225 protein-coding genes, 3 tRNA genes and 4 pseudogenes (1 of these 232 cut by a window edge) are annotated in these 221,485 nt (G+C 69.2%); 110 read left to right on the top strand and 122 right to left on the bottom strand.

Features of this window, described 5'->3' with window-relative positions:
- The 4 genes from EXE48_RS07990 to EXE48_RS07975 all read left to right on the top strand — a co-directional run.
- Positions 1-285: the end of an outer membrane protein assembly factor BamB family protein gene (locus tag EXE48_RS07990; RefSeq protein WP_137711171.1), read on the top strand. Its footprint begins 939 nt before the window's first position; the window shows 285 of its 1,224 coding nt (coding positions 940-1,224); its start codon lies beyond the left edge, outside the window; its stop codon occupies positions 283-285.
- 92 nt (positions 286-377) lie between these two features.
- Entirely contained in the window at positions 378-974 is a 597-nt protein-coding gene (locus tag EXE48_RS07985) for a DUF6149 family protein (RefSeq protein WP_053772112.1), read from the top strand.
- 100 nt (positions 975-1,074) lie between these two features.
- A complete protein-coding gene (locus EXE48_RS07980; RefSeq protein ID WP_053772111.1) occupies positions 1,075-2,091 on the top strand; it encodes an AI-2E family transporter in 1,017 nt (338 codons plus the stop codon).
- Between the two features lie 33 nt (positions 2,092-2,124).
- A complete protein-coding gene (locus tag EXE48_RS07975; RefSeq protein ID WP_137711170.1) occupies positions 2,125-2,637 on the top strand; it encodes a TspO/MBR family protein in 513 nt (170 codons plus the stop codon).
- Here EXE48_RS07975 and EXE48_RS07970 read toward each other — a convergent pair.
- Positions 2,634-3,269 carry a GNAT family N-acetyltransferase gene (locus EXE48_RS07970; RefSeq protein WP_137711169.1) on the bottom strand — a complete coding sequence of 212 codons (636 nt, stop codon included), beginning with the start codon at positions 3,267-3,269 and terminating at the stop codon, positions 2,634-2,636. The two genes, EXE48_RS07975 and EXE48_RS07970, sit on opposite strands and share 4 nt — an antisense overlap.
- A 71-nt stretch (positions 3,270-3,340) precedes the next feature.
- Here EXE48_RS07970 and EXE48_RS07965 point away from each other — a divergent pair, with 71 nt between their 5' ends.
- Entirely contained in the window at positions 3,341-3,916 is a 576-nt protein-coding gene (locus EXE48_RS07965; protein ID WP_053772108.1) for a class I SAM-dependent methyltransferase, read from the top strand.
- 19 nt (positions 3,917-3,935) lie between these two features.
- Here EXE48_RS07965 and EXE48_RS07960 read toward each other — a convergent pair whose 3' ends face one another.
- Both EXE48_RS07960 and EXE48_RS07955 read right to left on the bottom strand, forming a co-directional pair.
- Entirely contained in the window at positions 3,936-4,421 is a 486-nt protein-coding gene (locus EXE48_RS07960; protein WP_053772107.1) for a hypothetical protein, read from the bottom strand.
- Positions 4,422-4,495: 74 nt separating this feature from the next.
- Positions 4,496-5,911, bottom strand: coding sequence for an ATP-binding protein (locus EXE48_RS07955; protein ID WP_137711168.1), 1,416 nt, complete (start codon positions 5,909-5,911; stop codon positions 4,496-4,498).
- A 215-nt stretch (positions 5,912-6,126) separates the two neighbouring features.
- On the opposite strand from EXE48_RS07955, the gene EXE48_RS07950 reads away from it, so the two are divergent.
- From EXE48_RS07950 to EXE48_RS07925, 6 genes are all read left to right on the top strand, one after another.
- Positions 6,127-6,741, top strand: coding sequence for an NUDIX hydrolase (locus tag EXE48_RS07950; protein ID WP_137711167.1), 615 nt, complete (start codon positions 6,127-6,129; stop codon positions 6,739-6,741).
- A 102-nt stretch (positions 6,742-6,843) separates the two neighbouring features.
- On the top strand, positions 6,844-7,599 hold the full coding sequence (locus EXE48_RS07945) for a DUF2064 domain-containing protein (protein WP_053772104.1): 756 nt from the start codon (positions 6,844-6,846) through the stop codon (positions 7,597-7,599).
- A gap of 75 nt (positions 7,600-7,674) precedes the next feature.
- A tRNA-Ser gene (locus EXE48_RS07940) sits at positions 7,675-7,758 on the top strand.
- A 276-nt stretch (positions 7,759-8,034) separates the two neighbouring features.
- Positions 8,035-8,634 carry a superoxide dismutase [Mn] gene (sod, locus tag EXE48_RS07935; RefSeq protein WP_053772103.1) on the top strand — a complete coding sequence of 200 codons (600 nt, stop codon included), beginning with the start codon at positions 8,035-8,037 and terminating at the stop codon, positions 8,632-8,634.
- Positions 8,635-9,174: 540 nt separating this feature from the next.
- On the top strand, positions 9,175-9,504 hold the full coding sequence (locus tag EXE48_RS07930; protein ID WP_053772102.1) for a DUF5827 family protein: 330 nt from the start codon (positions 9,175-9,177) through the stop codon (positions 9,502-9,504).
- A complete protein-coding gene (locus EXE48_RS07925) occupies positions 9,501-10,415 on the top strand; it encodes an ATPase (RefSeq protein ID WP_053772101.1) in 915 nt (304 codons plus the stop codon). The genes EXE48_RS07930 and EXE48_RS07925 overlap by 4 nt, the downstream gene beginning before the upstream one ends.
- 23 nt (positions 10,416-10,438) lie before the next feature.
- On the opposite strand, the gene EXE48_RS07920 is transcribed toward EXE48_RS07925, so the two are convergent.
- The 3 genes from EXE48_RS07920 to EXE48_RS07910 form a co-directional block, all read right to left on the bottom strand.
- Positions 10,439-10,921 carry a hypothetical protein gene (locus EXE48_RS07920; RefSeq protein WP_137711166.1) on the bottom strand — a complete coding sequence of 161 codons (483 nt, stop codon included), beginning with the start codon at positions 10,919-10,921 and terminating at the stop codon, positions 10,439-10,441.
- A gap of 51 nt (positions 10,922-10,972) precedes the next feature.
- On the bottom strand, positions 10,973-11,320 hold the full coding sequence (locus EXE48_RS07915; RefSeq protein ID WP_137707189.1) for a 4a-hydroxytetrahydrobiopterin dehydratase: 348 nt from the start codon (positions 11,318-11,320) through the stop codon (positions 10,973-10,975).
- An 82-nt stretch (positions 11,321-11,402) separates the two neighbouring features.
- A complete protein-coding gene (locus EXE48_RS07910; RefSeq protein ID WP_053772098.1) occupies positions 11,403-11,867 on the bottom strand; it encodes a DUF7124 domain-containing protein in 465 nt (154 codons plus the stop codon).
- 76 nt (positions 11,868-11,943) lie between these two features.
- Here EXE48_RS07910 and EXE48_RS07905 point away from each other — a divergent pair, with 76 nt between their 5' ends.
- A complete protein-coding gene (locus EXE48_RS07905) occupies positions 11,944-12,771 on the top strand; it encodes a BtpA/SgcQ family protein (protein WP_053772097.1) in 828 nt (275 codons plus the stop codon).
- Between the two features lie 34 nt (positions 12,772-12,805).
- Here EXE48_RS07905 and EXE48_RS07900 read toward each other — a convergent pair whose 3' ends face one another.
- From EXE48_RS07900 to EXE48_RS18735, 5 genes are read right to left on the bottom strand one after another with little or no spacing between them, the layout of a single operon-like run.
- Positions 12,806-13,966 (bottom strand): carbohydrate kinase family protein, encoded by a 1,161-nt coding sequence (locus tag EXE48_RS07900; RefSeq protein WP_137711165.1) that lies wholly within the window; start codon positions 13,964-13,966, stop codon positions 12,806-12,808.
- Positions 13,963-14,475: a nucleoside deaminase gene (locus tag EXE48_RS07895; RefSeq protein ID WP_137707546.1), complete on the bottom strand. Its 513-nt coding sequence runs from the start codon at positions 14,473-14,475 to the stop codon at positions 13,963-13,965. The genes EXE48_RS07900 and EXE48_RS07895 overlap by 4 nt, the downstream gene beginning before the upstream one ends.
- A gap of 24 nt (positions 14,476-14,499) precedes the next feature.
- Positions 14,500-14,838 carry a hypothetical protein gene (locus EXE48_RS07890; protein WP_053772094.1) on the bottom strand — a complete coding sequence of 113 codons (339 nt, stop codon included), beginning with the start codon at positions 14,836-14,838 and terminating at the stop codon, positions 14,500-14,502.
- Positions 14,839-14,850: 12 nt separating this feature from the next.
- Positions 14,851-15,615: a Rho termination factor N-terminal domain-containing protein gene (locus EXE48_RS07885; protein WP_137711164.1), complete on the bottom strand. Its 765-nt coding sequence runs from the start codon at positions 15,613-15,615 to the stop codon at positions 14,851-14,853.
- A 25-nt stretch (positions 15,616-15,640) separates the two neighbouring features.
- Entirely contained in the window at positions 15,641-15,817 is a 177-nt protein-coding gene (locus EXE48_RS18735; RefSeq protein ID WP_199236358.1) for a hypothetical protein, read from the bottom strand.
- Positions 15,818-15,959: 142 nt separating this feature from the next.
- Here EXE48_RS18735 and EXE48_RS07880 point away from each other — a divergent pair, with 142 nt between their 5' ends.
- From EXE48_RS07880 to EXE48_RS07865, 4 genes are all read left to right on the top strand, one after another.
- Positions 15,960-16,901 carry a cell division protein CdpA domain-containing protein gene (locus EXE48_RS07880; RefSeq protein WP_137711163.1) on the top strand — a complete coding sequence of 314 codons (942 nt, stop codon included), beginning with the start codon at positions 15,960-15,962 and terminating at the stop codon, positions 16,899-16,901.
- 57 nt (positions 16,902-16,958) lie between these two features.
- Positions 16,959-17,903 carry a CehA/McbA family metallohydrolase gene (locus tag EXE48_RS07875; protein WP_053772091.1) on the top strand — a complete coding sequence of 315 codons (945 nt, stop codon included), beginning with the start codon at positions 16,959-16,961 and terminating at the stop codon, positions 17,901-17,903.
- 124 nt (positions 17,904-18,027) lie between these two features.
- Entirely contained in the window at positions 18,028-19,287 is a 1,260-nt protein-coding gene (locus EXE48_RS07870) for a molybdopterin molybdotransferase MoeA (RefSeq protein ID WP_137711162.1), read from the top strand.
- Positions 19,284-21,311 carry a molybdopterin biosynthesis protein gene (locus tag EXE48_RS07865; RefSeq protein WP_053772089.1) on the top strand — a complete coding sequence of 676 codons (2,028 nt, stop codon included), beginning with the start codon at positions 19,284-19,286 and terminating at the stop codon, positions 21,309-21,311. Before EXE48_RS07870 ends, EXE48_RS07865 begins: the two co-directional genes overlap by 4 nt.
- Here EXE48_RS07865 and EXE48_RS07860 read toward each other — a convergent pair.
- From EXE48_RS07860 to EXE48_RS07850, 3 genes are all read right to left on the bottom strand, one after another.
- Entirely contained in the window at positions 21,281-21,778 is a 498-nt protein-coding gene (locus EXE48_RS07860) for a PaaI family thioesterase (protein WP_137711161.1), read from the bottom strand. The two genes, EXE48_RS07865 and EXE48_RS07860, sit on opposite strands and share 31 nt — an antisense overlap.
- Before the next feature lie 75 nt (positions 21,779-21,853).
- Complete coding sequence (locus EXE48_RS07855; protein WP_053772087.1) at positions 21,854-22,837, bottom strand: DUF8155 domain-containing protein; 984 nt, start codon at positions 22,835-22,837, stop codon at positions 21,854-21,856.
- On the bottom strand, positions 22,834-24,513 hold the full coding sequence (locus EXE48_RS07850; protein WP_053772086.1) for a sensor histidine kinase: 1,680 nt from the start codon (positions 24,511-24,513) through the stop codon (positions 22,834-22,836). The genes EXE48_RS07855 and EXE48_RS07850 overlap by 4 nt, the downstream gene beginning before the upstream one ends.
- A 140-nt stretch (positions 24,514-24,653) precedes the next feature.
- On the opposite strand from EXE48_RS07850, the gene EXE48_RS07845 reads away from it, so the two are divergent.
- The 9 genes from EXE48_RS07845 to tgtA all read left to right on the top strand — a co-directional run bounded on the left by EXE48_RS07845 (position 24,654) and on the right by tgtA (position 32,608).
- Positions 24,654-25,292 (top strand): IS6 family transposase, encoded by a 639-nt coding sequence (locus EXE48_RS07845; protein WP_137710699.1) that lies wholly within the window; start codon positions 24,654-24,656, stop codon positions 25,290-25,292.
- Between the two features lie 55 nt (positions 25,293-25,347).
- Positions 25,348-26,076, top strand: a complete 729-nt coding sequence (locus EXE48_RS07840) for a lipoyl protein ligase domain-containing protein (RefSeq protein WP_121598917.1) — start codon at positions 25,348-25,350, stop codon at positions 26,074-26,076.
- A 66-nt stretch (positions 26,077-26,142) separates the two neighbouring features.
- Positions 26,143-26,541 (top strand): 30S ribosomal protein S6e, encoded by a 399-nt coding sequence (locus EXE48_RS07835; RefSeq protein WP_121598916.1) that lies wholly within the window; start codon positions 26,143-26,145, stop codon positions 26,539-26,541.
- 9 nt (positions 26,542-26,550) lie between these two features.
- On the top strand, positions 26,551-27,018 hold the full coding sequence (locus EXE48_RS07830; protein ID WP_137711160.1) for a DUF7112 family protein: 468 nt from the start codon (positions 26,551-26,553) through the stop codon (positions 27,016-27,018).
- Between the two features lie 56 nt (positions 27,019-27,074).
- Positions 27,075-28,160: a siroheme decarboxylase subunit beta gene (ahbB, locus tag EXE48_RS07825; protein ID WP_137711159.1), complete on the top strand. Its 1,086-nt coding sequence runs from the start codon at positions 27,075-27,077 to the stop codon at positions 28,158-28,160.
- Entirely contained in the window at positions 28,157-28,837 is a 681-nt protein-coding gene (locus EXE48_RS07820) for a precorrin-2 dehydrogenase/sirohydrochlorin ferrochelatase family protein (RefSeq protein WP_053772081.1), read from the top strand. The genes ahbB and EXE48_RS07820 overlap by 4 nt, the downstream gene beginning before the upstream one ends.
- Positions 28,834-30,174 carry a glutamyl-tRNA reductase gene (gene hemA / locus EXE48_RS07815; RefSeq protein ID WP_053772080.1) on the top strand — a complete coding sequence of 447 codons (1,341 nt, stop codon included), beginning with the start codon at positions 28,834-28,836 and terminating at the stop codon, positions 30,172-30,174. Before EXE48_RS07820 ends, hemA begins: the two co-directional genes overlap by 4 nt.
- A gap of 100 nt (positions 30,175-30,274) precedes the next feature.
- Positions 30,275-31,051 carry a Nif3-like dinuclear metal center hexameric protein gene (locus EXE48_RS07810; protein ID WP_137711158.1) on the top strand — a complete coding sequence of 259 codons (777 nt, stop codon included), beginning with the start codon at positions 30,275-30,277 and terminating at the stop codon, positions 31,049-31,051.
- A 78-nt stretch (positions 31,052-31,129) separates the two neighbouring features.
- Positions 31,130-32,608, top strand: a complete 1,479-nt coding sequence (gene tgtA / locus EXE48_RS07805; RefSeq protein ID WP_121598912.1) for a tRNA guanosine(15) transglycosylase TgtA — start codon at positions 31,130-31,132, stop codon at positions 32,606-32,608.
- A gap of 86 nt (positions 32,609-32,694) precedes the next feature.
- Here tgtA and EXE48_RS07800 read toward each other — a convergent pair whose 3' ends face one another.
- Both EXE48_RS07800 and EXE48_RS07795 read right to left on the bottom strand, forming a co-directional pair.
- Complete coding sequence (locus EXE48_RS07800) at positions 32,695-33,027, bottom strand: uS10/mL48 family ribosomal protein (protein WP_053772077.1); 333 nt, start codon at positions 33,025-33,027, stop codon at positions 32,695-32,697.
- Positions 33,028-33,189: 162 nt separating this feature from the next.
- On the bottom strand, positions 33,190-33,528 hold the full coding sequence (locus EXE48_RS07795) for a DUF7999 family protein (protein ID WP_137711157.1): 339 nt from the start codon (positions 33,526-33,528) through the stop codon (positions 33,190-33,192).
- A 201-nt stretch (positions 33,529-33,729) separates the two neighbouring features.
- Between EXE48_RS07795 and EXE48_RS07790 the strand changes: the two genes are divergently transcribed.
- From EXE48_RS07790 to EXE48_RS07780, 3 genes are all read left to right on the top strand, one after another.
- Positions 33,730-34,176 (top strand): bis(5'-nucleosyl)-tetraphosphatase, encoded by a 447-nt coding sequence (locus EXE48_RS07790; RefSeq protein WP_053772075.1) that lies wholly within the window; start codon positions 33,730-33,732, stop codon positions 34,174-34,176.
- Between the two features lie 83 nt (positions 34,177-34,259).
- Entirely contained in the window at positions 34,260-35,255 is a 996-nt protein-coding gene (locus EXE48_RS07785; protein WP_137711156.1) for a DUF5787 family protein, read from the top strand.
- A gap of 21 nt (positions 35,256-35,276) precedes the next feature.
- The gene (locus tag EXE48_RS07780; protein ID WP_053772073.1) at positions 35,277-35,486 is read left to right on the top strand and encodes a hypothetical protein; all 210 of its coding nucleotides are present in this window, start codon (positions 35,277-35,279) and stop codon (positions 35,484-35,486) included.
- A gap of 31 nt (positions 35,487-35,517) precedes the next feature.
- Here EXE48_RS07780 and EXE48_RS07775 read toward each other — a convergent pair whose 3' ends face one another.
- Together EXE48_RS07775 and EXE48_RS07770 are read right to left on the bottom strand one after the other, a co-directional pair.
- Positions 35,518-36,456: a carbohydrate kinase family protein gene (locus EXE48_RS07775; protein WP_053772367.1), complete on the bottom strand. Its 939-nt coding sequence runs from the start codon at positions 36,454-36,456 to the stop codon at positions 35,518-35,520.
- A gap of 155 nt (positions 36,457-36,611) precedes the next feature.
- Positions 36,612-38,285, bottom strand: a complete 1,674-nt coding sequence (locus EXE48_RS07770; RefSeq protein WP_137711155.1) for a glycoside hydrolase family 13 protein — start codon at positions 38,283-38,285, stop codon at positions 36,612-36,614.
- Between the two features lie 220 nt (positions 38,286-38,505).
- Here EXE48_RS07770 and EXE48_RS07765 point away from each other — a divergent pair, with 220 nt between their 5' ends.
- Positions 38,506-40,632 (top strand): glycoside hydrolase family 32 protein, encoded by a 2,127-nt coding sequence (locus tag EXE48_RS07765; protein ID WP_137711154.1) that lies wholly within the window; start codon positions 38,506-38,508, stop codon positions 40,630-40,632.
- A 209-nt stretch (positions 40,633-40,841) separates the two neighbouring features.
- Positions 40,842-41,321: a universal stress protein gene (locus EXE48_RS07760; RefSeq protein WP_053772070.1), complete on the top strand. Its 480-nt coding sequence runs from the start codon at positions 40,842-40,844 to the stop codon at positions 41,319-41,321.
- A 101-nt stretch (positions 41,322-41,422) separates the two neighbouring features.
- Here the strand turns inward: EXE48_RS07760 and EXE48_RS07755 are convergent, their stop codons facing one another.
- Complete coding sequence (locus tag EXE48_RS07755) at positions 41,423-42,787, bottom strand: glycoside hydrolase family 68 protein (protein WP_137711153.1); 1,365 nt, start codon at positions 42,785-42,787, stop codon at positions 41,423-41,425.
- A 242-nt stretch (positions 42,788-43,029) separates the two neighbouring features.
- On the opposite strand from EXE48_RS07755, the gene EXE48_RS07750 reads away from it, so the two are divergent.
- The gene (locus EXE48_RS07750; protein ID WP_082356872.1) at positions 43,030-44,109 is read left to right on the top strand and encodes a TrmB family transcriptional regulator; all 1,080 of its coding nucleotides are present in this window, start codon (positions 43,030-43,032) and stop codon (positions 44,107-44,109) included.
- Between the two features lie 118 nt (positions 44,110-44,227).
- Here EXE48_RS07750 and EXE48_RS07745 read toward each other — a convergent pair whose 3' ends face one another.
- Genes EXE48_RS07745 through EXE48_RS07730 form a run of 4 tightly spaced genes read right to left on the bottom strand, consistent with a single transcriptional unit; the run spans position 44,228 to position 48,833 of the window.
- Positions 44,228-45,352, bottom strand: coding sequence for an ABC transporter ATP-binding protein (locus tag EXE48_RS07745; protein WP_199236357.1), 1,125 nt, complete (start codon positions 45,350-45,352; stop codon positions 44,228-44,230).
- A gap of 2 nt (positions 45,353-45,354) precedes the next feature.
- A complete protein-coding gene (locus EXE48_RS07740; RefSeq protein WP_053772366.1) occupies positions 45,355-46,296 on the bottom strand; it encodes a carbohydrate ABC transporter permease in 942 nt (313 codons plus the stop codon).
- 44 nt (positions 46,297-46,340) lie between these two features.
- Entirely contained in the window at positions 46,341-47,348 is a 1,008-nt protein-coding gene (locus tag EXE48_RS07735; protein WP_053772066.1) for a carbohydrate ABC transporter permease, read from the bottom strand.
- 12 nt (positions 47,349-47,360) lie between these two features.
- The gene (locus EXE48_RS07730; protein ID WP_082356871.1) at positions 47,361-48,833 is read right to left on the bottom strand and encodes an extracellular solute-binding protein; all 1,473 of its coding nucleotides are present in this window, start codon (positions 48,831-48,833) and stop codon (positions 47,361-47,363) included.
- A 127-nt stretch (positions 48,834-48,960) separates the two neighbouring features.
- Between EXE48_RS07730 and EXE48_RS07725 the strand changes: the two genes are divergently transcribed.
- The 3 genes from EXE48_RS07725 to EXE48_RS07715 all read left to right on the top strand — a co-directional run bounded on the left by EXE48_RS07725 (position 48,961) and on the right by EXE48_RS07715 (position 50,739).
- Complete coding sequence (locus tag EXE48_RS07725; RefSeq protein ID WP_137707530.1) at positions 48,961-49,422, top strand: DUF8215 family protein; 462 nt, start codon at positions 48,961-48,963, stop codon at positions 49,420-49,422.
- Complete coding sequence (locus tag EXE48_RS07720) at positions 49,419-50,369, top strand: DUF8054 domain-containing protein (RefSeq protein WP_137711152.1); 951 nt, start codon at positions 49,419-49,421, stop codon at positions 50,367-50,369. The genes EXE48_RS07725 and EXE48_RS07720 overlap by 4 nt, the downstream gene beginning before the upstream one ends.
- 67 nt (positions 50,370-50,436) lie before the next feature.
- Positions 50,437-50,739 (top strand): hypothetical protein, encoded by a 303-nt coding sequence (locus EXE48_RS07715; RefSeq protein WP_137711151.1) that lies wholly within the window; start codon positions 50,437-50,439, stop codon positions 50,737-50,739.
- 88 nt (positions 50,740-50,827) lie between these two features.
- Here EXE48_RS07715 and EXE48_RS07710 read toward each other — a convergent pair whose 3' ends face one another.
- A complete protein-coding gene (locus EXE48_RS07710) occupies positions 50,828-53,899 on the bottom strand; it encodes an FAD-binding and (Fe-S)-binding domain-containing protein (RefSeq protein ID WP_137707527.1) in 3,072 nt (1,023 codons plus the stop codon).
- Between the two features lie 154 nt (positions 53,900-54,053).
- On the opposite strand from EXE48_RS07710, the gene EXE48_RS07705 reads away from it, so the two are divergent.
- From EXE48_RS07705 to EXE48_RS07695, 3 genes are all read left to right on the top strand, one after another.
- Positions 54,054-54,605, top strand: a complete 552-nt coding sequence (locus EXE48_RS07705; protein WP_137711150.1) for an LUD domain-containing protein — start codon at positions 54,054-54,056, stop codon at positions 54,603-54,605.
- Positions 54,602-56,893 carry an LUD domain-containing protein gene (locus tag EXE48_RS07700; RefSeq protein WP_137711149.1) on the top strand — a complete coding sequence of 764 codons (2,292 nt, stop codon included), beginning with the start codon at positions 54,602-54,604 and terminating at the stop codon, positions 56,891-56,893. The genes EXE48_RS07705 and EXE48_RS07700 overlap by 4 nt, the downstream gene beginning before the upstream one ends.
- A 92-nt stretch (positions 56,894-56,985) precedes the next feature.
- Entirely contained in the window at positions 56,986-57,291 is a 306-nt protein-coding gene (locus EXE48_RS07695; RefSeq protein WP_053772364.1) for a PRC-barrel domain-containing protein, read from the top strand.
- A 34-nt stretch (positions 57,292-57,325) separates the two neighbouring features.
- On the opposite strand, the gene EXE48_RS07690 is transcribed toward EXE48_RS07695, so the two are convergent.
- From EXE48_RS07690 to EXE48_RS07680, 3 genes are all read right to left on the bottom strand, one after another.
- Positions 57,326-57,652 carry a DUF5789 family protein gene (locus tag EXE48_RS07690; protein WP_137711148.1) on the bottom strand — a complete coding sequence of 109 codons (327 nt, stop codon included), beginning with the start codon at positions 57,650-57,652 and terminating at the stop codon, positions 57,326-57,328.
- Positions 57,653-57,698: 46 nt separating this feature from the next.
- Positions 57,699-58,115, bottom strand: a complete 417-nt coding sequence (locus tag EXE48_RS07685) for a JAB/MPN domain protein-containing protein (protein ID WP_137711147.1) — start codon at positions 58,113-58,115, stop codon at positions 57,699-57,701.
- A gap of 134 nt (positions 58,116-58,249) precedes the next feature.
- Positions 58,250-58,945, bottom strand: a complete 696-nt coding sequence (locus EXE48_RS07680) for a hypothetical protein (protein ID WP_137711219.1) — start codon at positions 58,943-58,945, stop codon at positions 58,250-58,252.
- A 193-nt stretch (positions 58,946-59,138) separates the two neighbouring features.
- On the opposite strand from EXE48_RS07680, the gene EXE48_RS07675 reads away from it, so the two are divergent.
- Together EXE48_RS07675 and EXE48_RS07670 are read left to right on the top strand one after the other, a co-directional pair.
- Positions 59,139-59,291 carry a DUF2080 family transposase-associated protein gene (locus tag EXE48_RS07675; RefSeq protein WP_137711146.1) on the top strand — a complete coding sequence of 51 codons (153 nt, stop codon included), beginning with the start codon at positions 59,139-59,141 and terminating at the stop codon, positions 59,289-59,291.
- A 6-nt stretch (positions 59,292-59,297) separates the two neighbouring features.
- Positions 59,298-60,527, top strand: a complete 1,230-nt coding sequence (locus EXE48_RS07670) for an RNA-guided endonuclease InsQ/TnpB family protein (protein WP_137711145.1) — start codon at positions 59,298-59,300, stop codon at positions 60,525-60,527.
- Positions 60,528-60,606: 79 nt separating this feature from the next.
- Here EXE48_RS07670 and EXE48_RS07665 read toward each other — a convergent pair whose 3' ends face one another.
- From EXE48_RS07665 to EXE48_RS07655, 3 genes are all read right to left on the bottom strand, one after another.
- Complete coding sequence (locus tag EXE48_RS07665; protein ID WP_137711144.1) at positions 60,607-61,167, bottom strand: thioredoxin family protein; 561 nt, start codon at positions 61,165-61,167, stop codon at positions 60,607-60,609.
- Between the two features lie 85 nt (positions 61,168-61,252).
- Positions 61,253-62,197, bottom strand: a complete 945-nt coding sequence (locus tag EXE48_RS07660) for a DUF368 domain-containing protein (RefSeq protein ID WP_137711143.1) — start codon at positions 62,195-62,197, stop codon at positions 61,253-61,255.
- A gap of 91 nt (positions 62,198-62,288) precedes the next feature.
- Positions 62,289-65,429: an oligosaccharyl transferase, archaeosortase A system-associated gene (locus tag EXE48_RS07655; protein ID WP_137711142.1), complete on the bottom strand. Its 3,141-nt coding sequence runs from the start codon at positions 65,427-65,429 to the stop codon at positions 62,289-62,291.
- Between the two features lie 143 nt (positions 65,430-65,572).
- Here EXE48_RS07655 and aglG point away from each other — a divergent pair, with 143 nt between their 5' ends.
- Both aglG and EXE48_RS07645 read left to right on the top strand, forming a co-directional pair.
- Entirely contained in the window at positions 65,573-66,493 is a 921-nt protein-coding gene (gene aglG, locus EXE48_RS07650) for a glucosyl-dolichyl phosphate glucuronosyltransferase (RefSeq protein ID WP_137711141.1), read from the top strand.
- Between the two features lie 102 nt (positions 66,494-66,595).
- Positions 66,596-67,756 (top strand): DegT/DnrJ/EryC1/StrS family aminotransferase, encoded by a 1,161-nt coding sequence (locus EXE48_RS07645; RefSeq protein WP_137711140.1) that lies wholly within the window; start codon positions 66,596-66,598, stop codon positions 67,754-67,756.
- 468 nt (positions 67,757-68,224) lie between these two features.
- On the opposite strand, the gene EXE48_RS07640 is transcribed toward EXE48_RS07645, so the two are convergent.
- From EXE48_RS07640 to EXE48_RS07625, 4 genes are all read right to left on the bottom strand, one after another.
- The gene (locus EXE48_RS07640; protein WP_137711139.1) at positions 68,225-69,571 is read right to left on the bottom strand and encodes a sulfatase family protein; all 1,347 of its coding nucleotides are present in this window, start codon (positions 69,569-69,571) and stop codon (positions 68,225-68,227) included.
- Between the two features lie 61 nt (positions 69,572-69,632).
- Complete coding sequence (locus EXE48_RS07635) at positions 69,633-71,063, bottom strand: flippase (protein WP_137711138.1); 1,431 nt, start codon at positions 71,061-71,063, stop codon at positions 69,633-69,635.
- 4 nt (positions 71,064-71,067) lie between these two features.
- Positions 71,068-72,141, bottom strand: a complete 1,074-nt coding sequence (locus tag EXE48_RS07630) for a glycosyltransferase (RefSeq protein WP_137711137.1) — start codon at positions 72,139-72,141, stop codon at positions 71,068-71,070.
- A 2-nt stretch (positions 72,142-72,143) separates the two neighbouring features.
- Positions 72,144-73,406 (bottom strand): sulfatase family protein, encoded by a 1,263-nt coding sequence (locus EXE48_RS07625; protein WP_137711136.1) that lies wholly within the window; start codon positions 73,404-73,406, stop codon positions 72,144-72,146.
- A gap of 299 nt (positions 73,407-73,705) precedes the next feature.
- Here EXE48_RS07625 and EXE48_RS07620 point away from each other — a divergent pair, with 299 nt between their 5' ends.
- Positions 73,706-74,221, top strand: coding sequence for a methionyl-tRNA formyltransferase (locus tag EXE48_RS07620; protein ID WP_137711135.1), 516 nt, complete (start codon positions 73,706-73,708; stop codon positions 74,219-74,221).
- 133 nt (positions 74,222-74,354) lie between these two features.
- Positions 74,355-74,729 (top strand): hypothetical protein, encoded by a 375-nt coding sequence (locus EXE48_RS07615; protein ID WP_137711134.1) that lies wholly within the window; start codon positions 74,355-74,357, stop codon positions 74,727-74,729.
- Positions 74,730-75,097: 368 nt separating this feature from the next.
- Here the strand turns inward: EXE48_RS07615 and EXE48_RS07610 are convergent, their stop codons facing one another.
- The 3 genes from EXE48_RS07610 to EXE48_RS07600 are packed head-to-tail and all read right to left on the bottom strand — an operon-like array spanning position 75,098 to position 78,219.
- A complete protein-coding gene (locus EXE48_RS07610) occupies positions 75,098-76,165 on the bottom strand; it encodes a DegT/DnrJ/EryC1/StrS family aminotransferase (protein WP_137711133.1) in 1,068 nt (355 codons plus the stop codon).
- Positions 76,165-77,223, bottom strand: coding sequence for a lipid II:glycine glycyltransferase FemX (locus EXE48_RS07605; RefSeq protein WP_137711132.1), 1,059 nt, complete (start codon positions 77,221-77,223; stop codon positions 76,165-76,167). The genes EXE48_RS07610 and EXE48_RS07605 overlap by 1 nt, the downstream gene beginning before the upstream one ends.
- A 3-nt stretch (positions 77,224-77,226) precedes the next feature.
- Positions 77,227-78,219 carry an NAD-dependent epimerase/dehydratase family protein gene (locus tag EXE48_RS07600; protein WP_137711131.1) on the bottom strand — a complete coding sequence of 331 codons (993 nt, stop codon included), beginning with the start codon at positions 78,217-78,219 and terminating at the stop codon, positions 77,227-77,229.
- A gap of 135 nt (positions 78,220-78,354) precedes the next feature.
- On the opposite strand from EXE48_RS07600, the gene EXE48_RS07595 reads away from it, so the two are divergent.
- The 3 genes from EXE48_RS07595 (at position 78,355) to EXE48_RS18395 (ending at position 80,364) form a co-directional block, all read left to right on the top strand.
- Entirely contained in the window at positions 78,355-79,212 is an 858-nt protein-coding gene (locus EXE48_RS07595) for a sulfotransferase domain-containing protein (RefSeq protein WP_137711130.1), read from the top strand.
- 79 nt (positions 79,213-79,291) lie between these two features.
- Positions 79,292-80,152, top strand: a complete 861-nt coding sequence (locus tag EXE48_RS07590) for a PHP domain-containing protein (RefSeq protein WP_137711129.1) — start codon at positions 79,292-79,294, stop codon at positions 80,150-80,152.
- A 56-nt stretch (positions 80,153-80,208) separates the two neighbouring features.
- Positions 80,209-80,364, top strand: a complete 156-nt coding sequence (locus EXE48_RS18395; protein ID WP_158295108.1) for a hypothetical protein — start codon at positions 80,209-80,211, stop codon at positions 80,362-80,364.
- Positions 80,365-80,671: 307 nt separating this feature from the next.
- Here the strand turns inward: EXE48_RS18395 and EXE48_RS07585 are convergent, their stop codons facing one another.
- On the bottom strand, positions 80,672-81,307 hold the full coding sequence (locus EXE48_RS07585) for an IS6 family transposase (protein ID WP_121562341.1): 636 nt from the start codon (positions 81,305-81,307) through the stop codon (positions 80,672-80,674).
- Positions 81,308-81,411: 104 nt separating this feature from the next.
- Between EXE48_RS07585 and sat the strand changes: the two genes are divergently transcribed.
- From sat to EXE48_RS07565, 4 genes and pseudogenes are all read left to right on the top strand, one after another.
- On the top strand, positions 81,412-82,560 hold the full coding sequence (gene sat, locus EXE48_RS07580) for a sulfate adenylyltransferase (RefSeq protein ID WP_137711128.1): 1,149 nt from the start codon (positions 81,412-81,414) through the stop codon (positions 82,558-82,560).
- 1 nt (position 82,561) lies between these two features.
- Positions 82,562-83,182 (top strand): adenylyl-sulfate kinase, encoded by a 621-nt coding sequence (gene cysC / locus EXE48_RS07575; protein ID WP_137711127.1) that lies wholly within the window; start codon positions 82,562-82,564, stop codon positions 83,180-83,182.
- A 4-nt stretch (positions 83,183-83,186) separates the two neighbouring features.
- Positions 83,187-84,266 carry a sulfotransferase family protein gene (locus tag EXE48_RS07570; protein WP_158295107.1) on the top strand — a complete coding sequence of 360 codons (1,080 nt, stop codon included), beginning with the start codon at positions 83,187-83,189 and terminating at the stop codon, positions 84,264-84,266.
- A 248-nt stretch (positions 84,267-84,514) separates the two neighbouring features.
- Positions 84,515-85,098 (top strand): annotated as a pseudogene (locus EXE48_RS07565) (IS6 family transposase).
- 460 nt (positions 85,099-85,558) lie between these two features.
- Here the strand turns inward: EXE48_RS07565 and EXE48_RS07560 are convergent.
- The 3 genes from EXE48_RS07560 to EXE48_RS07550 all read right to left on the bottom strand — a co-directional run bounded on the left by EXE48_RS07560 (position 85,559) and on the right by EXE48_RS07550 (position 88,656).
- On the bottom strand, positions 85,559-86,536 hold the full coding sequence (locus EXE48_RS07560; protein ID WP_137711125.1) for an NAD-dependent epimerase/dehydratase family protein: 978 nt from the start codon (positions 86,534-86,536) through the stop codon (positions 85,559-85,561).
- Positions 86,529-87,677 carry an NAD-dependent epimerase/dehydratase family protein gene (locus tag EXE48_RS07555; RefSeq protein ID WP_137711124.1) on the bottom strand — a complete coding sequence of 383 codons (1,149 nt, stop codon included), beginning with the start codon at positions 87,675-87,677 and terminating at the stop codon, positions 86,529-86,531. Before EXE48_RS07555 ends, EXE48_RS07560 begins: the two co-directional genes overlap by 8 nt.
- A 91-nt stretch (positions 87,678-87,768) precedes the next feature.
- Positions 87,769-88,656 carry a TrmB family transcriptional regulator gene (locus tag EXE48_RS07550; RefSeq protein WP_137711123.1) on the bottom strand — a complete coding sequence of 296 codons (888 nt, stop codon included), beginning with the start codon at positions 88,654-88,656 and terminating at the stop codon, positions 87,769-87,771.
- Between the two features lie 87 nt (positions 88,657-88,743).
- Between EXE48_RS07550 and EXE48_RS19505 the strand changes: the two genes are divergently transcribed.
- A complete protein-coding gene (locus tag EXE48_RS19505) occupies positions 88,744-88,863 on the top strand; it encodes a DUF8595 family protein (RefSeq protein ID WP_514111745.1) in 120 nt (39 codons plus the stop codon).
- Between the two features lie 104 nt (positions 88,864-88,967).
- A pseudogene (locus EXE48_RS07545) lies at positions 88,968-89,195 on the top strand (UDP binding domain-containing protein); the annotation flags it as partial.
- An 872-nt stretch (positions 89,196-90,067) separates the two neighbouring features.
- On the opposite strand, the gene glmS reads toward EXE48_RS07545, so the two are convergent.
- Positions 90,068-91,942 (bottom strand): glutamine--fructose-6-phosphate transaminase (isomerizing), encoded by a 1,875-nt coding sequence (gene glmS / locus EXE48_RS07540; RefSeq protein ID WP_137711121.1) that lies wholly within the window; start codon positions 91,940-91,942, stop codon positions 90,068-90,070.
- A gap of 2 nt (positions 91,943-91,944) precedes the next feature.
- Positions 91,945-93,120: a sugar phosphate nucleotidyltransferase gene (locus EXE48_RS07535; RefSeq protein WP_137711120.1), complete on the bottom strand. Its 1,176-nt coding sequence runs from the start codon at positions 93,118-93,120 to the stop codon at positions 91,945-91,947.
- 92 nt (positions 93,121-93,212) lie between these two features.
- Between EXE48_RS07535 and EXE48_RS07530 the strand changes: the two genes are divergently transcribed.
- From EXE48_RS07530 to EXE48_RS07520, 3 genes are read left to right on the top strand one after another with little or no spacing between them, the layout of a single operon-like run.
- The gene (locus EXE48_RS07530; protein ID WP_137711119.1) at positions 93,213-93,593 is read left to right on the top strand and encodes a response regulator transcription factor; all 381 of its coding nucleotides are present in this window, start codon (positions 93,213-93,215) and stop codon (positions 93,591-93,593) included.
- Complete coding sequence (locus EXE48_RS07525; RefSeq protein ID WP_137711118.1) at positions 93,590-94,756, top strand: HEAT repeat domain-containing protein; 1,167 nt, start codon at positions 93,590-93,592, stop codon at positions 94,754-94,756. Before EXE48_RS07530 ends, EXE48_RS07525 begins: the two co-directional genes overlap by 4 nt.
- Complete coding sequence (locus tag EXE48_RS07520) at positions 94,753-96,672, top strand: glycosyltransferase family 2 protein (protein WP_137711117.1); 1,920 nt, start codon at positions 94,753-94,755, stop codon at positions 96,670-96,672. The genes EXE48_RS07525 and EXE48_RS07520 overlap by 4 nt, the downstream gene beginning before the upstream one ends.
- Here EXE48_RS07520 and EXE48_RS07515 read toward each other — a convergent pair.
- Positions 96,669-97,832, bottom strand: coding sequence for a sensor histidine kinase (locus EXE48_RS07515; protein ID WP_199236356.1), 1,164 nt, complete (start codon positions 97,830-97,832; stop codon positions 96,669-96,671). The genes EXE48_RS07520 and EXE48_RS07515 overlap by 4 nt on opposite strands.
- 196 nt (positions 97,833-98,028) lie before the next feature.
- On the opposite strand from EXE48_RS07515, the gene EXE48_RS07510 reads away from it, so the two are divergent.
- Positions 98,029-100,260, top strand: a complete 2,232-nt coding sequence (locus EXE48_RS07510) for a hypothetical protein (RefSeq protein WP_137711116.1) — start codon at positions 98,029-98,031, stop codon at positions 100,258-100,260.
- Between the two features lie 24 nt (positions 100,261-100,284).
- Here the strand turns inward: EXE48_RS07510 and glmU are convergent, their stop codons facing one another.
- Positions 100,285-101,493, bottom strand: coding sequence for a bifunctional sugar-1-phosphate nucleotidylyltransferase/acetyltransferase (gene glmU, locus EXE48_RS07505; RefSeq protein ID WP_137711115.1), 1,209 nt, complete (start codon positions 101,491-101,493; stop codon positions 100,285-100,287).
- A 141-nt stretch (positions 101,494-101,634) separates the two neighbouring features.
- Between glmU and EXE48_RS07500 the strand changes: the two genes are divergently transcribed.
- Together EXE48_RS07500 and EXE48_RS07495 are read left to right on the top strand one after the other, a co-directional pair.
- Positions 101,635-102,192 (top strand): DUF7342 family protein, encoded by a 558-nt coding sequence (locus EXE48_RS07500; RefSeq protein ID WP_137711114.1) that lies wholly within the window; start codon positions 101,635-101,637, stop codon positions 102,190-102,192.
- 15 nt (positions 102,193-102,207) lie between these two features.
- On the top strand, positions 102,208-102,660 hold the full coding sequence (locus tag EXE48_RS07495) for a toxin-antitoxin system TumE family protein (RefSeq protein WP_137711113.1): 453 nt from the start codon (positions 102,208-102,210) through the stop codon (positions 102,658-102,660).
- Here EXE48_RS07495 and glmM read toward each other — a convergent pair.
- The 4 genes from glmM to EXE48_RS07475 form a co-directional block, all read right to left on the bottom strand.
- On the bottom strand, positions 102,636-103,997 hold the full coding sequence (gene glmM / locus EXE48_RS07490; RefSeq protein WP_137711112.1) for a phosphoglucosamine mutase: 1,362 nt from the start codon (positions 103,995-103,997) through the stop codon (positions 102,636-102,638). The two genes, EXE48_RS07495 and glmM, sit on opposite strands and share 25 nt — an antisense overlap.
- A gap of 107 nt (positions 103,998-104,104) precedes the next feature.
- Positions 104,105-104,377: a DUF7521 family protein gene (locus tag EXE48_RS07485; protein ID WP_053772038.1), complete on the bottom strand. Its 273-nt coding sequence runs from the start codon at positions 104,375-104,377 to the stop codon at positions 104,105-104,107.
- On the bottom strand, positions 104,374-104,757 hold the full coding sequence (locus EXE48_RS07480) for a hypothetical protein (protein WP_241991967.1): 384 nt from the start codon (positions 104,755-104,757) through the stop codon (positions 104,374-104,376). The genes EXE48_RS07485 and EXE48_RS07480 overlap by 4 nt, the downstream gene beginning before the upstream one ends.
- Positions 104,754-105,110, bottom strand: coding sequence for an ArsR/SmtB family transcription factor (locus EXE48_RS07475; protein ID WP_137711111.1), 357 nt, complete (start codon positions 105,108-105,110; stop codon positions 104,754-104,756). The genes EXE48_RS07480 and EXE48_RS07475 overlap by 4 nt, the downstream gene beginning before the upstream one ends.
- A 156-nt stretch (positions 105,111-105,266) precedes the next feature.
- On the opposite strand from EXE48_RS07475, the gene EXE48_RS07470 reads away from it, so the two are divergent.
- The 3 genes from EXE48_RS07470 (at position 105,267) to EXE48_RS07460 (ending at position 107,719) form a co-directional block, all read left to right on the top strand.
- Positions 105,267-106,025: a sensor domain-containing protein gene (locus EXE48_RS07470; protein WP_137711110.1), complete on the top strand. Its 759-nt coding sequence runs from the start codon at positions 105,267-105,269 to the stop codon at positions 106,023-106,025.
- A 121-nt stretch (positions 106,026-106,146) separates the two neighbouring features.
- Positions 106,147-106,830 (top strand): sensor domain-containing protein, encoded by a 684-nt coding sequence (locus EXE48_RS07465; protein WP_241991966.1) that lies wholly within the window; start codon positions 106,147-106,149, stop codon positions 106,828-106,830.
- Entirely contained in the window at positions 106,823-107,719 is an 897-nt protein-coding gene (locus tag EXE48_RS07460; protein WP_137711109.1) for a DUF4097 family beta strand repeat-containing protein, read from the top strand. Before EXE48_RS07465 ends, EXE48_RS07460 begins: the two co-directional genes overlap by 8 nt.
- A gap of 313 nt (positions 107,720-108,032) precedes the next feature.
- Here the strand turns inward: EXE48_RS07460 and EXE48_RS07455 are convergent, their stop codons facing one another.
- Positions 108,033-108,392 carry a hypothetical protein gene (locus EXE48_RS07455; RefSeq protein WP_137704245.1) on the bottom strand — a complete coding sequence of 120 codons (360 nt, stop codon included), beginning with the start codon at positions 108,390-108,392 and terminating at the stop codon, positions 108,033-108,035.
- Between the two features lie 132 nt (positions 108,393-108,524).
- On the opposite strand from EXE48_RS07455, the gene EXE48_RS07450 reads away from it, so the two are divergent.
- Positions 108,525-109,436 (top strand): NAD-dependent epimerase/dehydratase family protein, encoded by a 912-nt coding sequence (locus EXE48_RS07450; RefSeq protein ID WP_137711108.1) that lies wholly within the window; start codon positions 108,525-108,527, stop codon positions 109,434-109,436.
- 28 nt (positions 109,437-109,464) lie between these two features.
- On the opposite strand, the gene EXE48_RS07445 is transcribed toward EXE48_RS07450, so the two are convergent.
- Together EXE48_RS07445 and EXE48_RS07440 are read right to left on the bottom strand one after the other, a co-directional pair.
- Positions 109,465-109,674, bottom strand: a complete 210-nt coding sequence (locus tag EXE48_RS07445) for a hypothetical protein (protein WP_137711107.1) — start codon at positions 109,672-109,674, stop codon at positions 109,465-109,467.
- Positions 109,667-109,930, bottom strand: coding sequence for a hypothetical protein (locus tag EXE48_RS07440; protein ID WP_053772030.1), 264 nt, complete (start codon positions 109,928-109,930; stop codon positions 109,667-109,669). The genes EXE48_RS07445 and EXE48_RS07440 overlap by 8 nt, the downstream gene beginning before the upstream one ends.
- Positions 109,931-110,055: 125 nt before the next feature.
- Here EXE48_RS07440 and EXE48_RS07435 point away from each other — a divergent pair, with 125 nt between their 5' ends.
- Positions 110,056-111,327, top strand: a complete 1,272-nt coding sequence (locus EXE48_RS07435; protein WP_137711106.1) for a saccharopine dehydrogenase family protein — start codon at positions 110,056-110,058, stop codon at positions 111,325-111,327.
- A 343-nt stretch (positions 111,328-111,670) separates the two neighbouring features.
- On the opposite strand, the gene EXE48_RS07425 is transcribed toward EXE48_RS07435, so the two are convergent.
- The 4 genes from EXE48_RS07425 to EXE48_RS07410 all read right to left on the bottom strand — a co-directional run bounded on the left by EXE48_RS07425 (position 111,671) and on the right by EXE48_RS07410 (position 115,988).
- A complete protein-coding gene (locus tag EXE48_RS07425; RefSeq protein WP_137711105.1) occupies positions 111,671-112,576 on the bottom strand; it encodes a 4Fe-4S binding protein in 906 nt (301 codons plus the stop codon).
- Positions 112,577-112,700: 124 nt separating this feature from the next.
- Positions 112,701-113,429: a type 1 glutamine amidotransferase gene (locus EXE48_RS07420; RefSeq protein WP_137711104.1), complete on the bottom strand. Its 729-nt coding sequence runs from the start codon at positions 113,427-113,429 to the stop codon at positions 112,701-112,703.
- Positions 113,430-113,561: 132 nt separating this feature from the next.
- Positions 113,562-114,566, bottom strand: a complete 1,005-nt coding sequence (locus EXE48_RS07415) for an arsenic resistance protein (protein ID WP_053772026.1) — start codon at positions 114,564-114,566, stop codon at positions 113,562-113,564.
- 450 nt (positions 114,567-115,016) lie between these two features.
- On the bottom strand, positions 115,017-115,988 hold the full coding sequence (locus tag EXE48_RS07410) for a phosphoadenosine phosphosulfate reductase family protein (protein WP_121598874.1): 972 nt from the start codon (positions 115,986-115,988) through the stop codon (positions 115,017-115,019).
- Positions 115,989-116,124: 136 nt separating this feature from the next.
- Between EXE48_RS07410 and EXE48_RS07405 the strand changes: the two genes are divergently transcribed.
- Positions 116,125-117,468, top strand: coding sequence for an alkaline phosphatase family protein (locus EXE48_RS07405; RefSeq protein WP_137711103.1), 1,344 nt, complete (start codon positions 116,125-116,127; stop codon positions 117,466-117,468).
- Positions 117,469-117,487: 19 nt separating this feature from the next.
- Here the strand turns inward: EXE48_RS07405 and EXE48_RS07400 are convergent, their stop codons facing one another.
- Complete coding sequence (locus EXE48_RS07400) at positions 117,488-118,255, bottom strand: hypothetical protein (RefSeq protein WP_137711102.1); 768 nt, start codon at positions 118,253-118,255, stop codon at positions 117,488-117,490.
- A 24-nt stretch (positions 118,256-118,279) separates the two neighbouring features.
- Positions 118,280-119,137: a DUF7847 domain-containing protein gene (locus EXE48_RS07395; protein WP_137711101.1), complete on the bottom strand. Its 858-nt coding sequence runs from the start codon at positions 119,135-119,137 to the stop codon at positions 118,280-118,282.
- Between the two features lie 88 nt (positions 119,138-119,225).
- Between EXE48_RS07395 and EXE48_RS07390 the strand changes: the two genes are divergently transcribed.
- The 3 genes from EXE48_RS07390 to EXE48_RS07380 all read left to right on the top strand — a co-directional run bounded on the left by EXE48_RS07390 (position 119,226) and on the right by EXE48_RS07380 (position 121,426).
- Positions 119,226-119,795: a TIGR04206 family protein gene (locus tag EXE48_RS07390; RefSeq protein ID WP_137711100.1), complete on the top strand. Its 570-nt coding sequence runs from the start codon at positions 119,226-119,228 to the stop codon at positions 119,793-119,795.
- A gap of 151 nt (positions 119,796-119,946) precedes the next feature.
- Positions 119,947-120,204, top strand: a complete 258-nt coding sequence (locus EXE48_RS07385) for a hypothetical protein (protein WP_053772020.1) — start codon at positions 119,947-119,949, stop codon at positions 120,202-120,204.
- A 220-nt stretch (positions 120,205-120,424) separates the two neighbouring features.
- The gene (locus tag EXE48_RS07380; protein ID WP_137711099.1) at positions 120,425-121,426 is read left to right on the top strand and encodes a DUF7544 domain-containing protein; all 1,002 of its coding nucleotides are present in this window, start codon (positions 120,425-120,427) and stop codon (positions 121,424-121,426) included.
- A 42-nt stretch (positions 121,427-121,468) separates the two neighbouring features.
- Here EXE48_RS07380 and aroC read toward each other — a convergent pair whose 3' ends face one another.
- Together aroC and EXE48_RS07370 are read right to left on the bottom strand one after the other, a co-directional pair.
- A complete protein-coding gene (gene aroC / locus EXE48_RS07375; protein WP_053772018.1) occupies positions 121,469-122,656 on the bottom strand; it encodes a chorismate synthase in 1,188 nt (395 codons plus the stop codon).
- Between the two features lie 107 nt (positions 122,657-122,763).
- Positions 122,764-123,885 carry a S1C family serine protease gene (locus EXE48_RS07370; RefSeq protein WP_137711098.1) on the bottom strand — a complete coding sequence of 374 codons (1,122 nt, stop codon included), beginning with the start codon at positions 123,883-123,885 and terminating at the stop codon, positions 122,764-122,766.
- Positions 123,886-124,011: 126 nt separating this feature from the next.
- Here EXE48_RS07370 and EXE48_RS07365 point away from each other — a divergent pair, with 126 nt between their 5' ends.
- The 4 genes from EXE48_RS07365 to EXE48_RS07345 all read left to right on the top strand — a co-directional run bounded on the left by EXE48_RS07365 (position 124,012) and on the right by EXE48_RS07345 (position 126,924).
- Positions 124,012-124,233, top strand: coding sequence for a hypothetical protein (locus EXE48_RS07365; RefSeq protein ID WP_053772016.1), 222 nt, complete (start codon positions 124,012-124,014; stop codon positions 124,231-124,233).
- Positions 124,234-124,320: 87 nt separating this feature from the next.
- Positions 124,321-125,097: an enoyl-CoA hydratase/isomerase family protein gene (locus EXE48_RS07360; RefSeq protein ID WP_137711097.1), complete on the top strand. Its 777-nt coding sequence runs from the start codon at positions 124,321-124,323 to the stop codon at positions 125,095-125,097.
- Positions 125,098-125,247: 150 nt separating this feature from the next.
- Positions 125,248-125,817, top strand: coding sequence for a hypoxanthine/guanine phosphoribosyltransferase (gene hpt / locus EXE48_RS07355; RefSeq protein ID WP_049982181.1), 570 nt, complete (start codon positions 125,248-125,250; stop codon positions 125,815-125,817).
- 429 nt (positions 125,818-126,246) lie between these two features.
- Positions 126,247-126,924 carry a DJ-1/PfpI family protein gene (locus EXE48_RS07345; protein WP_137711095.1) on the top strand — a complete coding sequence of 226 codons (678 nt, stop codon included), beginning with the start codon at positions 126,247-126,249 and terminating at the stop codon, positions 126,922-126,924.
- A 15-nt stretch (positions 126,925-126,939) separates the two neighbouring features.
- Here EXE48_RS07345 and EXE48_RS07340 read toward each other — a convergent pair whose 3' ends face one another.
- Positions 126,940-127,239, bottom strand: a complete 300-nt coding sequence (locus tag EXE48_RS07340) for a transcriptional regulator (protein ID WP_137711094.1) — start codon at positions 127,237-127,239, stop codon at positions 126,940-126,942.
- Between the two features lie 152 nt (positions 127,240-127,391).
- Between EXE48_RS07340 and EXE48_RS07335 the strand changes: the two genes are divergently transcribed.
- Positions 127,392-128,366 carry a nucleotidyltransferase family protein gene (locus EXE48_RS07335; RefSeq protein WP_137704259.1) on the top strand — a complete coding sequence of 325 codons (975 nt, stop codon included), beginning with the start codon at positions 127,392-127,394 and terminating at the stop codon, positions 128,364-128,366.
- A gap of 112 nt (positions 128,367-128,478) precedes the next feature.
- On the opposite strand, the gene EXE48_RS07330 is transcribed toward EXE48_RS07335, so the two are convergent.
- Together EXE48_RS07330 and EXE48_RS07325 are read right to left on the bottom strand one after the other, a co-directional pair.
- Positions 128,479-128,688: a DUF8145 family protein gene (locus tag EXE48_RS07330; protein WP_137711093.1), complete on the bottom strand. Its 210-nt coding sequence runs from the start codon at positions 128,686-128,688 to the stop codon at positions 128,479-128,481.
- Positions 128,689-128,771: 83 nt separating this feature from the next.
- Positions 128,772-130,238 (bottom strand): DHH family phosphoesterase, encoded by a 1,467-nt coding sequence (locus tag EXE48_RS07325; protein WP_053772010.1) that lies wholly within the window; start codon positions 130,236-130,238, stop codon positions 128,772-128,774.
- 253 nt (positions 130,239-130,491) lie between these two features.
- On the opposite strand from EXE48_RS07325, the gene EXE48_RS07320 reads away from it, so the two are divergent.
- From EXE48_RS07320 to EXE48_RS07310, 3 genes and pseudogenes are all read left to right on the top strand, one after another.
- Positions 130,492-130,565: transfer RNA gene (locus EXE48_RS07320), tRNA-Lys, on the top strand.
- 94 nt (positions 130,566-130,659) lie between these two features.
- A pseudogene (locus tag EXE48_RS07315) lies at positions 130,660-130,875 on the top strand (SDR family oxidoreductase); the annotation flags it as partial.
- Positions 130,876-130,940: 65 nt separating this feature from the next.
- Positions 130,941-132,239 (top strand): MFS transporter, encoded by a 1,299-nt coding sequence (locus tag EXE48_RS07310; RefSeq protein ID WP_053772008.1) that lies wholly within the window; start codon positions 130,941-130,943, stop codon positions 132,237-132,239.
- A 36-nt stretch (positions 132,240-132,275) separates the two neighbouring features.
- Here EXE48_RS07310 and EXE48_RS07305 read toward each other — a convergent pair whose 3' ends face one another.
- Complete coding sequence (locus EXE48_RS07305) at positions 132,276-132,995, bottom strand: class I SAM-dependent methyltransferase (protein WP_137711092.1); 720 nt, start codon at positions 132,993-132,995, stop codon at positions 132,276-132,278.
- A 157-nt stretch (positions 132,996-133,152) separates the two neighbouring features.
- The gene (locus EXE48_RS07300; protein ID WP_137711091.1) at positions 133,153-134,325 is read right to left on the bottom strand and encodes a pyridoxal-phosphate-dependent aminotransferase family protein; all 1,173 of its coding nucleotides are present in this window, start codon (positions 134,323-134,325) and stop codon (positions 133,153-133,155) included.
- A gap of 174 nt (positions 134,326-134,499) precedes the next feature.
- On the opposite strand from EXE48_RS07300, the gene EXE48_RS07295 reads away from it, so the two are divergent.
- Entirely contained in the window at positions 134,500-136,035 is a 1,536-nt protein-coding gene (locus EXE48_RS07295; protein ID WP_053772005.1) for a PAS domain-containing sensor histidine kinase, read from the top strand.
- Positions 136,036-136,098: 63 nt separating this feature from the next.
- Here EXE48_RS07295 and thrS read toward each other — a convergent pair whose 3' ends face one another.
- Positions 136,099-138,048, bottom strand: coding sequence for a threonine--tRNA ligase (thrS, locus tag EXE48_RS07290; RefSeq protein ID WP_053772004.1), 1,950 nt, complete (start codon positions 138,046-138,048; stop codon positions 136,099-136,101).
- A 192-nt stretch (positions 138,049-138,240) separates the two neighbouring features.
- Between thrS and EXE48_RS07285 the strand changes: the two genes are divergently transcribed.
- The gene (locus tag EXE48_RS07285; protein WP_137711090.1) at positions 138,241-139,221 is read left to right on the top strand and encodes a PLP-dependent cysteine synthase family protein; all 981 of its coding nucleotides are present in this window, start codon (positions 138,241-138,243) and stop codon (positions 139,219-139,221) included.
- 60 nt (positions 139,222-139,281) lie between these two features.
- On the opposite strand, the gene EXE48_RS07280 is transcribed toward EXE48_RS07285, so the two are convergent.
- Both EXE48_RS07280 and EXE48_RS07275 read right to left on the bottom strand, forming a co-directional pair.
- Entirely contained in the window at positions 139,282-139,704 is a 423-nt protein-coding gene (locus tag EXE48_RS07280) for a CoA-binding protein (RefSeq protein ID WP_137711089.1), read from the bottom strand.
- Between the two features lie 84 nt (positions 139,705-139,788).
- Positions 139,789-140,388, bottom strand: coding sequence for an RAD55 family ATPase (locus tag EXE48_RS07275; protein WP_053772001.1), 600 nt, complete (start codon positions 140,386-140,388; stop codon positions 139,789-139,791).
- 334 nt (positions 140,389-140,722) lie between these two features.
- On the opposite strand from EXE48_RS07275, the gene EXE48_RS07270 reads away from it, so the two are divergent.
- From EXE48_RS07270 to EXE48_RS07250, 5 genes are all read left to right on the top strand, one after another.
- Positions 140,723-140,797, top strand: a tRNA-Arg gene (locus EXE48_RS07270).
- Between the two features lie 180 nt (positions 140,798-140,977).
- A complete protein-coding gene (locus tag EXE48_RS07265) occupies positions 140,978-141,220 on the top strand; it encodes a DUF7563 family protein (protein WP_137711088.1) in 243 nt (80 codons plus the stop codon).
- A 112-nt stretch (positions 141,221-141,332) separates the two neighbouring features.
- Positions 141,333-141,644, top strand: a complete 312-nt coding sequence (locus tag EXE48_RS07260) for a DUF5658 family protein (protein WP_137711087.1) — start codon at positions 141,333-141,335, stop codon at positions 141,642-141,644.
- Between the two features lie 106 nt (positions 141,645-141,750).
- Complete coding sequence (locus EXE48_RS07255) at positions 141,751-143,367, top strand: DUF7845 domain-containing protein (protein WP_137711086.1); 1,617 nt, start codon at positions 141,751-141,753, stop codon at positions 143,365-143,367.
- A 290-nt stretch (positions 143,368-143,657) separates the two neighbouring features.
- Positions 143,658-144,134, top strand: a complete 477-nt coding sequence (locus tag EXE48_RS07250) for a hypothetical protein (RefSeq protein WP_137711085.1) — start codon at positions 143,658-143,660, stop codon at positions 144,132-144,134.
- 15 nt (positions 144,135-144,149) lie between these two features.
- Here the strand turns inward: EXE48_RS07250 and EXE48_RS07245 are convergent, their stop codons facing one another.
- From EXE48_RS07245 to EXE48_RS07200, 10 genes are all read right to left on the bottom strand, one after another.
- The gene (locus EXE48_RS07245; protein WP_137711084.1) at positions 144,150-144,779 is read right to left on the bottom strand and encodes a hypothetical protein; all 630 of its coding nucleotides are present in this window, start codon (positions 144,777-144,779) and stop codon (positions 144,150-144,152) included.
- Between the two features lie 114 nt (positions 144,780-144,893).
- Positions 144,894-145,301, bottom strand: coding sequence for a PD-(D/E)XK family putative nuclease (locus EXE48_RS07240; protein WP_137711083.1), 408 nt, complete (start codon positions 145,299-145,301; stop codon positions 144,894-144,896).
- Between the two features lie 189 nt (positions 145,302-145,490).
- The gene (locus EXE48_RS07235; RefSeq protein ID WP_137711082.1) at positions 145,491-146,582 is read right to left on the bottom strand and encodes a hypothetical protein; all 1,092 of its coding nucleotides are present in this window, start codon (positions 146,580-146,582) and stop codon (positions 145,491-145,493) included.
- The gene (locus tag EXE48_RS07230; protein ID WP_241991963.1) at positions 146,572-147,342 is read right to left on the bottom strand and encodes a DUF8125 domain-containing protein; all 771 of its coding nucleotides are present in this window, start codon (positions 147,340-147,342) and stop codon (positions 146,572-146,574) included. The genes EXE48_RS07235 and EXE48_RS07230 overlap by 11 nt, the downstream gene beginning before the upstream one ends.
- Positions 147,339-147,878 carry a DUF8063 family protein gene (locus tag EXE48_RS07225; protein WP_137711215.1) on the bottom strand — a complete coding sequence of 180 codons (540 nt, stop codon included), beginning with the start codon at positions 147,876-147,878 and terminating at the stop codon, positions 147,339-147,341. Before EXE48_RS07225 ends, EXE48_RS07230 begins: the two co-directional genes overlap by 4 nt.
- A 32-nt stretch (positions 147,879-147,910) precedes the next feature.
- A complete protein-coding gene (locus EXE48_RS07220; protein WP_137711081.1) occupies positions 147,911-148,090 on the bottom strand; it encodes a hypothetical protein in 180 nt (59 codons plus the stop codon).
- Complete coding sequence (locus tag EXE48_RS07215) at positions 148,090-149,676, bottom strand: Env/VP5 family phage fusion protein (RefSeq protein WP_206750429.1); 1,587 nt, start codon at positions 149,674-149,676, stop codon at positions 148,090-148,092. Before EXE48_RS07215 ends, EXE48_RS07220 begins: the two co-directional genes overlap by 1 nt.
- 164 nt (positions 149,677-149,840) lie before the next feature.
- A complete protein-coding gene (locus tag EXE48_RS07210) occupies positions 149,841-150,359 on the bottom strand; it encodes a hypothetical protein (RefSeq protein WP_137711080.1) in 519 nt (172 codons plus the stop codon).
- A complete protein-coding gene (locus EXE48_RS07205) occupies positions 150,359-150,622 on the bottom strand; it encodes a DUF378 domain-containing protein (RefSeq protein WP_137711079.1) in 264 nt (87 codons plus the stop codon). The genes EXE48_RS07210 and EXE48_RS07205 overlap by 1 nt, the downstream gene beginning before the upstream one ends.
- Positions 150,619-151,029, bottom strand: a complete 411-nt coding sequence (locus EXE48_RS07200; RefSeq protein WP_053771138.1) for a DUF8023 family protein — start codon at positions 151,027-151,029, stop codon at positions 150,619-150,621. The genes EXE48_RS07205 and EXE48_RS07200 overlap by 4 nt, the downstream gene beginning before the upstream one ends.
- 113 nt (positions 151,030-151,142) lie before the next feature.
- On the opposite strand from EXE48_RS07200, the gene EXE48_RS07195 reads away from it, so the two are divergent.
- Together EXE48_RS07195 and EXE48_RS07190 are read left to right on the top strand one after the other, a co-directional pair.
- The gene (locus EXE48_RS07195) at positions 151,143-151,352 is read left to right on the top strand and encodes a DUF8053 family protein (RefSeq protein WP_006113927.1); all 210 of its coding nucleotides are present in this window, start codon (positions 151,143-151,145) and stop codon (positions 151,350-151,352) included.
- A gap of 239 nt (positions 151,353-151,591) precedes the next feature.
- The gene (locus tag EXE48_RS07190) at positions 151,592-151,849 is read left to right on the top strand and encodes a DUF7386 family protein (RefSeq protein WP_137711078.1); all 258 of its coding nucleotides are present in this window, start codon (positions 151,592-151,594) and stop codon (positions 151,847-151,849) included.
- A 7-nt stretch (positions 151,850-151,856) separates the two neighbouring features.
- Here the strand turns inward: EXE48_RS07190 and EXE48_RS07185 are convergent, their stop codons facing one another.
- Positions 151,857-152,270: a type IV pilin domain-containing protein gene (locus EXE48_RS07185; RefSeq protein WP_137711077.1), complete on the bottom strand. Its 414-nt coding sequence runs from the start codon at positions 152,268-152,270 to the stop codon at positions 151,857-151,859.
- 203 nt (positions 152,271-152,473) lie between these two features.
- On the opposite strand from EXE48_RS07185, the gene EXE48_RS07180 reads away from it, so the two are divergent.
- Positions 152,474-153,256 carry a hypothetical protein gene (locus EXE48_RS07180; protein WP_137711076.1) on the top strand — a complete coding sequence of 261 codons (783 nt, stop codon included), beginning with the start codon at positions 152,474-152,476 and terminating at the stop codon, positions 153,254-153,256.
- A gap of 14 nt (positions 153,257-153,270) precedes the next feature.
- On the opposite strand, the gene EXE48_RS07175 is transcribed toward EXE48_RS07180, so the two are convergent.
- Positions 153,271-153,528: a winged helix-turn-helix domain-containing protein gene (locus EXE48_RS07175; RefSeq protein WP_137711075.1), complete on the bottom strand. Its 258-nt coding sequence runs from the start codon at positions 153,526-153,528 to the stop codon at positions 153,271-153,273.
- A 240-nt stretch (positions 153,529-153,768) separates the two neighbouring features.
- On the opposite strand from EXE48_RS07175, the gene EXE48_RS19040 reads away from it, so the two are divergent.
- The 6 genes from EXE48_RS19040 (at position 153,769) to EXE48_RS07145 (ending at position 163,626) form a co-directional block, all read left to right on the top strand.
- Complete coding sequence (locus EXE48_RS19040; protein ID WP_241991961.1) at positions 153,769-154,170, top strand: hypothetical protein; 402 nt, start codon at positions 153,769-153,771, stop codon at positions 154,168-154,170.
- Positions 154,171-154,260: 90 nt separating this feature from the next.
- Positions 154,261-155,304 (top strand): tyrosine-type recombinase/integrase, encoded by a 1,044-nt coding sequence (locus EXE48_RS07165; protein ID WP_137711074.1) that lies wholly within the window; start codon positions 154,261-154,263, stop codon positions 155,302-155,304.
- Between the two features lie 389 nt (positions 155,305-155,693).
- Positions 155,694-156,497: a DUF7839 domain-containing protein gene (locus EXE48_RS07160; RefSeq protein ID WP_137704275.1), complete on the top strand. Its 804-nt coding sequence runs from the start codon at positions 155,694-155,696 to the stop codon at positions 156,495-156,497.
- Positions 156,498-156,683: 186 nt separating this feature from the next.
- Positions 156,684-159,266: a PD-(D/E)XK nuclease family protein gene (locus EXE48_RS07155; RefSeq protein WP_137711073.1), complete on the top strand. Its 2,583-nt coding sequence runs from the start codon at positions 156,684-156,686 to the stop codon at positions 159,264-159,266.
- The gene (locus EXE48_RS07150) at positions 159,263-162,148 is read left to right on the top strand and encodes a UvrD-helicase domain-containing protein (protein ID WP_137711072.1); all 2,886 of its coding nucleotides are present in this window, start codon (positions 159,263-159,265) and stop codon (positions 162,146-162,148) included. The genes EXE48_RS07155 and EXE48_RS07150 overlap by 4 nt, the downstream gene beginning before the upstream one ends.
- Before the next feature lie 116 nt (positions 162,149-162,264).
- Positions 162,265-163,626, top strand: a complete 1,362-nt coding sequence (locus EXE48_RS07145; RefSeq protein ID WP_137711071.1) for an MFS transporter — start codon at positions 162,265-162,267, stop codon at positions 163,624-163,626.
- Positions 163,627-163,634: 8 nt separating this feature from the next.
- Here the strand turns inward: EXE48_RS07145 and EXE48_RS07140 are convergent, their stop codons facing one another.
- A complete protein-coding gene (locus EXE48_RS07140; RefSeq protein ID WP_053771148.1) occupies positions 163,635-164,741 on the bottom strand; it encodes a radical SAM protein in 1,107 nt (368 codons plus the stop codon).
- A gap of 143 nt (positions 164,742-164,884) precedes the next feature.
- On the bottom strand, positions 164,885-165,235 hold the full coding sequence (locus tag EXE48_RS07135; RefSeq protein ID WP_241982615.1) for a DUF2249 domain-containing protein: 351 nt from the start codon (positions 165,233-165,235) through the stop codon (positions 164,885-164,887).
- A gap of 43 nt (positions 165,236-165,278) precedes the next feature.
- Here EXE48_RS07135 and EXE48_RS07130 point away from each other — a divergent pair, with 43 nt between their 5' ends.
- Positions 165,279-166,019, top strand: a complete 741-nt coding sequence (locus tag EXE48_RS07130; RefSeq protein ID WP_137704279.1) for a helix-turn-helix domain-containing protein — start codon at positions 165,279-165,281, stop codon at positions 166,017-166,019.
- 55 nt (positions 166,020-166,074) lie between these two features.
- On the opposite strand, the gene EXE48_RS07125 is transcribed toward EXE48_RS07130, so the two are convergent.
- The 11 genes from EXE48_RS07125 to EXE48_RS07075 form a co-directional block, all read right to left on the bottom strand.
- Positions 166,075-166,275, bottom strand: a complete 201-nt coding sequence (locus EXE48_RS07125; protein WP_137711070.1) for a hypothetical protein — start codon at positions 166,273-166,275, stop codon at positions 166,075-166,077.
- Between the two features lie 69 nt (positions 166,276-166,344).
- On the bottom strand, positions 166,345-167,334 hold the full coding sequence (locus tag EXE48_RS07120) for an ABC transporter permease (RefSeq protein ID WP_121599327.1): 990 nt from the start codon (positions 167,332-167,334) through the stop codon (positions 166,345-166,347).
- Positions 167,331-168,146, bottom strand: a complete 816-nt coding sequence (locus tag EXE48_RS07115; protein WP_137711069.1) for an ABC transporter ATP-binding protein — start codon at positions 168,144-168,146, stop codon at positions 167,331-167,333. The genes EXE48_RS07120 and EXE48_RS07115 overlap by 4 nt, the downstream gene beginning before the upstream one ends.
- Positions 168,143-169,609 (bottom strand): nitrous oxide reductase family maturation protein NosD, encoded by a 1,467-nt coding sequence (gene nosD / locus EXE48_RS07110; RefSeq protein ID WP_137711068.1) that lies wholly within the window; start codon positions 169,607-169,609, stop codon positions 168,143-168,145. The genes EXE48_RS07115 and nosD overlap by 4 nt, the downstream gene beginning before the upstream one ends.
- Positions 169,599-170,351 carry a hypothetical protein gene (locus EXE48_RS07105; RefSeq protein WP_137704281.1) on the bottom strand — a complete coding sequence of 251 codons (753 nt, stop codon included), beginning with the start codon at positions 170,349-170,351 and terminating at the stop codon, positions 169,599-169,601. The genes nosD and EXE48_RS07105 overlap by 11 nt, the downstream gene beginning before the upstream one ends.
- Before the next feature lie 4 nt (positions 170,352-170,355).
- A complete protein-coding gene (nosZ, locus tag EXE48_RS07100) occupies positions 170,356-172,275 on the bottom strand; it encodes a TAT-dependent nitrous-oxide reductase (protein ID WP_137711067.1) in 1,920 nt (639 codons plus the stop codon).
- Between the two features lie 232 nt (positions 172,276-172,507).
- Positions 172,508-173,071, bottom strand: a complete 564-nt coding sequence (locus EXE48_RS07095; RefSeq protein ID WP_121599331.1) for a halocyanin domain-containing protein — start codon at positions 173,069-173,071, stop codon at positions 172,508-172,510.
- Positions 173,072-173,201: 130 nt separating this feature from the next.
- Complete coding sequence (locus EXE48_RS07090; protein WP_137704282.1) at positions 173,202-173,744, bottom strand: DUF2249 domain-containing protein; 543 nt, start codon at positions 173,742-173,744, stop codon at positions 173,202-173,204.
- 93 nt (positions 173,745-173,837) lie between these two features.
- Positions 173,838-174,557 carry an alpha/beta hydrolase gene (locus EXE48_RS07085; protein WP_121599598.1) on the bottom strand — a complete coding sequence of 240 codons (720 nt, stop codon included), beginning with the start codon at positions 174,555-174,557 and terminating at the stop codon, positions 173,838-173,840.
- Positions 174,554-174,985, bottom strand: coding sequence for a VOC family protein (locus tag EXE48_RS07080; RefSeq protein WP_394348042.1), 432 nt, complete (start codon positions 174,983-174,985; stop codon positions 174,554-174,556). The genes EXE48_RS07085 and EXE48_RS07080 overlap by 4 nt, the downstream gene beginning before the upstream one ends.
- Positions 174,986-175,052: 67 nt before the next feature.
- Entirely contained in the window at positions 175,053-175,418 is a 366-nt protein-coding gene (locus EXE48_RS07075) for a DUF5658 family protein (RefSeq protein ID WP_121599333.1), read from the bottom strand.
- Between the two features lie 144 nt (positions 175,419-175,562).
- Here EXE48_RS07075 and EXE48_RS07070 point away from each other — a divergent pair, with 144 nt between their 5' ends.
- Together EXE48_RS07070 and menD are read left to right on the top strand one after the other, a co-directional pair.
- The gene (locus EXE48_RS07070; protein WP_053771150.1) at positions 175,563-175,955 is read left to right on the top strand and encodes a DUF5830 family protein; all 393 of its coding nucleotides are present in this window, start codon (positions 175,563-175,565) and stop codon (positions 175,953-175,955) included.
- A gap of 79 nt (positions 175,956-176,034) precedes the next feature.
- Entirely contained in the window at positions 176,035-177,915 is a 1,881-nt protein-coding gene (gene menD / locus EXE48_RS07065) for a 2-succinyl-5-enolpyruvyl-6-hydroxy-3-cyclohexene-1-carboxylic-acid synthase (RefSeq protein ID WP_137711066.1), read from the top strand.
- A gap of 26 nt (positions 177,916-177,941) precedes the next feature.
- On the opposite strand, the gene EXE48_RS07060 is transcribed toward menD, so the two are convergent.
- Positions 177,942-178,391, bottom strand: coding sequence for a hypothetical protein (locus tag EXE48_RS07060; RefSeq protein ID WP_137711065.1), 450 nt, complete (start codon positions 178,389-178,391; stop codon positions 177,942-177,944).
- Positions 178,392-178,444: 53 nt separating this feature from the next.
- Complete coding sequence (locus EXE48_RS07055) at positions 178,445-178,810, bottom strand: BsuPI-related putative proteinase inhibitor (protein WP_137711064.1); 366 nt, start codon at positions 178,808-178,810, stop codon at positions 178,445-178,447.
- A gap of 120 nt (positions 178,811-178,930) precedes the next feature.
- Between EXE48_RS07055 and EXE48_RS07050 the strand changes: the two genes are divergently transcribed.
- Both EXE48_RS07050 and EXE48_RS07045 read left to right on the top strand, forming a co-directional pair.
- The gene (locus EXE48_RS07050) at positions 178,931-179,752 is read left to right on the top strand and encodes a DUF2797 domain-containing protein (RefSeq protein WP_199236354.1); all 822 of its coding nucleotides are present in this window, start codon (positions 178,931-178,933) and stop codon (positions 179,750-179,752) included.
- On the top strand, positions 179,749-180,408 hold the full coding sequence (locus tag EXE48_RS07045; RefSeq protein WP_053771154.1) for a trimeric intracellular cation channel family protein: 660 nt from the start codon (positions 179,749-179,751) through the stop codon (positions 180,406-180,408). Before EXE48_RS07050 ends, EXE48_RS07045 begins: the two co-directional genes overlap by 4 nt.
- 47 nt (positions 180,409-180,455) lie before the next feature.
- On the opposite strand, the gene EXE48_RS07040 is transcribed toward EXE48_RS07045, so the two are convergent.
- The 4 genes from EXE48_RS07040 to EXE48_RS19500 all read right to left on the bottom strand — a co-directional run bounded on the left by EXE48_RS07040 (position 180,456) and on the right by EXE48_RS19500 (position 184,781).
- The gene (locus EXE48_RS07040; RefSeq protein WP_053771155.1) at positions 180,456-181,502 is read right to left on the bottom strand and encodes an ABC transporter permease; all 1,047 of its coding nucleotides are present in this window, start codon (positions 181,500-181,502) and stop codon (positions 180,456-180,458) included.
- The gene (locus EXE48_RS07035; RefSeq protein ID WP_137711063.1) at positions 181,495-183,390 is read right to left on the bottom strand and encodes an ABC transporter permease family protein; all 1,896 of its coding nucleotides are present in this window, start codon (positions 183,388-183,390) and stop codon (positions 181,495-181,497) included. Before EXE48_RS07035 ends, EXE48_RS07040 begins: the two co-directional genes overlap by 8 nt.
- Positions 183,387-184,460 carry an ABC transporter ATP-binding protein gene (locus EXE48_RS07030; RefSeq protein ID WP_137711062.1) on the bottom strand — a complete coding sequence of 358 codons (1,074 nt, stop codon included), beginning with the start codon at positions 184,458-184,460 and terminating at the stop codon, positions 183,387-183,389. Before EXE48_RS07030 ends, EXE48_RS07035 begins: the two co-directional genes overlap by 4 nt.
- A gap of 201 nt (positions 184,461-184,661) precedes the next feature.
- Positions 184,662-184,781 (bottom strand): DUF7989 family protein, encoded by a 120-nt coding sequence (locus tag EXE48_RS19500; protein WP_504883850.1) that lies wholly within the window; start codon positions 184,779-184,781, stop codon positions 184,662-184,664.
- A 218-nt stretch (positions 184,782-184,999) separates the two neighbouring features.
- Between EXE48_RS19500 and EXE48_RS07025 the strand changes: the two genes are divergently transcribed.
- The gene (locus EXE48_RS07025) at positions 185,000-185,446 is read left to right on the top strand and encodes an SRPBCC family protein (protein ID WP_053771158.1); all 447 of its coding nucleotides are present in this window, start codon (positions 185,000-185,002) and stop codon (positions 185,444-185,446) included.
- A 21-nt stretch (positions 185,447-185,467) separates the two neighbouring features.
- Here the strand turns inward: EXE48_RS07025 and EXE48_RS07020 are convergent, their stop codons facing one another.
- A complete protein-coding gene (locus EXE48_RS07020; RefSeq protein ID WP_137711061.1) occupies positions 185,468-185,950 on the bottom strand; it encodes a VOC family protein in 483 nt (160 codons plus the stop codon).
- A 199-nt stretch (positions 185,951-186,149) separates the two neighbouring features.
- A complete protein-coding gene (locus EXE48_RS07015) occupies positions 186,150-186,599 on the bottom strand; it encodes a DoxX family protein (protein ID WP_137711060.1) in 450 nt (149 codons plus the stop codon).
- A 69-nt stretch (positions 186,600-186,668) separates the two neighbouring features.
- Between EXE48_RS07015 and EXE48_RS07010 the strand changes: the two genes are divergently transcribed.
- The gene (locus EXE48_RS07010; protein ID WP_137711059.1) at positions 186,669-187,070 is read left to right on the top strand and encodes a winged helix-turn-helix transcriptional regulator; all 402 of its coding nucleotides are present in this window, start codon (positions 186,669-186,671) and stop codon (positions 187,068-187,070) included.
- Positions 187,071-187,503: 433 nt separating this feature from the next.
- Here the strand turns inward: EXE48_RS07010 and EXE48_RS07005 are convergent, their stop codons facing one another.
- On the bottom strand, positions 187,504-188,373 hold the full coding sequence (locus EXE48_RS07005; RefSeq protein WP_137711058.1) for a hypothetical protein: 870 nt from the start codon (positions 188,371-188,373) through the stop codon (positions 187,504-187,506).
- A gap of 129 nt (positions 188,374-188,502) precedes the next feature.
- On the opposite strand from EXE48_RS07005, the gene EXE48_RS07000 reads away from it, so the two are divergent.
- Positions 188,503-188,988 (top strand): DUF7960 family protein, encoded by a 486-nt coding sequence (locus EXE48_RS07000; protein WP_121599343.1) that lies wholly within the window; start codon positions 188,503-188,505, stop codon positions 188,986-188,988.
- Between the two features lie 10 nt (positions 188,989-188,998).
- Here the strand turns inward: EXE48_RS07000 and EXE48_RS06995 are convergent, their stop codons facing one another.
- Positions 188,999-189,277, bottom strand: coding sequence for an acylphosphatase (locus EXE48_RS06995; RefSeq protein WP_137711057.1), 279 nt, complete (start codon positions 189,275-189,277; stop codon positions 188,999-189,001).
- 131 nt (positions 189,278-189,408) lie between these two features.
- Here EXE48_RS06995 and EXE48_RS06990 point away from each other — a divergent pair, with 131 nt between their 5' ends.
- From EXE48_RS06990 to EXE48_RS06970, 5 genes are all read left to right on the top strand, one after another.
- Positions 189,409-190,941, top strand: a complete 1,533-nt coding sequence (locus tag EXE48_RS06990) for a phosphohexomutase domain-containing protein (protein ID WP_137711056.1) — start codon at positions 189,409-189,411, stop codon at positions 190,939-190,941.
- A gap of 205 nt (positions 190,942-191,146) precedes the next feature.
- Complete coding sequence (locus tag EXE48_RS06985) at positions 191,147-192,316, top strand: BMP family lipoprotein (protein WP_137711055.1); 1,170 nt, start codon at positions 191,147-191,149, stop codon at positions 192,314-192,316.
- Positions 192,317-192,449: 133 nt separating this feature from the next.
- Positions 192,450-194,072 carry an ABC transporter ATP-binding protein gene (locus tag EXE48_RS06980; protein ID WP_137711054.1) on the top strand — a complete coding sequence of 541 codons (1,623 nt, stop codon included), beginning with the start codon at positions 192,450-192,452 and terminating at the stop codon, positions 194,070-194,072.
- Entirely contained in the window at positions 194,069-195,313 is a 1,245-nt protein-coding gene (locus tag EXE48_RS06975; RefSeq protein ID WP_137711053.1) for an ABC transporter permease, read from the top strand. The genes EXE48_RS06980 and EXE48_RS06975 overlap by 4 nt, the downstream gene beginning before the upstream one ends.
- Positions 195,306-196,397 carry an ABC transporter permease gene (locus EXE48_RS06970; RefSeq protein ID WP_082356856.1) on the top strand — a complete coding sequence of 364 codons (1,092 nt, stop codon included), beginning with the start codon at positions 195,306-195,308 and terminating at the stop codon, positions 196,395-196,397. The genes EXE48_RS06975 and EXE48_RS06970 overlap by 8 nt, the downstream gene beginning before the upstream one ends.
- Before the next feature lie 34 nt (positions 196,398-196,431).
- On the opposite strand, the gene fer is transcribed toward EXE48_RS06970, so the two are convergent.
- Positions 196,432-197,232 carry a ferredoxin Fer gene (gene fer, locus EXE48_RS19250; protein ID WP_053771168.1) on the bottom strand — a complete coding sequence of 267 codons (801 nt, stop codon included), beginning with the start codon at positions 197,230-197,232 and terminating at the stop codon, positions 196,432-196,434.
- A gap of 156 nt (positions 197,233-197,388) precedes the next feature.
- Between fer and EXE48_RS06960 the strand changes: the two genes are divergently transcribed.
- Together EXE48_RS06960 and EXE48_RS06955 are read left to right on the top strand one after the other, a co-directional pair.
- On the top strand, positions 197,389-198,759 hold the full coding sequence (locus EXE48_RS06960; protein WP_053771169.1) for a geranylgeranyl reductase family protein: 1,371 nt from the start codon (positions 197,389-197,391) through the stop codon (positions 198,757-198,759).
- Positions 198,760-198,762: 3 nt separating this feature from the next.
- Positions 198,763-199,224, top strand: coding sequence for a Rieske (2Fe-2S) protein (locus EXE48_RS06955; RefSeq protein WP_053771170.1), 462 nt, complete (start codon positions 198,763-198,765; stop codon positions 199,222-199,224).
- A 30-nt stretch (positions 199,225-199,254) separates the two neighbouring features.
- On the opposite strand, the gene EXE48_RS06950 is transcribed toward EXE48_RS06955, so the two are convergent.
- Entirely contained in the window at positions 199,255-200,535 is a 1,281-nt protein-coding gene (locus EXE48_RS06950) for an amidohydrolase (RefSeq protein WP_137711052.1), read from the bottom strand.
- A gap of 83 nt (positions 200,536-200,618) precedes the next feature.
- Entirely contained in the window at positions 200,619-201,116 is a 498-nt protein-coding gene (locus EXE48_RS06945) for a pyridoxamine 5'-phosphate oxidase family protein (protein WP_137704300.1), read from the bottom strand.
- A gap of 120 nt (positions 201,117-201,236) precedes the next feature.
- Between EXE48_RS06945 and arcS the strand changes: the two genes are divergently transcribed.
- Positions 201,237-203,039, top strand: coding sequence for an archaeosine synthase subunit alpha (gene arcS / locus EXE48_RS06940; protein WP_137711051.1), 1,803 nt, complete (start codon positions 201,237-201,239; stop codon positions 203,037-203,039).
- Between the two features lie 127 nt (positions 203,040-203,166).
- On the opposite strand, the gene EXE48_RS06935 is transcribed toward arcS, so the two are convergent.
- Positions 203,167-204,777, bottom strand: coding sequence for a SufS family cysteine desulfurase (locus EXE48_RS06935; protein ID WP_137711050.1), 1,611 nt, complete (start codon positions 204,775-204,777; stop codon positions 203,167-203,169).
- A 40-nt stretch (positions 204,778-204,817) separates the two neighbouring features.
- Between EXE48_RS06935 and EXE48_RS06930 the strand changes: the two genes are divergently transcribed.
- Positions 204,818-205,459, top strand: coding sequence for a type 1 glutamine amidotransferase (locus EXE48_RS06930; protein WP_053771175.1), 642 nt, complete (start codon positions 204,818-204,820; stop codon positions 205,457-205,459).
- Positions 205,460-205,522: 63 nt separating this feature from the next.
- On the opposite strand, the gene EXE48_RS06925 is transcribed toward EXE48_RS06930, so the two are convergent.
- The 6 genes from EXE48_RS06925 to EXE48_RS06900 all read right to left on the bottom strand — a co-directional run bounded on the left by EXE48_RS06925 (position 205,523) and on the right by EXE48_RS06900 (position 211,671).
- Entirely contained in the window at positions 205,523-205,948 is a 426-nt protein-coding gene (locus tag EXE48_RS06925) for a universal stress protein (protein ID WP_053771176.1), read from the bottom strand.
- Between the two features lie 223 nt (positions 205,949-206,171).
- Positions 206,172-206,456 carry a hypothetical protein gene (locus EXE48_RS06920; RefSeq protein ID WP_137711049.1) on the bottom strand — a complete coding sequence of 95 codons (285 nt, stop codon included), beginning with the start codon at positions 206,454-206,456 and terminating at the stop codon, positions 206,172-206,174.
- A 186-nt stretch (positions 206,457-206,642) separates the two neighbouring features.
- On the bottom strand, positions 206,643-208,247 hold the full coding sequence (locus EXE48_RS06915; RefSeq protein WP_137711048.1) for an MATE family efflux transporter: 1,605 nt from the start codon (positions 208,245-208,247) through the stop codon (positions 206,643-206,645).
- Positions 208,248-208,345: 98 nt separating this feature from the next.
- Positions 208,346-208,786 (bottom strand): EamA family transporter, encoded by a 441-nt coding sequence (locus EXE48_RS06910; RefSeq protein ID WP_053771179.1) that lies wholly within the window; start codon positions 208,784-208,786, stop codon positions 208,346-208,348.
- A gap of 30 nt (positions 208,787-208,816) precedes the next feature.
- Complete coding sequence (locus tag EXE48_RS06905; RefSeq protein WP_241991960.1) at positions 208,817-210,607, bottom strand: sensor histidine kinase; 1,791 nt, start codon at positions 210,605-210,607, stop codon at positions 208,817-208,819.
- Between the two features lie 98 nt (positions 210,608-210,705).
- The gene (locus EXE48_RS06900; protein WP_137711047.1) at positions 210,706-211,671 is read right to left on the bottom strand and encodes a UbiA family prenyltransferase; all 966 of its coding nucleotides are present in this window, start codon (positions 211,669-211,671) and stop codon (positions 210,706-210,708) included.
- Between the two features lie 178 nt (positions 211,672-211,849).
- Between EXE48_RS06900 and EXE48_RS06895 the strand changes: the two genes are divergently transcribed.
- A complete protein-coding gene (locus tag EXE48_RS06895; protein WP_053771182.1) occupies positions 211,850-212,617 on the top strand; it encodes a VOC family protein in 768 nt (255 codons plus the stop codon).
- A 74-nt stretch (positions 212,618-212,691) separates the two neighbouring features.
- Here the strand turns inward: EXE48_RS06895 and EXE48_RS06890 are convergent, their stop codons facing one another.
- The 9 genes from EXE48_RS06890 to EXE48_RS06850 all read right to left on the bottom strand — a co-directional run bounded on the left by EXE48_RS06890 (position 212,692) and on the right by EXE48_RS06850 (position 220,394).
- Positions 212,692-215,403, bottom strand: coding sequence for a hybrid sensor histidine kinase/response regulator (locus tag EXE48_RS06890; RefSeq protein ID WP_137711046.1), 2,712 nt, complete (start codon positions 215,401-215,403; stop codon positions 212,692-212,694).
- Between the two features lie 156 nt (positions 215,404-215,559).
- The gene (locus EXE48_RS06885) at positions 215,560-216,003 is read right to left on the bottom strand and encodes a Zn-ribbon domain-containing OB-fold protein (protein ID WP_053771184.1); all 444 of its coding nucleotides are present in this window, start codon (positions 216,001-216,003) and stop codon (positions 215,560-215,562) included.
- The gene (locus EXE48_RS06880) at positions 216,000-217,166 is read right to left on the bottom strand and encodes a thiolase domain-containing protein (protein ID WP_137711045.1); all 1,167 of its coding nucleotides are present in this window, start codon (positions 217,164-217,166) and stop codon (positions 216,000-216,002) included. Before EXE48_RS06880 ends, EXE48_RS06885 begins: the two co-directional genes overlap by 4 nt.
- A 114-nt stretch (positions 217,167-217,280) precedes the next feature.
- On the bottom strand, positions 217,281-218,033 hold the full coding sequence (locus EXE48_RS06875; protein ID WP_137704308.1) for a proteasome assembly chaperone family protein: 753 nt from the start codon (positions 218,031-218,033) through the stop codon (positions 217,281-217,283).
- A 101-nt stretch (positions 218,034-218,134) separates the two neighbouring features.
- Complete coding sequence (locus tag EXE48_RS06870) at positions 218,135-218,317, bottom strand: RNA-protein complex protein Nop10 (protein ID WP_053771187.1); 183 nt, start codon at positions 218,315-218,317, stop codon at positions 218,135-218,137.
- Between the two features lie 27 nt (positions 218,318-218,344).
- Positions 218,345-219,145 carry a translation initiation factor IF-2 subunit alpha gene (locus EXE48_RS06865; RefSeq protein WP_053771188.1) on the bottom strand — a complete coding sequence of 267 codons (801 nt, stop codon included), beginning with the start codon at positions 219,143-219,145 and terminating at the stop codon, positions 218,345-218,347.
- 18 nt (positions 219,146-219,163) lie between these two features.
- On the bottom strand, positions 219,164-219,337 hold the full coding sequence (locus EXE48_RS06860) for a 30S ribosomal protein S27e (protein ID WP_004595868.1): 174 nt from the start codon (positions 219,335-219,337) through the stop codon (positions 219,164-219,166).
- Between the two features lie 2 nt (positions 219,338-219,339).
- The gene (locus tag EXE48_RS06855) at positions 219,340-219,621 is read right to left on the bottom strand and encodes a 50S ribosomal protein L44e (RefSeq protein WP_053771189.1); all 282 of its coding nucleotides are present in this window, start codon (positions 219,619-219,621) and stop codon (positions 219,340-219,342) included.
- A 95-nt stretch (positions 219,622-219,716) separates the two neighbouring features.
- The gene (locus EXE48_RS06850; RefSeq protein ID WP_137711044.1) at positions 219,717-220,394 is read right to left on the bottom strand and encodes a cyclase family protein; all 678 of its coding nucleotides are present in this window, start codon (positions 220,392-220,394) and stop codon (positions 219,717-219,719) included.
- A 131-nt stretch (positions 220,395-220,525) separates the two neighbouring features.
- Between EXE48_RS06850 and EXE48_RS06845 the strand changes: the two are divergent.
- Positions 220,526-221,425: pseudogene (locus EXE48_RS06845) on the top strand (TolB family protein); the annotation flags it as partial.
- Positions 221,426-221,485 lie beyond the last annotated feature (60 nt).

Below are 221,485 nucleotides of genomic sequence, written 5' to 3'. Positions count from 1 at the left end.
GGTCTCGTCGCCGTCGGCAACGACGGCGAGCGGCTGTGGAGCGACGAGGGGGTCGCCGGCGCGACCGCACCGATGGTTGCGGGCGGAACCGCGTACCTCGGCGACGGTCGGACCGTCCGCGCGATCGCGGTCGACGACGGGGCAGAACTGTGGTCGTTCCGCACTCGCAGGCGGTCCCCCACTGACGCCTTTCTCCAGGGCGTTCGGGCGCCGCCGACCGTCGTCGGCAGTGTCGTCGTCGCGGCGACGCACGCTGGCGACGTGTACGCCCTCGGCGAGGCCTGAGCCGGAAGCGGGTTCTCCGGGGGTGGTTATCGCCGGCGCTCCGAACCGGTTCGACGCCACACATTCAAGAGCGTCCCGACCCAACGACGCGTATGAAAATCCGGCAGAACATCCGCCACTGGGCCGCCAAGAAGGCGTTGACCACGCCGGTCGTCGGCGACGTCGCCAACGACAAGCTCGTCGACCTCCACACGAGCATCTTCCTCAACAAGGCCGACGAGGACCGCCGGGAGGAGCGCCGCGACCACCTCGACAGCTTCTTCGACGCGACGATGGACACCTACGTCGCCGCGTTGGAGGCCGACTTCCCGGAGGCCGAGGCCCGGGAGATCACTCACGTCCAGGCGAACTTCGACTTCTTCAACCACGGCTGGACGGAGATGATGGAGATCCCCGGCGACGAGCTGGAGGCCCACTACCGCCGGTACGAGTCCTTCTTCACCGACTACGGGATCACGATCGACGACCCGCTCGGCGACTTCCGCCCCCCGGATGGAATCGTCGACGCGCCGGAGACCCCGGAGAAGCTCGCCTCGCCGGAGTACGAGAACGCCCTGGCCGGCTTCGCGGACGACGTGTACGTCGAGACCGACGACGGCGAGACGGTCGTCGGCGGCGACACGGAGGAGCCGGACGAGGTCGACGCCGCGGCCGCGCCCGGGCTCGACGAGGACGAGGCCAGCGCCTGAGCGCCGTCGGGTCGACCGCCCCCCGGCTCCGCCGCCGCGGTCGTTCGATCCCTTTCGACTCGCCGACCACGTTTATAGTTCGCCGGGCAGAGGGAGGGGTATGAACCGCGGGCAATCGTTCCTGCTTCTCCTCATGGGGTCGGTCGCGCTGCTGACCCTCTTCGTCATTCTCCCGTTCGTCGAGTACGTCATCGCCGCGGCGATCCTCGCGTTCGTCCTCTACCCGTTCCACCGCCGGCTCTCGCGGTGGCTCCGGGCCCGCGTCTCGAAGCGCTTCGGACAGATGCTCTCGGCGCTGACGCTCATCTTCTCCGCCATCGTCGCGGTGATCCTCCCGCTCGCGTACATCTCGTGGGTGTTCGTGCGCGACCTCACGGCCATCGCCGCGGGCGACACCGCGATCAACGTCGCGGCGATCGAAGCGGAGATCGCGGCGCTCACCGGGCAGGACCCCGAGGTCGCCGACCTGCTCCAGACCGCCGGCGAACTGCTCGTCGAGGTCCTGTTCGGCGGGTTCAGCGGCGTCGTCACCACGGGGCTTCGGGCCTCGGTCGGGCTGTCGCTCGCGCTGTTCCTGCTCTACTACACGCTCATCGACGGGCCGGCGTTCGTGCGGTGGATCCGGGACACGAGCCCGCTGCCGCCCGACGTCACGGCGGACCTCGTCGACCGGATCGACGCGATGACGCGCGGGGTGGTGATCGGCCACATCTCCGTCTCGCTGCTTCAGGCCGTCATCGCCGGGCTCGGGCTCTGGGTCGCCGGGATCCCCAACGTGGTGTTCTGGACGTTCGTGATGGCGGTGCTGGCGCTTTTACCGCTCATCGGCGCCTTCTTCGTGTGGGGGCCCGCCGCGGCCTACCTCGTGATCATCGACCAGGTCACGGCCGGGATCTTCCTCGCGGTGTACGGCGTCGCGGTGATCGCGATGGTCGACAACTACGCCCGGCCGCTCGTCATCGACCAGCGGGCGCACCTCAACCCCGGGATCATCCTCCTCGGCGTGTTCGGCGGCATCTACTCCGTGGGCTTCACCGGGCTGTTCGTCGGGCCGATCGTGATCGGCGTGCTCGCGGCGACGCTGGAGACGTTCCGCGAGGACTACGACGCGATCTGACGGATTTAACCGCTCAGCCCGCGAAGGTCGCCCATGGCGACGACCGCGACCTCTCGGCTCCCGGACCGCCGCGACGCCCTCCTCATCGCCGCCGCGGCGGTCGCGGTCAACCTGATCGGCGCGCTCGGCGTCCCCTTCACGGCGACGCAGAGCGCGTGGTTCACGTCGCTGGAGCTCCCCGCCTTCTACCCGCCGGGCTGGGCGTTCGGCGTCGTCTGGTCGGTCCTGTACGCGCTGTGCGGCGCCGCCGCGGCCCTCGTCTACCTGGCCGGGCGCGACGGCGCGGCGCCGGCGGGGCGCGTCCGGACGGCGCTCGCGCTGTTCGGCGTCCAACTCGCCGTCAACGTCGCGTGGTCGCCGACCTTCTGGGGGCTCGAACGCGCCGACCTCGGCCTCGCCGTCCTCGCCGTCCTCCTCCCGCTCGTCGCCGCGACGATTTTGCTCTTCGACCGCGTCGACCGCCGGGCCGCGGCGCTGCTCGTCCCCTACCTCGCGTGGGTCTGCTTCGCGACCGCGCTCAACTACGCCATCTGGGCGCTCAACTAGGGATCTCCCCCGGCGTTCGTCGCGTCCGTCACCGGCGGCGGCCCGCGCTCCAGTCGCTCCGCGACGAACCGGCGCTCGGCCCGGCTCAGTTCGCCGTCCGTCTCACGGAACGCCGACAGCCCCCCGCGGTACCGCTCGGGGTCGACGTCGGCGGGCGCCCCGGCCGGGCGCTCGAGTTCCAGCTCGGCGATCCCGGTCCGCTCGCCCGTGTAGGCGAAGCCGCACTTGTGGCACGCCTCGTAGGCGAACGGGTTGTTCACGGCGATCTTCACGCGGTCGAAGCCGGCGACGGCAAGGTCGGCGACGGTCTCGCCGATCAGCTCCGGACCGATCCCCTCTCCGCGGCGCGCGGCGTGGACCGTGACGTACCGCAGCCGGCAGCAGTCGGGGTCAGTCCGGTCGGCCGAGAAGGAGACGGCCGCGATCACCTCGTCGTCGAACGCCTCGGGGTCGACCGTGTCCGGCAGCGGTTCGTCCGGCTCCCACCCCGGCGCCGCCGGGGACCCGTCCGGCGTCCGGATCACCGCCTTCCCCGGCCCGCCGACGACGAACTTGCCGGCGTACGCGAACGCTCGGTAGTCGAGCCGGAGGGTCTCCCCCTCGCCGGGCGGACACACGAGCGCGTACTCCATGGGGACCGTACGGCGGCGAACGGGTAAATAGGGTCGGTGGCTCTTTGTCCGTCGCGGCGGTCGGATCGCCCATGTACGGCCTCGGCGACGTGGACTTCTTCGACCGGATTGCCCCGCTGTACGACCTCGCGATGCCGCCGGCGGACGGCGAGGCGCTCGCGGCCGGCCTCGACCACGCGACGCGGCCGATCGAGCGCCTGCTCGACGTCGGCGGGGGGTCGGGCCGCGCGGCGGCCGCGCTGGCGGGCCCGGACATCGCGGTCGTCGACGCCTCCGTCGAGATGCTTTCGCGGGCGCGCCGCGGCCGCGGGCTCGCCGGCCTCGCCGCCGACGCCGGGCGCCTGCCGTTCCGCGACGCGAGCGTCGACGCCGTCACGGTCGTCGACGCCCTCCACCACCTTCCCGACCACGACGCCGCGCTCGCGGAGGCGGCCCGCGCGCTCGCGCCCGGCGGCGCGCTCGTGATCCGCGAGTTCGACCCGAGCCACCCGCTCGGGCGACTGCTCGTCGCCGGCGAGCACGCGATCGGCATGAACTCGCGGTTCAGGACCCCGGCCGACCTCGCGGCCGCGATGGACGGCGTCGGTCTCGACCCCCGGATCGTCGACCGCGGCTTCGGCTACACGGTGGTCGGCGTGCGGCGGTGAGTCGTCGCGCCCGAATTCACTACGCGGGGACACAGGCCACGAGCTCGCCGTCAACGGGGTCCTCGTCCGGGTCGCTCGTCCGTCTCACGACCCGTTCGTCGAGGTAATACCGCGCGGACTCCACCGCATCTTTCACACCCTCGCCGTTCTCCGTCTCGACCGTGACCGACCACACGGTCTCGACGCCGACCACGATCCGGTCGTCGCCGGCGTCGACCACTCGGACGGTCGTGGACGGCTCCGCGCCGACCGACGCTCGTTCGCCGTCGGCGTCAACGAGCCGATCGGAGACGTACTTCGGCTCATAGCCCGCGACGAACGACCGCGCTTCGGTCACGGACACCCCGTCCGGGAGCGGCACGCCGTAGTCCCGCGAAACGGGGCACTCCCCGGGACGTGAGCCGGTAAACTGCCGGCCCGGTTCACCGGTCGCGTCCGAATTACCCAGACAGCCGGCGAGGGGGACCCCGGCTCCGAGCAGCGCGACGAGCGCCCGACGCTTCACGCCGAGTGTTTAGAATTCGCTGGATAAGTGCTTTCCCCGGCGGTTCCGACGAGGAGCGGTTCCGTCGCCGCGAGTCAGTCGTGCGAAGCGCCGTGGGCGGCGTGGTCGTGGTCGTGCGACCCGTCGCCGTCGCCGGACTCGTCGTGGGTGTGTTCCTGGTCGTTGGAGCTCGTCTCGCCGAGCACCTCGGCGCCCTCGCCGTCGATCATGTCCATGTTCTTCAGGTTGTCGCGCTCCTCGAAGTCCTGGACCGCCTCCATCACGTCCGCCTGCGTGATCGTCATCCGGTCCTCGGTGAGCGCGCCGAGGACGGCCTCGCGGAGCACCATCCGGAGGTCGGAGCCCGTGAGCCCGCCGGTCCGGTCGGCCACCTCCTCGGGGTCGAAGTCGGCGATCTGCATCTCCTTCGTCACCACCCGGAGGATGTCCGCGCGCATGTCGCGGTCCGGCTTGGGGAAGTTGACGATCTCGTCGAAGCGGCGCCAGGCGGCGGCGTCGAGCTGGTCCGGGTGATTGGTCGCGCCGATCAGCAGCACCTCGTCGCGCACGAGCGACACCTCGTCGATCGACTTGAGGAGGGTGTTGACCGCGCGCTTCAGGGCGGCGTGCTCGTCCGAGCGGCGGGTCTTCGCCACCGAGTCGAACTCGTCGATGAAGAGGATACACGGCGAGAGCCGCTTGGCGACCTCGAAGCTCTTCTCGACGTTCTTCGAGGTCTCGCCGAGGTACTGGCTCGTGATCATCGAGAGCTTCACCTCGACGAACGGGAGCCCGAGCTCGTGGGCGAGCGCCCGCGAGACGGTCGTCTTCCCGGTTCCCGGCGGGCCGACGAACAGCAGCTTGCCGATCTCGCGGAGGCCGATCTCCGCGAGGTACTCGCGGTGTTCGATCGCCTTGACGATCTTCTGGATCTCGCCCTCCTGGTCGCCGGTCAACACGAGGTCGGCCAGCGTCGTCTCGATCTCCTCGGGCGCCCGGACGTTGACGAGGTCGAGCATCTCGCCGTCCTCGTCCTCGTCGAAGTACTCCGCGAGCAGCGCGTCGATCCAGACGCGGTCGGCCTGGACCGGCCGCACGTCCGCTCGGGCCTCATCGCGGGTCACCGGCGGTTCGAGGTCCTCGGCGGCCGCCATCGCGGCGACGACCGTCGGGTTCTCGGCGATCCGGTCGTCGTCCGCGCGGTCGCGGTACCACTCCAGCCCCATCGCGGGCTGGGTCAGCGAAATCTCGCCGGAGAACTCCGTGCGCTGGGTGAAGAGGAGGTCGGAAACCGCCTCCCACGGCCGCTCGACCCCGGTCGCGGTGCGCGTGGTCTCGTCGGTCGCCTTCAGCGGTCGCTCCACGCCGCCGGGGGCGTCGTCGACGGCGTCGGCCGACCAGAACACCTGCCGGAAGCGCGGGGTCAGGTCGTTCTCGTCGAGGTCGCGGTCCTGCGTGTAGAAGTGCGTCGTCAACACGAACTCGACGACGTCGAGCGCCGGGTCACTCATCCGCGCGAAGTAGCGCCGGGACGCGGTTAAGAGCGTCGAAGCACCGCCGGTCGCGGGCGGCCCCGCGGCGGACGCGACCGGACGCCGGAGCAGAGAGCGGGTAGCGCGGGTGCGGGCGTCCGGGGGCGCCGACGGCCGGGAGAGAGGCGACACTGGGGCGCGCGAGCGGCCGCGGTATCGAACCCTTATTAGCCCTGGTCCGCGACGTACCGCGCATGAGTTCCGAAGACGCGGCCGCATCGGGAGACCCCGCCGGCGACGGCGCGAGCGAGCCCGAGGACACGAGCGACGCAGACCACGAGAACGCGCTTCAGGACGTCATCGCCGTCGACCCCGACGACGTCGCGCAGGGGATGGTGAACCGGCTCGACGCGCACACCGGCGACGGGATCCGCCACCGCGCGTTCACCTGCCTCGTCTTCGACGGGGACGGACACGTCCTGTTGGCCCAGCGCGCGCCGACCAAACGCCTGTGGGACGGCCACTGGGACGGCACGGTCGCCTCCCACCCCGTCGAGGGGCAGTCGCAGGAGGAGGCCACCGAACAGCGGCTCGGAGAGGAGCTCGGCATCTCGCCCGACCAGTACGACGACCTGCGAGTGACGGACAAGTTCGAGTACAAGCGCTACTACCCCAACGAGGGCGTCGAGTGGGAGGTGTGCGCGGTGCTGAAGGTCACCCTCGACGACACCTCGCTCGACCCGGACGACGAGGAGATCGGCGGCATGCTGTGGGCCGACTACGACCACCTCCACGAGAACCCTGCACTGTACCGCCAGCTCCGCCTCTGCCCGTGGTTCGAGATCGCGATGCGGCGCGACTTCTCCTGAGCGGGCCGACCGGCGGGCGCCGGTCCCGCGGTTCCGCGCCGCGGTCGAACTCCCGCCGGACCGAAGCGGCGAGTTGAAGGCGCTCCCGCGCCGCGTTCCGATATGACCGTCGTCGCCCTGCTGGCGAACCCGCCCCGCGAGGGGCTCGTCGGAACCGCGATCGCCGAGTCGACGCCGCTGTCGCCCGCCGAGGCGGCCGACCTCTACGAGGCGCAGTTCCGCGACGCCGTCCTCGCGGTCGAGCGCTCGGGCGGCGAACTCCTCGTCAACTACCCCGACGAGGACGACCTCCCCGCCGAGTACCGGACCGAGACGAGCCCCGAGGCGGAGCTCCGGACGCTCGTCGCGGACACCCTCGGCGGCACCGACGAGGTCCGCTTCGAGCGGCAGGTGGGCTCCTCGTTCGGCGCGCGCGCCGGCAACACCGTCACGCACCTGCTGCGCGAGGAGGGCGCCGACTCCGTCGCGGTCGTCACTCCGACGGCGCCGCTGCTCTCGCGGACCGTCGTCGACTCGGCGGCGATGAAGCTGCGGACGACCGAGGTCGTCCTCGGCCCCTCGTCGAACGGCCGCGCGTACTACGCGGGGTTCACCGAACCGATCGACTTCGACGGCGCGTTCGAGGCGCCGGCGCTGCCGACGCTCGCGGAGCGCGGCCGCGACGCAGACCGCTCGGTGGACTTCGTCGAGCCGTCGCCCTCGCTGGAGACCGGCGACGACCTGCTCGACGTGGTGCCGATGCTCCGCGCGCGGTTCGCCGCGGAGCGCGTGGTGCCCGACTACACGGCCGCGTTCGTCCACGAGAAGGGGCTCGACGTGGTCGCCGAGGACGGCGAGGGGCGGTTGGTGCGAGACTGAGCGGTCGGGGCGGCGCGTCGATCGGTCCCTCGGATCCGACACCACTTAGTCGCCCGACGCCGAGCGGTCACGTGTGGTGGGATGGCAGAGTGGCCCATTGCGCCTGCCTTGAAAGCAGGTAGCCTCACGGCTTCCTGGGTTCGAATCCCAGTCCCACCGTAAGCGCGCAGCGCACACCGCGCGGCGCGCGCCACGTGCTGGACTCGAATCGGAGAGCGGTCGTCTTCCGGTGCGAAACTTAATATGGTTACTTCACCGTCCGGTCGGCCGATCGAGACTCGATGTCCGCTCGCGCGGTCCTAACTCCCGGAACCGCAACGACACCGTTGCTGACCCGGACCTCCCGATAACACTCGCGTCCGGTGTCGCGTGGTAGCGCGTGGCGCATTATCTTTAACAGGTTTCCGGTACATGTTCGTGATAGGTGATACAAGCATGAGCTACGAACTCGATCCGCTCCCGTACGAGTACGACGCGCTTGAGCCCCACATCTCCGAGCAGGTGCTCGAATGGCACCACGACACCCACCATCAGGGGTACGTCAACGGCTGGAACGCCGCCGAAGAGACGCTCGAAGAGAACCGTGAGTCCCACGACTTCTCTTCGTCTAGCGGAGCCATCCGCGACGTGACTCACAACTCCTCGGGTCACATCCTCCACGACCTGTTCTGGCAGAACATGTCGCCGGAGGGCGGCGACGAGCCCGAGGGTGAGCTGGCCGACCGCATCGAGGAGGACTTCGGCTCGTACGAGGCCTGGAAGGGCGAGTTCGAGGCGGCGGCCTCCGCGGCCAGCGGCTGGGCGCTTCTGGTGTACGACACGTTCTCGAACCAGCTCCGCAACGTCGTGGTCGACAAGCACGACCAGGGCGCGATCTGGGGCGGCCACCCGATCCTCGCGCTGGACGTGTGGGAGCACTCCTACTACCACGACTACGGCCCGGCCCGCGGCGAGTTCGTCGACAACTTCTTCGAGGTCGTCGACTGGGAGGAGCCGTCGGACCGCTACGAGCAGGCCGTCGAGCTGTTCGAGTAAGCGCGCCCGAGAGGACGCGTTACGCGCGTCGAGATCCGCATTTTTTCGCAGTACGTCGCCCGATCAGTGACCTCTCTCCGTACAGTGGTTGGTAGGTAGACGACCGGGAGAAACACCTCCGAAGCCCCAGCCGCTCGGCGTTACGCGATCAACGAGTGTGCGGTGAACGCTTCCAAAGCCCCAGCCGCGAGGGCTCGGTGCGCTCGTTGTCGTTCGAAAGGCGCGAAGCGCCTTTCGTGGTGACGAGACGCCGCAGGCGTCTCGAACCACGGTCCTCAGTCGCTCGCGCTGCTCGCTCCTTGCGGTCCTTACGTCGCGCGCCGTCGCCCTCGCGGCTGCCCCTTGGAGTTCCACCCGACCGCGACCGCACAGCACCTCACACCTCCCCAGCCTCGTCAGTCGCCGTCGCTTCGCTCCGGCGACTGACTCCCTCGCGCGTGCTCCTCGCGGCCGCCTTCGGCGGCCACTCGGAGGCACGCGCCACCGCACCGTCGAAATCGTATCGGCAGCGTTTACGGACGCGGTCGCGTATCGCTGCGCATGCCCGAACCGAAGTCGGCGTTCGACGCCACCTACCCGTGCGACTTCTACGAACCCGCGGAGCTGTTCGAGCCGGACCAGATGTACACCGTCCCCGAGATCGGTCGCCTGCTTCAGGGGTTAGAGCCGGACGCCGAGGTCGACCCGGACACCGAGGCCGTGCTGGTCGACTGGGCGGTCCCGTGGGTGATGGTCCACGCGGAGGAGATGGTCGTCGCCGAGCCGCTGACCGAGGACGGCCCGGGGTACTACGGGCTCGCGACCGACGCGGACCCCGAGCCCGATCCGGACGCCGACGCTGAGGCCGACGACGGCGACGGGTCGGCGTGACCGGGGATCGCTCCGACCCGCCGACCTACCTCGTCGCCGGGGGCTCGCGCGTCGACGCCGGGAAGACCACCTTCTCGGCGGGGCTGGTCGCGCACCTCGCCGAGCGCGCGGGCGACGCGGTCGGCGTCAAGCCCCGCGCCGGCAACGACTACTGGTTCGACCACGACGACTACCGGGTCGCGACCGACGCGGGCCGCCTGTACGGGAAGGACGCCCGCACGCTCGCGGCCGCGAACACTCGCCCGCTGGCGGCGCCCGACGACGCGTCGCCGTCGGCGTCGGCCGTCACGCCAGAGTCGATCAACCCGGTCCATCGGCTCTGGAAGCCGACTCCGGGCCGGACCGGGATGCTCGGCGACGCCGACCGCACCTTCCTCTGCGACCGCGTGACGACCGACGCCGGGACGCGGTTCGTCGTCAACGGCGCGGCCGCGGAGGCGGGGCTGCTCCCCGACGGACTGACCGACCGCCTGCCGCTGGCGGAGGCGACCCGCGTGCGCGACGTGCCCGAGTTCAACGAGGTGATGGCCGCGGCGCACCTACCGGCGATCGAGCGCCTCGCCGACCGCGTCGCCCGCACACCGGTCCCGGTCGTCGTCGAATCGTACGCCGACGTGGCCGGGACGCTGCCTCGCGACGGCCCGGTCGCGACCGACGCGGTCGCGGTCGTCGACCCCGGCCGCGCCCGGATCTACGCGGGCGACCGCTACGCGAAGGCCCGCGCGGTCGCCGCCGGCAGCCCGCGCGAGGGGACCCGCGAGGAGCACGTCGACGCGGTGACCGAGATGATCGAACCGCTCGCGACCGAGCCGCTCCCGGCGCTGTCCGGCGAGGTCCGCGGCGAGCCCGACCGCGTGGCGGCGGCGTACGAGCCGGCGTACGCGACGCTGGTCGATGCGGTCGAGAACTGAGAACCCGCCTGCGCGGTCTGCGCTCAGGCGTTCCGCTTCGTGTAGTGTTCCAGCGCGGACTCGATCGAAGAGAGCTCGGTCGTCACGCGGCTGTCCGCGACGCGCATGAAGCCGGGCGTGTACGACGACGAGTAGTCGAAGATGCGGTTGACGGCGCGCTTGGGGGCGGAGACGGCGCCGAAGTCGGTGACCGTGTACACGCGGGTGGTGGGGAAGGCGGTCCAGAACGTCCCGCTCGCCCAGCGGTCCTCGTCCGCGAACGCCTCGCCGACGCGGCCGGTCGCGACGTACTCGTCGTCCGCGTAGAACAGCAGGAGGTCGCCCGACTCCATCTTCTCGAACGTCGACCCGTTGCCGCTGTCGTCGTCGACGGCCCACAGGCGGGCCTCGTCGAGGTCGGCGAGGGGTTCGGGGCGATCCGGGTAGTCGGTGAGATCGACCGGCGTCCGGACCGTTCGGTCGAAGTTCTCCGGGTCGATCGGGACCAGGAAGACGTTCTCGCTCATTATCCGACGTTTCGCCGGCAGAGGTTTAAAGCCGTTCGTTGATGCGTCGGGTCACTCCCCGTAGTCGGCGTACAGGCGGTCCATCCGCGCCGCCATCACGAAGTCGGCGCGCGTCAGGCCGCCGACCTCGTGGCTCCACATCTCGATCCCGACCTCGCCCCACGACAGCGCGATGTCGGGGTGGTGCCACTCCGCCTCGGCGAGTTCGCCCACGTCGTTCGTGAACGAAAGCGCCGTCTCGAAGTCTGGGAACTCGTAGCTCGCCTCCAGGTGGTGCCCGTCGACGACCTCCCAGGCGTCGCCGAGTTCGTCGGCGTAGTCGGCGTACTCGTCTTCGGCGAGCGGCTCTCCGTCGTCGCCGGCCGGCTCGACCGGCTCGTCCGCGAGCGGTGAGGACATACCCCACGTTGGGCGACGGGGGGTTTGTACCTTCCGCGGGCGGAGGGCCGGCGCCCCCGACCGCCGAACGGGCGCGTGTCACTCACCGGAACCGCGAGAGCGCGTTCCGGAGCGCGCGCCGGGCCCGCGCGAGCCGACCGGCGCGCCCCTCCTCGGCGGCGTCCGGCGCCCCCGGCTCGGAGAGTTCCCAGCCGGCCTTCTCGGCGGCCTCGTCGACCCGGAGGAACTCGTAGCCCGTCTCGGTCGCGACGCGCTCGTCCGCGCGGGTGGTGCCGACGAACACGTACCGCGGGGCGGCGCTCTCGTCCCGGACGTCGGCGAGCGTGCCCCACTTGTCCCAGCTCCGGAGCGCGTAGTCGTTCTCGACGCCGTGTTCGCGGGCGAACGCCGCCACCCGGTCCGCCTCGTTCGCGACGACGCCGACGTGGCGGCTCCACCGGCGCGCGTCGGCGAACGCCGCGGCCGGGTCGGCGAGCGAGCGCGCGGCCCCGAGCGAGAAGACGAGCGTCACGTCGCCGTCGCCGGGCTCCGTCGCGTCGATTCCCATCTCGGTCGGACTCAGGCGGGCGCCGGCCTAAACGCTGTGGGGAGGCTTTTGTCGGGGCGCCGCGTCGCTCCCGACGATGGAGTTCGAATCCACCTTCGGCACGGCCGCGCCGCTCCTCGGCATGGTGCATCTCCCGCCCCTCCCCGGAGCCCCCCGGGCGCCGGACGACGGGCGCGCGGCGATGCGCGCGGCGATCGATCGGGCCGCGAGCGACGCGCGGGCGCTCGACCGCGGCGGCGTCGACGGCGTCGTGATCGAGAACTTCGGCGACGCGCCGTTCTACCCCGACGAGGTCCCGCCGCACGTCGTCGCGGGCGTGACCCGCGCCGCGACCGCGGTCGCGGCCGAGACCGACCTCCCGCTCGGGGTCAACGTCCTCCGGAACGACGCCGAGGCCGCCCTCTCCGTCGCCGCCGCGGTCGACGCCGACTTCGTCCGCGCGAACGTCCACACCGGCGCCCGCGTGACCGACCAGGGGATCCTCCAGGGGCGCGCCCACGAGACGCTCCGGCTCAGGGAGCGCCTCGGCGTCGACGTCGGCGTCTTCGCCGACACCGACGTGAAACACTCCGCGCCGCTGACGCCCGAGGGGTACACCGCCGAGTCGTTCGCCGACACCGCCGAGCGCGGCCTCGCCGACGCCGTCATCGCCTCCGGCTCGGGGACCGGCGAAGCGGTCGACGCCGGCGCGCTGGAGTCGGTCGTCGCGGAGCGCGAGCGCCACGGCCTCGACACGCCCGTCCTCGTCGGTAGCGGGGTCACCCCGGAGACCGTCGCGGACCTGCTCTCGGTCGCCGACGGCGCGATCGTCGGCACCGCGCTCAAGGCGGGCGGCGAGACGACCGCCCCGGTCGACGCCGACCGCGTCGCGGACCTCGTCGCGGCCGCCGACGAGGCGCGGTAGCTCCCGCCGGCCGCCCCGCGCGCCCGCCCGGCCGCTACGGGTTCCCGTCGGGCCCGAACCCGCGCTCGGCGAGGAACGCCTCGACCTCGTCGCGGGTCGGGAGCCCAGGCTGCGTGAACCGGCTCGTGCAGTTGATCGCGGCGACGGCGGCCGCGAACCGGACGCCGGAAGCGACGGCCTCGCGGTCGGCCGAGGGCTCCCCCGGCTCGTCCGCTCCCCGCGGTTCCCCCGCGAGCCACCGGTCGATCAGCCCCGCGGTGAAGGCGTCGCCGGCGCCGGTCGCGTCGACCGTCTCGACGTCGAACGCGTCGAACCGGGACGCCTCGCCGCCGGCGACGGCCGTCATCCCGTCCGCCCCGCGCGTGAGGACGGCGCGGGGCCACGTCGGGCCGCGGCGCGACAGGGTCCCGGGCCCGGCCTCGGGGTCGGCCGCCCGACGCTGCGCGGCCGCGACCCGCTCGACCGCGGCCGCCGCCGAGCCGAAGAACGCCCGGGCGGCGACGCCGTCCGCGACGAACAGGTCGGCGCGGTGGAGGAACCGGTGGACCGTCGTCGGCTCGGTGCCGCGCCCGACCAGCTCTTCGACGGCCCCGGAGAGGTCGAAGACGAGCGCGGGCGGGGCGTCGCCCGAGTCGGGCGAGGGCGCGCCGTCGGCCCCCGAGGCAGAGCGCTCCCGGAGCGACTCCACCCGGTCGAGGATCCGCCGCGCCGCGCGGTCGGGCGCGTAGGCCGTGAGGAAGACGACGTCGGCGTCCGCCATCGCCGCGAGCGCGTCCGCGCCCGGACGGAGCCCGCGGAAGCTCTCGCCCGCGGTGACGATGGCGCGCTCGCCGTCGGGGTCCCGGAGGATGAGCGAGCGCGTGTGGGCGGCGTCGCCGACGGCGACGTGGGTCCCGTCGACACCGGTCTCGTCGAGGTACGCCAGCGCGCGGCGCCCGTACTCGTCGTCGCCGACGCGGCTGACGAGGCCGGCGTCGCGGCCGAGGCGGTCCAGCGCGACCGCGACGTTGGCGCCGACGCCCCCGAACGCGGAGGTGACCTCGTCGGCGAACGCGCCGCCGTCCGGCTCCGGGAGGTTGCTGACCGCGTACCACTCGTCGATGGCCGCGGCGCCGACGGAGAGGACGGCGGGGGTCTCGTCGGCCGCGCGGTCGTCGGCATCGCCCCCGCCGCCCGCGTGCGGTCCCGTCGTCACGACTCGCGGAAGAAGTCGTCGTGGACCGCCATCGCGGACTCGACGGCGACCGGTCCCTCGACGGTCGTGTCGCCGTCGGCGCGCCGGATCACCTCCTCGAGGGGGATCGGCACCACGTCGCCGGAGAGCTCGCCGAGGGTCTCGCCGTCGACGCCGAAGACGACCCGCCCGACGCCCGCGTAGTGGATCGCCGTCGCGCACATCGGGCACGGCTCCGTGCTGGCGTACATCGTACAGGCCGCCAGCTCGTCGGCGTCGAGCTCGCGAGCCGCCCAGCGCGCGAGGGTCAACTCGGGGTGGGCCGCCACGTCGCCCTCGGTCCGCGTCTCGTTGTGCGCCTCGCCGACGACCTCGCCGTCGACGACGAGCAGCGCGCCGAACGGCGTGTTGCCGGCCTCGACCGCCTCCTCGGAGAGCCTGATCGCTCGCTCGACGTACTCCCGGTCGGTCGGATCCTCGGGGAGGTCGTCAGGGGACCGGAACTCGCCGTCGCCGGACGCGTCTGTCATACGCCCCTGTTCGCCCCCGGGTACCTAACGGTTGGTACCGCCCCCGTCGGACGGCTTCGTGCGGTCGTCGTCCGGCGCGCGCCCGCCGCCGTCCGCGTCGTCCGGAGTCCCCGCGTCCTGTGACCGCCGCACGTCGCGGAGGGCGTCGACCGCGTCGTCGGTGGCGCTCGCGGTGCGCGTCTCGGTCGCTCCGGCGGGGTCGAGCCCGTCCGGCTCGTCGCCGTCGCTCGCGTCTCCGTCGTCGCCGTCGCTCGCGTCTCCGTCGTCGCCGCTCGCTCCCGCCTCGTCGTCCGATTCGCCCGCGTCGGTCGCGTCGTCGTCCGCGCCGAAGAGCCACGCGCGGAGCGCGTCGATGAATCCCATGTGTGGTCCTCGTCAGTAGTTCCGGAACAGCAGCGCGCGCACGTCGTCTTTCGTGCGCGCCGTCTCGACGCTCCCGTCCGGGAGGTCGACCTCGTACCGCGCGTCGCCGTCGGCCTCGCGCCACTTGTCCGCGTGGGTGTCGAGGAGGCTCATCATCGCGTCCAGCTGGCCGGCGCCGCCGTCGTCGCTCCCGCCCGCCGGGTCCTCGCTCGCGTCGCCGTCGCCGTCGTCGTCAGCCTCAGTCTCGTCGCCGCCGTCGTCGTCCGCATCAGCTCCGTCGTCGTCTTCGGTCGCTCCGCTTCCGTCGACGGCGTCGTCCGCGCCGTCCGCGGCGTCGTCGATGTCGACGTCCACGCGCGAGAACGGGTCCGCGGCGAGGGCGGCCGCCGCGTCGAGGATAGCGTCGATCAGCTCGTCTTTCGTCATCTCGCTGCGGCCGGTGACCTCGAAGGCGGCGGCGATGTCGGACAGGTCCATCGGGTCGTCCGGGTCCGGGTCGCCGCGGCGGCGGTTCCGCGCCGCCAGCAGCTCCCGGGCGTGGGCGCGGTCGAATGGCGAGGCGTCGCCCGCGGCCGCCGACTGCTCGCTGCCGTCGTCGTCGGTCGCCGGCGCCGCGACGCGGTCCGGGTCGTCGACGGCGTCCGCGAGGTCGAGCAGGTACGCGAGCGCGTCCTCGCGGTCGACGGAGGCGTACGGGCCGGCGTGGGCCGCGGCCAGCTCCGCGCGGAGCGCTTCGATCCGGTCGGCGTGGTCCTCGGAAATGTCGAGCGTGGGCATGGTGTGGGTGGGGTCCTGTCGACCGCTACTGGTCCTCCTCGAAGCGCGCGAGCGCGTCCGCCCAGCTCTCGGCGAACCGCGGATCGCCGGAGTGGTCGGCCTCGACGTCGGCGTAGCCGCACTCCTCGCAGGCGACGGCGGTGGCGGCACCAAGCGACAGCGACGACAGCGCGGCGCCGCAGCGGGGGCACTCGGGCGTCACGGATTCTCGCGTGGAACCTCGTCGCCCGCGGTGAAAAACGCACGGGTCGGCGGGGTCGACCGCCGACCGCTCCGGTCGAGCGCCGCCGCCCGGCCGGGACCGCCGGGGTAACAGTCATTACACTCGGCGGAAACGTTCGCGTATGAGCGAAGCGGACGCAGAGAACGTCCTCATCGAGTACTACCGCCGATACGTCGGCGACCCAGACCGGACGATCGACGTGTACGCGGGGTTCGGGCTGTTCTCCGCCGGAATCGCCCTCGGGGTGATCGGGGTCGTCGTGTTCCTCTACAGCGCGACGCTGGACCCGACCGCGCTCTCGACGTACGCGGTCCGCGAGGTCGCGGCCGTCGCCGCCGCGGCCGGGCTCCCCGCCCTGCTGTTCGGCATCGTCGTCCTCCTCCCGGTCGACCGCCGAATGCTGTACCTGGCGGGCGTCGGCGTCGCGATCACCCTCGTCGGCACCGCCGCGTTCACCTGGGCGTACCCGCGCAACTGGAACGTCGTCGCAAACCCCGACTACAGCGCGCAGATCGTCGCGGGCTACACTCTCGGGCTGGTCGCGGTCATCGGCGCGACGGGCGGTGCCTTGGTCGCTCACCGCGTCGAGCGCGCCGCGGGCGGCGCGGTCGAGGGCGGCACGTCCGAGGCCGGGAGCGGCGCCGCGGAGGCGGGCGGCGGGTCCGGCTCGGACGCCGGCGGCGACGGCGAGGCGGTCACCGAGGAGTCGGTCCGCGCCGACATCGAGCGCGAGCTGTCGGACGCGGAGCTGACGTGGGGCGGCGTCGAGCGCTCCGAGACGCGCCGGCTCGAACTGAACACGGGCGCGGTCGACGACGCGGACGTCGACGCCGAGAAGCTGGCGGGCTCCGCGACCGAGACGCGGACGACCTCCGGCGCGGTCAACGACGCGGTCTCGGAGCTGAAGGGGCTCCAGGGCGGCGACGTGAAGACCGACAGCGGGCAGGGGACCGACGACCAGGCCGCGAAGCTCCGCGAGCTGCGCGAACAGCAGCGGAAGGAGGCCGAGGAGGCCGACGAGGACGAATCGGTCGTCGACAGGATCAAGGGGCTGTTCGGCTGAGCGCGTCGGCCCGCCGTCGTTCGTCCATTTTTATACCCCCCGCCGCGTAGGACGGGCGTGTCCAGCGTCACCGTCAGCATCGACCCGCACGTCCACTCGGAGGGGAGCTACGACGGCCACGAGCCCGTCGAGCTAATCTTAGAACACGCGGCCGAGATCGGCCTCGACGCGGTCGTCGTCACCGACCACGACGTGATCCGGGAGTCGAAGCGCGCGGCCGAGATCGCCCCCGAGTACGGGCTGATCGGGATCCCCGGCGTGGAGGTGTCGACCGCGCACGGCCACCTGCTCGCGGTCGGCGTCGACCGGATGCCGCCCCGCGGGCGCCCCTACGCCGAGACGGTCCGCTGGGTCCGCGACCGCGGCGGCGTCGCGATCGTCCCCCACCCGTTCCAGCGCTCGCGCCACGGCGTCCGCCAGCGCAACATCCCGACGCCCGGCCCGGCCGACGAGGCGGCGGCGACCCCCGACCCGGCCGGCGAGGCGCCGGGCGAGGCGGCCGGGTCGGAGGCTCCCCAACCGAGGCCGAACGGCGGGGCGACCTCCGAACCGGGGGCGGCCACCGAGGTCGACGCCATCGAGGTGTTCAACGCGTGGCTGTTCACCGGGTACCGGAACCGCCGCGCGCGGCGGTTCGCGGCGGAGCACGGCTACCCCGGCGTTGCCGCGAGCGACGCGCACCACCTCCAGTACGTCGGGCGGGCGTACACCGACCTGACGATCGAGGGCGCCGAGTCGGTCCGCGAGGTCACCGCCGACGACGTGCTGACGGCGATCCGCCGCGGCACGACGACGGTCGAGGGGCGACGCGCGCCGATCCGGATGGCGGCGAAACACTACGTCGGCGCGGCCGGGCGCCGGTCGGCCTACTACGCGCGGACCGGCGCCGCGCGGGGCGCGCGCGCCACCAAGCGGACCGCGGTCGACGGCGCCGTCGCCGCGAAGGTGGCCGCGCTCCAGTCGGCCCACCGCACCCGGCGCCTCCTCTCCTGGTTCGCCTGACGGACGGCGCGGAGCGACGGAGCGGCACAGCGTCGGAGCGGCGCGAAGCGGTCGGCGGCCGGAGACGACGGCGCCCGCGCCCGCGGAGAACGGGGTTTTTGCCCGCGGCCGCGAATGTGATCCCATGAGCCACGACAGACGCGAGTCCGGGTTCAAGCGGCGGACCCGGGTCGCGGACGCGAGGGCGACGCTGCTCGACGCCGTCACGCCCCACGACCGGACGGAGTCGGTCCCGGTCGGAGCGGCGGACGGCCGCGTCGTCGCCGAACCGATCGACGCGCCCGCGCCGGTGCCGGGGTACGACCGGGCCGCGATGGACGGGTACGCGGTCCGCGCGAGCGACACCTTCGGCGCCGGCGACCGCTCGCCCGCGGTCCTCGCGGCCAAGCCCGCCGAGGCCGACGCCGTCGCGCCCGGCGAAGCCGCGCGCGTCCACACCGGCAGCGCGGTCCCCGAGGGCGCGGACGCGGTGGTGATGGTCGAACAGGTCGAGTCGGTCGGCGACGAGGTCGAGGTGTTCGACGCGGTCGCGACCGGCGAGAACGTCGGCGAGGCCGGCGAGGACGTCGCGGACGGGCAGCGCCTCTACGAGCCCGGCCACGTCCTGCGCCCCTCCGACCTCGGCCTGTTGCGCTCGGTCGGCCTCGACGAGGTGACGGTCCGGGAGCCGCCCGAGGTGGCCGTCGTCCCGACCGGCGAGGAGCTCGTCGAGTCCGACCCCGGCCCCGGCGAGGTGATCGAGACGAACGGCCTCACCGTCTCCCGGCTCGTCGAGCGCTGGGGCGGCGAGGCCCGGTACCGCGACGTGGTCACCGACGACCCGGACGCGCTCCGCGAGGCGGTCGCGGCCGACCTCGACGCCGACGTGGTCGTCACCACCGGCGGCTCCTCGGTCGGCGAACGGGACCTGATCCCCGAGGTCGTCGACGGCCTCGGCGAGGTGCTCGTCCACGGCGTCGCCCTGAAGCCGGGCCACCCGGTCTGCCTCGGGGCGGCCGAGGGGACGCCGATCGTCTCGCTGCCCGGCTACCCGGTCGCGTGCATCGTCAACGCGGCGCAGTTCCTCCGCCCCGCGCTGAAGCGGGCGGGCGGGACCGACGCCGACCCGTTCCCGACGCGCCGCGCGACGCTCGACCAGAAGGTCGCGAGCGAGCCCGGCGTGCGGACGTTCGCGCGGGTGTCGCTCTCCGAGCCCGACGAGGCCGAGGCGACTGACGGCGACGGCGACGACGCTCTCCCGACCGCGACGCCGACGCGCGCGAGCGGCTCGGGGATCCTCTCCAGCGTCGCGCTCGCCGAGGGGTGGGTCGTCGTCCCCGAGCCGCGGGAGGGGCTCGACGCCGGCGAGCCCGTCGACGTCGAGCTCTGGGAGGTGACCGAATGAGCGACCGCAAGGAGTTCCGCGACCTCGCGACCCCCGAGGCCGCCCGCGAGGCGATCGCGTCGCTCGACCTCTCGCCCGCGCCGGAGACGGTCCCGCTGCGGGAGGCGCGCGGGCGCGTCCTCGCCGAGCGCGTCGACGCCGCCGTCGACGTGCCGGGGTTCGACCGCGCCTCGATGGACGGGTACGCGGTGCGGGCGCGCGACACCTTCGGTGCCGATGAGGCCGACCCGGCAGAGCTCGACCTGGTCGGCGCGGTCCACGCGGGCGCGGAGCCGGACGTGACCGTCGAACCGGGGACCTGCGCCGAGATATCCACGGGCGCGGTGATGCCCGACGGCGCCGACGCGGTCGTGATGGTCGAGCGGACGGACGAGGTCGGCGGGGACGATGCCGGCGACGGGGACGGCTCCGCCCGAATCGCGGTCCGCACGTCGGTCGCGCCGGGCGACCACGTGATGCCCGCGGGGACCGACATCGCCGCCGGCGCCCGCGCGCTCGGCCCCGGGACGCGGCTGACGCCCCGCGAGATCGGGTTGCTGTCGGCGCTCGGCGTCGACGAGGTCCCGGTCGAGGGGCGCCCGCGCGTCGGCATCGTCTCGACCGGCGACGAGCTCGTCCGCCCGGGCGAGGAGCTCGACCCCGAGCGCGGCGAGATATACGACGTGAACTCGACGACGATCGCGGCGGGCGTCGAGGAGGCCGGCGGCGAGCCCGTCCTCTACCCGCACGCCGGCGACGACTACGCGGAGATGGAACGGCTGCTCCGCCGCGCGGCCGACGAGTGCGACCTGGTGCTCTCCTCGGGGTCGACCTCCGCGAGCGCGGTCGACGTCATCTACCGCGTGATCGAGGCGCGCGGCGAGCTCCTCCTCCACGGCGTCGCGGTCAAGCCCGGCAAGCCGATGCTCGTCGGGCGGCTCGACCGCACCGACGGGGCGGACGACTCACGGGGCGCCGAGTCGGCGTACATCGGGCTCCCGGGGTACCCGGTCTCGGCGCTCACCATCTTCCGGACGTTCGTCGCGCCCGCGATCCGCGAGGCGGCCGGGCGGGACGAGCCCGCGACCGCGACCGTCGAGGGCCGGATGGGCGTCGGGGAGCGGTACGGCGAGGGGCGCCTGCGGCTGATGCCCGTCGGCCTGCTCGACCTGGACGACGGCAATCGCCCGCTCGTCTACCCGGTCGACAAGGGGTCGGGGGCGACGACGAGCCTCGTCGAGGCGGACGGCGTCGTCGCGGTCGACCCCGACACGGAGTACCTCGACGCCGGCGAGACGGTCTCGGTCGACCTGTTCTCGCCCGACGTGCGCCCGCCGACGCTGCTCGGCGTCGGCGAGGACGACCCCGCGCTCAACCGCCTGCTCGACCGGCTCGCGAACCCGCGGTACCTCGCCGTCGGCTCTCGCGAGGGGCTCCGCCGGCTCCGGGACGGCGTCCCCGACGTGGCCGTGACCGCGGGCCCGACCGACCGCGACGTCGACGCCGCGGTCCTCGGCGGCTGGACCCGCGAGTGGGGGCTCGTCGTCCCCGAGGGCAACCCGGACGACGTGAGCGGGCTCGCGGACCTCGTCGACCGCGACCTCCGCCTCCGCAACCGCCCGACCGTCTCGGGGCTCCGGCGCAGCCTCGACGCGGCGCTCGACGACCTCGCGAACGACCGCGACGCCGACCGCCGCGACCTCGCCGAGCGGATCGACGGCTACGAGCGGACCGCGAAGGCGTTCGAGAGCCCGGTCCGCGCCGTCGTCGCCGGCGACGCGGACGCCGGGCTGGGCCTGCGCGAGACGGCGGAGCGGCTCGGCTGTGACTTCGTCTCGCTCGGCGAGCAGTCGGTCGCCGTGCGGGCCGCCCCCGACCGCGCGGACCGCGAGCCGGTCGCGGCGCTGGCGGCGGCGCTCGGCACGGGCGCCGGAGACGGCGCGGACGCCGACGACGACGCGGCCGTCGACGAGGCCGGGCCGGCCCTCGACGCGATCCTGGCCGACCGCCCGGGCTACTCGCGGAACAGCCGGAACGAGCCCTGACCGACGACGACCTCCGACCGGTCCCCGTCGTTCGCGCCGTCGTCCGCGGCCGCCTCGCCCCCGTTTCCGGCGGTGGTGACCGTCATCTCGCTGACGCCGATCGAGCCGCCCGCCCGCACCACCTCGGCCTCCGCGCGGAGGTCGCCGTTCGCGGGGCGGAGGTAGTTCGCGTTGAGGTTCACCGTCGCCACGCCGCCGTCGAGCGGGTCATCGAACGTCGTGCGCTGAGCCACGCCGCCGGCCGTGTCGATCAGCGTCGCCGCCACGCCGCCGTGGATCGTCCGCCCGTCCGCGTTGGTGAGCTTGTCGTCGAAGGGGACCGAGAGGACGACGCGGCCGCGTTCGATCGTCTCGACCGACGTGTTCAGCCACGAGAGGTAGCCGTGCTCGTCCTCCAACTTCCGCTCGACGAACTCGATCGCCGCGTCGGGCAGCGGGTCCATCTCGGCGATGTCCGTGCGGTCCATGTTCCCGGGCAGACGCCGGGCCGGCTTGTACCCCCCGGAAACGCGAGACAACCGGCCGGCGATTCCCGCCGCCGCTCACCCGACGCCGAGGCGGATCGGGTCGCCGCTCGGGACGACCTCGACCGTCACCGGCTCGCCGACGGCGAACTCGCGGTCCGGACAGACCACCTTGACGCCGAACCGGTCGGTCCGCGACGCGAACAGTGACAGTCCGACGACGCGCTCGCCGTTCGCGAGGACGTCGACGGCGTCCCACTCGACGCGCGGCGCGCCGCCCGCCGCCTCGTGGTCGGCCGCGGTACCGATCCGCGTGCCGAGCAGCGACACCGCGTCGCCCGGTCCGAGCGAGCCGCCGCCCGCGCCGTCCGCCGGCCTCGGGGCGTGCGCGAACGTTCCGCCGCCCGCGTAGTGCGTCAGCCCGCCGTCGAGCGGGACGCCCTCGTCGCTCGCGAGCGCGGCGAACGCCGGCCCGGCCCCGGAGCGGCGCGGCCCGTCGAGGACGACGTGGGTCGGCCCGCGCTCGACGACGGCGCCCGTCCCGTCCCAGGCGACCGGCTCGACCGGGGCGTCGACGGCGACCGGGAGGGATCCGCTGGCCCGGAGGGGGTCCGCGCCCGGGGCCCGGAAGCCGAGGTGGACGTGGTCGTCGACCCACTGGCCGAAGAAGCCGGAGCGCGTCGTCGGGCCGAGCGCGTCCCCGACGGCGACCCGGTCTCCGGGTTCCACCTCGGGGATCACGTGGAGGATCCGCGCGACGGTTCCCGGGGGCACGCCCGCCCGCGCGCACCACCCCTCGTCGAGGTCGACGACGATCAGGTGGTCCTCCGCGGCCGCGTACGGGCGGTCCGGACAGCCGACGGTACGGACGTGACTCACGACCCCGGCGACCGGCGAGCGGCCGACGCCGTCGCCCGGATAGAGGTCGACGGCGCGGCCGCGGTCGTGGGCCGGGTACGGGGAGTTGAACCGCGAGAACTTCTCGTACCGGCGGACGACCTCGCCGGGGAGCGCGACGGTCGTCCCGGGCGGGTCGGCTCCTTCGGTCTGCGGTCCGGTCACGCGTCCGCCGCCTCCATCCCCTCGACGAGGAACTCCGCCCCGCCGGCGTCGGACTCGGCGACCGAGAGCGACCACCCGTGCGCCTCGACGATGTCGCCGACGATGGCCAGCCCCAGGCCGGTCCCGCCGCCGAGCGACACGCCGCGCTCGGTGACGCGCTCGCGCTCGGCCGCGGGGACCCCGGGACCGTCGTCGCCGACCGCCAGCGCGACCCGGTCGCCGTCGGCCTCGATCGAGACGGTGACGGCGACGTCCTCGCCCGCGTGGTCGACGGCGTTGCGGAACAGGTTCGAGACCAGCTGTTCGAGGCGGTCGCGGTCCGCCAGCACCGTCGCGTCGCCGCCCTCGACGGTCAGGGTCGCCTCGGCGGTCTCCAACCGCGACCAGACGCGCCGCACCGTCCCGTCGAGCGAGACGCGGTCGAGCTCGTCGACCGTCTCGCCGGCAGTCGCCAGCGCGAGCAGCCCCTCGATCATGTCGTCCATCCGCTCGTGGGCGTTCGCCGCCCGCTCCAAGGCGCCGTCGGGGTCGTCGCCGCGCTGGCGGGCCAGTTCGACGCCCGCCGACGCCGCGGCGAGCGGGTTGCGCAGGTCGTGGGAGACGACGCCGGCGAACTCCTCTAAGCGCTCGTTCTGCCGTTCGAGCTCGGCCTCTCGGCGCTCCAGCTCGGCCTGGCGCTCCTCGCGGGCGGTCACGTCGCGCAGCAGGAAGACGTGGCCGCGGTCGGTCCCCCGGGGGTCGGTGATCGGGTTCTCCTGGATGTCGAACTGCCGGCCGTCGATGGCGATCGGGTGTTCGACGCCGACCTCCAGGCGCGGGAACACCTCCGACAGCGAGGACCCGACCGCGTCCGGCGGGAGGATCGCCTCGGCGGCGGGGTTCAGGTCGCGGATGCGCCCGTCGGAGCCGGAGACGATCACGGGGTCCTGCATCACCTCGACGGCGGTGTCGCGCGCGACGACCGCCGCGTCGAGGGTGCCGAGCCAGAAGACGGTCCCGTAGAGGAACACGCCGTGGATCACGAACGCCGTCGGCAGCCACGAGAGGTTCGCGTAGCTCCCCACGTCGACGAACGTCGCGATGCCGGCCAGGAACGGGAACAGCGTGCCGAGCAGGACGACGAACGTCTGGAGCCGGTACCGGTTCCCCGTCCGTTCGTAGAGGTCGACGACGAGGAACGCGCCGGCGACGCACAGCCCGTACGCGAGGAGGACGAACAGGCCCCCGGCGGGACCGAGCCCGTAGCCGAGCAGCGTGAACGGACCCTCCGTCACCGGCGCCACGGAGCGGCGGGCGAGGCCGTGGGTGGCGCTCGACCACGCGAGCAGAACCCAGACGAACGCGGGGGTCGCGAGCGCGACGATCCGGTTCTCCGTCCGCCAGCGGTCGTGGCCGGTGAACGCCAGGGCGAAGAGAGTCCAGAGCACGGGGAGCGCGCCCATGAGCGGCGTCGACAGGTTGAGCGCGACCCTCATCGCGACCTCGCCGGGCGCGGCGACCCGGAGGGCGTACAGGAGCGAGGCGCCGCCGCCGCACAGGAGGTAGAGCGCGACCTCGATCCCGCCGGGCTCGTCGCGCTCCCGCCACGCGACCCGGCCGAGCCAGAGCCCGATGCCCCCCGCCAGCAGGCAGGCGGTCAGGTACGCTTGGACCGGAAGCGCGCCCAGATCGCTCATCGATACCTGTACCACTTCCAGGGCCGACAAAACTGTTGTGTCACGCGGTCGCCCCCGCGCCGCCCGAGACTTCGCCGTCGTCGCGCGGTCTCGCCGGTCGCGTTAAGTTAGAGGATGAGGCGCTCGACTTCAGAGTGCTTATGGCCGAAATCGAACGCCTCAGCGAACGTATCACGTGGATCGACTTTTCGTTTGTGGAGCGAGATCGAACGCCACGCTGGGCGATTGAAGTAGGGATCCGCAGTCACTTGGCCGGTATATCACTGCGCGAGGTAAGTAAGCATCTTGAACTGTTTGGAATCAGTCGAAGTCACGTCGCGATCCACAACTGGGTTCATAAGGCCGATCTACAGCCGATCTCGACCGTCTCCGAGGATCAACTCGCGGTTGACGAAAAGATGATCCGCCTCCACGGCCAGAAGTTCTGGCTGTACGCCGCGGTTGATCCACAGACGAACGAGATCCTTCACTTGAGCCTCTATCCGACCGCAAATAAACAGACAACGCGATGGTTTCTCACCGAGCTACACCGGCGCTATCAGCTGAATAACGTCGAGTTCCTCGTCGATGACGCAGACTATCTTGGATCAGTTCTTGCTGAAGACGGGTATCGATTTCAAATCATTCGACATGGAAATCGGAATGCTATCGAACGTGTCTTTTGGGAGATAGAACGACGAACATCATCATTTGCGAATAGTTTCAGCAATGTCGCGCTAGAGACAGCTCGAAACTGGCTCGAAACCTTCGCAGTCTACCACAATTCACGCCAAACTTAACGCGAGCGTCTCGCCCGGCGCAAGGGGCTTGTGCGCCGCCCCCGTTCGGTCCGTTATGCGCGTCTTCAGAGGGGAGTTCGCGACGCCGGCCGCGGACCGGGAGCCGACGGCCGCCCTGCTCGCGTCGGCCGCGGACGGCGTCCCCGCGGTCCGCGTCACCGCGCCGCCGCGACAGGTCGCGTTCGGCCGGCGCGACGCCCGCGAGCCCGGGTTCGAGGCCGCGAAACGGGCGGCCGAGGCGGCGGGGTTCCCGCCGGTCGAGCGCGACGTCGGCGGCCGCGCGGTCGCGTACACGGGGGCGACGCTGTCGTTCGGCGTCGCGGTGCCGACCGGGGACGGCCGCGGGTCGATCGACGCGCGGTACGAGACGGCGACCGAGGCGCTCCGCGACGCGCTCCGCGACCTCGGCGCCGACGTGGTCCGCGGGGAGCCGCCGAACGCGTTCTGCCCCGGCGACCACTCCCTTCGGGTCGCCGACGGCGCCGGCGCCGCCAACGGGGGGAAGATCGCGGGGCTCGCCCAGCGCGTGCGCGCCGACGCGGCGCTCGTCGCGGGCGTCCTCGTCGTCTCCGCGGCGGACCCCGACCCGATCGCGCGGGCCACCGACCGCGTCTACGGCGCGCTCGACGTGCCGTTCGACCCCGCATCCGTCGGGAGCGTCGCGGACGCGGGCGGCCCGGACGACCCCGACGCCGTCGCTCGCGCCGTCGAGGCCGCGTTCGTCGAGGGCGCGTGGGGGGACGGCGCACGCGAGATCGTCCGCGTCGACGGGGCAGACGCCTGAGCGCGCCGCGGCCCGCGGTTCCGACGTTTCGACGTGCTTTTTATGCGCGGGCATCTGGGTTCGCGCATGGCCGAATTCAAAGTCGTCGTCGCCGACCCCGAGACCGGCGAGACGTTCCAGCGAGAGGTCGACGGACAGGACGCCAACCGATTCCTCGGTCGCGAACTCGGCGACGAGATCGGCGGCGACGCGGTCGGACTCCCCGAACACACCATCGAACTCACCGGCGGCTCCGACGAGACCGGACGCCCGATGCGCGAGGACGTCTCCGGCACCCGCCTGAAGGAGCTTCTCTTGGAGGGCGGCGTCGGCTTCGAGCCGTCCCGCGAGGGCGAGCGCAAGCGGATCACCGTCCGCGGCCGCGAGGTCGACGACGACATCGCGCAGATCAACGCCAGCGTCGTCGACGGCGACGGCGACGTGGCCGCCGCGCTCGGCGAGGGCGACGACGACGCCGACGAGTAAGGCGCCCCGATGCCTCGCGTTCCCTCCGACGGCGAGGACGTTTCCTCGATTCGCGTCTCGCTCGCCCGCAGCGGCGGCACTCGCCGCCCCTGCGTCAGGCTCCCGGACGACGACGCCCTCGGCGGGCGCGTCGAGTCCGGCGCCTGCGACGCGCTCGGCGTGGGCGCGGGGGACGTGATCCGCGTCGCGATCGACCGCGAGGAGCGCCACGCGCGGGTCGCGGCCGACTCGAACGGGCGGCTGCTGCGCGGCGCGTACGACAACCGACGGCTCGCGCGCGAGGCCGGCGAGGGGACGAACCGCCTGGTCGAGTGGCTCGACGCGAACGGTCGGGAGCCCGGGGACAGCGTCGTCCTCGACGTGGTGGTGCCCGGCGAGCTGTACGGGCTGCGGATCCCGGGCGAGCGGACCCTGTACGACGCGAACCGCGGGCCGCGGTCATCGCTCGCGGACATCGCCCGCGACCTCGACGGGTAGGCCCGCCGCGGCGACGGGTCGAATCGCTTATTCTCGCTCGGATCCGAGATCGGTCCATGCAGGAGGTCGACGCGGATCTGACGGCGCTCGACCGCGCGATCATCAACGCGTTCCAGGGCGGCTTCCCGGTCGCGGAGCGCCCCTTCGACGCGGCGGCGGCCGCGCTCAGGGAGCGCGGCGTCGAGGTCACGGGGCCGGCGCTCTGCGAACGCGTCCGCGAACTCGACGCGGAGGGGATCTTATCGCGGTTCGGCGCGCTCGTCAACGCCGAGGAGATCGGCGGGGCGGCGTCGCTCGTCGCCATGCACGCGCCCGAGGACCGCTACGACGAGATCGCGGAGACGGTGAACGAGTTCACCGCGGTCGCGCACAACTACGAGCGGGAGCACCCGCACCTCAACATGTGGTTCGTGGTGAGCGTCGCGGACCACCCCGACCCGGACAAGGACGGCCACGACCGCGTCGAGGAGGTGCTCGCGGAGATCGAGTCCGCGACGGGCCAGGAGACGTACAACCTCCCGAAGCTCCGGGAGTTCCACGTCGGCGCGAAGTTCCTCGTCGACGGGCCGGTGCCCGACGGCGACGTGGACCTCTCGGAGTTGGGCCCCGAGGTCTCGCCGAGCGACCGCGGGACGCTCACCCCCGACGAGCGCGACCTCGTGGTCGAGATCCAGGGCGGGCTCCCGGTGACCGAGACGCCGTACGCCGACGTGGCGGCCGCGATTGGCGCCGACGTCGACTGGGTGATCGAGACGATCAAGCGGTTCGAGCGCGAGGGGAAGGTGCGCCGCGTCGGCGTCATCCCGAACCACTACGCGCTCGGCTACACCGAGAACGGGATGACGGTCTGGAACGTGCCGGAAGACGTCTTAGACGAGGTCGGGCCCGCGGTGGCGGACCTCGACTTCGTCACGCACTGCTACGAGCGCCCGCGCCACGCCGGCGTCTGGGAGTACAACTTCTTCGCGATGACGCACGGCCGCACGGAGGCGGAGAGCGAGCGCCGGATCGCGGAGGTGCGCGACCTGATGGCCGACCACTGGGACGTGGGCGCCGACGACTGGGACACGCTGTTCTCGACGCGCATCCTGAAGAAGACCGGCATCCGCATCGCGGACCGGGCGGACAGCAACACGGCGTGACCCCGCTCTACCACGACCTCGCGGGCGAGACGGTCGCCGTCTTCGGCGGCGGTGCCGTCGGCGCGCGCAAGGCGCGGGGGTTCGACGAGGCGGCCCGAGTCGTCGTCGTCAGCCCCGAGTTCGACGAGCGGTTGCGATCGCTCGCGGACGGGCGCGACTCGGAGTCCGCGGACGGGCCGGCCGTCGAACTGATACGCGCCGCCCCGGACCCGGAGGCGGTGCCCGACTGGATCGACCGGCTCGCCCCGGCGCTCGCGGTCGCCGCGACCGACGACGCCGCGGTCAACGCCGCCGTCGAGTCGGCCGCGCTGGACCGGGGGCTCCTCGTCAACCGAACGGACGTGTCGGGCGGCCGCGACCCCGGGAGCGTCGTCGTCCCCGCGACGGTGGAGGACGACCCCGTGACCGTGGCGCTCTCGACGGGGGGCACGAGCCCCGCGCTCGCGAAGGCGCTGCGCGAGCGGATCGAGGCCGAGATCGAGGGGGCGGGCGCGATGGCGGCGCTCTCGGGCGAGATCCGTGAGGAGCTGAAAGCGGCGGGCGTCCCGCCCGCGAAACGCCGGGAAGCGGTCCGGCGCGTTGTCAGATCCCGGGGGGTTTGGAAGGGTTTACAAAAGGGGAGATCCAACGGACGGCAAGAGGCCGACACCGTGATCGAGGAGGTACTCGACCGATGAGAGAGACGGGTGCGATCGCCGGTGTGAGCGTCGCCCACGCCGACGCGACCGTCGACGAGATCGAGGCCGCCGGCGGCGACGGCGTCCGCGCGACCGTCTCCGACCTGCTCGCGCGCGAGGGAGTCGAAGAGGCGTTCGCGGTACAGACGTGTAACCGCTCGGAGGCGTACGTCGTCACCGACCGGACCGTCGACGGGGCGACGGCGCTGTCGACGTTCGCCCCCGACGTGCGCGCCGGGGCGGTCCGCCGCCTCGACCACGAGGAGAGCCTGGAACACCTGATGCGCGTCGCCTCCGGACTGGAGTCGCTCGTGCTCGGCGAGGACCAGATCATCGGCCAGCTGCGCGAGGCCTACGAGGAGTCGAAGTCGGCGGGCGGCATCGGACCGGTGCTCAAAGACGCCGTGACGAAGGCGCTCCACGTCGGCGAGCGCGCGCGGACGGAGACCGAGATCAACGAGGGCGTCGTCTCGCTCGGCTCCGCGGCCGTCAGGCTGGCGGCGGGCGAGATCGACCTCACCGACGGGACGGCCGTCGTCGTCGGCGCCGGCGAGATGGGGACGCTCGCGGCCCGGACCCTCGACGACACCGCCGTCTCCGAGATCGTCGTCGCGAACCGCACCGTGCCCCACGCGGAGTTCGTCGTCGAGGAGGTCGACACCCGGGCGGAGGCGGTGTCGCTCGCCGACCTCCCCGCGATCATCCCCGAGGCCGACCTCGTCGTCACCGCGACCGGGAGCCCCGACCTCGTCGTCCACCCGTCGTACGTCGACGGCGCCGGTCGCGTCGTCTGTATCGACATCGCGCAGCCCCGCGACGTCGACCCCGCGGCCGGCGCCCGCGAGGGCGTCACCGTCTACGATATCGACGACCTCGAGGACGTCACCCAGCGGACTCGGGAGAGCCGCGCCGAGGAGGCCCGGAAGGTCGAGTCGATCATCGACGACGAGCTCGACCGCATCCTGGAGGCGTACAAGCGCAAGCGCGCCGACGACGCCATCTCGGCGATGTACGCCGGCGCGGACCGGGTGAAGGCGCGCGAGCTCGACCGCGCGATGTCGAAGCTGGAGGCGCAGGGCGACCTGAGCGACGAGCAGCGCGAGACGGTCGAGGACCTGGCGGACGCGCTCGTCGGGCAGCTGCTCGCCGCCCCCACCCGGTCGCTCCGGGACGCCGCCGGCGAGGACGACTGGGAGACGATCCGGACCGCCCTCCAGCTGTTCGACCCCGAGTTCACCGCGCAGGCGGAGGGGCCGGACGGGGCGGACCTCACCGAGGCGGGGGCCGGCGGCCCGGACACGATCCCGGAGTCCGTCGCCGAGGAGCTGGACGACTAATCCTCGCGTCCGCTGCGGCGCCCCGGACCGCTCGCGATTTCGCCCGGACCGGTCCCCGCGGACCGCCGCGCTTTATTTCCCGGCCGGTCCACGGGTCGGTATGAGGCTCTCCGAGTACGTCGACCGACTCGACGACCGACTCGACACGGCCGCGTACGCCGACGTCGACGCGAGCGCGAACGGGCTCCAGGTGGGGCCGGAGGAGGCCGAGATCGAGCGCGTCGCGTTCGCGGTCGACGCCGCGCGGGCGACGATCGAGACCGCCGCCGACGCGGACGCCGACGCCCTCGTCGTCCACCACGGGCTCTCGTGGGGCGGGATCGAGCGCGTCACCGGACGGGTCCACGACCGGATCGCGACCTTAGTCGAGCACGACATCGCACTGTACGTCTCGCACCTCCCGCTCGACGGCCACCGGGAACTGGGCAACGCCGCCGGCGTCGCGGACGCGGTGGGGCTCGCGGACCGCGACCCGTTCGGCGAGATGGGGCCGGTGACGGTCGGGACGATCGGCGAGGCGGCGGAACCGCGGTCGGCGGCGGCGATCCGGGAGACGCTCGACGGCTTCGAGGGGCAGCCGGAGGGCGAGTCGTCGCCCACGCGGGTGCTCGACTTCGGCCCCGACGAGATCGAACGGGTCGCGGTCGTCACCGGCTCCGGGGTCGACTGGCTCGACGAGGCGGTCGCCGCCGGCGCCGACGCGCTGATCACCGGCGAGGGGAAACAGCAGGTCTACCACGACGCGCGGGAGGCGGGCGTCACGGTGTTCCTCGCCGGCCACTACGCCACGGAGACGTTCGGCGTCCGCGCGCTCCAGTCGCTGACCGACGACTGGGGCGTCGAGACGACGTACCTCTCGCACCCGACCGGGCTGTAACGGGGGCGCGACCGCGCTCCCGGCGGCGCGCTCGCCGCCGAACGCAACCCTTACCGCTCGCGTCCGCGCAGTCGGGGTATGCGCGATCACTTCGAGATCCGGGACCACGACGCGGCCGGCCGGATCGGCCGACTGGAGGTCCCGCGCGCCGACGTCACGGTTGAGACGCCGGCGCTCCTGCCCGTGGTCAACCCCAACGTGCTCACGATCGAGCCCGAGCGGCTCCGCGAGGAGTTCGGCGCGGAGATGCTTATCACGAACTCCTACATCATCCGCAGCACGGACCGCATCCGCGACCGCGTGGTCGACGAGGGGCTCCACGAGTTCCTCGGGTTCGACGGCGCGATCATGACCGACTCCGGCTCCTTCCAGCTGGCCGAGTACGGCGACATCGACGTGACGACCGCGGAGATAATCGAGTTCCAGCGGCGGATCGGCAGCGACGTGGCGACCCCCGTCGACGTCCCGACGCCGCCCGACGCGGACCGCGAGCGGGCGGAGCGGGAGTTAGAGACGACGAAGCGGGCGCTCGCGGACGCCGAGGACGCCGACACGGGCGAGATGCTGGTCAACGCGCCGGTCCAGGGCGCGACGTACGCCGACCTCCGCGAGGCGGCGGGTCGGCACGCGGCCGCGACCGACCTCGACGTGTTCCCGGTCGGCGCGATGGTCCCCCTCCTGAACTCGTACCGCTACGCCGAGGTCGTCGAGGCGGTCCGCGCGGCGAAGCGCGGCCTCGGCCCGGGCGTCCCGGTCCACCTGTTCGGCGCCGGCCACCCCATGATGTTGGCCCTCGCGGTCGCGGCCGGCTGCGACCTGTTCGACTCGGCCGCCTACGCGCTGATGGCCCGCGACGGCCGCTACCTCACGGTGTCGGGGACGGAACACCTGGAGGACCTCGACTACTTCCCCTGCTCGTGTCCCGTCTGCGCGGACCACGCCCCGGCCGACCTCCGCGGCTTCGGCGACGGCGAGACGGAGCGCCTGCTCGCCGAGCACAACCTCCACGTCACCTTCGAGGAGCTGCGCCGGGTGAAGGAGGCGATCCGGTCCGGGAACCTGCTCGACCTGGTCGACCGCCGCGCCCGCGGCCACCCGGCGATGCTCGACGGCTACCGCGCGCTGCTCGACCGCGCCGAGGAGCTGGAGCGCACCGACCCCGGCTCGAAGGACGCGTTCTTCTACACCTCCCACGAGGCGGCGCGCCGGCCCGAGGTGCGACGGCACCGAGACCGCCTCGGCCGGCTGACGGCGCCGGACGACCTGTTGCTCACCGAGTCGAAGGCGCCCTCCGACCACGCCTACGACGCGGTGTGGCGCGTGACGCCGCCGTTCGGCCCCTACCCGCCCGCGCTCTCGGAGACGTACCCGCTCACCGCCGAGGTGCCCGAGCGGACCGACGACGCGGCGCAGGTCGCGGCCGCGGCGGGCGTGGCCGCGCTCGCGGACGCCAACCCCGAGACGGCGCTCACGCTCGGCCACGACGCGTGGTGCGACGCGGCGCTGGAACGGCTCCCGGACCGCGTCGAAACGGAGAACCTGCGGACGCTCGGCTGACGGACCGGCGGCTCGCGAGGGAGCGTCGTCGCGGCGAAAAGCGCAGCCGTGACCGCGTCGCCCGCCCGTTCCGGACGCCGACCGCCTCAGTCGCGTCGGTGTCCGAGCGGCTTCTTCTGGTCGACCTCGACCTCGACGTGGATCGAGTCCGGGAAGTCGCGGCCGACCACGTCGCGTGCGATGTCGTCGGCGCCGTGGATCTCCATCGAGCGGCGGTACACGTCGTAGCGCCACGGCGAGAACTCGTCGCCCGGCGCGAGGTCCTTGTACAGCGGGACGGTGACCGTCTCGGAGGGGCTCGCGTGCGGGCCCTTACACTCGGCGCCCTTGCGTTCGAGGGTCTCCTTGAGCTCTTGGACGGTCTCGACGAGCACGTCGCGGTCGCCGGACGCGAAGTCGAGTTTCGTGACGAAGGTCATGGCTGGGGGTCGTCCGCCAATGGCCGCCCGAGCGGTAAAAACGCATCTACCCGCGATTCCGGGCCCCGACTTCCCCCCGGATGTGACGGTCGCTGGAGCCGAGCGCACCCGCGGTATCTACACCGCCGCGCGCCGCGGCCGCGTTCGGGCTCGAACCCCGTGTTACGGGTTCGCGTTTAGCCGGCCCGCGGAGTCGTCCCGCTCGCCGGACGGTCGGCGCTGCGTCGAACCAGTTCCCTGAAGATGGCCGGCCGGACCGTCCCCTCGGTCGACCCTGCGCAACCGGGTGATCCGCCAGCCGTCGCCCCGACAGCGGACGGGTTCGAGGACGACTTCGACCGCGTCCCCGAGGCGTAGGTCCGCCAAGCGGTCGCGGGCGTCCTCGGTCGCGTCGATGGCGTGATACGTCCGGCCGTCGACGCCGTGGAGCGTCACGCCCCTGTCGCGGTGCGGTTCCGTCGCGAGTCGACACCGCCGCCGAACCTCGGCAGTCGCTCCCATTATTCCGGGCCACGTGCGACGCAATCATAAAACGAACTATGAGACCGACCGAGTGCTATTGACCGGTACCGAGAGCGGTGTGGCGCCGTTTCGACCGTCCGGCGATGCTCGGAACCCCGCCGTGTCGTCTTCCAGTCCGCACTGACGCGACCGTTCGGAAGTCCGACACGCTCTTTAGGGGTGATCGCTTACCTGCGGCCAATGACGGTCGAAGCGACCAGTGCCGGAGCCATCCTCTTCCGCGATACCCGCGGCGAACGGGAGTACCTGCTCCTGAAGAGCCGACCGGGGGACTGGGAGTTCCCCAAAGGCGGGGTCGAGGGGGACGAGGAGCTCCAGCAGACGGCGATACGAGAAGTCGGCGAGGAGGCCGGAATCGAAGACTTCCGGCTGATCGACGGGTTCCGCAGGGAGTACGACTACGTGTTCGAGGCGAACGGGGAGACCATCCACAAGACGGTCCACCTCTTCATCGCCCGCTCGTTCGAGGCGAGCGCGGAGCTCTCGAAGGAGCACCGCGACCTCCAGTGGCGCGACTACGACCAGGCGATCAACACGATCACGCAGGACGGCCCGCGCGACATCCTAGAGGAGGCCCACGAGTACCTCGACGAGCGGAAAGACGAGGAAGACGGCAAGTACGTCTGATCGGGACGGGGCCGCACGCGGTCGACGGCGGCCGCACCCCCCGAGCGGTTCGCTTTTGTCCGCCCCGCTCGACGGGTCGACCAGTGACGCCCGACGCCGAGTTCGGCTACGAGCTGTTGGTCTGCCGGTTCGCCGAGCTGGCCTGGCACCCGAGCGAGGGGCCGCGTCCGGCGATTGTCGCCCGCCAGCTCGGTACCAAGGAGCGCCGCTGGGACACGGTCGTGATCGAGGTCGACCCGCCGGCGTTCGCGCGGCGGCGCGCGTTCGGCGACCGGACCATCGACTCCGACCTCCTCCACGTGGTCCGCGGCGCGCCCGCCGAGTGGGCGTGGTACCGCGACGCCCTGCCGGACCCCGGCTACCCGTGGCGCTACGTGCGGCGGGCGGTCCACCGCGCCGCGGGCCGGGACCTGATCGAGACGCGCCGCGACGGGAACCGGATCGAGATCCGCCGGGTGCGGCCCTACCCGGACTGGGTCGGGCGGATCGTCGCGGTCGAAAACAAGCCGGACCTTGACCGCTCGGCGGCCGACCGGCTCGCCGACCAGCTCGACCACGACGTCGAGACCGGGCTCGCCGACGAGGCGTGGCTCGCGACGGAGACGACCGGCGAGCGCGTCGAGCCGGCCCTCCTCCGCGAGCTACCGGTCGAGGCCGGCATCCTCGCGACCGACTTCTCCGCGGGCGTCGACGCCGACGCGGCCGACGTGGCGTGGCACCCGAGCGACCTCGCGCCGGGCGAAGGCGAACGCCGCGATCCCGAGACGGAGACGCTCCGGCTTGAGATCGCGGAGCGCGCCTACGGGAAGGGGTGGCGGTCGTTCCACGAGACGATGCGTCCCGACTGCCGGCACTTCGAACTCAGGCGCGAGGGCCGCGCGCTTCTCCCGCACTGCGCCGCGAAGGGGAAGGTCCCGACCGCGCGGGAGTGCTCGGGGTCCTGTCCGAAGTTCTCGCCGGAGCCGCCGCAGTGGCGCACGCGCGGGTGGCCCATCGAGGGCGGCCCGGGGAAGGGGTACAAGCGAGTGTTGGACCGACGGCGGGAACGCGAGCGGGACCGGCCCGAAAGCGTTGAGTGAGTGGGAGAGCCAGCCCGCCGTATGCGGTCCCCGAACCAATCGCTCGCAGAGTACGCCGCGCGAACGGTGGTCGTGGTACTCACGCTGGCGGTCCTCCAGTACACTGGGCTTCTCCTCGACGGTCCCGCGGGGATCGATCCCGGACACCTCGCCGCGGTCGCCGTGCTGTTCCCGGCGTTCTCGTACCTGATCGCCCTCGTCGGGACGAACGTGCGGTCGGGCGCCGAGTGAGACTCGCCGCGAGCGACCTCCGGAGCGGCGGTCAGGAGTCTTCCCGGACACGCCGGACGGCCTCCCTGTCCGGGAGCGCCGTCATCGCCCCCTCGGAGCGGGTCGACGCCGCGGCGACGGCGTTCGCGAACCCGAGGACCTCCTCGGGCGCGGCCTCGTCGACCAGTCCCGCGACGACGCCCGCGGTGAACGCGTCGCCCGCGCCCGTCGTGTCGACGACGTCGTCGACGCGGTAGCCGCCGTGGCGCCACTCGCCGCACTCCCACGGGGAGTCCTCGCCGGCGACCAGGCGCGCCCCCGCCTCGCCCTCGGTCAGGAAGACGGCGTCCGGTCCGGCGTCGAGTAGCTCGTCGGGGGCCGCCGGGAGCGCGTCGCCGCCGAGGTCCTCCCGCGAGGCCTTGAGAACGTCCGTCGCCGAGAGCATCCGCCGCAGCGTCGGTTCGGGGTCGACCTCCCAGAGCTCCGGCCGGACGTTCGGGTCGAAACAGACCAGCGAGTCCGCCGCCCGCGCGCGCTCGACGAGGTCGAACGTCGCCGAGCGGGCCGGTTCGACGGTCAGCGTCACTCCGCCGACGACCACGACGTCGACCGACTGGAGGACCTCGTCCGGGACGCCGCTCGCGTCGAACCGCCTGTCGGCCGTCCCCTCTCGGTAAAAGGTGAACTCTCGGTCGGCGTCCTCGCCGTGCGAGACGAACGCCAGCGCGGTCCGCGCGTCCGGAACGCGGCGCACGAACCGGTCCGAGATCCCCTCGCGGTCGAGGACGGACGCGAGGTGCTCGCCGAAGGCGTCGGTCGCGAGCGCCGTACAGAACCACGGCGTCCGGTCGAGCCTGGCGAGCCCGACCGCGACGTTGGCCGGCGCGCCGCCAGCGCGTCGGGAGAAGGACTCGACCGCCGCCAGCGGGCCGTGCCTGTCGGGGATGAAGTCGATCAGCGCCTCGCCGGCGACGAGCGCCTCACGCGTCATGCCGCGCTCGGACGGGTCCGCTGTGCTGGCCGCGCCGTTGCTCCGCGGTCGCCTCGCCTCGGTGCCGACGGGACATCTCTCGACCCGCACCTCGCGCGTGCCGGTATTAAATTCACGGGACCCCGGCGGCGTCCGCAGACGGCGCCGGCCGGACCTCAGCCGGACTCGGCGTACAGCCGAGCCTCGTACGGGCGCAGGTCGAACGGCTCGCCGGGCGCCTCGGGCACCGACTCGTAGTTCCCGAGGAGCAGCGCGGCGGACGGCCCGACCGGGGTAACGTCGGCCGTCCGGGGTTCGCCCGAGAGGTTGAGCACGACCACGACCCGCTCGCCGTCGAGGCGCCGCTCGTAGACGTACAGCTGCTCGTCGTCGGGGTAGCGGAGCTCGTAGGAGCCGTACCGGAGCGGCTCCGAGTCGCCCCGCACGCCGATCAGCGTCCGGTAGTACGACAGCACGGACGGCGTCCGTTCACGCTCGCGGGCGGCGTTGACGGCCTCGTAGTCGTCGTTGACCGGGAGCCACGGGTCGCCGTCGGTGAAGCCCGCGTGTCGGCCGTCGGTCCACTGCATCGGCGTCCGAGCGTTGTCGCGCGACCGGGCCTCGACGACGCCCCTGACCTCCCCGTACCCGCCGTACACGCCGTCCGCGATCAGCTCGCGGACGTTCCGGACGGTGTCGACGTCGGCGACGTCGTCGAGGCTCTCGAAGGTGGTGTTCGTCATGCCGAGCTCCTGGCCTTGGTAGACGAACGGCGTTCCACGCAGCGTTAGGAGGGCCGTCGCGAGCGCCGTCGCGGACTCGTAGCGGTACCGCTCGTCGTCGCCGAACCGGGAGACGCTGCGCGGCTGGTCGTGGTTCTCGAAGAAGAGGGTCGTCCACCACTCGTCGTCGAGGCCGCGCTGCCACGTATCGAGGACCGACTTGAGCTCCGGCAGCGTCCACTCGCCGACGTCCCACCGGCCGTTCGGCCCGAAGTCGACCTGGACGTGTTCGAAGGGGAAGACTAAGTCGAGCGGGCCGTCCTCGCCGGTGTACTCGCGGGCGGACTCCAGGGTTAGCTCCGGCATCTCGCCGACGGTGACGATGTCCCGCCCGGCGAACACCGCGTCGTGCATCTCGGCCAAGTACTCGTGGATCCGGGGGCCGTCGACGAAGTGTTCGCTCCCGACGAGGTCTCGACTGGGGTCGCCGTCGGGCAGCCCCTCGGGCTTCGAGATGAGGTTGAGCACGTCGAGCCGGAACCCGTCGATGCCCTTGTCGAGCCACCAGTTCATCACCTCGTACATCTCCGCTCGGACGTCCGGGTTGCGCCAGTTGAGGTCGGGCTGCGTCGTGTCGAAGAGGCTGAGGTACCACGCCTCGCGCTCCTCGTCGTACGTCCAGGCGGAGCCGCCGAAGAACGACTTCCAGTTGTTCGGCGGCTCGTCGGCGTCCCCCTCGCGCCAGACGTAGTAGTCGCCGTACTCCCCGTCCGGGTCCGTGCGGGACCGCCGGAACCACTCGTGTTCGGACGAGGTGTGGTTCGCGACCATGTCCATCACCAGGCGGATGTCGCGGTCGTGGAGGCCGGCCAGCAGCGACTCCCAGTCGTCCATCGTCCCGTACTCCGAGTGGATCGAGCGGTAGTCGCTGACGTCGTACCCGTTGTCGTGCTGGGGCGACTCGTACACCGGGCTCAGCCAGACCGCGTCGACGCCGAGCTCGTCGACGTAGTCGAGCTTCTCGACGATGCCCGGGATGTCGCCGACCCCGTCGCCGTCGGAGTCGTTGAAGCTCCGCGGGTATATCTGATACACCACCGCCTCCTTCCACCATGCGCGCTCTGTCATTTTTGGTGCGATCCGGCCGACGCGGCGCGCGGTCCGCCGCGGCTCTCCGCCGGTGCGACCGGTACTGCGTCGATAGAAGTCCCTCGTCTGTTAGCACTATCGAAACGGTCCAGTCCGCCCGCAATCGCCCGGTTCGATCGGCGGGCGGCGACGGCAGACGACCGCCGTCCCGCGCCGCGAGATGGATCGCGTTTTTATCCCGGGAGGCGATGACCGACGCATGACAGCCGGACCGGTTCGCGTCGGGCTCCTCGTCGAGGGGGACCCGAGCGACCGACAGGCGGCGGCGCGCGAGTGGGCGGAGGCCAGGTACGACGTCGACCTCGTCGACCCGGCGCGGGTCACGCCGACGACGGCGCACGACGTCCTCTGGTGGCACCGCGCGGAGGCGCCGGCGGTCGAGGACCGGACCGCGTCGGCGCTCGCGGCGTTCGTCCGCGACGGCGGCGGACTCCTCCTGAGCCTCCGCGCCGTGGGGGCGGCGACGTCGCTCGGCTTCGAGTCCGTCGCGCCCGACGCCGTCGGGACGCGGACCGTCACGGCCCCGACCGGGCCCCTCTGGCGGTCGGTGTACGACGACCACCCCGCGGTCGACGCGTTCGAGGGGCTCCGGACGCCCGTCGCGGACCGCGGGACGGTTCCCTACGCCCGCTACGAGGACCGGCTCCCCGCCGATGGCGAAGTCCTCGCGTCGACCGTCGAGGGCGAGCACGACCGGCCGACCCAGACCAGCGTGGTCTCATGGCACCCGGGTGAGGGTGCGGTGCTGGGCGTCGGCGAACTGGCGCTCACGCCGGCGGTCTCGGAGCCGTACGGCACGAACCGAGACCGGCTCGTCGAGGGGCTTGTCGAGTCGCTGGCGGCCGGCCCGAACCCGAGGTTCGACCGCCCGGTCGACGGGGAGGGGTTCCGACGCCTCAGAGCGCGGCTCGACGGCGACGAGCAACGGCCCCGGTACCACCTCACGCCGCCGGCGAACTGGCTCAACGACCCGAACGGGCTGATCGAGCGCGACGGGACGTATCACGTGTTCTACCAGTACAACCCGGGCGGCCCGTACCACAACTCGATCCACTGGGGCCACGCCACGAGCGAGGACCTCGTAACCTGGCGCGACGAGCCGCTCGCGCTGTCACCGTCGCCCGACGGCCCGGACAGCGACGGCTGCTGGTCGGGCTGCGCGGTCGAGTTCGACGGCGAGCCGACGATACTGTACACCGGCGGGCGCGGCCGCCGACAGCTCCCCTGCCTGGCGACCGCCGCGGATCCGATGCTGCGGTCGTGGACCAAGGAGCGGTCGAACCCGGTGATCGAGGCGCCGCCGGACGACGTCGACGTGCTGGAGACGGAACACTGGCAGGCGGAGTTCCGGGACCACTGCGTCTGGCGGGAGGACGGCCGGTGGCACCAGCTCATCGGCTCCGGCCTCACCGACGTCGGCGGGACGGTCTTCCGGTACAGCTCCGAGAACCTCCGCGACTGGCGCTACGAGGGGCGGTTCCTCACCGCAGAGCGGCCGGACGCCGGGGCGGTCTGGGAGTGTCCCGAGCTGCTCCGCTTCGGGGAGTGGGACCTCCTCCACGTCTCGGACTACGAGAGCGTCCCGTACTTCGTCGGCACGCGTCGCGACGGGGCGTTCGAGGTCGCCTCCCGGGGCGTCCTCGACCGCGGCGACTTCTACGCGCCGCAGTCGATGGCCGTCGACGACGGCTACCTGACGTGGGGGTGGCTCCCCGAGGCCCGCGACGCCGAGGCACAGTGGGACGCGGGCTGGTCCGGCTCGCTGTCGGTCCCGCGGCGGATCGAGGTGGACGAGTCGGGCGAGCTGACCCAGCGGCCGGCGCCGCAGCTGACCGCGCTCAGGGAGGCGAAGCAGGTCGACGGGGCGTCGGTCTCACTCGACGACGAGCGGTGGACCGCTCCCGCCGGCGGCCGCGCGCTCGAACTGGCGGCGACGGTCGCGCTCGACGACGCCGACGCCGTGACGCTCTCCGTCTTCGAGTCGCCGGACCGGCGAGAGCGCACCGAGATCCGCTACAACGCGACGAACGAGCTCGTCGTCGACCGCTCGGCCGCGAGCGAGGACCCGCGCGCGCGGAGCGACGAACAGCGGATGCCGGTGACGCCGTACGACGAGCCCCTCACCCTCCGGGCCTTCCTCGACGGCTCCACGGTCGAGCTGTTCGCCAACGAGCGCCACTGCCTGACGAGCCGCGTCTACCCGACGCGGACGGACAGCACCGGAATCTCGTTCGCGGCGTCCGGCGGCCGCGCAGAGGTCGAGGACCTCTTTATCTGGGAACTCGACGGCGGGTTCCCGGACACGCCGTCGGGCCGGACGGACTGAGCCGGCGGCGCCGAGGCGACAGCCGGTCGTCGCCCGCGAGGCCGCTCGTTCTCTCGTCGCTCAGACGGATTGCAACCGATCCGCGGAGACGCGTCGATCGACCGGCACGACCGCCGAGCGCGCGATCCGCCCGACTTCATGAATATTAACTCAACTCCGAATTAATATTCCGAAGATATAAGTGTCGGCGTCCCCAATCAGTAATCGAGATGAGCATGAACACAGTCCTCCTCGCCGTCGGATCGAAAGACGAGAGCCGCCTCGAAGAACTCGCGGAGACCGCGGCGTCCGTCGTCGACCCGGACGGCCGCGTCGTCTTACTCCACGTGTTCGACCGCGAGCGATACGACACGATCGAGACGCAGCTGAACATCGACGAAGACTCCGAGGTCACGCCCGACGACGTCTCGGAGCGGTCGCGGATCGTCAGCGACGTCGCCGAGCGACTCGAACGCGCGGGCGTCGACTACGAGATTCGCGGCGCGCTCGGCGAAACGGCCGAGAGCATCCTCGACAAGAGCGAGAGCCTCGACGCCGACCTCGTCGTCGTGGGCGGGCGCTCCCGCTCGGCGACCGGGAAGGCGCTGTTCGGCTCGACCGCGCAGCGCGTGCTGCTCGAAGCGGACTGCCCGGTGACGTTCGTCAAGGACCGGTCCGAGGAGCAGACGGAAGCGACCGTCCCCGCGTAACTCGGCGTTTTTTCTCCCGTCCGGCGCACCGGTCGCGGAGTCGCCGGCCTCTCACCTCCCGCCCGCACCCACTGCGGACGGCACGAGAACGGTCGCGTAGGCTACGGGACCGGCTCGTCGTACTCCGACCCGAACGGGCGGTTGGCGCCGTAATCGCCGCCGACGGCGCCTTCGCGGGTCACCCCGTCGAAGTCGTCGTCGGGGACTTCGGACTCGTCGACCGGCGGGAGCGGCTCGTCCGGCGCGGGGATCCGCCAGGCGTCGAGCGCCCCGAGCAGCCGCGTCTCGTCGCCGTCGACCGCGAGCCGGAGCGTCGGCGCGAGCGTGCCGCCGAACCGCGCGCGCTGCTCGGCCTCCGGGAGCTCCGCGACCGCGTCCAGCGAGTCGCCCGCGAAGTCGTGATAGTTGAGGAAGCTCTGGAGCAGCACCTCCTCGCCGTGGGCGAACGCCATCCACGAGTACGCCTGGAACCGCGCGCCTGACGGGTTCGTCGCCACGAGCCCGCTCCCGTTCAGGGGGCGGTACGGGCCCTCGAACCGGTCCGCGACGAAGCCGTACAGCCCGTCCGGGCCGGTCACCCCCGGCGCGAACGTGTGGACGTGGCTGCAGACGAACAGGTAGTAGCGGCCGTCCGCGACGACGACGTGCGGGCGTTCGAGCTCCTGGTTCACCTCGACGGCGTCGAGGAGCGGCGGGCGGAGCTCCCACGAGAGCGGGTCGCCCGTGGGGGAGGCGGCGACGCCGACGCAGCCGTTGAACTCGCGCCGCTCGCTCGTCGCGGCGTCGTCCCCGTCGCGCTCGGGCGCCGGGACGTTGGCCTCGAAGAGGAGGTGGGTCTCGCCGGACGCGGGGTCTTCGAAGAACCACGGGTCGCGGAAGGTGTACGTCATCCCGCGCGACTGCGCCTCCGTCTCGTATCGGTCGCCGTCGGGCTCCAACAGCGTCTCGTGGGTCCACGGGCCCGCGATCTCGACCCCGTCCGCGTCGGCGGTCACGGAGCCGCCGTGCGCGACCGCGATCCGCTGGGTGTACGTCAGTTCGTCGGCGTCCTCGCGGCCGGCCGCGGTGTAGAAGAGGTAGACGTCGCCGTCGTCGTACAGCGCCGAGCCGGCCCACTGGCGCTGACCGAGCGCGCCGCCGTCGAAGACCGGGCCGGCGTCGCGCCACTCGCTCCCGTCGCGCGAGCAGAAGCAGCGGATCTCGGCCACGTCGTGGCGCGTCCCGGGGAGGAGGTCCGCCGACGCGGTCAGCGAGAACGCCAGCCGCCAGCCGTCCACCTCCGCGATCCCCCCGTGGCGGTCCCGCAGCAGCCACGTGTCCCAGATGTGGAGGTCCGGGAACGGGTCGACGGTCGGCGAACCCGCGACCGGGGCGACGTTCCCCCCGCGCCGCCCGATCCCCGCGGCCTGCTCGCGCGTCCACCGTGACCGGGGCCGACCGTCGGCTCCGGGGAGCGAATCGTCCATACGATCTCTCCACAACGGACCGAATAAAGCCTTTTCAGTTGGGACGACTCGCGAGGGACGGAACCCGCCGAGACGGAAATAAAACGTTTTATTACAGCCGTGGTAGTTCAACGCATGGAACCACGACGTCCCGGACGAGATCGAGCGGTCCGCGCCCGCTTCGAACGCGCGCATTCCGCCGATCCGACAGTCGGCCGTGCGGTGGCTTCTGTCGGGACGGAGCGACCGATCGGGGACGGTGGATGAGAGTGGACCGCGCAGAACTCACGGAGACGCTGGAGGACGCCGGCCTCTCGCCGTACCAGGCCGACGCGTACGTCACGGTGCTTGAGCTGGGTGCCGCCCCGGTCACGCGGGTCGCCGACGTCAGCGGGGTGCCCGACCCGCGGATCTACGACGTGTTGCGCGACCTGGAGAGCGCCGGCTACATCGAGACGTACGAGCAGGAGTCGCTGTACGCCCGCGCGAACGACCTCGACGAGATCACCGACGACTTGGAGTCGCGGGCGAAGCGGCTCACGGCCGCGACCGAAGAGATCGAGCGCCGCTGGAACGAGCCCTCCGTCGAGCGGTCGACGGTGAGCATCGTCACTCGGTTCGAGACGGTGATCAAGAACGCCGACGAGTTCATCCGCGAGGCCGAGACGCAAGTGAACCTATCGCTCGGTGTCGACCACTTCGAGCGGCTGCGCCCGGCGCTCCGGGCGGCCACCGACCGCGGCGTCCGCGTCAACCTCTCGATACACACCCCGGACGGTGACGGCGAGGTGCTCCCGGATGCCGAGGACCTCGCCGGGATCTGCTCCGAGGCCCGCCACCGCCGCGTCCCGTCTCCGTTCGTTGTGATCGTCGATCGGACGAAGACCTGCTTCGCGCCCCACGCGGGGTCGACCAACGAGTACGGCGTGCTCGTCGACGACCGCACGCACACGTACGTGTTCTACTGGTACTTTCTGACGACCCAGTGGGACGCGTGGAAGTCGATCTACACGACTCGCGACGACGAGCCGCCGATCGACTACATCGACATTCGGTACTGCGTCCGCGACGTCGCGCCGCTCCTCCGCGACGGGGCGACCGTCCGGCTCCGGATCGAGGGAACCGACACCGAGAGCGGCGACGACCGTGTCGTCGAGGGCGTCCTCTCGGACGTCGTGGTCGCTGGCGACGATGACGCGGTCGACGCCGACACCGTCGCCAGCTACGGCGGCCGGGTCGGGCTCGTCGTCGAGACCGACGGCGGGCCCGTCGAGGTCGGCGGTTGGGGCGCGATGGTCGAGGCTGTCGAGGCCCACCGGATCACGCTCGTCAGCGTGGCATAGCGGTCGCGAACGGTTCTCTGCGTCAGTCGGAAGCGGGCCTCGAACGCCGCGAGCTCGCGCCGGGGCGCCGGCGGCGGGACAGCGAGGAGAGGCCGCGGAGCGGACCGCGGGTCGCCGACTACAGCGAGTGGCTGATCGCGTCGCCGCTCGCCCGGTCGAATAGGTGGACGTTGTCGCGGTCCAACACGACCTGAACGTCGTCGCCCTCGGAGATCGTCGTGTCGGGTTCGAGGTTGATCAGCAACTGCCCCTCGCCGCGGCCCTCGGCGCTCGCCTCCACGTCGCGGTCGAACAGGAGGTACGCGTTCACCTCCTTCCCGACCGGTTCGATCACGTCGACGACGGCGTCGAACGCCTTGGTCGGCGCGCCCGCCTCCCCGGCGTTTCGTTCGAGGTGAACGTCCTCCGGCCGGACGCCGACGGTGACGTTCTGGCCCGGCGAAACACCCTGTGCGTCGGGGTCGAACTCGATGTCGGTGTAAGTCGACTCGAACCCGTCTGCGACCGCCTCGCCCTCGATGAAGTTCATCGACGGCGATCCGATGAAGCCGGCGACGAAGCGGTTTGCGGGCTCGTTGTAGCACTCCAACGGCGGCGCCACCTGCTGGAGCACGCCGCTGTTGATCACCGCGATCCGGTCGGACATCGTCATCGCCTGTGCTTGGTCGTGTGTGACGTATATGATGGTCGTGTCCAGCTCGCGGTGGAGCCGCTGGAGCTGTGTGCGCATGTGGACGCGTAGCTCCGCGTCGAGGTTCGCCAGCGGCTCGTCCATCAGGAATGCGCCCGGGTTGCGGACGATGGCGCGAGCGATGGCGACGCGCTGGCGCTGCCCGCCGGACATCTCGCTCGGCATCCGTTCCATCATCCCCTCCAACTGGACGATGTCGGCCGCCTCCTCGACGCGCCGCTCGACTTCCTCCTGGTCGTACTTCCGGAGGCGGAGCCCGAAGGAGATGTTGTCGTACACGTCCATGTGCGGGAACAGCGCGATGTTCTGGAACACCATGGAGATCCCCCGGTCCTTCGGCGGCAGGTCCGTGACGTCGCGCCCACCGATCTCGATGCTCCCCTCCGTGGGGAGCGTGAGTCCGGCGATCGTCTCCATCGTGGTCGACTTGCCGCACCCGGAGGGGCCGACGAAGGTGACGAACTCGCCGTCCTCGATCTCCAGGTTCATGTCGTCGACTGCCGTTACGTCCTCGTATCGTTTCGTGATGCCCGATAGTTTGACTGATGCCATGGTTACTCCTTGACCGCCCCCGAGGTGAGTCCGCTCACGATCTTCTCCTGTGCGACGACGACGAGGATGGCCACCGGCAGGACCGCGACGATGCTGGCGGCCGCCATGAGGTTGTACAGCACCTCGAACTCGCCCTGGAACCGGAGGATGCCCTCCAGCATCGGCGCCCAGCTACCGGGGCGCCCGTCGGTCATCAGCGAGCTGAAGAAGTACTCGTTGTACACCGAGATGAACGTCAGCACGCCCGCGGTCGCGACGCCCGGCGCCGAGAGCGGCACGATCACGCGGAACAGCGCGCCGAGCCGCGTCGTCCCCTCGACCCGCGCGGCGTCCTCTAGCCCGTCCGGGATCTGCGAGTAGAACGTCATGAGGATGAATATCGACAGCGGCAAGAAGATCGCCGACAGCGGGATGAAGATCGCGTACGGCGTGTTGTACAGCGACCCGGCCGAGAGCAACGGCCGCAACACGTCGACGTTGGTGTTGAACAGCCGGTTCAGCGGGATGAAGAAGGCTGCCGGCGGGAAGAAGGACGTCACCAGCACCAGAAGCAGCATCGGCCGCCGGCCGCGGAACCGCAGGCGGCCGAACACGTAGCCGGCGAGGCTCCCGACGAGCAGCACCGCCACGGTCGCGATAGTGGCGATGAGGAAGCTGTTGAACACGTATCGGTGGAACGGGAGCGTGGTGAAGATTTCGATGAACGCCCCCGGGTTGAACCCCGCCGGGAGGAACACGCCGACCTCTGAGAGGTTGTTCCGCGGCGTCAGCGCGACGACCAGCAGCCAGTAGAACGGGAACAGCGTCGTGACGAGGAAAAAGAACGTCGCCACGTAGAACGCCATCCGGTACGCCCGCTGCGGGTTCGAGATCATCTTCGCGGCCCAGGCCTCGATCGGGCCGCGGTCGAGGTCGGGCTCCTCGCGGTCGGCCTGGTTCGCCATCTCGACGGTCGGGTCGTCGTCGCCCGTCGCGGGATCGGTCGCGCTCATGCGACACCCCCGCTGCTCCGACGGAGCGCGACCAGGTACGCGACCACGAACGCGCTGATGACGATCGCGGTCAGGAACGCGACCGCGGACGCGGTGGCCCAGCGGCGGCTCTCTTGGAGCGCGATGATCACGAGACAGGTCAGCGACGGCACCGTCTCACAGCCCGCGGTCGCGTCGATGAGCCCGTAGATCCGCATCGCGTCTAGCGTCCGGAACAGCATCGCGACTAGGAGTGCGGGCGCTACGAGCGGCAGCGTGATGTACTTGAACCGCTGCCACGGCGACGCGCCCGAGACCTTCGCGACGTCGTAGAGCCCGCGGTCGATGCTCTGAAGCCCCGCGAGGATGAGCAGCGCCATGAACGCGGTCGTCTTCCAGATGTCCGCGACGAGCACGATGAAGAACGAGTCCGTGCTGCTTGACAGCGGGTTGTCGCCGAACACGCCGAGCCACCTCATGAACTCGGTTCCCCAGCCGATGGTCGGGTTGAAAATGAGGAAGAAGATCATCCCCTGAATGACGATTGGGATGGCCCACGGAATGATGATCGCCACCCGGACCCACCGCCGCCCGTAGAAGTCTTGATCGATCACGAGCGCCTGTCCGAACCCGATCACCGTCTCGAAGACCACGCTCGCGATCGCGAACGCCAGCGTCGCCAAGAGCGCCTGTTGTAGGAACGGGGCGCCGAACTCCACGAACGGGAATCCGTCGGCGAGCGTCACCGAGATGAACTGCTGGGTGAACGGCGTCTCGCCCGTCAGCAGGTCCACGTAGTTACCGAGACCGATGAATTCCCCGAACGGCTCCGCGCCGGAGAGGGAGTTCGCGAGGAGCGAGAACCGGAACGTCGCGATGAGCGGGTAGAACGCGACGACCGCGAGCAGCAGAAACGCGGGAGCTAACAGCACGTACGCGTACACCTCCTCGGACTGCGTCTCCAGCCAGTTGAGCGGCCGGGCGAACACCGAACCGCCGTCGTCCGCCCGCGCGTCGGTTGCCATCTCGATCCCCCGTTACTCGGCCAGGTCTTCCTCGAGCGATTCGAGGGAACTTTCGAGGTCGGACATGGCCTGTTCGGGCGACTTCTCGCCCGCGTACGCGTCCGAGACCTGCGAAGCCACCTGGCTCTCCTGGTCGGGCCACGCGACGGTCACCGGCCGCGGAACCGTGTTCTGGCCGGAGACGGCCAGCGTGTCGAGGAAGTCGCCGAGCGCGCCGACCTCTTCGGGGTCGACGTTCTCGGTCACGGACGGGTCCGGGGGGAGGTACCCGCCCTCCGAGAAGTTGTTCACCATCACGTCCTCGTTGGCGAACGCCTCCAACACCTGGACCGCCTCGTCGAGCCGCTGGGTGTTCGGGTTGATGGTGAGGTGCCAGCCGCCGAGCGCGGCGGCGGGACCGCCCGTGCCCTCGTACATCCCCTCGCCGGACTCGACGCCGTACGGCAGCGGCATCACGTCGTAGTCCTCGGCGTCGAACTCCTCGGAGTCGAGGTTGAGCGGGATCGCGTACGGCCAGTTGCGGTGGAAGATCGCGTTCCCGGACGTGAACGGCTCGCGGGACGGCTCCTCGGTGAACGCCCGTAGGTCGCTGTTGGAGATCTGCGGGAAGTCCGGGTGCGCGTACTCGGCGTCCGGGCCCTCCATGAACGACCGCATCATGCGGATCGTGTTCAGGACCGGCTCGTCGGTCACGGTGATCGGGCGGTCGCCGATCGGTCCGAAGAGGTTCTCGTGGTCGCCGAAGTAGGCGCCGCCGAACGACGTTATCGTCTCGCTGAACGTACAGCAGGCCAGCCCCACGTAGTTGTCGGCCTGCGTGGTGTACCCGTAGTCGATCTCGTCCCCGTCGGGGCCGCCGTTCTGCTCCCACACGTCGGCGGCCACCTCGGCGAACTCCTCCCAGCTCAGGGGCTCGGTCGCCCAGTTGTCGCCCTCCGGGTCGTAGCCCGCCTCCTCGACGAGGTCCTTCCGGTAGTGCATCACCGGGTAGTCGGGGAACAGCGGCAGTCCGTACAGGTCGCCCGTCTCGGGGTCGCTGGCCGTGCTCACCGCGCTCTCGAGGTAGTTACCGTCGACATAATCGAGGGTGTCCGACGAGAGCTCCTCGCTCAGGTTCACCAGCTGGTCGCGCGCGATGAACGGGATCGTCCACCCCGAATCCATCATGAAGATGTCGGGGCTCGCGCGCCCGGCGTCGAGCGCCGACGTGAACTCGGAGCGCCGAGCGCCCGACTCGAAGTCGCCGGGGAGGATCTCGACTTCGATCGACTCGTCGAGCCCCGCCTCGTACAGGCTCTCGGTCACCGAGTCGGAGATTCCCTCCCACTCGCCGTCCATGGTGATCTGGATCGGCCCGTCGCCGCCACCGCCGCCGCCGCAGCCGGCGAGACCGACCGTCGCGCCCGTCGCGCCGGCCGCCTGTATGAACCGCCGCCGCGATACCCCCACACGCCCGCCGTCCTGACCGGAACTATTGTCTACCATTACAGCTGTTGTTATAAAATACACCCGTATATAACTATTGATGGCAATAGTAAGAGAAGTGATGTTTCGACGGTCGGTGGCGAGCCGCCGGAACGGCTTTGGGCCCCGAGCGTCGACTAGCGCGACGATGGGAACCACCGGGACGGTCGTGGGTCGACTCCGGGAGAGCGTGGCAAAGTGGCTCGAACAGGTGTTCTACGGCGGCGCGGAGCTGGCGGTGCTGTCGACGCCGGCGTTCGTCGTCGCGCTCGTCACGCAGAACCGGTACCCCGACGCGATCCCGATCGCCGGGCTCTTCGCGCTCGCCGCGGGGAGCCTCGGCCTCGCCGGGTTCCGGGCGGGCGTCGTCGACATCGGCGCCTGGCCCCGCCGGGGAGAACTGGTGACGCTGCCGCTCCGGACGCTGTACTTCAGTCTCGTCTTCTTCCTCGCGTCGATCGTGACGGGCGTGCTCGCAGTCGAGGCCGTCGGGTCGCTGTGGGTGGCGCCCCTCGGCGGGGTCGTCCAACTGTCCGGACTCGCCGCGTTCCCGACGGTCTACCGCGCGATCCACGGCGAGCCGGTCACCCGACCGGTGGTGAAGCGATGACCGACGCCGACGGCGACGAACGGGCCGCCGCTCGCCGCGTCCGGGAGGCGGTCGACGCCGTCTCGCGCCCCGAACACACCGGTGAGAATCGGTGTCTCCCCTGTGCGGCGGTCAACGCGCTCGGCGTGGCGGTCGTCGCGCTGCTCCTCGGACGGCGCCGGCGCGCGCTGGGGCTGCTCGCCGCGGTGGTCGGCGGCGCGGCGATCTGGCTTCGGGGGTACGCCGTCCCCGGTACGCCGCGGTTCGCGCCGCGGCTCGTCGAGCCGCTCCCCGTCGAGTTCGGCCCCGACCACGACGCGGTCGTCGACTCCGGTTCGGTCGCCGGGGTGACGAGCGGGCGGGCCGCGGCCGACGACGCGGACGGCGCCGGCGCTGACGAGGCGGCTGCGAACGACGAGCGCCCGGACGATCCGGCGGTCGACCGAGCGGATCCAGACGGGATCGACGACGGCGACGGTCCGAGCCCGGAGGCGACGATGGAGGCGCTACTCGACTCCGGAGCCCTCGTCGAAGAGGGCGAGACCCTCCGGCTGACGGACGACTTCCGAACCGCTCTCCGCGAGCGGATCGAGACGCTTCGGGCGTGTGGAGACGGGGAACTGGCCGAGCGCGCGGCCGCCGTCGCGGGCGAGGACGTCGAGGGATCGGTCCACGACGACCGGATCCTCCTCGACGGTCGGCGCGACGCGTGGCTCAGCCGGCCGATCGCGCTCGCGGAGACGGCCGTGGGGGAACTGCTCCGCGAGCGCGGTGTCGACCCGGCGGTCGCGCGGAGCGCCGCCCGACCGCTCCGCGCGTTCCTGGAAACCTGTCCCGACTGCGGCGGCCCGATCCGCGACACGACCCTCCGGAACTGCTGTGGCGGGCCCGGCGGCGTCAGCGGGAACCCGGAGCGATCGGTCCGGGCCTGCGCGGACTGCGACGCCGTGGTGTTCACGGAGCGATGACCGGCTGACCGGCGCTCGGCCCGTCGCGCGGCGACACTGATACGGTTCCTCCGTGCGAACCCTACGCATGGACACTATGGGAGCGGCTGCGCTCGGGTGGCGCCTCGCTGTGGCGGTGGTCGCGATCGCGGGCCCGACGGTGCTTTACCTCGGTCTCTGGCGGCTCTTGGAGCGACTCCGCGACGACGCGCTGATCGAGCGACTCGTCGCGCGCGGGGCGGTCGACCGGCCGCGGCCCGCGGCCGCGGACGTCCTCGCGGCCGCGATGTCGGGGGTCGACGGCCGGCGCTGCCCGGCGTGCGGCACCGTCGTGGTCGCCGGTGAGGCCGAGTGCCGGGGGTGCCGGCGGCCGATCGAGGGCGGCGAGTGAGCCGCGAACGGTCGAACGGTTCGGCCGCCCCGACCCTCGCTCGGGGTCGCGGCCGAGCGGCCCGTCCCGCGGTCGCCTGGGCCACCGGTTACGCCAGCGCGGCCGCCAGTTTCTCGATCGGGTGCGTCGGCTCCGGCACCTCGCCGGGGCCCTCCTCTAACTGCGTCCGACAGGAGGTGCCGGGCGCGACGAGGGCGTCGCCGCCGCTGGCGTCCACCTGTTCGAACAGCGCTTCGCCGATGGCCTTGCTCATCGAGTAGTGCTCGGCCTCGTAGCCGAACGAGCCCGCCATCCCGCAACACGACGAGTCGAGCGGGTCGACGCCGTAGCCGGCGCGCCGGAGGACGCCGACCGCGTGGTGGTCCTTCTTCGTCGCCTTCTGGTGGCAGTGACCGTGGTAGGTGAGCGACTCGGTGGGGGCGTCGAGGGCGAGTTCCTCGTCGAGCCGGTGGGCGTCGACGTACTCCATGACGCCGTAGGCGCTCTCGGAGACGGCGGCCACGTCGGCGTCGGGCACGTCGCTGGCGTCGCCGTCGAGCAGGTCGTGGTAGTCGGACTGGAGCATCACGGCGTCGGAGGGCTCGACGACGACCACGTCCCAGCCGTCGCGCACGTCCGGCGCGAGCGTCTCGACGGCGTCCCTCGCGGTCGCCCGCGACACGTCGAGCAGCCCCTTCGAGTGGGGCGGCCGCCCGCTGCCGTCCACGTCGGGAATCCGCACGTGGCAGTCGGCGGCCTCCAGCACGCGCACCGCGGCCTTCCCGGCGCCGGGATTCGTGTAGGTGGTGTACACGTCGGGGAAGAGGAGGACCTCGCGGGCGGCCTCGTCGCGGGGGACGCCCGCGCCGCCGCGCGCCTCGAACCAGTCGACGAGCGTCTCCGAGCGGAAGGTGGGCAGGTCGCGCTCCCTGGCGATGCCGAGCGCCTTCTCCGCGAGGAGGCCGCTCCCGGGAATCTTGTTCGGGAGGTTCGAGAGGGGGGCGAACCGCGAGGCGAGCGGCGCGAGCGACTCGAAGCGGCCGAGGAGTCGCGTGCGGAGGTCGACTCCGTGTTCCTGGTGGTGGGCGTGCTCGACCTCGGCCTTCAGCTTCGCCATGTCGACGCCGCTCGGGCAGTCCACCTTACAGCCCTTACAGCCGACGCAGAGGTCCATCACCTCGGTGACGAACTCGTCGTCCGTCGGGTCGTCGGGGAGCTCGCCGGAGATGGCCCCCCGGAGCATGTTCGCCCGCCCGCGGGTCGACTGGATCTCCTCGTCGGCGGCGCGGTAGGTGGGACACATCACGCCGCCGGTGGTGTCTTGGGGCCCGCGGCAGCCGCCGCAGCCGTGACAGAGCTCGACCATCCCCTGCATCCCGTTGTCCACCGCCCACTCCATCGCGGGGTCGAAGCCGGCGTCGTACTCGTAGTCGGCGTCGAACCGCAGGTTCTCGCGCATGTCGACCTCTCCGCAGACGTTCCCCGGATTGAGCAGCCAGTCGGGGTCGAACGCGGTCTTCAGGTCGCGGAACGCCTCCCAGAGGTCGTCGCCGTACAGCTTCCGGTTCCACTGGGTCCTGGCGCGGCCGTCGCCGTGCTCGCCGGACACCGAGCCGCCGAGCCGGACCACGGCGTCGGTGACGCGGTCGGCGATGTCGAGCATCGCCTCCACGTCGTCGACCTCCTTCGTGTTTATGAGCGGGCGGACGTGGAGGACGCCTGGGCCGGCGTGCGCGTAGAACGTCGCGAAGGTGTCGTTGTCCGCGAGGATCTCCTGGAACTCGCGGGTGTACTCGGGGAGGTGCTCCGGCGGGATGGCGCAGTCCTCGATGAAGGAGATGTGCTTCTCGTCGGTGGTCCGCGAGAGGAGGATCGGGAGGCCGGCCTTGCGCATCTTCCAGAAGCGGTCGCGCTTCTCCGGGTCGTGCGCCTCCATCGCGTGGGCCGCGCGGCGGGGGTGGCTCGTCGTCTCCGCGGCGCCCGCGCCCGGCTCGACCGCGGTGTCGACGCCCCCGTCCCCGTCGGCGGCGCCCACGCGGTCGGCGATGAGGTCCGCGACCTTCCGCTTCCCCTCGGCGTCGCTGTCGGCGTAGAACTCGACGAGGAGCGCGGAGTCGGTGCCGTCCGGGAGCATCGCGACCACGTCCTCGAACTCGGGCGTGTCGGCCGCGAGGCCGAGCAGCACGTCGTCCATCACCTCGACGGCGGCGGGGTCGTGTTCGAGACACGCCGCCACGTCCTCCATCGCGTCCAGCAGGTCGTCGTAGGTGAGCAGCGCCACCGCCTTCGTCTCGGGGACCTCGACGAGCGAGACGGTCGCCTCGGTGACCGTCGCGAGCGTCCCCTCGCTGCCGGCCATGAGCCGGGCGAGGTTGACGACGCCTTCCTCGCCGTACTCGCCGCGGTACTCGGCGAGCAGGCGGTCGAGGTTGTAGCCCGAGACGTTCCGCTTCAGCTCCGGGTAGCGCTCGTCGATCCGGTCGGCCTCCTCGTCGAGGACGCGGACGACCTCGGCGTGGATCCGGGGGAGCAGCTCGTCGGCGTCGGCGTCGGCGGACGCGCGGAGCTCCTCGACCGCGACCTCGCCGAACGTCGCCACGGTCCCGTCGGCGAGGACGACCTCGACCTCTTCGACGTAGTGGTCCGTCTTGCCGTACTTCAGCGAGTGCGAGCCGGTGGAGTTGTTGCCGATGGCGCCGCCGACCGCCGACTTGTCGCGCCACGCCGGGTCCGGCGCGAACTTCAGGCCGTCGCCCTCGACGGCGGCGTTGAGGTCGCCCACGTACGCGCCGGCCTGGACGCGGGCCGTCTCCGCGTCGGCGTCGGTCTCGATCACCGCGTCCATCTCGCCCGTGAGGTCGAGGACGACCGCCTCGTTGACGGTCTGGCCGGCGAGGGAGGTGCCGCCGCCGCGCGGGAGGACGGGGACCCCCTCCGCGAAGCAGTACTCGTGGACCGCCGCGACGTCCGCGGTCGACTCCGGGATCACGACGCCGATCGGCGTGACCTCGTACGCCGAGGCGTCGGTCGCGTACAGCCGCTTCGAGTAGTCGTCGAACCGCACGTCGCCGTCGACGCGGGCGTCGAGCGCGTCGACGAGCCCCGGTCGCGCCACGGAGCCGCCGGTGTAGTCGAAGTCCCCGCCGTCTGTCGGATCCGGCTCCGGCGTGTTTGTCGCCATGCGAGACTCTCACGGTCGAACCATGAAAAACCTCCTGCCGCCCGCGCGTGGCCGGAACTCGATGCGCCCGCGCGGCCGCGCCTGGTCACGCGGGCCGGTTCGCGTCTCCGAGAAGCGCCGCAACACCCTTATGTCGACCGGCGAAGTGACCACCATGTCGCTCGCAGACACGTCGACGTTCACGGGTCGACTCGACGACCTCGGCGTCGCGGTCTCGGCGGGGCCGTCCGCGGAGTGCGCGGCCATGGTCGAGGCGGCCGCGGGCGAGCCCGCGGTCGGGGTCCCGCTCGACCGGTCCGGGCCGGCCGCGTTCGCCGACTCGCCCGCGACCCTCCCGGAGCGGATCGAGACGGAGCCGACCACCGCCGACCTGCGCGGGGCGCACACCGGCGTCACGGCGGCGTCGCTGGGCGTCGCCGAGTACGGGAGCGTCGCGCTGGAGGCGGACGCGGCCGGCACGGAGCCGGTGAGCCTGTTCGTCGACCGCCACGTCGTCGTCCTCCGCGAGGCGGACCTGGTCCCCGACATGCCCGACGCCTTCGAGTGGCTCGGGCCGCGGGCGCGCGACGAGTCGGTCGACGTGGTGTTCGCGACCGGTCCGAGCGCGACGGCTGACATGGGCGGGCTCGTCCACGGCGCGCACGGGCCGAAGGAGGTCCACGTGGTGCTGCTCCGCGAGGACGACTCCGGGGAGGGGGAGCGATGAGCAGCGACGCCGACGCCGCGGGGACGGACGACGCGCGTCCCGCCGAGGCGCCGGGCGACCTCGACCGGGAGGCGAAGGCCGACCGGATCCGCGAGCTGCTGGCGACCGAGGGCGACGCGGTCGCGGCGAACACCCGCGGCTTCAACGAGGGACGCTACGAGTCGACCGCCCGCCTCGACGGCTACGAGGCGCTGAAAGACGAGGCGCGGGCGATCAAGGAGGACGCGATCGAGCGCCTCCCGACCCTCATCGACGAGGTGACGGAGACGGTGGAGGCCAACGGCGGGACGGTCTACCTCGCCGACGACGCGGCCGACGCGAACCGGTACGTCCGGGAGGTGGCGGCCGAGCGCGGCGCCGAGCGCGCGGTGAAGTCGAAGTCGATGACCTCCGAGGAGATCGAGGTGAACGACGCGCTCGCGGAGGACGGCGTCGAGGTCGTCGAGACGGACCTCGGCGAGTGGGTGCTCCAGCTGGCCGAGGAGGAGCCGTCGCACATCGTGGCGCCGGCGATCCACAAGTCCCGTGAGGCCATCGCCGAGCTGTTCGCGGAGCGGTTCGACCCCGACGACCCGCCCGAGACCGCCGAGGAGCTGACGATGTTCGCCCGCGAGCGGTTGGGCGAACTGATCGAGGACGCCGACCTCGGGATGACCGGTGCGAACTTCGTCGCCGCGGACTCGGGCACCATGCTCCTCGTGACGAGCGAGGGCAACGCCCGGAAGACGGTGACCGCGACCGACACGCACGTCGCGGTCGCGGGCGTCGAGAAGCTCGTCCCGACCGTCGAGGACTTCTCGCCGTTCGTCGAGCTGATCGGGCGCTCGGGGACCGGCCAGGACGTGACCTCCTACATCTCGACGCTGACGCCGCCGGTCGACTCGCCCGTGCCGGACTTCGCGGCCGACGAGGAACCCCTGGCCGACGGCTCCGGCGACGACCGCGAGTTCCACCTCGTGCTCATCGACAACGGGCGCCTGGCGATGCGCGACGACGAGACGCTGAAGGAGACGCTGTACTGCATCCGCTGTTCGGCCTGCTCGAACGCCTGCGGCAACTTCCAGAGCGTCGGCGGGCACGCCTTCGGCGGCGAGACCTACTCCGGCGGCATCGCGACGGGTTGGGAGGCGGGCATCGAGGGGCTCGACACCGCCGCCGAGTTCAACGACCTCTGTACCGGCTGCTCGCGCTGCGTCCCGGCCTGTCCGGTCGGCATCGACATCCCGTGGATCAACACCGCGGTCCGCGACCGGATCAACCGCGGCGAGGCCGACCCGAGCCAGCTCGACTGGGCGTTCGAGGAGCTCGTCCCCGACGAGGAGCCCGGCGGCCTCGACCTCGGCACGCGGCTCGTCGGCAACTACGCGACGCTTGCGAAGTGGGGGCACAAGACGGCGCCGGTCGCCAACCGGCTCGCGAACGTCGGCCCGCTGCGCGCGGTGGCCGAGCGGGTCGCCGGCATCGACCGCCGCCGCGACCTCCCCGCGTTCGCGCGCGAGTCGCTCGTGGAGTGGTTCGAGACCCGCGGCGGCCCCGCGGTCCCGGCCGACGAGGCGACCCGCGAAGCGGTCGTCTACCCCGACACCGCGACGAACTACGTCGACGTCGCGCGCGGCAAGGCGACCGTCAGGGCGCTGGAGGCGCTCGGCGTCCGCGTGCTGGTGCCCGACCTGCCCGGCAGCGGTCGCCCGCCGCTCTCGCAGGGGATGGTCGCGACCGCCGAGTCGGCCGCCGAGGACCTGTACGCCGGGCTCGCGCCCCACCTCGACGCCGGCCGCGACGTGGTCGTGATCGAGCCGAGCGACCTCGCGACGTTCCGCCGCGAGTACGAGCGCTTCCTCCCGGCCGACTCCCACGAGCGCCTCGCGGCCGCGAGCTACGACGCCATGGAGTACGTGTTCGGGCTGCTGGAGCACGGCGCCGACCCCGCGGCGCTGCGCGCGCCGAGCGAGGGGACCGGCCCGGTCGCGTCCGGGAAGCGGATCGCCTACCACCCGCACTGTCAGGCGCGCACGGTCGAGGTGGGCGAGTACGCGACCGCGACCTTCGAGCGGCTCGGCTACGACGTGCGCGTCTCCGACACCGAGTGTTGCGGGATGGCGGGGTCGTTCGGTTACAAGACGGACTACTACGAGCTGAGCGTCGACGTGGGCGAGCCCCTCGTCGAGCAGTTCGGCGGCACCGACCGCACCGTCGTCGCGGCCGGCACCTCCTGTACCGAACAGCTCGACGACCTCCTCGAGGCGTCGCCGCTCCACCCGATCGAAGTGATCGCGCCGCGGGAGTGACCTCCCCCACGGCCGCGCGGCTCCTCCCCCGCGTCCGACGCGCGTCGTTCGACAACGAACGCTTATTAGGCGCGCTCGTGACCGTATCGAGTATGAACGCAGCCCCGGAAGAGATCACGTCGCTCGTCGGCCGCGAGGTGTACTCCAGCAACGGCGTCTTCGTCGGCGAAATCGAGGACATCCAGCTCGACTTGGACGCCCGTGCCGTGACCGGCCTCGCGCTCGCCGAACTCAACCACGAACTGTTCGCCGGGCAGGTGAGCGGCTCGACGGGCGTCATCGTCCCGTACCGCTGGGTCCGCGCGGTCGGCGACGTCGTCCTGATCAACGACGTCATCGAGCGCTACGACGCCGGCGAGTCCGACGAGGAAGCGAGCGAGATCGCCGAGTCGCGGTAACCGGGTCGCGCCCGGGGAGCCCCGCCCGCCCGGCTCAGAACGGTAACGCGTCGCGCAGACTGGCGATCACGCCGCGCTCCTCGCGGCGCGCCTCGTCGAACACCGGGTAGAGCGCGTCGAGGAACGCCGTCTCGTTTTCGAACCGCTGTTTCGGCACGCGGTCCAGCGCGTCCGCGAGCGCGATCGACCGCCCCTGCGCGTCGTAGGGCACCTCCTGATCGCCGAGCGCGTCGCGGAGCTCCGCGACCGTCGCGGGGAACGACACGTCCGCCTCGTCGAGCCGGGCGTCGAGCGCGGCGATGCCGAACTCGATCGCCTCCGGTTCCTTCGTATCGCCGCCACCGGGTGGCCGTGCTGCCATTGCGACGGGATACTCCCTCCGACGGCTTGAAACCCCTGCTCTCGGCTCACTCCGGCACGGACTCCGTCGGCGGGACGGCGTCGACGACGGCGAGTTCGACCCCGTCCCCGGCCCGGTCGAAGGCGGCGACCGAGTCCGCGTCGTACGGCGGGACCGCGACGATCACCACGCCCGCGAGGTCGTCGGTGCGGGAGACGCCGAGGAACCCGTCCGGGTGCGAGAGGAACCGCGCGCCGCCCTCGCCCGCCGGCGTGCCGAGGTCGACGCCGAACACGGAGCTGACCGAGCTGCCCACCGACGGGAGCGTGAAGTGCGTCACCACCGGCGTCGCCGGGTCGAGCCCGAGGTCCGCCTCGAACTCCCCGGCGGGCGTCGCCGAGAGCCGGACGTTCACCTCCTCGGGGTCCTCGTCTGCCGCGCGCTCGCGCAGCACGGTCAACAGGTCGCGGGTGACGTAGATCACTGATCGCCCGTCGCTACGGGACGGATTGGCAAAAGGTCACGCACCGCTCGGCCGACGTCGTAGCCCCGGAAAGCCGCCTCGCCGCCGCGGGGGCCCTGAAAACCGCACCGGCGCCGCGGCACCGCCGTCCCCGCTCAGAACGGTAGCGCCGACGCGAGCGTCTTCGCGTACAGGCCGGGCGCCTTCGACCGGGAGTCCGAGAGGGCGTCCTCGACGGCGACGGCCGCACGCTCGTGGACGCCGACGCCGTGCCCGGTCAGGACGCGTTCGGGGTCGAGCCCCGAGAGGGCGGTCGTCGGCGGCGTGAGCCGCAGCATCGGGTGGACGCCGAGTCGCTCGCGGTCGCCCCGGAAGTACGACGCGGTGCCGAGCGACTCGGGGACGATGAGCGTCTCGCCGTCGAAGAGCCCGACCTCCTGCCACGGCGGCAGCGAGGAGTCGCGGATCCGGAACGCCTCGAAGCCCGTGTCGGCGAGCCGCGAGCCGAACCGCTCGACCTTGACGTCGGGGCCCAGCTCCTCGGCGACGCCCGTCATCCACTCGGGGACGTACACGGGAACGCCGTGGCGCGCGGCGACCTCGCCGCTGTCGCGCACGTGGCGGTCGAGCCCGACCACGACGCCGGCCACCTCGCCGAGGTCGTCGAGCAGCTCGTCGACGCCGGGCGCGTCGACCGGGTCGACCACCCACACGTCGGCCGCGCCCGTCTCCTCGTTGTCGACCGCGAACGCGTGGCTCGCGCGCTCCATCGTCTCGTCGGGGTACGCGATCCAGCCGACGCCGCCGTCGTAGCGATCGATCTCGTGGAGGTCCGGCTCGCCGCCTTTCATGCCCATACCGTGCGTTTGGGCCGAACGCTTGTTAATCGTTTGTAGTTCCTAAGCTCCCTTCCTCAAGGAATAAGCCAAAGGAATCTGTAGGGGAAGGGTTAGATCATCGCCATCTCTCTATTCATCAGACATGACCGGTCGGTAGAGTCAATTGATCGAAACACCTACCTATATAGATTGCATATAGATTGTTGTGGCTTCATTCACAATCGAGGGTGAGGAAGCTCTTGACCGAGAAGTGAAACCCTTCGGGAGTGGCGGTGCTCACATCACGATCCCGAAGCGGTGGCTTGGGGCAGACGTGAAAGTAGTCCGTACTTCTGACCCTACTGACCCTGAAGAGTAACGAATCATGAACTTCGCCTACAGGTTCCGGCTCAATCCAACGCCCAGCCAGCAGGAGCAACTAGCGTGGACGCTGGATACCTGTCGGCAAGTCCGTAATCACTTTCTCCACCGCATGAACCGTGTGGAGAACCCGACATACACGTCTGAACAGAATCGGCTTCCCGACCTCAAGGAGCGGTGGACCGAGCTTCAGGATATCAACTCGAAAGTCCTGCAGATGGTCGTCCGACGACTCTACACCGATCGCTCTAATCTCAGGAAAAAGAAAGAGAAGGGACACACGGTCGGGCAACTGAAATGGAAGGGCAAAGGGGATTACTACTCTTTTGAGTATAATCAATCTGGCTTCGAGCTCAAGAAAACGAGTGGCCAAGATCGGTTGTACCTCAACAAGATCGGCGACGTACCCGTTGTTGCCCACCGTGAGTTCCCAGACAACGCTCAGGTCAAAGGTGTTGTGGTCAAGCGCGAGCCGACCGGCAACTGGTACGCCTCACTCCAACTCGAAACTCCTGACGACCCACCTAAGAAACCTGATGAGTTGACAGAGACGGTCGGGATCGATGTCGGCATACTCAATTACGCAACCGACACCGACGGCACAGCTGTCGAGTCGCTTGACCTTTCAGATGAACGCGAACGGTTGGAACGTGCCCAGCGTGACCTCTCCCGAAAAGAACACGGGTCGAACAACTGGGAAGAGCAGCGCAAGACCGTCTCTCGGCGTCACGCCGACCTGAAACGGAAGCGCCGTGATTTTCTCCACAAGCTGTCGAACCACTACGCGAGTGAGTACGACCTCGTGGCTGTGGAAGACCTCGACACGAAGGTGTTGATCGAGCTCCCGGGGAACTCACGCAACCGTGCGGGTGCGGCATGGAGTATGTTCTTGCGTATGCTGGAATACAAATGCGAACGCGAAGGCACGTACTTCGTGGCTGTAGACCCGGCAGGAACGACCAAGGAGTGCGCTGCCTGCGGTGCCGAGACGGACAAGCCTTTGTGGGTCCGCGAACACTCCTGTCCCTCCTGTGGATTTACCGCCGATAGAGACTGGAACGCGGCATGGAACATTCTATCTCGCGGAATCAAGCAGTTAGGAGTGGGATGCTCCGAAACAACGCCTGCGGAGACTGCGCTCCCTACGGAGACCGATTCGGTCTCTGCAAAGTGCGTCGTGGAAACAGGAAGCCCCGAGCCACCGGAACGAGCCGTACCAGCGGCGAGTAAGTAGATTGGGGCAGTTCACGGCGTCTTCGTCGGCACGGCGTTCCGACGCCGGCTTGATCGTCGGTCGCTTACTTGTCGGACCGCTACTCCTCCGGCCACTTGATCGAACAGCCGCGCGAGGGCCGGTCCGGAACTTCGACCTCCTCGCCCGCGAGCACGGCGTCGACCGCGTCGCGGACGTAGCACTCGGTCGGCTCGTCGTCGGGGTTGAGCGCGTCGTCGAGGCGCCCGTGATACCGGAGCCGCCACGCGCCGTCCTCGCGGCCGAAGAGGAACGGGTCGGGCGTACAGACCGCGTCGTAGGCGGCCGCGACATCGCCGGTCTCGTCGCGGAGGTACGCGTCGTACGCGACCGTGCCGTCCGCGACGGCCTCGCGCATCGCCTCGAAGGAGTCCTCGGGGTACTCGTCGGCGTCGTTCGGGTTGATCCCGACGACCGAGAGGTCGTCGTACTCGGCCGCGAGCTCGTTCAAGAGATCGATCTTCGCCTTCGCGTACGGGCAGTGGTTACACGTGAAGACGACGAGCAGCGCGTCCGTCTCGAAGTCGTCGAGCGCGTGCGTCTCCCCGTCCGTGCCGGGCAGTTCGAAGTCGGGCGCGGCGTCGCCGCGGTCGAGTGCCGAGTCGGATTCCATCTGAACCATAACCGGATGTACGACCGGGAGCGGAAAAGGCGTTGCGCGGTCGCGGCTGTCGGTGCGGGCGCGGCCGGAGGGGCGATCCGTCGGCTCAGTACTCGATAGTCGCGGAGTAGCGGTTCAGTACAGCCACGAGCCCGGCGCCGACGAGCGCCGCGAGCGCGAACCGCGGCGCGGCCGCCCGCCACGACTCGCCGCTCTCGGCTAACCGCGCGGACACCTCCACGAGCGGCGCGCGCAGCGCGCCCACGACCAAACTCACGAGGAACGCGATCGTGGCGGCCCGCGCTCGCGACAGCGCGTAGCGAACGGCGTGCGCGATGGTGAAGAGGCCGCCGACGCCGCCGAGGAGAAACGCCGCCACCGGCGGCAGCGTCTCGACGACCGCGTCCGCGCCGTTCCCGAGCGCGGCCGCGCCGACGCCGTCGACGAACCGCGCGACGACGCCGGACATGTACTCGTACTGGCCGAGGACGATGAGCAGCAGCGAGCCCGAGATGCCCGGCAGCACCATCGCGCTGACGGCGACGCCCCCGGCGAGGAAGACGACCGGGAGCGGGCTGCCGAGCGCGGTCGTCGCGATGCCGGACGCGAGGAAGGCGAGCGCGAAGCCGGCGACCGCGGCGGCCTTCCGGCGCGCCGTCGAGAGGTCGACGTCGCCGAGCAGCACGGCCGCGCTCGCCGCGACCAGCCCGAAGAAGAACCCGTACGTCGCGACCGGTTGCGTCGCGAGCAGCCGGTTCACCGCGCTCAACACCGTCACCACCGCAGTCCCGATCCCGGCGCCCAACACGAGCAGGAAGGCGCCGTCGACCTCGCTGAACGCGGCCCGCGCGTCGGCGCGGCCGCCCGGTCGCACCCCGCCGAGCACGCGGCGCGCCCGGTCGGGGTCGACGGCGGTGACCGCCGCGATCAGCCGCTCGTAGATTCCGACGATGAGCGCGATGGTGCCGCCGGAGACGCCCGGGACGGCGTCGGCGCTGCCCATCGCGACGCCCTTCAGGTACAGCGTCGCCCAGTCGCGGAGGTCGGCCATCTGCTTGCCACAAACGGGGCCGCGGTAAAGAAGCGTGTGATCGGTCGGCCGCGTCGACGGCGGGCGCCGAGATCGCGGTCGGGTTCCGTGGTCAGTTCGGTACGGTCGCCGCCGTCGCGGTCGTCGCCGCCACCGGTTCGACGCCGGTCAGCGATCCGGCGTCGGTGGAGTTCGTCGAGTCCCCGCCGTCGCTCCCGCTATCGCCGTCGACCGGACACTCGGGGTCGCCGCTGGGACAGTCGATGATCCGCTCTTCGAGTTCGACCGTCGCCGCCGCGTTGTCGGCGCCGACGACCTGCCCCTCGGTCACCTCGACTTGCCCGAACCGCTCGGTGGTGTAGAGGTCGTCGTCGGTCGTCTGCTCGGTGGTGATGTTGTACGGGCCGGTCGCGCGGACGCTCGTGTTCGTGTACCCGTTCTCGGGACCGAACTCGTCGTACCCGGTCGTGGAGTACGGGAGCGTGAACGCGAAGTTCCCGTTGTCGTCCGCGGTCGCGTACTGCGTGTACTCGAACGTCTGCCCGTTCGGCTTCCGCAGCTCGACGGTCGCCTGGACCTCCTGGCCGGGCGCCGCGCCCGAGCCCTCGACAGTCGCGCCCGGCACGCGCTCGAACGTCTTGACGAAGTCGTCGCGGAACGCGCCGAACAGCGACTCGCCGAACGTCGCCCGGAGGTCGACGCCGAACTGCTGGGCGAGGACGCTCGCCTGCTGGGCGTACGGCGATCGGCCCGGCGCCTCCGTGGCGTGGACCAGCCGGTAGTGTTCTAAGGCGTCGAGCCGCTCGGAGGGGACGCCCATCACGCCGCCGACCTGCGCCGAGCCGTCCTCCTCGACGTACGACCGCGCGGCCGAGAGGTTGTCGAACGGACGGATCGCCTGCCCCTCGCTCGGGAGCACCTTGATCTCGATCTGCTCACCAGACTGGGTCTGTGCCGTCTGCGGCTGCCAGTCGACGACGACCGGCTGCGGCTCGACCGCGCTGCCGTAGTGCTGGTAGAGCCGGATCATCTGGCTCTCGTGGTAGCGCTGGGTGCGCGTCTGGAGCGCGGGGCGGAGCCCGCCCTGCTGGCCGTTCTGCCCCTGGACGCGCTGGTAGAGCAGTTCGTTGAAGTCGCGGACGGTTTCGTTGCCGCTGTAGAAGGTGACCGGGGCGTTGAACTTGGAGTTTGGCGACGCCATCTGCCAGTCGACCATCACGTAGCGGGTGTCGTTGCCCTCGGTGCTCTGACTTGCGAGGACATCGGCCGCTTCCTCTTCGCTCGGCGCGAGCAGGTAGTCGGCCGCTGCGCCCGCGTTCTGTTGGAACGGGTTGGCGTTCGGGATGCGCTCGGCGCGCGTGGTGATCCAGTGGCCGTAGTCCCACCACGACTGGACGCCGTAGGCGCCCTCGGGATACTCGAAGTCGCCGTCAGCCGGGCGCTCGTAGGTACCGTACAGCTCCATCGGGTTGTTCGCGCCCTCGAGTTCGCCCGGCTGGGGCGTCTCGTCGTTCATCCACTGGAGACTCTCGTCCCATTGGACGACGCTGCCCGGCTGGCTGGAGTTGCCCGCCTGCCAGACCGGGGTCGCGACACCGACGAGGGGGACAACGAGGATCGCGAGCACGGCGGCAACGGTGAGCACCTGCCACCCTTCGATCTCGCGGAGCGCGTCGAGCGAGGTGAGATCGAGCGCGTCGAGCGCGACCTGGAGGAAGTACGCCGTGCCGACCGCGATCACGACGGCGAGGTAGTAGTTGAATCGGACCTGCGTGAACGCGGCGCTGCCGATGAACGCCGCCCAGACGACGAAGTACAGCTCCTCGGCGTCGTACTCGACGAGCAGCGTCGCGCCGACGAGGAAGGCGGCGGCGATGAGCAGGCCGATCACCTGCCAGTCGACGCCGACGACGCCGCCGACCGCGCCGTACGCCTGCGGGACCGCGTAGACGGAGCCGACGACCGCGAGCGTGGCCGGGATGTACAGCGTGTGGTTGGTGTTGTCGGAACGGTAGAGCGGGCGCGCGAGGATGTAGAGGACCGCGGCGAGCGCGAGGAAGAAGGCGAGGCCGTACTGTGAGAGGACGAAGTTGGAGAAGGAGGCGCCCTGGAGGGGCGGTTGTGCCTCCCCGATGGTGCGGGCCCCGGCACTCGCGGAGAAGGCGACGGTGTTGAGCAGGCTGTCAATGACTGTCGACCACAGCGACGGAATCGCAAGCCAGATGATTCCCGCGGATGCGAGAATCAGCCCGCCGACCGCAGCAGGGTACGTGTCGGTGCCAAGGTCGCGGGCCTCCCACTGGCGTGCGAGCCACGCAAGGAATACAGCCCCGAGCGCCACGGCGAGCGGTACGAAGATTTGGAGCAGCGAGTACTCGCTCGGCGAAAACCCGAAGGTGTCAAACGGAATCACCTGCATCAGGCCCGCGACGGTCATTCCCACCGCCCCGGTGAACGCGACCGGCTCGGGGCTTTTCCCGTGGTAGGTGTCGCTCGTAAGCTTGATCGCAAGGAAGACACCTGTGAAGCCTGCAACCAAGATGCCCGGCTGCCAAGTCCACATATAAAGCCCGAGCGCGATGCCCGCGGCCGCAGCGTAGCCGACTGGCCGTTTGAGGGCATCCCAATCCTGGTCGACGACGAGCTCCCACACTGGCTTCTCGTCTTCCGCAACGCCGAGTGCGACGAGGAACGCGAGAATCGCGGTGCTCTGGAAGAAGACTTCGGCCGCGCTGTGGTCGGGGAACCCGACGAGGCTGTACCGGAGAAACGTCCCGGAGAACAGCGCCAGCGTCGCGGTGCCGACTAGTGCCGGGGCGCGGTCGACAAACTGCCGTGCGATGAAGTACGTCGGCACCGCAACGAGCGCGCCGATAATCGGCGCCATGACGAGCATGACTTCCTCCGTACTGCCCATGATCGGCCGGGCGATCCAGATCCCGACGGCCATGATGTGATCCCACAGCGTGCCGAACTGGCCAGCGTTCGTTCCAAAGGGGAAGCCGGTCCAGACGTCGTACGGGAGCGTACTTGGATAGTTCTCGAGGAGGTAGTTCGTTGTGCGGAGGTGATACCACGCGTCGTTGCCGCGGAAGTACACCTCACCGTTTTGGACGAAGTTCCCGTACGATCGCAGCCGCGTCCACAGCATGAACGCGAACACCCCGAGGAGGACGGGAACGTGATACCACCGCGCGAGGAGATCGGACGGGGACGAGTCCGATTCGTCCGGCGGATTGTTCGAATCGCTCATTATCCCATGGCACTGGCAAAACGCGCATAAGGCTTGTCATCTACCCGCGTCCGGCGCGCGTGTTCTAGTATTTCTCCCGCGAACACGTAATAGCCTCGAGGCGAGGCGGAAACCCTAAGCGCACGGGTCGAAAGCATTTCGATGTGAAGGTCTCGGTCGTCGTCTGTACGTACACGCTGGACATGTACGAGCACTTCCACGAGGCCGCCGACAGCGTCCTCGCACAGACGTACGACGACATTGAGCTCGTCGTGGTCGTCGACGGGACGCCCGAGGTGTACGACCGCGTCGTCGAGGACTACGGCGACCGCGAGGACACGGTAATCGCGTGTAACGAGGAGAACGTGGGACTGCTGGCGAGCCGGAACCGCGGCGCGGAGCTGGCGTCGGGGGACGTGGTCGCGTTCATTGACGACGACGCGGTAGCGGACGAAGCGTGGGCCGAGCGGCTGGTCCGCGCCTACGAGGAGGAAGACGCGATCGCGGCCGGGGGAAAGATGACGCCCGAGTGGGTCGCCGGGAAGCCATCGTTTCTGCCTGAGGAGTTCTATTGGCTGGTCGGCGTGACGCATCGCGGGTTTGCGGACGGCCCGGGTGAGGTCCGGAATACATTCGGTTCGAATATTTCGTTCCGCGCGGACGTATTCGCGGAGTTGGGCGGGTTCGACGTCAACATCGGCGGACGGAAGGGAGACAAGAACCTCCAGGGTGGAGAGACTGAGCTGTGTGCCCGGATGCGAGAGGAGTATGGACGGGGCGTGTGGTACGACCCGGAGGCCGAGGTGGCGCACAAGGTGTTTGAGTATCGAACTGAGTTCCGATGGCTTGTGGATAGGGCCTTTTGGCAGGGATATTCGAAGCGGGCGATGGAGTCGTTCGTCGATAGTGGGCGCAGGGAGGAGAGAACGTTTTTAAATCAAATAATACTCCATTCCGTTCCAGAGCGTCTGAGAAGTCTCATAATTGATCGCTCAGTTTCGGAATCTGAGCGTATATTCTGTATCTTCGTGTTCACGCTTGCGGTTGGCTTGGGTTATTTATACGCTATCATTGACTATCAGTAAAATCGGGTATCTTGGTAGCCGGTATGTAATGGCATAGATGAGATAGTAATGTCCTGACGGGGCTATCGCTGGTTTCTTGATTTAGTGGCTTATTTAAGCTACATGGACAAGCGCGTTGACGTTGCCGAACCGATTCTCGGCGATGAGGAGCGGGAGAACCTTGAGGAGGTTCTTGATTCTGGGCGTTTTTTACAAGGTCCATTTGTTGAGGAGTTTGAACAAAAATGGGCTGATCACGTGGGTACAAAACACGCAGTTGCCGTCAGTAACGGCACGACAGCAATTCAACTGTCTCTCAAAGCACTTGGAATAGAGCCGGGCGACGAGGTAATCGTTCCATCGCTAACTTTCGGATCGACGGCCACCGCTGTCGTTCACCAAGCCGGTGTCCCAGTGTTTGCGGATATTGACCGGGAAATCTACACTCTTGATCATACTGACCTCGAACGATGCGTCTCTGACGAGACATTCGCGATCATGCCCGTCCACTTGTACGGTCATCCTGCCGAAATGGACGAAATTAGGACATTTGCGGACAAACATGACTTATACGTTATCGAAGATGCCGCCCAAGCACATGGTGCGTCGTATAAAAACGATGTTGTTGGTTCGATCGGTGATGTAGGGTGCTTTTCATTTTATGCGACAAAGAACATAACAACCGGAGAGGGGGGCATCGTAACGACAGATAATGACGCTGTTGCAGAACAACTCCGAATGCTTAGGAGCCACGGAATGGCAAACCGTGACCAACACGTCACCCTCGGGTACAATTTCCGGATGAGTGAATTGAACGGGGCTATCGGAACGGCACAGGTCGATCGACTTGAACAGTTCAACAAACGTCGGAAGGATATCAGCGAGCGTCTACTTGATGAACTCGATGAACTGGACTGGCTGGAGCCAGCTACGGTGCGAAAATACGTCGAACACGCGTACTTTTGGGCACCATTTGAGGTGAAACCAGAAAAGATTGGAATGAGTGGAAAAGAAGTTTGGAGTGAGCTTCGTGAGATGGGGGTTGAAACACGACATAGATACAACATTCCGCTCTACGATCAACCGGTTTTCGAGCGACATCGTGGGTTTAACTCAAATTTCCCGTGGAGCGAGAACTCAAGTAACCACGACTATGATTTATCGCTTCCTAATGTAGAAGCGATTGTTGGGAATATGATCGGGCTACCGAATCATCCCAATCTTACGGAGGAGGAGATACAATTCGTTATCGAAACAGTTCGTGACTTCGAAGATTCGGTGTAATGGGGGTTGTCCAGTGATACCCGTCGATACGGTTGTATCGGTAACTGCGTTATTGGGGAACTGCCCAAAGGGAGCCATCAGTTAGAGCCGTTTAATCGGTGCTCTGGGGAGATGATGAACCAGACCCCCTCCACGGGAACGATCAGTTGAGAATTTGGAGGGTGATATTCGCCAAGTCAGGATCTCTTACACGCTGCTGAAGGATCAATACCGTGATTCATCTGGCAGGGATTGTCGGCGATCTTACTTTTACTGAAACGAAAAAGCAACACAAGTAGTCAACGTCGGGTCGGTGGGGTACAATATCCCTGGGAGGGAGATACAATCATGTGGATCACCGCGTACCACCGTGAAGAGGTTCACGAGCACGGACAGTACATACTTCTCGTGTTCTCTGGAGTAGTGGATTGGGCTATCTCTAAGCTGCGAGAGAGTACCGATCCGGCTACAGGAAAAGGTTCCGTGCTACTACAGGTAGCCGAGATCTTTGAGCCGTTCCTCAGTTTTGCTATCCATCGCCACGTCGGGTAGCGTCTCGTTGGTTACCCGTAGTTCCTCAATGTGCTTGACGATCCGGTCGCGGAACTCCTCGGCACGTTCGGGTTCGGCCTCGACGAGATTCTCTGTCTCCTCGGGATCGGCACGCAAGTCGTATAGTTCCTGCTCGTCGGTGGCCCGGTCCCAGATGAACTTCCAGTCGGTAGTCCGGATCGAGAGCTTGTGGTCGTCGTCGCTCCAAGTCTCGCTGATGACGTCGACGTCCTCGCCGGAACCGGCAGCGTCCAGAAGCGAGCGGCCCCGATAGGTGTCGGGCGTTGAGACGCCGGCTAGCTCGGTAACAGTTGGGGCGATGTCGAGTAACTCCACCTGTTCGTCCTGATGGCCGTCGGCCGGAACATCGGGACCTGCGACGACGACCGGGACGTGAAGCACCTCGTCGTACATCGTCGGGTTGTGGCTGAACTGCCCGTGTTCGAGGAACTCCTCGCCGTGGTCGGAGGTGACAACGACGATTGTCTCCTCGCCCTGCGCGTTCGCTGCCTCGATCAGCCGGCCAATCTGCTGGTCTGTGTATCTGATTTCGGCGTCGTAGAGGTCGGTCAGCGTCTGGAGTTCATCGTCGGTGATTTCACCGGGCTCTTCGAGCATTTTCCGCCGGAGCTGGATCGCCTCCCGTTCAGAAATATCTATGTCGATGCCGAGTTGCTCGCCGACCTCGGCGTGGGGTACATAGGGGTGATGGACATCCATATAGTGGACCCAGGTGAAAAAATCCCCGTCGGTCGACTCAATCCAATCGATGGTCTCGTCAGTGATCGTCTCAGCGTCTTTGTAGGTCTGGCCAACGTCGAGGCCGGCCTTCTCTTCGGTGGTGTCGTAGAGCCACTGAAGCGTCCGGTATACGAAGCCGTCGTCGTCGAGTTTTAGCTTCACGAACGCGCGGACCTTCGCCAGTAGCGACGGATCAGACTTGGAGTCATAGAAGTGATCGTATCCATGGTCGTAGTTGTAATCCCGCGAGAGCCAGAGGTTCGAGTGGAAGGCCGCGGTCTCGTAGTCGCCCTGTCTGACCGCCGAGGCGACAGTCGTCCGTCCGTCCGAGAGATACTCGAAGCCACCGTATTCTAGCGGATACGTCGATGTGATGATCGAGGGGAACGAGGCACGGGTCCAGTTCGCGTTGGCGTAGGCGTCAAAGGAGAGTCCATCGGCGGCGAGTGAATCGATAACCGGCGACGTGTCACGGTCGTAGCCGAAGTGCCCCAAGTGATCAGCTCGGAGCGAATCGACTGTCACTAGAACGATATTCGTCATACGACAGTGTCGGCAGAAACCCCGTAAATACCTGATGATCCGAAAGTGGCCGAGAGCCGTATCAGACAGCCGGGAGAGACACTGGCAGGTACTGGTCGACGACCTGGCGGATGTCCGGGTCCAGTAGGACCAGCACGGCGTAAATGCCGGCCCCAGTGAAGACGATGGCGAACAACGTAGGCAGTGTCAAGGGTGCGAGGACTGTCGTGAGGCTAGCGACTGAGAGCCCCATAACTGTAGCGCTAATGAGTTGCCAGGATACGCTTTTGATCGGCAACGAGAGGTCCAACAGTCCGCCGATAGAGATCCACTGGTAGAGTGTATCGAGGAGTTTCGAGGAGAACGTGGCAACGGCTGCACCGACGAGTCCGTAGGTCGGGATCAACACCAGGTTCAACACGATCGCCAGTGTTACGCCCACCAGCCGCGAGCGGAAGGGCACGTCCGCCCGGTCCATCCCGGTCAGTATCGAGTTACCGACCCGCTGGACCGACTCCACAGCCATGTATCCCGCGAGGATCGCCATCGGGATAGCGGCCTCGACGTACTCCGGCCTGTAGATCAGCCTGAGAATATCCTCGTTGAGGACGGTCAGCCCCACTAGCCCCGGGAGGGGGAAGATGAGCCCGAAGATGATCGACCCCGGCACGATCCGTTCGATTTCCTCGTAGTCGCCGTTGCTGGCCCACCGAGAGATTTTAGGGAAGATCGTCGTGTTAATCGCCATCGTGGCAATGATAAGCACTCGTGTCGTCTGCCAGGCCACCTCGTAGGAACTCACAGCGGCCTTAGTGAGGAAGACGCCGATCAAGAACGTGTCCAGCCAGAAGTAGATGAAGTTCGTCGGCCCGAAGAACATCGTGTACCGCGAAATACTAAACACCCGCTCGAAGTCTGATTTCGCGGGGATCGCCACCGACAGGTTTGATAACGGCAAGCCAACGACGAACGTGGCTGTAAACCCGATGATGACGCCGTACATCAGCCCCACCGGGCCGAAGCCGTACGTGATGAACCCGACACCAGCACCGACCCTGACGACGTCCTGAAGCAACTGAAGCAGGCCACTGGCTAGCACGCGGTCCTCGGCCTGTAGCGTCTTGATCACCAGGTCGGCGACAAGCCAGGTCGCGGTCGCTATCGCTAGCAATCCGGGGACGGTCGCGCCGATGTACTCCGAGATGGTGGGCTTGAACAGGTAGAAGGCAGCTGTCGCGAGAAGGCTTACCGAACCGATGACGGTCAGCGCGACTGTAAACAGTTCTGACTGACGCTCTCCCTCGCCGATCCGGCGGACCAGCGCCTGCCCCATCCCCAGGTTCCCGACCATCGTCGACACCTGAATGACAAGGAAAAACAAGAAGTAGATTCCCAGTTCCGACTGGGGAATCACCCGGGCGAAGTATACCAGCCCGAGGAAGCCGACGACCCTTGCCGTGATCTGGACCAAAAACAGGAGGATGCTCTCCCGCCCAGCGTCACCGTCGCTCATCCTGTCACCCGTCCGCGGCCGCGTCGAAGACGTCGGCCATTGCCTCGATTTTGGTCTCCCGTTCGAACTGGTCGAACACTGACGGATCGGGGTCGTACGTAAACTCACCTGAGCGCAGCGTCTCGATGGCAGCTGCGATGTCTCCAGGGGACCTGGGATCGGCGACCACGCCCAGTCCGTTGTCCTCGATCAGGTCGGCTACCCGGAAGGATGAGTCGACGATAGCGAGAATCGGCGTTTGAGCTCCGATGTAGTCCCAGATCTTGGAGGGGACGCTCTCGGCGTTGTCCGTCTCAATCCCACCGATGTACAGCACCGCGTCCGACCCTTTCAGAACCGGAACGATATTTTCGTGGGGGACGAAGTCGTGCGTCTCGACCATCGACTTGACTCCGTGATCGCGCGCCCTGGCGCTGTAGTCATCGTTCCAGTCACCGTAGAACTGTACCGTCAGGTCTTCGGCTCCGTACGCCTCGAGGCCCGCCAAAACGCTGTACGGTTCGATCCACCCCTGGTAGAACGACCCCGCGTAGGTAATCGTGAACTGGTCGTACTCGCGGGCCTCGACGCCTTCGAAGTTCCCGCGATTATAGCCTTTGAACGGCAGTTCAACAAATGTCTCAGGCGCGATATCAGGATAGATCCCCCGGTAATAGGACCCGCCAACTTGGATGCCGTCGGTCCAGACCACACGTTCGGCCCGATGTACGCACAGCCACTCGACTAGCTTTGCGGCCTTCGTGATGAGTGCGTCGGGATCTCTGTCTGGATTGGTCACCATTGGATCGCGGAACTCGGCAACCCAGGGAACCTGAAGCAAGAGGCTGACTATGAATCCGACGAGCTGGAGGTGAAACGGATTACTAACCGACACTACGATGTCCGCGTTCTCTCGGCGACCACGGCGGTAACACCGAAAGATGCTCGGTAGGAAGGTCCGAAAATACGGTTCAGGGACTTGCTCGATGACTTGTTCCCAGCCATACTCACGGAGGATCCTCTCTCGGGTGTCAAAATCTGCGGCGCGACCCCCCGGGTCCCCAGTAGTGACGTTCGAGATGAGCAGCGCCGTCCGCATCCTCAGAGGTAACCCAGGTCTTCAAGATGATCCTGCGTCTCGGCACTGACCTTGTCCGCAGTCTCGTATCGCTGTTCGTCGTCACCGATCCACCCGACGAGTTGCTCGAACAGTTCCTTCGCGACTTCTTCGTTGTCCTCAAGCAGATTCCGTGATTCGGAGGGGTCTTGGGCGATGTGGTACAGCTCTGTCGGTCGCAAGTCGCCGTTGGCTGTACAGATGAGTTTCCACTCATTCGAGCGAATGCTCACCAGCGAGTCGAGTTCGTTCCACCCAAAGTCGTACTGTTCGTTCATTTTCTTTGTTAGCTTGTTCTTGGAGGTCAACTGGCCGTGGTAGGTTTCAGAGTAGGCCAGTTCGGGGTGGTCGCCCTCCAGAATCGACTGCCCGTCAACGTCGGGAATGTCCATTTCCAGAGCGTCGAGCAGCGTCGGCACGATATCGATCGTGCGAACCTGCTCGTTGACCTCCTTTTCCGGGAACATATCCCCTGCCATGACCAGCGGGACGCGGATCAATTCGTCGTACAATTCGACGGCGCGGAACTGGGAGCCGACTCGGTTTCCCTCCGAATCGTACACCCACGGGTAGCCGTGTTCGCCAGGCATCTTCGAGCCGTGGTCGCCCGTGATGATGGTGGCGTCGACATCGATCAGTTCGTGGAGCAGTTCGATCTGTCGAGCGACGAAGTCTGACTCCTCGTAGTAGCGCTGTTCCTGCCGACCAATGTACTGCTCGACGTTTTTGTAGACGTGTTGGTCGTCAAACGCCGGCGTCTCGCCGTTGCCGAACTCCGAACGGAGCGTGAAGTGAAGGTCGAAACAATGGATAAACACAAAGTTGTCCCCGTCTTCGTGGTCGTCCAGCCAGTTGATCGCTCGGTTGACCAGCACGTTCGCCGGGCCCAGATTTTGGCGGCCTTCCATCCGGTCTTCGATCTCCGCGTGATGTTCCCAGGTGTCGAACCCTTCGCCGAGGTTTCCGGTTGGAAGCGGATAGCCGCCAGTGAACCCTGCTGTATTGTATCCCGCGTCTTTGAAAATCTCTGGGAGCGTTGTCGTGTCGGTGTGGTAGTCGACCAGCCAGCGAACACCGTGGTTGAATGGGTGCTGACCGCTCAGCATCGACGTGTGGGAGGGACTGGTGAACGGAGCCTGTGTGATACAGGTGTCGTAGAACGACCCCTCTTTTTTTAGTGTCTCGTAGAACCGGTGCGTGAACGCGTCTGGGCGCAAACAGTCGACCGAAACGAAAATAACATTCATGACTCCGAGTCCAAACTTAGTAATAAAAAGTGTTTGGTATCACCCCGCGGGCGAATCAGGAATCGGTAGCCTCTCGCAATCGAGTCCAAATCTTCGAGAGACTCATCCAGCTTTTTCGACGCGAAGGCTGACAATGATCTGCGCTTCGGCTGTCTCGGCTACGGCACTGTGACCAGGAAGTTCTTGGTCGGGGTCGAGGTCGATCCCAAACTCGTTATTCCCCTTACCGAATCAGTCGAGGGGGAGTACGGACGCGGGGTGACCTACGAGCACCATAACGCCATCTAAGTCGATAGGATATATACACAACGAGCCAGGGAGCCATCGAGGACCGCAGCATCGAAGTGTCGCTGGTGACGGGGTGGCCCGAACTGCTCAAACCGGAACCGATCGACGCTCCCGAGCTTGGGTGCGTGAACAGAAACTTCTCGCTACTGCCCGAGCGTCGCGGCCGTTCCCCTGTGGCGGGGGTGCTCATCCACGGCCTGAGTGAGACGGGCGCCTCGCCATTCTGGGTCAACAAGAACGTTGACTCCGGGGAGCTGATCGACCAGCGGGTCGTTCAGATCGATCCCAGTGAGCACGCCGTGGACCTCCATCACAGCTGTACGCAGGCAACCATCGCACAGTTTAACAAAATGACACTACTCCGGTTCGGCGACGGCTACTTCTCCAGCCAGCCACAGGAAGGTGAGGCGACCTACACCCACCCGCGGCGGCCGGACATAGGGATTATCGACTGGACTGACTCTGCGTGGGAACTCCACAACTTCGTCTGCGGGCAGTCGCATCCCCATCCTGTAGCATTCACGTAGAACCAAATGGACAAGGTGAGTACGTGGTAGGCCAGAGTCGAAGATAAGTTCATCACCAAGGCCGCACCCGGGACGGTCCTCGAGACCGGTTCCCAGGACGACGAAAGCTGGCTGATCCTACGGTGAAGGCATCGTGGACGTCACCGTCGAGTACGTCAACGGAGCCAATTCGATTCAAGTTGGTGACCGTTTGGGGGGTGATCCCGTACTGATGAACGTCGTCTTTCTCGTCTGCCACGTTGACCACGCCAGCGTCGGTGTCGGCGGCATGGCCCAGCGGTTGCTAGAGACCGGTAACAATACCGACATTGTATACGTGACTGAGGACTACACCTACCACTCAAAAAAGAACTATGACAATCGTCAAGAACCTCGACAGGCCTGGGGCGTGTTCGGTCTCAACGAGGTCCGCATCCACTACCTCCACTTCCCGATGATGAAACTAAACACGGAATCACTGATCGACGTGAATATGTCCTTTGAGAAGGCTGGTCTGAACCCGATGTGATCTTCGCGCTGGACGAGGGGGAGATGAACCAGGGCTACTGGACCGTATACAGCACGCGATGGTGGTCGGCCCCTACATTGATCGCCAGATCGGAATCGTAACCAAGGAGGTCCTCTCTTCGACGGAGTAGGGTAGGCGAGTTCCAGCCAAACTACTACGTCAATGTCGATGACCGTGTCGACAAGCAGATCGAACCCTTGTCGAAAGTCGAGTCTGGGATGAGAAAGTGGCCCCATCCCCGCTCCGAAGGGCATCGAGATGAAAGCCCAGCAACGTGGAATGGAAGTGGCTACGACTACAGTGACGCGTTCCGGTTCGTTCGGTAGTTCGACTTTGACGACCAATTGGTGTGAAAGTGAGCGCTGTCGCTACGACTTGAAATACTCGCGAACGTTCCTAACGACAGTGTTGATGTCCTTGCGAGACAGGTTGGCGTGGATGGGCAACAGCAGAACTTCGTTGGTCGCAGTCTCCGTGTTGGGAAACCGCGCGGTGTCCACGTTCGGTGCAAGGGCGAACTCGTAGAGGGCCTTTTCGTAGACGATCGAAGTTTCGACGTTGTTCTCCTTCAGATACGCCATCAGTTGCTGATTCTCCGGCGTCCGGATCGGGAAGCCGTGGTAGACGTTCGTTCGGCTCGGACGAGTACGGGGGAGAACAACGTCAGACGGGAGTTCGTCCAAATATATTCGCGCAGCCTCACGCTTGTCGGCGACTACATTGTCGAATTTTTTCAGTTGCTCGATCCCAATGGCCGCCTCCAGATCGTTCATCCTGACGCTACGGAGCGGCGTTTCGTCGTCGCCGTTCGTGTTCGAGCGAAGTTTCTTCACACGGTCGACATGGGACTGCTCGTCAGAGACCACTGCTCCGCCTTCAGCCGTCGTGAGTATCTTGGTTGCGCCGAAGCTACAGACGCCGATGTCCCCGTAAGTCCCAATATCTCGTCCGTCGTACGTCGCGCCCACCGCCTGGGCGAAGTCGTTGATTACAGTGAGGTCATGTTCCTCGGCGATCCGACTGATCTCATCAAGGTCACAGGGCTGACCGTAGAGATGGGTTAGGAGAAGACCATCGGCCGCCGTTTCCTGTACGGTCTCGCTGAGGGCGTCGGGCGAGAGACTGTAACCCTCCAGCTGGATATCACAGAAGACCGGCTGCATGTTCTGTCTGACGATCGAGTACAGCATCGCGGCGCAGTTGAACGGTGAGAGGACGACTGCGTCTCCTTCCTCCAGATCACTCACCTCTAGTGCGAGTTCGAGCGCGACGCTCCCGGAACTGACAGCAGCGGCACGGGCCGTTCCAGTAAACTCGGCGAACGAGTCCTCAAAGGTCTCGACCGTGTTGCCGACGGAAATCTCACCGTCGGCCAAGAGACTGCTGACGGCGGCGATCTCCTCCTCACCCGTTTGAGGTGAACCAAGCGAAACCATCAATTGCTCTTCTCTACCCTGTAGGCGGGGAAGTAGCCACTCTCCGTCTCGATGCCGGTGGCCTCGGCCTTGGCGACCAGGTCGTCGTACACTTCTGGCATGTGTCGGACTCGGCCGAGATACAGTTCGGCGCGATCAGGCGAGAAGGACTTCTTGAACTTGAAGACGCCCGGCCGACCGCCCTGAAAGTCGAAGCGCTCCCGGCCGGTCTCCCGCATGTACATCATCGCCTCGTAGCACAGTAGGTTGTTTACGCGCAAGTCCCAGTAATCGGGGTTCGACGCGCGGAGATAATCGTGTGCGATCTGCTCGTCGTGGACAAGCATAGCGCCGCCGATCACGTCGTCTTCGTAGGTTGCGATCAGCAGCGTCCCGAGATCTGACTCCAGCAAATCGACGAAAAAGTCGATGTCGAACCGGTAGTGTTCACTGGCTTCCTTGGCGTCCATCGCGTTCGAGTAAATGTCGTGAAACGCTTGGTAGTCTCCGACGTCGCTCGTCGGTGTGACCTCGATGGCGGTGTCCTGGGCCTGGCGTATCGCGTTACGGTTTCGCTTCTCGAAACCGTCCCAGATGGCGTCCTCCTCGGCCGTGAGATCGACCCAGACTGTCTCCCGGTTAAAATTCGGTTCGAGACACTCAAAACGCTCGTGGTTTTCCTCGTTGGGGTCAAACCGGAGGAACTCGGCTACGATGTTCTCGGCCCGGCAGTGGTCGTCGAACGCCTCGGCGAAGCGGTCACAGAGTTCACCGTCGTCTCTGGACGTGATCGGGCCGCCGCAGTACCAAGAAGAGACGATGTCGTCGTACACGCCGAGATCCGTCTCCGTATCCTCGGCGAACGGAACAGACTCTAGCGATCTACGGATGTACGGATAATAAACGACGTCGTCCCCGTCTTCGAGCACGAACAGTTCGGGCCGTTCGTCATCGTGCTCGAAGTCCCCACTCAGCAACTGAAGGTAGTCAGGCCGGTGATAGGGACCTGGCTTGCCGACCCGGTTGTAGTAGTGCCACCAGTCGTCGAGGTCGGCAGCTGATAAGCATCTTGTCTCCATTGTTTACATGTACGGGTAGTCAGAGTTGCGGAACTGTTCGTGCTCGTAATCCGTGATGTCCTCCTCGGCTATCCATTTTTTAATCTCTTGAACGCCGTCCGCGATGTCGTACTCGGTCTCCCAGCCGAGGATGTAGTTGATCTTATCAAAGCTCACGCGGTAAGTACGGTTATCCTCCTTGTGCTCAACGAACCGCACTTCCGCGTCCTCGACGTTCTCCTCGACGATTTGGCCGACCTTCTTGATCTGGTAGTTGAGGTCATTGTCCCCGACGTTGAAGATCTGGTGATCGACGTCCTCCTTGTCGGCCTCCAGAACGGCTGCGAACGCGCGGGCGGCGTCGTGGACATGGACGAGCGGGCGGTACTGCTCGCCACCGTAGACCGGGATATCGCCTTCCAGCACGGCCTTGGCGGTAAGGATATTGACCACCAGATCAAAGCGCATCCGGCGCGACCAGCCAAAGATGGTCCCCAGGCGGAGGATCGTTGCCGTGATGTCGGTGTCCGCGAACTGGTCGTGGGTCTCGTGGAGGATGATCTCTTCGGAGTCGATCTTGGACTCGGCGTACAGCGACAGCGGGTTGAGATATGAGCCCTCGTTGAGTTCCATCAGTTCGCTCGCGCCGTAGACGCTACAGGTAGAAGCGAAGACGAGCCGATCGATATCGTAGAGTTTCGCCACCTCGACGAGCGCCTTCGTCGCTTCGACGTTGACCGACTGAGTTGCCTGCTCATTAACCCCACATGCCGGGTCACCGACGATACCGGCCATATGAATGATGGCGTCACAGCCCTGGACGGCGTAGGACAAGTCCTCGATGTGACGGATGTCGCCCTTGTGGATCTCAAGATCGTCGTCGTCCTTGAACGGTGCCAGGGCGTCGTCGCCCCAGAGCATCGAGTCCAGCACTCTGACTTCGTGGCCGTTGTCGAGTAGTTCTTCGACGATGAAGTTGCCGATGTAACCGGCCCCTCCTGTGACGAGCACTCGCATTAGTATAGTCAGGTTCGAGAGAAGAAGATAAAAAACGTTCCGTATGGCCTTAGTGCGGTCAAACTGGGTCCAGACTGGACGCGGTCAAGTTCGGAAACAACAGATATATGGGCGATTTTGGAGAAATCTCGGAGTATGAACGGCGTCCCTCGCCAGGCGTTCGACCGCGCGACGACGATTCTTCGTGGGTTTACACCACGCCGGATCAAAGGACGGTTCAACGGCCCGCGAGTGTTCGCCAACAGCGTCCCAAAGTCCGGAACGAACCTCCTCACCGAGTGCCTTTTTCAGTTCCCTATGTTGCGGCCCTGCTTCAAGCACGTTTCGATGAATCAGAACCGGATTCCGAGCACCGAGGAGTTCAGCAAGAAGATAGCCAAGACAGGCCGTGGTCAGTATACCACTGGACACGTCTTCTACAGCCGAGAAAACGCTGAGATACTAAAACGCAACGACATCATCTCACTTTTGATCGTCCGCGATCCGCGCGACATCGTCACTTCCCACTACCACTACGTCACCGATAAAAATCCCTCTCATAGACTCCACGACTATTACAATGCGCTAGACGACGACGAGACCCGCCTGATGGCGTCGATCCAGGGCGTCTCGGGAGAACAGAGTGAGGACGGCAAACCGCTAGAATCCATCGGCGAGTGGATGGACCGCTTTCTCGGCTGGACAGAACCGGAGTACACACACCTTGTACGCTTCGAAGACCTGATCGGTCCGCAGGGCGGCGGCGACAAGGAGTCTCAGCTCGAAACCGTCCGGTCCATCGCCGACCACCTGGAGGTCTCTCTCTCCGAGGAGGAACTCTACCACGTCGCCGATAACACCTTCTCGACGGGCAGTTCAACATTCCGGAAGGGACTTATCGGCGACTGGGAGAACAGCTTCGGTCCGGAACACGTTGCGGCGTTCAAAGATCAGGCCGACGACTGGCTGATCGAACTGGGCTACGAGGACGACAGCGACTGGGGCGTCAAGTGACCAGACCGGGGCGACGAGTGGCGTGTTCGGCTCCTGTCGATTCCGAACTGTTTTATAAGCGAACGCCGATCCGAGCGACATGGACATTGAGGACGGCGTCGCCGATCTACACATACACACCAAGGCCTCAGACGGCACCAACACCGTCGACGAGCGCATCGAGCAGGCCAAGGATCGGGGTCTAGACGCCATTGCGATCACAGATCACGATGCGATCAGCGAATCGTTGACAGAGCGCGTCACACATCGGGATGGTGTCAAACTCATCAGCGGCGTCGAGATTAGAGCCGATGTCTTCGACACGAAAGTCGAAATTCTGGGGTACTTCGTCGATCCGACTGAGGAGACGCTGCGGGGTACCCTCGCGCAGGCGAGGCAGTTCCGCCGGGACCGCAACGAGACGATGGTCAAGAACCTGGCCGAAACGACCGGGTTGGACCTCTCCTACGACGAGATGCGAGAGCGAGCCGACGGAAACCTCGGTCGGCCACAGATGGCCGAAAGGCTGGTCGACGACGGCGTTGTCGACTCCATTGGTGAGGCGTTTGAAAAATACCTCGGGACTGACGGCGACGCATACGCCCCAATGAAACGGCTACCAGCACCGAGGGTTATCGACGCAATCCAGGCGGCCAGCGGCATCGCCTCGCTGGCACATCCCGGCCGGATACGCTCCGACCGCGTGCCAGAGATGGTCATGGAACTCGTCGAGTCGGGCCTAGACGCCATAGAGGTTTGCTATCCTTACGATGCCAGCGGTGGGCCGGACGCCTATGCCGATGTCGGCATCGAGGACGCCGCGGCCCTCAAAACGGAGTACGACCTGCTCGAAACCGGTGGCTCCGATTGTCACGGCCCCGATTCTGGGAAGTTCCGTATCGGAGACGTGCGAGTTACCGACGACGTGCTATCCGAGCTTCGGCAGGAAGCAGACCTCTGAACACCGCGATCGATCGGACCACAATCTTCAATAAAGCACTGATCGAATATAGATACATGGATGATAGTTCCACCAAAATCGGTGGGGACGCAAACGACAGTCGATTCATCGCGGTCTATCTCATGGGTGTCATCATAGGTTCGGTTGTCCGGACTGTCGCGTGGATCCTTCCGGACGGCATCGTCTCGAAGGTCAAAAGCACCCTTCCGTGAACGAGTGGTCTCGAAGGCGGTAGTGTTTAGATAAACTGATTCCATGCGAAGGTGAATGCTTGTAACCAATTTCGGGGGTGCTCAGTTCGACAGGCTAATGATATTTGAAAACGACCCCGTTTATCGTTTTACTCTATAAAAGACATGTTCGACGGTGTTCCGATTCCCAGATGTGATGTATCGGAATCGGAGCCTTAGCGATGACAGGCCGTGTGTAACCGTAGCGCACCGTCGACGAAATAGACTACTCTATTTTTTGAATGCCTCATCCTTCGAGGTTATCTTAACACCCCGCCCGAGGTAGTGTTTAGATAAGCTGATTCCATGCGAAGGCGAACGCTTGGAGCCAATTTTCGGCGGTGTTCGGTTCGACATGGCTAAACGTATTTGAGAACTGGTTTGTTCGGCGTTTTACTTCACGAAAGACACGTTCGACGGCGTTCCGATTCCCATGTGTGACGTGTTGGAATCGGAGCCCGTGACGATGACAGGCTGCCTGTAACCACGGAGCACCATCGACGAGAAAGACCGCGTCGTCGACCTGATGTTTCTCACGGAGTTCTGAGAGAAACATCGAGGATATCGCGTTTGTTCTCGTCGGGTAGAGTCGAACGTGGAGCAGGCGGTTCGTGTCGGGATCGACGGCAGCGTACAGCCAATATCGCTCAGAGTTGAGCTGAATCACAGTTTCATCGACCGCAACGTGATTCGGATTCGCACCGTCTGTCGGCTGTAGATCGGCTTTCTGAACCCACCGATGAACGGTGGTTCGATGGCGATCGACACCCAACCTCTCAAGAATCGAGACGGTATCCGAAAGTGATAATCCAGCCAAATGGAGTCGGATACCGAGCTTCATCGCCGACTTGGGTGTCGCCTCTCGCTCCAGAAAATCTAACTCGATACAACCGCTATCGCCGCTGAGGCGGTCGAAACTGAGCATGGACCACTCGATCTTTTGACCGCCTCATCCTTCGACCTTATCTCAACACCTCCCGCCCGAGAGCATAATGTTTTTTATTGCTAGGTTGGAAGTGATACCAATCGATGAAAGAGCCTCACAGTGGACATCTCGTTGATCGGCTTGTCGATCCTAACAATTACAGTGACTGGATCGACAGTGGTGCCGAGGAGTGTCCGTCGATTCACCTCGACAAAAACTTGTTTCAGGACGTTCTGAACATTGCTACTGGACGGTTCAGTCCACTTCAGGGGTTCATGAACCGTGAAGACTTTCTGAAGACGGCCAAGGATATGACGTTGGAGGATGGAACCGTGTGGCCGCTCCCGGTGGTTCTGGACGTCGACAGCGAGAAGGCCGCAGCCCTCTCTCCGGGCGAACGGGCAGCTCTGTACGATCCTGGCGGTGAACTGCTGGGCTTTCTTTCTGTTGACGAAGTCTACAAGTACAACAAAGAGGAGACCGCACAGGATGTGTTCGGGACCGACGACCGGGACCACCCGGGCGTCGACAATTTCTGTCGACAGGAAGACTTCCTCGTGGGTGGGACCGTCACTGTCTTCGAAGGGTACCGCTACAACTCCCACGACCTGCGTCCCGCTGAGTCGCGCGTACTCTTCCGGGAGTACGGCTGGGACACCGTCGTCGGCTTCCAGACCCGCAACGCGCCCCACCGCGGGCACGAGTACATCCAGAAGACAGCGCTCGAACAGGTCGACGGCCTGCTCGTCCAGCCGAAACTCGGCGAGAAGAAGGCCGGCGACTACCAGGATGACGTCATCATCGGCGGCTATGAGGAACTGATCGACCATTACTACCCCGAGAATCAGGTGGTGCTTTCGATATTCCCGAGTCGGATGCGGTACGCGGGCCCCCGGGAGGCCGTCTTCGACGCCATCGTCCGGAAGAACCAGGGCTGTACCCACTTCATCATCGGCCGGGACCACGCAGGAGTTGGCGACTACTACGACGGTACGGCCTCTCACACCATCTTCGAGACGATTGGCGACATCGGCATCGAACCGATGCTGTTCTACCACGCGTTCTATTGTACCGCCTGTGACGGGATGTGTTCTCGAAAAATCTGTCCCCACGGTGACGAGGAACGTATCTACCCCTCGGGTACGACGATCAGAGAGCAGATCCAGAACGGCGAGTCGACATCATCGAAGATGATCCGCCCCGAGATAGCTAGTCACATCAAGGACGCCGACAATTCATTTGTGGAGGGATAAGATGTCGTTCACACTGTGGTTCATGGGACTGCCCGCGTCCGGAAAGTCGACTCTGGCAAAGCGCGTCGAAAACAGGCTCCGTGAAATGGATATCAAAGTAGAGAATCTCGACGGTGACGAAGTCCGGAAGAACCTCCACCCTGACCTCGGATTCACCCGTGAGGAGCGTGCGCTGAACAACCGACGGACTGCATTTGTCTGTAAACTGCTGAATCGCAACGACATCGCCACGGTTACGGCGATGATCACGCCGTTCCGGGACGCCCAACAGCACGCCCGCGAGACTATCAATGAGTCTGGCACGTTCGTGCTCATCTACGTGAAGTGTCCGGTTGAGGTCTGTGCCGAGCGCGATCCCAAGGGCCTCTACGAGAAGGCCAAGGCCGGCAAAATCGAGAACTTCACCGGTATCAATCACCCGTTTCAGGAGCCAATCGATCCGGAGATTATCGTCGACACCGCCGAAAACGACATCGACGAATGCGTCGAGGAAATCATGACTCAAATTCACGCTATGGAGATATTCAACGGCGATCCTGACGGCGATTACGAGTTTAATGTCTCTCGGCAGGAAGAGGAGTCGATCAAAGAAAACCTCAAAGAGCTCGGTTACTTCGAGTGATAAAATGGGACCACTGGACATCCCCAATCAGGAGTACGACCTCAACGGAAGTACACAGCAGTCGGATACGCAGCCCATCCTGCTGCTCTCGACGGAGCGGTCAGGTTCGAATCTCGTTCGGAGCATCTTGAACGCACACCCGGAGATCACCGCGCCACATCCTCCGGAGACAGCATTCCCCTGGCGAAACATTGCCTCACCGGAAGATCTGTCCGCCGAGCAGCGACGGAAACTCGTGCGGGATATCCTGATCAACAAACGCTACTCTCACCATCCACTCGTCGAAGCGCTTGACATCGACGCCATTGCCGAGCGGATCAACCGGGCCGACCCGAAGTCGTTCATGACGGTCCACGAAGCACTGTACGCCGAGTACGCCGACGTGACCGACTCATCGGCGTGGGTGTCAAAAGACCCCAGCATCTGGGACTACATCGAGGAACTCCGCGAATACTACGACGATATCAAGATTGTCTACCTCGTCCGGGACGCCCGCGACGTTGTGCTATCGTTCAAGAACTCGAACGCTGGCCAGTACCACCCCTACTTCAACGCTCAACGGTGGGCCGCAGAACAGGGACGTGGCCAGGAGTTACTCGACAGCGAGCTCGGGGAGTCGATGTTCCAGCTACAGTACGAACAACTGCTTCAAAATCCTGAATCGGTCGTGGAGTCACTGTGTGAGTTTCTCGAACTGGAGTACGCGCCGGAGATGCTGTACTACTACGATACCGACGACGCCCAAGAGGCCGCCGGGAGTGCTGCGGCCTTCGAGAACCTCTCAGTGCCAATCAAGAGCGACAACTTCGGGAAGTTTCACGATGGCCTAACCGGTGCGGAAGTCAAGATCACCGAAAAACTCGCCGGCGAGGAACTGGAGGCGTTCAACTACGAGCTAACGACCTCCGAGAGAGAACGCGAGGAGTTCGAGTTCGACGTGGAACGGTATGAGGAGAGGGACAGGACGCTGACCCGGATCGCGGCCTACGAGGACTGGCTTGGGCAGACCGACGAAAAAGTTCGACGCTACACGGGGCGGTCGTTTTCAACCTACATGATCCTGCGGTACGGCCTGCTAGCCTAAGAGACGGGAGCTGATCGCTACGGAAGGATGCGATCGGGGCTGGACCATCTGACGGAAGCTACAGACGGTTTCGAACCGTACCTGACGTCTTCGTCCCCGATGGTCGGATGGCTTAGGATGCCGAACATCCTTTTAAACCAATTTTAACATACAATAGAAATTTACCACTATTATTGGCGAAATTAGTACATATATCAGTATTTCCAAGATAGTGTTGAGATAAGGTCGAAGGGTGACGCGGTCAAAAGATGGGATGGCTTATACTCGGTTTCAACCGTCTCAGGGGCTATAGCAGTTGTATCAGCTTAGATTTTCTGGAGCGAGAGGCGACACCCGAGTCGACGATGAGTATCGGTATCCGACACTATTTGGCTGGACTATCACTTTCGGATACCGTCTCAATTCTTGAGAGGGTAGGTGTCAATCGCCATCGAACCACGGTTCGTCGGTGGGTTCAGAAAGCTGATCTACAGCCGGCAGACGCTGCGAATCCGAATCACGTTGCGGTCGATGAAACCGTAATTCAACTCAAGTCTGAGCGATATCGGCTGTACGTTGCCGTCGATCCCGACACGAACTGCTGCTGTACGTTCGGCTCTGCCTGAAGAGAACACGCGATCTCCTCGATGTTTCTCTCGGAACTGCGTGAGGTACATCAGGTTAACGACGTGGTCTTTCTCGTCGACGGTACTCCGTGGTTACAGGTGGCCTGCCATCGTCACAGACGCCGATTCCGATATGTCACACGTGGGAATCGGAATGCCGCCGAACGTGTTTCTCGAAAAGTAAAACGACAAAAAACGCATCCTCAAACACTTTTAGTCACGTCTAACCGGGTACCGCCGAAAATTGGATACAAGCGTTCGCCTTCGCATGGAATCAGCTTATCTAAACACTAGCCATTTCCAAAACCAGTAGTAGTTCTATAATTGAAGATGTTCGCTTAAATATTTATTCTGTATATCTCTACAGTTGGGCCGGAGTAGCGATCGCCGCAGCTGTGCCGGCGCTACTCGGTGTCGTTCTTACATATGGTCCGTTACTCCGACTGATCGAATTTGGACTCCCAACCGCTGGGTCTCCAAACAGATAGTCTCTACAGTTATCATGAGCAGATTCATCTGTGGTCTCGCTGAGATATTAAGATATAAACCATCCTGGGCTCGGAATTGATACTTATTAGTGCGGTTTTCTATTTTGTAATGTTCTCAGTATTTTCTCGATAGTCCAGGAAATTGTCCGAAATTTACTCTAAACAGAACTCACACGTTTGAGTGAGATTCTGACCATCTTCAGCGGATGAGCTCTCGCACAGAAGAGCTAACACCTTCTGACGGTTTCCAATTGAGTTTCTGTATCGCTTTTGAAATGTCGACTTCAAACTGATCAACTGTTGTTTCGCTTGAACGCGGATTTTCGACCAGTTGAACGTCGATTTCTTTGGCCAATTCCAACTTGGCAGCTTCCCGCACGATCTCCGCTACCTCCATGACGCTCATGTCCTCTTGACCAGCAATCTCATACGTCTCAGTCCCGGTTTCGCTGTGCTCTAGTTGATGTAATAGCCGCTCCATGCTCTGGACGTGTGCCCGTGCCACGTCTTTTACGTGAACGAAGTTGCGTGCTTGGGTTCCGGGCTCGTATACCGTTAGTGTCTCCCCAGCGAGTGCTCGGTTGACGAAAAAGTTGATGACGGTTGGCTTATCAATACTCATGTCGCTGACGGCATGTTCCCCGTACAGGTTCGAGATGAGGAACAAGTGCGCTGGGAACGCACCGTCCGCAAAGGTCTCTATAGATCGCTCACCCAGTAACTTCGTCCGGCCGTACCAGTTCAGCGGGTCCCGCGGCTGGTCTGCGGTAATCGGGAATTCCTCAGGGTCGCCGAGTACGGCCATACTGAACGGGAACACCAACCCAGCGCCTGTCTTCCGACAGAACCACGCCACGTTATTCGTTCCTGTGACGTTCACCTCATAGGCAAGATCAGGATTTTCTGCGCAGTCATCAACCCCGCTTATCGCCGCGAGGTGACAAACCACGTCCGCACCCGCAAGCGCCTCTTCTAACCGCCCGCGGTTTCTGATATCCACGTGCTCAATCTCGACAGCGCCAATCGTGTCCACCTGACCACGGTACATGTTGTCGATTGCGATCAGCTCCCAATCGGGGTGAGTCTCGCGCAACTCGACAATAATCCGGCTCCCGATGTACCCAGCCGCACCAGTAACCGCAACTGTCGGGGTCGTCCCGGTATCTGACTTACTCATCGGCCAGCACGCCGGGGAGGAACCGGTCCTCGTGGGCCGCGATCCGCTCCTGTTCTTCGACGAGCGTCCTGAGCACGTCGCGGATCCCGGACTCGAGCTCCTGGCGCTGTCCACCGACCAGATCGAGGAACCGCTCGTTTTCCATCTCCATCTTGTGTTCTTCGTCCTCTTCGCGCGGGTTCTCGTAGTGTTTCACCTCGGCGTCCAGATCGAACTCCGCGCCGACCTTGGCGATTGTCTCGGCGAGTTCGACGATGGCGATCGGCCGGGTGACCTGGTTGTACACGTCGATCCCGTCGTCGCCGGAGTGGCCCTGCTCGACCAACCGAACCAGGCTCTCGACGGCGTCTTCGAGGCTCACCATCGGCTTGCGCTGTTCACCTTTGCCGTACACCGTGATCGGGTACCCCGCCACGGCCTGCGCACAGAACCGATTCACGACCGTCCCGAAGTAGTAATCGAAGTCGAACCGCGTCGGGCTCTCGTGGGCACGCGTCTCGTCGGTCTCGGTACCGTAGACGATGGCGGTCCGCACCTCGCTCATCGGGAAGTCGAACTGCGACTCAGCGAGCCGCATGTTCGCGGCGTCGAACGACTTCGTTTGGTGGTACCAGCTGCCGCCCATCGCCGGGAACGGCACCTCATCAGCGCCGTCCTTGCGTTCGACCTCCAGCCCCCCTTCCGGGATTGGGAAGTGCGGCGCGCCGTAGATGCCGGTGGTCGTCGTCTCGATGAAGTGGGTGTCCGACAGCCCCGTCTCGTGGAGCCCATGGAGCAGGTTCAGCGCCATCGAGACGTTGTTGCGCTGGGTATACAGCGCGCGCTCACCGTTGATCGACGAGTAGGGGGCGCTAGGCTGGGCAGCCGCGTGGAGCACGGTGTCGGGCTCGTGGGTGGCCAACAGCTGGAGCACGAAGTCCCGGTCCGCGAGGTCGCCCTCGACGAGACTGAGGTTCTCGACGCGGGCGAAGCGCTCCTCGGGGCCCTCGATCCGTGTCGCGGAGACGCTGCCGGACTCGGCGACCCAGTCGCGTCGCGAGAAGTCGTCGACGCAGACGATTCGCTCGTCGAGACGGTCCGCCAGCCGCAGCGCGGTCGGCCAGCCGAGGTAGCCGTCGGCACCGGTGAGTAGGACAGTCATCGTTACTCGGCAGTCGAGTAACTACGAGTAAATGCTTTGCGGTTAGGCTCGCAGCGCTGATACTGGCACGTCCGGTGGCGATATACTCGTGTTACTCGCTGGTCTCATCAGCCGGTTCGGAGCCACTTTCGGGGTCGGGATCTGCGGGGACGCTCTCGTGGCGCCACAGCAAATCAAAGTACTGCCACATCCCCGCCACGAACGACGGGTTCTCGGTGACAGCGGCCTGGCGGTGGTGGTTCGGCACCTCCTCCTGTTCGACCATCAGCAGTCCCTGCCCGGACTCATACGAGAGGCTCGGATCGACGAAGGTGCCGCGCCACGGCAACACCCGGTCGCTGACGCGTACGGTGACCGAGGGAAACTCCTCGGCGAGCAGTTCACGAATCTCGGCCTGCCGTTGGCGATTCTCGGCCGACAACGCGTCGGGATGGAGGAGGAGCACGTCGACGGCGACACCACGGTCGACCGCGTCGCGGATCGCCGGCCGCACGGCATCAATATATCCGAAACTCTTCGAGAGCACGTACACACCTTCGTCGGCCTCGCGGAACAGCCGCCGCGTCTCCCGCTCGCTCGGCTCCCCGACGTCCACGACGTGAAACAAGTCCTCGGTGGGGCTGAGCTCGTCGACGCCTCGGTCACGGATCGGCGCGTACTCGTCGATGAACGCCTCCTCGACGGCTTCGACGTCCTCGCGAAATCGCTCGTAGGCGTGGCGGCGGTTTTCGACTGCCCGCTCTGCGATCGCCGCCGGTTCATGGGGCTCGTACCGCTTCGGCCGGCCGGGAATCATCTTCACGTAGCCCGCCTCCGAGAGCGCGTCGAGCACGCCGTAGATCCGCGCTTTCGGGATCCCGGTCGCCTCGGCGAGATCCGGCGCCGTGGTTCGCCCCAACAGCAGTAGTTCCTCCAAGGCATCCGCCTCGTACTCCGTCAGATCAAGCAACGAAAAGAGGTCTCCGCCGGAATCAGCCATGTGTATTCCTTCAAGAGTCACTCCGTAAGTACGTACTGGTGGTGCCGGAACAGTTATTATGTGGGCGCTAATATAGTTACTCAGAACATGAGTAACTCGGATGCTGCTGATGACGCCCACCTCGCCGACGTGCCCGACGGCGCGGGCTGTACGGAGATCTGGGAGCGCCTCTCTGAGGGCCGCGACGAGGATCCGGACGACGAGTAGAAGTAGTGGGCCGATTCCGGTCGGTGTGAGCGATTCAGGCCCGATATCGCTGGCCCGTTGATTGCCGGTTTCTCGATCGACCGCGATAGGCGACCACTACCGCCTACGACCCGATCGCGGCCGACAACGCCCTGAACGATGTTGACGACGTGACCTACGCCGACTCGGTCATGGCGGCGCTTGACGGCGCCGACGGCGCGGTTGTCATCACCAACTGGGATGAGTTCGCCACGGATGCGGCGTTCAACGCGATAGCAACCCCGATCGTCGTTGATGGGCGCGGAATTATCGAACGCCGCGAGGGGAGTACCTACGGAGGGCTGACCTGGTAACGCCTCACAGCTCTGACTCCATTGACTCAATCTTACTGGCTGATGGTCGTGTTGAGGGACTACGACAAGGGAGCGAGGTCACTTCCAACAACCCTCGGCGATTCACCTGCCGAAATTGAACTTTTCCCGCGAAATCGTCGCTCGCCGAGAAAACCAGCCGATCTACACCCCTTCCCCCGGCCGCAATCCTCCCCGTGATAACGGGTGTAACACGCGCACTCGAAACTGATAGAGTTGACACGCCGGCGACAACGAGCGTTGCCCTCACTCACCAGAGGGGGAACCCACACGAAACCACCGGCCAGCACCGGGATCCAACCCGGTGTCACATAACACATGGCAAAGCGCTGTCAGCCGGCCAGCGGCCGACATCTCAGGCGACCGATCTCAGAGATTGCCCGGAACACCCCCGGTGTTCCCGGGGTGTTTTCGCGATGCGAATTCGGTATGTTTGTCAGCTGAGAGGATGGTGCCCCCTGTTGCTCGCGACGAGCCGTGTCGCCACTTCGGGAAAGCCTCAGACTGCGACGCGATCTGTAGGCCGTAACAGCGATTGCTCACCTGGCAATGATTAAATTTCGGTCGCAATCGCTGTTCTCCAATCGGTGTTTCACCCGTTGACAAGAGTAACACTGCGGCGGGACAAACCAGTGTAGCTCGGTCTGAACGCCACACTGAACGCTCAGGTATCCGTCTCAGCGGCTTTTCGCGCGGTGAGGCTTCGCTGACAATCGCGGATGGGTTCAGAGACGCTCGCTCACACGGCCAGTGATGACTGTACGGAATCTTAACCAACCCAACCCGGTAGACACACCCTACTGTTGGTTAATCGATTTCCTGGCGGCCCACGGGGCGGCCGCGGGCACGCGGCGTCACTCCACCGTCACGCTCTTGGCGAGGTTCCGCGGCTTGTCGATCGACCGACCCTTGTCGTTGGCCACGTGGTACGCGAACAGCTGGAGGTAGACGTTCGCGACCAGCGGCTCGACGATCCCCACGTCCGGCACCGGCAGCGACACGTCGAGCGTGCCGTACTCACTGCCCGCAGACACACAGCCGATAGCGGGCGCGCCGCGCGTTTGCGCCTCGGTGACGTTGTTCATCGTCTCATCGGCACGCGACCCGTCGGTCAAAACCGCCAGCACGGGCGTCTCCGGCGTCACCAACGCGAGCGGGCCGTGTTTGAGCTCCCCCGCAGCGAACCCCTCCGCGTGGTCGTAGGAGATCTCCTTGAGCTTCAACGCGCCCTCCAGGGCGACGGGGACGCCCAGCTGCCGCCCCACGAAGAAGAAGGCCTCGCTGTCGCCGTACTCGGTCGCGGCCTCGCGCACCGCGTCCTCGTTGTCGAGCACCTGCTGAACGGCTCCCGGAAGGTCGCGGAGCCCCTCCAAGACGGGCCGCGCGTCGGCGGCCCCCAGCGCGCCGCGCTCGCGGCCAATCGCCACCGCGAGCATCGCGAGCGTCGCCACCTGCGAGGCGAACGTCTTCGTCGCCGCGACGCCGATCTCGGGACCGGCGCGGATGAACGCGGTGTCGTCGACCTCGCGCGTCACCGTACTCCCGAGCGTGTTCGTCACGGCGAACGTCCGCGCGCCCGCGGCGTTCGCTCGCCGGACCGCGCCCAGCGTGTCGGCCGTCTCGCCGCTCTGCGTCACGGCGACGACGAGCGTGCGGTCCGGGCTGCGCCCGGCGCCGAACTCGTACTCGCTGGCGATCTCGACGGTCGCGCGCACTCCCGAGAGCTCCTCGAACAGCTGCGCGGCGTACCGCCCCGCGTAGTTCGAGGTGCCACAAGCGACGATCTGGATCTCTTCGAGGTCGGCGAGAAAGCCGGGCGGGAACGAGACGTCGAGGTCGACGCCGCCGGCGTCCACGTCGAGGCGCCCCGCGATGGTCTGCCGGAGCGCCTCGGGCTGCTCGTGGATCTCCTTTCGCATGTAGTGTTCGTAGCCGCCCTTCTCGGCGGCGTCGGCCTCCCAAGTCACCGTCTCGACGCCGCGGTCGACGAGATCGCCGTCGGCGTATATCTCGACGCCCTCGGCTGACAGCGCCGCCACGTCCCCGTCTTCGAGGTAGGTCACGTCGCGGGTGTGTTCGAGGAAGGCCGTCACGTCGCTGGCGACGAACGTCGCGTCGTCGTCGCGGCCCAAAACGAGCGGGCTCCCGCGCCGCGCCACGACGATCCGGTCGTCGCCCTCGCGGACGGCGCAGATCGCGTAGCTCCCCTCCAGACGGTCCTCGACGGACCGGACCGCGTCGAGGAGGTCGTCAGTGCCGCGCTCGGCCGCGAGCTCTTCCTCGATCAGGTGCGGGATGACCTCGGTGTCGGTGTCGCTCGTGAACTCGTGGTCGGCCAGCTCCGCTTTGAGCGCCTCGTGGTTCTCGACGATCCCGTTGTGGACGACCGCCACGTCGCCGACGCAGTCGGTGTGCGGGTGGGCGTTCGCGTCCGTCGGCGGGCCGTGCGTGCTCCAGCGCGTGTGGCCGACGCCCAGCGCCGCGTCGGGCACGTCGGGCACGGTGAGGTTGTCGACCTCCCCGGACCGCTTCGCGACCGTGAGCCCGCTCGTCTCCCCGACGAGCGCGACGCCCGCCGAGTCGTAGCCGCGGTACTCCAAGTTGCGGAGCCCCTCGTGGACGATGTCGCCGACGCCGGCGACCCCGCCGTCGCCCGCGGCGCCGTCGCTGTCGCTGTCTCCGTCGGCCAGCCCGATGCCGTCGCCGACGTAGCCGGTTATCCCGCACATGGTTACCCCCTCCGCACGACCGCGCCCGAGTCGACGCGGTCGTCGATCACGACCCCCGCGTCGGCCGTCACGTCGTCGCCGACGACCGCGCCGTCGGTGAGCGTCGCGCCGGCGCCGACCGACGTGTTGTCCCCGACGACGCCGGCGAGTTCGACGGCGTGGTGGACCGCGTCGCCGACGACGACCGTCGCCGGCCCGCCCGCGATCGTCGCGTTGGGGCCGACCCGCGCGTTGCCGGCGACGATCGCGTCCCGGACAACCGTGCCGGCACCGATCACGGCGTCAGGGAAAATCACGGCGTTCTCGACGATAGCGCCCGCCTCGATGGTCGCGTTACTGCCGATCGCGGTGCTCCCGCCGACCGTGACGTTCGGCCCAACGCGCACGTTGCCCGCGAGCGCCACGTCGTCGGCGATGGCCACCGACTCGCCGCGGCTCGCGCCCGCGGCATCGGGCGCCCCGGTCTCGTCGACCAGCCCCGCGTTGACGGTCAGCAGGTCCCAGAGGTTCGACACGTCGAGCCAGCGTCCGTCGTACCGCACCGCCGACAGCGTCTCGCGGTCGGCGAGGTCGTTGAGCGTCGCCGTGATCGCCAACTCACCGGTGGCGTGCGTCTCGCGGATCGCGTCGAACACCGCCGGCGAGAAGGCGTAGACGCCGGCGTTGATCTGGTTGGTCTCGACCGGCCCCTCCGGCTTCTCGTCGATGGCCGTCACGCAGTCGCCGTCGAGCGTGACGACGCCGTACTCGCGGGGGCTCGCCGCGGACGTGACCGCCATCGCCGGAGGGGCGCCGTCGAGCGCCCGGTCGCGCATCGCCGAGACGATCGACGAGTCGACGATCCGGTCGCCGTTGAGCACGACGAACGGGCCGTCGACGACCGGCTCGGCCTGGAGGACGGCGTGGCCGGTGCCCAGCTGCGTCGCCTGCTCGACGTACTCGATCGTGACGTCCCAGTCGTCGCCGTCGCCGAAGTGGTTCCGGATGCGCTCCTGCTCGTAGCCGACGACGAGGACGATCCGCTCGATATCGGTCGCCGTCACCGCCTCGACGACGTGTTCGAGTAGCGGCCTGTTCGCCACGGGGACCATCGGCTTCGGCCGCCGGTTCGTCAGCGGCGCTAGCCGCCGCCCCTCGCCCGCGGCGAGGATCACCGCGGTTACCGAGTCGGTTGCCATACCGTCACCGTCGCCCGCCCGGGTGTTAAATCGCTCGCGCGAGACCGGCACCTTGGAGAAGAGTAAAGTAGCGCACCGGGTCTACATTTTCTGTGGCGAAATCGGCCGTCATCGCGGACGACGACGAAACGATCCGGTCGATCCTCCAGTACAAACTGTCGAGCGCGGGCTACGACCTCACAGTGTGTCACGACGGCGAGGAGTGTCGCCAGGCGCTGAACGAGAGCGGCACGGTCCCAGACGTCGTGCTCCTCGACGTGATGATGCCGCGGATGAAGGGCACGCAGGTGTTACGGGCGATCCGGCGCGACGAGCTCGCCGTCGACCCCGACGTGCCCGTCGTGATGCTCACCTCGCGCGGCCAGGAGGCGGACGTGTTGGAGGGGTTCGACGCGGGCGCCGACGAGTACCTCACGAAGCCGTTCAGTCCGAACGAGCTGCTGGTCCGCATCGACCGACTGGTCGAGGGGTGAGCGTGCCGCTCGCGTCCCCGACGGCGGCGTCCGTCACCGGCCCTCAGTCGCGGCCCCTCGCGATCGCCGTCGTCTTCCTCGGCTCGCTGCTGGTCGCGGCGGCGCTCATCACCCTCGCCTACTCGGTGCTCGCGGCCCGCAGGCGCCGGCGGCGAGAGCCGCTCCGCGCCGCGCTGCGCTCCGAGCTACTCGATCGGCTCTACGGGCGCGACGAGCCGGCGTGGGACGCGTGGGTCGCGAGCCTGTCGGCGGCCGAACGCGACGAGCTGGAGTCGGTCCTCGACGTGTACCTCCGCGAGCTCGCCGGCCGCGACGCCGCGACGCTGGCCGGGCTCGGGCGGGCGCTCGGCATCCCCGACCGGGCCCGTCGCGAGATCGTCGACGGGGGGTACTGGGAGCGGACCCACGCCCTCGTCTGGCTCGCGCTGCTCCGCGACGCCCCCGACCGCGACCTGCTCAGGGCGCACTGTACCGCGACGCCGCGCGAGCGCGCCGCGGCCGCCCGGGTGCTGTACGCCGCCGGGACGGACGACCGAGCGACGACCGGCGTCGACCTGCTGCTCCGAGACGACCCCGAGGCGTTCTCGGTGTTCGGCGTCGACACGCTGTACCGCGTCGCCGAGAGCGACCCCGGTCCGTTCTTCGACCGGGCGGCCGCCGACTTCGAGACGTGGCCGCCGGCGCTCCAGCGGCAGGCGCTGCTCGTCGTCCGCCACCTCACCACCGTGGTCGGCGGCGCCGACCTCTCGTGGGTCGTCGCGGCGCTGTCGAGTCCGGACTCAAGCGTGCGGGCCGCCGCGTGGCGAGCGCTCAGCGCGTACGGCTGGAACCGACGGCTCCGGGACGCGGTCGACCTCGGAGCGATCCCCGAGGAGCCGGCGCCGACGGTCCGCGCCGACGCCTACCGCGCGCTCGGCGTGTGGGGCGACACGGCGGCGCTCGACGCAATCGAGGCGGCCGGGACGATAGACCCGGACCCGCGCGCGCAGGTCGCCGCGGCCGAGACGCTGGTCGCCCAGCGCGGGGCGGACGCCGCGCCCCCCGCGAGCGAGAAGCCGTTCGGCGTCGCGTGGGATTGGGCCGCCGAACACGCCCGCTTCGACCGGCTGGCACGCGACATCTCGCGGGGCCGAGAGCGGCTACACGACGAGGTGCGCGGATGACGACGCTCGAAAGCGTCGGAACGTCGCTCATCGTCGGCTCGGGCGTGTTCATCGTCACGTACTACCTGCTGATCAACGCGGGCTACCTGCTGATCCACGTGCTCGCGCTGTTCCAGCTCCGCGACAACGTCCGCGAGTCGGCGTGGGACCCTTCGTTCCGCGCGTTCGACAGCCCGTTCTACCCGGGCGTCGCGATGATCGTGCCGGCGTACAACGAGGCGGCCAACATCGTCGAGAGCGTGCGCTCGATGCTCGCGCTCAACTACCCCGACCAGGAGATCGTCGTCGTCAACGACGGCTCGTCGGACGCCACCCTCGAACGGCTCGAAGACGCGTTCGGGCTGCGCCCCGTCGACGCCGAGGTCCCGTACGACGTGCCCTCCGAGCCGATCCGCCAGGTGTACCGTTCGGCGACCCACGAGAACCTGCTGGTCGTCGACAAGGAGAACGGGGGCAAAAGCGACGCGCTCAACGCCGGCGTCTGGCTCACCGACCAGGAGCTGTTCTGCGCGGTCGACGCCGACACCGTGATCGACCGCGACGCGCTGCTCGACGTCGTCGCGCCGTTCCTCGAGGAGCCGACCCGGACCGTCGCCAGCGGCGGGACCATCCGCGTGGCCAACGAGTGCGTGATTCAGGACGGCCAGGTGAAGGAGACGAACCTCCCGAAGACCGGCCTCGCCGGCGTTCAGGTGATGGAGTACCTGCGGGCCTTCTACTCCGGGCGGCTCGGGCTCGCCCGGCTCAAGGGGCTGATCCTCATCTCCGGCGCGTTCGGCGTGTTCCGGACCGACCGCGTCCGCGAGATCGGCGGCTACCGCCACGACACGATCACCGAGGACTTCGACGTGGTCGTCAGGCTCCACGAACACCTCTCGGACAACGACGTCGACTACCGGATCGAGTTCGTCCCCGAGCCCGTCGCCTGGACGGAGGTGCCGGAGTCGCTCCGGACGCTCGGCCGGCAGCGCCGCCGCTGGTACCGCGGCATGCTGGAGACGGTGGTCGCCAGCCGCGGCCTCTTCTTCCGCCGGCGCTACGGCCGCGTCGGGACGGTCGTGCTCCCCTTCTTCACAGCCGCCGAGGCGCTCGGGCCGCTCATCGAGGGGTTCGGCTACGTGCTGCTCCCGCTCGGGTGGTACCTCGGCATCCTCAACGTCGAGTTCTTCCTCACGTTCCTGCTGCTCACCGTCGGCGCCGGCGTCTTCCTCTCGTGGTTCGGCGTGTTCAGCGAGGTGTGGAGCTACAACCGCTACGAGTCCCCGCGGGACGCCGCCCGGCTGCTGTGGTACGGCGTGGTGGAGAACTTCGGCTACCGTCAGTGGAAGACGGTCGTCGCCTGGCACGGGCTGATCGAGTTCCTCCGCGGCGAGCAGTCCTGGGGCGTCATGGAGCGGCGCGGGTTCGGCGACGCGGGGACCGAAGCCGCGGCGGCCGAAGCCACCGTGGCCACGAACGACCGCGAGGACGCGGACGACGGCGGCTTCGTCTGGGTGGACCGGCTCGCCGACGAGCCCGGGACCGACGGGCTCCGGTGGCTCGACCGGATCGCTAGCGACGACCGCCCCGGCGCCTTCGCGTCCGTCACGGACCTCGCCGTCGGCGTCGGCGACGGCGGGTTCGTCTGGACGACCGACTTCTCGGAGGGCGTCGGCGACGGGGGGTTCGTCTGGGTGACCGACCCGACGCTCGGCGCCGGCGACGGCGGCTTTGTCCTCACGGTCGACGACGGTGGCATGCGAGTCGCGGCGACGACCGACTTCTCGGAGGGAATCGGCGACGGCGGGTTCGTCTGGGTGACCGACCCGACGCTCGGCGCCGGCGACGGCGGCTTCGTCTGGACCCGCGACGCCGCGGTCGGCGCCGGCGGCGAGGGGTTCGTTTGGGTGGTCGACGCGACTGACGCTTCCGACTAATCAGCGGCGAGCGCCTCGTGGACCGGCTCCGCGGCGTTGACGTCGCGCACCGCGAACCGCGTCCCGTCCGGGCCGCTGTCGACGGCGAGGTCCCAGCCGTGCCCCGTGACCACGCGCTGGACGACTAACAGCCCGAGCCCGAACGACTTGATGTTCTCCGTGTCGGCCGCGGTGAGCGCGCGTTCCACGTCATCCGGGAGTCCCGGCCCGTCGTCCGCGACCGCGAAGCCCTCGTCGTCCCCGGCGACCGTCACCGCGACGTCAGGCCCGCCGTGTTCGACGCAGTTCCGGAACAGATTCTCGAAGAGCCGCCGGAGACGCATCTCGTCGGCGAGGATCGCGGCGTCGGGCGCGACCTCGACCGACAGCGTCGCGTTCCGCGTCCGCACCGTGTCCCACGCGTCGCGGACGACCCGTTCGAGGTCGACCCGCGTCCGCTCCCCGACGTCCGTCCCCTCCTTCGCCAGCATCAGACACTCGGCGATCATCGACTCCATGCGGTCGAGCGCGCCCCGGACGCGGTCGAGGAACTCGGCCGCCTGCCCGCTGACGTGGTCCTGCGCGAACTCGGTGAACCCGATCGCTCCCGACAGCGGGTTCCGGAGGTCGTGGGCGACGATGCCGGCGAACTCGTCGAGCCGATCGTTCTGCTCGCGCAGCTCGGCGTAGTGTTTCTGCCGTTCGAGCTCGCTGCCCACCCACTCCGCGAGCACCGCGACGAAATCGCGCTCCGCGTCCGTGATCGGGTCCTCGCGCGGCTCCGCGTCGGAGAAACACAGCGTCCCGTACGTCTCGCCGTCGATCGTCACCGCGGCGCCGACGTAGCAGTGGAGCCCGGTGATCTCCAGCGCGCGGTCGTCGCGGTACTCGCTGTCGGTCGCGTCCGCGAAGCCGAGCGGCTCGCCGCTCTCGACCACGTGGCGACACCACGTGCCCTCGAGGTCGACGACGCCCGCCTGCGCGTAGGGACCGCTCTGGATGTTCGTCTCGACCACCTCGTACCGTCCCTCGCCGGTGTACGAGAGCACGCCGTTGTCGACGCCGAGGTACTCCCGACCGACCTCGATCGCCTTTCGGAGCCGCTCGTCGGTGTCGAGGTCGCTCGCGGTCAGCTGTAACAGGCTCTTGAAGGGGTCCGAACGGACCGTGTCGGGTGACATGGTGGATTCGATCGCCGTTGTCCGGGGTACTCGCCGGCGTCTGATAAAGGCCCGATTCCGTCCCCGACGGCCGCGCCGCCGACCGCGCCGAGCGAGCCCCCTCGACAGGGTCCCCGAGGGCGCCCCGGTCGGGCAGTCGCCAGCGACCGATCCCTCCGAGAGGCAGCCTTATGACCGTCCGCCTGTACCAGTTCGTGTGCGCAGACGCCGATTCCTCAGCCGCGTCGGGGTCGCCGGCGCGGTCGGGACTGCCGGGTGCGGCTTCCGCGGCGGCAGGTCCGGAGACGGCGCGTCTGACGCCGCCGAGCGGCGGTTCCGCGTCGGCGACGACGGCTTCGCGGTCGCGGTCGACGGCGGCGGGTTCGAGCCCCTGTCGGTCCGCGGCGTGAACCTCGGGATGGCGAAGCCCGGACGGTTCCCCGGCGAGGCGGCGATCACCCGCGCGGAGTACGACCGCTGGCTGGGGCTGATGGGCGAGTTGAACGTCAACGTCGTCCGCGTGTACACCGTCCACCCGCCGGCGTTCTATCGGGCGCTCGCGGCGTACAACCGGTCGCACGTCGACCCCATCTACCTCCTCCACGGCAACTGGATCGGCGAGGAGACGCTCCGCGAGGCCGGCGACGCGACGACGCTGTCGGCGCCGTTCGACCGCTCGATGCGGCAAGTCGTCGACGCCGTCCACGGCGCGACGACAATCGCGCCGGAGCCGGGGTACGCGAGCGGGACGTACGACGCCGACGTGAGCGACGCCGTCCTCGGCTACGTCGCCGGCATCGAGTGGCCACCCGCGGTCGTCCGCGAAACGGACCGCGTGAACGAGGCGACCGGCTACGACGGGGAGTACCTCGCCGCGCCCGACGGGTCCCCGTTCGAGGCGTGGCTCGCGGCCCGCCTCGACGCCGCGGTCGCCTACGAGGCGAGCGAGTACGACGCCCGACGGCCCGCGGCGTTCACGAACTGGGTGACGACCGACCCGCTGGAGCATCCTTACGAGCCGTTCCAGAACGAGGACGCCGCCTCCGTCGACCCCGACGCCGTCACCGCGACCGGCGCCTACGACGCCGGAACGTTCGCCGCATACCACGTCTACCCGTACTACCCGCCGCTGTTGAACGAGACGCCGGAGTACGTCAATTACGTCGACCACCGCGGCGAGCCGAACAGCTACGCGGGGTACCTGAACGGCCTCGTCGGCGCCACCGACCACCCGCTGCTCGTCGCGGAGTTCGGCGTCCCCGCCTCCCGCGGGATCGCCCAGCGGGACGTCCACGGCCGCGATCAGGGACGCCTCACCGAGACCGAGCAGGGCGAGATCCTCGCCGCGATGTACGCGGACGTCCGCGAGGCCGGGACCGCGGGCGGGATCGCGTTCAGCTGGCACGACGAGTGGTTCAAGCGGACGTGGAACCTCGCCCCCTTCTCGGACCCGAACCGCCGGCCGTTCTGGTCGAACGTCCAGACGCCGGAACAGGGGTTCGGGCTGCTCGCGTTCGACCCCGCGGACGCCGTCCCGCTCAACGGCGCCCCCGAGGCGTGGACGGACGCGACGGCGGCGACGCCGGCGGACCCGCCGACGCGACTCGGCGACGGCGCCGACGCGGCGCGCGAGCTGACGGCGGTCCGCGTCGCGAGCGACGCGGCGTACCTCAACGTGCGACTCGAATTCGCAGGGCTCGACGGCGAGCCGGACTGGGACGCGACCAACTACCTCCTGGCGATCGGGACCACCGGCTCCGGGGCGCGCCCGCTGCCGTACGGCGCGGCCGCGACGGCGCCCGCCGACTTCGTCGTCCGCCTCGGCGGCCCCGACGCCTCGCGGGTGACGGTCCACCCCCGCTACGACGCCTTCGCGTACGAGTACGGCGCCGAGGCGGGCCTCGACCTCGACCGATACCGGAATCCCGATCCCGGCGACTACACGCCGCTCCGGCTGGTGATCAACCGCGGCTACACCGTCCCGGTGACGGGCGAGCGCGTCCCGTTCGAGTCCGTCGAGACCGGGCGGCTGCGATACGGGAACGGCAACCCCGAGTCGCCCGCGTACGACTCGCTCGCGGACGTCCACGTCGCTCCGTCGAGCGACGCGATCGAGCTTCGCCTCCCCTGGGGGCTGCTCAACGTCGCCGACCCGAGCCGACGGCGACGCCTCGGGGACCTCTGGATCGACGGCCTCGACACTTACGAGCCGATCGAGTCGATCGACGTCGCCGCGGCCTCGTACATCCCCGCGGCCGCCGACGGGACGGCGCGGCCGCTCGACGCCCCGACGAATCTCACGCACGCGGTTCCGGGCACCGATGACGACGCCCTGCGCTCCCTCGAATTCGTCCCGCCGACCTGGGACCGCCCGGCGTACACCGAGCGGCTCAAGGAGTCGGCCGACGCGGTGGCCGAGGTCTTCGATCGGTACGCGCAGGGGGAGTGATCCCGCTCCCGCGTCGGGCCAGCGTTACTCCGAGAGTCGGTCGCGTGTCAGCGCCTCGCCGGGCCCCGTCGTCTCGCCGGCACCCAGCACGACGCCCGCGTTCAACGCGGTGTTGATCCCGGTCTTCGCGCCGTCACCGACGATCGCGCCCAGCTTGCGACGCCCGGTGTCGACGCGGTCGCCCTTCACCGTCTGCCGGACGTTCTCGCCGTCGTGGCGGAGGTTCGCGACGTTCGTCCCCGCGCCGAAGTTGACGCCGCGACCGAGGACGGAGTCGCCGACGTACGAGAGGTGGCCGACCGAGGCGTCGGCCATCAGCACCGAGTTCTTCACCTCGACCGCGTGGCCGACGTGGACTCCGGGCCCCACGACGGTCGCCCCGCGGACGTAGGCGTTCGGTCCCACGTCGGCGCCCTCGCGGATCAGCGCCGGCCCCTCGACGTACGCCCCGGATCGGACCCGCGCCCCCGCCTCGACGACCACCGGTCCGTGAAGCTGGGCGTCCTCCTCGACGGCGCCGGCGATCGCGCGTTCGTCGTCGAGCGCCGCCAGCGCCAGCTCGTTCGCTTCCAGCAGCTCCCACGGACGCCCCACGTCGAGCCACGTGCCGTCGTAGCGCGCCACGTCGATCCGGCGGCCGTCGCCGAGCAGCATGTCGATCGTCGTCGTGATCTCGTACTCGCCGCGCTCGCTCTCGGGCGTGCGGTTGATGTACTCGAACACCTCTGGTTCGAACGCGTAGCAGCCGACGTTCGCGAGGTTCGTCGGCGGGTCCGCCGGCTTCTCGACGATGTCCGCCAGCGCGCCGTCCGCGTCCGTCGAGAGCACGCCGTACGCCCGCGGGTCGTCGACCTCGGTGGCCGCGACCGCCGGCGCGCCCGCCTCGGCGAGCGCCCGCGGCAGCGAGGCGTCGACGACCACGTCGCCGTTGAGCACGAGGAAGTCGTCGTCGACGACGGGCGCGGCCTTCGCCACGGCGTGAGCGGTGCCCAGCGCCTCCGCCTGCTCGACGAAGTGGACCGGGCGGTCACGGTACGACTCGCCGATCGCCTCTCGGATCGCCTTGCCGCGGTAGCCCGTCACGACGACGAACTCGTCGACGGTGTCGCGGGCCGTGTCGAACACCCGTTCCAGCAGCGAGCGGTCCCCGACCGGGAGGAGCGGTTTCGGGCGACGGTCCGTCAGCGGTCGCATCCGGGTCCCGCGGCCGGCCGCGAGCACGACTCCGTACATGGACGGCCCGACGGCGGGGCGGTGCTTATCGGCTGCGGTCGGCTCGGTCGATGTGGCCGTCGAGATCGATCTCGGAAGGGCGGTCAGATGCTATATTTCTGCTACCAAAGATATATGTCTTGTAGACCACGACTGAACGGTATGTCGGACGACACCACCGGCGACTCGTCGTCGGACGAGAGCGGCGAGGCCCGACGTCAGTGGGAACGCGACCGAACCACGTTTCAGCGGGTGTACGACGTGATGACCGGGGTGACCGAACACGCGTCGGCGAGCGAGATCGCCGAGCGCGCGGCCTGTTCGCCCGACGGCGCGCGAAACGCGCTCACTCAGTTGGTCGAGATGGGCATCGTCGACCGGCGCGGGAGTCGTCCCGCCGAGTACCGCCGCAACGAGTCGTACTTCGAGTGGAAACGCGTCGAGACGCTGGCCGACGACCACACCGCCGCAACGCTCCGCGAGCGCTTGGACGACCTCCTCGCCGAGGACGCCGACCTCCAGGAGTCGTTCGGCGTTCCGAACCCGGACGCCGCCTCAGTCGCGTCAGTCAAAGGCGGCGACCACGCGGCGGTCCACGACCGGCTGGAGTCGCTGTCGCGGTGGCGAACGGTGCGGCACGACATAGAACTCCTTCAGCGGGCCGTCTCGCGGGCCGAGACGCGCGGCCGCGACGGGACCGACCTCCGCGGGTCGGCCTGAGGCCTCCCCAGCTACATGTCGGACAATGACGACGCCGAGACCGCGGCAGACAGCGGTCGGCTCGACCGGACGACGATGGAAACGATCGGGCGCCGGGCGGCGACAGCCCCGCTGGTCGAGTCCTGGCAGTTCGAGCCGGACCGGATCGCTCCCCGGTCGCTGGTGCTCACGCTGGACGCGACCGCGTATCCGTCCGCCGTCGACGCCGCCCGGATCGACGTCCACTGGATTGTGACGGGCGACTACTACTTTCATTACGTCGAAGAACGGGGCTCGTCTCGGTTCCAGTGCCGCTGGGACCGCCATCCGAAGGCCGACGCGCCGAGGAACCACTTCCACCCGGCGCCGGACGCGGGCGGCGCGGAGCCGTCACCGCTCGGCGACCACCACCTCAACGTCCTATTCTCGGTTCTCGACTGGGTCGCGGAGCGCGTCGAGCAACGCTACGATGAGTCGGAGCGAGGGTAAGACGCGCCCTTTGCGGCCCGCTCGATGAGGTCTCGCGCCGTCTTGAACAGCGCGTCCGCGTCGGCCTCATCGCGCGCCTCGGCCGTGATCCGGACCAGCGGCTCGGTGCCGCTCGCGCGGACGAGGAACCAGCCGGCGTCCGTCTCCACGCGGACGCCGTCGAGCGACGACACGTCCTCGTACTCGGCGGCCGCGGCCTCGGCGACGCGCTCGACGATCGCCGACTTCGCGTCCGTCCGCACCGAGTCCCGGCGGATCGGGTACTCGGGGAGGTCGTCGACGAGCGCGGCGAGCGAGCCCTCGGCGCCGACGAGGGCGGTCAGGATACACGCCGCGAGCGAGCCGTCCGGGCAGGGCGTCCGGTCCGGCCAGATCCACGCGCCGCTGGGCTCGCCGCCGAACGCGACCCCCGGCTTCGACGCCTCCGCGGCGACGTACGCGTCGCCGACAGGCGTGTAGGTGACCTCGGCGCCGACCTCGGCGAGCGCGTCGGCGACGAGCAGGCTCGTGTCGACCGGGACCGCCACGCGGTCGCCCTGATCCGCCTCGCGGCGCGCGAACAGCGCGAGCAGCGCGTCGCCCGCGACGAACCGCCCGCGCTCGTCGATCGCCATCATGCGGTCCGCGTCGCCGTCGTGGACGATCCCGAGGTCGGCGTCGGTCGCGGCGACGACCTCGCAGGCGGTCTCGCAGTTCGCCGCGGTCGGCTCGCTCGGCCGGCCCGGGAACCGACCGTCGCGCTGTCCGTTGAGCGTCTCCACGTCGCAGCCGGCCGCGTGGAGTGCGTCGGCCGTGACGCGCCCGACGCCGTTTCCGAGGTCGACGACGACCGAGAGGTCGTCGGGCAGCGAGACGGTCTCGCGGAGCGCGCGCTCGTGCCGGCGTCGGGCGTCGCCGCCGACCGCGACCTCCCGCTCTTCGACGGCGCCGATCGCGTCGTGCCCCGCGAACTCGAACGCCTCCGCCTCGACGATCTCGGCGATCCGGTCGTTGCGCTCTTCGCCGAAGGCGCGCCCTGAGGCCGTCCAGAGCTTGATCCCGTTGTCTGGCGCCGGGTTGTGCGAGGCCGTGACGACGGCGCCGGCGTCGGCACCCTCGCGGGCGACGGCGCGGGCGACCGTCGGCGTCGCCTCCACACCGACGTCGATCACGTCGGCCCCGCACTCGGTGAGGCCTGCGACGAGCGCTCGCGTGAGCATCCGCCCGCTGTCGCGGGCGTCGCGCCCGACCACGACCGTCGCCGCGCCGTCCGTCGCGAGCGCGCGCCCCACGTCGAGCGCGAGGTCCGCAGTCACCGCCTCGCCGACCGGCCCGCGAACGCCGCTGGTTCCGAACATACCACGGTCATCACCGGGCTCCGCAAAGACGGTTCGGGATGGCGAGTCGGAGCGCCCGGACCCTCCGCCGCGGGGCGCGGATCGACACAGGTGGGGAGCGGTCGCCGTCAGTCGGTCACCGACCCCGCGAGCGCCACGAGGCCGACCAAATGCGCCACCGTGACCCCGAACACCGTCGCGGCGTCGGAGAGCCCGAGGAGCGGCGTCACGCCGTACGCGATCACGTACGGGAGGACCGCGATACACGCGACGCCGACGGCCAAGAGCAGCATCGTCCGGCTCCCGTTCCGACGGCCGCCGTCGTACGCCAGGTACGCGACGTACGTGCCGAGGCAGGCGGTCGCGACCCCGCCGGCGGTCGCGACGACGGAGAGCGTCACCGGTGGACCACCCCGAGGACGAGGAGCAGGCCGCAGAGCTTGCTCGCGGTCACGACCACCGTGCGCTCGGTGGCGGTCACCCACGCGATGTTGCCGAAGGCCAGCCGAAGGAACATCGGCAGCGGGGCTAAGAGCAGGAGCCCGAGCGTGAGGAACAGCAGCGGCCGCCGCCGCGTGCGGAGGTAGCCGCGGGCGAAGCGGTAGGTGACGAACACCGCGAGCAGCACCGAGAGGAAGAACGCGGCGATCGTGATCGCGGCGAGCCCCGCGCCGCCGCCGACCACGTCGACCTGCGCCGGATCGCTCGCTCGCCCGACGAGTGGGGCGCTCTGCTGGCCGACCGCCGCGAGCGCCGTCGCCGCTGCGCGCGTTTCGATCATCCCGAGAGCTCCTCGTAGAGCTGCGTCAGTCGGTCCGCGGCCGTCTCGTCGACGTAGTCCACGCTCACTTCGAACCCGCTCGCGGTCAGGTCCACCGACACGCGGTTGAGCCGTGCGGCGTACACCTGCTGAGGACCGCGGTCCGGGTCGACCTCCTGTACCGTCTCGACGAGGTCCTGTTCGCGGAGGCGTTCCAGCCGGCGGTAGACGGTCGCCTCGGAGGCGTCGCAGGCCTCGCTGAGCGCGCGCGCCGAGCGCGTCTCCTCGTAGGTCTCGATGAGGATCTGCCTGGCGTACTCGTCGTCGAGCAGCGAGTACACCTCCCGTTGGTCGACGGACGCCTCCGAGGCCATCCGGCTGAACGTCGCCGGCGGGAAACTTAATTTCCCCGGCGGCGGCGTCGCGCCCGCTCCGAACCGATCTCCCGTTCGCGCTCCGCCGACGAACAGCTCGGGACGGTGACAGGACCGAGATTTAATACGACCGTTGGCAGACGGTCCAGACGGCAGATGGCCCTCTCAGACGCGATCTCGGTTCCCTCCGCAGACAGCGGCGTCGTTCGCGCGGTGCTGTTGACGCCGTTCCGGCCGCGAACCTACGCCGCCGCCGCGTACCTGGCCCTCGCGTTCCCGCTCGGTATCGCCTACTTCGTCGGCACGGTGGTCGGGATCTCGCTCGGGCTCGGCCTCTCCGTCCTCGTGGTCGGCGTGCCGATACTCGCCGCGACGCTCGCCGGCGTGGTGGTGGTGTCGATCGGCGAGCGTGCGCTCGCGGAGGCCCTCCTCGGCGCCGACATCACCCCGCCGTCGTGGAAGGTCCGCGAGGCGTCGGGCGTGACCGACGGCGCCGTGGCGGTCGTGACCGACCTGGCGGTGTGGGGCGCCGTCGCGTTCGTCCTCTCGAAGCTGGTCGTCGGCGTCGCCGGCTTCACGCTCCTCACGGTCCTCCTCAGCGTCGGCGGGTCGCTGCTGGCGACGCCGCTGTACTACGACGCCCCGGGCGCGTCGGTCGGGCTCATTCTCCCGGAGCCGATCCGGCGGGAGCTGTCGCTCGTCGTCCCGTGGGAGCAGTTCGAGGTCGGCGTCTCGTTCATCGTGCGGCTCACGTCGTGGGAAGTCTCGACGCTGCCGGGCGCGCTGGCGATGTCACTCCTGGGCGTCCTGGCGCTCCTCGTCGGGCTCAACGTGCTCTACGCCGCCGGTTGGCTCTGTGCCCGGTGGGCCGAGCTCACCCTGGGGCAGGGCGCGCCGTCGATCGGAACGGACTGAGTCCGGGACCGGCGTCCGGGACGGTCGGCACGAAACTTATACTTATACTTTGGGTGGCGTTGCCGGATCAGCAGCGCTCGATTCTTTATATGTCGACGGGGCGGCAAGCCGTAAGCGCACCATGAGCGACCACAGTTGGTCTCCGCGCTCGCCAGGCGAGGCGCTCGCGCGCTTCGTCGGTGTGCCCTTCGACGGACAGACGTATCGCAACCTCGCGTACCTCCTGTTGGCGTTCCCGCTCGGGATCGCCTACTTCACGGTCGTCACCACCGGCCTCTCGACCGGCATCGGCCTGCTCGTCACGTTCGCGGGCGTTCCGGTCGTCCTCCTGACGCTGCTCGTGACGCTCGGGATCGGCTCGTTCGAGCGCCGGCTCGCGGAGTGGCTCCTCGACGTCGACGTCGCGGCCGCGCCCGCCGACGTCGACCTCGAGTTCGGGTCGGTCGAGGAGGCGCTCGGGACGACGAAGCGGATCCTCACGGCCCCGACAACCTGGACCGGCCTCGTGCTCGTCGGCCTCAAGTTCGTCTACGGCGTCGTGGCGTTCACCGCGCTCGTCACCGCGGTCGCGCTCTCGGCCACGCTGATCAGCATGCCCGTCTTCTACGACGCCCCCGGGGTGACGTACACGCTCGGCCCCTACGTGGTCGACACGCTGCGCGAGGCGGCCGCGGGCGCCGGCCTCGGCGTCCTCCTCGCGCTGGTGTCGCTCCACGTGCTCAACGGGGTCGCCAGGTTCGGCGGGTTCCTCACCGACGCGCTGCTCGGCGGCGCAGCGCGGACCGCGGAGGACGCCGATGCCTGACGGGTCGCCCGACGGCGCGTCGGCCACGCGCCGGGGCCTGCTCGGCGCCGTCGGCGTCGGCCTCGGAACCGCCCTGGCCGGCTGCGCCGGCGTCGTCGATGTCGATCGACGGACGGAGACGGAGCGACGGACCGTCGACCCCGCGGCGGTCTCGACGCTGGCCGTGACCGACGTCGCCGGCGACGTCTCGTTCAGCGCCGAGCCCCGCGACGACATCGAGGTCGTCGCCCGCAAGCGCGCCGTCGGCGGCGTCTCGCTCGACGAGTTCGAGGTGACAGCCCGGGTGACCGGTGACCGACTTGAGGTGACCACCGACGAACCGCGCATCGTCGGGCTCGGCGGCGGGGGCGTCGACGTCGAGGTCACCGCGCCGCCGGACGTCGACGTCGATAGGCTCCGGTCCGCCGACGGCGACGTCCACGCGGCGTCCGTTCCCGACGGTGCGGCGCTGGTCGCGGTCGACGGCGACGTGTCGGTGACGGACGCCCGGGGCGCCGTGCGCCTCGAGTCCCGTGACGGCGACGTCCGCGTCGACGGTGCCGCCGGGGCCGTCACGGCGACGACCACGGACGGCGCGGTCCGCGTCCGTGACCCCGAGCGCGTCGAGACGCTCCGGACCCGCGACGGCGACGTCGTCGCCGACGTCCCCGCGGTCGCGGCGGACGCGACGGTCGAATCGTCGGACGGCGACCTGCTGCTCCGGCTCGGTGACGACCTCGAGGCGGCGCTCACCGCTCGCACGTACGACGGTGACTTCGCACTCTCGGGAGGCGGCCCCGGGTTCCGCGTCCGCGAGCGCACCGAGACCCGACTGCGAGCGTCCGTCAACGGCGGCGACGGCGCGCTGACGGCGCGGACCAACGACGGCGACATCACGATCCGAGCGTAAGCGCCCCGGACCGTCCCCGCTGACGCCGCGTTTCCGCCCGGACCCGCCTCGCTTTTCGGCCCGCCTCGCTTTTCGGCCCGCCTCGCTTTTCGGCCCTCCTCGCTCAACCCGGACCGCTGAAACCACGCCCGTCACCGCCCCCAGGGGCCTCCGCGCCTCGTCCTCCCGTCGAGCGCCCACCGGCGCGAAACGAGGCGTCGATCGGCACAGGTTCGGAGACGGACCAGTCGAGTGCGCCGCCCCCGACCGGTCGGTATCGATCGTGGGCCACTACGAGCCGGTGGCGCCGGTGCGCTGGCCCCACGAGGCCCGCCTACAGCCGGTCGAGCGCCTCGTCGAGGTCGAACTGCTCCGTCGTCTCCTCGAACGACTCCCCGTCGCCGCGCGCCTCGGTCTCGTCGTCGGTCTCGCCTTCCGCGGGCGCGGGGCGGACGCTGACGAGGGCGTCGTCGACCGCGTCCGTCGTCACCGTCGCCGCGAACCGCTCGCGCTCGCTCGCGGGGCCCTCGAACGGTTCGATCCGATCGACGCCGTCGACAGCGCACTCGACCGCGAGGCAGACCGCCGCGCGGAGGCGGTCGACGGTTCCCCACCCCGCCGGCGGGACCCGCGGGAGGTCTCGCTCGCGGAGGCGCCACGTCTCGATCACCAGTTCCGCCTCGCGGGTCGACATCTCTGATCCCACTTCCGGCGCCGCGAGCAAGTCGCTTTCGCCGCGTGCGGAGCCGCGAGTCCGCCCGCCCGCCGCCTCGGTCATCCTCGCGAAACCGAAGCGCTGAACCGTCGGCTCTGAGGACACTCGTTCATGAAGGACAAACGAGTCCTCGTCACGGGCGGCGCGGGATTCATCGGCTCGAACCTCGCGAACTGCCTCGCCGCCGACAACGACGTGATCGCGGTCGACGACACCTATCTCGGCACGCCCGAGAACCTCGACGACGACGTCGAGTTCGTCGAGGCCTCCGTCGTCGACGGCGAGTTCCCGGTCGACGTCGACGCCGTCTTCCACCTCGCCGCGCTCTCCTCGCGGAACATGCACGAGAGCGACCCTCAGCGCGGCTGCCGCGTTAACGTCGAGGGGTTCGTCAACACGGTCGAACGCGCTCGAAAGGAGGGCTGTGACACCGTCGTCTACGCCTCGACCTCCTCGATCTACGGGAGCCGCACCGAGCCCTCGCCGGTCGACATGGACGTGGAGGCGCGCACCGCCTACGAGGCCTCGAAGCTCGCGCGCGAGCGCTACGCCGAGTACTACGCCAACCACCACGACATGGCGATGGCCGGCCTCCGGTTCTTCTCGGTGTACCAGGGCTTCGGCGGCAACGAGGAGCACAAAGGCGAGTACGCGAACACGGTCGCGCAGTTCGCCGACGCGATCGCCTCGGGCGAGCCACCCGAGCTGTTCGGCGACGGCACCCAGACCCGCGACTTCACGCACGTCTCGGACGTGGCCCGCGCGTGCGAGCTGGCGGCCGACAACGAGCTCACCGGCGTGTACAACGTCGGCACGCAGGAGGCGTACTCGTTCAACGAGATGGTCGCGATGATCAACGACGCGCTCGGCACCGACGTCGACCCCGAGTACATCGAGTGTCCGTTCGACGGCTACGTCCACGACACGATGGCGGACTACTCGCAGTTCCACGAAGCGACCGGCTGGGAGCCCGAAATTAGCTTCGAGGAGGGCGTCGAACTCGTCTGCAAACCGTACCAGTAGTTTCGAACGGGGACGAAGACGGCGGCGGTCAGGACGAGTCGACCGCGCTGCCGGCAGCGACGAGGAAGCCGATGATGGCGGTGATCAGCCCCACCATCCCGATGGCGACGGCGCCGATCTGGAACGCGTCACCGGACAGTCGCTGCGCTGTGAGGAACAGGAAGACGGTCGTGACGAAGCCGACGAGCGCCAGGATCCGCCCGAATCGGGCGGTGTCGATCCCGGGTTCGCTAGACACGGTTTAGGATCTCCTTGAGGACGCCCTGGTACTCGTCGTCTGTCGCGGCGTTGCCGAGCGAGTGGATCGACTGCGAGATCCACAGCCCCGCCGTGAAGTTGATGAACGCCGCCATCGAGACGGTACCGACCTGTCCCTCGACGAACAGCCCCGTGTACACCGCCCCGATGAACCCCAACACCATCAGGCTGTGCGTGACGAGCGAGCGGGTACCGAAGTCGGCGAGCTGTAGTGACAACCGAGTGCCAACGGCCATATCACTGTTTACGGCCCCGGCGTTAAAGAGGTAGCGCGTGTCGGGGTCTCGTGACGCCACGATCGCCGGAGGTCGCCACGCGGTACCGCACCAGTTTACCGACGCGGCCCCCTAGCCCCTCTCGAATGACTGACGCCGAGCCGACGCACGACGTCGTTGTGTGGGGCGCGACCGGGGTCGCCGGGCGGTTCACGGCCGAGTACCTCGCCGAGCGGTACGGTCCCGACGAGCTCTCGCTGGCCGTCGGCGGCCGGGACCGAGCGAGGCTCGACGCGGTCGCCGACGACCTCGCCCGTCGCAGCGACGCGCGGGACGACGTGGCCGTCGTCGTGGGCGACGCCACCGACCCCGAGAGCCTGCGCGCGGTCGCCCGAGACGCGGAGGTGGTGTGTACGACGGTCGGCCCGTACACCCGGCTGGGGACGCCGTTGGTCGAGGCCTGCGTCGAGACCGGCACGGACTACTGCGACCTCACCGGCGAGGTGAACTGGGTGCGCGAGACCGTGGACCGCTTCCACGAGGCGGCGGTCGACGCCGACGCCAGGATCGTCCACAGCTGCGGGTTCGACTCGGTCCCGGTGGACCTGGGTACCCTGCTCGCGCAGTCGTGCGCGCGAGAGGCGCACGGCGCGCCCTGCGAGACGGTCCGGATCTACCTCGACGGCGGCAGCGGGAGCGTCAGCGGCGGCACGCTCGCGAGCGCGGGCGAGCTGTTCGAGGCGGCCGCGACCGACCCGCTCGCGCGGGAGACGCTCCGGAACCCCTACTCGCTCGCGCCGCGCGGCGAGCGGAGCGGCGTCGACCCGGGCGCACAGCGGTGGCCACGGCGGGACGCGCTTCGCGGCGAGTGGACGGCGCCGTCGCCGATGGCCGCGGTGAACGAGCGGGTGGTGCGCCGGAGCAACGCGCTCCTCGGGTACCCGTGGGGGCGCGAGTTCCGGTGTTCGGAGGTGGTCCCGACCGGCGAAGGGGTGCGGGGCGCGGCGACCGCGGGCGCCGTCGCCGGCGGGCTCGGCCTGCTCACGGCCGCGATGTCGGTCGGGCCGCTGCGCTCAGCGCTCCGGCGGCACGTCTTCCCAGACCCGGGCGAGGGGCCAACGCGGGAGGAGGCCGAGGCGGGCCACTTCCGGATCCGCGTCCTCGGACGCGGGACGGCGTCGGACGGTCCCTTCACTGTGGAGGCCGAGTTCGGCGCCGACCGCGACCCGGGGTACGGCGCCACAGCGCGGATGCTCGGCGAGTCGGCCGTCTGTCTGGCGCGCGGCGACGTCGACTCGCCCTTCGACGGCGGCGTGTTGACCCCGGCGTCGGGGATCGGTCGCCCGCTCGCGGACCGGCTGCGCGAGGGCGAGTTCACGGTCTCGGTCGACCCGGCCGGACCGACCGTCGGCGAGTGAGCCGCTCAGGCCGACCGCGAGTCCCGCTTCTTGTAGTCGGTGGAGTCGGCGCCGCGGAGCTCTTCGAGTAAGTGGTGGCCGCGCGAGCGCCCTCGCCCACGGAGGTCGCGATCCGCCGGCGGCCGCCGGTGACGTCGCTCGCGGCGTACACCCGGTCGACCGGCGTCGACTGGTCGAGGTCGGTGACGAGGTCCTCGCCCTCGACGGGCACGCCGAGCGTCCCCGCGAGGTCGGTGCAGATGACCGCGGCGGGGTTGTCGCGGTGGCAGTAGGCGTAACACTACGCAGGTGTGTTGTGTATTTCGGACACGTGACGGCCCGTGAGACGAGGGCTCGCGGTCGGCTACTCCTCGTCGAGCGACAGCGCGTCCGTCGGGCACTCCTCGACGCAGGCGGCACACTGGAGGCAGTCGGCGTGGTCCACGACGCCGTCGACCTCGCGGGTCGACCCCTCGAGACCGCCCGGCGAGAACACGTTCCCGTGGTCCGTGACCTCCCCGTCGGCGTACTGCCCCGGACGGATCTCCTGTCGGCAGACCGTCCCGCAGCGGCCGCAGTTCACGCAGGCGTCCGCGTCGACCTCGACGCGCGGTGCCGGATCGCGACCGAGCCCCTCCGCGACGCGGTGGACGGCGTGGGAGAGCGTCCCGGCCGGGCAGATCTGACACCAGGCCCGCTGGTGGTACACGACGCCGAGAACCACCGCGACGAGCGTGCTGACGCCGAGCATCGTGAGGAAGGGCACGCCGAGCGACCCGCCCTGCCGCCACGCGGCGTACAGTCCCGTCCCCAAGAGTCCGGCCGCGGTCAGGCCCACGGCCGCGCGGGTCAGCGGATGCTTGAACCAGTCCGGCGTCCGCTTTCCACGGCTGAACAGGCGGACGTAGCCGTCGAGCAGGCCGCCGCGCGGACAGAGGTGATTACAGTAGAACCGGCCGCGAACGGCGCCGACTCCGACCGCCGCGGCGGCGCAGCCGACGACGCCGACCCCTGCGACGAGCGGGTACCAGAGCGCCGCCGCCAGCAGCCCGACGAAGGCGACGCCGAGGTAGCGCTGCGCGCGTCGCCGTCGTTCGATCGAGCCGTCGTCGACCGGCCGGCGACGGATCGCGTCCAGCCCCCGCTTGTCGAACCACGGGTCCCCGTCGCGTACCCGACGGAACGCCTCGACGAGTCGCTTCGTCCGGTCGCCGGTCGCCGCCGACCGCGCTCGATCCACGAATTCGCTCGCTCGGGTTCGCAGGCTCATCTTCGACGCGGACGATCCTGTCCGGCGCGTCGAACTTAGTAATTTGGAAAGCACACAATACTACACAATCAATCTCCCGTACCGCCCGTTCGTCGCGACTCCGGCCCGTCGCGAGGCTCGGCGGTCACCTCGTCCGAGGTGGGATCGAGCCCGGCCGGCGGACCGGCTGGTGGCGTTCGGCGAGGCGCCGGAAGTTCCCGAATATCTGCTTGCTCGTCCGCGCCGCCTCGACGGACTCGTCGGTGATCCCCTCCAGCACGGAACGCTTCCGCTCGTCCGGGAGGTCTTTCCCCTCAGTCACCCAGACCGCGGTCTCGCGGTCGTACTCCGGGTGGAACTGTACTCCGTAGGTGTTCCCGAGGCGGAAGGCCTGAACGCCGAAGCCGTTGCGTGCGAGCGTCGCCGCGCCCGGGGGAAGCTCGGCGACGCGGTCGGAGTGCGTCTCGAAGCTGGTGAACCGCTCCGGGAGTCCCTCGAACAGCGGGTCCTCGCCGAGCCGCACGACCCGCTCGTATCCGAGCTCGTACTCCCCCATGTCGGCGACGCGGCCGCCCAGCGCCTGCGCGAGGAACTGGTGGCCCCAACAGATGCCGAGCGTCGGGACGTCCGCCAGGTGGACCCGACGGATCCACTCCGTCAGCTCGTGGATCCAGTCGCGATCGTCATACGCCGAGGTCTGCGACCCGCTGATGACGACGCCGTCGAACCGCCAGCCGGACGCCGACACCGAGGGCGGGAACTCCCCTTCGCTCGGCTTGTAGACGGCGACGTCCGCGTCGAGCTCTCGTCGGAGGTTCGACTCCGCAGGGGTGTCGCCGACCGACGCGTCGATCACTGCGAAGGTTGCGCTCATGCGTCTACCGAGGCGCGCTGCGGCCAAATCACTTTGCAGGTAATGTGCTATACACACACTACCGATATCCGCCTGACGAGAGCCGGCAGCGCCCGTTCGGTGCCGAACCGAGGCAGCGAGGCGTCCACCCGGTCAGACGATCTCCGAGATCGCTTCGCGGAGGGACAGCCCTTCGCCGACGACGTCGCGTCGGTAATGCATGTAGACCGCGCCGAGCGGCGGCTGGATGACGTACGCCAGCGCGATCGGTAGCACCGCCCCGGATGGCACCGCGTCCGCGGCGACGACGATCGCCAGCGCGATCGACAGGTTTCGCATGCTGGTCGCGTACACGAGCGCGACGCCGCGCCGCGGGTCGAGCAGCGTCCGTCCGACGGCCGCGGCGACGCCGAGGACCGCCGCGTAAAACACCACCAGCGGGACGACCGTCACTACTGACGCGGCCGGATCCGCGAGGATCTGACCGGACCGCATCGTCATCGCGACGAACACGATCAGCATCACGCCCAACGACGACAGTCCGCCGAACAACGGCTTCAGGCGCTTGAAAACCGCCTTTGAATACCGCCGAAGCAACAGCCACCGAGTGGCCGTCCCGGCGGCCATCGGGACGACCACCACCTGCGCGAGCTGTCGGTACAGCGCCGAGGGGTCGAACCCGACGTCAGCGGGCACGAGCACCGACAGGTACGCCGGGAGGATCACGATCGCCGCCAACAGGTTGACCGCCATCGCGACCAGGGCCGCCTCGAGGTCGCCGTCGGCGAGGCCCGTCCACGCGGCGGTCATTCCCGAGGTCGGTATGAGCGCGATGAAGTACAGTCCGACGGCGTACTCGACGCCGCCGCCGAAGAAGCCCCGCGAGAGGGCGACCGCGAACAGCGGCGCCGCGCCGAAGTTGATCAGCAGGCTTAATCCCACGGGACCGGCGTGGTCGCGGACGTTGAGCACCTCCCGGAGATCGATGTTGATCATCATCGGGTAGATCATCAGGAACAGGATCGGGACGACCGCTGCTCGGAGGACCGACGTCGTCTCCGAGCCCGCGACCTGGCCGACGGCCAGCCCGGCGACCAGCGAGGCGACGACGACGTAGATGAGGTTCTCCTTGAGTCCGGTGAGGAACGGGCGTATCATCTGCTGGACGTGGACGAGTTGTGATGCGCGCGCTTGCCGTGCCGATGCGTTCTCTTCCGTGGGGCGGGCGTTCGATCTGTCATCTCTCGACTGTCCGATCGGCCGGCCGTCGACGTCGCCGACCGGCTTCGGGACGCTATACGCGATATCGTGCGACGCAACCAAAAATGTATGGTCTATACAATCGTGTGACTCACCGTGAGGCCCTCGGTCGCGGTTCCGGCCGCACACTTCGCCGACGAGGGGCACTGAGACTTATTCATGACGTGTTCGCGACGCCGATATCCGAGATTACGGACGGCGAGAGCAGTGCCTAGTGTACACAATCACGCGTCGGTGACCGCTCGGCGGAACCGTATACGGTCAGTCCGGCTTCAGGATGGGATCGACCCCGAAGTCGCGGCCGAGGAAGGAGTCGTGCGTCGGTCTCCCGCGCGTCGCCCGCTCGCCCTACATGTAACCGAGGTCGCGCAGGCGCTCCATCAGGTCCTCCTTGTCCTGGGCGCGGCCGGCGCGCTCGGTCGTGTCCTCGAGGTTCTGGAGCCACGCGGGCTCCTCGGTCGTCTTCTCGGTCGAGACCTCGCTGCCCAGCGAGCGGAACCCGGCGAAGTACTTCGGCGAGATCGGGATGTCCTCCTGGGTGACGCCCTCGGGGAGGTCGTCGTCGGCCTGCGGGATGTACCCCTCGTCGGGGAACGCCTCGACCGTGTCCGGCACGACGAAGTTCCAGAAGGCGTCCCACACGTCGGCCTCGGCGAACTGGAGGATGGGCTGGATGCGGTCGTGCGGCGGGAAGAGATCAGGATCGTGCCGCGGCGAGAAGAACGTCTCGTCGGCGCGGGCCTCTTGTTCGTCCCAGCGGACGCCGGAGATGACGCCGTCGATGTCGTGCTCCTCTAAGGCGTCGTTGAGCGCGACCGTCTTCAGGAGGTGGTTGCCGACGTAGGTGTCGAGCAGGAAGGGGAACGAGTCCTCCTCGAACTCCAGAATCTCCCGGATGTGGTGCTGGTTGTGCTCCGAGAGGGCGTCGACGGGGATGTCGTCGCCCGGCTCCAACCCGTGCTCGTCGACGTAGGCGCCCACGTCCTCGTTGCGGGCGTACACGAGGTCGATATCCCACTGGTCGGCCCAGTGTTCGACGAAGTCGGTGATGTCGTCGAAGTGCTGGAAGTGGTCGATGAACACCGCGGTCGGCTTCTCGTAGCCGTACTCCTCGGCGACCTGGTTGATGAAGTACAGCGTCAGCGTGGAGTCCTTCCCGCCCGTCCACATCACCGCGGGGTTGTCGTACTGTTCGAGCCCGCGGCGAGTGACCTCGACCGCCTTCTCGATTTTGTGCTGGATCGACGGGTAGTCGCCCGGGCTCTCGCCCTCGCCGTCGGTGTAGTCGACGTCGACGCTCGCCGGGAAGTCGTCGCTCATACGCCGTAGCAGTCGCCGCCGAGACCAATATGCTTTCTGAATCGGGGTCGCCCGCGAGTCGGTCCCGCGGTCGGCGGCCGCCGCCGCGGTCCCGCGGAACACAAGGGATATGCCGGCCGCCCCGGAACCGTCGCCCATGGGTCTGTTCGACCGGCTCCGCGGCGACGACGACGAGCGCGTCGTCTTCCTCGGGATCGACGGCGTACCGCTTGACCTCGTCGAGGACCACCCCGACGTCTTCGAGAACCTGACCGACATCGCCGAGACCGGTTCCGGGGGGCGCTTGGAGAGCATCGTCCCGCCGGAGTCGAGCGCGTGCTGGCCGAGCCTCACGACCGGGAAGAACCCCGGCGCGACGGGGGTCTACGGCTTTCAGGACCGCGAGGTCGACTCCTACGAGACGTACGTCCCGCTCGGGCGCCACGTGAAGGCGACCCGGCTGTGGGACCGCGTGACCGACGCCGGCCGCGACGCGACCGTGTTCAACGTCCCGGTCACGTTCCCGCCCTCCGACCGGATCCAGCGGATGGCCTCCGGGTTCCTCTCGCCGGACCTGGAGTCGGCCGCGAGCGACGACGAGGTGCGCGAGACGCTCGACGGGTTCGACTACCGGATCGACGTGAACGCCAAGCTCGGCCACGACGACGACAAGACCGAGTTCATCGAGAACGCGCACGCCACGCTGGACGCCCGCTACGACGCCTTCTCCCACTACCTCGACCGAGACGACTGGGACCTCTTCTTCGGCGTGTTCATGAGCACGGACCGCGTGAACCACTTCCTGTTCGGCGACTACGCCACCGACGGCGAGTACAAAGAGGAGTTCCTGGCGTTCTACCGCGAGCTCGACGGCTACATCGGCGAGATCCGCGACTCGCTCGACGACGACACCACCCTGATCGTCGCCTCCGACCACGGGTTCACCCGACTGGAGTGGGAGGTGAACTGTAACCAGTTCCTCGCCGACGAGGGGTGGCTCTCGTACGCCGCCGACGACCACGACGCGCTCACCGACATCGACGACGAGACGCGAGCGTACTCGCTCATCCCCGGGCGCTTCTACCTCAACCTGGAGGGCCGCGAGCCCAACGGCGTCGTCCCCGAGTCCGAGTACGAGGCGACCCGCGAGGAGCTCATCGACGACCTCGAATCGCTCACCGGCCCCGACGGCCGACAGGTGTGCCGCCGGATCGTGAAAGGCGAGACCGTCTTCGACGGCGACCACGACGGTATCGCGCCCGACCTCGTCGTCATCCCCGCGGACGGGTTCGACCTCAAGTCCGGCTTCTCCGGCAAGGAGGCCGTCTTCACCGAAGGCCCGCGCAACGGGATGCACAAGTTCGAGAACTCGCTGCTGTACTCGACCGACCCCGACCTCGACCTGTTCGACGCGAACCTCTTCGACGTGACGCCGACCGTCCTCGACCTGCTGGACGTCGAGGCCGACGACGAGTTCGACGGCGAGAGCCTGCTGAGCTGACGGCGCTCGCTGCCGCGCGTTACTTCCCCGCCGTCGGCCGCGAACAGCGCAGACAGAGGATCCCGGTCCCCGCCCAGTTCACGTGGGTCGACCCGCAGTGCGGGCACTGGTGGGTGTCGTTGTTGTACTCGGTCGTCCCCCGGGGCGCGGCGAGGTGGCCGTCGTCGACCGCGCGCTCGACCAGTCCGGGGAACCGCTGCTTCTTGAACCGGGCGCGGTGCGCGAGGAACTCGCCCGGTCGGCTCGGGTCGCTCCCGTGGAGGTCCTCCCACTTGATCGCTATCTCGCCGTCCGCTTGCCCCCGCGCGACCTGTTTGATCGTCGCGGCCGCGGCCTCGAAGAGCGGGGTCGTCGCGAGCGCCTGCGGGGAGTCGACCGCGTCGCCCGCGGCCGCGTACCGCTCGGCCGCGTCGTCGTAGGCCGCTTCGGCGCCGTCGAGGCCGCCCGCGACCCGGAAGTCGGCCACGAACTCTGCGAGGCAGGCCGTCTGTCCCGGCTCGTCGAGGACCGTCTCGAAGTCGCGGGCCGCGGCGAGCCCCTCGACCGCGCGCTGGGTCGCGCGCCCGTCGCGGCCCGCGACGCGGTACGCGACCGTCGCCGCGAGCAGCTGCTGGAGCCCCTGCCCGATCCATCCCTTCTCGTCCGGTTCGAACGGGTCGCGATCGGGGCGCGGGTCGGCCAGGACGCGTCGCCCCCCGCGAGTATACCGGTTCCCGGCGCGCTCGTACTCGCGGCCCGCCAGCGCGTCGACCGCCGCGTCGTGGTGTCCGCCGTCGTTCGTGTTCACACGCGCGATACGGGCGGGGACGGGTTACGCCTGACGCCCCGGCGCGGGCGTCCGCTCCGCGAGGGCCCGGTAGAACGCCACGGAGTAGGTCGTCCACAGCGCGCCGAGGAGGCCGGTGACCGCGACCACGCCGACTCCGACGCCGACGGTCCCCAGCGTGCCGAGTTCGACGCTCGGCAGCCACGCCGGGGCCGTGTCTATCGCGGGCGGCGGCGCGAGCGTCAGCGACGCGGCGGCGACGAGGAGGCCGAACGGCGCGCCGACGGCGGCGAGGATGACCGTGTACGGGATCGCGGCCCCGAGGTTCGACCGCACGAGCCGGACGCTACGGCGGAACGCGGCGACGAGTTCGGCGTCCTCGACGACGACTGCGTGCGCGTAGAACTGGAGGAAGAACGTGACGAGCAGGTACGCGCCGAACAGGCCGACGACGATTATTCCGAGCACCGCGACGAGCGTGACGTCCTCGGCGGGGATCCGAACGAACCCGGCGGGCCCGCCCACGACGCTCCCTGCGACGCCGAGGACGATCCCGACGACGAAGAGGAACCCGAACGCGAGGCTCACGCCCACCAGCGCGAGGTACGCGACGAGCAGCGGCAGGTAGTGGTCGCGGCCCGCGGCGACGAGCGTCGCGACGCCCGTCCGACCGTCGAGCGCCTCGTCCGCCATGGCGAGCAGGCCGCCCTGGAAGAAGGGGACGACGAGGATCAGCACGCCGAACGTCAGCGCGGAGACCGCGGCCGCGAGCCCGGGGCTCGCGGTCGGCCGCACGATGAGGTCGGGGAACTGCGCGAGCGCGAACAGCGTCGAGACGGCGACGAGGACGGGATTCCTCGCGACGCCGCCGACGGCCGGTCGGATCGAGCGGAGGGCTGGCATTGACGCTCTTTGTCGCGGAGGACGGTAAAAGCCTCTCTGCGCCCGCGAGGTCCCGACCATACTTACTCCCGGGCGCCGAACCCGTCGTATGGAGAGCCCGGACGGCGCTACCCGCTCGGCGTCGGACTCGATGTCGGGGACCGCCTCGCGACCGGAGCCAGAGTCGTCGTCGCCGCAGACCAGCGGTCTGGTCGAGTGGCTCCTCGTCGCCGCGCTGCTCGCGGTCCCGATGGCGGTCGTCCCCGGCGGCGACGGCGGCCCGACGCTGGTGAGCCTCTGGGGGTTCGTCACGCTCGGCGGCGACGGCGGCGGGATCGGCGGCTACCCGGTGTGGGCGTACTTCCTCGACCAGCCGCGCCCGTTCGCGACGCTCCCCCCGTCGATCCGGGCGTGGCCGCTCGCGCTCGGCTTCCACCTGCTCGCGGCCGGGAGCGCCACGAGCGGGGTCGCGCTCGGCCGCGAGGACCGCCGGGTCACGGGGGGCCTCCTCGTGCTCGCGGCGGCCGCGACCCTGTGGGTCGCGGCGGGGCTGGGCGTGCGCTTCGGCGTCGGGACGACCGCCGGCTGGCTGGCCGTCCTCCCGATGGGAACGGTCGCGACGCTCGCGGTCGGCGCCGTGCGCTACGGAGGCGATCTCCGGCGGATCGTCGCTCGGTGACGACCCGGATCGACCGGCCCCCGGCCGGCCCATCTATCGCTCTCCTTCCCGGACCCGGGACGCATGACTCCGTTCGTGACGGTGCTCGGCGCGACGAGCGCCGCGAGGCTCCCCAGTCCACTCGGCGCGGTCCCCGTGTTCTTCAGCGCGGGTGCCCCACCAGACGTACGACGCCGCGCTCAGGTTCGCGCCCGGGGCGATGACCGCGGCCAGCGTGTTCGGTCTCGCGGCCCCGGGACTGGAACGGGGGACGCTCCCGGGGGTGACGACGGGCGCGCCCGTCGGCGGCGTCGGCCCTCTCGACCGGGCCGTGCTCCGTCGGATCCGGGTTCGCACCGGGCGGGATGCGCGCGGTCGCGTTCCGGGAGCTGGTCCCCTCGCCGTCGTCGACGCGGTTATCGTCGTCTGAGCAGGGCCGATTTTCGCGACATCGGTCTCGACCGCGGTCGCGTTCCGCGTGGTAGAGCGCGCGTCGAGGCGGGTTTCCCGCAAGGATTAATCGACTCGACCGCGTCGAGGGGCGCGATGACACGAACCCGGTTCCCGCCCTCAGCCTCCGACGGCGACCGCCCCCGACCGAACCGGCGCGGACGTACTCGCGGACCGGGCGAGGCGTGCGAGGGGGGACGGTGACGCTGTACGCCGTCGATGCGATCGACGATGCGATCGACGCGACGCGGTCGCTGCTCTGGCCGTTCGACGTGGGACGGTGGCTCCGGCTGATGCTCGTCGTCTTTTTCGTCGGCGGCGCCGGGGGCTCCACGACGTCGCAGTTCGGGGGGAGCGCCTCCACCGGCTCCGGCCCCCAGCCGGGGTCGCTCCCACAGCCGTACCCACCGGAAACGGTCCTCCCCGGCGGCGCCGAGCTACTCGTGATCGGGGCCGTCCTGGCGGCCGTCGCCGCGGTCGTCCTCGGACTCCTGTTCGTCGGGTCGGTGATGGAGTTCGTATTCGTCGAGTCGCTCCGCCGAGAGGCGGTCTCGATCCGGCGGTACTGGCGCGACCGCTGGCGGGCCGGCGTGCGGCTCTTCGGCTTCCGACTCCTCCTCGGCGCCATCACGCTGACGCTCGCCGGCGCGGTGCTCACGCCAGCGCTGTTGCCGGCGCTCTCCGGCGAGGGGTCCGTCGCCGTCGGACTGCTGCTTCTCGCGGCACCGGTGTTGCTCGGACTCACCGTCGTCAGCGGCCTCGTTGGGGGGTTCACGACGAACTTTGTCGTGCCCGTGATGCTGGTCGAGGAGCGGTCGGTGGTATCCGCGTGGCGCCGGTTCTGGCCCGTGCTGACCGGGCAGTGGAAGCAGTACGCCGCGTACGTCGCCCTCGCGTTCGTGCTCCGGACCGCGGCCGGAGTCCTTTCGGCCGTCGCGGTCGTTTACGGCGTGATCGCGGCCGCAATCCCGTTCGCAATCACCGGGGCCGTTGGGCTCACGCTCCTCTCGGTCGCCACCCCGGTCGGCGCGGCCCTGATCGCCGTCTCGGTCGTGCTGTTCGTGCTCGCGGTCGTCGCCGTCGCCCTGTTCGTTTCGGTGCCCGTACAGACGTACCTCCGGTACTACGCGCTGTTCGTGTTGGGCGACACCGACGCCGAGTTCGACCTCATCGCCGAGCGGCGACGCGCGGTCAGGGAGTGATTCCGCGGAGTCCCTGGCCCGGAGACCGGCCGGTGGCTCCGACTACTCGTTCTCCGGGCTGCTCGGGTGGTAGTCGGTGTCGTACTGTCCCGGGTTCCCATCCACGCGGTCGGGGTTGATCCGACCGCCGAGCAGCATGAAGTCGAGGACGGTACAGTACAGCATCGCCTCGACGACGGGGACCGCCCGCGGCGGGAGGACCGGGTCGTGGCGGCCGACGACCTGGATCTCCTTCTCCTCGCCCGTCTCCCAGTCGGCGGAGCGCTGCTTCTTCGGGATCGAGGTGGGCGCGTGCCACGTCGCCTCGCCGTAGATCGGCTCGCCGGTCGTGATCCCGCCCTGGAGGCCGCCGTGGTCGTTCCCCTCGGGGACGGGGTCGCCCTCGTCGCTCTCGACGTGATCGAACGACTCGCCGTCGTCGAACGTCCAGTCCTCGTTGCGCTCGCTGCCGGCGACGTGGTTCGCGTCCTTCCCGAGCCCGTACTCGACGCCGGTCGTGGCGGGAATGGAGAACATCGCCTGCCCGAGCCGCGCGGGGAAGCTGTCGAACCGCGGGGCGCCGAGCCCGCGCGGGACGCCGCGACACTCGAAGTAGATCGACCCGCCGATCGAGTCGCCCTGCTCTTGGTACTCCTCGATCAGCTCCTGCATCTCGGCGGCCGCCTCGGGGTCGGCACAGCGCACGTCGTTCTCCTCGCTGCGTTCGAGCAGCTGTTCGAAGCTCACCGGGTCGGCCTCCACGTCGCCGATGCGGTTGACGTGGGCCTTGATCTCCACGTCGTGCTCCGAGGCGTCGAGGACCTGCTCCGCGACGGCGCCGGCCGCGACCCAGTTCACCGTCTCCCGGGCCGAGGAACGCCCGCCGCCGCCCCAGTTGCGCGTGCCGAACTTCGCCGAGTAGGTGTAGTCGCCGTGCGAGGGCCGGGGGGCCGTGACGTACGGCTCGTACTTCCCCGAGCGCGCGTCCTTGTTCTGGATCACCATGCCGATCGGCGTGCCGGTCGTGTACCCGTCCTGAACGCCGGAGTTGACGACGACCTCGTCGGGCTCGCCGCGCGAGGTGGTGATCATCGACTGACCCGGCTTGCGCCGGTCGAGCTGCGCCTGGATGGCCTCCTCGTCGAGTTCGACGCCCGCCGGCACGCCGGAGACGGTGACGCCCATCGCGTCGCCGTGGCTCTCGCCGTAGGTCGTCAGCTGGAAGAGTCGACCGAACCGGTTCCCGTTCATACCGGTACGTGTGGCCGGGGGCATATAGGGGTTGCAATCCGCGCAACGGGTGACGACCGGGCGCACGCACCCAAATTCAGCTTTCCGCTGAGGTTGCTCGCCGAGCGTCACGGCTCGGGCCGCTCGCCGAGCGTCACGTCGAGGGTCTCCTCGCTACCGTCGCGCACCACGGTGACGGCGACCGTGTCGCCGGGGTCCGTCTCCAGGGCGAGGTACCGCGAGAGGTCGGGGTTGTCCGCGATCTCGGTCCCGTCGAGCGCGACGATCACGTCGCCGCCGGTCGGCACCGTCGCGCCGTCGACAGTCGCCTCCCCGTCCGTGCCGCGGAGGACACCGTCGGCGGGGCCGTCGGCGACGACGCCGGCGACGTAGACGCCGCTGGCGTCCGGGAGGTCGTTGCCGGCCGCGAGCAGCGGATCGACCCGAACGACGCTCACGCCCATGAACGAGTGGTCGTAGCTCCCGGTCTCGATGAGCGCCGGGACCACCTCGTTCACGAGCCGCGCGGAGACGCCGAAGCCGATGTTATCGCCCCGCGTCGCGGTCGCGACGCCGACGACCGTGCCGTCGAGAGTGACGATCGGCCCCCCGCTGTTGCCGGGGTTCAGCGCGGCGTCGGTCTGGATCGCGTCCGCGATCGAGAAGCGGCCGGGCGCCGTCGACGCCGGAATCGTCCGGTTACGCCCGCTGACGATTCCCTGGGTCGCCGACCCCGACAGGCCGAGCGGCGCGCCGACGACGAGGACCCGGGTGCCGACCGGCGGGAGGTCGGTCGCGACCGGGAGCGGGTCCCCGGGGAGCCCCGCGTCGAGTTCGACGACCGCGAGGTCGCTGTACGGGTCGCGACCGACGACGGTCGCGTTCACCCACGTCTCGTCGGTCGCCTGAACGCAGATCGTGTCGGGATCGCCGATCACGTGGTCGTTCGTCACCAGGTGCGTCTCGTCGTAGAGAAACCCGGAGCCCTGTCCCGCGGCGCCGCCCTCCCCCGGCCCGAAGACGGTCTCCCGGCTCTCGACGTACGTCTGGACGCGCGCGACCGACGGGACGACGGCCTCGTACACGTCGACGTAGTCGGGGTCGTCGGCGGTCACCGGCGGCTCGATCTGCTGTTTCCCTCGCGGAGCGTCGTCGTCGGTCGCCCCGCCGATCGCGCCGAGACAGCCGGCGGTCGACGCGCCGGCGATCGCCGCCCCGACCCCGAGGACCTCGCGTCGGGTTCGTTTCATACCATCCGGTAGGAGCCGCGCTCGATTAAGCGATCGGCCGCCGAGGCCTCGACGCCGCGACCGAGTCCCCCCGCGGTCCGGTCCGGGACCGATGGGGGTATGTAACGGGATCCCGTTGGTGAGAGCGTGCGCGACCGCCTCACCTCCGACCTCGGCGTGTACGCCCTCTCCGGGCTGTTCTCGCTCGTCGTCTTCGTGCTCGCGCTCGGCGTCCTCTCGCGGACGCTCCCCGGCGGGCTCGCGAGCCGCCAGCTCGGCGGCCTGATCCTCGGTTACCTCCTGTTCGTCGGCGTGTACACGACGGCGTGGTTCATCTACACCGGGATCGACAGCCGCGAAGAGGTCTAACGGGGGGTCGTCGCTCGCAAACGCCGGTTCCGGAACCGCGGATCCGGCTGCCGAACCGTTTTCACGCCGCCCCGCGACGGGGGCCGTATGAGCCGGGACACCATCTCCTTCGACGTCGACGACCGCGGGGTCGCGACGGTCACCGTCGACCGACCGGAACAGCTCAACGCGCTCACCGTCGAGACGCTCGAAGCGATCGAGGACGCGCTGGACGAGGCGGCCGACCGCGACGCGCGCGCCCTCGTGATCGCCGGCGCGGGCGACGAGGCGTTCGTCGCGGGCGCCGACATCTCCTACATGGTCGAGATGTCGACGCCGGAGGCGCAGGCGTACGCCGAGCTCGGCCACCGCGTCGCGGACGCGATCGAGTCGTTCCCGGCGCCGACGGTCGCCGCGGTCGACGGATACGCCTTCGGCGGCGGCTGCGAGCTCGCGCTTGCCTGCGACCTCCGGGTCGCGGCCGAGAGCGCGGTCCTCGGGCAGACGGAGATCGACCTCGGGATCATCCCGGGCTGGGGCGGCACGCAGCGCCTCCCGCCCCTCGTCGGCGACGAGGTCGCGCGGCGGCTGATCTTCCTCGGCGAGCGCATCGACGCGGCCGAGGCGGCCGAGGTCGGCTTCGTCGGCGAGGTCGTCGCCGACGAGGACTTCGACGACCGGATCGACGAGCTGACCGGCGAGCTGGCGGCGAAGCCCGCGACCGCGCTGCGCGCCGCGAAGGAGGCGCTGAACGCGGCTGGGGACGGCGCCGCGGCGACCGGCCACGCCCTCGAACGCCGGGCGTGGGCCGGCCTGTTCGGCACCCACGACCAGCGCGAGGGGATGCGGGCGTTCCTAGAGAAACGGGAGCCGGAGTTCGAGTAGACAGTTCCGGCGGACGCGAGTCTGTTGCGGCGACGTTCATGTCGATCGACAGTTCGCGTACGAACGTTCGGGCGCCGCCCTCCGTGCCATCGTCTCCCACCGCGATCCCGTAACCGCCACGCTTTATTAATCCGCCCGAGTACCCGCGACATGGACCAGTTGCGGCAGTCGCTCCTCGACGCGCCGATCATCGAGAAAGGCGAGTACCAGTACTTCGTCCACCCGATCAGCGACGGCGTCCCGATGCTCGAACCGGAGCTGCTCCGGGAGATCGTCATCCGGATCATCCGGAAGGCTGAGCTCGAGAACGTCGACAAGATCGTCACCCCCGCGGCGATGGGGATCCACATCTCGACCGCGCTCTCGCTGATGACCGACATCCCCCTCGTGGTCATCCGGAAGCGCCAGTACGGCCTCGACGGCGAGGTCCCGCTGTTCCAGGAGACCGGCTACTCCGAGTCGGAGATGTACATCAACGACGTCGAGGAGGGCGACCGCGTGCTCGTGCTCGACGACGTGCTCTCGACGGGCGGCACGATGAAGGCCATCCTCGACGCGCTCACCGACGAGGTCGGCGCCGACGTCGTCGACGTGGTCGCCGTGATCAAGAAGGCCGGCGAGAACGAGCTCGACGACACCGACTACAACGTGAAGACGCTGATCAACGTGACCGTCGAGGACGGCGAGGTCGTGATCGTCGACGCGCAGGGCGACGAATAAGCCGTCCGCAGCGGAACCGCGGTGAAACCCGCGAATTTTCTGGTTAGCCGCTTATAGGTAGTCGACTACGCAGCGGCGACGAACTCCTCTAAAGCCCCAGCCGTGAGGACTCGCGCGGCTCGTTGCGCGCCTCGCTCGGTCGCTCGCGTTGCTCGCTCCGTCGCTGCGGTGCTTACTGCGCCGTCCTTCGTCCCACGGCTGCCCCTTTGAGTCCCGCCCCGTACCGCACCCTCACGCCTCCCCAGCCTCGCGGCTCCCGTCGCTTCGCTCCGGTCGCCGCGTCCCTCGCACGCGCACCTCGCGCCCTGCCGGGCGCTCGGCGGCGCGCGCCGACCGCATCGCTGCGTCAATTTATAAACCCGGCGCCGTCCTTCATCGCTGCCGGCCGCGGGCGCCTTTTGTGTCGGGGGCGTGAATGGGGGCGTACACATGACCAGCGCGCTGTTCGTCGTGAGCGAAGAAGGGTACTGGGCCGAGGAGTGCATCGAACCGCTGACGACGCTCGAAAGCGAGGGCGTCGACGTGACCGTCGCGACGCCCTCGGGGTCGCCCCCGGTCGTCGACGAGCGGTCGCTCGACCCGGAGGCAGCTGGCGGCGAGGAACGCGTCGCGGAGCTTCGCGAGGTCGACGAGAGCCACCCCGAACTCAACGATCCGGAGCCGATCGCGACGGTCGAGGTCGACGGCTACGACGCGGTCGTCTTCCCCGGCGGGCACGGCACCGTCTGGGACGTGAACCAGGACCGCCACGCCCGGCAGCTCCTGCTCGACGCGGTCGCGGGCGACGACGGCGTCGCCCTCGTCGTCTGTCACGCGGTCGGCATCCTCGGGTTCACCCGCGAAGCCGACGGGACGCCGCTCGTCGAGGGGCGCTCGGTGACCGGCTTCCCGAACGCGTGGGAGGAGGACATCGTCGACGAGGACGACGTGCTGCCGGACGGCCGGAAGCTCCCGTACTGGGTCGAAGACGAGGTCGTCCTCGCCGGCGCCGACTGGGACGCCGAACTCGACGCCGACGCGAGCGTCACGGTCGACGGCGACCTGATCACCGCGCGCGGCCCGGGCTCCTCGGCCGACGCGGCGACGACGCTGCTGGACGAGCTGTAAGCCGCGCGAGCCTCCCTACCGGATCACGAACGCCGGCTCCTCGATCCGCTCGCACTTACACTCGGGACACCGCGACGGCTCGTTCACCGGGTCGTCGAAGCCGTCGAACCCGCACTCGCTACAGGTCGGCGGCGCGACGAGGAACTCCTCGTCCGCGTCGCCGCCGCCGGCGTTCCCCTCTCGGACCGACCGCGAGACGTGGTCGAGGTGTTCGTACACGGTCGGCGTCGGCAGCGACAGCGTCTCGGCGAGGTCGCTCGCCGTCCGCGGCTCCTCCCGGAGCGCGTCGGCGATCCGCTGGCGGGTCGTCTCCATGGGCGAACGTCGAGGGCGACGCGCAAAACGGTCCGGGATCGGAGCGCGAGCGCTCGGAGGCGAGTCAGCGGGCGCACGGCGTCGACACCCCCGGGCGAATCGGAGACGACTCGGGCACAAGAGGTATGTCACCGGGGTGAGACGGAGCGGGTATGAAAGCCGTTGTACTCGCGGGTGGCTACGCGACCAGGCTCTGGCCGATCACCGAACACCGGCCGAAGATGTTCCTGCCGGTGGGCGAGAACACCGTCATCGACGAGATATTCGAGGACTTAGAGGCCGACGATAGGGTCGACGAGGTGTTCGTCTCGACCAACGAGCGCTTCGCCGACACCTTCGCCGAGTACCTCGCCGACAGCCCGTTCGAGAAGCCGACGCTGTCGGTCGAAGAGACCGTCGAGGAGGACGAGAAGTTCGGCGTGGTGGGGGCGCTCGAACAGCTTGTCGACCGCGAGGGCGTCGACGACGACCTGATCGTCGTCGCCGGCGACAACATGATTAGCTTCGACATCGCCGACTTCGCCGACTTCTTCGAGGACAAGGGGACGCCGACGCTCGCGGCCTACGACGTGGGCGACCGCGAGCGCGCGAAGTCGTACGGGCTCGTCCAGCTGGACGGCGACGAGGTGGTCGACTTCCAGGAGAAGCCAGCGGACCCGCAGTCGACGCTGGTCTCCATCGCCTGCTACGCGTTCCCCGCGGAGACGCTCCCGAAGCTCACAACCTACCTCGACGACGACAACAACCCGGACGAGCCGGGGTGGTTCCTCCAGTGGCTCCAGCGGCGCGGCGCGGTCCACGCGTTCACCTTCGACGGCGCGTGGTTCGACATCGGCACCGCCGACTCCTACCTCGACGCGGTCGAGTACGCGCTCGACGGCGGAACGCTCGTCGCCGACGACGCGACCGTCGAGGGGAGCGACCTCGGCGGCGTAGTCCACGTCATGTCGGGCGCGACGGTGACCGACTCGACGCTCGACCGCGCGGTCGTCTTCGAGGACGCGACGATCGCCGACTCCGAGGTCCGCAACACCGTGATCGACACGGGCGCCACCCTGGAGGGCGTCGCCCTCTCGGGCGCGCTGATCGGTTCGTACACCTCGATCACCGAAGGCGACGACTTCTGAGCGCGTCGCGACCGCCGGGGGGCGCCCTGCGCCCTCGCGGTCAGTCGCCGTCAGCCGGTGTCAGCCGCCGTTCGTTCCCCTCTCAGCTAGCCACTGCCCTGCTCACTCGCGGTCAATCGCCGTCCGTCCCGGCCTGCGCGTGCGTGTGGTGATAGCAGTCGAACGCGGGCTCACCGCCGTCGGTCGCGGGGTAGAAACAGACCCGCTGGTAGCGCTCGTTGTCGAGCAGGTTCGCCACGAACCCGCCGGTGTGACGGGAGACCGAGTCGTACTGGTCGCCGCAGGCGGGACAGTCCGGCGGCGGGTCCTCGGGAACGTACATGCGGCGTAGCGTTCGTAGGTACGGGGCCGAGCCGGAAAACGACCCCGCCGAGGCGCGGGTGCGATCCGCCCCGAGTCGGCAGGTCAGGACCCGTTCGAGCCGTCGCCGCTGCCGCCCTCGACGCCGAGCGCGTCGAACAGCTTCCGGCGGACCGCCTCTTCGGTGAGGTGGAGGAGCGTGTCGCGGTTCTCGCCGCTCGCCTCGATGCCGGTGAAGATGCCGAGCGGGATCTCTAACGAGCCCTGCGTCGAGTGGCCCGCTGCGTCGCCCATCTCCGAGAACGCCTCGTCGAGGACGTTGCCGATGTTCAGCCGGATGTCCTTCGAGCGGGCCGCGAGGTAGATCTTCTCGTCGGCGATGCCCAGCACGGCCGTCGTCGTGATCCCCTCCAAGTTGAGGAGGTGCTGGGCCGCCTGCGCGAGCGCCTCGCGGTCGCGGATGAACCCGGCCGTCGAGAAGAGGTGGCTCCCCTGGACCTCGCGGTTCTGGATCGCCTCCGCGAGCACGTCTAGCGTCTCCGGGCTCATCGACGGCGACTCCACCTGTTCGAGGGTGTCGTGGTTCGCGAACGGGTGGAGGTACGCGGCCGCGGTCAGGTCGGCCGGCGTCGTGTCGCGCTTGAAGTCGAGCGTCTCGGCGCGGATCCCGTACAGCAGCGCGGTCGCGACCGCCTCCGAGGGCGACTGGTCGAACTCCTGGAGGTACTTCGTGAGGATCGTCGACGTCGAGGAGACGTTGGTGCGCACGTCGACGAACCGCGCGTCGAACGGCACCTCCGACTCCAGGTGGTCGAGGTAGATGTCGACGGACACGTCGAGGTCGAGGTCCTCGGCCGCGGCCTTCGCGAGGTCGACGGCCGCGACGGTCGCGTACTCCGAGAGCGCCGGCGCCTCGCCGCGGGCGAGCAGGTCGATGCCGAGGAGGTTGACGAACGCGCGGTTCTCCTGGTGGCCCACGTCGCCGGAGTAGATGATGTCGGCGTCGACGCCGAACGCCTCGGCGACGGCTTGGAGCGCGGTGGCGGACGCGATCGAGTCCGGCTCGGGGTTGTCGTGGGTGAGGATCGCCATGCGGTCGCCCCCGTCCTCGATGATCTCCGCGAGCTGACGCGCCATGTACTCCAGCTCGCCGGTCTCCAGCGACTGGAGCGCGCTGTCGGCGATCACCGTCGAGGGGTTGATCACCACGTCCGCGCCGCGCTCGCGCAGCTCGTCCTCGCTGACGGGGTCCGACGCCCGGACGACGACGTAGTGGTCGCCGCCGGTCTCCCTGACCGCGGAGACCGCGGCCTTGTTCGCCTCCACGTCGCTCGCGAGGACCAGGACGATGTCCCGGTCGCCGAGCTCGTCGACGACGTCCGGCTCGACGATGTCTTGGACGCGCGCGTTGAGGTCCTGATCGCGGAGCGCCTCGACGCGGCTCTCGTCGCGGTCGAGGATGAGGACGTCCTTCCCGCGCTCGGTCAGTTCCTCAGCGACTGCGTGACCGACGCTTCCACAGCCGAGGATGGCGTATCGGGTCCGCGCGGATCCGGATGCCCCACTACTCATTGGAGGGATTTCCGCGGCACGACACTTAACGAGTGCGCTCTCACCGTCCGCGCGGGGTTCGTCTGTGCGCCCCGAACGTGTGACCGACCGGGCTCCCCGCGCCGTCGTCTCCGTCGAGTCGACAGCCCTCGGCATTCCGATCGGTCGGTCCGAGCGCACGCGAGTCGACGCCGCTCTCGCCTTCCGGATCCGAGCCGTCCGACCGTCGTCGAATGAAAAGGTCTTTTAACTCGACAGCGGTACAATTTGATGAGGGCCGGTAGCTCAGTTAGGGAGAGCGACGGACTCTTAATCCGTCGGTCGCGTGTTCAAATCGCGCCCGGCCCGTACCCTGAACCGCAGAGCGACAGCGACGCGGTGACTCGCCTCGACGCGTCGTTGTATGTCCGCGCTCTCCGATCGCAGACCCATGACGGAGCTCGACGGCGCGGCGGCGGTCTCGGTGGTCAACCCCTCCGCGGTGCGGACCGAGTCCGGCAGCGAGGAGGGCGAGCCGTTCGAAGAGCGCTTCGAGCCCGGCAGCGTCACCGAACCCGAGGAGGTCGCGGAGGCCATCGCGTTCGCGGCGTCGTGGCCGGGCTCGTCGGCCCACGAGATCGACCTCTACCGCCGGGACAAGTACGCCGACACGATGTGAGCGGAGCGGTCCGGCACGGCGTTTCGAATCGTAATCCCTTTTGAACCGGTCGGCGCGGATCCGGTGTGAGCAACGCGGGCGCGACCGACGGGGCGAAGCGATCGCAGTTCTGGGCGCTCTACCTCACCCGGTTCGCCGAGGGGTTCGGGTTCATCACGCTGCTGACGCTGCTGCCGACGTACATCAACGCCCTGGACCCGCAGGCGACGACGGTGTTGGGGGTCACGCTCTCCGCCGGCTTCGTCATCGGGATGTACACCACCGGGTTCACGCTCGCGCAGACGGTCGCCGTGGTGCCGCTCGCGTGGGCGGGCGACCGGTTCGACAAGCGGCTCGTGCTGCTCGGCGTCCTCGGCGTCGGCGCGGGCGTGTACGCCCTCTTCCCGCTCGTCGACACCTCGGGCACGTTCATCCTCGTCCGCGCGCTCCAGGGGCTCGTCGTCACCGGCGCGGGGCTGATGACGCTCTCGCTCGTCGGCCAGATCGCCGGCGCCGGGACGCGGGCCGACAAGATCGGCAAGGCGAACGCCGCCTCGTTCGGGGCCTCGATACTGGGGTCGCTCGGTGCGGGCGCCGTCTACGACGCCGTCGGCTTCGGGCCGGTGTTCGCGATCATCGCGGCGCTGATGGTCGCCGCGTGGCTCGTCACGTGGGGGGTCCTCGACCCGGACCCCACACGGGTCGGGGGGTTCCCGTTCAGCGACCTCGCGGTGAACCGGCGGATCCTGACCATCTCGACGTTCCGCGCGCAGTACGCCTTCGCCGTGACGATGGTGCGGACGTGGGTCCCCATCTACGCCGGGACCGAACTGGCTGCCGGCGGGCTCGCGGTCGGCGCGACCGCGGTCGCGGTGACGGTCACCGCCGAGAAGGCGACCAACATGGTCGGCCAGCTGTTCACCGGCCGGCTCTCCGACGCCTACGGGCGGTCGCTGTTCGTCTTCGCCGGCGGCGGGGCCTACGGCGCGGTCGCGGTCGCGATCCCCTTCTCCGCGGCCGTCGGGAGCGCGCTCGGCGCGGGCGTGACGGTGCCGATCCTCGGCGAGCTTCCGCCGGCGTACCTCCCGCTGGTCGCCTTCTCCGGGCTGCTCGGCGTCGCGGACTCCTTCCGCGAGCCCGCCAGCATGGCGCTGTTCGCCGACGAGGGGACCGACGACGGCGGCGTCGCCTCCAGCTTCGGCATCCGCGAACTGGTGTGGCGGCCGGGCTCCGTGGCCGGGCCGCTCATCGCCGGCTGGCTGATGGTCGAGGTGAGCATGGGGTCGGTCTTCTACGTCGGCGGCGCCTTCGCGATCACCGGCGTCGTAGCGTTCCTCGGGATCCTCGCCGCCGATCACGGCCGCGCGGCACTGACCGCGTGGTAGCGGCCGCGCTCGCGAGGCGAGCGCGACGCCGGTCGACTACCGCTTCCGGAGCGCGGCGCGATAGCGGGGCCCCTCGCCCGATCCCGAGCGGTCGACCGCCTCGACCGCCCACCCGGTCCCGATCGCCGCCTCGCGGAGTCGGTCCGGCGAGAAGAGGGTGAAGCGGAGCGTCGGGTCCCGCTCGCCGTCGTACGCGAACCACATGACGCGGCCCGCGAGCCCGGGCGTCGGGTCCTCGCGGTAGCCGAGGAGGTCGGCGGCGCCCGGATGGTCGGGGTCGTAGCAGTCGACGACCGCGGTCGCGTCCGGCGTCGTCACGAACGCGAGGTCGCCGAGGAACGCGGAGGGCCCGCGCATCGACCCCGCCAGTCCGATCTGTGTCCCTATCGCGATCGCCGAGGCGAACCGGTCGCGCTCGAACGCCTCCCGGAGGGCGAACATGTCGGCCTCGCGGGCGTCGACGACGCCGCGCTCGCGCATCGTCTCGACGAGCGCCGGGCTGGACTCGACGGCGACGGTCTCGAACCGCTCCTGAAACCGCAGCGCGTGGCGGCCCGCCCCGGCGCCGAGGTCGACCAGCGGCCCGCTGAGCCGCGACGCGAGCCACGGCCCCGCGTCGCTCTCCCGGTCGAACCCGGTGAGGTAGAACGCCTCGATCGGGTGCTCGCGCGTCTCCTCGCCGTCTCCCTGCCGGAGCGGCTCAGTCCGCTCGCCTCGGTGGTGGTCCCGGATCGCGCGTCCGAAGGCGTCGGTCACGGCGGCACGGTCGGCTCCCCGAGAAAAAAAGCGAGCGGGAACGGCGGTATCGGTTCGCACGGGGGCGACCGGGTCCGTCTCGACTGGGTCGGCCGCTCGCCCAGATTCGTCCCGACGGGGTCGGCTGCGCGGCCGGGCCGCGCGCCCGGACCGCGGTTCAGGCCTCGTGTCCCCGCGCCGCCAGCGCGTCCTCTAACGCGGCGAGGACGTACTCGACGTTCTTCGGGCGAGCGGAGTAGCCCATACAGCCGATCCGCCAGATGTCGCCCTCCAAGTCGCCGAGGCCCGAGGCGATCTCCAGGTCGTACTCGTCGAGGAGGTGGTCGATGACCGCGCCGTCGTCGACGCCGTCCGGCACCCGCACCGCGTTGAGGCTCGGGAGCCAGTACTCGTCGGGGGCGTTCATCTCCAGGCCGAGGTCCTGGAGGCCCGCCTTCAGGTCGCCGGCGACCTCGCGGTGGCGGGCCCACCGCGACTCGATCCCCTCCTCGGCGACGAGGCGCAGCGCCTCGCGGAGCGCGTACACGTTCGTGATCGGCGCGGTGTGGTGGTACGAGCGGTCGTCGCCCCAGTACCCCTCCAGGAGGGAGAGGTCGAGGTACCACGAGCGAGGGCGCTCGTCGCGGTCGAGCACCTTGTCCATCGCGCGGTCGTTGAGCGTGAGCGGGCTCGCGCCGGGCGGACACGAGAGGCACTTCTGCGGCCCGGAGTAGGCCGCGTCGACGCCCCACTCGTCGACGCGCATCTCCACGCCGCCGAGCGACGTGACGCAGTCGGCGATCACCAGGGCGTCGTGGGCGTGCGCGATGTCGGTCAGCTCGGGGACGCTCGGCTGGAGGACGCCGGTCGAGGTCTCCGCGTGGACGAAGCCGAACACGTCCGGCTGGTGCTCGTCGAACGCGCGCTCGACGTCGACGGGGTCGAGCGGCTCGCCCCAGGGGGCCGACACCTCGACGACCTCGCCGCCCGCGCGCTCGGCCATCGACTTCATCCGGCCGCCGAAGTAGCCGTTGGTCGGGACGAGCATGGTGTCGCCCGGCTCGACGAGGTTGCCGACCGCGGCCTCCATCGACGCCGACCCCGTCCCCGAGACGGGGATCGTCCACTGGTTGTCCGTCCGGAACGTGTAGCGCAACAGCTTCTGGACCTCGTCCATTATCTCGACGAACGAGGGGTCGAGGTGGCCGACCAGCGGCGTGCTCATGGCGTTCAGAACGCGCGGGTGGACGTCGCTCGGTCCAGGCCCCATCAGCGTGCGGTCCGGCGGCGTCAGCTCTCCGACTTCGGGCGCTCGGTCGTCGACGCCGGGCTCGGCTTGCTGGTTCGACATACGTCACCTCCGGACGAGCGAACGCAAAAAGCCGACGGAAGGGGCGACCCCGTGCCTCGTCACACGCTCTGTGCGCCGCCGCGCGCCGCCGAGTCGACGGGTCGGAACGGCGCCCAGCCGCGTCCTGTCCGGAATCCACCCTAACTTAACCGTCCGCGACACGTGCGCCGTGACATGAGCGACGGCGCGGGCGAGTCGGCGTCGAACAAGGACCTCCGGACGGTCCTCGACCGGATGTCGGACGGGTTCTTCACCCTCGACGGCGACTGGCGGATCGTGTTCGCGAACGGCCGGGGCAGGGAGGTCCTCCGGTCCGCGATGAGCGACGACGCCGTCGGCCCGGACGGCTCCGTCGAGGGCGCGCACCTCTGGGACTCGATCCCCGAGTCGAGGGAGACCGTGTTCTACGACCAGTACCGCCGCGCCATGGAGACACAGGAGCCGGTCTCGTTCGACTCCTACTACGAGCCGCTCGACACGTGGTTCAACGCGCGTGCGTTCCCGTCGGACGAGGGGCTCTCCGTCTACCTCCACGACGTCACCGAGCGACGCGAACTGGAGCGGCGCCAGGAGGAGAGCCTCCGCGCGATGCAGCGGCTGTACGCGGTGTCCTCCGACCAGGACCGCACGTTCGAGGAGAAGGTCGCGGAGATACTGACGATCGGCCGCGAGTACCTCGACGTGCCGAACGGCTTTCTCACGCGTATCGAGGACGACACCCAGCACGTCGAAGTCTCGCACGCCACTCACCCCCTGTTACAGCCCGGCGAGACGTGTCCGCTCGACGAGGCGTACTGTAAGCGGACGCTCGAACGCGACCGGCTCCTGACGATCGTCGACGCCTCGGCGGAGGGATGGGCCGGCGACCCCGCGTACGAAACGTTCGGGCTGGAGACGTACGTCGGCGGCCGCGTCGAGGTCGAGAACGAGCGGTTCGGCACGCTCTGCTTCGCCGACACGAACGCGCGCGAAGAGCCGTTCACCGACTCCCAGCGGACGTTCGTGGAGCTGCTGACGCGGTGGGTGAGCTACGAGCTGGAGCGGCGGCGCGCGGCCGAGCGGCTGGCGAGCGAGCGCGACCGGCTCGACGAGTTCGCGAGCGTCGTGAGCCACGACCTGCGGAACCCGCTGACGACCGCCCGCGGGCGGATGGAGCTCCTCGCCGACGACTGCGAGAGCGAACACGTCGAGCCCGTTCGGCGCGCCCTCTCGCGGATGGACACGCTCATCGAGAACGTCCTCACCCTGTCGCGCGAGGGCGGCGGCGTCGACGAGCTGACCCGCGTGGACCTCGCCGCCCTCGCCGCGGACGCCTGGGAGACGGCCGACACCCGGGGCGGGACGCTCCGCGTCGCGAGCGACGGCTACGCCCTCCGCGCCGACGAGCAGCGGCTCAGGCAACTCCTCGAGAACCTGTTTCGGAACGCCGCGGAACACGGGGCCGCGGCGCGGGAGTCCGGCGCCGTCGCGGTCGAGGTCGGCCCCCTCTCCGACGGCGACGGGTTCTACGTGGCCGACGACGGCCCGGGGATCCCGGCGGGGGACCGGGACCGCGTGTTCGAGTCCGGGTACACGACGACGAGCGACGGCACCGGGTTCGGGCTCGACATCGTCTCGCAGATCGCGGACGGACACGGCTGGACGGTCAGCGTGACCGAGTCGGCCGACGGCGGGGCGCGGTTCGAGTTCGCCGGCGTCGACCTGATCTGACGGTCGGCGCGCCGCGAGGGGCGCGCGGCGTCGCCCGTCACCGACCGACGCTCGGCTCCGCCGTCACTCGTCGTCGACGAAGTCGGGTTCCGTCCGCTTCTCGTCGCGCTCGGCGACGAGGTGGTCGACGAAGTCGTCGAGGTCGACGTCGCCGCGCTGATTCTCGAAGCGGTCGCGCACCGACACCGTCCCCGCCTCTCGCTCGTCGTCGCCGACGATGACCATGTACGGGAGCCGGTCGTCGTGGCCCGCGCGGATCTTCCGGCCGACCGTCCAGTCGCGGTCCTCGACCTCGACGCGGAAGCCGGCGTCCTCCAGCTCGTTCTTCACGCGGTGGGCGTAGCCGAGCGTCTCGTCGGAGACGGGGAGGATCCGGACCTGCTCGGGCGCCAGCCACAGCGGGAAGTTCCCGTCGAAGTGCTCGATGAGGACCATGAAGAAGCGCTCGTAGCTGCCGTACAGCGCGCGGTGGATCATCACGGGCTGGTGGTCCTCGTTGTCTTCGCCCGTGTAGGTGAGGTCGAAGCGATCGGGCATGTTGAAGTCGAGCTGGACGGTCGGGCCGTCCCAGACGCGGCCAAGGGCGTCCTCGAAGCCGAAGTCGATCTTCGGGCCGTAGAAGGCGCCGTCGCCGGGCTCGACGTCGTAGTCGTACCCGCCCGATTCGAGCACGTCGCGGAGCTGCTCCTCGGCGGACTCCCAGATATCGTCGCCGCCGACCGACTTGTCGGGGCGGGTCGCCAGCGCGACCTCGACCTCCAGGTCGAGCGTCTCGACGACCTCGAAGATCATCTCGATCACCGACTCGATCTCCCCCCGGATCTGGTCCGGCCGGACGAACAGGTGGCCGTCGTCGATGGTGAACGACCAGACCCGCGAGAGCCCCGACAGCTCGCCGCGCTGCTCTTTCCGATACACCTTCCCGTTCTCGAAGTAGCGCTGCGGGAGGTCGCGGTACGACCAGTTCTGCTGGTCGAAGATGGTCGCGTGGCCCGGGCAGTTCATCGGCTTCAGGCCGTACTCCTCGTCGTTGACGTCGAGGAGGAACATGTCGTCCTTGTAGTTCTCGTAGTGGCCCGACTGCTTCCACAGCTCCGTCCGGAACACGTGCGGGGTCTCGACCTCCTCGTAGCCGTGGTCGCGGTTGAGCTCGTTCGCGAAGTCCGACAGCTCGCGGAGCACGGTCTTCCCCGGCGGGTGGTACAGCGGGAGGCCCGGCCCGGTCACCGTCGGGATCGAGAAGAGGTTCATTTCCTGGCCGATCTTCCGGTGGTCGCGCTCCTGGGCCTGCTCGCGGAGTTCGAGGTACTCCTCGAGGTCGGACTCGCTCGCGAAGGCGGTGCCGTACACGCGCGTCAGCGAGTCGTTCTCCTCGTCGCCGCGCCAGTAGGCCGCCGACACCTCCAACAGCGTCGCGGCGCCGATCTCGCCGGTCGACTCGACGTGGGGGCCCTGACAGAGGTCCTCCCAGTCGTCTTGGACGTAGAAGGTGACCTCCTCGCCGTCGGCCTCCTCGTCTAAGATCTGTCGCTTGTACTCGTTGTCGGCGTAGGTCTCCTTCGCCGCCTCGCGCGACCGGACCTCGCGTTCGATGTCGTAGTCCGCCGCGATTATCTCCTCCATCTCCTCTTCGATGGCGGCCAGGTCGTCCTCGTCGACGTCGACGTCGGTCACGTCGTAGTAGAAGCCGTCGTCGGTCGGCGGGCCGATCGTCAGCGTCGCCTCCGGGTGGAGCCGCTGGAGCGCCTGCGCGAACACGTGGGCCGCGGAGTGGCGCAACACCGTGAGGTACTCGTCCGACTGGTCGGTGACGATCTCGATCCGCGCGCCGTCGTGGACCTCCGCGTACTTTTCGACGAGTTCGCCGTCGATCTTCCCCGCGACGGTGTCGCGACCGAGCCCGGGGCCGATCTCGAAGGCGACGTCCTCGACTGTCGACCCCGCCGGAACGGTCAGCTCTGATCCGTCCGGCAGGACGACCGTCACCTCGGCCTCCGCATCGGTCTCGCTCATACAGGTCGGAGCCGGACGACCGGCATAAGTGTGTTCGATCCGCGGCGGGGCGTCGCACGGTCGCGGGCCGCGACGCGCGAACCCGTTCGGTCGCGCCGCGCCGCTCTCGGCAAAGACTGCCCTCGCCGCGGAGCCCCGGAACCGGACGGACCGATGGCAACACACAAATCCCGCGGCAACGTTTGCCGGGCTATGACGGACCATCGGGAGCCCCTGTCGTCGGTGCTGGAGACGATCGGGGAGACGCCGCTCGTCGACGTCCAGGACGCGCCGGACGCGGTGCCGGTGTACGCCAAGCTGGAGTCGTTCAACCCCGGCGCGAGCGTCAAGGACCGCATCGGGAAGTACATGCTCGAACGCATGCTGGAGCGCGGCGACGTGGGCGAGGGCGGCACCGTCGTCGAGCCGACCGCCGGCAACACCGGCATCGGGCTCGCCGTCGCGGCCGGACAGCTCGACCTGAACGCCGTCTTCGTCGTCCCCGAGCGCTTCTCGGTCGAGAAGCAGCAGCTCATGCGCGCGCTCGGCGCCGAGGTCGTGAACACGCCGAGCGAGGAGGGCATGGGCCTGGCGATCGACCGCGCCCACCAGATCGCCGAGGAGCTCGACGACGCCGTCGTCCCCCAGCAGTTCTCGAACCCGCTCAACGTCGAGGCCCACTACGAGACGACCGCGCCGGAGATCGACGCGGCGCTCGACGGCGAGGTCGGCGCCGTCGTCGCCGGCTGCGGCACCGGCGGGACGCTGATGGGCCTCGCCGAGTACTTCCGCGAGCGCGACCCGGACACCTACGTCGTCGCCGTCGAGCCCGCCGGGTCCGCCTACCGCGAGTTCCTCGGCGAAGACGTGGAACACGAGGAGTACAAGACCGAGGGGATCGGCACCCACGACATCGACCGCAACGAGCTGTTCGACCCGGGGATCGTCGACGACATCGTCGCGGTCCCCGACCGCGAGGTCCACGAGGAGATGGCCCGGCTCGCGGCCGAGGAGGGACAGCTCGTCGCCTCGTCGGCCGCCGCGAACGCGATCGCGGCGAAGCGGGTCGCCCGCGACATCCGCGACGGCGCGATCGACGCCCCGCACGACGCGGTCGCCACGATATTCTGCGACTCCTCCGAGCGCTACCTCTCGAAGGGCGTCTACCGGTCGTTCGAGGAGTGGGAGGGGTGAGCGGCGCGGCGCCGCCCGCGCGACGCGCTCCGGAGGCAGAGGCTATCCGCGCAGGCGCCCCTATCCGCGCAGGCGGCCGTGTTCGACCTTGAGACAGTGGTCCTGGACCACGTCGATCCCGTCCGACTCGGCGGCCGCGGCCGCCTCGTCGTGGCTGATCCCGAGTTGGAGCCACAGCGCGCCGGCGTCGCCGCGGCCCGCGTGGCGTTCGCGGACGGCCTCGACGATGTCCGGCACCTCCTCGCTCGGGCGGAACACGTCCACGAGGTCGATCGACTCCTCGACCTCGCCGACCGCGTCGTACGCGCGCTCGCCGAGCACCTCGTCGGCGAACGGGTTCACTGGGATCACCTCGTACCCCTGCCGCTGGAGGTACGCCGGCACGTCGTGGGCTGCCTTCCCGGGCGTCGTCGAGCAGCCGACGACCGCTATCGTCTCGGCGTCGAGCAGGCGGTCGAGTCCCGCGTCGTCGGTGATGGGCATGGCTCGCCGTTGGGTCGCAACGCGATTAAGCGGATCCCTCGGTCGGCGCGTCGGGGCGGGGGAGGCGGCCGGCGCCGACCCCGCTCAGGGCAGCCGGATGTCGGGCTCGCCGTCCTCGGGGACGGTGATGATCCCGTCGAACAGCTGTTTGAGCGTGTTCATCGCCTGGTCGTCGTGGGCCGTCGAGTCGATGCTGAACAGCCCGAACCCGTCGACGCTCTGGACCCGCCCCGTGAACACGTGGAGGAAGCGGAACACCGTCTGGAGGTCGGAGTACATCAGGAGCGTCGACAGCGAGTGGACCATCACGCGGTTCCGCTCGATGCCGCGGTCGCCGAACGCCTGGAGGAACTCGGAGAGCTTGATCCCGATCCCCGTCATGTCCACCGGCGAGGAGGCGTACTTGATCCGGTCGGACTCGCGGGTCTCGCCGCCCTGCTGGCGGGTGACGCAGTCGACGACCGCGACCGGCTTCCCCTCGTAGGGCGTCCGCTTCTCGTAGTCGCGGAGCACCCGGTCGGCGCCGTCCTTCGTGGTGACGACGATCGCGCCCTCGTCGCGGTCGGTCCCCGCGGCGAGAATGTCCATCATTATCGACCGCTTCCCGCTGAGCGGCGGGCCGGTCAACAGGATGTTGGTCCCGGGCTCGACCTCGGCGTCGAAATGCGGCGTCAGCTCATACATGGACGCACCTCGGAGGCGACGTCGACGGCGCGAGCCGCTCGTTCGGCCGGGAGGCCGTACGACCAGGACACATCTACTACCGGAACATGCCCGCTCCGAATAATATTCTTTTTGATCGCCCCTTGCGAGGCGCCGCCCGACTTCGACGCCGCGGTACACCCCGTTCGATCGCGGAATTCGCGGCCGAGCGCGGATCCGCACGCGGCCGGATCGCGGGAACGTATCACGGAGCCGAATCGATTTCTCGGTCGACGAGACCCGCGGACCGACCGACTGCGCGGCGGCGCGTTCGGATCGCGGGACTTAACACGCTCTCGGCGGTAACTCGGAATGAGGGCGCTTAGCTCAGTTTGGACAGAGTGCTTGGCTTCGGACCAAGTTGCCACGGGTTCAAATCCTGTAGCGCCCACTTCCTCACCGACCGTTTCGCGACTAATACCAATTCCGCCGTAGCGGCTCGCTACGCCACGGAATTGGCCGAATCGGTTCCTTCTGAACCCGTCCCCGAAATCGGGTTGAATACGTCACCGATCGCGACCCCGTCGCGTCGGGCGATCGACCCGACCAACGTCGGGGTGATCTCCGGATGATGGTGCTCCGGATCAAGCCCGACGAGTCCGGAGTCTGCCTGGAGTGCGGGTCGCACCTCCCGCCGCGGTTCGGTCGGGTTCACGGCGACGACGACGATCGCGCACACCGCTGTCCCGAGTGCGACTCGTGGGTGCGGATCTGCGAGGGGAGCGCGGCCGGGAAAGATGTCGACACGCCGGACCCGCAACACCACCCCGCCCGCAACGGCGGCGAGCCGTGGAACGGAGGGCTGTCGGGATGACGCCGTTCGTCCGCGCGAGCCGTCTCTACGATCCCGCACAGGGTCCGCGGCCGCACGTCCGCGACGCCGCCCGGCTCCGCTGGGAACGCGACGCCCAACAGGGGCGATCGGCGTGAGTTCTGACCGCTCCCGAGCGGGGGAGACTGCGGCGATCTTCACGTCGCACGGCGTCCTCGACGCGGCGACGACGATCCTCGCGGCCCGAGCGGTCGGTCCGAGCGCGGAAGCGAACCCGATCGTCCGAGAGCTGCTCTCGATGGGGGAGCTGCCCGCGGCGGTCACGATGCTCGCGGCCGTCGGCTTGTGTTGCGGTGCGTGGCCGGTCGCGGCCGACGCCCTAGAGACGCCCGAGTGGGTCGGACTCGGCATCGCGACGATCGGCGCCGCGGTCGCGGCGGTGAACCTGGTGGTGGTGTTCGCGTGACGCGCCGCTGCGAGACGTGCGGCCGCGAGCGCCCCTCGGTCCGTGTTCGTATCGACGGACGGACCGAGTGCGCCGGCTGCTACCTCAACCGGGCGGGGCGCTCGCGATGAAGGCCGTCGAGACGGCCCCGCACGAGTACATGGCGAACTACGTGTACTCCGGGCTCGGGGCGTGGTTCGGCGCCGCGCGGCTCGTCGACGCGACCGGGAGCCGGCGCGGGAGCTTCACGCTCGACGGCGAGAAGTGGCGCGTCACGCTCTCCTATCAGGAGTCCGGGCTGGCGCCGCCGGACGGCGGGGAGACGCCGGACGGGACCCGTGTTGACTTCGACACGCTGCGGGAGTTCCGGCTGAACGCGATCGCCGACGACGAGGTCGGAGAGCGGAAGGTGAAAGCACTGATTCAGCCGCGGTGGCGCGGGCTCGAATCCACCGAGGGGAAATCGGTCGCGCGGCCGATGTGGGACCTCGGCGACGCGGTGAACGTCCGGGTGAACGCGTCGAACGTCGAGTTCGATCAGGTGGAGTCGGTCATCCAGCGCGCAGCGGGCGCCGTGACGCTCGACCCGATGTACTTCGAGAGCCGCAACGACGAGTACAGCGTCGTGATCGACGCGGCGCGGTACGTCCGGATCGACCGAGACGTGTGTGGCGCGATCCATTCCCGCGAAGGCCCGCTTGCACGGATGGGCCACCTGCTCGAAAGCGACCGGTCCGGATACCGGAAGCTCATTCAGGACGACACCGAGCGGGCCGGCTACTACCACACGGTGACGCTCGGGCCGAAGCGGATCCGCGAGGCGTTCCCCGACCACCGGATCCCGAAGGAGTTCAAGCACTACTACGCGCGGAACGCCGAGTCGCTCCCCGACGACCACCCGCTCGCGCACCCGAAGGTCGAAGCGTCGTATCAGTCGAGCCGGTGGGACGAGACCCTGCGGCCGGTCGACCACGACGAGATCGCCGACGAGCTCGAAGAGGCGATCCTCGCGACGCTCAACGAGTCGGGGCTCCCCACGCAGCCGCTCGACGACGACGGACCGAGCGGCGGGCGGACGTTCGTCGAAGACGCGTACTTCGAGGCGAAGACCGTCGACCGCTTGCGTGTGCTGCCGCTGAACCTCGAACGCGTCGAGAGCGACCAGCGAAACGTGGTCGTCCGGCAGCTCGCCGACGGCCTCTCGCCGGTCGAGTGGGACTCGCTGAAGACGCTCGTCGCGGACGGTGGCGACGTGTCGCCGGCGGAGATCGCGGACGAACACGACTGGCATCCCGATAGCGTCCGCCGGGGACTCCGACGGATCGAGAATATGGTCGTTCGCGAGAAGGGATCCGTCGCGTTGCGGTCGCATCACGTCGCGGAGCAGGTCGTCGAAGCGCTCGACGCGGCGCGTGAGGGCGTCCGGAACGCAATGGGGGCTGCGGCGAACGCGGTTCAAAACGCCGAGCGTGCGTCCCTCGACGAGCGTACGGACGAACTGATCGCGTTCTGCCAAGCGAACGGGATCCACATCGACGAGCGCGAAGCGCACCTCCGGGTGCGGATGGGGAACCTCGCCGACGAGTCCTGGTCGGAGCTGGTGACGCGGCTCAAGCGGTACTGGGTCGGTGCGGGTCGCGATCCGGAGCGACTGAAAGAAGCGGTCTCGCACTACCGCGACGCATCTGGTCCGAAGATCCGGCCGGTGCGGAGTGCGTGGGGGAAGGGTCAGACGCTCCGGTAGCGCGGCCCCTCGTGAGTGGCAACACTATCCAGATCCTCTTTTTGCGGCCGTTTCGCCTCGATCGACCCCTCCGACCGGCGGGTCCGTGATGATCTCGCCCGCAACACAAGCACGGATCCGAGCTCAACGAGCTGCTCGTCGACGCCGAACCGACACCGGGGGGTCGGTTGGCGGTTAGGGGTGTGGCTAAGGCCACACAGCTAAGGTACCACACTCCCTCCGCGAAGCCAAACGCAGATCGCGGTAGGACCGCTCAAAAAATTCATATCGACCTGGCTTGATTTTGATCCATGGTTGACATCATCTCTAATTTGGTGGCATATGGTGCTGGTGTAGTATCCGTGTTTATATTTAGAGATGTCTTACCATTTGAATACAAAAGATGGAGAAGAAATCAGATTGAGAAAGAAAATGATCGTCAAAAATGGTTCCAACTAGTGAATAATGCTGCTAGTGATATCGAATCTACATGGGACCATGAGTTTAGCCAAGTAGTTGAGAAAGACAACCCACAGCCCGATCATTCTAAGATTCAGAGAGAACTTGGCCGCCAAGCAGGGGTTCTCATTAAACTTGAGGGACGAATAGAAGCGGGTGATAATGTTGATGAAGAGCTACAGGCAGCCATGACCGACCTCATCTCTGCCTGCCAAGAAATTGAAAATCTTCCTTTACACATAAATTCACAGTCGGACTTCAAAGAACGAGAGGAAGAGATACTTAATCTGTCCCAGAAGGTGAGGAAACTGAGCAAAAAAGAAATTTGAATTGTGTCATATTTTTCAATCGTCTTGTGGTATAATTTGTACGTTGGAACTGTTTATGAGCCTATCAATTAGGCCTCTCTCATGATGTCCGCCGACAATCGCGCAGGCATTTCCCGAGTGTGTTTGTGCGTGTTGTTCGATGTCGAGTGCCATCTGTGCGTCCCGTCCATACAGCGTAGCAGCTAGGTACGACAGGAATGCCACCGCGGTAACGTAGATGAAAGCAATTAGAGTAAATATTGGATTTCCAAACGCTGCCTGCGTTACAAATACGATGAATAGGAGGGCAAAATTCGATAGAAACCAAAAATACGGCGAGGAATTAATTGTTGGGTGAAAACTCCCATCAACTTCTATTATCTCCACGTCATATTCATTAGCAATCTGTTGTTTCAACTGCTCGTCTCCTTTTCCTATCGCGTTCGCAATGGACTCTGCGGCTAAGACTAATATCGCACCCAGAACGATAAGAGGCGCTATAACACTGGTTTTTGCTTTTGTATATGCTGATTCATCATCAGTGACACATTCGATGAAAACAAAATCTACCGTGTCAAACTTTTGTTTAGTTAATTCGAACCGGTCGCTTGAATCTCCGATATGTGATCCACCCAAAAGAAGCAGGGATAACTGTTTGTCTGACATATCGGCATAGTGGTCCGTGAAGTAATTAATTCATTCTCTACTACCGTCCAAGGAATATTTCTATGATGACCCTCCTCCCATCCAGTGTTCTGTAATGATCCACGCCGGATATGTTCATTGAAGATTTTTCATTAGCCTGACTGCTGATAGCTGAGCCTCCCGCGAGTGACTCCGATAATGCGTCTCTCCTGGGTTCGTCCAGTTCGTTATCTCTAAATCCCGAGCGCGAACCGTGCGCGACGACACGACGGTTATCTCTCTGCCTTCCGCTCGGTACCACACAAGCGCGTACCCGCCATTGGCGTCCGCGAGCGTCTCGTGTTGGTCCTCCCAGAACTTGAACGTCGGTCGGACGCCGTTGACCATCGACCCCTTCACGTCCCACGGACGGCCATCCTCGTCGGTCGCGTCGAACTTGAGCCCGTCCACGACCGGATAGTCGAGCGTGAGCGGGTAGTGATCCGTCGCCCACAGCTCGACGAGCTTCCCGTATCGACCGACGATCGCCGGGTCGTAGCTCACGCCGATCCTCGTTTGGGTTGCGGTTGGTCCCCGCGCCGATCGGAGTCGACGAACGAACCTCGACCGAACCCCGGCCGCGCGGCCCCCCGCGGATTCGGACCCCCCGCCGGGATCGCACGCGTATAAACAGAGGTATGCGCCGGGGCGGGCGGGTGAATGAACGAGCGAACCGCCGCCGCGTCTATCGATTCACGCGACGGCATCGTTCACCACCTCGCCGTGGTCACCGTCCCTGTATTCAGCCATGCGGTCGGAGACCCACGCCGCGGAGTAGCCGACGAGGTCGCCCGCGTCCGCGTACGTCATGCCGTGATTCTCGACCGCACGGATCGCCTTGCTGATCGCTTCCTCGCGCCGGACCGAGTCGGCGTCGACGCCCTCACTCCCGTCGTCCTCGTCGACGAGTTCGATCGCGAACTCGCTCGGTTCGTGCTCGGGGTAGTCCGCGGCCGTGTCGGTCAGGCCCTTGTAGTCGCTCCCCTCCTCCCAGTCGTCTTTGCCGCCCTCGCTTTCGAGGAGGCGAGCGCGACCCGGGTCCGACCGTGAGGGCTTCTCGATCGCGAGCGATGCGACCCGTCGGATCGACTTCGCGGTTTTCGTGCGGGTGTGCCCGACGAGCAGGACGCTCCCGCGCTTCGGGTGCGGCCCGTGTTTGGACTCCTTCTTGCGGATAAAGAGCAACGAGTCCGAGAACTGCTCGGCCGCCTTGTTGCCCGAGCCGAAGCCCGAGAGCTCCTGGGCGATCTCGTCGAGGACCGCCAGCACCGGCCCCTCGATCTCCGCCATCGCTTCGAGCATCTCCCGGTCGGAACGCACCACGCGGTCGAAGCCGTCCCACGACGTGTTTCCGATGAGCGCGCCGCCGGTCCGGATCCGCCACGCCATCGCCACGTCGAGCGTCGTCGCGGTCTTGCCCGAGCCGGGCGCGCCGAACACGAGCCCGATCGCGCCCTCGTGCGCGAGCTCGCCGGCGGCGTCGCGGTAGAGGTCGCCGCCCTCGCGTTCCTGTCCGGTGAGCCCGGTGGCGCTCTTCATCTGCGAGACTGAGCCGTGCCGCACCGCCTCGTCGATCGTCTCGGTCGCGGCGTTCGAGATGATCAACCGGCCGATCCGAGTCTCCTCGATCGGCTCGTCGAGCAGGCCGTCGTAGTAGTTCAGCACCGCGAGCGTCCGCCGGTCGTCGACGAGACCGGCGTACCCGCGGACGTGCTCGCCCGGATCCTCGCCCCGGAGCGCGCTCGCGAGCTCGGCCGCCGCGTACGCGCCGGTCTTACCGCTCATCGTCCACCTCCAGGGCCTCGGTCTCGTCTAGCAGCTCGAAGCCGATCGTGTCTCCGTGGCCGTTCCGCTCGGTGTCGATGTCGTCTCCCTTCATGCTCTGTGGTTTGAGATCGTCCGGTAGTTCCTCGTCGAGAATCGCCGAGACGGTCGCGCCCTCGTCGTCGAACGACGGCGTGAGCGTCGGGTCCAGGATCACCTCTTGATCCTTGAGCCGACGCTTGTCGAGCGTCCGAGCGATCGACCGGAGTCGACGCTTGAGGCGCCGCGCCTTCTGGGCGTCGGGCTCGAACTCCTCGCGGAGCTCGGCGACCGCTTCGAGCGCGTCGACGACCTGGACGTTGCCCGCGAGCTCGGAGCCCGCGACGGACTCCCGCCAGTTCGCGACGGCAACGTTGTCCTCGGGTCGGTACTCGCGGCACTCGTACACGCGCTTCGCAACAGGCCACTCGAAGAGGCTCCCGGCGTGGACCTCCATGTCCGCGAACTGGTCCTCGCTGAGCTCGTAGACCGCGCCGCCCGTGTCGTCGTCCGCCTCGAACGCGACGAGATAGATCCCCTCCTCATCGGGGAGCAAGTCGACCACGTAGCCGCCGGCGACGTACCCGCCGATTGCGATCGCGACGGCAGCGGTCGCGACGACGCCGGCGCCGTCGATCTCCCACGGGTAAGGGTACCGACCGCTCTCAGCGCCGGCGACGAACAGCAACACAAGCCCGCCGGCGAGGATCGGTCGCTCGCGGGCTGCCTCAATCGGGTTCATAGCACCCTCTCGACGGATTTCTCCTCGTCTTCGCGGCGGTTCTTGACGACGCGGAAGGTGAGCCCGGCGCCGCCGACGCCCGACAGGAGGATGAGGATCTGGGCTCGCTCGTAACTGATCGGCGGGCGGTCCGGCGTCGTCTGCCCCGTCGAGACGTACGCGAACCGGTTATTCGCGATGCTGCCTGGCGTGGTCATAGTCACGGCCGCCTGCCCGGCGCGGAGCGGCACCGAGACGAACACCTCCGTCTGCCCCTCCGGCAGCCGGTGCTGGTAGATACGGCCGGAGCCCGAGCCCTCGCCGAACTGAACCGCCTCGGTGAGGGTGATTCGCGTCGACTTGTCGGTCTCGAATAGGAGTCTGAACCCACCGCGGTCGCGGTTGTACTCCCATTCGACGAGCCGCGTGTCGGCGTCGACCTCCTGCGCGTAGGTCTCGGGCTCGCCGACGTCGACGGACGTGTTCGTCTCTAGGCCGGGACCGCCGTCGTCCTGTGCGGCGGCGCCGCCGACCGCAACACAAGCCGCGAGGCTCACCGCAACACAAAAAATCAGGATACGGCGCATAATTAGACCCCCGGAATCGCCGACCGAATCGTGCTCTCGACGAACCCCCACGCGAGACCGATCGGGTCGTAGCCGAGGGCCACCATCACGACCCCGACGAAAACCAGCGCCGTGCCGAATTTGAGGATGGGCTCGACGACGAACGACAGGATCGACAGGTACGGCGCGAGGGGGTTGATCATCAGTTCTCCCCCTGCCCGAAGAGCGCGTACACGACTCCCGCGCCCCCGACGACGGCCGCGATGAGTCCGACGTCGGGCGAGCTCCCGTCGAAGAAGCCGGCGCCGGCGCCTCCGGAGCTCTGCGACTCCTCGTATTTCTCGATGAGCTCCTGATTCTGCTGTTCGAGCTGATTCCACTCCTCTTGCGTGATATAGTTCGAGTCGGTCTGTGGCTCGGTCGACTCGAACGACGCGCTCGACGTGTTCTCTCCGGTCTCTCGGTTCACGATCGACTCGACGGTAAACTCTTTAGAGAGATTCAGCGCCTCGTACTGCGTTTGATCGGCGCCGGACACGTACTCGACGGACTCGACCTCGGTGATGTTGGTCTCAAGGTCTCCACTGGCGTCGTACGAGTAGGTGCCGTCGCCGTTGTCGGTCCAATCACTCGCGGAGACCGAGACGGTTTCGCCGGCAGTCGTGGTGACGTTCAGGACCGTCCCGTCGTAGGGTTGCGCGGTGAGCGTGATGGTCCCGCCGTCGACGCCGGTCTGATAAGCGTTCCACGTTCCCGAGAGTTGACTCACGTCGGCCGTGAGGTAGACGTCCCCGGCGAAGGTGCTCGGGTCGTAGGTGGTCCCAGATTCGATCGGCCCGTCCGACTCGTCCGTGAGGCCGATCGTCCCCGAGAGCGTCGCTCCGGTCTCGGTGATGGTGACTGTAACCTCTCGCTCCGGGTCGATCGGGATGTTGAGAGCGGCGAGATCCGCGATCGCCTGTGCCTCCGACTCATCCGACGAGAGCATCGCCGCCCGTTCGCGGGGCGTGATGAGTTCGGAGATTTCTATCTCGCCGCTCTGGACGTCGCCGTAGACGCTCGTTATCCACGTCTGAATTCCGTCTCGCACGTTTTGGAATTTGGTATCCATCTCGGTGTAGATGGCATTCCAGTCGGAGAAGACCATGTACGTCGTCGAACCGGACGACGTAGAAACGGGGATTTGAGCGTCGATGTTCCAGACTCCACCACCTCCATCGGCGTCTTGGTAAGTGGGGTCCCAATCGTACAGAGCGCCGCCAGCATTTGCGCCGATCGCTTTGAGGGTGAAATCCTCGCCGCTCGGGAGAGTGATCGAGGATGTTGGGAAGGTGAACTCCGAATAATTCTGCGGCGTCCCGCTGTCGTAGATTGGATTACTCCAGTCGAGGACATCCATGACGGTAAGATCAGGGTGAGATTCAATAGTAGATACCATGTTAGAGAACTCCGAGACCGACTCATTCCACGTGTTAAGCAGGTTCTTACGGATGGTTGTTTCGTAGGAATCGATCGCGGCGGTCGCAGTATCAAGAACTGCCTGTTCGGTTGAGCCGGCGTTCAGTTCGTCGATGGCCGCGATCTTCGCGTCGGTATACGCGGTGTTTTCGATGCCGTCGAGAATGTTTCCGTTATCGACGATCGTGCTGGCGTTCGTCGAGGTTCGGGTGCGAGCCGTTTCGTAAACATCCCGTTCGAGTGCCGACGCGGTCAGACCCTCAGCAGGAGAGTCAGAGCCGAGAACCTCGTACTCGCGGAGTGCCCACCCGAGCGCGACCGGCGGACTCACGGCGGCGAGCGCCGCGGTCTTACCGACGCTCCCCCAGTCGATCGCCGCGGCGGGTCGCGCGGTCGACCCGAGCGCGCCGACGCCGGCGGCGGCGCCGATCCCGACAGCCGTCGTCCGCATTAGTCCCCGACGAGTGAGCCGGGGCGAATCTGGTTGTGTTGCGCTCATTCGTCTTTCGTGAAGGCGGCATACAGTAGCAGCGCGACCACGAACGCGAGCCCGGCTGTTCCGGTCGGCGCCGGCAGTCCGGCTCCGGCTCCGCCGGCGGACCCGACGGTGCCCCAGTTGACCGAGTCGATGAGTGAAGAGTTGCCTCCCGTCGAGGCGACGACGCGGACCGAGTCGTAGGCCGCGCGGTCGGACTCGTTGAGAGTCACGTTCGCGGACTCGGTCGTGTTCTCGGCGACCGAGATCGTCGTCTCGTTGAGCACGGTACTACTCCCGTCGCTCTCGTTGAGCCCGGTGAACGTCACGTTCACGTCGACCGGTCCGCTGCCGTTCATGTCGTTGGCGCCCGTCACGTCGACGTAGACCGATTCGGTCGTGTTCGTGACGTCGAGCATGTCGTTCGCGAGCTCGGTTGAATTGGTCTGACCGGCGACGCCGCCGGCGCCGAACGCGAGCCCGATTGCGGCGATCGCGACGATCGCGACGACGAGGGCCGCGCTTGTGTTGCGGTTCATTAGTCTCCCCCGTCCCCGCGGAGCTGGTCGACGAAGTCGGGGACGTCGTAGAACCCGGCGTGATCGGCGAGCGTCACAACGCCGGCGACGGCGACGGCGCCGTAGACGACGGTCGCGACGGTCGGCGAGCCGAGCGCGGTGCCGAGCTCGGCGACCGCGTTGTAGTCGAAGAACTCCAGCAGCCCCCAGTTGATCGAGCCGATCGAGGTGAGGATCCATATCACTCCCGCGATCGTGTCCTCTCCATCCCAGATGGAGCTCATAGCATCCACCCCAGCGCGAGCTGGCCGGCAGTAACCGCTACCACGTACAGGAGTCCCCACAGGTCGGAACTCTGGAAGAAGGTACCGACCGTGTCAGGGAGCGCGACGAACGCGACCGGAAGCACGAGCGTCCCGATAGCCGCGAACATGTACCAGCCTTGAAGCCCCTGAATGTCGTCAGAGAGCGACTGAAACTCGGTGTTGTCGTTCGTCAGGATAGTGCCGACGATCGACCCGTAGCCGATGATCCACGCGGTCGAGAGGCCGATCCCCGCGACGGTGAACTGTGTCGCACCAAAGTTCACGTCGAACAGTTGGAACGTTGCGATACCGACAAGCATGAACGCCGAGGCGAGCCCCGCCACTACGAGGGCGGCGTCGACGGCGTCGAATTCCATTTTCGCCATGCGAGCGGCCGGGCCACGGTGATCCCCATATACTCCCGCATTCAGTACGGTCTACGCCCGTTCCGTGTCACTTTGAGGTACATTTAAGTAAACCACCGTGCCCGCGAGGGTCGATGGGCTTCAAAAGTCTCGTCGACCGCGACGGCAGCGGAACCGTAACGATCGACAAACAGCACCTCGAACTCGACGGCTTAGTCGCCGAGGACGGATCGATCAAGGAGGCCGACGCTCACACGCAGCGCGTCGGCGAGCGTGCGTACCTGGTGCGCTTCCCGGAGGACGGCGAAGTGCCGACGCTGTTGGAGCTCGTGGGGCGAGCGTGAAACCTCGTGGAGAGGGGTTCTCGACGCGACCCCGTGGGGTCCGACGCAGATGTATTCACGATCCGCGATCTATGTACTTCGCTCGGCGCAGTCGGCGCGTGAAGTACATAGAAATCGCTCGGGTTGCGTGTGGCAGCCGCGGTGATCGTAGCCGATCCGTGGGCACTACTTCAAGACGGACCGGTTCAGTTACTCCAGAACGGCGGGATCACAACCCCCGTACATACAATGTGGTATAAATGAGCCGTCGAACAAGCCTCAAGATCACCGACGAACGCGAGCGCCAACTCGAAAAGGCGAGTGAGATTGTAGCGAGCGGCCCCGATGACGACCCACCGATGAGCGTCGTTATTGACGCTGCGCTCGCGCATCTGATTCAGTCAAAAGAGAACATCCATCAGGCTCGTGGTGAACTAGATCCGGTGGCGATCCAGCAGTTCAATACAGATGTACTCGGGCTGCGGTATAGAACAAAAATCGAAAGCCAGTGGCGATGAACCGATATTACGGGAACTCTACCGTCTGCTCGTAGATCGCATTTCCACTCGGATCGTGGATAATGCGAACAACCTGTTCACCGGGGGAGACTGTACCGTAATCCACTCCTTGGCTGGCTCCTGTTTGCCAATTACCGCCCGGTGTAAAGTCATTATTAATCCTCGATCCGTTGACCGAGAGGGTTAGATCGTCTGCGTTAATCGACTGCCCGCCTGTCTTTGTGAAATTGATCGTGTTCCCGTCCGTGTTGTCCACTGTGAACGATGCCTGCGGCGCGGTGTCACCTAACTGGTCGCCGAGTCCTAGCACGAACGTCCCGATGACGGCTGCCAGGATGACGGTAATTGCGACCATGAGTATAACACCGATGACAGGACTGACCGCCCTATCCTCTGTGTTGGATTGGTTGCTTGGTTTCATTGTTTGAACCCAGCGGCCACCGACGAACTAGATACCGGCCCAATCGGGCGCCGTCGTTGACGCCCGAGTCGGCCAAATTTCTGTTCGGCTCGGTTGCTGGTTAGAGTAGGGTAACCAGAGGCTACTTATGTACTTACTGGCGTGAGTATCAACTGAAAAAATCAGACGAATAGACTCAAATCCGCTGACGTGTGCTTTTCTCTATGGAACCCACGGCGAAAGCCCTCTCCCGGACTTACAGCGATCGCGTGTATCCGGACCCGTGGGAGAAGGTCCTCGATTACCGCCGAGTCCAAGAGTATGCCGCGGAACACCCGAACGCTGGACGGGTCCGCACTGGGCGAGCCCTCGATCTCCCCGCCGGGCGCGTCCGGGGCTGGCTTAAGGATGTTGTGCCCGACCCGGTCCGGGGAATTAATGTCGCGATCGACCGCGGCTGGCTCGATCCTCTCCCCGACAGCGAGATGGCTGCCGCACTCCTGGAGTTACTCGCGCACGTCCTTGCCGGCGGAAGCATCTCGGTCAGGAACTACGTCCCCGCGGTGACACCGGGTGAGCGAATCTCCGCCGAGGAGATCCGCGATGCCTTCGAGCGCGTCGGCGTCGAGACGCGCACCCGCAACTCCGACACGCCGGAGCGCGCGACCGAGATCGTTCCCACTCGTGACGGGACGGTTCTCGGTCGGTGTCTCGTCGCGATGGGCGCACCGACCGGAGTAAAGACGTCACTCGACCACCTCCCTGCGGTTGTGTGGGAGGTACCTCAATCGGTCCGGCGGTCGTTCGCGCGGATATACGTTCGACACCGGGGGCTGAACTACGCCGACAAATCGACGACACGCGTTCAGGTCGAACGGCCGAGTTCGTTCATCACGGAACTCCGAGAATTACTGGACGACGTACTCGATGAGCGCGTCACAACGGGCGACGCGGGGACGGGGATCACGATCTCGGCGGCGGCCGCGCGCGAGCTCGGTGTCGAGTAGCGGCGGAACTCACCTCACTCGTCTTCAAGATCGCTGGCGTCGAGGTCGCCGGCGAGATACGCGCGTCCCAAGTCTGTAATCCGGTAGTACCCCGAGTCAATCGGCTCAACAAGACCGGAATCTTCGAGCTTTCCGATCCGTCGTGAGACCCAGTTTCGAGTGTATTCGAGGTTCTTGGCGATTACGGCGGGCGTCAGGATGAGATCCGACTCGGCGAGTAGCTCAAGAACCCGATCGTCGGTCTGGTTCATCCAGTCCACCCGGGGGCGCATACCTTCGCCTCATGGGGATTCATATAACAAATACCGGTTCGGTTCGCTTCAATCATCTTTCGGTGTTTGATACTACACGATTTGATGGGTTAGAATTAAGTCGTCGGTGTTCTTCGGAGTGTACAACGGAAGCACTCTCGTGGACCCGTCGCTCTCCGATGGGTCCGGCTCGAAGGACAGCGGACCCCGCTGCTGGAGACAGCGGGCCCGCGTGGGCTTCCGTGAGGTAGCACGAAAGCCATGTTCGACCACTACGCGTCGGGGTTTGAAATCCTCGATCGACCAAGGAACCGCAACACAATCGTCGGACGCGACCACTTTCAGTTTCACCGCCCACCTTTGGATCTCCTCTTTTTAACACCCGTTCTTCAGTCGGAGTCGATGCCTCTGAAAGAAGTTGTGCGGATCGAAGACCGGCAGGACAGGTGGCGGTACGTGTGTCCCCGCGGCCACCGCTCGTGGGAACCGACGAATCATCACTTCTGGTGTAAGCAATGTGCTTCAGGGGACGAATTCGACGGCGTGTTCCATACCCTGCGCGACCAGAAGACCGGCGCGGAACTCGCTCGCGACCAGATTCGACTGTTGACTGACGCGGGACCGTACGATCGCAAACTCGACGGTGAGGAGGGATCCGCGTGAGCGACCAGAGCGGACACGCTCGTCGGATCGCCGAGCAGCTCGCGATGTACGACGACGAGGACGACGAGATCGAAGAGCCGGAGGACTCCGATGAGTGATGAGCTAGAACCGATTCCACCCGAGCGAGCCGTCGAGATGCACCTCGACCGGATGAAAGAGGATCGCGCCGAGTGGACTCAGACGACCCACCGGAGCGAGCTTCGGCCGTTCGTCGAGTGGTGTCGCGAAGAGGGTGCGATCGACAACCTGAACGAGCTCTCCGGCCGGGACCTGTACGAATACCGCATCTGGCGACGCGAAGGCGGGTACAGCAACAGCAAGGTCGACGAGCTCGCGAAGAAGACGCTTCACTCGAACCTCTCGACGTTGCGGTCGTTCCTCAATTTCTGCGGGGAGATCGAGGCGGTTCACTCGGACCTGTACGAGAAGGTGCCGCTGGTGAAGCTCACCCGTGACGACGAGGTGAGCGACTCATATCTTCGACCGGAGCGGGCCGCGGACATCGTCGAGTACCTCTCTCGGTACGAGTACGCGAGCCGCGATCACGTCGTGTGGGCGTTGATCTGGCACACCGGCGCTCGCCTCGGTGCCGTCCGATCGCTCGATCTCCAGGATCTCGACTTGGAGGGAAACCAGCCCTCGATCGAGTTCGTTCACCGGCCGGAGACGGGGACCCCGCTCAAGAACGACACCGCGAGCGAGCGAATCAACCGTATCAGCCGCCAAGTCGCACAGATTCTAGAGGACTACATCGACGGTCCACGGACGGACACCGTCGACGACCACGGGCGGAACCCGCTCGTCACTACCGACGCGGGCCGGATCGCGGCCGGGACCATCCGGACGGCGTTCTACCGATGGACTCGCCCGTGCTTCATCGGCAAGGAGTGTCCGCACGACGAGGATCCGGAGTCGTGTAAGTTCGCGACGTTCCGGCACGTGAGCGGGTGTCCGTCCGCTCGGTCACCCCACGACGCTCGCAAGGCGCGGGTGACCAAGTACCGGAACGACGGCGTCCCTCGAGGCGTCGTCTCGGACCAGCTCAACGCGAGCGAGGACGTTCTCGACAAGCACTACGACCGCGCTTCGGAGCGTGAGAAGGCAGACCGCCGCTGGCAGATTATACAACAATGAGTAACACACAAATTCAAGCCGAATACAACAAGATAACTACGGGACTCAAGTCCTGTAGCGCCCACTTCCTCACCGATCGCTTTTACACCGATCTCGATTTTCCCGTGGTGAACCCAGCCGAACGGGGACCGATCTGGGCGGCGCGACCGTCGCCGCCCCGCGTACCGCACCGTCGCCGCCCCGCGTAGGTCCGAGCAGATCGGATTCGATCTCGCGTCGCTCCGCGGCCCGGTCGCTCCCGTCCGGAGTACAACTCTCTCGCACCGCGGAACAAGCAAATTTGAATTGTGTACACTGAGGTTTCTCAACTGAGCTGAGAACCGGCCGCAGCGCAAGCTCGCCGTGAGATAGACAACAAGACTTTGCTTGTGGCGGCCAACGGGCCGGTAATGGGTGACACAGCGGGCGGCGGGTCGCCGGACGTCCTCGAGAACAAGCGGAGCGCGACGCGCTATCAGGTGCTCGTGGAGATCGCGGCCCGCCAGCCGGCGGTGAGCCAAGGGGAGGTCGCGGACGCGATCGGCGTGACCTCGCAGGCGGTCAGCGACTACGTCCGCGACCTCGTCGAGTCGGGCTACGTCGAGAAGGGCGGCCGCGGGCGCTACGAGGTGACCAAGGAGGGCGTCGACTGGCTCATCTCCCGGACCGACGACCTGGAGACGTACCTCGAACGGGTGAACTCCGACGTGTTGGAAAGCGTCGAGGTCGACGCCGCGATCGCGCTCGACGACGTGGCGGAGGGGAAGGAGGTCGGGCTGGTGATGCGCGACGGCGTCCTCCACGCCAACCCCGCCGGCGGGACCGCGACCGCGGTCACCGTCACGAGCGCGGCGAGGGGCGAGGCCGTCGGCGTCGCCGACTTCGAGGGCGTCGTCGACTACGAGACGGGGACCGTCTCGGTGCTGCCCGTCCCGACCGTCACCGACGACGAGCGCCTGGACCCGGACGTGGTCTCGACGCACGTCCCGGACGAGGGCCTCGTCGCGGTCGCCGGGACGGAGGCGTACGCGCTCGTCTCCCGGAGCGACGCCTCCCCGGACGTCCGGTTCGGGACCGCGGAGGGCGTCGCCGAGGCGGGGATGCTCGGCCTCGACGTCCTCTTGGTCGCCGTCACCGACGAGATACCGCGACACACCTCCAAGCTCCGCGACCGGAACGTGCCGCATCGGGTGCTCGACTCGGACGCGTTTTAGCCGCCTCGGACCCTTCGCTCTCGCTTTCGGCCCCCTCACGCCGGTGCCGTCGCCCGTGCCGACGACGGGCACGTCCGTTTCGGGCGGCTGATCCCGACCGCCGTCCAGCCCCCGGGACTGACCGCGCCCGCGGGGTCGCGGACGCCTTCCGTATCTTTTTGTGACTCGTCCGTATCCTCGGTAGGCGTGCCTATTCGGAGAGCGAAACGGGCGGAGTCACTCTACGCGGCGGTCGAGGGGTCCGACCTCGTCGTCACCCCCGACGCCCCGCTGGCGAGCGCCATCAACCGCCGCCTCGACCGCCCGCACTTCGGGACGTTCGCGACCACCCCGCGCCGCCTCGCCGCCGGCCGCCGCGAGCAGGCGGAGGACCGGCGGGCGTTCCTCGAACTCGTCACGTCGACGGACCGCGACTGGAAGGCGGTCGCGTACGCCGTCGGCAACGTCCTCCAGTGTTGGGAGCACACCGGGCGGCTCGACGCGATCCTCGAGTACGACGCCTACGTCGACGACGCGACCCGCGAGGTCGTCGCGGGCATGCGAACGCTCCGGACCACCTCGAAGCGGCTCACCGAGTACGAGATCGACGAGGGGCGGTCCGTCGCCGTCGTCGGTCACGATCAGCTGACCGCGCTCGAACGCGGCGTCCTCCCCGAGTCGTTCGACCGCGTCGACCTGTTCACCGACGAGGCGTTCGACGCGCCGCCGTTCCACGTCTTCGAGTCGGCGACGGACGTCGTCGCCGCGCTCCTCGAAACGGTCTCCCCGAGCAACGCCGAGAACGTCGCCGTCGTCCTCGACGGCGGGGGGCGGTACTCCTCGCTCGTCGAGTCCGCGTTCGAGGCGGCGGACATCCCCTTCTACGGCGGGCCGGGCTTCGCGGACGACCCGCATCACCGGGCGTTCGTCCGGCTCCTCCGGCTCTGCTTCCGGGGCTCCGAGACGACCGTCGGCGACGCCGCGCCGGTCCTCTCGCAGTTGGGGATCGACGTTCCGGTCGCCGACCGCGAGCGGCGGATCGAGGCGGTCGACGGGGCGGGCGCGGCGTGGCTGCGGTCGTTCCGCGACGCGGCCGCGGACCGGACGTTCGCGGCGGCGCTCGACGCGTACGCGACCGAGGCCGGCGTCGATCTGAGCCGCCTCGACGAGGAGCTGCGCCGTCTGGGCCTCGCGGACGAGCCCGTGACCGAGGCCGCCGTCGACCGGCTCGCGTACTACCTCCAGACCTACGAGGTCCCCGTCGACGCGGACAACGAGGGGGTCCTCCTCGCCGACGCGAAGTCGTCCGCGTACGTGGACCGACCCGTCGTCTTCCACCTCGGCATGGGCGAGGCGTGGACGCACTCGGCGCCCCAGCGGCCCTGGGTCGACACCGAGGCGCAGTTCGACCGCTACGTCGGCGACTTCCAGCGCCTGCTCCAGAGCGGCGACCGGCGGTACTACCTCGTCCAGGACGCGGCCGGCGGGGAGCCGATCACGCCGTGCCTGTACCTCGGCGACCTCCTCGACGACGAGTTCGAGCGGTTCAGCGACCTCGATTCGGTCGAACACCGGCGCCGCCCGCGGCCGACGGGGGAGGGCTTCGACCGGCAGCCGACCGGCGTGGAGCCGGAGTCGGTCGAGACGGTCAGCCAGTCGGCGCTCGACAGCTACGTCAACAGCCCGCGCGACTACCTCTTCGACCGGCTCCTCGACGCGCCGGACCGGGAGCGGTTCGTCGAGGGGAACCTCTTCCACGACTTCGCGGAGTTCTACGTGAACCACCCCGACGCGGTCGCCGCGGCCGACACCGGCGACCTCGTCGACGCGATGCTCGCGGAGGCGGCGGCGTTCTTCCCGGCCGACGACGAGCCGCTGCGCCGCCGCACGTACCGCGTCGGCCTCGAACTGATAACGGCGTACCTCGACGAGGCGGCGCCCGAGTCGGACGACTTCCTCACGCCGGCCTCGGGGCGGGGGACGAACTTCTTCGCCGACTACTTCGACGAGCCCGTCGACTCGCCGCTCACCGAGCGCTGGTTCGAGGACGCGTCCCTCGGCCTGAAGGGAAAGATCGACCTCGTGCGGTCGCCCACCCACCTGCTCGATTACAAGAGCGGGCGCAGGAATCGGGCCTCGCAGGTGGTCGGCGGCGCGGCGACCGACCCGCCGGCGGACGCGCCGAACTTCCAGGCGGCGCTGTACCTCGCGTACTACCGGTCGGTCCGTCCGGACGAGCGGCTGGAGTTCACGTTCTTCCACTTCCTCGAACCGATGGCGGACGCGATCGCGGGCGAGGCCGACCTCGACGACGCGCTCACGACCGTCACCTACCACCCGGTCGCGTTCGACGAGTACGTCGCCTCTCGCGAGGCCTACGAGCGGCTGTTGGACGGCTACGCCGACTGCCGGGAGACGTTCGCGGACCTCGGCTACGAGGCGTACGAGGAGATCCTGTCCCCGCTGAGATTCCCCGAGACGACCGACAGGGGCGAGCTGCGCGACTCCGCGTTCGCCGCGCGGTTCACCGACGCCGTCGACGCGGCGACCGCGTCGGGCGTCGACGCCGAGAAGGGCGTCGACCAGGCGATTCGGGAGCTCAACGGCGCCCGGAGGCGGGCGTTCTTCCGCGAGGACCTCGACGCGTTCGAGTCGTTCGTCGGCGAGCGCCTCGACGAGCTCAACGAGCGACGCGCCGGCGAGGAGCGGTTCCCGGTCGACGGGCTCGGGGGCGAGCCGAACTACCGGCGCGTGGACAACCGCGACCTGCTGCTGGAGGGCGACCGATGAGCGAGCCGACGCCGAACGACGCGCAGCGGGAGCTCATCGAGGGCACGGAGGGGACCTACCTCGTCGACGCCGGCCCCGGGACGGGGAAGACGTTCGCCGTCACCCGCCGCTACGGCCGGATCGTCGACCGGCCCGAGACGGACCCGGACGACGTGCTGCTGGCGACGTTCACGCGGAGCGCCGCGACGGAGATGAAAGCGCGGATCGTCGACCACAGCGCGTACGGGCTGCGGGAGCTGGCCGACGCCCCGATCCGGACGTTCCACTCGCACTGCCACGAGCTCCTTCAGGAACACGGGTACGCCGCGCCGACGCACCTCGGCATCGACGAGCGGATCACGGGCTCGACGCGGATCCTCGACGACGAGCTGATCGAGGCCGAGCGGTTCCGCGAGTTCTTCGGCGGCTTCCGCGACGACCACCCGGAGCACGCCGACTTCTACCGCGTGCTCTCGTCGCCGGGCGAACTGCTCGACCTGATCCGGGAGCTCGCGTCGAAGGGGGTCTTCCCCGCCGCGGACGGCTGGTACCGCGACGGCGAGTCCCACCTCGACGGGGACTTCGAGGCGTTCAAAGAAAGGTTCGACGCGGTGAACGAGCCCCGCAACGACGGCCGCAAGCAGTCGGTCCTGCGCGAGGACCTGAGCCGGTTCGGCCGCGACAAGACGTACCTCCCGGACGCGCCCTCGAAGTCGGCGCTGCGGGGCGGTCGGGGGACCAAGCGACTCGACGACGACGTGGCCGAGGCGGTGTTCCGCGAGGACCGCGAGGCGCTCAAGGCGTTCGTCCACGACGCCTACCTCGGGTACCTCCGGTTCGCGCTGCGTCGCAACTACCTCAGCTTCAGCTTCCTCCAGCTGTTCGCGTTCGTCCTTCTCTGCGAGAACGAGCGCGTCCGGGAGACGGCGGCGTTCGAGTACGTCACCGTCGACGAGTTCCAGGACACGAGCGAGGTCCAGTTCAAGCTCGCGCTCCTCCTCTCCGCGACGGACAACCTCTGCGTCGTGGGCGACTGGAAGCAGAGCATCTACTCGTTCCAGTACGCCGACGTGGACAACATCCTGGAGTTCGAGGGGCGCCTGGACCGGTTCGCGGCGGACCTCAACGCCGACGCGGACCGCGTCCCGTTCGACTCGCCCGACCCGACCCGGATCGAACTGCGGGAGAACTACCGGTCGACGGCGTCGGTGATCGACCTCTCCGAGCGGGCGATCGCGACGCCGGCGTCGAGCGACGAGCCCGTCGACGCCCCCCTCGACGACGTGGTCGAGCTCTCCGCGAACGCCGCGTTCGACAACACCGTGATCGAGGGGATCCGCCACGAGGACGAACACGAGGCCGTCCTCTCGAAGGTCCAGGATATCGTCGGCAACGACGACTACGCCGTCGAGGGCGAGGACGGGGAGCCGCGCCCGCCGGAGTACGGGGACGTCGCGGTGTTCACGCGGACCCGCGACTACGGGCGGGAGCTGCTCGACGTCGCCGCGGAGCACGACTTCCCGGTGGCGTACGACGGCGGGATCGAGCTGTTCCGGACCGACCCGGCGAAGCTGCTGCTCGCGTGGCTCCGGATCCTCGACGCGGACGCCGACCGCGGCTGGGCGGTGGTGCTCGAACGGATCGGCTACGCGGTCGACGAGATTGACCACATCTTGGGGACGGGGTCGTACCCGGCCGGGCCGGCCGAGTTCCGCGACGAGCTCCGCGGGCTGGAGTCGGTCGGGGCGGTGGCGCGCCGCGTCCTCGACCGGTACGGGTTCACGGGCGACGTCGCCGACGTGCTCTTAGACACGGTCCAGTCGGTCCACGACTCGACGACGGCGACGCGCGGCGACCTGATCCGGCACATCGAGCGCGGCGTCGAGACCGGCGGCACGGTCGACGTCAGCGCGTCCGCGGGCGACGACGCGGTGACCGTCCAGACGATTCACACGGCGAAGGGGCTGGAGTATCCGATCGTCGTCATGGCGAACATGAACGAGGGGCGCTTCCCGCCGCGGGCCGGCGGGTCGAGCGTCATCCAGTTCCGGGACCCGGTCGGGCTCCGCCGGCGGAAGGTGTACTCGGAGGACGGCGCCCACCCGCACGTGTACGACGACTGGCGGTACGACGTGGTCAGGCGCTGTCTGCCGCGGGGGTACGACGAGGAGCGGCGGCTGCTCTACGTCGCGGTGACGCGCGCGGAGAGCCACGTCGTGTTCGCGGCCGGCGAGGACCCGAACGCGTTCCTCGCCGAGCTCCCGGTCTCCGTCGAGGAGGCCGATCCCGACGTCGAGCCGCTCGACCCCGGCGAGCCGGCCGACGCGGACCTCCCGTTCGCGGTCACGGCGCCCGACGGGCCGATCGGTCACACGCCCCACTCGCTGATGGACGAGTCGGTGTTCGAGGACGCGGGCGAGCGACCGGAGCCCGGTCCGGAGGCCGACCCCGAGACGCGGGGGATGGACTTCGGGTCGCGCGTCCACGACTTCGCGGAGGCGTACGCCCTCGGCGACGACGTGACGCCGTCGAACGACCACGAGCGGCGGATCGCCGAGCTCCTCGACGGCCTGTCGGGCGATCTCCGGGTCGAGGAGCCGGTCACGCTCCCGGTCGCGGTCGACGGCCGGCGCGTCACTCTCTCCGGAATCGCGGACCTCGTCCGCGTGACGCCGGACCGGGTCGAGGTGATCGACTACAAGACGGACGCGACCCGGCGCGCGCGGGCCGAGTACCGGAAGCAGCTCAGCGTCTACTACCACGTCCTCGACGAGTGGTTCGCCGACAGGCCGGTCGAGACGAGCCTGTTCTACACGAGCGACGGGACCCGCGAGCGGATCGAGCCGCTCTCGCTCGGCGAGCTTCGTGCGCTCGTCCGCGCGACCGAGACGGGCCCCGAGTGACGGGGTCGGATTTTTCACGGCCCGAACCGGAGAACGCGTATGTTCGTTCCCGTCGCACCGCGGGCCCGGGCCGGAGTCAACGACTGCGACCGCCTCGCGGCGCGGAGGGGCCACTCGTGACCGACGACGCGGCGGCCGACGCCGAGCGGTCCGGTGTGCTCGACGCGTTCCGCCGGTTCTTCGCGCTAGAGCGAGACGTGCTCGTCCTGTCGGTCGCGATGTTCGCGTTCAGTCTCGGCTTCCAGATGACGAACCGGTTCCTCCCGGAATACATGGTCGCGCTCGGGGCCTCGGGGTTCGTCGTGGGGCTCTTCGGAACCTTCGGTAACGTCATCTCGGCGCTGTACCCGTACCCCGGGGGCGCGGTCTCCGACCGAATCGGGTCGCGGTACGCGCTGACCGTCTTCGGGCTGCTGTCGACCCTGGGCTTCGTCGTCTGGCTGGTCGCTCCGGCGATCGGCCCGGTCGACGTGGCCGGGGTGGTCGTCGAGCCGTGGATCTGGGTCTTCGTCGGCCTCGTCCTCGCGCAGGCGTGGAAGTCGTTCGGCCTCGGGGCGACGTTCGCGGTGGTCAAGCAGGCGACGGCCCCTTCACGGCTGGCCGCCGGGTTCGCCAGCACGGAGACGTTCCGGCGGACGGCGTTCCTGATCGGCCCGGTGCTGGCCGCCGTCCTCATCGGCCTGCGCGCGGAGTTCACCGTCAGCTTCCGGTACGTCCTCGCGGTCGGAGTGGCGTTCGGCGTCCTCGGAACCGCCGTCCAACACGTCCTCTACGACGCGAGCGGCGACTCCATCGGCGACTCGTTCGCCGGGCTCGACCGGATCCGACGAGACCTGCGGGAGATGCCGGCGCCGCTGCGGCCGCTGCTCGTCGGCGACACGCTCGTGCGGTTCGCGAACGGGATGGTGTACGTGTTCTTCGTGCTCGTCGTCACGCAGTTCTTCCAGGTCGGCCTCGACACCACCGTCGCGCTCGGCGGGTTCTCGTACGACGTGGACCTCTCGCCGCAGGCGTTCTTCGGCTACCTGCTCGGCGTCGAGATGCTCGTCGCGCTGCTGATCATGGTCCCGGCCTCGAAGCTCGCGGAGCGCGTCGGGCTCAAGCCGGTCGTCGCGGTCGGCTTCGCCGTCTACGCCGTCTTCCCCGTCGTGCTGATCTACGCGCCGGCGCTCGCGGGGTCGGCGCTGCCCCTGTCGGCGGTGATGGTCGCGGTCTTCGCGTTCTCCGGGCTCCGGTTCGCGGGGCTGCCGTCGCACAAGGCGCTGATCGTCGGCCCGGCGGAGAGCGGGTCCGGCGGCCGCGTCACCGGGACGTACTACCTCCTCCGGAACGCGATAGTCATCCCGAGCGCCGCGGTCGGCGGGTACCTGTGGGACTTCGTCAGCCCGGAGGTCGCGTTCACGGTCGCGGCGGTCATCGGCGTCGCCGGTACCGGCTATTTCCTCGCGTTCGGGCAGGAGTTCGAAGCGTACGCCTGACCCTGAACTCAGTCGGCCGGCTCGGGACGCTCGCCGTCGTCGCCAGTGCGCTGCCGCTCCGGGAGCGGCCCGTCGTAGCCCTCGGGGACGTACGGGCAGAGGGGGTCGCTGTCCGTCGGGTCGCCGGTCGCTGCGTACGCCCGCGAGCGACTCCCGCCGCAGACGTGGCGGTACTCGCAGGCGCCGCACTTCCCCGAGAAGCCGTCCGGGTCGCGGAGCGACTCGAAGAGGTCGGCGTTCCGGTACGCGTCGACCACCGAGCGATCGCGGACGTTGCCCGCGGACTCCGGGAGGAAGCCGGACGGGTACACCTCGCCGGTGTGGCTCACGAACGCGAAGCCGCGCCCGGCCGTGATTCCGCCGCGCCGCTGCGCGAAGCCGTCCGCGTCGCCTCCGTCCGCCCGCTGAATCCCCACTCGACGGTAGAACGGCGCCTCGGTCGTCTTGACGCCGAACCGCTCCTCGTCGGACACCTCGTGGAGCCACGCCATCACGTCCTCGGCGCGCCCGGGGTCGATCGGGTCGAGGACGCGGCCGCGACCCACCGGGACGAGGAAGAAGACGCTCCAGAGGACGGCGCCCAGGTCGCGGACGCGGTCGCGGATCGCGGGGAGGTCGTCGACGGTGTCCGCGCAGACCGTGGTGTTGACCTGGAGCGGGATCCCGGCGTCGCGGGCGGCGCGCGCGGCCTCGACCGTGTCCGCGAAGCTCTCCTCGCCGCGGAACGCGTCGTGGCGCTCGCGGGTCGGGCCGTCGAGACTGAGCGCCATCCGCGCGATCCCGGCGTCGGCGAGGTCGCGGACGCGCTCCGGTGTGAGTGACCGCGTCCCGCTCGGCGTGATCGTCATCCGGAGGCCCAGGTCGTCCCCGTACGAGACCAGCTCCGTGAGGTCGTCGCGCGCGAGCGGGTCGCCGCCGGAGAGAACGACCAGCTGCCCGTCGCCGAACGCGGCGGCGTCCTCAAGGAGTCGCTTCCCCTCCGCGGTCGTCAGCTCGTCGGGGTGCCGCTGTGGTCTCGCGTCGGCGCGGCAGTGCCGACACGCGAGCCCGCAGGCCTGCGTGACCTCCCAGACGAGGACCAGCGGCCGCCGGTCGGTGTCGAGGTCGTCGAACATCTGTCGGGATCGGATACGGTCCCGATCCGTTTGGAGCCGTTCCCGAACGTGTTCCCCCGCGCTCTCGGCGGGCGGAATCGGCGTCGCGTCCGGCGAGGGCAGCGCGCGCTCCGGAGACGGTAGTCGACACCGGCAGCGGCCGCTCAGGTCGCGGTCGCGTCGTCTTCGCCGGCCCGATCGTCCGAAAGACCCTTCTCGCGGTCGGTCGGCCATATCGCCGTGACGGTCGCCTCCGTCGCGTCCGTCTCGACCGCGGCGTAGGCGTACCCGCGGTCCTCTAAGCGCGGGAAGAGGAACTGCGGGCTCCGGTCGTTGTACTGTACCAGCACGTCGCCGTCGCCGAGCCTTTCGACGCGTTCGAGCGTCTCGCGCAGCGGCTTCGGCGGGCCGAGGTTTCGCACGTCGAGGACGACCGTCTCCCCCTCGGTCGGCGCCTCCGTCCGCTCGGCCACCGCCCGTTCGACCGCTGCTGAATCGCCGGGTTCGGCGCTCATGTGTCGATCGACGAACCTGATCCACGGGTCGTTTGTGGCGAACATGTTCCGGCGAGCGCGGAGCCGAAGGTACTTCCACCCCGGCGCCGAACGGGCGCGCATGGCACAGGCACGCCTCCGCGTGGACATCCCGGACGGCCCGTGGGTGGGCGACGTCTCGCGGGAGTTCCCGGACGCGCGGTTCCAGGTGATGACCGCGACCCCCGACGACGGCGCCGGGTTCGCGCTGGTCCGGATCACCGCCGACGACACCGACCCGATCCTCGACGCCATCGACGACCACGACACGATCACGCACTCGTCGGTGATGGCAGAGGACGAGGGCATGGTGACCGTCCAGGTCGAGGCGCTCGTCCCGCTGCTCCAGACGGTCGCGCGGCGGGCCGGCGTCCCCATCGAGATGCCGGTCGAGATCCGCGACGGCGTCGCCCGCGTCGACGTGACGGGCGACCACGAGCGCGTCGCGAAGTTCGGCGACGCCCTCCGCGACGTGGGTGCCGACTTCGAGGTCGAGTACGTCCAACAGCGCGTGAACCCCGGCGGGTCGCTCACGGAGCGCCAGCGCGAGGTCCTCTTCGAGGCGGTCGACCGCGGCTACTACGACGTGCCGCGCGAGTGTACGCTCACCGAGGTGGCCGATCACGTCGGCATCGCGAAGTCCACGTGTAGCGAGGTGCTCCAGCGCGTCGAGCGCACCATCGTCCGGGAGTTCGTCGACGACCTCCCGCGGCGCCCGGTCGACTTCGAGTCGCCCGAGGACGACGGGATCGAGCGGATTCAGTGACCGGCTGACTTCGAGTTCCTTCCGGTCAGTCAGTGTCCTCCGGCTCGGTCCGGAATCACCCCGAGAATATCTGTACGATGACCACGATCACACTCACGATTCCGGTTGCGCGGGCAACGGTCTGTATCAAAGTCTCGTAGCCGCGGACCGCCACGGCGATGTCGCCGAGCGCCGCGACTCCGACTCCGAGCAGCAACACGACGCTCAATAGGAGACGGCGGATCGATTCGAGTTGTTCGTCCGCTTCGGAGGGCATCGTGGTCAATTCCAGCCGTGGGTCGGAAATTTCCACCGGAGTGGAGAATTACGGGCCGACCGACGCTCCTCAGAGCCGCCGCCGGCGGACGAGCACGCCCGCGGCCGCGACCGGTACGACGCACCACGCGACGAGCGACGCCGCCAGCGCGGCCGCCGACAGCCCGCTCCCGGCGAGGACGGCGGTGAAGCCGCCGCCCGCGGTCGTGCCGAGCCCCGACAACACGAGCACCCGGAACGCGCTCACCGGGTTCGACAGGACCAGCGCCGACAGCGCGGCGTCGGGGAGTTCCGCGGCCGCCACGACGCCGAGCGCGAGCAGGTCGTGGCCCAGCACGAACCACACCCACGCGAGCAGCGCCGCGCCGAGCGCGTGGGTCTTCTCGCGGGCGACGGTCGACAGCAGCAGCGCGAGCGCGAGGAACGCGGCGCCGGCGCCGACGGCGCCACCGAGGAACCCGAGGAACGCGGGCAATTCGGCGACCCCGAACTCGCGGACGATCAGGGCGCCGCTGAAGCCGAAGCCGAGGAGCGTCGCGCCGGCCAGCACCGCCAGCCGCCCGAGGTACGTCCCGGCGACGACTTCGCTCCGCCGGACCGGCAGCGAGAACACGACCGCGAGCCACCCCTCGTCCTCGCGGCCCACGATCGCGTCGTAGCCCAAGGCGAGCGCCGCGAGCGGGACGAGGTACGCGGCGAGGCTCGTCAGCGACGCGACGACGCGCTCGGCGCCCGCCGGTCCGACGGCGGAGCCGCTGAACGTCAGCATCACCCCGCCGAACACGACGAACAGCGCGGTCAGCGCGAGCGCCCACCGGCTCCGGACCGCCAGCCGGTACTCGGTGACCGCGACGACGAAGACGTGACGCAGCGCCCCGCGGACGCCGTCGTTCGCCTCCGTCTCTGTCGCCGCGACGGTCGCCGTCGACGCCGACGAGTCGTCGGACTCGACGTCCGCGTCGGCGTCGAACGCCCCAACGGCGGCCGCCGCGTCCGCGTGCCCGCCGTCCGGACGGGTCTCGGCGTCGCCCTCCTCGGCCCGCTTCGTCGGGTCGCTCATGGCGCCACCTCCTCGGCATCGGTCGCGGCGCGGCGCGCCGCGTCGTCGCCGACCGCCCGGCGGAACGCCGCGCGGAGCCCGCCGGCGTCCCGGCCGGTCTCGCAAGTCGCTCCCGCGTCGGTCGCGGCCGGCGCCGCCTCGCTCACCCCCGCGGCGAGCTCATCGACGGGCCCCGACGCGCGGACCCGTCCGTCGTGGAGGACGGCGACGCGGTCGCAGAGCCGCTCGGCCTCTCCCAGCACGTGCGAGCAGAACACGACCGTCGCGTCCGTCTCCCTCGTTATCTCCTCGACGATGGCGTGGAACTCGTCGACGCCGCGGGGGTCGAGCCCCGCCGTCGGCTCGTCGAGGATCAGCACGTCGGGGTCGGGCAACAGCACCGTCGCCAAGCCGAGCCGGCGCTGCATGCCGTTCGAGTAGCCCGAGACCCGGCGGTCGGCCTCGTCCGCGGTCAGCCCGACCCGCGCTATCGCCTCGGCGGTCCGGCCGTCCGTCGGGAGGCCGCGCGTCGCCCGGTGGACGCCGAGGACCTCGCGGCCGGTGAGCCCGTCCGGGAACCCGACGTGCTCGGGGAGGTAGCCGACGCGCTCGCGGATCCGCCGCCCGTCCTCGGTCACGTCGGTGCCGCCGACGCTGACGGTCCCGGCGTCCGGCCGGTCGTGGCCGACGAGCAGCCGGAACAGCGTCGACTTGCCGGCCCCGTTGGTGCCGATGATCCCGAACGTCGAGCCGCTCGGGACCGACAGCGAGAGCCCGTCGAGGGCGGTCACGTCTCCGTACGTCTTCCGCACGTCGGTCGCGTCGATTCTCATGGTGTGTCCTCCGTGTCGGCGGTTCGGTTCGCGGCGCGGGCCTCGCCGGTCGGCTCGTAGGCGCGCCAGTCGTGGTTCGGCTCGACGAGGGGGCGGCGGTCGACGACGCCCGGCGTCTCGATCACCGGGAAGGAGCTCTCGGCCAGCCGCACCGCCTCGAACGCCGGGCTGTTCGCGAACACGGCCGTCTGCGGCGTCTCGTCCACGAGGGTCTCCACGATCCCGATCGGGCGGTGGCGGATCTCGCTGACGCCGTCGCCGTCGCGGTCGGCCGTCCGCGCGCCCGACCAGTAGTTGCCCCGCTCGGTGCCGTTCCAGGCGACGAGCGAGTTCCGCGCCGTCTTGGCCGCCCGCCCGTTGCGGACGAAGCTGTTGCCCGCGACCACGGCGTTGTTGCTCACGGCGGCGCTGTGGATCCCGATCCCGTTCCGGTAGATCAGGTTGTCGACGAGCCGGTTCCCCTGCGCGTTGTAGAGGTAGAGCCCGTTCCGGTTCGCGACGAGGCGGTTGCCGGCGATTGCCGAGTCCTCGATGTCCTTCGCCAGTATCCCGTGGCCGCTGCCGCCGTCGTTGCGCAGGGCCGTGTTGTTCCGGACGGTCAGCCCCTCGCTCACCATCAGCGCGTAGCCGACGCCGTTGTCGGCCGCGACGTTGTCCACGAGGCGGTTGTCGTCCGAGTACATGTAGTGGACGCCGTACCGCGTGTGGCGGATCGTGTTGTTCTCGGCGAGCACGTCCGTCGCCCACGAGAAGTATATGCCGTCGCGGGTGCGCGTGATCTCGGTGTCGCGGACGACGGTCCCGCGCGTCTCGAACAGGTGGATCCCGTTGCCGCGGTCGGTGACCGGGTACACGTCCTCCCGGCCGTCGATCCGCACGTCCTCGATGACGGCCTCGTCGGCGCCGTCGACCCAGATCCCGTACGCCGTGTCGGCGATCCGGACCGACTCGATCCGGGCGCGGTCGCCCGCGACGAAGACGCCGGCGTCCTCGGTGCCGAGGTCGCTCCCGGAGCCGCGGACCCACACGCCGGAGAGGGTAACGTTCTCGCCGCTCAGGGTGAGCACGCGCCCCTCGCCGCCGCCGTCGATCACGGCGCCGTCCGCGCTCGCGACGAGTCGCAGGCCGTCGACGCTCGCGTTGACGCGCTCGTCGAACCGGCCGTCGAGGACGACCGTCTCACCGGGGTCGGCGGCGTCGACCGCGGCCTGCGCCGACGCGAAGGACTCGCCGTCGACCGTCGCGGTCCCGTCGCGCTCGGGCGCGGTCACGCCCGTCGCGGCGAAGTCCGTGGCCACGTCGAGCCCGGGGGCGTCGGAGGCGTTCGACGGGGCGACCGGGGCGCTCGCGTCTGCGGCGCCGCCAGCGCCGGCGACCGGGAGCGCGACGCCGAGGGCGACCGCGACGGCGGCCGCGGCGCAGGCGGCCGCGAGGAAGCCGACTTCGAGGCGGTCACCCGACATGGTCGCCCCCGTCGACGTCGCGGTCTCGGTCGGCGGCCGCTCCCCCACCGACGCGGTCGCGGACCGCTCCGGGGAGCGCGCGGGCGAGCGCCGGCAGTTCGTCCACGGTCGCCTCTATGTCGCGCGCGAGGTACGCGGTGGCGAGCAACAGGACCGCGAGGACGGTCATGTACCCGCCGGGGCCGAACCACGCGAAGCCGGAGATGTTCGCCACCTCGTACGGCCCCAGCAGCGGCGGCGTGAACGACTCGATGCCCCGGAGCGGCGCGTCCGGGTCCAGCGAGTGGCCGGCCTGGTAGAGCCGGTACTGGATGAACGCGAACATCCCGACGAAGACAGTGACCGTCCCGACGAGCTGGGCCGTGAGCCCGGCCTTCAGCTTGCGGGCCGTCGGCGCGAACGCGACGAACGCCCCCGTGAGCGAGAGGGAGACGAACACGACCGGCCCGAGCAGCCACTCGGGCACGTCGATCGCGGCCTCGCTGACGGCGTAGTTCGGGTCGATGAACACCGGGTCAGGGTAGTGGAAGCCGGCGTACTTGTTGAGCCCCTGTACCTCGGCGAAGTCGCCGCCCAGGCGCGGGTACGCGTACAGCTCGATGAGCAGCTCCTGACCGGGGTACTGCGGCGCAGTCAGCGTGATCTTCCACACCGGGACCAGCAGCGCGCCGACGAGCAGCGCCGCCGCTGCCAGCGGGAGCGCGCGTCGGATCTCGGTCAGCCGCGTGAGCGACGAACTCATGGCGTCACTCCTCCGGTTTGACGATGAGCCGCGAGCGCATCTCTAAGTGCAACGCGCTGCAGAAGTGCGCGCAGTAGACCCAGTAGACACCGGGGTCGTCGGCGGTGAACGTCGCCTTGCGCGTCTCCTGGGGCGCGACCCGCATGTGGACGTCGTGGTCGGGGATCGCCACCGAGTGGAGCATGTCGCTCGTGGTCTCGATGTTCGTCACCTGCATCTCGACCTCGTCGCCCTCCTGGACGACCATCTCCTGGAACCCGTAGTGGTTCCGGGTGGAGTACATCTCGATCTCCACGCGGTCCTCGGAGACGCGCTCCATCGTGGACTCGCCCTCGGCGGTGTGGCTGAGTTCGAGGTCCTCGGGGTCGTACACCTCCTTCGGGTTGATCTTCGACTTGTGGCAGATGGACGCGTCGTGCGGCTCGGCCTGCGCCGGCGAGTCCTTCACCAGCTCCATCCCGTTCTCGTCGTCGCCGATGTAGATCAGCTGGTCGTTCTCCGGGTGCTGCGGGCCGACCGGGAGGAACCGGTCCTTCGAGAGCTTGTTCAGCGAGACGAGCCAGTCGCCCGCCGGGTCCTCCGTGTACGACTCCGCGGCGATGAGGTGGCCGGGGTTGTAGTGGACGTCGATCTTCTCGATGACGGGGCTCTCCGAGCGCGGCTCTGCGTTGACCGCCTCCTCGATGTCCCACTTGACGACCTGCGAGTCGATGAACAGCGTCGTGTACGCGTGGCCGCGGCCGTCGTAGGCGGTGTGGAGCGGGCCGAGGCCGAGCTTCGGCTGGCCGACGATGGCGTCGGTCGGGTCGTCGACCTCGTCGATCTTGTCGATGTCGATGACCGACGCCGTCGGGTCGAGCTTCCCGCTGACGATCACGTACTCGTTGTCCGGGGTGACGCTCACGCCGTGCGGGCTCTTCGGCGTCGGGATGTAGTGGACGATGGGCTCGTCGCCCTGGTTGAGCGGGCTGTCCTTCCGGCCGTCGACGACCGGGACCCCGTTCAGCATCTCGTAGTTGCCGGCCTCGACGGCGGCCTCGATCCGCGGGATGTCGAACGCCTTCACGTCGTCGCGGTCGGCCCGGGTCATCCCGGACTCGGTCGCGGCCTCCTCGGTGTTGTAGGCGCTCGTGAAGAAGTACCGGCCTTCCTTGCTCCCGTCCCCGTTGTCCATGTTGCCGTCGATGAGGACCTCCCACTCGACGTTCATGTTCTCGGGGTTGATCGCGGCGAGGACGGAGCCGTAGGAGTCGGGGTCTTCGAGGTTCCCGCTCCCGTCGTTGGGGACCGGCGTCCGGAACTCGCCGACGCCGAAGATGAGGTCGGTGTCCGGCAGCTGCGCGCAGGCGCCGTGGGTGCCCTGCTGGTTCGGGATGTTGACGATGGCGTCCGTCTCGAAGTACGTCAGGTCGATCCGGGCCATCCGCCCGTTCGCCTTGTCGTTGACGTACGCGAACCGGCCGTCGTAGTCGCCGTCGGTCTGACTGATCCGCGGGTGGTGGGTGTCGCCCCACGTGTACCCGCCGGCGTCTTCGAGCATCTGCTTGCTCTCGTCGTCGAAGCCGTAGCCGCGCGAGGCGTCCCGGTTGAACACCGGGATGCGGATGAGTTCGCGCATGGACGGGAGCCCGTAGACGCGGACGTCGCCGGCCTGCCCGCCGGAGAGCAGCGCGTAGTACTCGTCGTGTTCGCCCGGCGGTACGGAGTTGTCGACCCCGCTCGCCGAGGCCGTCCCCTGGACGTCGTCCTCGCTCAGGATGCTGGTACAGCCCGCCAGCCCGCTGAGGCCCCCCGCAGCGGCGCCTGCCTTCATGAAGTCGCGGCGACGGACGCCGGGGAGCATGGAGTCGAACCCGTCCGTCGAGTCGGTCGTCTGGTCGCCCGATTCCCCCGCGTCCGTGGACCGCTGTGTGTCGTTCGACATGGGTAGATCCGCGAGCGGCGATTCCCTCGCGACAGGCGGACGTTGCGGGGTTCGGTATATAGGTCGTCGAGCGGCTTGCTGTGCGGTTGGAAGCGCGCGAACACGTTCGGCGGACGCCGACCGCGTTCCGAGGACGTGAGAACGCGGTCGGTTCCCTGCTCGAAAGGTGTTTTCGAAAAAAGGTGTCCGCGTCGCGTCGGCGTCCCAGGCGCGGTTCAGCCGCACCGCGGCGTCACCGAACGACGACGGCGCCCTTCATGCCGACCGACGAGTGGGGGGTACACTCGTAGGTGAACGTTCCCGTCTCCTCGAAGGTGTACTCGAAGGTGTGGCCCTCCTCGGTGACCGTCTCGCTCTCGAACGCGCCCGAGTCGGCAGCGACGTTGTGGCCGCCGCCCTTTCCGGTCCACTCCCAGACGACGGTGGTCCCGGTGCTCACCGCCACGGCGGCCGGGCCGAAAGAGAGTCCGTCCCCCGCTCCGACCGAGACCGTAACCTCGTCCTGTCCGGTGGCGTCGACGGTCTGGTCGTAGTTGTTCGCGCCCTCTAACCAGCCGCCGTAGTCGGGCTCCTTGCTGAGGTACTGTGTGTCGCCGCCGTCGCCGCCGTCCCCGCCGTCACCGGAACTGCCGCCGGAGCCGTCGCTTCCGCCCGAGCCGTCGCTTCCGCCCGAGCCGCCGTCGCCGCCGTCGCCACCGTCGCTCCCGCCGGAACAGCCGGCGAGAAGGAGCGTCGCGCCCGCGGCGGTCGTGGCCTGTACGAATCGTCGCCGATCGAGTGTCGTGTCGTCCGTCATGTGGGTCTTCGTTCGCGGTCGGTAGTTGTAACGCCCTGCGCGCCGACTCGCCGTGCGGGAATTCCGACGAACATGTTCGGAGCGAACGTCGTCCGCTCCGGGGCGGTCGGTCATCGAAACCGCGCGTCGCCTACGCTTCCCCCCGCGGCGCCAGCACGATCAGCGCGGTGGCGTCCTCGCGCGCGGTCGGCTTCACCGTCCGATCGCCCTCGAAGCGGAGCAGTTCGCCGGCCTCAACGCGGTGAGGCTCGCCGTCGAGCGCGACGTCGAAGGCGCCAGTCAGCGCGTTGAACAGCACCGTCCGGTCCGGGTGGTCGTGCTCCGCCGCCGATTCGCCGGCGTCCAGCGAGAGCCGAACCGTCTTCGGCTCCGCGCCGGGGAACGCCCGGGCGTGGGGTTCGCCGTCGAGGTCGGCGATCCGGACCGCCTCCGGCTCGGCTCCGCCTTCGGCCTTCGGCAGTTCCGCGACGAACCGCTCGGAACCCTCGCGCTCGACCGCGTACGCCTCGTCGTCGAACGCGGGGACCTCGGCCGACAGCTCGTAGTAGAGCGGCTTCGGGTCGTGGTCGTTGACGATCGTGAGCGACTCGCCCGGCTCCAGGTCGCCGAACGCCTCGTGGATCCGGTCGTGCCGCTCGTTCGGCGGAATCTCTCTGACGTCGAGTTCGGACATCGCTCGACCGTCGACGCCGCAGCCGCATGTCGGGCGGCGCGAACACGTTCGGGACCGACCGGGTCGCGCCGGGCGGTTCGACGGTGCGACGCCTCAGTCCTCGTCGAGCAGTCCCGCGATCCGCTCGCCGATCCGGTCCATCGTCGCGTCCGAGAGCCCGTGGCCGTCACCCGGGCCGATGCGGCACTCGACCGCCGCGCCGGCCCGCTCGAAGACGTGCGCGGTCGCTCGGACGCGCTCGGCGGGCACGTACGGGTCGTCCTCGCTGCTGTCGAGCGCGACGGGGGTCCCGGCGAGCGGTCCGCCGCCGTCGTCCCCGTCGTCACCGGTGCCGCCGCCCTCGGCGCCCTCGGTCGCTTCGAGCGCCCGCGAGTCGAGGTCGTCGCCCGGCAGGGCGGCCGAGACGACGAACGCACCCCCGTACCGGTCAGGTCGGCGGCGCAGGAACTCGGCGACGACCGCGCCGCCCTGCGAGACCCCGGCGAGGACGACGCGTTCAGGCGGGACGCCGGCGTCGCGCGAGATGTCGGCCGCGGCCGCGACGCAGTCGACCGCCGAAGTTAGTGCGGGCTCGTTGGCCGACAGCGCGGCCTCGTGCGGCGCCGGGAACCACGTCGACCGGACCGCGCCGGGCGCGAGGAGGGTCGCGCCCGAGCGGTAGAACTCGTCCGCGAGCCTGACGAGCCCCTCGGCGGTGCCGCCGCGGCCGTGGACCAGCACGACCGCGACCTCGGCGGCCGCGACGGGCGCGCCGCCGGTCACGAGCGTCGCGGCCGCGTGCGGCCCGTCGACGCCGCGAATCCGCCGGCTCATTCCTCCGCGGTCCCCGACTCGGGGTCGTCGAACCGCGGCAGCTGCGACTCGATCACCTCGCGGTCCTCCGCGAACCGCGAGGGGAGATAGAGCTCCGTCGCGTGCCCCGTCGCCGCCTCGACGCCGCGGTCGGCGAGCCGGTCGCGCCAGTAGCCGAGCGAGTCCGGCGGCACCGCGAAGGCGACGGTCTCGTAGCCGGGCTTCCCGGTCCGCCCGGGGTCGGCGTTCGGGTCGGGGAAGACCGTGAAGGCGGAGCTCGGCGAGCCGGTCGCGTCGCATAAGTAGAGGTGGTACTGGAGGCGGTCCTCGCAGTTCACCGTCCGGCGGAGCAGGCTGAGGCCGAGCGTCTCGCCGTAGAACGCGGCGCTGGCCTCGGGGTCGCCGACGATCCCCGTGACGTGGTGGAGCCCGGGGGTGTCAGAGAGCATGCGCCGGATCGGCGTCGCGCGGGAAAGTCCGTGTCGGTCGGGGCGACCGCGAGGCCCGGCGGCGAGGTCAGGAGAGCCACAGCAGCCGCAGGTTGCTCGCGGTGAGGTACGTCCCCGTCGCCGTGAGCAACACCGGCGGGAAGTAGTACAGCAGGCCGTCCCCGTCTCGCGCGCCCTCGACGCTGATCCAGAGCATCACGAGGTAGACGGCGATCTTCAGCGCGACGAGCCCGGAGAGCCCGAACGACTCCAGCGCGAACCGCACCACGGGGTTCGCCTCTTCGATCGTCGGCACGTATCGGAGGAAGGCGACGGTGGAGACGATGTCGCCGACGCCGTACGTCGCGGTCGCCGCGATCCACAGCCAGTAGAACTCGTTCGGGCGCCGCCGGTAGGCGGGGCGGCGGCGGGAGCGGTCGCGGGATCGAGCCACGTCCCGAAGTGTCGAGCGGCGGACGTGAATCTGCCGGTTCCGAGGTCCCGCTCGCCGCTCGCACTTCCTCGCCGCACAGGGGAGACGGCGAGACGCCGACCGCCGTCCGGCCGACTTAAGACGGCTCGCGCCGTCACGCCGCCCGTGACGGAGCCGCGGACCCGCGACGAGAAACTGGAGCTCGGCGTCGAGCTGCTGGCCCACCTCGAACGCGAGGAGATCGACCTCGCCGCCGCGGTCGACCGGATCGAGACGATCACGACCAGCCCGGCGCTCACCCGCGACGTCCTCGACGCGGCCGAGAAGCGCGGCGTCATCGACCGCGAGGGCGCCCGGCTCCGCGTCCGCACGGGCGGGACCTACGTCGAGTACGACAGCCAGGTCGTCGCCCGCGAGGGCGACTTCGAGTGCCGGCGGTGCGGGGCCTCGATTTCGACGGGCCACTTCGTCGAGTTCGACGCCGGCGAACTCGGGGCGTTCGGCTCCTCGTGTATCCGGAAGGTGACCGGGCGGGAATCGGAATCGGAGTCGGAGTGACCACGCCGTCGACCCCGCACGCCACCGCCGCTCGGTCGAACCCGCCGGAGTATTTACGTCGGCGCCCGAAGCGGCGGTAATGACCGCGCCGAACCGGAACGTCCTGTGGGCGACCGCGCTCGTCGACGAGCTCGTCGCCGCGGGCGTCGACGCCGTCGTCGCCTCGCCGGGCAGCCGCTCGACGCCGCTGACCGTCGCCGCCGCGGGCCACGAGGAGCTCCGCGTGTTCTCACAGCTCGACGAGCGCTCCGCCGCGTACTTCGCGCTCGGCCGCGCCCGCCGGACCGGCCGCGTGACGCCGCTGATCTGTACCTCTGGCACCGCCGCCGCCAACTACCACCCGGCCGTGATGGAGGCGAGCGAGGCGCGCGTCCCGCTCCTCGCGCTCACCGCCGACCGGCCGCCGGAGCTGCGCGACTCCGGCGCGAACCAGACCGCGGACCAGGAGAAGCTGTACGGCGACGCCGTCCGGTTCTACAAGGACCTCCCCGAGCCGGCCGCGAACGACCGAGCGCTCCGGTCGCTCCGGACTACCGTGGCGCGCGCGGTCGGGGCCGCCGAGGGCGCCGAACCGGGACCGGTCCACCTCAACGTCCCGTTCGCGAAGCCGCTGGAGCCGACGCCGGTCCCGGACGACGTGCCGGACGACCTCCCGGAAGCCGCCGAACACGGCCGCGACGGCCCCTACGTCGACGTGACGCCCGGCGCGCCGGAGCCCGGCGACGACGAGTTGCGCGCGCTCGCGGCCGAACTGGGCGACGCGGACCGCGGGCTGATCGTCGCCGGCCCCGCCGACCCGCCGGGGATCGACTCGGAGTCGGTCACGGCGCTCGCGCACGCGACCGGGTTCCCCGTGCTGTCCGATCCCCTCTCCGGGCTCCGGTACGGCGGCCACACGCGCGTCGCGCCGGTGATCGGTAACTACGACGCCTACCTGTCGGCCGACCTCGCCGGCGACGGGCCGGAGGGCTGGAGCGACCCCGACCTCGTCTTCCGGCTCGGCGCCTCGCCGACCTCGAAGCGGCTCCGGAAGTACCTCGCCGGGACCGACGCCGCCCAGTACCAGGTCGATCCCGCCGGCGGCTGGCGCGAGGCCGAGTTCGCCGCGACCGACCTCGTCGTCGCCGAGCCGAGCCGGCTCTGCGCCCGCCTCTCGCGGCTCGTCGCGGGCGGGGGCGGAGACGGCGGCTGGCGCGCGCAGTGGGAGGAGGCGGACCGCGTCGCGCAGGCGATCCACGCCCGCGAGGAAGAAGCGAGCGGGGATTCGGCCGCGACCGACGCGACCGACGCGGCGTTCCACGAGGGCGACGCCGTCCGCGCGGTCGCGGACGCGCTCCCAGACCCGGCGACGCTGTTCGTCTCGAACTCGATGCCCGTCCGCGACCTCGACCGGTTCGTCGGGGCGACGACCGCGAACGTCACCGCGCTCGGCAACCGCGGCGTCTCGGGCATCGACGGCATCGTCTCCAGCGCGCTCGGCGCGGGCAGCGGGACGACGGACGACCTCACGCTCGTCGTCGGCGACCTCGCGCTGTACCACGACTCGAACGGGCTGCTCGCGGCCGACCGCTGCGACGTCGACGTGACGGTCGTCGCGGTCAACAACGACGGCGGCGGCATCTTCCACAAGCTGCCGATCGAGTCGTTCGAGCCGCCGTTCACCGAGTCGTTCAAGACGCCGCACGGGCTCGACTTCGAGCCGCTCGCGGCGCTCCACGGCCTCGCGTACGAGCGGATCGACGCCCGCCCGGACGCGCTCGCCGACCGCGGCGACGACCCCGCGGAGCGCGCGGCGGCGGTCGCGGAGGACGTGACGGCCGCCGTCGCCCGGGCCCACGAGGCGCCGGGGTCGCACCTCGTCGAGGTCGAGACCGACGCCGAGGCCAGTCACCGGGCTCGGGAGGCGTTGGCGGCCGCGGTCGACCGCGCGGTCCACGGGCGGGAGTCGGACGCGTCGTAGCCGCGCGAGCGCCCCGCCGGACGCGATCAGGGGACGATCGGGCTCGGCCCCGCGCCGCGCTGCGCCCCGAGCGCGACCCCGGCGTACGCGACGACCGCGAACTGAATCCCGACGCCGAGGCTCGCGCCGAGCGCGAACACCGCGGTGACGACGGGGCCGCGGTCCGGACCGAGGTACCAGAAGACGCCGACCGACCCGAGCAGGAAGGCGACGGTCGCGCTCGCGCCGGTCGCCAGCGCGGTCGACGTGGCGGACGCGTCGCCGTCGCGCAGTCCGGCGAGGAGGGCGGTCCCGAACAGCAGTCCGTACACCAGCAGGAACGCCGTGAACCGGGCGCTCACGAGGTACGTCGAGAGCGTCTCGGCCGACGGGAGCGCGACCGGCGATTCGAGGAGGATCGGCGAGAGGCGCCTGATCCCGCTGATCGCGACCGCGACGACCGCGGCGACGACCGGGGGGAGGGCTGCCGTGCGCATGTCCGAGGGAGCGCGCGGGCCTCACTTATACAGTCCGGTCGGAGCGGGCGCGGTCACGGCACGGTGACGACCGCCGCCGCGCGCACGTCGCGGCCCGTCGCCGTCGCCTCGCCCACGATCCGGTAGGTGCCCGAGGGCGGCCGCCGCCACGTCGCCTCGTAGCCGACCGCTTCGCCGGGCGCGACGGTCTCGCTCCCGAGCGCCTGCGTGAACATCCGGTTCGCGCCGTAGCGCCAGACCGGGTCGGCGTCCTCCCCGTCGGCGTCGGAATCGACCTCGGCCGCCGGGTACGCGGTGAACTCCGCGCGCTGCCCGGTCCGGAAGTCGAGCGTGACCGGCGTCGACCCCGCGTTCTCGATCCGCAGCGAGAGGGTCAACCCGTCGTCGATCGCCGCCGTCGCGAGCGTCGCGTCGAGCATGGGGGCGTCTGCGACGCCCGCGGGTAAAATACCTCGGCGGCCGCGTCCCGGGACCCTCGGAAGGCGGCGAGCGGACCGGCCGACGACGGCTATAAGCCCCGCCTCTCCCTACCTCGCGGCGTGCAGGTCGTCGGCTACGAGACGGACGCCGCGAGCGGCCCGCCGGAGTCCGACGGGGACGCGGATTCGACCGCCGCGGCGAGCGGACCGATCGGCGGCGGGCTCTACGTCGCGAGCGGCGGGACCGTCGACTTCGTGGACGCGAGCCCCGGGACCGAGCTCGCCTTCGGCCTCGGCGAGCGCCGCTGCGCGGGGACGGTCCACGAGGGCGACCACGTGTCCTGCGACGCGGCGGACGCCCCGTACTGCGACGAGCACTCGGGGGTCTGGGTGTGCGCGCGGTGTACCGGCACGTGCCTGAAAGACGAGATGGACTGCCACGAGTCGCACGCGATGTACCTCGCCGCGTTCGCGCCGGACGTGCTGAAGGTCGGCGTCACCCGCGAGTGGCGCCTCGGGACTCGCCTCCGCGAGCAGGGCGCCGACCGCGCGGCCCATATCCGCACCTTCCCGAACGGCCGGATCGCCCGCGAGGTGGAGGCCGAGCTGGCCGCCGGCGACGACCTCGTCGACCGGGTCCGCGTCCCGACGAAGCTCGACGGGTTCGGGCGGGCGGTCGACGAGGCCGCCTGGGAGGCGCTCCTCGACCGGTTCGACCCGATCGAGCGGTTCGCGTTCGACTACGGGCTCGACCTCGACGAGCGCCCCGTCGCCGAGACGATGGCCGCGGGGACCGTCCGCGGCTGGAAGGGGCGCGTGCTGGTGCTCGACCGCGGCGGCTCGACGTACGCGGTCGACGCGCGCGACCTCGTGGGGTACGAGCTGACCGACGCGGTGCCGGAGCGCGAGCTCCAGTCCAGCCTCGGGGCGTTCGGCGGATGACCGGGGGCGTCCTCGCGACCCTCTTCGGCGACCCGTTCGCGGTCATGAACACGGTCGGCCTCGTCGCGTTCGCCCTCGTCGGGGCGAGCAAGGCGGTCCGCGAGGAGTTCGACCTCTTCGGCGTCGCGGTGGTGGGGCTGGCGATGGCGTTCGCGGGCGGCGTCACCCGCGACCTCCTCGTCGCGCGCGTCCCGCTGGCGCTGCGCTCGCCGGTCGAGATACTCCTCGGACTGCTCGGCGTCGCGCTCGCGGTCGGGCTGAGCGCGTGGCTCGCCAGCCCGGACGAGCACCCGGTGACGCTCGTCGCCGACGCCGTGGGCCTCGCCGCCTTCGCCACGACCGGCGCCATCGTCGCGACGGACGCCGGCGTGTCCGCGTTCGGCGTCGTGGCCGTCGCCACGATCAACGCCGTCGGCGGCGGCGCGCTCGCCGACATCCTCCTCGACCGGTCCCCGTTCATCCTCTTCGAGGACTTTTACGCGAGCTGCGCCGTGCTCGGCGGGATCGCATACTGGCTGGTCGGCGTCCTCGGCGGCCCCTCGGGGGTCGCGGCCGCGGCCTGCGCGGCGGTGACGGTCGGGCTCCGGCTCGTCGCCGTCGCCCGCGGCTGGCGGCTCCCGACCGCGAAGGGGCTCGGTGACGGGTTCGGTCGGTAGGCGCGGGGCGACCCCCCCACTGCCCGATCGACGAGCGGCCGACCTCCTCAGCGAGCGAACCCCTCGAGCGCGACGACGCGGCGGACGCCGAGGTACGCGGCCGCGGCGATGGCGGCGTACGCGATCACCAGGACGCCCGTCGCCGCGCCCGCGCTGTCGATGGCGAGCCGCGCCACCGCGTTCGCGGGGCCGCCGGCCATCGCCGTCGCGCCGCCGAACAGCACGAGGACGGCGACCGAGTAGAGCAGCTGGGCCGCCCGCCGGTCGGGCGCGACCGCCGCGATGCCGACCGCGACCGAGACGACGAGCGTCGTCAGCGCGGTCATCAGCGCCAAGATCGGGCCGACGTTCGCGACCGACGTGCCGTTCGCCTCCAACAGCAGGAGCCATATCAGCGCCTGGCCGGGCGCGATCCCGATCGCCGCGATCGCCTTCCCGTCGACGATCTCCGCGAGCGTGACCGGCGCGACCCGGAGCAGCTCCATCGTCCCCCGATCCAGCTCCTCCGTGATCGAGTCGACCACGAGCGACCCCGAGATGAACACCGGGAGGAAGACGAGGAGGGGGATCAACACCGTGTAGGTGAACGTGAAGTACGGGCTGGTGTCGCTGCGGTCGGGCAGCGGCAGCGGCGACTCCTGAAGGTGCGAGCCGCGGGCGTCGCGCTCGTTCAGCTCGTAGGTCCGCAACAGCTCGCGCAGCTGTACCACGATCACCGTCGTCTCCACGGTGGTGTCGGGAGCGGTGACGGCGGCCGACACCCGCCCGTCCTCCGTGCGGGTCGCGACCACCACCGCGTCGGCCGCGTTCCGCTCGAAGGCGCTCCGGGCGGCGCTCGCGTCCTCGTACGGCGTGACCGTGGCGCCCGGCACCTCGCTCGCGGCGCGCTCCAAGTCGTCGACCGCGTCGCCGGCGCCCGCGACCTCGATCTGCGCCCCGTCGAGCGAGCCCGGGTCGTACATCGAGACGAGCCCGACGACGAGGAACGACGAGAACATCGCGATGAACAGCTGGATCCCGATCGCCAGCAGGATCGTCTTCTCGGCGCGCAGCCCGGCTATCTCCCGCCCGGCGATCGTCAGGCGGCTATCCAAGGCTCACCACCCCGACGTTGTACGCGGCGTGGCCGAGCGTCGCCAGCGTCAGCGCCAGCGCGTAGGCGGTCCGGCCCCGGCTCGCGCCGAGGCTCGCGACCCCCGTGGTCGCGACGTGGAGGACGAGCGGCGCGAGGAACAGCGCCGCCAGCGCGAGCGGCGGCAGCCCGGAGAGGCCGGCCACGTCCGCGAAGGCGGCGCGGCCGAGGAAGAGGTCGGTGAGCCCGACCGCCTGGACGACCGCGGTGGCCTTCTCCGCGAGGAAGAAGCCGGTCCCCGAGGCGGCGCCGACCGCGAGCGCGACGCCGAGGGCCCCTTCCCCGTCGGTTTCGGCGGTTCGGGCGAAGACGCCGCGCTCGAAGCCGGCGTAGAGGCCCACGCTCTTCGCGACCTCCTCGATGAACGCGATGGTCACGAGCAGCACCGGGATCGACACGGTGACCGGGAGCGCGAACAGCACCGCGACGGCCAGGAGCTCCGCGACGAACACGAACGGGATCGTACAGGCGGTGAGGAACGCGACGCGGGCGAGCGCGCGGAGCCGGTCTCGCGTGAGGAGGCCGGCGTCCGCCGGCACCGGTGAGAGCCGGACCGCGAGCGCGTCGAGGAACTTCCGCGTCACCGGCTTCTGCGAGAACATGTCCTCCTCGCGGTAGACGCCGAGGCCGAGGCCGAAGAGGAGGGCGGCGCCGACCGCCATCGGCGCGGTCGAGAAGAGGACCTCGCCGGCCGAGACGGCCTCGCCCTGAAGGTCGAAGACGACGAGCGTCAGCGGCGAGACGAGCGCGACGGGCGTCACGTTCGTGAAGATCGCCGGCACGAACGCGTAGGTGGTCAGGAGGACGCTCACGCCCACCGTGACGAAGGTGAGCTCCTTGAACGAGCGCGCGAACATCGCGCCGACGAAGGTGGCCCCGAGGAACGTCGCCGCGACAGGCGCCACGGCGACCACGGAGAGCGGCCCGCCGCCGACGAGGAGGGCGATGAGGGTCGTGACGACCGCGGCCGCGGCGGCGTACGGCAGCGTCTTGCCGGCGACGATCTCGGCCGGTGACAGCGGCGTGACGAGCAGCGGCTCTCCCCGCCGGTTCGTCCGCTCGTCGAGGATCGACGAGCCGTACGCCTGGATCAGGAAGTTCATCGGCACGAGGAAGACGAACGCCAAGAGCAGCGAGGTGAACGGGAACGGCGGCGTGATCGACCCGGGCGAGCCGACCGTGTCCGCGCCGAACGCCGCGCCGCCGATGGAGGGGACAGCGAAGCCGCCGTCCTCGCCGGACGCGCTTCCGTCCGCGACGGAGCCCGCGTCGTCCGAGCCGAACCGCACGGCCGCCTTCCCGGTCGTCCGGCCGACGTACCGAAGCGTGACGACGACCGGGAAGGCGGCCGTGCGGTTCGGCTCGGCGCGCATCAGCCGTTCGTTGTGCGACTCGACGGCCTCGCGGACCGACGCGGCCGCCGCCTCTCCCTTCCGCGTGTCGCTCGCGCGGACGACCACCTCCTCGACGTCCGCGCCGTCGATCGCGCCGTCGTCGCCCGCTCCGGGTCGCACCACGGTCACCACGACCGCGTCGGCGGAGTCGCCGAGCGACGCGGTCCCGGCTGGCACCGGGCGCAACGAGGGGGCTTCCTCGATCGCCTCCGCGTACGGCGACTCGGCGTCGACCCCGACGCGGTACACGTTCTGGTCGACGTCGAGGCCGGCGACGCCGGTGGCCACGCCGACCCCCACGACGCCGCCGGCGACGAGGAGCAGAGCGACCCCGGCCGCGAGCGTCCGGCGGTCCACGCCGCCCGAGGCGCGGGCGGACTCCCACCTGGCCACGCGGAAGACGCGGCGGCCGGCGACCGCGAGCCGTCGGCCGACGCGGCGCAGCCGGTCGGTCACTCGGTCGCCTCCGTCGCCGTCGCGGGGGTCGTCTCCTCACCGCCCTCCGACGCGTTCGCGTCGTCGTCGCTCGTCTCGTCGGAGTCGCGGTCGCTGTCGGTCCCCCTGTCCGAGTTGCCGCCGTCGCCGTCGCTCCGTCCGTCCGCCCCGCCGTCCCCGGTGTACCGCCCGGGCATCGGCCGGCCGACGATGTCGAGGAACACGTCCTCCAGGCTCGGCTCGCGGCTCCGGATGTCGACGACCTCGCCGCCGACGTCGGCGACGGCCTCGCGGACGGCCGCGACGGCGTCCATGCTCGGGACCGCCGTCCGGTACCGGTCCCCGACCTCCTCGGTCGCCGCGTCGAGGTCGTCGAGCGCGGGCGTCGCGGCCGGCTCCGCGTCGGTGAACACGCGGTAGGTCGTCTCGCCGTGTCGCTCGCGGATCCCGTCGACGCTCCCGCGGGCGACGATCCGCCCCTCGTTCATCACCACGACGCGGTCGCAGACGGACTCGACGTGATAGAGGTTGTGCGCCGAGAAGACGACCGTCTTGCCCGTCTCGCGGAGCTCGCGGGTGAACGCCAGCACCGAGTTCGTCGTCACGGGGTCGAGCCCGGAGGCCGGCTCGTCGTACACCAGCACGTCCGGGTCGTTGACCAGCGAGCGGGCGATGGCGACCTTCCGTTTCATGCCCTTCGAGACGTCGCCGAGGCGGCGCTCGCGGTGGTCGAGTTCGAGGCGGTCGAGCGCGGCGCCGATCCGCTCGTCGGCGACCTCGCCGGGCACGTCGTAGAGGTCGGCGAAGAAGCGGAGGTACGACAGCGCGGTCATCTCCTCGTACAGCGGCGACTCCTCGGGCAGGAACCCGAGGTGCCGGCGCATCTCGGGGTCCGCGGCGTCGAACCCGGCGACGGTCACGTCGCCGTCGGTCGGCTCGACGAGGCCGGCGACCACCTTGAGCGTCGTCGTCTTGCCGGCCCCGTTCGGGCCGACGATCCCGAACACCTCGCCGTCGTCGACGGCGAAGTCGCTGTCCACGACGGCCGCGAAGTCGCCGTAGGTCTTCCGCAGGCCCGACACCTCGATCATGCGCACGGCTCCGCCGTCGGCCGGGTTAAACCCACGCCCGCGGGTATCAACCGCGAGAACGGTCCGGGAGGAGGGCGACGGAGACAGCGAACACGGGGAAGCGGCGAGGACGGCAAAAACGGGGAAGGCGACACGGCCGCGCGGCTCTTCGGTCGAGGGCTGATCGACGCCGGTACGTCCGGCGAGAAACGGCGGTCGGCGTTACTCCTCTTCTTCCTCTTCCTCGACGGCTCCCCGTCCTCGCTCCCAGACGCCGTCGGCGGACGTGTCGTTCGGTGCTGTGTGCGAGACGTCTTTCATGGTGTCGCGATCGCTTGCCATATTGACCCTCGATAGCCCGGAACCCCGTATTAACCCTTCGTGGAAAGAGATAATGAGTCCTGATAACATATTAGGTATTAATATCCGCACGATGTCAGCGGTCGGACCTCTGGACGCGCCTCGGAAAGCAGTGGGTTCTGCGGCGCGGAAGCGACCGAACGTTTCGATCTTTTCGGGCGGCCGCAGCGATGAGGTAGACGGACCCCGGAGGAATCGACGTGTTCGGAAATCGCGACGCGCTCGGGAACGTCGACCGCGGCGACGGCGGGTCGGTGGTCCGGGAGGGCGCGACGCTCGCCGTCGGTCGCGACGTCGCCGCGCCGCCGGAGGCCACGGCGACGGCGCTCCGCGACACGCGGCGCTGGCCCGACTGGAGCCCGTCCGTCGGCGGCGTCGAGAGCTCGGACCGGTACGTCGAGACCGGGACGACCGGCCGGGTTCGAGTCGCCGGCGCGTGGGTCCCGTTCAGGGTATCGTCGGCGACGCGCCTTCGGTGGGACTGGGAGGTCGCCGGGATACCCGCCACGGGCCACCGCGTCGAGCGGTACTCCGGGGACCCGGACCGGTGTCGGGCGGTGATCGAGGTCCCGCTCGTCGCGGCGCCGTACGTGCCCGTCTGCCGGCGCGCGCTCGACCGGTTCGCGGCGCTCGTGGAGGGCGAGTGAGCCGGGCGGCGACTGGGGGTCTCAGTTCTCGTACCCCGCTTCGAACGGGTCGATGACCTCGCTGCCGGGCTCGTCCTCGTCGCGGGTGAATCCCGGCCCCCGCGTCGCCAGCTCGAAGACGAGCCCGTCGGGGTCGGTGAAGTAGATGCTCTTGAAGTAGGTGCGGTCCTTCACCTCTGAGACCTCGACGCCGTGCGTTTCGAGGTGGTCCTGCCACTCGCGGAGCGCCTCCTCGTCTTCGACGCCGAACGCGAAGTGGTGACTGGCGCCCGGGCCGGGCGCCCCCTGCGAGTCGGGGTACTCGAAGTAGGTGACGTTGGTCCCCGGTTCCCCTTCGGGCGTCGGCGAGTAGTAGTAGTGCGGCGTCCCGGGGTCGTCGTAGTTCTGGGTCCGCTTCACCGTGTGCCAGCCCAGTACGTCCTCGTAGAACGCGGTTGTCTCCTCGATGTCGGTGCAGATGTTCGTGACGTGGTGGAGTCCGGTCGTCGGCGGCGCGTCGGTCATGTCTGGGCGAACAGTCGGCGGGAGCACAGTTAGTCGTACTGGCGGCGGTGTCGGCCGGCCCGACGGCTCGACGGGGTCGCCGAGCGGCGTTTCGAAAAGGCGTCCGGGGCAACCGCGCTGCGCGTGTGCAGTAGTAGCGTACAGCGTGTGCGCGGTGGTCGCGAGTCGACGCGTCGTCGGGGTCGGGTCCGCCCGCGGCTCAGAACAGGCCGACGCCGACCGCGTACGGCCACGCGGTGCCGCCGACGGCGAGCAGCGCGAGCGCCGCGCCGGCGCCGTAGACGTTCTTCAGGAAGCTCGTCATCTCGTTCTGCTTCTCCTCGGGGTCGTCCATCGACCAGAAGTCGTGCATCGTCACGGCGGAGACGAGGAGGAAGAAGGCGAGCGCGCCGGCCGCGACGACCGGGAACGCGCCGGCGACCACGGCGACGCCGCCGAGCACGAGCACGGCGCCGGAGACGATGACCGAGAACGTCGGCGCCGGGAGGCCCTTGAACTCGGCGTAGCCGGCCATCGTTTCGAGGTCCATGAAGTGGTTGAGCCCCATGAAAGCGAGCGTCGCGCCGAACAGGATCCGGCCGAGCAGGAAGAGTTCGCCTGAGAGCGGGGCGTCGAACTGAAGCGGTATCGTCGCGAATTCAGCTAACATCGTGTAACCTGCTATACGGACGTAACCTATTTATCGATTCCCGGACAATTGGGTTAGTAGGTAACACCGATGTCATCGGAGGATCTCTCGACGGCGGAGTCGGCTGAGGCGGCGGAGACGACGGAATCGAGTCCCGACGCGACGACGGAGGCGACGGCGCCCGAGACCCCGTGCCCCGTCATCGACTCGATCGAGCAGATCGGATCGCAGTGGCGGCTCGTCGTCCTCCACGAGCTGTTGAACGGCGAGTCCCGGTTCAACGAACTCAAGCGCGAGACCGACGCGAACGCGCGGACCCTCTCGCGCGTGCTCGACGACCTCCAGGAGACCGGCTTCGTCGACCGGCGGATAGAGGAGGACTCGCCCGTGGCGACGTACTACAGCCTGACCGACAAGGGCGAGTCGCTCGCGCCCGTCTTCGAGGAGATCGACTCGTGGGCTCACGAGTGGCTCGCCGAGTGTGACGCGTGAGATCTAGTCACGGATACTTCTAGTCGTTTATAAGTGATTCTCGACTTCACGGCTGTCTGTATATAAATCGTTGCTGGCGGATCGATCGGGGACACCGCTAAAGCCCCAGCCGCGAGGGCGCAGTACGCTCGTTGCGTTCCTCGCTCGCTCCGCTCGCTGCGGTGCTTACATCGCCTACTGCGCTCTCGCGGCTGCCCCTTCGAGTCCCCGCCCCGCACAGCACCGCAACCGCGTCCTCACGCCTCCCCAGCCTCGTCGCTCACGCCCTACGGGCGTTCGCGACTCCCTCGCGCGTGCGGCTCGCGGCCTGTCGGCCGCTCACCGGCACGCGCCACCGCCTTACTGATAGGTGAGCGGCACAGTCGAGCGCATCGACTTATGAATCGTGTCGCCTTGTCTCGGGGCCGCCGCGTCGCGCGGCTGCCGACCGCTCTCACACGTATCGTCGCGCGAACGCGTACAGGTCCGGGAGCACGTACGTCACCCCGCCTACCGCGAGAGAGATCACGAGCGGGACCCCCCACGGGCTGTACCCGTCGAGCCGTATCGACCATCGAAGCAGCCCGGCGGCGTCCACGAGCGGGGGCACGAGGTACACGCTCGCACCGATCGCGGCGGCCGCCGGCGCGTGAACCGCCGAGATCTGGTAGGCGTACGCGCTGCCGGTGATGAGGGCGAGACCGAGGGCCATCACGAAGAGGCCGTGGATGAATCCGGGGAGCCCGCCGAGCGGGCCCGGCCCGTAGAGCCTGAACTCGTACACGCGTTCGTTCTCGAACACGTAGTACAGCCCTCCCCGCTCGGGGGCCTCTTCGATATCAATTCCGGTGTCTCCCGGAGCGACGTCGAATCCCGCAGGAACCGGTTCCGTGATCGAGACGCTGCTGCCGTCGGACTCCGTCGCCACCGTGAAGAAGCGCTGTCCGCGTTCGGGGAGCTCCTCGTACTCGAAGGCGAACCCCTCGCAGTCGGTGAACGCGACGCTGACGCCCCCGGAGTCGGCGTCGTCGGTCGGGAGGAAGCAGGCGAGTTCGCCGCCGTCGCTGACGAAGTTCCACGACCCCGACCGGAACGCGGACGGGAGGTCGTCGACGGCAACCTCACCGCGATCGGCGCCGGCGTCGACGACGTCCTGCGCCGACCCGGAGAGCTCCGCGTAGCGATGGACTTCGCCGTCTGTCCCGTCCACCACGTACATTACCGGGCCTGAGTCCGTGGCGCCCGTGGCACCGCCGACGACGAGTCCGACTCCGACGACGAACAGACAGAGGGCCGCGAGGAGTTCCGGTGACGAGCGAGCCATTACCCGTTTCGATTCCCCGACGGGGTATGTGTCTTGTGCGACCGCGACTCGTCGAACGCGATCCCGGCGCGGTCGAAGGGGCCCCTCGCCGCCGAAACGCACAGTACCCTCCGGACCGTACAATTCGGCGTGTACGCCGGACTGAAGAGCACCCCCTGTTGCCTGTGCGGCCGGGACGACACGCACACCCGGATCGCGGTACCGCCGCGGGCGCTCCGCCTCATGGAGAACGGGGAGCCGATAGCTTGGCGCGACGTGGTCGGCACGGTGACGCTCCGCTTCTGCGCCGACGACTGGGACCTCGTGAGCGACCTCGCGATCGAGATGGGTACGCACCCGCTCTCGCGGTGTAACGCCGCGCACGTCTCCCTCGACCTCCGCGAGGACCACGAGGCGCTGCTGTCGGCGACGAAGGCCGAGACCGACCAGACCGAGCTGGAGGCCCGGCTGTCGCGCGAGGCCGAGGCGACCCTCGACGCGGTCGACGACCCCTACACCGAGGAGCGCGACGTGGTCGAGGCCGTCGTCGTGTTGCGCGCGCTGGAGGAGCTCGGGGTGCGCGAGCGGTCCGGCGCCGACGCCGCCGGCGCCGCGGCGGCCGCGGACGACGACTGAGCGGGCCGCGTCACCACCTGACCTCGAATCCCTCGATCCCCTCCGGCTCGCCGTACTCGGCGTCCACGCCGTCGACCTCGGCGGCCCGGCTCCCCGTCTCGCACCACGCGACCATGTCGCGGATGTCGCCCTCCGGCCCCTCGAAGACGGCTTCGACTCGGCCGTCCTCCAAGTTCCGAACCCAGCCGTCGACGCCCTTCTCGCGGGCCGTGTCGCGGGTGGTCGCCCGGTAGTAGACGCCCTGAACCCTGCCAGAGACGAAGACGTGCGCGCGAACGCGGTCGGTCATCGGTCGGTGGTGCGCCCGCCGGCGTGTTAAACGGTCCGCCGGCGGCCCACTCGCGGCGGGTCGACCCCCGGCGGGCCGACCTCGCGCCCGCAACCGACGCCTACTAACTCCCGGGCGCCGACGGGGTCGACATGGACCTGTTCGGAACCGCAGGCATACGCGGCGGCGTCGAGGACCGTGTCACGCCGGCGCTCGCGCTCGCCGTCGGGCGAGCCGTGGCCGCCGAGATACGCAGCCGAGCCGAGGGGTCGTCCGCGGGGTCGACCCCCGAGTCGACGGTCGTGTTCGCCCGAGACGGGCGAGTTACCGGCCCGGCGCTCGCCGCGGCGATGGAGGCCGGGCTGTCGGCGGGCGGCGTCGACGTGCGCCGCGCCGGGCGACTCCCGACGCCGGCGCTCGCGTACGCCTCGCGCGGCCGCTACGGCGTGATGCTCACCGCGTCGCACAACCCGCCGACAGACAACGGGATCAAGCTGTTCCGCGACGGCGTCGAGTTCGACCGCGACGCGGAGCGCGCCGTCGAGGCGCGGGTCGCCGACGAGGCGGCGGTCGCCCCGTGGGGCGACTGGACCGAGGCGGTCCGGACCGACCCGCTCGGGGACTACCTCGACGCCGTGCGCGAGTACGCCGCGGGGTTCGGCGCGCCCCTCGACGGGCTCCGCGTCGCGGTCGATTGCGGCAACGGGATGAGCGCGCCCGCGACGCCGGCCGTCCTCCGCGAGCTGGGCGCCGACGTGGTCACGCTCAACGGCAACGTCGACGGGCACTTCCCCGGCCGCGGGAGCAAGCCGACCCCCGAGACGCTGGCCGACCTGCGGGCCTTCGTCGCCGACGCCAACGAGGGCCTCGAGAACCCGGGGAGACCGACGCCCGGCGAGTCCGGCGAGGGCGGCGGATCGGGGGAGACCGAAGGGTTCGCCTTCGGGATCGGTCACGACGGCGACGCAGACCGGATCGTGATCGTCGACGCGGACGGCGAGGTCGTCCACGAGGACACGGTCCTCGCGCTCCTCGCGGAGCGGTACACCCGCACGAGCGACGCGGCGGACCCCGTCGTCGTGACGACGCCGAACGCCTCGGGGCGCATCGACGAGCGCGTCCGCGAGGCCGGCGGCCGGGTCGAGCGCGTGCGCCTCGGCGCCCTCCACGAGGGGATCGCAGCCGTACGGGAGGAGGCGAGCACTGCCGGCGCGGTCGGCGAGGCGGGCGCGGTCGGCGAGGCGGGGGCCGCCGGAGAGGTCGGCGTCGACACGCGCGTCGTCTTCGCGGCCGAGCCGTGGAAGCACATCCACGTCGCCTTCGGCGGGTGGATCGACGGCGTCACCTCCGCGGCGGTGATCGCCCGCCTCGTCGCCGACGAGGGGCTCGACGCGCTCCGAGCGCCGATCACGGAGCGCCCGTACCGGAAGGTGAGCGTCTCGTGTCCCGACGACGCGAAGGGCGACGTGATGGACCGCTTAGAGACGGCGCTGCCGGAGGCGTTCCCCGAGGCCGCGGTCGACACCGACCACGGGGTCCGGCTGGAGTTCGACGACGCCTCGTGGACGCTGGTCCGCCCCTCCGGGACGGAGCCGTACGTCCGGGTGTACGCCGAGAGCAACGAGGTCGACGCGCTGGTCGCCGAGGTCGAGGGCGTCGTCGAGGACGCGGTCGCGGCGGCCTGAGCCCTCCCGTGGCCGGGAGCGCTCCCGATCGAGTCCCGGTGACGGCGGGCCGTTTACGACCGTGAGAGATTCGGGTTCGTGGATCGAACCCGTCGATACCGGGGTCGGTTCCGCCGGGTTCGCTTCGAACGTCCGCACGAACGTGTGACAGCCGCGGCAGGGGAACGACGAATTTATGCCCCGTTCCGACGGGATCAGTAGTGAGATGGCATCCGACTTCGAACGGCGGCGGTTCATCAAGGCGGTAAGCGCGGCGGGCCTGATCGGCCTCGCCGGATGTAGCGGCGGTCCGAGCGACGACGAAAGTTCGGACGGCTCGGACGGGTCCGACGGTTCGGACGGATCCGACGGCTCGGACGGGTCTGACGGTTCGGACGGCTCCGATGGGTCCGACGGCTCCGACGGCGGGAGCGGTCCGGCGGCGAACATCGGGATGGTGTACGCGACCGGCGGCCTCGGCGACGGGTCGTTCAACGACCAGGCCCAGCAGGGCGCGATCGAGGCCGAGGAGGACTTGGGAATCTCCTTCCGCGAGGCCCAGCCCGACGAGGTGGCGCAGTTCAGCACCTTCCAGCAGCAGTTCGCGAACTCCAGCGACCCGGACTACGACCTGGTGTGCTGTATCGGGTTCCTCCAGGCGGACTCGCTCGCCGACACCGCGTCGTCGTACCCCGACCAGGACTTCATGATCGTCGACTCGGTCGTCGACGCGGACAACGTCGCGAGCTACACCTTCCGGGAGCACGAGGGGTCGTACCTCGCGGGGCTGATGGCGAGCCTACTCACGACGCGCTCGTTCTCGGCCGGCGCCGGTTCCACCCAGGGCGACTCGACGAACCTCGGGTTCGTCGGCGGCGTCGAGTCGGACCTGATCCAGAAGTTCCAGGCCGGCTTCGAGGCGGGCGTCTCGGCGGGCAACGACGACGTCGACGTCAGCGTCAACTACACGGGCAGCTTCAACGACCCGGCCGCGGGCCGCGAGGCGGCCACCTCGATGTACAACAGCGGCGCGGACATCGTCTACCACGCCGCGGGTAACACCGGTACCGGCGTCTTCCAGGCCGCCCAGGAGCAGGGGAAGTTCGCGATCGGCGTCGACCGCGACCAGTCGGTCACGCGCCCGGACTACGCCGACGTCATCCTCGGCAGCATGGTCAAGCGCGTCGACACCGCGGTCTACAACGCGATCGAGGCGACCGTCGACGAGGAGTTCCCCGGCGGCTCGAACGTCGCCCTCGGGCTCGGCAACGACGGCGTCGCGCTCGTCTACGGCGACCAGCTCGGCTCCGAAATCCCCGACGAGGTCACCGAGGAGGTCGCGACCGCACGCGAGAACATCATCGCCGGCGACATCGACGTTCCCTCCGAGCTGTAGGCGTCCATCGACAGGGGTCACCCGCGCGCCGCCGCACCGGATATTGTCGGCGCTCCGACCGATCGGCGCGCCGCGGGGACCGAATCATATCCAAACATATTCAGCCACCCTCGAATCAGAGGGAAGTAGACCAATGGCCACAGCCGTCCACCTCGACGGGATAACCAAGCGGTTCCCCGGCGTCGTCGCGAACGACGACGTCGACCTCGAGGTCGAACGCGGCACCGTCCACGCCCTTCTCGGTGAGAACGGGGCCGGGAAGACGACGCTGATGAACGTCTTTTACGGCCTCTACGAGCCGACGTCGGGAACGGTTCGGCTCGACGGCGAACCGCAGGCGTTCGACTCGCCGCGGGACGCGATCGACGCCGGGGTCGGGATGATCCACCAGCACTTCATGCTGGTCGACCCGATGACCGTCACCGAGAACATCACGCTCGGGAGCGAGCCGCGGAAGTGGGGCGGGCTCGCCGTCGACCGGGAGGCGGCCCGAGAGGCCGTGGCCGACCTCGCCGACCGGTACGGCTTCGACGTGGACCCGGACGCGCGGATCGAGGACGTCTCGGTCGGGGAGCAACAGCGCGTCGAGATCCTGAAAGCGCTGTACCGGGGCGCCGAGACGCTCATACTCGACGAGCCTACCGCCGTGTTGACGCCGCAGGAGGTCGACGAGCTGTTCGAGGTGTTAGCGGAGCTGACGGCGCAGGGCAAGACGATCATCTTCATCACCCACAAGCTCGGCGAGGCGATGCGCGCGGCCGACGAGATATCGGTCCTCCGGGACGGCCGGAAGGTCGGGACCGTCGCCGCGGACGCGACCAGCCAGGAGGAGCTGGCGGAGCTGATGGTCGGCCGCGAGGTGCTCATGGACGTCGACCGCGGAGCCGCGGAGACCGGGGACGTCGTCGCGTCTGTCTCTGACGTCGTCGTCGAGGACGACCGCGGGGTCCGAGCGGTCGACGGCGTCTCCTTCGACGTTCGCGGCGGCGAGGTGTTCGGGATCGCGGGCGTGGACGGCAACGGACAGACGGAGCTGGTCGAGGCGGTGACCGGGCTCCAGTCGGTCGACGCGGGCGAGGTCCGCTTCCTGGGCGAGGACGTGACGACCGTGTCGCGGCGCGACCGGATCGACGCCGGAATGGCGTACGTCCCCGAGGACCGGCAGGAGCGCGGGCTGGTGATGGAGTTCGACCTCGTCGAGAACGGGCTGTTGGGGAGCCAGCACGACCCCGACTTCGCCGCCAACGGCCGTGTCGACTGGCCGACGACGCGCCAGCACGCGGAGGCGATCATCGACGAGTACGACGTCCGCCCGCCGGACGCCGACGCGGACGCGGAGTCGCTCTCGGGCGGCAACCAACAGAAGTTCATCGTCGGCCGGGAGTTCGAGCGCGACCCGGAGCTGGTCGTCGCCTCGCACCCGACGCGCGGCGTCGACATCGGCTCGATCGAGTTCATCCACGAGCGGCTGCTGGAGCTCCGCCGGCAGGGCGTGGCGGTCCTCCTCGTCTCCTCGAAGCTGGAGGAGGTCCAGGGGCTCTCCGACCGGCTGGCGGTCATCTACGAGGGGGAGTTCATCGACGTGGTCGACCCCGACGAGACGACCGAAGAGGAGCTCGGGCTCCTGATGGCCGGGGAGCGACCGGGCGAGCGCGCCGACGGCGACCCGGACCCCTCGTCGCCGCCCGACGGATCGGGCGCGGCGGACGACGGGGCGGCGGCCGACGCGGTCGATCCGGCAGGTGACCGGGCGTGAGCGTCGCCGACCGCGCCCGCGACGTGCTCTCCCGGCTCGCCACGGCGTCCGGGACCGAACGGATCCTGATCAGCACCGCCGCGCTCGTGCTCTCCGTGCTCATCGGCGCGGTGCTCGTGCTCGTCGCCGGACGCATGACGACGTGTACCGCCGGCGAGGCGGTGTACTACTTCGGGACCGGGTTCTGTTACGACCCGATAGCGGTGTTCGACCGCCTCTTCCTCGGCGCGCTGGGCGACCCCTTCAGCGGCGGGTGGTCGCCGAACGGACAGTTCGCGGTCACGCTCCGCGAGACGACGCTCCTAATCTTCACCGGCCTCTCGGTCGCCTTGGCGTTCCGCGCCGGGATCTTCAACATCGGGACGCAGGGGCAGCTCGTCGTCGGGGCGCTGGCGACCGCGCTCGGCGTCCTCTGGGCGTCGTCGCTCGTGTCGGGCGTCGCCGGGACGGTCGTGTTGATCCCGTTCGGCCTGCTGGTCGGGGCGGTGTTCGGCGGGCTCTACGGCGCGATCCCCGGCCTGCTGAAGGCGTACGCCGACGCCAACGAGGTCATCACGACGATCATGCTCAACTTCATCGCGACCGGCGTCGCGCTGTACCTGGTCAGCGGCGTGTTCAAAGACCCCGAGAGCGCCGCCAACCAGACGGTTCCACTCCCGGAGTTCGCGCAGTTCCCGGCGGTGCTGTTCGGCGCGAGACAGGACTTCTCGCTGGTCGCGCTCGCGTTCGGGCTCCTCGCGCTCGGCGCGCTGTACTACCTCCTCGAACACACGGCGTTCGGGTACGACGTCCGGACGAGCGGCGTCCAGCCGGAGGCGGCCGAGTACGGCGGGGTCGACGCCGAGCGCACCGTCGTCGCGAGCCTCACGCTCTCGGGCGCGCTCGGCGGGATCGCCGGCGCGATGTACGTGATGATGGTGCTCGGCACGTTCCAGACCGGGATCCCCTCGTACGGCTTCGACGGGATCACCGTCTCGATCCTCGCGGGCAACAACCCCCTGGGCGTCGGGATCGCCGCGCTGCTGTTCGGCGTGCTGAAGAGCGGGACGACGGTCGTCCAGTTCGCGACGGACGTGCCGCCGCAGCTGGTCGGCGTCCTCCGGGGACTCATCATCCTGTTCGTGGCCATGCCGGAGTTCTTCCGGCTGCTCGCCCGCGGGCTCCCGGGGATCGGCCGAGGGCCGGAGTCGGCCGCGACCGACGGCGGCGTGCCGGTCGACGGGGGTGAGACCGATGAGTGACGCCCCCGAGGACGGGTCGACGAGCGGTCCGGTCGCCGATTCGGGATCGATCCTGGAGCGGTACTCGACACGCGCGCTCGTCGCCGCCGTCACGGTCGTCGGGATCGTCGCGCTGCTGCTCGCCGGACTGGCCTTCCCGGACTCGATCGCCGGGACGCTCGCGGACGCGCTCACGAGCCGGTTCACGCTCGCGTCGGCGCTGCGCCTCTCGGTCCCGATCGCGTTCGCGGCCCTCGGCGGGATCTTCGCCGAGAAGTCCGGCGTGATCAACATCGGACTGGAGGGGCTGTTGATCATCTCGGCGTTCAGCGCCATCTACGTCGCCGACATCACCGGCGGGGTCTGGGTCGGCTACGCGGGCGGCGTCGTCGCGAGCACGCTGCTGGCGGCGCTGTTCGCCGTCGTGACGATCGGCTTCCGGGCCGACCAGATCATCGCCGGGCTCGCGGTGTGGCTCATCGCGCTCGGGCTCGCTCCGTTCGCCTCTCAGGTGTTCTACGGGAGCCCGAACTCCCCGACCGTCGCGACGACGGGGTCGATCTCGGTGCCGGTCCTCGCCGACATCCCGTTCTTCGGCGCGCTGTTCTCGGCGTCGCCGTCGGTGTACATGCTGTTCGTCGCCGTCGCCGGGTCCTGGTACGTGTTCGAGCGGACGGCGTTCGGCCGGTGGATCCGCGCCAGCGGGGAGAACCCGAAGGCGCTCGACACCGCCGGCGTGAGCGTCACGCGCGTCCGCTACGCCGCGGTGCTGATCTCGGGGGTGCTCGCCGGGATGGGCGGCGCGGCGCTGTCGCTCGACCTCGGCCAGTTCACCGGGAACGGCCCGACGATGGTCAACGGGAAGGGGTTCATCGCCATCGTCGCGTACCTGTTCGGCAACTACAACCCGGTCGGGACGTTCTTCTCGACGATGCTGTTCGCCGGGCTGGACGCGCTCCAGACCGTCCTCCAGACCCAGGGGATCGGCGTCCCCCGCCAGCTCATCCGGATCACGCCGTTCGTGGTCGTCATCCTCGTGCTCGCCTTGGTCGGCCGGACGCGGCTCCCGGAGGCGGCGGGCGAACACTACGAGACCGAGGAGTAATCGGCGGCGCTCGGGACGCCCCCGCTCCGCCGCGTCAGTCCGACGCCCCCGCCTCGTCGGCCGGCGACGGCAGCCGCAGGTCGGCGAAGTCGTCCGCGTCGCCGACGCCGGTGACGACCTTGACCTCGTCGGTGATCGGGACGCCGACGCAGGAGAGGCGGGCGTTCGCCGCCCGGATCTGCTCGTCCGAGAGGATCGACTGCCCCGGCATCGCCACGTCGCCCTCGACGACGATCACGGCGCAGTTCGAACAGGCGCCGCCGCGGCAGGCGTACGGCCACGATCGGCCGCCGCGCTCCGCCGCCTCGAGGATCGACTCGCCGGGCTCGACGAGGAAGCGCCCGTACTCCGGGAGGTCGAGGTCGGCCTCGGCGGCCTTCGCGAACAGGTCGTCGTCGTCGATCGACCACCCGCGCTCGTCGACGACGGCCCTGTCGAGGTGGTAGACGGTCGAGGGCGTCCCGCTCCGGACCGGCTCGACCGACCCCTCGGCGTACCGGCGGACCACGTCGGCCGCCTCCGGGACCGGCTTCTCGTCGAGGGCGTCGAACCACTCGCGGACGGTCGCGGGCGCGAGGTTCGACTCGTCGGCGACCGCCTCGAGGTCGACCCCTTCGAGGCGGGCGACGGTCGAGACGAAGCCCGGCGAGTCGAGGGCTTCGACCGTCTCCGCGACCCACTCCTCCGAGCGGCCGTACCACGATGCCAGCTCCGCCGTGCCTATCCCCCGGTCGTACGCGACGGCGACCATCAGCGCCGCGGTCGCCTCCGACGACCGGACTTCCGAGAGCCACGCGCGGAGGCGGTCGGCGTCGACCTGATCGAGGTGACCCATATCACGAACCTCGGTCTGCGGCCCGTTAAACGGTGAGCCTGAACAGTTAGGCTCCGCGCCGTCCGCATCGCGACGCGGCCCTCGCGAAATCCGTCGCCTCCGACGCGACCGAAACGGGAGCAAAGAGTTTTGCCGGGCGCACGACACGGTCCGGTAATGGGTATCGACGAGTACGACGTCGTCGTGGCGGGCGCCGGGACCGCCGGCTGCTACGCCGCCGCGACGATCGCGAACGAGGGGCTCGACGTCGTCATCGTCGAGCGGAAGGACGCTGAGGAGGCCGGCCACATCGCCTGCGGCGACGCCCTGAAGGGCGCGGACGCCTTCCCCGAGGCGATCCCGAAAGCGCGGCTCGAACCCGCGTTCACGAACACCGGCGTCGACCACGGGCGCTTCGAGATCCCGCAGGAGGACACGATCCTCGAGATCCCGGTCCCCGGCGAGCTCGCCGTCATCGACCGCTGGGAGTACGGCCGTCAGATCATCGCCGGCGCCGAGGACGCGGGCGTCGACTTCCACTACGACACCGTCATCAACGACGTGCTCCAAGACGAGACGGGCCGCGTCACGGGCATTCACGCGGTGCGAGAGGGGGAGCCGGAGACGTACACGGCGGACGTCGTGATCGACGGCGCCGGGTCGCTCTCGCTGCTCCAGGACAAGGCCGACTTCGAGGGGACGACCTTCGACACGAACGTCCGGTACTCGCAGTTCTGCTCGGCGTACCGCGAGATCGTCGACGTGCCGGAGCCGGTCGAGTGGGACGACGCCCTCGTGTTCAAGGCGACCGACCGCGCGGCGGGCTACCTCTGGTACTTCCCGCGGACGGCGACGGAGATCAACGCCGGGCTCGGCTTCCAGATGACCGAGGAGCCGATGCAGCTCGTCGAGTCGCTGAAGCGGGACCTCCGGGACCGCCCCGAGTTCGAGGGCGCGGAGGTGCGCGACAAGCTCGGCGCCGCGCTCCCGACCCGCCGGCCGTACGACTCGGCGGTCGCGCCCGGCTACATGGCGGTCGGCGACGCCGCGGGCCACGTGAACCCGACGACCGGCGGCGGCATCGCCGGCGCGGCGTACGCGGGCAAGTACGCCGGCGAGCAGGCGGTGAAGGCGGTCTCCGACGGCGACGTGAGCGAGGAGAACCTCTGGCGGTACAACACCCGCGTGATGGACCACTTCGGCGGGCGCTACGCCGGCCTCGACGTGTACAACGTCCTCTCGACCGCGGTCGACGTGGACGACCTGATGGGCCTCCTCGCGTCGCTGCCCGGCGAGAAGCTCGCGGAGGCGTTGTACGAGGGGTCGACCTCGATGTCATTCGGGCTGAAGGTGAAGGCCGCGATCAAGTCGTTCGGCTACTGGGGGACGATCCGGAACTTCTACCAGACGAAGTCGCTGGCCGACGAGCTGATCGGCCACTACGACGAGTACCCGACGAGCCCGGCCGCGATGGCGAACTGGACCCGCGAGCGCGACGCCATCATGGACCGCGTGTACGAGACGACCGGCGCCGACGCGAAGTACTGAGGCGTGAGCGGCTACCGACTCACGGCCGTCGAGACGGTCTTGGAGGAGGGGTCGTGGGCGTTCACGGCCCGCGAGGGCGACGCGGACCGCGAGGTGGTCCTCGTGCCCTGTGCCGACGAGTCGGACGGCTGGGGAGACGAGGTGGACTCCGGCGGCGGACAGCCCGTCCGCGCGTGGATCAACCGCTGTACCCACGAGGCCCAGCGGCTCCACCGCGAGGGGGTGGGCGCCGTGACGCGCGGCGGATCGGTCGTCTGCCCGAAGCACGGCTCGGCGTTCGACGCCTGCGAGGGCTCCTGCGACAACGGCGAGGCCGCCGGGACGACGCTCCGGTCGATCGATATCGAGGTCCGCGACGGCGCGGTGTTCCTCACCGACGACGACCTCACGTACCTCTACGAGGGGTTGCCGGACGACGACGGCGACGCCGACGGGCCGGCGTCGAGTTCGCACCTCACGTTCTGATCGCCGTCGCCTTCCGCCGACTTCGGCTCGTTACGGTCGCGTCTCGGCGACCCGCCGGACCGCGCCGGCGATGACGTCGATACCGATCCCGATGTCGTCCTCGACCACGTCGAAGTCGCTCGTGTGGTGGCCGCCGGGGTGATCGGTGCCGACGCCGAGGTAGCAGGCGAGCCCGCCCTGCTCCTGGACGCGGTTCATGAGGTAGGTGGCGTCCTCGGAGCCGCCGAGGTCGTCGCTGTCGACGATGCTCGTGACGCCCGCGACGTCGCCCGCGGACTCGCGGACGAGGCCGGCGAGCGCGTCGTCGCTCGTCGCGCTCGGCGCCTCGCCGAGCGTGGACACCGCGACCTCGCAGTCGTGCATCTCCGCGGCCGAGCCGAGGATCCGGTCCGCGTGGTCGGACATGTACTCCGCGAGCTCCGTCGTCTGCCCCCGAAGCTCGCCCTCGATGTGCGACTCCTCGGGGATGATGTTCGTCGCGGTGCCGCCCCCGACGAACCCCGCGTTCACCCGCGTGGGGCCGTCGGCGTGCCGCGGGATAGCGTAGAGGTTCTGGACCGCGGCCGCCATCGCCTGGACCGTGTTCCGGCCCTGCTCGGGGCGCGCGCCGGCGTGGGCCGGCTCGCCGGAGAACTCCGCGAGGAAGTGCCGCACCGCGAGGAACCCCTCGACGCCGCAGACGACCTCGCCGGAGGGGTGATCGAGGCCGACGTGGACCGCGTAGAGGTAGTCCACGTCGTCGAGGTGGCCCGACTCGGCCATCGGCTTGCCGCCGGCGACCTGCTCTTCGCCCGGCTGGAAGAACACCTTCAGCGTGCCAGAGAAGTCGGAGTCGAGGACCGCGTCGAGCGCGCCGAGCCCCATCGTCGCGTGGGCGTCGTGACCGCAGGCGTGCATGAACCCCTCGTGCTCGGAGCGGAACCCCTCGCCGGCCGGGACGTGGTCGCCGGCCTCCGACTCCGTGATCGGGAGCCCGTCGATGTCGACGCGGAGGCCGACCACGGGGCCGTCGCCGCGCTCGGCGACCGCGACGCAGCCGGTGTAACCGCCCGAGAGCTCGTCGAGAATCTCCGGGTCGGCGCCCGCCTCGCGGGCCTGGTCCTCCCACTCGGCCAGCGTCTCGTCGTCCGGGACGTTCAGGCGCTCCTCGCCCGCCAGCGCGTCGGGGCCGACGTGGAGCGCCGTCAGGTCCCGCTCGCGGAGTGCCTCGACGATGCGGGCGGTGGTGTAGAACTCGCGCCACGCTGGCTCCGGGTGGCGGTGGAGGTCGCGGCGGAACGCGCGGTACTCGTCGCTGTCGAGAGCGCTCATACCGTCGGGTGGCCCGGCGACCGCTTAAACGATCGCCTCGCGGAGAGCGACGCGGGCCGCGCCGCCGACCGCTCGCGGTCGCCTCACTCCCCCCCGGTCTCCATGCGCTCCGAGTAGTCCCAGGCGTGGAGCCGCTCGGGCTCGATCCTGATCTCGACCTCGTCGCGCTCGGGCCGCAGGAGCCGCTCGGCGGTCGGGTTGTCGGTCCCGCCGAGGTACCTCGTCAGGAGCGACCGCAGCAGCCGCTTGTCCTCGTCCGGGACGACCGTCGCCCGACCGCGGCCGCGGACCCCCTTGTACGGCGGGTCGTTCGTCGACACGTCGAATGAGACGTGGTCGTCGTGCTCGACGAACTCGACGAGGTCGGCGCTCGCGCTCGTCGCGCAGCGGATCGCGCCGGCTGGGGGTCCGGAGCCGCCGTCTCCGTCGGGATCGGCCCCCGCGTCCGGGTCCCACGCGAACCACAGCGAGACGATCCACGGGCGGTCGCTCGGCGTGCGGCAGCCGAGCCGGACCGGGACGCGCGCGGCGGCGAGGTACTCGTCGACGCGGTCGCGGTCCCACGGGCCGGTCGGATCCATACCGATCGCTCGGTCCCGGACCGCCTAACAGTTGCGGCGGGGCTCCGAGGCGGATGGCCCGTGGGGGCCGCGGCGCCCGCGGAACACAAGAGAATTGACCGTCCCCGCGCGAGTGGTGGTATGACCGAGTACTTCGAGGTCCACGAGCGCGACGGCGCCGCCCGCCTCGGGGCGGTCCGCCTCGCCGACCCCGTCACGACGCCGGCGCTCGCGGACCCGTTCCTCGACGACGCCGGGAGCCTCTGGGCCGGCGACCGCGAGGTGCCCGACGGCGACGAGTCCGCGCTCACGGTGCTGCCCCACCGGTCGTTCCCGGCCGGGACGCGCGACGAGGTCCGCGAGTCGTTCGCGGTCGACCACCCAGACGCGGACTTCCCCTCTGCCGCGGTCGTCGACAGCCGGAGCGCCCGCGACCTCGGCGCCGACGCGTACCTCCTCTCGGACGCCCAGGGGTTCGTCGGCCACGGCGAGGCGTTCCGCGACGCGGTCGTCCGGGCGAAGGCGGACCTGCCGCCGGACGCCGCGCTCGGCCTCGCCGGCGTCGCCACGCCGCGGAACGTCGCGCTGCTCGCGTACGCCGGCGTCGACCTCGTCGACGCGACGCTCGCCCGGACGAAGGGCACCCAGGGGATGTACCTCACCGCCGACGCGGAGCACTTCCTCGAGGACCTCGACGAACTGCCGTGCGCCTGTCCGGCCTGCGCCGGACCGCGGAGCGAGTTCACGCGCGCCGACTGCGCCGACCACAACGTCAACGCGCTCCGCGCGGAACTCCGTCGCGTCCGCGAGCGGATCCGTAGCGGCCGCCTCCGCGACTACGTCGAGGGGCAGGCCCGCCACGAGGGGTGGCTCACGGCCGCGTTCCGCGAGTTCGACGACCAGTGGGGGTACCTGGAGGAACGCACGCCCCTCATGCGCGACGCCGAGGTGACCGCGGCGTCGGCGGAGACGCTCGACCGCGTCGAGATCCGCAGATTCGCGGACCGCGTCACGAGCCGCTACCGCAACCGCTTCACCGACCAGCCGCTCGTCTTGGTCCCCTGCTCGGCGACGAAGCCGTACAGCGACTCCCAGAGCCACCGCCAGTTCCACGACGCGATCCAGTGGCGCGGCCACGCCGTCTCGATGACCTCGCCCATCGGCGTGGTGCCCCAAGAGCTGGAGACGACCTACCCCGCGCAACACTACGACTCGGTCGTCACCGGCGACTGGAGCGAAGACGAGATCGAGTTCGTCGCCGAGGTCCTCCGGCGGTACCTCGAACGCAACGACTACTCCCGCGTCGTCGCGCACGTCCCCGCGGACGGCTACCGCGAGATCTGCGAGCGCGTCGAGCGCGACCCCGCGATCGACGTGCCGTTCGAGTACACCTGCGTCGACCACCCGACGACCGACGAGTCGCTCGGGGAGCTGAACGCCGCCCTCCGGGGCGAGCCCGCCTACAGCAAGCGGGAGCGCGAGCACAACACCGTCCGCGGCATCGCCGACTTCCTCCTCGGCGACGGCGCGGGCGACGACCTGTTCGGCGGGCCGGGCGAGGCCGACGTGCGCACCACCGGGCGCTACCCGAAGCTCCAGGTGTGGGGCGACGACCCCGACGCCGGCCGCGAGGGCGAGCCCGGCGAGCAGCTGGCGACGATGGTGCCCCAGTACGGCACCCTGTCGTTCACCCTCGCCGGCGCGCGGCGCTGGGTCGCGAGCGACGCGCCGACGAAGCGCGTCGAGATCGACTCCTTCGTCCCGCGCGGCTCCGTCCTCGCGCCGGGCGTCGTCGACGCCGACGGCGACGTACGGGTGGGAGACGAGGTCGTGGTGGAGGGACCGAAAGCGTTCGCCGTCGGCCGCGCGGCGATGTCCGGCCCGGAGATGGCGGGGTCGACGCGCGGGGTCGCGGTCGAGGTGCGACACGCCGAGGAGAAGTGAGCCACCGCCGAGGAGGCCGTTCGCTCCGGTCGTCCGAGCGCCGCGCTCGTCGCGGAGCCGCGCGCTCGTCCCGTCCCGAGGTGGACGCCGAGCGCCGCGGTGACCGCTCACGCGCGGTGAAGACCGCTTACGCCCCGTGTTGCTCGACGTACTCGCGGGCCGCCTCGCGGATGACCTCCTCGGGGCCCTCGACGCACTCGCGGCGGAGGTCGGGGTACTGCCCGTCGAGCGCGCGGGCGACGTGCCCGTCGAGTTCGGCGACGGCCTCGACCGCCATGCCCTCCAGGTCCTCCGAGAGGAGGCTGGCGACGGCCCGGCTGACCGCACAGCTCCGGCTCTCGAAGGTGATCTCCTCGATGCGCCCGTCGGCGACCGTCACGTGGAACTCGCCGTCGTCGCCGCAGGTCGTCTCCTCCGAGGGCTTCACGAACGTCGGGTCGGCGAGCGCGCCCGCGTTGCGGGGGCGGTGGTAGTGCTCGCTGATGCGGTCGTGGTAGCGGTCGGAGGCGAGGTACGCGTCCAGGTCCTCGCGGGCCGAGTCGACGACCTCGAGGAGGCGGTCCACGTCCGCGCGGGTGTTGTACACGTAGAAGGACGCGCGGGCGGAGCCGGGGATGTCGAGCCGGTCGTGGAGCGGCTGCGTACAGTGGTCGCCGGCGCGGATGGCGATCCCGCGGTCGTTGAGGAGGCTGGAGAGGTCGTGCCCGTGGACGCCCTCGACGTTGAACGAGACGAGGCCGGTGCGCTCCTCGCCGACGCCGGGGCCGTACGCGCGGACGAACTCCCGGTCCGCGAGCTCCCGGAGCAGGTACTGCGCGAGGTCGTTCTCGTGCTCGCGGACGGCGTCCATGCCGAGCTCGGCGAGGTAGTCGACGGCCGCGCCGAGCGCGATGCCCTCCGCGATCGGGGGCGTTCCGGCCTCGAACTTCCAGGGCAGCCCGTTCCACGTGGAGTCGGTGAGCGTCACGTTCCGGATCATCTCCCCGCCGAAGAGGAACGGGTCGAGGTCCTCCAGCAGCTCCCGCTTCCCGTACAGCCCCCCGATCCCCGTCGGGCCGGCGAGCTTGTGTCCGCTGAACGCGAAGAAGTCCGCGTCCATCGCGCCCACGTCGACGGGGCGCGTCGGCGCGGACTGGGCGCCGTCGACGACCGCGTACGCGCCGTGGTCGTGCGCGAGGGCGGCGAGGTCCGCGACGGGGTTGACCGTCCCGAGCACGTTCGAGACGTGGGGGACGCAGACGACCGCCGTGTCGTCGGTGACGATGTCGCGGGCGGCGTCCGCGTCGAGGTGGCCGTCGGCCGTGACCGGGACGTGGCGGACGGTCGCGCCCGTGCGCTTGGCGATCTGCTGCCAGGTGACGAGCGAGGCGTGGTGGTCCATCTCCGTCGCGACGATCTCGTCGCCCTCGTCGAGGTGCCGGCCGAGGCCGTACGCGACGAGGTTGATGCTCTCGGTGGTGTTCTTGGTGAAGACGATCTCCTCGCGGCCGTCGGCGCCGAGGAAGTCGGCGACGCGGTCGTGCGCCCGTTCGTAGGCGACCGAGGCCTCGTGGCTCAGCTCGTGGATCCCGCGGTGGACGTTCGCGTTGTACCCCGCGTAGAACTCCTCGAAGACCTCGTACACCTGACGGGGGGTGTGCGTGGTCGCGGCGTTGTCGAGGTAGGTGAGCGGATGACCGTTCACGCGGCGGTCGAGGACGGGGAAGTCCGCACGTACCGCTTCGGCATCGAAACCCATGTCACTACCGAGAGATCAGTTCTTCATAAATTGATCGCAGATGATACTGGTACTCAATAACGCGGTCGACGGGGGCTACATGGCCGACGAGATCGCCCACTTCCTGCCCGACGCCCGCGTGTACGAGTACCCGCACGAGGACGGCGACCCGAGCCTCGACGGCGTGGACGGCGTCGTCATCGGCGGGAGCGAGGTCGGCGTCTACGACGAGCCCGACCAGCCGTGGATCACTGCTCAGAAGCGGTTCGCGCGCCGACTCGTCGAGGAGGGGGTCCCGACGCTCGGCATCTGTTTCGGCCACCAGATCCTGAACGCCGCGCTCGGCGGCGAGGTCGTCGACAGCGGGACCTCTCGGCTCCGACTCTGCGACGCCGACCTCGACGCCGACGAACCGCTGTTCGACGGCGTCGAACCGACCGTGCCGGTGCTCCACTCCGACGTGGTGACGGAGCTCGGCGACGGGATGGACGTCATCGGCCGCGCGGACTACTACGAGTACTTCGCCACCCGCCACCGCGACCGGCCGGTCTGGTCGGTCCAGTACCACCCCGAGTTCACCCCCCGGATCGTCGACGAGTACGACGGCTGGGAGGCGACCGACCGCTCCTTCGAGGACGTCACCGCCACCCGAACGCTCGCCAACTTCGCGGCGCTCGCGGACTCGTCCGCGGGCGACTCGTAGCGGCCGCGTGCCTGCGTTCGAAGGGGCGGCGGGGGGCCGTTCGAGAGCCGCGCCGGTCGCGCGTCACGCGCGTCGGTCCGGGAACACCATCACGGGGACGTCCGCCGCTCTGATGAGGTGACCGCCGGGGTCACCGGTGATCGTCCGTTTCCAATCGTCGATGTCCCTCGGAGTGAAGGCGACGAGCGTCGCGTCGGTCATGCCGATCGCGTCGACGAGCGCCGCGGCGACCTCTCGCGCCTCGAGCGTCACCCACTCGAAGCTGAGATCGTCACGGTAGAGAATGTCGAAGAACGTATCGTAGGTGGCCCCCGCGAACTCGTCTCGTCCGGTCTTGATCGTCGTCTCGTCGCCCTCACCCGGGGTCACGTGCGTCACGATGAGCGTCGTCCCCGGGTCGAGATGCGGCCGAACCGCCCGCGCCGTGGCCTCGGCGTCGTCCGGGCCCGCGATCGGTATCAGGATCCGCTCGAATAGCTCGTCGTTCACGAGCGTCCCCTCTGAGGGCGCGACCAAAAGCGTATGGGGCGCCCCCGGGTACCGTCCCCGTGTTCGGACCGCCGGACGGCCGGCGGCGTCGAACGCCCGCACGGAGCGACCCGACGCGGCCGCCCCGTCGGTCACACCGGGAACCCCGCCGGTCGGGGGCCGCGGAACCCGGCCCGAGACCGTTCGCCGGCGGCGCTCCCGGACGCTCTCTCCCGAAGATCGTTCACTCGTCGGCGGCGTCCTCCGTGCCGGCGCGTTCAGAGGTCTCCGCTCCCTCCGCGTCCGCGAGGAGCAGTCCGGTCCCGCCCGCGGCGATCATGCCCACGCCGACCGCGCGCAACTGCCGGAGGTACGCCGGCTTCGCGTCGAGTTCGTCGGCGTTGTGGAAGTTCTTCCCGATCATCTTCTTGGTGAGGCGAACGCTCGCCCGTGGGAACAGCGCCGTCACGACTCCCTGCAACAGCACCAGTGCCGACCCGAACAAGCGCGCTTTCTTACAGTTCTCCATACCGAACTATCGGTGACGCGGCCGCATAACTATTGTGCCTACCATCCAATACTGGCCTCGGATCGAGCTTCGATCGGAATCTCCCAGCTTCTTACTCCTTAAGTATTGTGTAGAATGCACAATACCAAGTCGCTCGAACGGCGCCCGCACGTGACTCGAGGAGCGGCGATCTGCTCGCCGCCCGCCTCAGTCGTCCGCGGCCGCTTCGGGCCGGTACGCCTCGCTGATCGCCTTCCACTTCCCGGAGCGGAACCGCAGGTAGTTGATCGCGGCGGGGATCGTCGTCTCGGCCATGAACGCGAGGTAAAGCCCCCACAGGCCGATCGCGGGCAGGGCCACCTCCGGGAGCGTGAACCCGACGAACGGAATTTCCACGAGCGGGGTCGCGAAGCCGACGAGCGGGAGCTTTACCGCCGGGATCGTGAGGACTTCGGGAACCGTTACCGCCGGCGTCGCGTCGTGCGCGCCGACGTACGCGAGGGGGATCGAGACGCAGAACATCCCGAGGAACTGGCTGGCGAAGGGGATCTTCGTGTCGCCTGCGGCGTCGAGGGGTCCGGCCGCTCCGCCGGAGACGCCCTGGAAAATCACCGCCGCGCAGGCCGCGTACACGAGGTCGACGGCGATCGGGATCTCCGGGCTGGTGGGCGACTCGGCGAACAGCGAGACGATGTCGGTCGCGAAGGTCGCGATCAGCACCGCGGAGACGGCGTACGTCGCCACCGAGAAGCGGATGATGTCGCGGGCGTACGCCTCCGCCTCGTCGGGGCGCTCGACGCCGAGCTCCTGCCCGACCAGGCTGGAGGAGGCGAGGCCGAATCCCCAGCCGGGCGTGTTCATGATCCCCCAGATGCGGCGGGCGATGACGAACGCCGCGACGGTGTTCTCGCCGAACACGTCGAGGATGGCGAGCATGGGGAACTCGGCTGCGGTCCACACGAGGTTGCGCGCGCCGACCGGGACGCCTATCTCGACGAGGTCGCGGAGCATGCCGGGGTTGACGTACGAGCCGGTCGCGTCGATGGCGACCGGGAACTCGCCGATCAGCGGGGCGCTCCCGCGGACGAGGCCGACGGTGAAGCCGGCGACGGCGAGCACGTTCGAGAGGACGGTGCCGACCGCGGCGCCCTCGACGCCCCAGCCGAGGCCGAAGATGAACAGCGCGCTGAGGACGATGTTGGCGACCGCGCCGCCCGCCCGGACCTGCATCGCGGTGTAGGCGTCGTCGCAGCCGACGAGCACGCGGCTCCCGACGAGGTTGAGCGCGGCGAACGGGACGCCGAGCCCGACCACGCGGAGGTAGTCGGCGCCGTGAGCGATCGCGGCCTCGTTGCTGCTCAGGACGTCGATGAACGCCGGCGCGTACAGCCAGAAGGCGCCGCTGACGGGGACCGTGATCGCGATCACGAGGAGGACGCTCGACCGGACCGCGTCGCCGAGCTCGGCGAACGCCTCGGCGCTGAACCGCTGGGAGACGAGGGCGATGGTGCCGCCGGCGACCCCGCCGCCGAGCGCGAACGCGAGCCCCCAGTAGGGGCCGGCGAAGCCGACGCCGGCGACGGCGCTGGTGCCGACCGCGACGCCGACCATCGCGACGTCGACCGCGTTCTTCGACATCCGCGCGATCCCCGTGACGATCCGCGGCCACGCGAGGTCGGTGGTCCGGACCACGCGGTGGCGGTCGATCAGGCCGACCCGGGCGAGCGCGAAGCCGATGTACAAGATGAGCAGCCGAAACGGGTTCGGAAGGCGGGAGATCAGCTCACGGGGAGAACTCGGGAGGCGAGACACGACGGATGGGCCCGTTTCCCGCTGGCGGCTAAAGGGGTTTCGTCACGCGGCAGGCGGTTCCGGATCGGCGGCGGTCTCGGGCCCGCAGCGGTCCGCGGTCAGGCGCCCGAGACCAGGTAGACGGCCGCGGCGGCGAAGGCGATCCCGAGCCCCTTCCGGGCCGTGAACGACTCGCCGAGGAAGAGGAAGCCGATCACCGACGAGAAGACGAGGAACATCGCGAAGATGGGCGTCACGACGCTCACGGGCCCCAGCGAGAGCGAGCGGTAGAGGGCGAGGATCCCGATGCCGAGGAACACGCCCGCCGCGAGGACGTGCGCCAGCTTCGGCGACCCGAGGTGGGCCGTGAACCCCTGCCCGGTGTACGCGATCACGCCGATCGCCATGGCGACGAGCAGCGTGTTCGAGACGACGACGGCGACGTCGCTCGGGATCGCGTTCGGTCCGGTCGTGGCGACGCGCATCAGCGGCGAGACGAGGGCGTACGCGCCCATCGCGAGCAGCGCGTACGGGAGATAAGTCGTGGCCGTAGCGTCCATGTGCCGCGGTCGGCGTCCGGCGTCAAGTGCCTATCGACCCGCGTCCGGCGGCGCCCGCCGCGAGACCGAACCGCCCGCGGCCGACGGGCCGTCGGCGGGCGGCTCCGAGGCCTCGGCCCCCTCGTCTTCGGCCCCCGTCGCTGCCCGGTCGAGCGGAACGGCGACCGTCACGAGCGTGCCCGCGGGGTCGCGCTCGTCGAACGAGATCCGGCCGCCGAGGTGGTCGACGCCCCACTTGACGATCCACAGGCCGATTCCGCTACCGTGTCGGAGGGGGGTCTCGGTGCCGCGATCTAAGACGTCGTACTCGGCCGGGTCGATCCCGGGGCCGTCGTCCGCGACGGTGATCTCGACCCACCCGTCCGAGACCGCGGCGTCGACCCGCATCCACGGCGCGTCCGCGTCGTTGTGTTGGAGCGCGTTCGAGCAGAGGTTCTCTAAGACGACCACCAACACCCCTCGGACGGGGACGGTCGGCACGTCCCCGACCTCGGTCCGCGCGTCGGGATCGTCCGCCCGCGCCTCCGCGACGGCCTCGTTGACGACCGTCGGCAGCGGCGTCCACTCCGACTCGTCCGTCGGATCGAACAGCTCGCCGGCGGTCCGAGTGCGCTCGCTGAGGTCCAGCATCCGCTCGGCGCTCTCCGAGATGACGGATAACGCGCGCTCGTCTGTCGGGTCCGAGCGGAGCTGTTCGAGGTACCCCAGGATGAGGTTCGTCTCCGTGCGAACGTCGTGCCGGAAGACGCGGTTGAGTACGTTGAGCCGCTGTTGTTGACCGAGGTACGCCCCCACGTCGTGGTAGGTAATCACCCGCGCAGTGGTGCGGTCGTGGTCGTCGACCACGTCCCTGATCGTCGCCTCGTAGGGCCGCTGCCCGTCGCGCCCGACGACCCGTATCGCCCGCGGCTTGTCCTCCCCGCCGTCGTCGAGTTCGCGGACCGCGTCGTACTTCGGGACGACCGCCGACGCCGGCTCCCCGATGGCCGCGCGGCGGTCGACGCCGAACGTCTCGGCCGCGCTCTCGTTCAGGTCGACGAGGAGCCCCTCCGTCCCGACGACGAAGACGGGGTCGTGGAGCTGCTCGAAGACGAGCTGGCGCGCGCGGCGGCGCGGGGCGGGCGCGAGCGTCAGCAGCCGGAACCGCGAGAGCGCGAGCAGGTACGCGACCCCCGAGACCCCGAACACCAGCGGCGTGGGGTCGAGTCCGGGGACCGGGATCGCGCCAGAGAGGTACGCGACGCTGCCGGCCCACGGCGCCGCGGTCCCGACGAGGAGCGCCGCGCTCTGTCCCCGGAACGGGCGGGCGTCGTCGCGGATCAGCTGGATCAGCGGGACCGATCCGACCGCCCCGAGGAGGTAAGTGTAGCCCGCGATGATGTAGTACAGCGGTCCGGGCACCACTTTGAGGAACGTGCCGACGGCCGTCTCGCGGACGACCCGGTCGGCCGCGAGGAGGTTGCCCGGGTCGCCGGCGGCGGCGACCGCGACGGTGGCCGCGGGCACGACGGACACCATCGCCACGGAGAACGGCGTCACGTAGCGGTCGTAGCCGGTGTACGCCAGCGCGAAGAAGAGCCACCCGACCGGGATGACGACGACGCCGACCCACTGGACGTCGTACCACAGCGCCTTCGCCGGCAGCGTCGTCGCCTCCAGTTCGAAGACGAGGAACGTCGCCCACCAGACCTGCCCGGCGAGCAGCACCGCGAGCCACGTCGCGCCCGGTTCCGGGCGCTCGCGCCACGCCAGGATCGCCGCCGCCAGTCCGACCGTCACCGCCACGAGGAGGACGACGGACAGAGGGCTCAACGCCGCCATAGAATTTTTACGGACATTGTATTTATAACTCATCGGGTTGTGATTATCTATCGAAAAAATCGGGATCTGGGGCCCTCAGCGCCTGAGATTACGCCGCCTCACAGCGCGAACGCGAGGAGGACGACGCCGGCGACGAGGTAGCTGCCGTCCGGGGCGACGCCGAGCGCCGTCCCGTCAAGCCTGTCGGCGAGCGCGGTGATGGTCATCGAGACCACGAGACCGACGCCGAGCGCGACGAGGGCCGGCGTCGACGCGGCGCCGGTCGTCGCGGTGACGGCCAGCAGCCCGGCGGCGACGGCGTCGACGCCGAGGAGGATCCGTCGCGTTCCGGCGACCCCGAAGACGACCGGGAGCGTCGCCACGCCCTGCGCCGCGTCGGCGGCGGCGTCCCTGACGTTCGGGACTTCGACGTCCACGAACGAGCGGACGAGGACGTACGCGAACAGCAGGGCGACCGTCCTCGGCCCGACCGAGTCGACGGTGACGCCGGCGAACGCGAGCGGCGCGGCGACGACCGCGACCGCCCAGGCGAGCGCGACCGCCGCGGAGTTGAGGAGGAACACGTCCTTGAGCCGCGGCACCGAGGCCGCGCCGAGCGGCGCGAGGCGGTCGCCGAGGGCGGGGAGCCAGTCGGTTGCGTAGCCGATCCACACCGCGCCCGGGACGAGCGCGAGCGCCAGCGCCGCGGGCCCGGCGCCCGCCGCGAGCGCGACCGCGAGCCCGTAGCTCACGGCGGCGGCGACCATCAGCTGGTCGGCGTAACGGAGCGCGAAGCGGGCGCGCAGCGGCGTCGCGTCGGCGTCGCCCTCCGCGTCGGCGACGTGGTCCGCCGCGTACACGGAGAAGGCGATCAGCCCGACCGCGACCGGCGCGGCGGACCGCTGGACCCCGAGCGCGGCCGTCACGAGCGCCACCTCGACGGCCGCGACGAGCGCGGTGAACGGGGCCCCCGCGGCGAACGCGGCGACCCGGCGCACGGCGCTCGTGTCTGGGGAAGTCACGTGCGAGCGATACTGCGATGTCGTGCCGTCTGCCGTCGACGGCTTCGTCGGTTCGTTTGCCATAGAGCCGTTCGCCGCCGGCCGACGGCGAACGTACGGTATGGGAGATCGAACCGTATCTATCCACCCCGTTCAGCGTTAATAAAATGCGAATTAGACCCGTATCAGGTCCACCGGTCCGGCCCGTCGCGGGGGTTCGGGCTTCAGTACGCTTTTGACCCGAGCGGCCGATTTCCCGCCCATGGACGGAACCTTCGATCACGTGATGATCCGCGTCGAGGACTTAGAGGAGAGCCTCGACTGGTACCGGACGCACCTGAACTACGAGGAGAAGGGCCGCTGGGAGGCCGACACCTTCACGAACGTGTTCCTCGGCCCCGAGGACGTTCACGAGGACGGCGCCCGCTTGGAGCTCACGTACAACCACGACGGCCGCAGCTACGAGATCGGCGACGCTTGGGGCCACATCGCGGTCCGCGTCCCCGAGGACGCGCTCCAGGAGTCGTACGACCAGCTGATGGACGAGGGCGTCGAGGACTACCGCGACCCCGAGTCCTGCGGGAACCGCTACGCGTTCGTGAAGGACCCCGACGGCCACGAGATCGAGATCGTCAAGCGCGACCACGGCGCGAAGTGGAGCATCGACCACACGATGATCCGCGTCGAGGACGCCGACGAGGCGCTGGGCTACTGGACCCGCAAGTTCGAGTACACGGAGTACCCGGGCCGCTGGGAGGCCGATACCTTCTCGAACTACTTCGTGGCGCCCGAGGACGCGGCCGAGGAGGCGATGAAGCTCGAACTCACCTACAACTACGACGGCCGCGAGTACACGATGGGCGACGGCTGGGGCCACGTCGCGGTGCGCGTCGACGACCTCGACGAGGCGTGGGACGACCTCATGACCCGCGAGGCGCCCGACTACCGCGACCCCGCCTCGTGCGACCACAACTACGCGTTCACCAAGGACCAGGACGGCCACGAGGTCGAACTGGTCACGCGGGACTGATCGACGCCGCTCGGCCGGGGTCACACGGGCGCCGCTGCGCCTCTGCTCCCTTTTCCCGCCCGATTCGAACCGGCTCACTCCTCGAACTCGACACCCGTGATCTCGAACCGCGCGCCGCCGTCCTCGCTCGCTCCCGCCCGCACCGACCAGCCGTGCGCGTCGGCCACCTGCTCGACGATACGCAGCCCGAACCCGGTTCCCGACTGCGAGGTCGTGTGCCCCGCCTCGAACACGTCTTCCCGGCGGTCGGGGTCGATCCCCGGGCCGTCGTCGACCACGTAGAAGCCGTCCGGCAGCGTCCCGGCCGCGACCGTCACGTCGTCGCCGCCGTGTTCGATCGCGTTCCGCATCAGGTTCTCTAACAGCTGTTTGAGCCGTCCCTCGTCCGCGAGGATCATCCCCTCTGCGTCGGCACGCAGCGTCGCGTTCCGCGTGTCGACCGTCCGCCAGCAGGAGCCGACGACCCGGCCCAGGTCCACCGGGTCGGGGTCGGTCACGGGGTCGCCCTCGCGGGCGAGCGTGAGCAGGTCGTCGATCAGGGCGGTCATCCGGCCGTGCGCGCGCTCGACGGCCGCGAGGTGGTCGCTGTCGCACTCCTCGCGGGCGAGTTCGGTCCGGCCGCGCGCGACCTCCAGCGGGTTCCGCAGGTCGTGTGACACCACCCCCGCGAACTCCTCTAAGCGGTCGTTTTGTCGCTCCAGTTCCGACGTCCGCTCCGCAAGCCGGCGGGTGCGCGCCTCGGCCTGGAACGCCGTCTCGGCCGCCGTCGCCAGGATTCCGGCGAGGTACTCGTCGACGCCGCCGAACACGCCGGGCTCCGTCTCGCCGACCGATATCGTCCCGTAGTCGCCGATCGGGACGATCAGCAGGCTGCGGAGGTCCGTGTCGGCGTCGAGCGCCTCGGTCTCGCGGATGTCGTCGAACTTCCGGGGCTCGCCGGCGTCGAACGCGCCCCAGTTCAGGCTCCCCCCGTCGGGGGTGTACGTCCGCCGTTCCGGCAGCAGGTCCACCGCCTTCGGCGAGACGGCCATCGGCACCAGTCCGCCGGCGTCCTCGTCGTTGATCCGGACCGTGACGATCGAGAACCCGAGTACGTCGGTGGCGGCCTCGACCGCCCGCTCCGCGATCTCCTTCCGCGAGTCCGCCCGGACGAGGGTCCGAGTCGCGTCGTGGAGCCGCTCCACGCGGCTCTCCCGCTCGATGCGGTCGAACGCCGCCTCGAGGTGGCCGGTGAGGATCTCGGCCACGAGCACGTCGGTGTCGGTGAACTCGTTCGGCTCCGGCGAGGAGACGACGAACAGCCCGTGGTCCCCGATCGGGCGCAACACGAGGCTCTCCGCCGGCGAGGGCTCGTCGAGCGGCTCGTACGCCGACAGCTCGTCGACGACGAGCGACTCGTCGCTCCGGTAGGCGTCCCACGCCATCGCCGCCCGCGTCCCCGGCGGCGCGTCCCGGTCGTACGACGGCTGTTCCTCGAACAGCGCGGGCACCGACTGGCCGAGCGCGACCGGTTCGAGGCGGTCACCCTCCTCGGTGCGGAGGTGGATCCCGCTCAGTCCCGCGTCGATCAGGTCGTCGACCGCGTCCACCGCCAGCTCGGCCGCTTCCTCGGTGGTCCGGGCGTAGTTGAGGTCCCGGGTCCACTCGCGGAGCCGGGCGAGGGTCCGCTCGCGCTCCTTCCGCTCGGAGACGTCCCGCGTGGTGACGACGTATCCCTCGGTGGCGTCCGTCTCGATCCGCTCGCTCCCGACCGATTCGAGCCACCGGTACTCGCCGTCGGCCGTCTCGAACCGGTACTCGGCCGTCGGCGGGCCGCCCTCGGCGTCCAGCTCGCCGAACGCCGCCCTGACCGCCTCCCGGTCCTCCGGGTGGACGTAGTCGAGCGACCGCTCGCCGAGCAGGTCCGACGGGGCGTGGCCGGTCACGCGCTCGCAAGAGGGGCTCAGGTACCGGAACCGCCAGTCGCGCGACAGCACGGCGACCACGTCGCTGGCGTGTTCGATAAACGCCCGGTGGCGGTCGCGGTCGGTGGCGTCGCGGATCACGCCGACGAAGTGTCGCTCGCCGTCCGCGGTGAAATCACCGTACGACAGCGAGACCGGGACCTCGTGACCGTCGCGGTGGAGCGCGTCGAACCGAACGTCCGACCAGTCGACGCTCGGCTCGCCGGTGGCGAGGTATCGCTCGACCGCGCCGAGGTGGTCGTTCCGGTGCCGGTCGGGCATCAGCGTCGTCAGCGGTTCGCCCTCCAACTCGCTCGGCTCGTACCCGAACACCGACTCGACGGCCGGGTTCGCGAACTCGATCACCCCGTCGGTGTCGACCGACAGGATCGCGTCCGACGCCCCCTCCGCGACCGCGCGGAACTGACCGACGGCCTCCTCGGCCTCCCGTTCGGCCCGCCGCTTCTCGACGGCCTCGACGACCCTGTTCGCCAGCCGCTCGTACCGCTCCGTGCCGCCGCGCTTCTGGAGGTAGTCGGTGACGCCGGCGGAGATCGCTTCGCTCGCGACCTCCTCGGACCCCCGGCCGGTGAAGAGGATGAACGGGAGGTCCGGGCAGCGCTCGCGGACCGCGGCGAGGAACGCCAGCCCGTCCCGGCCGGGCATCTCGTAGTCCGAGACGACGCACTCGAACTCGCCGTCCGCCAGGGCGTCGAGCCCGGCGTCCGCGTCGGGCGCCGTCTCGACCGCGATCCGGTCCGCCTCGCGCTCTACGTACGAGGCGGTGACCTCTCGCAGGTCCGGGTCGTCGTCGACGAGGAGGACCGGGATGCGGTCGGGCATACGCTCGGAATACTTACCATTCGCGTATAATGGTTTTGCCCGTCCGCGCCTCGGACCCCGAAAATCGACGGGGAAGGCCGCGAGCGACGTCGGCTCCGGGGCGGCGTTCACTCGCCGCGGGACCACGCCGAGTGGCTCGACGCGCTCGCGCTCGGCTCACTCGTCCGGGGACCGGTCAGGCGCGGGACGGAAGACGACGAGCCGCTCGCCGTCGGTGGCCCGCTCGCCGACGGCGGCCGTCACCGCGTCACCGATCGCCACGTCCGGGGCGGCGTCCTCGTCCGAGTCGTCGCCGCGGACGATCCCCGTCAGCCGCGTCGGGCCGAAGTCGACCACGGCGGTCGCGTACGGCGCGTCGTCGGCGAAGCGGGGCGACGGGACGTGGACGACGCTGTACGTCTCGACGGTCCCCGTCTCGCGGAGCGGCTCCCGCGAGAGGTCCGGCAACCCGCACTCGGGACAGACGCGGCGCGGGGGGAGCGAGCCGTGGCCGTCCGGACACGCGAGCGCGAACCCCTCGCCGTCCGCGAGCGCGTCGAGCCACTCGGCGTAGTCGCGGTCGGTCGGCGGGGCCTCCCCGCCCGTGTCCGCGTCGCTCATTCCGCCACCTCCAGCACGTGGACGACCGCGCTGGCGACGGTCCCGCCCGCGTTGTGCGCGACGCCGACCTCGGCGTCGGGGACGTGCTCGCTGTTGGGGTGGTCCCCGCGGAGAAGGCGGGTCAGCTCGGCGATCTGCGACCCGCCGGTCGCGCCGACCGGGTGGCCCTTCGCCTTCAGCCCGCCCGAGAGGTTCACCGGGAGGTCGCCGTCGGCGGTCGTGACCCCCTCGCGGGCGGCCGATATCCCCTCGCCCGGCTCGAACAGTCCCAGCGACTCCAGCGCCAGCACCTCGGCGATGGTGAAGCAGTCGTGGACCTCCGCGACGTCGACGTCGCTCGCCCCGACGCCGGCGTCGGCGTAGGCCGCGTCGGCGGCGTCGTCCGCGGCGGGCGTCCGGGCGAGGCGGTCGCGGTCGCCGAGCGCCATCCGGTCGGTCCCCTGTCCGGTGCCCGTCACCGCGACCGGCGCGTCGAGGTCGTTCCGCTCCGCGTACTCCGCGGAGACCAGCACGAGCGCGCTCGCCCCGTCGGTGATCGGGCAGGCGTCGTACAGGTGGAGCGGCGCCGCGACCGGCGGCGCGTCCATCGCCTCCGCGACGGAGACCTCCTTCCGGTACTGGGCGTACTCGTTGGGCACGGCGTTGGCGTGGTTCTTCGACGCGACGTGCGCCAGGTCCTCGCGGCTCCCGCCGTAGGCGTCGAAGTAGGCGTTCGCCATGAGCGCGTAGGCGCCGGGGAAGGTGACGCCCGACCGCACCTCGAAGAGGTCGTCGGCCGCGATGGCGAGCCCCTCGGTGACCTCGGCGGTCGGGAGGTTCGTCATGCGCTCCATCCCGCCCGCGAGGACCACGTCCGCGTCGCCCGCGGCCACCGTCCGGACCGCCTCCCGGACCGCGACGCCGGCCGACGCGCACGCCGACTCGTAGCGCGTCGCCGGGCAGCGCACCCCGGCGGCCTCGGCCATCAGCGGCGCCTGGTGGCCCTGATGCTCGGCGAGCGCCCCCATGAAGTTGCCGTAGTTCAGCTCTTGGACGTCGGCCCTGTCGACGCCGGCGTCCTCGAACGCCCGAAGCGCGGCCTCCCCGAACAGGTCGCGGCCGGTGCGCTCCGGGTGACTGCCGAAGGGAGTGAGCCCGACCCCGGCGACGCGTACCTCTGTCATACACGAACGATGATCGGGGACGTGATTTATCTCTGCCGGAAGCGGGAGTTCCGGTTCTCCGGCGGAAACGAACGGCCCCGCAGAGAACGAGCGGGTCGCGGCGGTCGCGTCCGGTCAGCCGATGTAACGCAGGTCGTCGTCCGGCACCGCCGGTCCCTCCTGCATCTCGCGGATCTTGCCGACGACTTCCTCCATCTCCTCGGCGCGGTCCTCTAAGCTCTCGTAACCGACGGAGAGGTCGAGGACGGACTCTAGGACCTCCAGCACGGCGCGGGCGCTCTTCGGGTCGACGAGGTAGCCGCTCGTCTCGCCCATCAGGCAGGCGGCCTCGAACCCGCGGCGACCGCCGAGCCCCAGGACGAGCCCGGAGACGCCGACGATGCCGCCCGCCGGCTCGTCGGCGCGGAACTCGACGCCGGCGTCCTCCAAGTCCTCCGTGAGCGCGTCCTCGGAGACCGCGCCGAGGACGGTGTACTCCTCGACCAGTTCGCCGGTCGGGACGCCGCCGAGCGCGAACGCGCGCTCCGCGCCGAACGCCTCGGCCACGTCGAGGAACGTCGAGGTGAGCTTGTAGTGGCCCGCGTTCGACCCGGCCTGGTGGTCGCCGGTCAACACGAGCAGGTCGGCGCCGTCGGTCTCGACGGCGTGGAACTCGGCGCAGGTCAGCTCCGCGACCCCCCCGTCGTCGACGTTCACCTGCGGCGGGAACTCCGTGGCGTACACCCGGCGGACGAGCTCCCCGTCGAACTCCTCCAGCAGGTGTTCGGCCGCCAGCTTCCCCACGTGCCCGACGCCCGGCAGCCCCTCGATCAACACCGGGTCCGTGAGCTCCGGCGTCGCGACCTCGTCGATCTCGATGTCCTCCATACCCCGTCCGTCCGGGCGGCGGTCACAAGAGCGTGGCTATTCCGGTGGCTCGCGATCGAGCGGTCACGAGGACAGCCCGGACGCCGCCGCGGCGTCCGCGCCTACTCCGAGCCGCGTCGCCGCGCCCGCCGTCGGTACTCGCCGTACGGGTCTTCCGGGCCGAACGGGGCGGGCGCGCTGTTCTCGGTCGGGCCGCCGCAGACCGGACAGCGCTCGCCGAGCGCGTACACCGGCCGCTCGTGAGCGGCCGCCCAGTTCGCGCAGACGCGGATGTCTGATTTCACGGATGAAAAGCGTCGGGTCGGACCGAGTTACTCGTCGTCTTCGCGCCGCTCGCGGTGGAACTCGCCCTCGCCGCCGGCGGCCTCGATCGCCTCGCGGGCGCGCTCGGCGGCAGCTTCGAGCTGCGACTCCGCCGTCTTGTAGTCCGGCGCGCGGACCTTGATCCGGTACTCGGGCGAGCCGACGTAGCCGACGTCGAGGTCGACGCCGTCCGGGACCTCGCCGTTCCCTTCGGCGGCGGCGAGCGCGTCGCGCACGTCGTCGACGCCGTCGGGGGCCGCCGATTCGAGGTCGACGTAGCCGGTCACGTCGACGTACGGGACGGAGACGTTATCGCGGGCGGCCGCGACGACCGCGTCGACGGTGTCGGCGTCGACGTCGACGTCGTCGAGCGCCTCGTCGCCGCGGATCGCCGCCGCCTCGAAGGCGTCGTAGAGGCTCTCGTACTCCGCGAGGAGCGCGTTGGCGACCGACGTGTAGCGGTCGTCGTCGACGTCCTCGCCGAGCGCGATCTCCATCCAGTTGTCGGCCTTCTGGGCGTTCTTCCAGTCCTGGATCGTCTCCTTGCGCTGGTGTTCGTTGACGTCTTTGATCGAGAGGTCGATCTGGTTCGACGACTCGTCGACCTCGAGCACCTTCGCCACGACCGTCTGTCCCTCGCGGACGTGGTCGCGGACGTTCTTGATCCAGCCGGACGCGACCTCGCTGATGTGGCAGAGGCCGCGCTTGTCCTCGTACTCGTCGAGGTCGACGAACACGCCGAAGTCGGCGATCTCGTCGACGTCGCCGACCACCAACTCGCCGGGTTCGGGCCAGCCGCTGTACTTCATGACGGAGCGGTGAGGCGGTTACCGCGCCTCAACGGTTTCGACGATTTCGCCGTGAAGCTCCGCCTCCCCGCCGGTGGGGGTCGCGAGGGTCGTGCCGCAGACCGCGCACGACACCGTCGAGGAGGCCTTGCCGAAGACGACCTGTTCGTTCTCGCAGTCGCCGCAGGCGACGCGGTGGAAGTCTCCCGCCATGCTTACTCCTGGAACGTGAGACGGCCGGCGCGCCATCCCTCGCGCATGTGGGCCTTCCCGCAGTCGCCGCAGCGGTACTTCAGGTGGGTCTTCTTCGTCGGCTTGTCGCCACCGGGCACCTTCGAGTACCCGCCGGCGTTGCCGATGGTCGCGAGCGCGCGGCGTCGCTGTCGCGCGTCGCGTTTCATTCCGGTCGCGCGACCCGATCGGACCTTCTCCACCTCGTGCTCCTGGTGGGAGTCACAGTGGGGGCAGTACGTGTTGAAGCGGCGTGGCATTTCCATGGATATCGACCTTGAGACGCGGTTCGTCGCCGACGCTTAAAACGGGTTTGGTCTGGGCCGCCCGCGAGCCGGCCCGCGCGGCGGTCCGCGTCCGTCTAATCCTCCCACTCGGCGACCGCGCGCACCGGCGACCCGTCTGCGCCGCGGAGCCGGAGCGGGAAGGCGGAGAGCCGGAACCGCGCCGGGAGGCCGTCGAGGCCGCAGAGGTTCTCGACGACCGGGAGCGAGGCGCCCAAGAGGACGTCGTGGGCGGGGGTCCCCCCGGGCTCGCCGTCCTCACTCGCTCCCCCGTCTGCCCCTCCGCCCGCCGTCGGCGTCGGGTCCGGTCCGAAGGCGTCGAGCCCGACGCCGACGCCCGCCTCCCGACACCGCTCCGCGGCCGCCGCGGTCAGGTACGGGTGGTCGCGGTATCGGTCGGTCCCCCAGTGCGACTCCCAGCCGGTCCGGAGGACGAGGAGGTCGACCGCGGGGTCGAGGGCGTCGGGGTCGGGCAGCGCGTCGGGCGCTATCGGCTCCCGCGCACCGAGCGGACGGAGGTCCAAGAGGCGCGCGTCGAACGCGAACCGGCCGACGTCTCGCTCGTCTATCGACTCGCCCCCGCGCACCGTATGCCGCGGCGCGTCGACGTGCGTTCCCGCGTGCGTTCCGGTCCGGAGCTCGCTCGTCGCGTAGCCGTCGGCCTCGTGGGTCGCGGCGGGCGCGAGCGTCACGTCGGGGTCGCCGGGGTAGGTCGGCATCCCCGTCTCGATCGGTCGCGAGAGGTCGCGGAACACGACCGGCGGTGCGGTCGCGTCGCGGTTAAGTCGGTCGCCCTCGCGGCCCGCGTCGCCGGCGACCGCGCTCCCTCGGTCGCCGAGGTTCCGCGGCCCGAACGTATTTCCTCCGCCCGCCGCTGGGTGCGTTCATGTCGGAACTGCCGCTGGACGCGTACTACGACCTGACCCAGATCGGCGAGGTCGCCGTCTCCCCGACCGGCGACCGCGTCGCCTTCACCGCGACCGAGTACGACCAGGCCGCGGACGAGGCGGTCTCCTCCCTCTTCGTCGCCCCGATCGACGGCTCCCGCGAGCCGCACCGCCTGACGAGCGCCTCCGGCGCCTCCGCGCCGTCGTGGGGGCCCGACGGCGACCGCCTCGCGTTCGTGGCCGCTCGCGACCGCGACGCCGAGAAGCGGGTGGGCTGGCGCGACCGAGACGACGAGGGGGACGAGGAGGACGCCGAAAGCGGGGACGTGGACGCGGACGCCGAGAGCGAGGGCGACGGCGAGGAACCCCTCGGAAACGGCGACGACGGGCCCAAGCCGCAGGTGTGGGTCTTCGACCTCGCGCTCGGCGGTGACGCGCGGCAGGTCACCGAGCGCGACGAGGGCGTCGCGGACTTCGACTGGTCGCCCTCGGGCGACCGCCTGGTGATCGAGTCGCGCGACCCGACCGACGAGGAGTCCGAGTACCTCGACCAGGTGCGCGAGGAGGGCGGCCCCATCGAGACGACCCGGCTTCAGCACAAGGTCAACGGCGCCGGCTGGACCGACGAGGTGACGCGGTACCTGTTCGTCGTCGACCTCGACGACCCCGAGAGCGACCCCCGCCGGCTCGACGACGCCTACGGCGGCGGCGCCTTCGAGGACATCGCCGGGATGGACCCGACGTGGGGCCCGGACGGGCGGATCGCGTTCACCTCCTGCCGGCTCGACCGCCCGGACGACACCTCCGTCCGCGACCTCTACGCGGTCCCGGCCGACGGCGGCGACGCCGAGCGGCTCACGGGCGGCGATCTGACCCACGGCGCGCCGGCGTCGCCGCCGTCGGCCGGGACCGCGTAGAGGTCGCGGACGGAGGTGTCGTCCGGGCGGTCGAGCCGGCAG

The organism is Halorubrum sp. ASP1, from assembly GCF_005435135.1.
GTDB lineage: Archaea > Halobacteriota > Halobacteria > Halobacteriales > Haloferacaceae > Halorubrum > Halorubrum tropicale.
The sequence above is the reverse complement of the archived record's forward strand: the minus strand, read 5'-3'. Positions and strand labels throughout refer to the sequence as shown.

Coding starts and splice junctions, on each gene's coding strand:
- EXE48_RS07975 (WP_137711170.1), top strand. CDS start 2,125: ATGGCGACGACCGCGACCTCTCGGCTCCCGGACCGCCGCGACGCCCTC.
- EXE48_RS07745 (WP_199236357.1), bottom strand. CDS start 45,352: ATGGCATCAGTCAAACTATCGGGCATCACGAAACGATACGAGGACGTA.
- EXE48_RS07890 (WP_053772094.1), bottom strand. CDS start 14,838: ATGGGATTCATCGACGCGCTCCGCGCGTGGCTCTTCGGCGCGGACGAC.
- EXE48_RS18395 (WP_158295108.1), top strand. CDS start 80,209: ATGGATGATAGTTCCACCAAAATCGGTGGGGACGCAAACGACAGTCGA.
- EXE48_RS07655 (WP_137711142.1), bottom strand. CDS start 65,429: ATGAGCGATTCGAACAATCCGCCGGACGAATCGGACTCGTCCCCGTCC.
- EXE48_RS07325 (WP_053772010.1), bottom strand. CDS start 130,238: ATGAGTAGTGGGGCATCCGGATCCGCGCGGACCCGATACGCCATCCTC.
- EXE48_RS07235 (WP_137711082.1), bottom strand. CDS start 146,582: ATGAGCGGTAAGACCGGCGCGTACGCGGCGGCCGAGCTCGCGAGCGCG.
- EXE48_RS07770 (WP_137711155.1), bottom strand. CDS start 38,285: ATGACAGAGCGCGCATGGTGGAAGGAGGCGGTGGTGTATCAGATATAC.
- EXE48_RS07555 (WP_137711124.1), bottom strand. CDS start 87,677: ATGACTGTCCTACTCACCGGTGCCGACGGCTACCTCGGCTGGCCGACC.
- EXE48_RS07420 (WP_137711104.1), bottom strand. CDS start 113,429: ATGAGCGCAACCTTCGCAGTGATCGACGCGTCGGTCGGCGACACCCCT.
- EXE48_RS07945 (WP_053772104.1), top strand. CDS start 6,844: ATGACCGTCGTCGCCCTGCTGGCGAACCCGCCCCGCGAGGGGCTCGTC.
- EXE48_RS07180 (WP_137711076.1), top strand. CDS start 152,474: ATGGAACCCACGGCGAAAGCCCTCTCCCGGACTTACAGCGATCGCGTG.
- EXE48_RS07800 (WP_053772077.1), bottom strand. CDS start 33,027: ATGACCTTCGTCACGAAACTCGACTTCGCGTCCGGCGACCGCGACGTG.
- EXE48_RS07610 (WP_137711133.1), bottom strand. CDS start 76,165: ATGGTTTCGCTTGGTTCACCTCAAACGGGTGAGGAGGAGATCGCCGCC.
- EXE48_RS07870 (WP_137711162.1), top strand. CDS start 18,028: ATGAGCCACGACAGACGCGAGTCCGGGTTCAAGCGGCGGACCCGGGTC.
- glmU (WP_137711115.1), bottom strand. CDS start 101,493: ATGTACGGAGTCGTGCTCGCGGCCGGCCGCGGGACCCGGATGCGACCG.
- EXE48_RS06865 (WP_053771188.1), bottom strand. CDS start 219,145: ATGAAGTACAGCGGCTGGCCCGAACCCGGCGAGTTGGTGGTCGGCGAC.
- EXE48_RS07495 (WP_137711113.1), top strand. CDS start 102,208: ATGTCGGACAATGACGACGCCGAGACCGCGGCAGACAGCGGTCGGCTC.
- EXE48_RS07345 (WP_137711095.1), top strand. CDS start 126,247: ATGACCAGCGCGCTGTTCGTCGTGAGCGAAGAAGGGTACTGGGCCGAG.
- EXE48_RS07130 (WP_137704279.1), top strand. CDS start 165,279: ATGTTCCGGCGAGCGCGGAGCCGAAGGTACTTCCACCCCGGCGCCGAA.
- sod (WP_053772103.1), top strand. CDS start 8,035: ATGAGCTACGAACTCGATCCGCTCCCGTACGAGTACGACGCGCTTGAG.
- hemA (WP_053772080.1), top strand. CDS start 28,834: ATGAGAGAGACGGGTGCGATCGCCGGTGTGAGCGTCGCCCACGCCGAC.
- EXE48_RS07205 (WP_137711079.1), bottom strand. CDS start 150,622: ATGAGCTCCATCTGGGATGGAGAGGACACGATCGCGGGAGTGATATGG.
- arcS (WP_137711051.1), top strand. CDS start 201,237: ATGACCGAGTACTTCGAGGTCCACGAGCGCGACGGCGCCGCCCGCCTC.
- nosD (WP_137711068.1), bottom strand. CDS start 169,609: ATGTCGGGTGACCGCCTCGAAGTCGGCTTCCTCGCGGCCGCCTGCGCC.
- EXE48_RS07005 (WP_137711058.1), bottom strand. CDS start 188,373: ATGGCTCGCTCGTCACCGGAACTCCTCGCGGCCCTCTGTCTGTTCGTC.
- EXE48_RS07705 (WP_137711150.1), top strand. CDS start 54,054: ATGTCGCTCGCAGACACGTCGACGTTCACGGGTCGACTCGACGACCTC.
- EXE48_RS06890 (WP_137711046.1), bottom strand. CDS start 215,403: ATGCCCGACCGCATCCCGGTCCTCCTCGTCGACGACGACCCGGACCTG.
- EXE48_RS07360 (WP_137711097.1), top strand. CDS start 124,321: ATGAGCCGGGACACCATCTCCTTCGACGTCGACGACCGCGGGGTCGCG.
- EXE48_RS06900 (WP_137711047.1), bottom strand. CDS start 211,671: ATGGCAAACGAACCGACGAAGCCGTCGACGGCAGACGGCACGACATCG.
- EXE48_RS07405 (WP_137711103.1), top strand. CDS start 116,125: ATGGGTCTGTTCGACCGGCTCCGCGGCGACGACGACGAGCGCGTCGTC.
- hpt (WP_049982181.1), top strand. CDS start 125,248: ATGGACCAGTTGCGGCAGTCGCTCCTCGACGCGCCGATCATCGAGAAA.
- EXE48_RS07150 (WP_137711072.1), top strand. CDS start 159,263: ATGAGCGAGCCGACGCCGAACGACGCGCAGCGGGAGCTCATCGAGGGC.
- EXE48_RS06935 (WP_137711050.1), bottom strand. CDS start 204,777: ATGGGTTTCGATGCCGAAGCGGTACGTGCGGACTTCCCCGTCCTCGAC.
- EXE48_RS07105 (WP_137704281.1), bottom strand. CDS start 170,351: ATGAGTTCGTCGCTCACGCGGCTGACCGAGATCCGACGCGCGCTCCCG.
- EXE48_RS07680 (WP_137711219.1), bottom strand. CDS start 58,945: ATGAAAGGCGGCGAGCCGGACCTCCACGAGATCGATCGCTACGACGGC.
- EXE48_RS07230 (WP_241991963.1), bottom strand. CDS start 147,342: ATGAACCCGATTGAGGCAGCCCGCGAGCGACCGATCCTCGCCGGCGGG.
- EXE48_RS07475 (WP_137711111.1), bottom strand. CDS start 105,110: ATGGCCTCGGAGGCGTCCGTCGACCAACGGGAGGTGTACTCGCTGCTC.
- EXE48_RS07395 (WP_137711101.1), bottom strand. CDS start 119,137: ATGCCAGCCCTCCGCTCGATCCGACCGGCCGTCGGCGGCGTCGCGAGG.
- EXE48_RS06860 (WP_004595868.1), bottom strand. CDS start 219,337: ATGGCGGGAGACTTCCACCGCGTCGCCTGCGGCGACTGCGAGAACGAA.
- EXE48_RS07415 (WP_053772026.1), bottom strand. CDS start 114,566: ATGATACGCCCGTTCCTCACCGGACTCAAGGAGAACCTCATCTACGTC.
- EXE48_RS07280 (WP_137711089.1), bottom strand. CDS start 139,704: ATGCCCATCACCGACGACGCGGGACTCGACCGCCTGCTCGACGCCGAG.
- EXE48_RS07245 (WP_137711084.1), bottom strand. CDS start 144,779: ATGTCAGACAAACAGTTATCCCTGCTTCTTTTGGGTGGATCACATATC.
- EXE48_RS06920 (WP_137711049.1), bottom strand. CDS start 206,456: ATGGAGAACTGTAAGAAAGCGCGCTTGTTCGGGTCGGCACTGGTGCTG.
- EXE48_RS07470 (WP_137711110.1), top strand. CDS start 105,267: ATGGCCCTCTCAGACGCGATCTCGGTTCCCTCCGCAGACAGCGGCGTC.
- EXE48_RS07760 (WP_053772070.1), top strand. CDS start 40,842: ATGAGCATGAACACAGTCCTCCTCGCCGTCGGATCGAAAGACGAGAGC.
- EXE48_RS07055 (WP_137711064.1), bottom strand. CDS start 178,810: ATGCTCGACGCGACGCTCGCGACGGCGGCGATCGACGACGGGTTGACC.
- EXE48_RS07015 (WP_137711060.1), bottom strand. CDS start 186,599: ATGTTAGCTGAATTCGCGACGATACCGCTTCAGTTCGACGCCCCGCTC.
- EXE48_RS07185 (WP_137711077.1), bottom strand. CDS start 152,270: ATGAAACCAAGCAACCAATCCAACACAGAGGATAGGGCGGTCAGTCCT.
- EXE48_RS07710 (WP_137707527.1), bottom strand. CDS start 53,899: ATGGCGACAAACACGCCGGAGCCGGATCCGACAGACGGCGGGGACTTC.
- EXE48_RS07980 (WP_053772111.1), top strand. CDS start 1,075: ATGAACCGCGGGCAATCGTTCCTGCTTCTCCTCATGGGGTCGGTCGCG.
- EXE48_RS07660 (WP_137711143.1), bottom strand. CDS start 62,197: ATGGCCGACCTCCGCGACTGGGCGACGCTGTACCTGAAGGGCGTCGCG.
- EXE48_RS06990 (WP_137711056.1), top strand. CDS start 189,409: ATGGACCTGTTCGGAACCGCAGGCATACGCGGCGGCGTCGAGGACCGT.
- EXE48_RS07125 (WP_137711070.1), bottom strand. CDS start 166,275: ATGCCCTCCGAAGCGGACGAACAACTCGAATCGATCCGCCGTCTCCTA.
- EXE48_RS07330 (WP_137711093.1), bottom strand. CDS start 128,688: ATGTACGTTCCCGAGGACCCGCCGCCGGACTGTCCCGCCTGCGGCGAC.
- EXE48_RS07515 (WP_199236356.1), bottom strand. CDS start 97,832: ATGTCACCCGACACGGTCCGTTCGGACCCCTTCAAGAGCCTGTTACAG.
- EXE48_RS06995 (WP_137711057.1), bottom strand. CDS start 189,277: ATGACCGACCGCGTTCGCGCGCACGTCTTCGTCTCTGGCAGGGTTCAG.
- EXE48_RS07020 (WP_137711061.1), bottom strand. CDS start 185,950: ATGACCGACGCGCCGCCGACGACCGGACTCCACCACGTCACGAACATC.
- EXE48_RS07465 (WP_241991966.1), top strand. CDS start 106,147: ATGAGCGACCACAGTTGGTCTCCGCGCTCGCCAGGCGAGGCGCTCGCG.
- EXE48_RS06875 (WP_137704308.1), bottom strand. CDS start 218,033: ATGGAGGACATCGAGATCGACGAGGTCGCGACGCCGGAGCTCACGGAC.
- EXE48_RS07765 (WP_137711154.1), top strand. CDS start 38,506: ATGACAGCCGGACCGGTTCGCGTCGGGCTCCTCGTCGAGGGGGACCCG.
- EXE48_RS07480 (WP_241991967.1), bottom strand. CDS start 104,757: ATGATCGAAACGCGCGCAGCGGCGACGGCGCTCGCGGCGGTCGGCCAG.
- menD (WP_137711066.1), top strand. CDS start 176,035: ATGACCGCGCCGAACCGGAACGTCCTGTGGGCGACCGCGCTCGTCGAC.
- EXE48_RS07120 (WP_121599327.1), bottom strand. CDS start 167,334: ATGAGCGACCCGACGAAGCGGGCCGAGGAGGGCGACGCCGAGACCCGT.
- EXE48_RS07340 (WP_137711094.1), bottom strand. CDS start 127,239: ATGGAGACGACCCGCCAGCGGATCGCCGACGCGCTCCGGGAGGAGCCG.
- EXE48_RS07250 (WP_137711085.1), top strand. CDS start 143,658: ATGGTTGACATCATCTCTAATTTGGTGGCATATGGTGCTGGTGTAGTA.
- EXE48_RS07585 (WP_121562341.1), bottom strand. CDS start 81,307: ATGCTCAGTTTCGACCGCCTCAGCGGCGATAGCGGTTGTATCGAGTTA.
- EXE48_RS07750 (WP_082356872.1), top strand. CDS start 43,030: ATGAGAGTGGACCGCGCAGAACTCACGGAGACGCTGGAGGACGCCGGC.
- EXE48_RS07835 (WP_121598916.1), top strand. CDS start 26,143: ATGGCCGAATTCAAAGTCGTCGTCGCCGACCCCGAGACCGGCGAGACG.
- EXE48_RS07560 (WP_137711125.1), bottom strand. CDS start 86,536: ATGAGTAAGTCAGATACCGGGACGACCCCGACAGTTGCGGTTACTGGT.
- EXE48_RS07370 (WP_137711098.1), bottom strand. CDS start 123,885: ATGAAACGAACCCGACGCGAGGTCCTCGGGGTCGGGGCGGCGATCGCC.
- EXE48_RS06960 (WP_053771169.1), top strand. CDS start 197,389: ATGGGTATCGACGAGTACGACGTCGTCGTGGCGGGCGCCGGGACCGCC.
- EXE48_RS07795 (WP_137711157.1), bottom strand. CDS start 33,528: ATGGGAGCGACTGCCGAGGTTCGGCGGCGGTGTCGACTCGCGACGGAA.
- EXE48_RS06945 (WP_137704300.1), bottom strand. CDS start 201,116: ATGGATCCGACCGGCCCGTGGGACCGCGACCGCGTCGACGAGTACCTC.
- EXE48_RS07140 (WP_053771148.1), bottom strand. CDS start 164,741: ATGTTCGACGACCTCGACACCGACCGGCGGCCGCTGGTCCTCGTCTGG.
- EXE48_RS07630 (WP_137711137.1), bottom strand. CDS start 72,141: ATGCGGACGGCGCTGCTCATCTCGAACGTCACTACTGGGGACCCGGGG.
- ahbB (WP_137711159.1), top strand. CDS start 27,075: ATGCAGGAGGTCGACGCGGATCTGACGGCGCTCGACCGCGCGATCATC.
- EXE48_RS07700 (WP_137711149.1), top strand. CDS start 54,602: ATGAGCAGCGACGCCGACGCCGCGGGGACGGACGACGCGCGTCCCGCC.
- EXE48_RS07390 (WP_137711100.1), top strand. CDS start 119,226: ATGGAGAGCCCGGACGGCGCTACCCGCTCGGCGTCGGACTCGATGTCG.
- EXE48_RS07455 (WP_137704245.1), bottom strand. CDS start 108,392: ATGTCGACCCGCGAGGCGGAACTGGTGATCGAGACGTGGCGCCTCCGC.
- EXE48_RS07550 (WP_137711123.1), bottom strand. CDS start 88,656: ATGGCTGATTCCGGCGGAGACCTCTTTTCGTTGCTTGATCTGACGGAG.
- sat (WP_137711128.1), top strand. CDS start 81,412: ATGAAAGAGCCTCACAGTGGACATCTCGTTGATCGGCTTGTCGATCCT.
- EXE48_RS07275 (WP_053772001.1), bottom strand. CDS start 140,388: ATGTATGAGCTGACGCCGCATTTCGACGCCGAGGTCGAGCCCGGGACC.
- fer (WP_053771168.1), bottom strand. CDS start 197,232: ATGGGTCACCTCGATCAGGTCGACGCCGACCGCCTCCGCGCGTGGCTC.
- EXE48_RS07725 (WP_137707530.1), top strand. CDS start 48,961: ATGGGAACCACCGGGACGGTCGTGGGTCGACTCCGGGAGAGCGTGGCA.
- EXE48_RS07635 (WP_137711138.1), bottom strand. CDS start 71,063: ATGAGCGACGGTGACGCTGGGCGGGAGAGCATCCTCCTGTTTTTGGTC.
- EXE48_RS07690 (WP_137711148.1), bottom strand. CDS start 57,652: ATGGCAGCACGGCCACCCGGTGGCGGCGATACGAAGGAACCGGAGGCG.
- EXE48_RS07905 (WP_053772097.1), top strand. CDS start 11,944: ATGGAGTTCGAATCCACCTTCGGCACGGCCGCGCCGCTCCTCGGCATG.
- EXE48_RS07625 (WP_137711136.1), bottom strand. CDS start 73,406: ATGAATGTTATTTTCGTTTCGGTCGACTGTTTGCGCCCAGACGCGTTC.
- EXE48_RS07735 (WP_053772066.1), bottom strand. CDS start 47,348: ATGGCAACCGACGCGCGGGCGGACGACGGCGGTTCGGTGTTCGCCCGG.
- EXE48_RS06930 (WP_053771175.1), top strand. CDS start 204,818: ATGATACTGGTACTCAATAACGCGGTCGACGGGGGCTACATGGCCGAC.
- glmM (WP_137711112.1), bottom strand. CDS start 103,997: ATGTTCGGAACCAGCGGCGTTCGCGGGCCGGTCGGCGAGGCGGTGACT.
- EXE48_RS06895 (WP_053771182.1), top strand. CDS start 211,850: ATGGACGGAACCTTCGATCACGTGATGATCCGCGTCGAGGACTTAGAG.
- EXE48_RS07600 (WP_137711131.1), bottom strand. CDS start 78,219: ATGCGAGTGCTCGTCACAGGAGGGGCCGGTTACATCGGCAACTTCATC.
- EXE48_RS07210 (WP_137711080.1), bottom strand. CDS start 150,359: ATGAACCGCAACACAAGCGCGGCCCTCGTCGTCGCGATCGTCGCGATC.
- EXE48_RS07670 (WP_137711145.1), top strand. CDS start 59,298: ATGAACTTCGCCTACAGGTTCCGGCTCAATCCAACGCCCAGCCAGCAG.
- EXE48_RS07850 (WP_053772086.1), bottom strand. CDS start 24,513: ATGAGCGATCTGGGCGCGCTTCCGGTCCAAGCGTACCTGACCGCCTGC.
- EXE48_RS07860 (WP_137711161.1), bottom strand. CDS start 21,778: ATGGACCGCACGGACATCGCCGAGATGGACCCGCTGCCCGACGCGGCG.
- EXE48_RS07265 (WP_137711088.1), top strand. CDS start 140,978: ATGGTGCTCCGGATCAAGCCCGACGAGTCCGGAGTCTGCCTGGAGTGC.
- EXE48_RS07440 (WP_053772030.1), bottom strand. CDS start 109,930: ATGGCCGTTGGCACTCGGTTGTCACTACAGCTCGCCGACTTCGGTACC.
- EXE48_RS07220 (WP_137711081.1), bottom strand. CDS start 148,090: ATGATCAACCCCCTCGCGCCGTACCTGTCGATCCTGTCGTTCGTCGTC.
- EXE48_RS06905 (WP_241991960.1), bottom strand. CDS start 210,607: ATGGCGGCGTTGAGCCCTCTGTCCGTCGTCCTCCTCGTGGCGGTGACG.
- EXE48_RS07190 (WP_137711078.1), top strand. CDS start 151,592: ATGAGCCGTCGAACAAGCCTCAAGATCACCGACGAACGCGAGCGCCAA.
- EXE48_RS06985 (WP_137711055.1), top strand. CDS start 191,147: ATGGCATCCGACTTCGAACGGCGGCGGTTCATCAAGGCGGTAAGCGCG.
- EXE48_RS07520 (WP_137711117.1), top strand. CDS start 94,753: ATGACGACGCTCGAAAGCGTCGGAACGTCGCTCATCGTCGGCTCGGGC.
- cysC (WP_137711127.1), top strand. CDS start 82,562: ATGTCGTTCACACTGTGGTTCATGGGACTGCCCGCGTCCGGAAAGTCG.
- EXE48_RS07570 (WP_158295107.1), top strand. CDS start 83,187: ATGGGACCACTGGACATCCCCAATCAGGAGTACGACCTCAACGGAAGT.
- EXE48_RS07920 (WP_137711166.1), bottom strand. CDS start 10,921: ATGAGCGAGAACGTCTTCCTGGTCCCGATCGACCCGGAGAACTTCGAC.
- EXE48_RS07335 (WP_137704259.1), top strand. CDS start 127,392: ATGAAAGCCGTTGTACTCGCGGGTGGCTACGCGACCAGGCTCTGGCCG.
- EXE48_RS07715 (WP_137711151.1), top strand. CDS start 50,437: ATGGACACTATGGGAGCGGCTGCGCTCGGGTGGCGCCTCGCTGTGGCG.
- EXE48_RS07080 (WP_394348042.1), bottom strand. CDS start 174,985: ATGCTCTCTGACACCCCCGGGCTCCACCACGTCACGGGGATCGTCGGC.
- EXE48_RS07300 (WP_137711091.1), bottom strand. CDS start 134,325: ATGTCGAACCAGCAAGCCGAGCCCGGCGTCGACGACCGAGCGCCCGAA.
- EXE48_RS07255 (WP_137711086.1), top strand. CDS start 141,751: ATGAAGGCCGTCGAGACGGCCCCGCACGAGTACATGGCGAACTACGTG.
- EXE48_RS07295 (WP_053772005.1), top strand. CDS start 134,500: ATGAGCGACGGCGCGGGCGAGTCGGCGTCGAACAAGGACCTCCGGACG.
- EXE48_RS07695 (WP_053772364.1), top strand. CDS start 56,986: ATGAACGCAGCCCCGGAAGAGATCACGTCGCTCGTCGGCCGCGAGGTG.
- EXE48_RS07010 (WP_137711059.1), top strand. CDS start 186,669: ATGTCATCGGAGGATCTCTCGACGGCGGAGTCGGCTGAGGCGGCGGAG.
- EXE48_RS07720 (WP_137711152.1), top strand. CDS start 49,419: ATGACCGACGCCGACGGCGACGAACGGGCCGCCGCTCGCCGCGTCCGG.
- EXE48_RS19040 (WP_241991961.1), top strand. CDS start 153,769: ATGTTCGACCACTACGCGTCGGGGTTTGAAATCCTCGATCGACCAAGG.
- EXE48_RS07950 (WP_137711167.1), top strand. CDS start 6,127: ATGAGTTCCGAAGACGCGGCCGCATCGGGAGACCCCGCCGGCGACGGC.
- thrS (WP_053772004.1), bottom strand. CDS start 138,048: ATGAGCGAGACCGATGCGGAGGCCGAGGTGACGGTCGTCCTGCCGGAC.
- EXE48_RS07165 (WP_137711074.1), top strand. CDS start 154,261: ATGAGTGATGAGCTAGAACCGATTCCACCCGAGCGAGCCGTCGAGATG.
- EXE48_RS07840 (WP_121598917.1), top strand. CDS start 25,348: ATGCGCGTCTTCAGAGGGGAGTTCGCGACGCCGGCCGCGGACCGGGAG.
- EXE48_RS07970 (WP_137711169.1), bottom strand. CDS start 3,269: ATGGAGTACGCGCTCGTGTGTCCGCCCGGCGAGGGGGAGACCCTCCGG.
- EXE48_RS06855 (WP_053771189.1), bottom strand. CDS start 219,621: ATGGAAATGCCACGCCGCTTCAACACGTACTGCCCCCACTGTGACTCC.
- EXE48_RS06980 (WP_137711054.1), top strand. CDS start 192,450: ATGGCCACAGCCGTCCACCTCGACGGGATAACCAAGCGGTTCCCCGGC.
- EXE48_RS07590 (WP_137711129.1), top strand. CDS start 79,292: ATGGACATTGAGGACGGCGTCGCCGATCTACACATACACACCAAGGCC.
- EXE48_RS07500 (WP_137711114.1), top strand. CDS start 101,635: ATGTCGGACGACACCACCGGCGACTCGTCGTCGGACGAGAGCGGCGAG.
- tgtA (WP_121598912.1), top strand. CDS start 31,130: ATGCGCGATCACTTCGAGATCCGGGACCACGACGCGGCCGGCCGGATC.
- EXE48_RS07460 (WP_137711109.1), top strand. CDS start 106,823: ATGCCTGACGGGTCGCCCGACGGCGCGTCGGCCACGCGCCGGGGCCTG.
- EXE48_RS07965 (WP_053772108.1), top strand. CDS start 3,341: ATGTACGGCCTCGGCGACGTGGACTTCTTCGACCGGATTGCCCCGCTG.
- EXE48_RS06880 (WP_137711045.1), bottom strand. CDS start 217,166: ATGACAGAGGTACGCGTCGCCGGGGTCGGGCTCACTCCCTTCGGCAGT.
- EXE48_RS07730 (WP_082356871.1), bottom strand. CDS start 48,833: ATGGTAGACAATAGTTCCGGTCAGGACGGCGGGCGTGTGGGGGTATCG.
- EXE48_RS07755 (WP_137711153.1), bottom strand. CDS start 42,787: ATGGACGATTCGCTCCCCGGAGCCGACGGTCGGCCCCGGTCACGGTGG.
- EXE48_RS07135 (WP_241982615.1), bottom strand. CDS start 165,235: ATGAGCGCCGAACCCGGCGATTCAGCAGCGGTCGAACGGGCGGTGGCC.
- EXE48_RS07285 (WP_137711090.1), top strand. CDS start 138,241: ATGACGGACCATCGGGAGCCCCTGTCGTCGGTGCTGGAGACGATCGGG.
- EXE48_RS07535 (WP_137711120.1), bottom strand. CDS start 93,120: ATGGCAACCGACTCGGTAACCGCGGTGATCCTCGCCGCGGGCGAGGGG.
- EXE48_RS07160 (WP_137704275.1), top strand. CDS start 155,694: ATGGGTGACACAGCGGGCGGCGGGTCGCCGGACGTCCTCGAGAACAAG.
- EXE48_RS06970 (WP_082356856.1), top strand. CDS start 195,306: ATGAGTGACGCCCCCGAGGACGGGTCGACGAGCGGTCCGGTCGCCGAT.
- EXE48_RS07865 (WP_053772089.1), top strand. CDS start 19,284: ATGAGCGACCGCAAGGAGTTCCGCGACCTCGCGACCCCCGAGGCCGCC.
- EXE48_RS07605 (WP_137711132.1), bottom strand. CDS start 77,223: ATGGAGACAAGATGCTTATCAGCTGCCGACCTCGACGACTGGTGGCAC.
- EXE48_RS07830 (WP_137711160.1), top strand. CDS start 26,551: ATGCCTCGCGTTCCCTCCGACGGCGAGGACGTTTCCTCGATTCGCGTC.
- EXE48_RS06950 (WP_137711052.1), bottom strand. CDS start 200,535: ATGAGCGCTCTCGACAGCGACGAGTACCGCGCGTTCCGCCGCGACCTC.
- EXE48_RS07790 (WP_053772075.1), top strand. CDS start 33,730: ATGACGGTCGAAGCGACCAGTGCCGGAGCCATCCTCTTCCGCGATACC.
- EXE48_RS07200 (WP_053771138.1), bottom strand. CDS start 151,029: ATGGCGAAAATGGAATTCGACGCCGTCGACGCCGCCCTCGTAGTGGCG.
- EXE48_RS07910 (WP_053772098.1), bottom strand. CDS start 11,867: ATGGGAATCGACGCGACGGAGCCCGGCGACGGCGACGTGACGCTCGTC.
- EXE48_RS07885 (WP_137711164.1), bottom strand. CDS start 15,615: ATGCCCACGCTCGACATTTCCGAGGACCACGCCGACCGGATCGAAGCG.
- EXE48_RS19505 (WP_514111745.1), top strand. CDS start 88,744: ATGAGTAACTCGGATGCTGCTGATGACGCCCACCTCGCCGACGTGCCC.
- EXE48_RS07595 (WP_137711130.1), top strand. CDS start 78,355: ATGAACGGCGTCCCTCGCCAGGCGTTCGACCGCGCGACGACGATTCTT.
- nosZ (WP_137711067.1), bottom strand. CDS start 172,275: ATGTCGAACGACACACAGCGGTCCACGGACGCGGGGGAATCGGGCGAC.
- EXE48_RS07030 (WP_137711062.1), bottom strand. CDS start 184,460: ATGATCGAGGTGTCGGGCCTGCGGAAGACCTACGGCGACTTCGCGGCC.
- EXE48_RS19500 (WP_504883850.1), bottom strand. CDS start 184,781: ATGGCAAGCGATCGCGACACCATGAAAGACGTCTCGCACACAGCACCG.
- EXE48_RS07955 (WP_137711168.1), bottom strand. CDS start 5,911: ATGAGTGACCCGGCGCTCGACGTCGTCGAGTTCGTGTTGACGACGCAC.
- EXE48_RS07640 (WP_137711139.1), bottom strand. CDS start 69,571: ATGACGAATATCGTTCTAGTGACAGTCGATTCGCTCCGAGCTGATCAC.
- EXE48_RS07985 (WP_053772112.1), top strand. CDS start 378: ATGAAAATCCGGCAGAACATCCGCCACTGGGCCGCCAAGAAGGCGTTG.
- EXE48_RS07435 (WP_137711106.1), top strand. CDS start 110,056: ATGACTGACGCCGAGCCGACGCACGACGTCGTTGTGTGGGGCGCGACC.
- EXE48_RS07195 (WP_006113927.1), top strand. CDS start 151,143: ATGGGCTTCAAAAGTCTCGTCGACCGCGACGGCAGCGGAACCGTAACG.
- EXE48_RS07665 (WP_137711144.1), bottom strand. CDS start 61,167: ATGGTTCAGATGGAATCCGACTCGGCACTCGACCGCGGCGACGCCGCG.
- EXE48_RS07930 (WP_053772102.1), top strand. CDS start 9,175: ATGCCCGAACCGAAGTCGGCGTTCGACGCCACCTACCCGTGCGACTTC.
- EXE48_RS07645 (WP_137711140.1), top strand. CDS start 66,596: ATGGACAAGCGCGTTGACGTTGCCGAACCGATTCTCGGCGATGAGGAG.
- EXE48_RS07780 (WP_053772073.1), top strand. CDS start 35,277: ATGCGGTCCCCGAACCAATCGCTCGCAGAGTACGCCGCGCGAACGGTG.
- EXE48_RS07095 (WP_121599331.1), bottom strand. CDS start 173,071: ATGACGGACGACACGACACTCGATCGGCGACGATTCGTACAGGCCACG.
- EXE48_RS07895 (WP_137707546.1), bottom strand. CDS start 14,475: ATGACAGACGCGTCCGGCGACGGCGAGTTCCGGTCCCCTGACGACCTC.
- EXE48_RS07775 (WP_053772367.1), bottom strand. CDS start 36,456: ATGACGCGTGAGGCGCTCGTCGCCGGCGAGGCGCTGATCGACTTCATC.
- EXE48_RS07915 (WP_137707189.1), bottom strand. CDS start 11,320: ATGTCCTCACCGCTCGCGGACGAGCCGGTCGAGCCGGCCGGCGACGAC.
- EXE48_RS07845 (WP_137710699.1), top strand. CDS start 24,654: ATGGCCGAAATCGAACGCCTCAGCGAACGTATCACGTGGATCGACTTT.
- glmS (WP_137711121.1), bottom strand. CDS start 91,942: ATGTGCGGGATAACCGGCTACGTCGGCGACGGCATCGGGCTGGCCGAC.
- EXE48_RS07090 (WP_137704282.1), bottom strand. CDS start 173,744: ATGTCCGAACTCGACGTCAGAGAGATTCCGCCGAACGAGCGGCACGAC.
- EXE48_RS07410 (WP_121598874.1), bottom strand. CDS start 115,988: ATGAGCGACGACTTCCCGGCGAGCGTCGACGTCGACTACACCGACGGC.
- EXE48_RS07450 (WP_137711108.1), top strand. CDS start 108,525: ATGAAGGACAAACGAGTCCTCGTCACGGGCGGCGCGGGATTCATCGGC.
- EXE48_RS07115 (WP_137711069.1), bottom strand. CDS start 168,146: ATGAGAATCGACGCGACCGACGTGCGGAAGACGTACGGAGACGTGACC.
- EXE48_RS07045 (WP_053771154.1), top strand. CDS start 179,749: ATGACCGGGGGCGTCCTCGCGACCCTCTTCGGCGACCCGTTCGCGGTC.
- EXE48_RS07880 (WP_137711163.1), top strand. CDS start 15,960: ATGAGCGAAGCGGACGCAGAGAACGTCCTCATCGAGTACTACCGCCGA.
- EXE48_RS07085 (WP_121599598.1), bottom strand. CDS start 174,557: ATGAGCCGGCGGATTCGCGGCGTCGACGGGCCGCACGCGGCCGCGACG.
- aroC (WP_053772018.1), bottom strand. CDS start 122,656: ATGAACGGGAACCGGTTCGGTCGACTCTTCCAGCTGACGACCTACGGC.
- EXE48_RS07175 (WP_137711075.1), bottom strand. CDS start 153,528: ATGCGCCCCCGGGTGGACTGGATGAACCAGACCGACGATCGGGTTCTT.
- EXE48_RS06885 (WP_053771184.1), bottom strand. CDS start 216,003: ATGAGCGACGCGGACACGGGCGGGGAGGCCCCGCCGACCGACCGCGAC.
- EXE48_RS06910 (WP_053771179.1), bottom strand. CDS start 208,786: ATGGACGCTACGGCCACGACTTATCTCCCGTACGCGCTGCTCGCGATG.
- EXE48_RS07740 (WP_053772366.1), bottom strand. CDS start 46,296: ATGGCGAACCAGGCCGACCGCGAGGAGCCCGACCTCGACCGCGGCCCG.
- EXE48_RS07060 (WP_137711065.1), bottom strand. CDS start 178,391: ATGCGCACGGCAGCCCTCCCCCCGGTCGTCGCCGCGGTCGTCGCGGTC.
- EXE48_RS07425 (WP_137711105.1), bottom strand. CDS start 112,576: ATGAGCCTGCGAACCCGAGCGAGCGAATTCGTGGATCGAGCGCGGTCG.
- EXE48_RS07810 (WP_137711158.1), top strand. CDS start 30,275: ATGAGGCTCTCCGAGTACGTCGACCGACTCGACGACCGACTCGACACG.